Raw genomic sequence first — 230,686 nt, 5'->3', positions numbered from 1 at the left:
CGAGGTGCAGCACGCTGTGGCTGCCTCCAAGACCCTGGCTGAGCAGGGCGTCAAGGCCCGCGTCATCTCTGTGCCCTCGCTGGAGTGGTTCGAGGAGCAGGACGACGAGTACAAGGAAGCCGTTCTGCCCGCCTCCGTCAAGGCCCGCGTCTCCGTCGAGGCCGGACTGGCCACGCCCTGGTACAAGTACCTGGGCAGCTATGGCAAGCCCGTCTCCATCGAGCAGTTCGGCCTGCAGGGCAGCGGCGACGAGAACATGCGCGACCTGGGCATCACCGCCGATCATGTGGTCGAAGCAGCACAGGCCTCCCTGGAGGAAGTCCGTCGGGCCCGCTGAACCCGGCATCGTGATCAATCGGGGGCCGTCCGCGACGCCGGCCCCCTCCCCCGCAGGCACGCCCGAAACGCGGGTCTGCGGGAATACAGCAACAGACTTCCCGGTAGTGCATAGTGAATGTGATTCCATCGGGAACCCAAATAAGGAGTGACAAGATGGCAGAAAATGCAAACACCCAGCGCACCAGCGATTCAGGTGTCTCGATCTGGTTGGACGATCTGAGCCGCACCCGCATCGAGTCGGGCAATCTGCAGCAGCTGATCGCCGAGCGCAATGTGGTGGGCGTGACCACCAACCCCTCGATTTTCCAGAAGGCCCTGAGCCAGGTGGGTCCCTATGACGAACAGCTCAAGCAGCTGGGCCGCATCCCCGTCGAGGAGGCCGTCCGCGAGCTGACCACCACCGACGTGCGCAACGCCACCGACATCTTCCGCGAGGTCGCCGAGAAGACCGACTACGTGGATGGACGCGTCTCCATCGAGGTCGATCCTCGTCTGGCCCACAACACCGAAGAGACCGAGAAGCAGGCCGAAGAGCTTTGGAACAAGGTTGACCGTCCCAACGCCTTCATCAAGATTCCTGCCACCCTGGAGGGCCTGCCCGCCATCACCGCCACCCTGGCCAAGGGCATCTCGGTCAACGTGACCCTGATCTTCTCCCTGGAGCGCTACCAGCAGGTCATCGACGCCTTCATCGAGGGCATCGCCCAGGCCGACAAGAACGGCAAGGACCTGAAGCACATCGGTTCGGTCGCTTCCTTCTTCGTCTCCCGCGTGGACACTGCGGTTGACAAGCTGCTGGAGGCCAACGGCTCTGACGAGGCCAAGTCCCTGGAGGGCAAGGCCGCTGTGGCCAACGCCCGCCTGGCCTATGAGCTCTTCGAGAAGGCCTTCGACAAGGATCCTCGCTGGGCCGATCTGGAAGCCAAGGGCGCCAAGCGTCAGCGTCCGCTCTGGGCCTCCACCGGCACCAAGAACGCCGCCTACTCCGACTGCAAGTACGTGGACGAGCTGGTGGCCCCTGACGTGGTCAACACCATGCCTGAGAAGACCCTTGAGGCCCTGGCCGCTCACGGCAACGGCGCCCCCTCCATCGAGGGCACCTACGAGGAGAGCCACCAGATCATGCAGAAGCTGGCAGACCTGGGCATCAACATCAAGGACGTGACCGACAAGCTGGAGGCCGATGGCGTCGCCGCCTTCATCAACTCCTGGGATTCGGTCCTCTCCGACGTGCAGAAGGGCATCGACCGCGTCAACGGCTGAGCGCCTGACTGACAGTCGCTGACTGACAGTCACAGCTATTAAAAATTGTGCCCCGTCCGGTTCAAACCGGACGGGGCACAATTGATATCAGTTACTCGTTGGTATCAGTTACTCTGCCTTGGTCTCCTCGACCACATGCTGCAGAGTGGCAATCAGGGCGGGACTGTCGTTGGGCATGTTCAGCCTGGTCAGGGTGCCGCCGGCGGATTCGATGGCCTTGGCCAGCTCCTGATCGACGTCGTAGCAGATCTCCAGGTTGTCGGCAATGAAGCCGATGGAGGCGGAGACGATGGTCTTCATGCCGCTCTTGGTGATCAGATCCTTGGCCACGGTGACGAAATCAGGTCCGATCCAGGGCTCCTGGGTGCGGCCTGCCGACTGCCAGGCCAGCACGTACTGGTCCTCCTTGAGACCGGCGGCCTGAGCCACGGCATTGGATAGACCGATGACCTCATCCTTGTAGGGGTCCCCTCCCTGGATGATGCGCAGGGGCAGGGAGTGGGCGCTGAAAATCACCTTGGTATCCGGCCGGTCGGTCAGCTCCTTCTTGGCCACCAACTGATCGCTCCAGAAGTGGATCAGGTCCTGGTGGTTCCACCAGGACCTCACGGGCAGGTATTCCATGCCCGGATGGGCCTCGACGGCCTTGCGGGCACGGTTGTGGTAGTCCTCGCTCGAATAGGAGGAGTACTGCGGGGCCAGGGGCAGACCGATGACCCTGGTGATGCCGTCGGCGGCAATCTGGTCGACTGCGTCCTTGATGAAGGGAGTGATGTACTTGAGTCCTTCGTAGACCTTGTAGGCACCGGGGTGGGCCTTGTCCAGCGCAGCCTGGAGACCGTCGCGCTGGGCCGTGGTGATCCTGGCCAGGGGCGAAGGCAGACCGATGGCCTTGTAGCGGCCGACCAGCTGGTCCATGAGCGGCTTGGGCGGCTCCTGCCCATGGCGGATATTGGTGTAGTACCCCTTGATGTCGGACTCCTGGTAGGGGGTGCCGTAAGCCATGAGGAGGACTGCTGTAGGTTCAGTCATTAGCAACTTCTTTCTGTGAAAATGGAATGCAGTATGTCAGGCCGATATTGACCAGGGCGATGACGATGACCACCAGGAACATGTTCCTGTAGGAGGCCAGCCCGGCTTTTCCGCCCGCCTTGCCCAGTTCAATGGCCGAGGCGAAGAGCAGCGGGGCGATGGTGGTGCCGATCTTCTTGCAGGCCGACAGCCCGCCGATGGCCTGCATACGGTTCTCGGGCCCGGCCAGCCTTCCGGCGATGACCTGGAGCGGCGAGGACATCATGGAGCCCATGCCCACCCCCATCAGGAAGGACAGGACCATGAAGAGCTGCAGGTTGTGCAGGGTCAGGGTGATCACCAAGGCCATCAGGCCTATCAGCGATGAGGAGAAGACGAGCGTGGTCCGGTAGCCGAACTTGTCGACCAGGAGCCCGCCCAGCCAGGACCCGACCACAGAGCCGAGCCCGACCCCGACCATGACCATGCCGGCCGAGCGGACCGGAAGCCCGAAGACGGAGTGGACGTAGGTTGGAATGTAGACGAAGAGGGAGAAGAACATGCCTCCCAGGGTCCCCAGCAGCAGGGTGAGCCCATAGGAGGGCAGCTTGAGCAGGCGGATGGGCAGGAAGGGCATGGTCTCGCTTGAACCGCCAAGATTGCGCTCATGCACCAGGAAGACCGCGCCGGCCACCACGGTGACCAGGAGGCATCCGATGATCAGGCCCAGATAGGTCGTGCCGTACTGCAGGAAGGTGATCGCCACCATCAGCAGGGCCAGAGCGATGCTGAAGGAGCCCAGGCCCAGGTAGTCGGTCTTCCAGGCGCGGTCGGTCTTCGAGTCGCCCATCATGAACCAGGCCAGGATGAACAAAATGGCCAGGAAGGGCAGCATCATGAAGTAGTAGGCCCGCCATCCGTGGGTGATGCCCAGGAGCATGCCCGAAAGGACCGGGCTGACCATGGCGGAAAGGCCGGCGATGATGCCCACCGTGGAGACCTTCCTGCCCTGGTTGTTCCTGCGGGCGCGCTGCAGCAGAACGTTCATGGACAGGACCATGATGCCGCTGTCTCCCAGGGACTGGATGAACCGGCCCAGCAGCATGACCGCATAGTTGGGCGAGACCGCCGTCATCAGACATCCAAGGAACCAGAAGGCCAGCTCCCAGAGGAAGACCTTCCTGGTCCCGTGGGCGTCGGAGAGGTTGGAGGTGATGGGGGTGCCCACTACCAGGCCCAGGGTGTAGAGTCCGACCACCCAGGAGGAGCCCATGGTGGTCAGGCCGAAGGTCCGTGTGATGGACGGCAGCATGGTCGGCACCGCTCCCCCATCCAGCTGGGTGATGAAGACGATGACCATGAAGAACCATATGGGCGTGGAAAGGATCGATCTTCGCTCTCTTGTCGTCATGGTGTTACTGTCCCAACTGGTCCGTGAGCAGCCTGTCGATGCGCTCAGGATCGGTCCGGGTGCCTACCAGGAAGTAGGGGAATTCGCCGTAGATGGAGCTGGCTTCGATGTAGCGCATCTCGGTGACGATCTTCTTGAATTGGACAGGGTCGTCGGCGAAGAGCGTGACGCCCCACTCATAGTCGTCCAGGCCGATGGAGCCCGTCAGGATGATGGAGACCTTGCCGGCGTAGGAACGGCCGATCTTGCCATGGTCGTGCATGTAGGCCTTGCGCTGGTCGTAGGGCAGCGTGTACCAGTTGGCGCCGGGAACCCGGGTCTTCGACATGGGATAGAAGCAGATGTAGGGCTTGTCGGGCGTCTTGGGATGCAGACTGGCGTTGACGTAGGACCAGCCACGGTCCGTGGTCGGCTCGCCCGAGTAGAGGCCCACCTCGGTGACCGACACATAGGAGATGGTCGGCTCCAGATAATCGGCGATGCGCAGCTTCTCCAGGGAGGTCTCGACCTCCTGCAGCTGATCCAGGGTCTCCCTAAGAACCATCAGGCCCAGGTCGGCCTTCTGCCCGTTGACCTGGCACCAGTAGTGGCTACCCTTGCCCTGAGACTGGACCTCGTCCAGCTGTGCGGCCAGGGCCTTGAACCCATCCAGGCATTCCCGGCGCTCGTCCTGGGGCACTCGGCGCCACTTGGCCCAATCGATCTTCCAGAAGAGGTGGAGGCAGAACCAGCCCTCCAGGCTCGGTGCAGCTTGCTCAGCCATGAGCACATCCTTTCGCTCGCTTAGCTTGCACGACAACGTGTGATATGCCGCTAATTCGGCACACAGTTACTCACTCTATCCGTCAGCCGGCTGGATCGTTGGATTATCGGTGCATTGTGAATGACATATTGTGGTAATAGTCAAGGACTATGGACCTTGCACTAAAGTCGCCTAGATATGGAAAAACCCCGGTCGATGCCGGGGTCAGGTATTTCAGGTATTGTCTGCAGGGATCAGGCCAGCTTGTACTTGGAAATGAGATCCAAGGCGATGATGATGGCCACCCAGATCAGGGCCACGATAATGGTCAGCCGGTTCAGGTTCTTCTCGGCTGCGCCCGAGGTGCCCGCGTTGGAGCCGATTCCGCCGCCGAACATATCGGATAGGCCGCCGCCCTTGCCCTTGTGCAACAGAATCAGCATGGTCAGCAGTATGCTGGCGAGGATCACAACGACTTCGAGCACAATCTTGACAATGGTCACGGCACATACCTCCATGTAAGGAACTGGGAACAAGTATACAGACACCCAGGGAAAAACGCATCAGCCCTTGGCAGCCAGTCGCACGATTCGCGCGAACTCCTCCACATCCAGGGAGGCGCCGCCCACCAGAAAACCGTCCACGTCCGGCTGGGTGATCATCTGGGAGGCGTTCTTGGAGGTGACCGAGCCGCCGTAGAGGATGCGCACGGCCTGGCCGGCCGGTTCCCCGAACTTGCTTGAGATATGGTCGCGGATGGCCCTGGCGGCCTGCTGGGCGGTGTCCGGGGTGGCCACCATGCCCGTGCCGATGGCCCAGACCGGTTCGTAGGCCACGATCAGGTTTTCCATGTCCTCCTTGGCCAGATCGCGGGTGACGTCATTGACCTGGCCAACGGCGAAGTCCAGCTGGATGCCCTGGCGGCGCTCCTCGTAGCTCTCCCCCACGCAGAGGATGGGCTTCATGCCCGCAGCCAGGACGGCACGGACCTGGTCGACGATGTTGGCATCGTCCTCAGGATGGTACTTGCGCCGCTCGGAGTGGCCCACGATGACGTAGCTGCAGCCCAGCTGAGCCAGCATGTCCGCGGACACATCCCCGGTGAAGGCCCCCTGGGCGGTCACGGAGACGGCCTGGGCCCCATACTCGATGGGCAGGTTGTCGGCCTCCACCAGCACCTGGACGGAACGCAGGGCGGTGAAGGCGGGCATCAGAGCCACCTGGCAGCGCCTGCGGTCGAAGTGGGCGTCGCGCAGGAGCCAGGCCAGCTTCTGCACGAAATAGGTGGCTTCCAGGTGGTCGAAGTTCATCTTCCAATTGCCGGCCACCAAGGGAATGCGTGCCATACCAGACCTTTCCATCCTCGCAACAACAATGCCGGGCCGCCGGATGCGAAACCCGGTGACCCGGCATTGCCCGTCTGTCTGCCGATTTTACTCCAGCACCTTCAGGCCCGGAAGCTCCTTGCCCTCAAGGAACTCCAGGGAGGCGCCGCCGCCGGTGGAGATGTGCGAGAAGCCATCCTCGGGGAAGCCCAGGTTGCGCACGGCCGAGGCGGAGTCGCCGCCACCGACGATGGTGAAGGCTCCGGCCTTGGTGGCATCGACCAGGCCCTGGGCCACAGCCCGGGTGCCATCGGCGAATGCCGGGAACTCGAAGACGCCCATGGGGCCGTTCCAGACCACGGTCTTGGAGTCCACGATCTTGTCGTGGAAGAGCTTCTGGGAGTCGGGACCGATGTCCAGACCCATCTTGTCTGCGGGGATGCCGTCGGCAGGGACCACCTGATGGGGCGAATCCGCCTTGAACTCGTCAGCCGCCACGATGTCGGTGGGCAGAACCAGCTCCACGCCCTTCTCGCGGGCGGTGGCCATGTAGCCCTTGACGGTGTCTACCTGATCCTCCTCCAGCAGGGAGGAGCCGACCTCGTAGCCCTCGGCCTTGAGGAAGGTGAAGACCATGCCGCCGCCGATGACCAGGCGGTCGGCCTTGCTGAGCAGGTTCTCGATGACGCCCAGCTTGTCGGAGACCTTGGAGCCGCCCAGGACCACAGTGAAGGGCCGCTCGGGGTTCTCGGTCGCCTTGGACAGGGCTTTGACTTCCTTCTCGACCAGCAGGCCTGCGGCAGAGGGCAGGAACTTGGCCACGGAGTAGTTGGAGCCCTGGGCGCGGTGGACCACGCCGAAGCCGTCGGAGACGAAGACATCGCCCAGGTCGGCGATCTTGCGGGCGTAGGCGTCGCGCTCGGCCTCGTCCTTGCTGGTCTCCTCGGGGTTGTAGCGCACGTTCTGCAGCAGAACCACGTCGCCGTCGTTCATGGCGGCCACCTTGGCATGGGCATCGGGACCGTAGGTGTCCTCGGCCAGGGGGACCTGCACGCCCAGCAGCTCGCCCAGGCGGGCGGCCACGGGGGCCAGGCTCAGCTCGGGAACGACCTTGCCCTTGGGGCGACCCAGGTGGGCCATGAGGATGACCTTGGCGCCCTGGCCACGAAGCTGCTCGATGGTTGGCAAGGCGGCGCGGATGCGGCCGTCGTCCGTAATGGTGGTGCCGTCCAGCGGCACGTTGAAGTCCGCGCGGACGAGCACGCGCTTGCCCTTGAGATCACCGAGGCTCTTCAGTGTTTTCATGCGTATCCTTTCTGACTGCGGGTCCATGCGCCCGCTCCCCTGCCATGGTACTCAGGCAGACCGACCTGTGTGAGCTATCTCACTCTTGTGTGGCCTCTTCCTCGGCCCTCTTCTTTTCGACCTTGGTGGCCAGCTGCAGCAGACGGCGGATGCGTCCGGCGATGGCGTCCTTGGTGACCGGCGGGTCGGCCAGGCGGCCCAGCTCTTCCAGGGAGGCCTCACGGTGGTCCAGACGAAGCTGGCCGGCCGCACGTAGGTTCTCGGGGATGTCGTCGCCCAGAATCTGGAAGGCCTTGGTGACCTTGGCGCTGGCCTCGACGGCGGCCTTGGCGGAGCGGCGCATATTGGCATCGTCGAAGTTGGCCAGGCGGTTGGCCTTGCCGCGGGATTCACCGTCGCTGCGCTTGCCGGTCCATTCACGGGAGGACTTGGGGGCGCCCATCAGGTTGAGCATGCGTTCGATGACGTCCGGGTCGCGCAGGGTGACGCGCTCGGAGCTGCGCACCTGGCGGGCCTTGGCGTTGATGCCCAGACGGCGGGCGGCGCCCACCAGGGCCAGGGCAGCTTCGGATCCAGGGCAGACGATCTCCAGGTAGGAGGCCTTGCCCGGGTCGGACAGCTCGCCATGGGCCAGGAAGGCCCCTCGCCAGGCGGCCTTGACCTGGGCGATGTTGCCGGAGACGATGTCGGCGGGGAGACCGCGAACCGGATGCTTGCGACGGTCCAGCAGGCCGGTCTGCAGGGCCAGGGCGCCGCCCGCCCGCAGCACGCGGACCGAATAGCGGGTCAGGTTGCCGGTTGGGGCCTGCCGCTTGACCTGGATCAGATCGGAATCATGGCCGTAGACGTCCCTGATGGTGTTCTGCAACCACTGCGCTGCCGGCAGGGAGTCGAATTGCGCTTCCACCACGATGTGACGCTGAATGATGTGCAGTCCGCCGCCAAAGCGGATCATGGCCGCCGATTGTGCTTTCTTGGCAGAGGGGGGTTCGTTGTCAATCGCGGCCAGCTCGCTTTTGACATCATCAAGTAGGGCCAAGAGCCGTCCTCCTACGAAAAAATACTGAAAAATGAATACTGCTCGGCCGCGCGACACACCTGCCGCGCCGACCACCGGATTACTGTGATACCGAATATCTTGGACAAATTGCGCCTTTGGCTATCCGCGGGAACGGTGCGGCAGCTCGCGGGCCGAGACCGTCACCTCCATTCCCCGGGACCGCAGACGGGCGGCCAGAGCGTCCGCCATGGCCACCGAGCGGTGCTGTCCGCCAGTGCAGCCAAAGGCGATGGTCACATAGTGCTTGTCCTCGCGCGCATAGCCGCTGAGCGCGGTCAAGATGGCTGTGGTGTAGGCATCCAGGAACTCCTTGGCGCCCTTGCTGGCCATCACATAGTCGCGGACCGGGCCGTCATGGCCGTTCAGGTCCCGCAGCTCGGGGACCCAGTAGGGGTTGGGCAGGAAGCGCACGTCGGCCACGAAGTCGGCGTCGATGGGCAGGCCGTACTTGAATCCGAAGCTCATGATGTGCACGCCCACGGTGGTCGGGCCGGAGCCCAGGACCATTTCGTACAGGCGGGTGGAGAGCTGATGGATGCTCAGGTTGGAGGTGTCGATGACCATGTCGGCACGTTCCTTGAGCCCGCCCAGCAGGCGGCGCTCCTCATGGATGCCGTCGATCAGGCGGCCCGAGCCCTGCAGGGGGTGGGGACGGCGGACGGACTCGTAGCGCTTGACCAGCACCTGGTCGGAGGCATCCAGAAAAAGGATGCGACAGCGCACGCCCAGGTCGTCCAGGTGGCTGAGCACGGCCGACAGGTCGTCGAAGTAGGAGCGGGAACGGACGTCGATGACGGCAGCCAGGCGGTGCAGGGAGCTTCCGGCCGAGGTCATCATGTCGACCAGGGGCACCAGCAGGCGCGGGGGCATGTTGTCGACCACATACCAGCCCATGTCCTCCATGGAGTCGGCGGCGCGGGAGCGGCCTGCGCCGGACATGCCCGTGATCAGCAGTACCTCGAAGCCTGCGAAGGGCGGTTTTTCCGTCGTCATCCTCATGCCTCCCTCAAGGCTTGGTCCATAGCGGCCACCGGAACTGCGGCCAGGGGTCGGTCGGTCATCAGCGCCACCTGACGCACGGCTTGATAGAGCAGCATCCGTTCGCCGCTGATGGCCCGTGCGCCCGGCCGTCGGCAGAAGGCCCTCATGAGCGGGGTGGGCCGGGGGTCATAGGCCACATCCAGCAGGACCGGGCTCATGCGACCATGGCCGTCAGCCCTGTTGAGCAGATTGGCCAGGGGGTCGGCAGCACCCGAAGGCAGGGTGGAGACGACAATATCGGCCACGGTCAAGGCTTTTTCGGCTGCCTCTGCCTGGTCCATGGCGGTGACGGTTGGCTCAGGCAGGTCCAATCGGGAAGCGAGGTCCAGCATATGGTCGCAGTGCTTCGGATTGCGGGCCAGCAGATCCACACGCACGACCCCCAGCACCTTCAAGGCGCAGAAGGCGGACTCGGCGGTGTTCCCGTTGCCGATGACCAGGGCCTGCGCTCCCCTATACGGCTGGTCAGGAAGCCGGTCCTGCCGACCCTGACCTGCTGCCTTCAGCAGGGCGGCCAGATCGTCAGGGTCTTCGTCGGCCCGGCAGCGGTCGGCAGCCTCCAGCAGGGCAGCCACAATCCCCTCCACGTCGGTGTTGTACAGGGACAGCCCATTGGCGGGGCCGCCCTGCTCGAAGACTGCGGTGTTGGCTACGCCCAGGGTCCTGGACCAGCAGTCACGAAAATCGCCCAAGGGGCCGACTGCACTCTTCAAGGGCATGGTCAGGCTGAGACCGGACCAGGAGGGGTCAAGGCCATGGATAAAGTCCGCCAGGCCGTCGGTGTCCATGCGCACACGGTCGTAGCGCCAGCCGTCCAGGCCAAGCGCAGCATAGGCTGATCTATGCAAAAGTGGCGAAAGGGAATGGCTGATGGGGTCGCCCAGGACGGCACAACGACGATCAGGCCCATTCATATCTGCAATCACGCACCAATCACGATCAGGGCATGGCCTTCTGCCAGCCTTCTGAGCCATTTTATCGCTGGCTGTCCCCGGCCTGATCCTGGTCGCTGTGCAGGGCCTGGTAGATGGCCTCGGCCTTGGCCGAGCCGATGCCCTTGACGGCCTCCAGCTCCTCCTGGGAGGCCTGACGCATGCGCTTGACCGACCCAAAGTGATTGAGCAGCTTCTTCTGGTAGGCGGGGCCGATGCCCGGAATCTCGTCCAGGGCCGACCGGAGGGCACCCTTGCGCCGGGTCTGCCGGTGGTAGGTGATGGCGAACCGGTGGGACTCGTCGCGCACACGCTGCAGCAGGTACATGCCCTCGGACTGGCGCTTGAGGATGATGGGATAGTCGTCGTCAGGCACCCAGACCTCCTCCAGGCGCTTGGCCAGCCCGCACAGGGCCACATCGTCCACCCCGCAGTCGTGCAGGGCCCGGGCTGCGGCGGTCACCTGCGGCTTGCCGCCGTCGACCACGACCAGGTTGGGCTTGTAGGCGAAGTGGCGGGCGGCGGTGTTCTGTTGGACGATGGCCCCCTCCTCCTGCTCCACCAGCTCGGGTGCCTTGTCGTTGGCCTTGCGCTCGGCCTCCAGGCTGTCGCCGCTGTCACCCGCAATGTTGCCGTGGCGGAAGCGCCTGGTCAGGGTCTCGTAGATGGCGCTCATGTCGTCCACAGCGCCCTTGCCGTCCTCGCCGCGGATGGCGAACCGGCGGTATTCGGACTTCTTGGGGACCGCGTCCTCGAAGACCACCATGGAGGCCACCTGGAACTGGCCGCCCACGGTGTTGGAGATGTCGTAGCACTCGATGCGCAGCGGAGCTCGGTCCAGGCCCAGTGCCTTGGCCACGTCGTTCATGGCCTGGGTGCGGGTGCCTATGTCGCTCATGCGGCTGAGCTTGCTGCGCTGCAGGGCCTGGCGGGCGTTGGCGTTGGCCCGGTCCATCAGCGATTTCTTCTCACCCCGGCTGGCCACTCGGATGGTCACTGAGGACCCGCGCAGCCCCCGCAGCCACTCCTGCAGGTCGCCGGTCCGGTCGGGCTGGATGGGGACAATGACCTCGGGAGGCACCGGGGAGATGGGGGCCAGCAGGTCGGCGCGTCCGGTCTGATCCTGATGGCGATGCCGGCTCCTGGTGGCCTTGGCCCGCGCTTCGGCATCCAGGGCCGTGACCTTCTGGGTGGAACCCATGGCGTCCCTGTCCTGGCTGATGGAGACCTGGGTCTCGGAATCCCCAGGCAGCTTGTGCAGCTCGCTGTCGTTCTCATTCATCAGATCCGAGTAGACCTGCACCAAGAGGTCGCTGATCAGCTCGCTGTCGGAGACGTCCTCGACCCGCTCCACGCTCCAGTTGCGTTCGCCGCGGATGGCGCCCGAGCGCACGAAGAAGGCATGGACCGAGGCCTCCAGTTCGTCAGAGGCCACGCCGAAGACGTCCACATCCACGTTGGAGGCGAAGGCCACGGCATTCTGCTCGATGACCGTGTCCAGCATGGCGATCTGGTCGCGCAGGCGGGCGGCCTTCTCGAAGTCCAGATCCTTGCTGGCCTTCTGCATGCTCCTGGTCAGCCCGGCCCGGTAGCTCTTGCCCAGCCTGCCGGTGATGACCCCGGTCAGCTCAGTGCAGAGACGACGGTGGTCGCTGGCGCTGATCCGGCCAACACAGGGGGCCGAGCACTTGCCGATGGAGGCCAGCAGGCAGGGGCGGCCGCTGAGCTTGGCCTTGCGGAAGACGCCGGGGGTGCAGGTGCGCACCGGGTAGGTCTTGAGCAGGGCGTCCAGGGTGTGCTTCATGTCCCAGACCTTGGCGTAGGGGCCGAAGTAGCGGGTGTCGTGCCGCTTGCGCACGCGGGTCATCCATACCCGGGGAAACTCCTCCCCCACGGAGACGGCCAGGTAGGGGTAGGTCTTGTCGTCGCGCAGCTTGACGTTGAAGCGGGGGTCGAACTCCTTGATCCAGGTGTATTCCAGGGTCAGGGACTCCAGGTCGGTGCCCACCACGGTCCACTCCAGGCTCCGGGCCGTCAGCACCATGGTCTGGGTGCGCGGATGCAGGTTCTCCAGGGGCTGGAAGTAGTTGGTGAGACGGTTGCGCAGGTTCTTGGCCTTGCCCACGTAGATGACCCGGCCGTCGCCGTCCCGCCACTTGTAGACCCCCGGCTGGGCGGGGATGTCCGAAGTCTTAGGGCGGAAGAGGTCCCGGCTGTCTCCCAGCAGGGGAGCGCCGTTTTTGTTGACGCCGGTCGTAGCGCCGGTGGCGGACTCCTCCTCCAGGGCTTGGGCGGTGCGTCGCCATACCTGCGGCGTGTGACGCTCGAAGCAGCTGCGGGTCATGATCGTGTGGCCTTGGCTACCTTGGCGGGGTCGAGCATGGGCTTGAGGTACTTGCCGGTCCAGCTGTCCGGGTTGGCGGCCACCTGCTCCGGGGTGCCCTGGGCCACCACGGTGCCGCCGCCGTCGCCGCCCTCGGGACCCAGGTCGATGATCCAGTCGGCGGTCTTGATCACATCCAGGTTGTGCTCGATGACGATGACCGTGTTGCCCTTGTCGACCAGGCCATGCAGGACCTTGAGCAGCTTGCGCACGTCCTCGAAGTGCAGGCCCGTGGTGGGCTCGTCTAGGATGTAGACGGTCTTGCCGTCGGAACGCCGCTGCAGCTCGGTGGCCAGCTTGACCCGCTGGGATTCGCCTCCGGACAGGGTGGGCGCCGGCTGGCCCAGGCGGATGTAGCCCAGGCCCACGTCCACCAGGGTGTCCAGGTAGCGGGCGATGGAGGGGTAGGCCTTGAAGAAGCGGGCGGCCTCCTCGATGGGCATGTCCAGCACATCCGAGACGGTCTTGCCGTTGTAGGTGACCTCCAGGGTCTCCCTGTTGTAGCGCTTGCCATGGCAGGTCTCGCACTGCACGTAGACGTCAGGCAGGAAGTTCATCTCGATCTTGATGGTCCCGTCACCGTGGCAGGTCTCGCAGCGGCCGCCCTTGACGTTGAAGGAGAAACGACCCGGGCCGTAGCCGCGCACCTGGGCCTCGGGGGTCTTGGCGAAGAGCTGGCGGATCTTGTCCCAGACGCCGGTGTAGGTGGCCGGGTTGGAGCGCGGGGTGCGGCCGATGGGGTTCTGGTCCACGTGGATGACCTTGCGCACCTGGTCCACGCCCTCCACCCGGGTGTGCTTGCCGGGCACGATGCGGGCGTTGTTGAGCTGGTCGGCCAGGACCGGGTAGAGGATGGAGTTGACCAGGGTGGACTTGCCGGAGCCGGAGACGCCGGTGACCAGGGTCATGACCCCCAGCGGGAAGGAGACCTTGAGATTCTTCAGGTTGTTCTCGCGAGCCCCCACCACGGTCAGCTGACGGGTCTTGCTGGTCTTGCGGCGGCGCTTGGGCACCTCGATGGAACGGCGTCCGGCGATGTAGTCTGCAGTGATTGAACGCGAGGCCTTGACCAGGTCCTGCGAGCGCCCGGAGAAGATGACCTCCCCGCCATGCTCGCCGGCTCCCGGGCCGATGTCGACCAGCCAGTCGGCCTGGCGGATGGTGTCCTCGTCATGCTCGACCACGATCAGGGTGTTGCCCAGGTCGCGCAGCCGCTGCAGGGTCTTGATCAGCCGGTCGTTGTCCCGCTGGTGCAGGCCGATGGAGGGCTCGTCCAGCACGTACATGACGCCCACCAGGCCCGAGCCGATCTGGGTGGCCAGGCGGATGCGCTGGGCCTCGCCGCCGGAGAGGGTGGCCGCCGCCCGGGACAGGGTCAGGTAGTTCAGTCCCACGTCGTTGAGGAAGCGCAGGCGGGCGCGGATCTCCTTGAGGACCTCCCCGGCGATCTTGGCCTGCGCGCCTTCCATGTGCAGGCCTTCGATCCATTTCAGGCTGGAGGACACGGCCATGTCGCAGACCTGGGCGATGGACAGGCCGTCCACGGTCACGGCCAGCACCTCGGGCTTCAGGCGCTTGCCCTGGCAGACCTGGCAGGGCACCTCGCGCATGTAGGACTCGTAGTACTGCTTCATGGGCTGCGAGTCGGTCTCGTCGTGGCGGCGCATCAGGGTGCGGACCACGCCCTCGAACCCGGTGGTGTACTCGCGCAGGCGGCCCCAGCGGTTCCGGTAGGAGACGTCCACCTTGAAGTCGTGCCCGTACATGACGGCATGGCGGACGTCCTCCGGCAGATCCTTCCAGGGGGTCGAGGTGGAGAAGCCCATCTCCTTGGCCAGGCCGTCCAGCAGGTGGCCGTAGAAGCGCTGCTGGCTCTTGGTGCCGCTCCAGGGCTCCACGGCCCCGTCCTTGAGGCTCTTCTCCGGGTCGGGCACCACCAGCTCGGGGTCGATCTCCAGGTTGAATCCCAGGCCGGTGCAGGCTGGGCAGGCTCCGTAGGGGGCGTTGAAGGAGAAGGTCCTCGGCTCGATCTCGTCCAGCTCCAGCTCGTGGCCGTTGGGGCAGGACCGCTTCTCGGAGAAGGGCTGGCGGCGCTCGGGATCCTTGGCATCCAGATCCACGAAGTCGGCCACCACCGTGCCCTTGGCCAGCCTCAGTGCGGTCTCCACGGAGTCGGTCAGCCGCTGGCGCATGCTCTTGCGGATGACCAGCCGGTCCACGACCACCTCGATGGTGTGCTTCTTCTGCTTGGTCAGCTTGATGGAGTCGGACAGCTGGTGCATGTCCCCGTCGATGATGGCCCGGGAGTAGCCGTCGGAGCGCAGGAGCTCCAGTGTCTCCACGAACTCGCCCTTGCGGCCCTTGACGATGGGGGCCAGGAGCTGGAAACGGGTCCCCTCCGGCCTGGACATGAGGGTGTCGACGATCTGCTGCGGCGACTGGGCGCGCACCTCGGCCCCGCAGACCGGGCAGTGGGGAATGCCTGTCCTGGCGAAGAGCAGACGCAGGTAGTCGTAGACCTCGGTGATGGTGCCCACGGTGGAACGGGGGTTGCGATTGGTGGTCTTCTGATCGATGGAGACGGCAGGGCTCAGTCCCTCGATGAAGTCCACGTCGGGCTTGTCCATCTGGCCCAGGAACTGGCGGGCATAGGCGGAGAGGGACTCCACGTAACGGCGCTGACCCTCGGCGAAGAGGGTGTCGAAGGCCAGGGAGGACTTGCCGGAGCCCGACAGGCCGGTGAAGACCACCATCCGGTTGCGGGGTATGGACAGGTTGACGTTCTTGAGGTTGTGGGCCCGGGCGCCTTGGATGACGATCTTGCGGTCGTTGGGCACCATGGACAGGTCCGCCACCAGGGACCCCTTGGATTCGATCATGCGCGGGTTCTCGATGGCCGCGTCCACTGTCGACTTAGGCTTGTTCTGCTGCTTCACGTGCTTCCCATCCGCTTCCCTGAAGACCCATGGCCAAGGCTGAGGCCAAAGCCTGACCATACTATCGCCGGGGCCGAATAATTCGAACAGGTGTTCGATGACGGCTTAGATGGACGGGGCCGGCGTATCCAGGGGCGGACGGCCGCAGCCGTTGAGGAAGCAGTCGTGCTGGTGGTCGTTGATCACGCCGGCCGCCTGGAGGAAGGAATGGACGGTCACCGGCCCCAGAAAGCGCAGGCCCAGGTCGCGCATGTCCTTGCAGACGATGGCCGACAGGTGGTCGTAGCGCGGTATGGACGGATCGTCCGGGTAGTCGTGGTTGATGGTCTGGCCGCCGGTGAAGGACCAGCAGTAGCGGTCGAATGCCTCGCCGGGGAATTGGCTGGCGATCAGGGCGGCGTTGGCCACGGTGGCTTCGATCTTTCGGCGATTGCGGATGATGGCCGGGTCGTCCATGAGACGGTTGATGCGGTCGGCATCGAAGGCGGCGACTGCTTGAATATCGAAGTTGTCAAAATCCTTGAAGAGGGCCTGGCGGCGGTGCAGGACCAGCTGCCAGCTGAGACCGCACTGGAATATCTCCAGGGAGAGCATGGCGAAAAGCCTCTGGGAGCCGTGCAGGGGGCGGCCCCACTCATGGTCGTGGTAGCTGCGCATGAGCGGATCATCCACCTGAGCCCAGTCGCAGCGATATACAGGTTCGGCCATCTTTTGCACTCCCCTCTCCAGTTTTCGGCTTCAGGCTAGCACCGACGGGCGCCTGGACCGGGTGGTCAATACCACTGAGTCTGGCGGGTCGTTTTAGAGTTGAAGCAGAGGCCGGTCGTCCCATGCCCGGGGCCATCCCCATGGCGGCAGTACGGTTGCGGCCGGCAAGGAGAGGAAGCATGTGCCATGACTGACAAGGACAATCCGCGCAGACTCTGGACCGACGACGAGGACCCGGTCGAGAGGGCCAAGCGCACCTCCCCTGCCATGCAGGGCGGCCAATCATCCGCGAACTCGGCAAATGCACGTTCGGCATCTTCAAATTCGTCGACTTCGAATAGGTCAACGCCAGACTCGTCCAGCTCAGGTACATCGCCTTCTGGTGCTACAGCCAAGCAGTCTGGTGATTCGTCGAAGAAGGCGCCGGCTGGAAAAACCAGTGCCGCCGAGACCGCCAATGGAGGCGAGACCCGTTCTGATCGCAGCAGCAATGAAAATGAGGCAGAGAAGGAATCAAATCAAGCCAAGGAACCGGAACAACAGCAGGGTCAGCCTGAAAAGGAGCAGGAATCCTCCAAGGGGCGCGGCTGGAAGCTCTTCGAGGACATCCTGCTCTGGGTGGCCTGGGTGGCCATGGTGGGCTTCAACGGCTATGCGGAGGTCTACCACTTCAATGGCACGACCGTGGGCGGGCTGGCTCGCAAGGCCGACCTGTGGATCATGCCCGCCGGCTACGTCTTCGCCATCTGGGGGGTCATCTACATCGCCCTGGCCATCTGGCTCTTCCGCTTCTGCCTGGCCGGGCCAAGCCGCAAACGCCTGGGCTTCCTGCCCTTTACGCTGAGCGGGCTGCTCTTCGTGGCCACCTGCTGCCTGAACATCGCCTGGCTGGCCCTGTGGCACATGGAGCGCAACTTCTGGGCCCTGGTCATCATCCTCATTCTGACCGTGCTGGCCTGGATGCTCTACGCCCTGGTGCGCCGGGACGCCACCAAGGCCGGAACCCCCACCGCCGCCAAGGCCCTGGACTGGATTCCCCTGTCCATCTACGCCAGCTGGCTGAGCGTAGCCACCCTGGTCAACGCCGGATACATGGTGGTGGCCGGGCACAAGGTCGGCAGTGCCGTCCAAGGATTCGCCACCATCATCGTGGTCGGCGCGCTCCTGGCGGTCGCCTACCTGATGAACAGGCATGGCAAGGACTGGGTCTTCGGCCTGGTGGTCATCTGGGCCTGCCTGGGCATCGGCATCAGGATCTTCTCCTTCGCGGCCGCCATGGGCGTGCTGGTCATCGCCCTGACCGCCGTGGGCGCCTTCCTGGTCTACTTCCCCTGGGACAAGTTCAGGCTGGTCCGCCGCTGACCCATCCATGATCCATCCATTGCCCCGTCAGCCGAGACGCACTGGCGGGGCTTGCTTCTTGCTACCATGATTCCTTGCAAGTTTTGAATCCATAAGGAAAGCGGGGTCGGAGGCGGCATGGCTATTGAGGCGCAGGGACTTGAGATCCGGATAGGTGCCCGACTACTCCTGCAAGCCACCGACTTCCACGTGACCAAGGGCGACCGGATCGGCCTGGTGGGCCGCAACGGCGCCGGCAAGACAACGCTGACCCGGGTCATCACCGGCGACATGCTCCCCTCGGCCGGCAAGGTGCGGGTGACCGGACAGCTGGGGTACCTGCCCCAGTCCACCCATGCGGGCGACTCCGAGCAGAGCGCCCTGGACAGGGTCATGAGCGCCAGGGACATCGCATCCATCATCCAACGGATGCGCAAGGCCGAGACCGAGATGACCAGTCCCGACCCCAAGGTCATGGAAAAGGCCATGAAGCGTTACGACAAGGCCCAGCAGGACTTCGAGAACGCCGGCGGCTATGCGGCCCAATCGCAGGCCATCGTCATGGGCGAGAGCCTGGGGCTGAGCCAGGAGACCCTGCAGCAGGCACTGGGCACCCTCTCCGGCGGACAGCGCCGACGGGTCGAGCTGGCCAGGATCCTCTTCTCCGACGCCGACACTCTGATTCTGGACGAGCCCACCAACCATTTGGATGCCGACTCCATCGAGTGGCTCAAGGGCTACCTGCGCCGGTTCGAGGGCGGCTTCCTGATCATCTCCCACTCCACCGAGCTGCTGGACGAGACCGTCAACCGCATCTGGCACCTGGACGCCCAGCGTTCCTGCATCGACATGTACACCATGGGATGGAAGGCCTACCTGCGTCAGCGGGTGGTCGACGAGGAGCGCCGGCGCCGTGAACGCGAGGTGGCCGAGAAGAAGGCCGACCGCCTGATGCGGCAGGGCATCCGCCTGCACGCCAAGGCCACCAAGGCCGTGGCCGCCCAGAACATGATGCGCCGTGCCCAACGCCTGCTGGCCGACACCCAGGAGGCGGAAAAGGCCGAAAAGGTGGCCGACCTGCGCTTCCCGGATCCCGCCCCCTGCGGCCGCACGCCCATCATGGCCGAGGACCTGTCCAAGGCCTACGGCTCCAACATCGTTTTCGCCGGCATCAACCTGGCCATCGACAAGGGCTCCCGGGTGGTCATCCTGGGATACAACGGCGCAGGCAAGACCACCACCCTGCGGCTGCTGGCCGGCATCGAGCAGCCCGACACGGGCAAGGTGACCCTAGGGCATGGGGCCAAGATCGGCTACTTCGCCCAGGAGCACGACACCCTGGATAACGACGTCACCGTTTTGGAGAACCTGCAGCATGTGGCCCCTGACCTGGACAACACCCAGGCACGGACCATCCTGGGCTCCTTCCTCTTCTCTGGGGACGACGCCATGAAGCCCACCAAGGTGCTTTCGGGCGGCGAGAAGACCCGCCTGGCCCTGGCCACCCTGGTGACCAGCCGGGCCAACGTCCTGCTGCTGGACGAGCCCACCAACAATCTGGACCCTGCTTCACGGGACGAGATACTCAAGGCCATCGCCAAGTACGAGGGGGCCATCGTACTGGTCACCCACGACGAGGGGGCCGTCAAGGCGCTCAACCCCGAGCGGGTGCTGCTCATGCCCGACGGTGATGAGGACCTCTGGAGCGACGACTACCTGGATCTGGTGGCCGAAGAGTAGCCAGCCGCAATAGCGAGCGGGTCAGTCGTCCTCCCCCAGGACCTCCACGCCCTTGACCCCTGGGGTCTGACCGATGGATTCGACCAGCTCGGTCACGTCCCCTTTGCCCAGCAGGTTGACGGTGACATCGGCGCCCTTCCAAGCATTCCGGTGCAGCTCGTGGATGGTGAGCACCCGGGATTCGAAGCCCATGCGGGTGGCCAGCAGCAGGGATTCGCGCAGACAGCCGTGGCCGTCCTGATATACGATGCGCAGGACCGTGTTCTGACGGTTGCGCAGGAACCACTTGAGGATGGGCGCGATGACCAGGACGGCCAGAAAGTAGAAGATGACCGCCAGGATGGCGATGGCGAAGAGCTGGACCCCGCAGGCCATGCCCACGGCGGCGGCCACCCAGATGGCGCTGGCCGTCGTCAGGCCCTTGACCGAGTCGTGGTTGAAGAAGATGACTCCGGCGCCGATGAAGCCGATGCCCGAGGCCACGCCGGCCGCGATTCGCGAGGCATCCCAGGAGTAGTTGCCCACAGCGGCCTGGATGCCGTAGAGGGAGACCATGGTGAACAGGCAGCTGCCCAGGCCCACCAGAATGTGGGTGCGGATGCCAGCGTCGTGTTTGAGGAACTCGCGCTCGAAGCCGATCAGGCCACAGAGCACCACCGTCAGGACTACTGCCATAATCTGGCCCTGGTTCGGCATTACGAATCCCTGCATGTATTTCCCTTCCTGCCCTGGTAAATAGGCAGACCTTATAACGCTTGCAGGACAAGGCCATCGGATAGAGTGGAGCCAGCACGTGGCCGGCCGTGCCGCCGCACGTGGATCTTTTGAATGAGGGGTGTGATGCCATGAATCCGTCACCAGATGAACGCCGCGAAGCCCGCCGGACCCTGGCCACCAGCGCCTATACCGCTGACATGATCCGATCCTTGGAGCAGCCGTTTTTGGATGACGGGGTGCCCCTGATGCGCATAGCCGCCGGGTCCCTGGCCTCCGTGGCCGACGTCATGCTGACCCAGGCCGGGCTGGAGCCGGCAGGCGCCAGGGTCGTCCTGCTGGCAGGGGCCGGCAACAATGGCGGCGACGGGCTCTATGCCTCGGCCGATCTGGCCGGACACGGGGCCGACGTGACGGTGGTGGCTACCGGGCGCAGCCTGCATCAAGGTGGGCTGGATGCCCTGTTGCGGGCCGGCGGCGTGGTCACGGCCCTGGATCCCCAGGCGGCCATCCCCGGCTGCGAGGCACCGGCTGGACCGGACCAGGCGTCAGAGGAGCTGGACCAGGCCCTGGAGTTGTGCCGACAGGCGGATCTGATCATCGATGCCATGACGGGCATCGGCCTCAAGGGGGCGCTGCGCGGCATCCCCGCCGCTCTGGCCGCGGAACTGGGCATGGAGGGCGGCCTGCCCGACAGGCCAGCCTGGCACGACCCCGCCGGTCAAGACGGGCCCCTGGTGCTGGCCGTGGATACTCCCTCTGGCGTGGACATTGATGAAGGCACCCTGCCCGGGGCCTACATACCGGCGGATGTGACCGTGACCATGGGAGCCATGAAGCCCTGCCTGATGCTGCCTCCGGCCGCCTACGTCTGCGGAAGAGTCGTCCTAGTGGACTTCGGCTTCGACACCTCGGCCCTGGTCCCCAGCGTCTCCTGCATGAACGCCGAGGATTGCGCCGGACTTTTGCGCGCGCCCCGGGTGGATGACACCAAGTACACCAGAGGCGTGGTTGGGCTGGTCACCGGATCCGCGCTCTACCATGGCGCGGGGCTGCTCTCCAGCAGGGCGGCGGCCAGCGGCAACGTGGGCATGATCCGCTACTGCGGCCCCGAGCAGGTGGGCGATCTGATCCTGCAGGAGCTGCCAGAGACTGTCCTGGGCCGCGGAAGGGTCGAGTCCTGGGTGCTGGGTTCGGGTGTGCCCACCCGGCAGGCCCAGGAGGCCGCTGGACCTGAAGGCCAGGACGATCAGCGGGATCTGATTGCCGACATACTCAACCGACAGGCCGCGGACCTGGACGAGGACGAGGCAGCAGCTGACCCGCCGGTGGTCGCCGATGCCGGAGCTCTGGACCTGCTGCCGGATCGTCTGGGCCCGCGCACGGTGCTGACCCCGCACGCCGGCGAGATGGCCGCCCTGCTCAACTCGCATGGCGAGAACGTGGACGGCGACCAGGTCATGGCCGAACCCCTGCACTGGGCTGTCCGCGCCTGCCAGCTGACCGGGGCCACCATTCTGCTCAAGGGGGCCATCACCCTAGTTGTCGGCGAGGACGGCACCGACCGCCCCCGGGTCATGACCACCGGCTTCGGTCCGGCCTGGCTGTCCACAGCCGGCTCAGGGGACGTGCTCTCCGGCACCATCGGAGCGCTGCTGGCCCAGAACGCCGGACCGATCCAGGATGATGCCACCCTGATGGCGGATCTGACGGCAGCTGCGGCCTTCCTGCATGGACTGGCCGGTTCTTTGGCCAGCGGCGGCAGGCAGACCGGCTGGGAGCAGCCGCTGATCTTCGACCCCCGCAAGCCCCAGGATTTCGCCGATCTGGTAGCCCAGGACAGCCAGCGGGATGGTCACGGGACTGTTGCAGGACCCATGGGACAACCGATTCGCGCCGGGCAGGTGGCCGATGCCCTGCCCAGGGCCATAGGGCTGGTCATGTCAAGAGCCGAGGGAACTGCCGACCAGAACGACCAATCCGCCCAGGACGGGGACGATGCCTCTCAGTTCTTCGAGAACAGCTCGCTTTGGTTCTAAATACGTCATCAGCAAAGGAGTCTATTCGATGACCGCGCAGCTCATCGTCATGCGTCATGGGGAAAGCGTCTGGACTCAGAAGTCGGTCAACCGTTTCGCCGGTTGGGTGGACGTGCCCCTGACGGAACGCGGACTGGATCAGGCCCGCCATGCCGGACGGCTGCTCAAGGAGTCAGGCCTGCTGCCCGACCTGGTCTTCACCTCCCTGCTGACCCGCAGCATCGTCACCGCCAATACGGTGCTGGATCTGGTTGATCGGGCCTGGATTCCGGTGGAGCGCACCTGGAGGCTGAACGAGCGCCACTATGGCGCCTTCCAGGGGCAGACGCGACCGGCCATGCTGGAACGCTACGGCCAGCAGCAATTCGACATCTACCGGCGTTCCTACGATGTTCGGCCGCCGGCCATTGCAACCGATTCGCCATACTTTCAGGGACGGGATCCGCGCTATGCCCCGGCCATGCGCGACGGGCTGGACAGCCGGAATCCGGCCGAGATCCGTACCGAGTGCCTCAAGGACCTGCTGCTTCGCCTGCAACCTTATTGGCGCAGCCGGATAGCCCCGAACCTGGCCCAGGGCCGGACTGTGCTCGTCGTCACCCACGGGTCCGTGGTCCGCAGCCTGATCAAGGTCCTTGAAAAGGTTGACGACAAGGACATCAGATCCATCAACGTGCCCACTGGCGTGCCCATGGTCTACAGCTTCGTGAACGGCGAAGACGGCAACCCCCAGGTCCAGGGTCCGGGTCGCTATCTGGATCAGGAGGCCGCCGACCAGGGTATGGCTGAAACCGCGGCCCTGGGCCGATAGGGCCTTAGGTATAGATTGGCTTGTATGACACTGCTCCAACTGCGCTACATCGTCAAGATCGTCGAATGCGGCTCGATGAACGAGGCCTCGCACGAGCTCTACATCTCCCAGCCGGCACTGAGCTCATCGGTCAAGGAGCTGGAGAACGAGCTGGGCATCGAAATCTTCACCCGCCACTCCCAGGGGATCGCTCTGACCGTGGACGGGGCGGAATTCCTGACCTACGCCCGACAGATTCTGGACCAGACCGACCTGCTGGAGGCCCGCTATAAGCAGGTCAGGCCCCGCAAGCAGCTCTGCCGGGTCTCCACCCAGCACTACATGTTCGCAGTGGAAGCCTTCGTGGAAATGATCAACTCCATCGATTCCGACGAGTACGAATTCACCATACGGGAGACGCGCACCAGGGACATCATCGACCAGGTGGCCACCCTCCAGTCCGAAATCGGCATCATCTACGAGTCCGACTTCAACAAACGGGTGCTGTCCAAGATGCTCCGGGAGAAGCACCTGGACTTCCACCCCCTCTTCCGGGCGGATCTGCATGTCTTCATCGCCCGGACCAACCCCTTGGCTGAACGGGCCATGGTGACCATGAAGGACCTGGAGCCCTACCCCTTCCTGCAGTACGAGCAGGGCGAAGAGGGCTCCTTCTACTTCGCCGAGGAGGCGGTCTGGCCCGATTACTCCCCCAAGCAGATCACCGTGAGCGACCGGGCCACCATGCTCAACTTCATCGTCGGGCTCAACGCCTACACGGTCTGCACCGGCATCGACAACGAGGACCTGAACAACGAGAAGATCGTCAGCGTCCCCCTGGAGTCGGATGAATCCATGCTGGTGGGCTGGATCGTCAACAGCCGGACCAAGCTGTCACATGCGGCCGACCTCTACCTGGACAAGTTGCGCCAGGTGGTGTCCAGCCACGGATACTCGCTGATCGAACAGGAGTCGGGCGAGTAGCAGCAAAGCAGGCATCAGCCGATGCTCTGCAACAATGACTGCATTTTGCTGCCGGGTACCAGTTGTTGGTAACCGCTGTCCAAGTGGTCGCGGTTTACTCTATTTTCAGCGCTTTCCCTTGTGCTCCTATAGATGGCATCTTCCCCTGGTGGCCCACATCCTGCGATTTGAGTCCCAGGGCCTTGAGCAGGGCCCGGTCCAGATGCTCCAGTCCGCCCTGGCTCTTTGCCGCTGCAGTCAGATCCCAGACCTTGCCGTTGATCATGATGGTGGGGGTCGAGAACTCCCCCTTGGCATCCTTGGCATCCTTGCGGGTGATGGCGTAGGCGTTGACCTTGTCCACCCACGGCCTGTAGGTTCCCTGGGCGAAACGGTCTGCCAGAGACCTAGGGACCCCTACCCCCACGGCCTTGTCGGCCAGTCGAGCGTCAGAGACCGCCTGATAGGAGCTTTCATCGGGCTGGAAGTCGGATGCAAAGACGGCGGCAGCAAAGGCCGGCAGATGGTCCGGATCCTCCTGGGCCACCATGGCCAGGGCGTTGTCCACACGGCTGGAGTACTGATCGCTGGAGGCCGAATCCAAGAAGTTCAAAAAGTTGTAGGTGACGTTGATCTGACCAGCGCTGATCATGCGCTGCAGCTGGGGATCAATGATCCGGCCCACCTTGCCGCACCAGGGGCACATGGGGTCCATAAAGATCTCAAGGGTCGGTGCGTCGGCAACCTTCTTCTTGCTGCCGACACCCTTGGCTGAAACGGTCAGCCCTCCCTGGTCATCGGCCACCGAAGGCTTGACGGTGACCTCTTGCAGGGCCTTGTAGGCCTTGGCATCCCCGCTGGGACCATGGCTGACTTGCGCGGTCGACGCTCCTGACGAAGGCTTTTGGGTTGACTGGCTGCCTGCTGAATGATCAGCCCACAGCATGTATATGCCTGCCGCAAGCACCAGCACAAGAGCCACCGCCACCAGTATCAACGGAACCCTCCGCGAGCTCTGTGCAGGTGCACTTTCTTCAGGCTCGCTCACCTGAGGCTGGCCTGTCTCCGCCGGCTTCTCCTCAGTCGAAATTCGCCCGTCGGCAGGCTCCGCCGCATCCACCGCGTCGATCCCCGTCTGGTCCGGTTCCTCATGACCGTTCTGCTCCAGCGGTTTTGTCATGATCCATGGCCTTCCTTGCGATGATGATCCGTCGGCCTGCCCGCCGGACCTTTACCAATCTACACGAGGGTCGGCCGACAGCATGACCGTCCGAAGAATGTGCGCCGATATGAGCTGGTCACTTGCTCAGGCCCCATAGCGCTCCAAGTAGTCTCTGGCGGCATCGGCGGTGCTCTGATCCAGAATGGGCGACCCGTCCGGGCCCTTCATAGAGGCAGCCGCATCGAAGATCTGACGTACGTTGACGATGCTGATGACCGGGAAGTGGAATTCGTCCATGATGGATTCGACAGCCGAGCCCTGGCCCTGTCCAGTGCGCTCCATCCGGTCCACGGAGAGCACCAGGCCGACGATGGTCACCTTGGCCTGGGACATGATCTTGGGCACCACCTGGCGCACCGCGGTCCCGGCAGTCATGACGTCATCCACCAGCAGCACCCTCATGCCATCCCTGAGCTGGGTGCCGACCATGAGCCCTCCGTCGCCATGGTCCTTGACCTCCTTGCGGTCAAAGGTGTAGCCAACCGGCATGCCGTGCGCCCCGCTCAGGGCGATGGCGGTGGAGACGGCCAGGGGGATCCCCTTGTAGGCCGGACCGAATACCGTGTCGATGTCGGCGGGCAGGGTCCCCCGCTTTACCGCCTGCACGATGGTCCTGGCGTAGAACTCCCCCAGCAGGGCGATCAGCCGTCCGTCATTGAAGGCTCCTGCGTTGATGAAGTAGGGCGAGCGCCGCCCCGACTTCAGGGTGAAGTCACCGAACTTGAGGGCCCCGCTCTGGAGTAGGAAGCTGGTGAAACCCTCCTGGATGCGGCGGGTCTGCTCCTGGTCATCCCCGTCATGCTCGGCCGTGTGTTCTGCTGCGGATGCGCTCATCGCCAGCACTCCCCTTTCCTGAGCAAATCGGCCAGCTTGGGCCGCTCGTCCAACAGATCGTCCAGCTCCCGGGCCACCCTCATGGGCGCCACAGGATCCACCAGGGCCGCAGCCCCGACCTCCACGGCGTTGGCTCCGGCATAGAGGAATTCCAAGGCCGTTCGTCCCGAGTCGATGCCCCCGATGCCGATGATGGGAACCTCGGGCAGTGCCTGGCGCACCCGCCAGACGAAGGACAGGGCTATGGGCAGGATGCAGGGGCCGGAGACGCCGCCGGTGCCCTGGGCCAGGATGGGCCTGCCTGTGTTGATGTCGATGCGCATGCCCACCAGGGTGTTGATCAGGCTGAGGGCATCCGCTCCCCCATCGACGGCCGCCTTGGCCACTTCCACGATATCGGTGACGTTGGGGGTCAGCTTGACCACCATGGGCTTGTCGGTCAGACCCCGCAGCCTGGTGATCAGCCGGTTCAGGGCCTTGGCGTCGGTGCCTACGGACATTCCACCATGTGAGACGTTGGGGCAGGAGACGTTGATCTCCAGCATGTCAGCCGGGGAGTCGGCCAGCCGTTCCACGACTGTGGCATAGTCCTCGTCGCTGTGGCCGGCCACATTGGTGACCACGTTGGCTCCCAGGGCCTTGAGCCTGGGCAGTTCGTCCACCAGGTAATGGTCCACGCCCGGGTTCTGCAGGCCCACGGAGTTGACCATGCCGGCTGGGCTCTCGGCGGTCCTGGGCGTGGGGTTGCCTTCCCAGGGCACCGGCGAAACCCCCTTGGTGGAGATGGCGCCCATTTGGGAGACGTCGTAATAGCCCCCACAGGCATCCAGGTTGAAGGTGCCCGAGGCCGTGCCCACCGGGTTCTTCCAGGGCATGCCGGCCACAACCGTGCCATGCCGCCAGGTGTGCGGCTCCAGAGGGTCCATGATTGTCAGCCCGCTCATCGTGCCTCCTTCTTGGCCTCGCCTGCATCCCAGATCAGACGGTCGGCGGCAAAGACCGGGCCGTCCTTGCAGACCTTGAGCCTGCCGTCCACGGTGTCGACCACGCAGGCCACGCAGGTGCCATAGCCGCACCCCATCCGGGACTCCATGCAGCACTGGGCAGGCAGGCCGGTCTGGCGGGCCCAGGCGGCCACGGCCCGCATCATGGGCAGGGGTCCGCAGGTCAGGATGATGGTTCGCCCGGGATCGATGTCGCCGCGAACTCGGTCCAGAAGGGTGATGACATCCCCGGAGGCATTGTCGATGGACTCCAGCCGGTCGGTCAGCGAGCCCATGATGGCATCGGCGAACCGGTGGTCCCTATAGCCCAGCAGGGCTGTGGTGCGCACACCGGACCGGCCTTGCAGGCACTGGGCTGCTCGGATCAGCGGGGGGACGCCCAGACCGCCGCCCACCAGCAGATAGTCAGCAGGCTTCCCCAGATCGAAGCCATGGCCCAGGGGCCCCAGCAGGTCCACAGCCATGCCTGGCTGCAGACGGGAGAACTCATCGGTCCCCTGGCCCACCACGGCGAAGATGATCTCAATCTGCTCGCCCTCCAGGACGCGGCTGATGCCGAAAGGCCTGGGCATCATGGTCATGCGGTCGGCCGAGTAGAGGTTGATGAAGGCTCCAGCCGGGGCGTGGGCTGCCAGGTAGGGGTCGCGGATGGTCATCCGCCAGACCTGCCGGTCCAGAGGCTCCATGCCGGTGACCTGGGCGGTACGCCGTCCGGGCAGCCGACCTGCCTCTTGGGCCTGCTCCTCCACCTGGCTGGTGGATATGAAGAGGTTGGGTTTCATCGGGCCTCCTTGATCGCCTGATTGAGATCGTCCTTCATGGCCTGCGCGGCTTGGCGGGCGTCGCGGGTGACCATGCCCAGGGCCGCCTGGACGCTGAGCTGCGGACTGTAGTCCGGATCCTTCCGCCAGGCTGCGATGATCCCCCGGGAGGAATTGACCACAGCGCCGCCGCCGGACCGGTCGAACATGGGTGCCACGTCTGTCGCCGAACCGCCCTGGGCTCCGTAGCCGGGGACCAGGAAGAAGGTGTGGGGCATGGCCCGGCGCAGCAGAGCGCCGTCCTCGGGATGGGTGGCGCCGACCACGGCTCCAAGCCGGGAGTAGCCCGATTGGCCCATGGAGGGCTGCCCCCAGGATTCGACCAGGTCGCCCAGACGCTGATAGATGGTGCCGCCGCCTGAGTCCGCATCCAGGCCCAGCTCCTGGATCTGGCTGCCCGAGGGGTTGGAGGTGCGCACCAGGGCGAAGAGGTCGCCTTGGATGTGCTCGGCCGCTTGCAGGAAGGGTTCCACCCCGTCGGAGCCCAGGTAGACGTTGATGGTCAGGGCATCCTCGTACCAGGGGAACCTCCCGCCTGTTCGGGCCGACCCGTCCACTGCCTGCCCCGGGGCGAAGGGCAGGGGAAGCCCGTCCAGGTGGGCGGCGTAGGCCTCGGCTGTTGAGCCGATGTCCCCGCGTTTGACATCCCCGATGACGTAGAGACCACGGTCGGCTGCGGCCCGGCAGGTGCCGGTGTAGGCCCTGATGCCCCAGGGTCCCAGGGCCTCGTACATGGCGATCTGAGGTTTGACTGCAGGCACCAGGTCGGCCACGCCCTCCAGGATGGCCAGGTTGAAGCGCAGATAGGCCCGGGCCAGGTGGTCCGCCCAGACGGCCTGAGCCTGCTCGCCCTGGTTCTGCTGCGGGTCCTTGGGGTCCAGGCCCATCTGGTCCATGCTCCCGGCGGCGCGCTGCCTGGCCTGGTCGATCAACTGGCTGGGCAGCAGTTCCGGTCGCGGATCCAGGCCGACCACCGTCGGATTGTGCTTGTCCTGAATGAGCGCGGTCAGTCGGTCCATGCTCGGTTCCTTTCCCTGGTGATGACGCGGCTTGCAGGCAGGCGGGAGAAGACCAGGAGCCCCTCCTTGATGGTGGCCATGACCCGTCCGGCCAGTTCCGCGCCGGCGAAGGGGGTGTTCCTCGCCTTGGAGTGGAAGCGGCTGGGATCAACCTCCCACTTGGCCTCAGTGTCCAAGATGGCCAGGTCGGCAGGCGGCTGGCCGGCCTCGCTGCGCTGATCGACCTCCAGCTGAAGGTGACCAGTGTTGGCCTTGCGCGAGGGCAGGTCTTCGGGCAGGAGCCGCCGCATGCCCATGAGCTCGGCCGGGGCCAGGGACATGAGCTCTATCAGGCGGTCGTGGCCGATGAGTCCGCTTGTGACCAGAACCTGGTTGCAGACCGCGTAGGCAGTCTCCAGGCCGATGATGCCGTTGGGGGCATCCTTGAGCCCCAGCGCCTTCTCAGCGGCAGTGTGGGGGGCGTGGTCGGTGGCGATCATGTCCACAGTGCCGTCGGCCACGGCCTCCAGGGCCGCCTGTTGGTCGGCGCGGGAGCGCAGCGGGGGATTCATCTTGGCCATGCTGCCGCAACGCAGCAGATCCTCGTCGCAGAGAGCCAGATAGTGGGGCGCGGTCTCGCAGGTGACCGGCAGCCCACGGGCCTTGGCGCGGCGGACGGCCTCGAATCCTTCGGCAGTGCTGACATGCTGCAGATGCACCCTGGTGCCGGTGCGTTCCGCCAGGGCGATGTCGCGATTGATGATGGCGGTCTCGGTCGAGGCGGGAATCCCCTCCAGCCCCAGTTGGCGGCTGACGGCTCCGAGGTTGACCTGACCGTGCTCGTGGTGCTCACAGTGATCCAGGATGGGCAGGTCGAATTCCCGGGAGTTGGCGGCCACAGCCTCCAAGGTCTGATCGGTCACGGCCGAGCCGTCATCGCTGATGGCCACTACAGGGTGGGCCCATCCGTGGCCAGGCAGATGCTCCGACCAGTCATCTGGGTTTGAGGCCTGACGGCCTGCCCGGTCCATGGTGGCCGCCACGCACAGGGCGTAGTCCACCGGCAGGTGCAGCCCATGGTCCCGCTCATAGGATTCCAGATAGTCGATGACCGTGCGCCCGTCGGCCATCCGCGCTCGGCCGTCCATGGCAGGCTGGGTGTTGGGCATGAGCAGTATCAGCCCATAGCCTCCAGCCGCTGCGGCAGCGGTGCCGGTGACCATGTCCTCCTTGTCGGTCTGGCCAGGGTCACGCAGGTGGACGTGCGGGTCGACCAGGGCCGGAGCCAGCACCAGCCCCGAGGCGTCTATCTGATCCGCCCCTGCTGACATGGCACCGGTCTCGTCGATCAGCGCACTGTCGACGGCCTGGGGAAGCACCAGATCGACCGCCTTGCCGCTGCGCCAATCAGTCAACCCCAGCAGCCGCATGTCAGTCTTCAGCCTTCTCGTCGCAGTAGTCGCAGCGGTAGACCCCGGCAGCGTCCAGGTGGAAGCGCTGGTCCACGCCGGTCTCCACCGTGGTCACACAACGGGGATTGACGCAGGTGATGACGTTGACCAGATGGCTGGGGCGGTCAGGCTGATGCTTGCTGACGATCCTGCCCTGCCGGACCACGTCCACGGTGGCCTCGGGGGCGATGAATCCCAGGGCAGTCAGATCCAGATCCCCGGTCTGCTCGATCTTGATGATGTCCTTGGACCCGTACTTGCGGCTGTCCGTGTTCATGATCAGGGCCAGCCGGGTCTGCGACGGATCCACGCGCAGGTAGTGCAAGACCTTCAGGGCTGTGCCCGCACGAACGTGGTCGATAATGATGCCATCAACAATGCTGGTGACCTTCATGCGGCCACCTCCTTCTGCTTGCGGTAACCGGGCAGCTCGTCACCCAGCAGGGCGCTCTCCAGGGCCATTCTGACCAGCATGCCATTGCGGACCTGCTGGAAGTAGGCCGCACGCGGATCATCGTCCACCTCCACGGCGATTTCGTTGACCCTGGGCAGCGGGTGGAGGATGGCCATGTCGGGTCGCGCAGCCCGAAGCTTGTCGGCATTGAGAATGTAGGTGTCGCGCAGGCGCAGGTAGTCGTCCTCGTTGAAGAAGCGCTCCTGCTGGACACGGGTCATGTAGAGCACGTCCAGGTCGCCGATGACCCCGTTCAGGTCCCCGGTCTCCCGATAGGTGCAGTCGGCCGAGGAGCGGATTCTCTCCAGGACGTATTCGGGGGTACGCAGCTCGTCGGGGCTGATCAGGACGAAGTCCACGTGGCCCAGGCGGCAGAGGGTGGTGATCAGGGAGTGGACGGTGCGGCCGAAGGTCAGATCCCCGCACAGGCCGATGGTCAGGTGGTTCAGCCGACCCTTGCGGGCGCGGATGGTGGCCAGGTCGGTCAGAGTCTGGGTGGGGTGCATGTGCCCGCCGTCGCCGGCGTTGATGACCGGGACCGTGGCTGCCTGCGAGGCCACCAGGGCGGCACCCTCCTTGGGATGGCGGATGGCCACGATGTCGGCGTAGTTGGAGACTGTCTTCAGGGTGTCGCTGATGGACTCCCCCTTGGAGACGCTGGCCAGCTGGGCGCCGGCGAATCCGATGACCTGGCCGCCCAGACGGAGCATGGCCGTCTCGAAGCTGAGCCGGGTGCGGGTGCTAGGTTCGTAGAAGAGCGTGGCCAGGACCCGGCCGTCGCAGGTATGGGCCACCTGGCGGCGATGGGTGTCGATGTAGGCCGCCCGATCCAGCAGATCCAGGATCTGGGTCATGGGAATGTCGTCGAGGGTTACCACACTTCGCCCACGAAGGGGAACGGCGGCGGAAGAGGTGTTGGATGCGTGATCAACTTGTTGGGACAACGGCTCACCTTCCTCAAGGTGGCCACCTTATGTGACCTGAACAAGCATACGACCCCGGATGGACCCAGGGTCAGCCGCCGTAGAAGAGCCGTTCCATGACCTGCCTGCAGCGGCGCATGGCAGCCAGCAGCTCGTTGACGAAGTGCTGGCCCCGGTGGGCCGGGTAGCCCAGGCAGACCGCGATGCCTCCCAGCACCTGCCCGTCGTCAGGCAGGATGTCCGCCTGGGATACCCTTCCGGACCAGAGGAAGTTGGCGTTGCGGGCTGCCGTGCAGAGCACCCAGCTGCGGCGCAGGGCCTTGGCATCCTTGGCTTCTATGAGACCCGCCGCCTCCAAGGCATCCAGGGCTGTCAGCGTACCGGTGACCTGCAGCTCAGGCAGGTCGTGGGCGTGACGCAGCTGGAGGAGCTGCACCGTCCATTCCACGTCAGAAAGCCCTCCCCGGCCCAGCTTCAGGTGTCGGTCCCGGCGCACGCCGCGCGGCAGCCGCTCGGCCTCCATCCGCGCCTTGAGCCGGCGAATCTGCCCCAGCTCTTCCTCGTTGGGCGGCTGCTGAGGGTAGCGCAGCGGATCGGCTGTACCCTCCAGAAAGTCCTTGGCCAAGCCGGCGTCTCCAGCTGCGAATCTGGCCCGGATCAGGGCCTGATGCTCCCAGGTCTCCGACCATTCGCGGTAGTAGCGCTGGTAGGAGTCCAGGGAACGCACCAGAGGCCCCTGGCGTCCTTCGGGACGCAGGTCGAAATCCAGGTCGATGCCGGGCTCCAGACTGGCCCGTCCAGCCAGGACGGCCCGCAGGTCGGCGATTACCCCACGCGCGAATTCCGCCGCCTGGTCCTGGCCGGCGCCCGAGGCCGGACGGTAGATCAGCATGATGTCGGCATCCGAGTTGAAGTTGACCTCCCTGCCCCCGTAGCGACCCATGCCGATCACGGCCAGATCGGCTGGCGCGCCAGCCTGTTCCGAACGGTGGTCCACGGCCCAGTCCAGGGCGGCATTGATGGCCGCATCGTAGACATCGGACATGCCCGCCAGGCAGGCCTGCTGATCGTCCACCCCGCTCATCCAGCCCAGCCCGATCCGCTCGATCTCTTGGCGGCGCATGGCCCGCACTGCGGTGGCGAACTCCTCCAATGAGTCCGCATGGCGGGTCCGATAGGCTGCGGCGCGTTTGTCCAGGGTGGCTCGATCACGAGGGATCATATCCTGGTCATGGCCCAGCCAGGTCACTGACTGGACGGACCGGGCCAGGGCGCCTGAAAGATATCGGGAGTTGGACAGCACATGGCAGAGGCGGCGGGCGGCCGAGGTGGAGTCCCGCAGGAAGCCCAGGTAGGTGCTCTTGCCGCCGAAGTGCTCCTCCAGGGTTCGCCAGCCAAGAAGTCCCATGTCCGGATCCTGTCCCTCCCCCAGCCACTGGAGAACGGCGGGCATAAGAATACGGTTGATCCGCGCCGATCGGGTGACCCCTGTGGTCAGGGCCGTGACGTGGCGAATGGCTGCATCAGGGTCGGCAAAGCCGATGGAGGCGAACCTGGCGCGGGCCGCCTGGGGGCGCAGGCTGACCTCGTCCTCGTCCACCTGGGCGTTGATGGGCAGCATGGGACGGAAGTAGATGGCCTGGTGAAGGTTGCGGACTTCGATTCTGGTGGCCTGGTATTGGGCCAGCATCTGGTCGGCATGCATACCGAAGGCCCGGGCCAGCCGCCGCAGATCGCGGTTGCTCTCCAGCTCCTCCAGACTGGGCGGCCGCTGGCCGAGGGTGCCTGAACGGTTGATTTTCGGAAAGAGGTGGGTGCGCCGCAGCTGCCACATCTGCAGACGATGCTCCATGACCCGCTCGAACCGATAGTCATGATCCAGCTGGTCGCCATGCTTGGCAGAGATGTAGCCACCCTGGGCCAGTGCCTGCAGAGCATCCAGGGTCGCCGGGCAACGCAGATCGGGGTCGCTGGAGCCGTGAACCAGCTGGAGCATCTGGACGGTGAATTCCACGTCCCGCAGTCCCCCCTGACCCAGCTTGATTTCGCGCTCCTTGCGGTCCTCGGGTATCAGCCGTTCCACCCGCTGGCGCATCCGCTGGCAGTCGTAGACGAAGTTGGGACGCTGACAGGCACCCCAGACCAGGGGCTCAACCATGGCCGAATAGTCCTGTCCCAGGGCCTTGTCGCCAGCGACAGGACGGGCCTTGAGCAGGGCCTGGAATTCCCAGTTCTCAGCCCACTGGGCATAGTAGTCGGCGTAAGAGGCCAGACGGCGCACCAAGGGGCCGTCACGTCCCTCGGGCCGCAGGGCAGTATCGACCTTCCAAAGCGGCGGCTCGGTCGATCCGGGGATGACCGCCTGGCAGACCCGCTGCAGGAGGACGGCCATGGCAGTGCCCACGACGATGGGATCGGTCACGTGAGAACCCGCCCCCGATGCCGGCTCCACCAAGTACATGAGATCCACATCGGATACGTAGTTGAGTTCCTGGGCGCCCAGCTTGCCCATGCCAATGACGGACAGACGGCATGAATCGGCATTGGGAACCTGCCGGCAGGCAATGCTCAGAGCCCCTTGCAGCGCAGCGTCAGCCATGTCGGACAGGGCCCGGCTGATTGCCGGCTCCGGCTCCAGGGGATCCTCGGCTGCCAGGTCACGGGCCATGACGGCAGCCAGCTGCAGCCGGTATTCGGACCGCAGTGCATCGGCGTAGGCTGCCAGCGAGGGCACAGCGTCAGCATTGGCATCCACCCTGTCCAAGGCGTCCATGACCCGCTTCCGCCTGGTTTCCGCCGGGCAGTCAGCCAGGTGGTCGGGGTCGATGGCTGCCGCCTCTACCAGCTCCGGCCGCGAGCGCATCAGCCGACCCATGGCCTCCGAGGCCCCCAGCACCCGGATCAGCGACTGGGCGCCTTCTCGGTTTTCCTGCGGGGATCCGGCCAGAAAATCAGGCCGGACTACCTGCGGGTACTGCTCCAGGATTCGTATCAGCCCAGCAAGGGCTTCGTCCGGATCGCAGGCCTGGTCGAGGCTCTGGACCAGGGTTTGCTCCAGCTCCTGATCGTCAACCAGACGGGCAAGCCGATCCAGCCGGACCCGGGCCTTGTCCAGGTCGTGCAGCCCGAGGTGTATCAGGGTCGAAGTGGTCGGTTGCGCCGAATCTGCCATGAGTCATCCCCTGCCTTTCCTCGGGCCCGCAACGACACTGACATCCACGGGGCCGGTACAGGCATTATAGGGGGAACGGGTCGTCAGCCCTTGCGGCCCTCCCGGAAGGCGCAGACGGCGCAGTATACGGTGACGACGGCTAAGCACACGGAGAAGATCAGTGTGGGCCAGGTCAGCAGGCTGCCGTCCCGCACAGCCTCAGCCAGGGATTGGACCAGCCAGATGGCGCAGGCCGCAGCAGTCAGGCCATACATCCGAGAACGAGCCTTGCCGGTGATACGCACGATTGTGCTCCTTTGTACCGATGTTCCAAAGATGGTTGATCGGCATGAGGGACGGCAAGTGCCCGTCTCTCATACCGATAATTGGTTAGCTCTTGCGGCGCTTGGACATGACGTCGATAGCCACGGCCAGCAGGAGCACCAGCCCCTTGATGGTCTTGACGATGGCCGTGTCCACGCCCATGATGGACAGTCCCTGGTTGATCACACCCATGACGAAGGCTCCGACGACCGCCCCGGGAATGGTGCCGATGCCGCCGGTGACAGCCGTGCCGCCGATGAAGCAGGATGCGATGGCGTCCATTTCGAACTCCATACCAGCCTGGGCGGTGGCCGAGGCCAGTCGTGAAAGCATGCAGATGGCTGCCACAGCCGACAGGAAGCCCATGTGGACGAAGAGCGTGAAGTCCACCCGCTTGGCGTTGATGCCCGAGAGCACGGCAGCCTTGCGGTTGCCGCCCACTGCGTAGACATGCCGGCCGAAGACGGTCCTGGTGAGGATGAAGTTGTAGATCAGGACCAACACGGCCACGATGACCAGCATTATGGGCGTCCCGCCCTGGTTCTCATTGCCGGAGGAGGCCAGCAGGTAGGTCACGAAGAGGATGACGACTGCGGCCACGATGATCTTGCCGGTCATCAGGGCCTTGGGCTCGGGAACCAGACCTACAGCCAGGGTCTTGCGGCGGCGGGCAATCTGCGACCAGGCGTATGCCAGGATGCAGATCAGGCCCAGCACCACGGTCAGGCCGTCGAAGGGGCCCCACCATCCCAGGATGTTGGGCAGGTAGTCACGGGCGATCCCCCTGAACTGCGCGGAGGTAATGGGCACGGACTCGCCGACGATGACCGTGGCCAGACCACGGAAGATCAGCATGCCGGCCAGGGTGGTGATAAATCCTGGAATGCCGATGACGGCTACCCAGAAGCCCTGCCAGATGCCGATCAGCAGACCCACGATCAGGGAAAGGCCGATGGCCACGATCCAATTGACCCCCATATGTTCCATGAGGATGGCGCACACGCCTCCGATGAAGGCCACCAGCGATCCCACCGACAGATCAATGTGGGTGGCGATGATGACCATGACCATGCCGATGGCCAGGATGATCACGTAGGCGTTCTGCTGGATCAGCGAGACGAAGCTGTTGGGTTTGAGCAGCACCCCCTTGGTCAGTATTTCGAAGACGACCACGATGACCACCAGAGCGCCGACGATGCCATACTGCCGGGCGTTGCTGGCCAGGGAGGCCAGAATGCCAGGTCCTGCCTGTTCTTGTTCCACCGCCTGGGCGGTGCTCTTGTTGCTGTTGGGCGAGCTCATCTGGCTGCCACTCCCTTCTTTTCCTGGGTCATGCCCTTCATCAGATACTCCTGCGAGAAGTCCCGGCGCTCCACGTCGTTGGTGATGACCCCCTGGCTGACCGTATAAATCCGGTCACAGATGCCGATCAGCTCGGGCAATTCAGAGGAGATGACCACCACAGCCTTGCCCTGGTCGACCAGCCGGTCGATGATCTCGTAGATCTCGTATTTGGCTCCCACATCAATGCCTCGGGTGGGCTCGTCCAGGATGAGCACATCAGGATCCGAGATCACCCACTTGGCCAGCACGACCTTTTGCTGGTTGCCGCCGGAAAGGGTGGAGACGGGCACATCGATGTTGCTGCACTTGATGTTGAAGTCCTTGCGGTACTCCTCCACCCGTGCCCTCTCCAGGTTCTCGTTCATGACTCCATGACGGCTCATTTTCTTGAGCGAGGCCAAGGAGGCGTTTTCCCTGATGTTCTGCAGCAGGTTGAGTCCGAAGACCTTGCGGTCCTCAGTGGCGTAGGCCAGGCCCGAATCGATGGCCGACTGGACGTTCGGCAGCTCGACCTGACGGCCATGCATCTCGATCCTGCCGCTGATGTGGCTGCCATAGGACCGACCGAAGATGCTCATGGCCATCTCGGTGCGGCCCGCACCCATGAGTCCCGCCAGTCCGACGATCTCACCCTGGTGAACCACCAGATTGGCATGATCGACCACGGTGCGTGAGGGATCCTGCGGATGGTGGACGGTCCAATCGCTGACCTTGAGCACCTCCTTGCCGATGTGCGGCACGTGCTCGGGATAGAGGTTGGTCAGCTCGCGGCCGACCATCTTCTGGATGAGCAGATCCTGATCCAGCGGGTGGTCTTGGTCGATTCGCATACCGCCCACCGTGGAGCCATCCCGTAGAATGGTCACCCCATCCGCAATCTGCCCCACCTCGCCCAGCTTGTGGGTAATGAGGATGCTGGTCACTCCCTGCTGGTCACGCAGCTGTCTGACCAGATCCAGCAGATGATCGGAATCATCGTCGTTCAAGGCGGCTGTAGGTTCATCCAGAATCAGCAGCCTGACGTGCTTGGACAGCGCCTTGGCGATCTCCACCAGCTGCTGCTTGCCCACTCCAAGGTCCATGACCCTGGTGTCGGGTTTCTCGTCCAGCCCCACACGCTCCAACAGACGCGAGGCCTTGGCCCTGGTCGTGTCCCAGTCCATGACGCCATTGTGGGCCTGCTCATTGCCCAGGAAGATGTTCTCGGCGATGGACAGGAAAGGGCTCAGCGCCAGCTCCTGGTGGATGATGACGATGCCGTCGTCCTCCGAATCATTGATGGTCCGGTAGCGGCATGGCTTGCCGTCGAACAGGATTTCGCCGGTATAGCTGCCATGAGGGTAGACCCCGGACAGCACATTCATCAGGGTTGACTTGCCGGCCCCGTTTTCCCCGCAGATGGCATGGATTTCGCCCTTGCGCACATCCATGTCGACATTGGACAGGGCCTTGACCGGACCGAAGGTCTTGGTGATTCCCTGCATTCGCAACAAGATGTCCTCGTCGGACATGCTTTCACCTCCTGTGCGCCGACCGTCCCTCCCCTTGACCGGAAGCGGGACGGTCCGGCGCGACTGTGATGCCAACCTCACTTGGTCAGCTGATCGAATCGTGCCTGGGTCAGGTAGTTCGCCTTGACCAGATCGGTCAGGTTGTCCTTGGTGATGGCCTTGGGATCCAACAGCTTCGAGGGCACCTTGATGCTGTTGTTGTCAAAGGTGCCGTTGATGCCGGTAACCTTCTTGCCTTCGGCGATTTCGATGATCATGTCGTAGACGGCCTGGGCCAGCTTGTTGACGTCCTTGAAGACGGTCTGACCCTGCAGCCCCTTGGAGATGTTGGCCACGGAGATCTCCATGGCGTCCTGCCCGGTGATCTTGGGCCAGTTGTCGGTATTGGGCTGGATGTCGGGCCTCTTGGACTGGATGGCGTTGATGACTCCCTGGCTGATGCCGTCATAAGGGCTCAGCACAGCATCCAACCGCTCGCCATGGGCGTAGGTCGAATCAAGAATGGATTCCATGTCCTTCTGGGCCTGCTCGGTCTTCCAGGACTGGACGGAGATCTTCTGCCAGTCTGAAAGCTTGAAGTCCTTGGTCACACCGCCGCCATGCTGGGAGGGGCTGACCAGAACGCCCGACTTGAAGTAGGGCTGCAGCAGCTCCCAGGCGCCCTTGAAGAAGTACTTTGCGTTGTTGTCGTCGGGAGAACCGGTAAAGAGCTCAATATTGAATGGACCCTTGGCTCCGTTTTTGAGCCCCAGCTGGTCGATCAGCCAGTTGGCCTCCAGCACGCCGGTGCGCTCAAGCTGGAAGGTCGCATAGTAGTCAACGGCCTTGGTGTTCATGATCAGCCGGTCATAGGCGATGACCTTGGCCCCGGCATCCTTGGCCTTCTCGACAGCCGGCCCAACAGCGGTGCCGTCCTTGGAAGCCACCACCACGATCTTGGCGCCCTTGTTGACCATGTTCTCGATGTCGGCATTCTGCTGGGCGGGCTTGTCATCCGCGAAGGAGAGCACTACCTTGTAGCCTGCTTTCTCCAGTTTACTCTTGAGGTTGTTGCCGTCCTTGTTCCAACGTTCCTCGGACTTGGTGGGCATGGACACGCCGATGGTGGCGCCTTTGCCGATCGATCCTCCCTCCTGGGAGGAACTGGAGGCACGTGAACCTCCGCAAGCGCCCAGTCCGGTCAGCATGGCGACGCCGATGACCGCCGCCATGGCTCGTTGCATCATCTTCATGAAGACTCCTTCATCCTTGAATTCTCTGGCAGGCATCTCCGTCTGCCTGGGTCCCTTCATTGCAGGCCCAGTGGTCAGCATACCCAATTGCGTTAACTTTATCAACTCAACAAAGCTGATTATCTATTTATCTGTTTCGTACATGAATTTAATAATTTGTTCGAACTGTTGTCTTTCATCGGCGCAGGGGTGCACTGGGCGGGGGCAAGCCACGATCTTGGCTACACTGGAATCTATGGCACATCGATTGTTCGGTTCACAGTCCTCCCTGCGTGAGGCCAACCGTGCCCTCCTGCTGGATACGATCCGAAGATTCGGCGCCATGACCCAGATCGAATTGGCTGAAAATACTGGGCTCTCAACAGCCACTGTCTCCAACCTGGTACGCCTGATGGGCGAGCAAGGACTTCTGGAGACATCCTCCACCACCAGAAACGGCCGCCGCGCCACCCTGGTCATGCTGGCCCGCCGCAAGGGCCTCGGAGTCGGGCTCTACATCGGCCGTCACGAAATGCGGCTGGAAGTTGTCGACGCCAGCCATGCCATCCTGGCAGAGCATGATATGGCGCTGCCACGGCAGCACAAGCCTGACACAACACTGGAGCGGGCCATGATCCTGATCAAGGAGACGCTGACTTCCATCGGCGCCCAATCGGATGAGCTTGTCGGCCTGGGCCTGGCCATGGGGGCCCCAGTGGACTGCAGGACTCACCAGCTGGCCATTCCCGGCATCCTGCGAGGCTGGGACAAGGAGGATCTGATAGGCACCTTCCATGAGGCTTTCCAGGTGCCGGTCCAGGTGGACAACGATGCCAACTTCTCAGCCATGACCGAGCTGAGAATGGGCGCGGCAGTCGGCAGACGAAACTTCGTTTACATCCACGCCAATGACGGTGTGGGTGCGGGAATCGTCATCAACGGCGAGGTGTGGCGGGGCACCACCGGGCTGGCAGGCGAAATAGGCCATGTCCAGGTGGATCCCTTGGGCGACATCTGCATCTGCGGCAATCGCGGGTGCCTGAATACGGTGGTGGACGAGAGCCGTCTGGTCTCCTTGCTCAGCGTGACACACGGGAACATGACCCTGGAGGATCTGGTGGCCAATGCCGTCAAGGGGGATCCGGGCTGCAGACGGATTGTGGGCGACGCGGCCATCCGCATCGGCAATGTAGTAGCCGATCTGTGCAACGCCGTGGATCCCGAAGTGGTGGTCCTGGGAGGCATCCTGAGCACAACAGAAGATGTGTTTCTGGAACCCCTCCGGGAGACTCTTCAGCGCATGCTTTTCCCTGATGCCATGGTCCCCATGGAGGTGCTCCCTGCCCGCTATCCGATTACCGGATCGGCTCTGGGGGCGGCTATGATGGCTGTCGATAGCGTCAACGAACACATTGATGTGTCCAACAAATCCGCAGGTCGATCATCGTAGAGGAGGTGACCAGGATTGCATAAAACCGCTGTCTTGATGCAGATGGACGACCTCTGCATCAGGTTCGGGTTCGTTGAGGCCCTCAAACACATACACCTGGATATTCGCCAACACGAAGTGCTCGCCATCGTAGGTGACAACGGGGCAGGCAAGTCCACACTGGTCAGGATTCTGTCCGGCTTGATCCGACCCGACCAGGGTACCTTGCTCTGGAAGGGCCGACCGACCAGCATTCCCTCGATCAGAGTCGCCAATCAGTTGGGCATTGCAGCCGTTTTCCAGGGGCAGGACTTCTGCGACAACCTGGATGTCTCCTCCAACCTCTTCCTGGGCAAGGAATTGCGCGATCGTCACCATCGGCGTGACGACGAAGCCATGCGTCGGCGCACCCGTCAGGTCCTCCAGTCGCTGTCCTCCCCCATCCGCGTTGGACAACCCATGGCAACCCTTTCCCTGGGGCAAAAACAGACTGTATCGATCGCCAGGACCCTGCTGGACAATCCGGAGTTGATCCTGCTCGACGAGCCGACGGCCTCCTTATCGGTCATGCAGTCCGCAGAGGTGCTCAACTACATCAAGCGCATGCGTTCCGAGGGGCGCAGCATACTCATGGTCTGCCACGATCTGCCGGACGTTTTCGCGGTTTCCGACCGCATAGCAGTCATGCGCCAGGGACGACTGGTAGGAGTCCTTCCTACGGCCAAGACATCTTATGAGACTGTAATAGCCTTGATTTCGGGCATCGATCCCGAAGATGTCATACAGGACCAGCAGCAACTGGATGCCATGGCCAGAGCCAACGCTCGCGTCCACGCCCTGCGCGGCACCAGAAAGATCTTGCCCGAACAATCATGAATGAAGGAACCCTGGAATGCAGCTGACCGATACCCTCCTGACCATCGTCTGCGCCCTGATAGGGCTGGCGGTGGGACTGATCTACGGACTTCTGCCCAAGAAAAACGACCGACTGACTGATTCGCAGCAACGCTGGACACAGGTCCTGTCCCTGATCGGGGTCGGCCTGGTGGTGGTGCTCATTCTGCTGGGACGTGATCTGGCCTCCTGGGTAACCATCGGAGGGATGGTCCTTGGCCTATTGATTGGCATGATACCGCCCTTGAACAGAGCTGCGCTCAAGGTCTGGCCATGGCTGAGGCCCCGCACTGACAATCATGGCCGAAAGCGTCGCTGAAAGCTGGCAATCACGCTTTTGCCGTCATCGATGCGGGGCCTCCCCCGCTCCTATGCGATTATTTTTGGCTGCTGACCGGTTCCTCCTTGGCCCCAACCTGATGGAAGAGGTGACGGACGTTGTGCCAGATGCGCCTGGTGACGCCAGAGTGGTTCATGGAGTAAAGGTGGATGCCGTCCACCCCGTGGGCCACCAGGTCGGCGATCTGCTGTGAGGCGTAGATGATGCCCGCCTCGCGCAGGCTGGCCCGGTCGTCGCCCCAGCGCTCCAGGATGGACTCAACAGCCGCCGGGATCCGCGCCTTGCAGACCTCGCTCATGTGCCGTACCTGTCCCTCGTTGGTGATGGGCATGATGCCGGCCTCGATGGGCACTTGGATGCCGGCTGCCCGAGCCCGGTCCAGGAAGTCCAGAAAATCGGCGTTGTCGTAGAAAAGCTGCGAAACCAGATGATCCACGCCGGAATCCACCTTGATACGCAGATGCTCCATGTCCTCCTCGGGCGAGGCGGCCTCCGGGTGGGTCTCCGGATAACAGGCTCCGTATATCGACAGGTTGGGCCGACGGGAGCGGATGTAGGAGGCCAGGTCGCTGGCATGGTCGAAGACTCCGGCAGGCTCACGGCCCTCCACGCTGTCGCCGCGCAGGGCCAGCACCGCTGCCACCCCGGCGTCGTCGAACATGTCCAAGGCCTGGTCGATCACCTCGCGGTCCGCGTACTGGGCGGTCAAGTGCGCCACGGCAGGGATGCCGTACTCGGTATGGATGGTCTTGGCTATGCGGGCTGTGGCCGTGCGGTCCGAGCGCCGGCCGGTCCCGTAGGTCACCGAGATGAAGTCGGGCATCAGCCCTTCCAGCCCATCCAAAGTGTCATAGATGGTGCCCACCGGGGCATCACGCTTGGGGGGAAAGACCTCCAGGGAAAAGATAGGCTCATGCATGATCCGACTCCTGACTGGACGATAGTTCCGCACGCACCTGATGGGCGGCGGCCACCATGTGCTCCAGGCTGGGCCAGGTCTCCGTGTCGCCTCGGGTCTTCAATCCGCAGTCGGGGTTGATCCAAACCTTGGCCGCATCCAGCTTCTTCAGGATGGCGTGGATCCGGTCCACGATCTCCTCGGTGGAAGGGATGCGCGGCGAGTGGATGTCGTAGACTCCGGGGCCAGCCTCGGTCTCGAACTTGGCCTCCTGAATGGCATCCAGGACGGTCAGGTCGGAGCGGGAGGCTTCGAAGGAGATCACATCGGCGTCCATGGCATCAATGTCCTTGATGATGTCGTTGAACTCCGAGTAGCACATGTGGGTGTGAATTTGCGTCGTTGGTTTGACGCCGGAATGGACCAGCCGGAAGGCGGGAATGGCCCAGTCCAGGTATCGGCTGTGCCAGTCGGAGCGCCGCAGTGGCAGCTTCTCGCGCAGGGCGGCCTCGTCGATCTGGATGATGCGGATGCCCGCGGCCTCCAGGTCCAGGACCTCGTCACGGATGGCCAGAGCCAGCTGGCGGGTCTGCTGCTTGTGATCGATGTCCTCGCGGGGCCAGGACCAGTTGAGAATGGTCACCGGCCCGGTCAGCATCCCCTTGACCACATGGTTGGTGCGGGATTGCGCGTAGGAAGACCAGCGCACCGTGATGGGCCGGGCGCGGGAGATGTCCCCCCAGACGATGGGAGGCTTGACGCAGCGGGTGCCGTAGGACTGGACCCAGGCATTCCGAGTGAACAGGTAGCCCTTGAGGTTCTGGCCGAAGTACTCGACCATGTCGTTGCGCTCGAACTCGCCGTGGACCAGCACATCCAGGCCGATCTGCTCCTGGTGGTCGATGACCTGGTCGATCTTGCGGGCGATGAAGTCGTCGTAGTCCTCCTGGCTGATCTCCTTCTTGCGCAGGCGGGCCCGCTCGGCGCGGACCTCGGCGGTCTGGGGGAAGGAGCCGATGGTGGTGGTCGGCAGCAGGGGCAGACCCAGCTCCTGGGCCTGGATCCTCTGGCGTTCGGGCCGGGCCGGGGTACGCACAAAGTCCTCGTCCTTCAGGCCGGCCAGACGCTGCTGCACCTGCGGGTCGGGCTGGACGCGGCTGCCGTCGAAGAGCTTCTGGTTGTCGGCAAGGGCCTTGCTGGAGCGGCGCTGACCCTCGTCGGCATCGGCCAGCTGGGCCAGGTCGTGCAGCTCGCCCAGCTTTTCCAAGGCGAAGGCGAAGTGCGGCCGCACAGTGTCGGCATCCAGCCCGTCCTCGTCGGCCACGGTATAAGGCACGTGCAGGAGGGAACATGCGGTGGACACCACCACGTTCGGGGTCACCTGGTGCAGGGCATCCAGCAGGCCCAGGCTGACGGCATAGTCGTTGCGCCAGATGTTGCGGCCGTTGACCAGGCCGGCGAAGATGGTCGTTCCCTCCGGCACGCCATGCTCCTTGAGGGCAGCCAGATTCTCATCCCTGCCCTCGACCAGATCCAGGCCGATGCCGTCGAAGCCCAGGTCAACCAGCCGGTCGTAGCAGTCGCCAATATGGCCGAAGTAGGTGTTGAGCAGGATACGGACCTTGCCCTGGCCGCTCTGGCGGACCTTGAGAATGGGCCCATAGAGGGTCTCGAAGAGGTCCTGGTCGCCCGGTTCCTTGTCCAGGACCAGGTAGGGCTCGTCCAGCTGCACCCAGTCGGCGCCCAGGTCGACGAACCGCTCCAGGATGGTCGCATAGGCCTTGGCCAGGTCCTGGACCAGTGCCGGATCGGGATCCAGCAGCTCGCCCTGTGGACCGCGTGCCAGCTTGAGGAAGGTGTAGGGGCCGATCAGCACCGGCTTGGCAGCGATGCCCTGCTCGCGCGCCTCCTGGAACTCCTTGAAAGGCTTGTCGCCTTCCAGGGCGATTTTGGTGCCCTGGTCGATCTCGGGAACCAGGTAGTGGTAGTTGGTGGTGAACCACTTCTTCATAGGCAGAGCGGTCACGTCACCCTGCTCCCCCTGGTAGCCGCGGCCCATGGCGAAGAGGGTGTCCTCGGGGCCCAGGCCCAGCTTCCGATAGCGCTCGGGCACGACGCCCAGGAGGATGGAGGTATCCAGGACCTGGTCGTAATAGCTGAAATCGTTGACGGGGATCAGATCGACGCCGGCCTCCCGCTGAAGCTGCCAGTGCCTGGCCCGCAGATCGGCGGCCGTGCGCCGAACCTCGTCCAGATTCCGTTCGCCCTTCCAATAGCCCTCGATGGCCCTCTTGAGTTCGCGGTGCGCGCCGATGCGCGGGAATCCGGACACGGATGTAATCGCTGCCATGAAACCTCCCAGTTTCGTCCTGATGTCTTTGGTCAGCCTATCAGCGGCGGGGGGAGGCGGGTAATTGGTGCAAATAAGGTGTCGCCATAACCTGAATCGATAACGACAGGACGGCAAGCGGGGGACTGAAGCCCGTCAAGACTGCCTGCAGCGGTGGCCTTGAGCTTGTTCCGCCGGTCAGTCCTCCAGGTCCTGGGGGCCCAGAATGCCCAGCAAACGGGCCTGGTGGGTTCCCCAGTCAGTCAAGGGCCGCTCGGAGCCCAGCAGGACCATGGTGGCCGGCGGCAGTCCAAGATTGAGCAGGTCCAAGAGGTCGGGGTCGGAGTTGTCCTCGGCCAGCCACTGTGAGCAGATAGACATGGTGGGCTCATGACCCAGGATCAGGACCCGGCGGTCACGGTCCTCGGTCTGCGCCAGCTGGTCGAAGACCGCCTGCATGCCGGATTCATAGAGTGATTCTCGGTAGTCGACCCGGGGCCCGTCCCCCAGGGGCTTGAGCATGCCGTCCAGGGTCTGACGGGCCCGGGGCGCACCCGAGCAGATGATGCGGTCGGGCACCAGGCCCAAAGCGGCCAATCCACGGCCCATGATCCGGGCCTGCCGCTGGCCACGGTCGGTCAGCTGGCGGCTGCGATCGCCCTGTGACCCCTGGCGTTCGGTCTTGGCGTGACGCATGAGCATAAGGGTTCGGCTGCACCGCCGCAGATCCTCGGCCTTCAGACCTTTTCGCAAACCCATGCCATGCTTCCTTTCCCGAAGTTCCTGTCAGGCGTCTTCCCCATTATGGCAGAGCCAGGTGAAAGTGAGAGTCATGGGCGATCAGCCTTTTTGCTCCTTGCCGTCTTCCAGAGTGCGCACCTGATGATCCAGGTCACGCAGCACCTTGCGCAGCTTGCGATCAGAGACCCGGCGCAGCTCCAGATCCTCGAGGTCCTCAAGGTCTTCCTTTTCGCGCTCGCGGTTGGAGCCGCTGCTCTTGGCAAGCGGTCGGCCCTGATCGACGTCAGTCTGGTAGTCCTTGGTAGCCCGGACATGCTTGCGCAGAGCCTGCTGGCCGGGAGCCATGGCCCTGCTGGTCAAGAGGAAGCCGGTGTGCCCGATCATCTCATGCTCGGGTCGGACCGCCAGACCGTCGGCCTTCCAGGAGCGCTCCAGGCTCTCCATGATCTCGGGCTCGGTCCATCGGCCGTCGGCGCGCAGGGCCTCGGCCAGTCGGCTGAGCTGGGTGGTAGTGGTCACATAGGCGGTCAGCACGCCGCCGGGGGCCATGACCCGGTAGGCCTGCTCCAGACGGTTCCAGGGGTCCAGCATGTCCAGAACAATACGGTCGAATTCGTCCTCGGGCAGGTCGGCCGCAAGGGTGTCGAAGTCGCCGGTACGCAGGTCCCACTGGGCAGGGCGGTGCCCAAAGAATACGGTGGCGTTGCCCATGGCCACCCGGGCGAACTCCTCCCGCCGCTCAATGCTGGTGAGTTTGCCTTCCGTGCCGATGGCATCCAGCAATCCCAGACTCATGGCCCCTGAGCCGGCTCCCGACTCCAGGACCCTCATGCCCGGACGGATGTCGCCCAGAAGGATGACCCTGGCCACATCCTTGGGGTACATGATCTGGGCACCGCGCGGCATGGAGAGTATGTAGTCCTCTAGCCGGGGGCGCATGATGGTGAAGGCCCATCCTCCGATGCCTCGGGAAGACTTCCAGGGCTTGGCCCTGTCAGGCGCCTGTGTGTCGGTGTCGACATCCTGCTGGTGGCGCATCTGCCGCCACTTGTCAGCCGAGATGGTCACTACCACGGATCCCTCGGGCAGGCCAATCATGGCCTCGTGCGGCAGGAGCCCATGGTCGGTCTGGGTCAGGCCGCCAGGTTCCAGCATGACCGTCAGCCTGCGGCCACGCCGGTCGGTCAGCTGGACCCGCTCCCCTGCGCTCAGCGGTCCTCGCCTTAGGCTCATGCCTTCTCAGTCCTCCTCGCCCTTGGTGAACTGGGAGTTGTAGAGGGAGGCATAGGCGCCGCCGCGCTCCAGCAGCTGGTCGTGGGTGCCTTGCTCGACCACCGAGCCGTGGTTGACCACCAGGATCAGATCGGCGTCGCGGATGGTGGACAGCCTATGGGCGATGACGAAGGAGGTTCTGCCTTTGCGCAAGGTGTTCATGGCCTGCTGGACCAGCAGCTCGGTCCTGGTGTCCACCGAGGATGTGGCCTCGTCCAGGATCAGGATGTCGGGGTCGGACAGGAAGGCCCGGCAGATGGTCATCAGCTGGCGTTCGCCCTGGCTGAGCTCGCTGCTGTCCTCATTGAGGACGGTGTCGTAGCCCTGGGGCAGCTTGCGGATGAACTCGTCCACGTGGGTGGCCTTGGCGCCATCGATCATGGTCTGCTCGGGGATGGTCTGCCCCTCGTCCAGCCCGTAGAGCAGGTTGTCGCGGACGGTCCCGTCGAAGAGCCAGGTGTCCTGCAGGACCATGCCGAAGTGGCTGCGCAGGTCGTGACGGGTCACCCTGGAGGTGTCCACGCCGTCGATGGTGATGTGTCCGCCCTGGATCTCGTAGAAGCGCATGAGCAGGTTGACCAGGGTGGTCTTGCCCGCCCCGGTGGGTCCCACGATGGCGATGGTCTGCCCGGGCTTGGCCTCGATGGACAGGTCCTTGATCAGCGGCTCGGCCGGATCGTAAGAGAAGCGGACGTGGTCGAAGCGGACATGGCCCTCGACCTTGCCTCCGGTCTCCTGGCCCAGATGGTCGGGATGCTCGATGTCCGGCACCTCCTCGGCCTCGTCCAGGAAGTCGAAGACCCTGCGGCAGGAGGCGAGGGAGGATTGGAGCATGGTGCCCATGGAGGCCAGCTGCCCGATGGGCTGGGAGGCCTGACGGGTGTACTGGGTGAAGGCCTGCAGGCCGCCCAGGCTCATGCTGCCGTTGAGCACGTGCACGCCGCCGACGATGACCACGATCACGAAGCTGAAATTGCCGAAGAAGGTCGACATGGGCGTGACCAGAGCCGAGAAGAAGGAGGCCTTGAAGCTGGCCTGGTAGAGCTCCTGGTTGCGCTCCTCGAACTCCTCCTCCGCCTTGCGCTGGTGGCCGAAGGCCCGGACCACCATGTGGCCGGAGAACATCTCCTCCACATGGCTGTTGACCTGGCCGGTGCGGATCCACTGCCTGGTGAACTGGGGCTGGGTCTTCTTGAGGATGATGCCCGCGCACAGGGCCATGACCGGGATGATGATGAAGGCGATCAGGGTCAGCAGGGGCGAGATGGTCAGCATCATGATGAAGGCGCCGATGATGGAGAAGACCGAGAAGAGCAGCTCGCCCAGGATCTGCTGCAGGGTGCCCGAGATGTTGTCGATGTCGTTGGTGGTCCGGCTCATGACCTCGCCGCGCGGGGTCCGGTCGAAGTACTGCAGGGGCAGCCGGTCCAGCTTGTCCTCGATCTGCCTGCGCATGGTGTAGACCGCGTCTGAGACCAGCCGGGTCATCAGGAAGTTCTGCACCAGCCTGACCAGAATGGAGATCAGGTAGATGCCGATGACGAACATGAGGATGGTGCCGAAGCGGCCCCAGTCGATGCCTACGCCCACCTGGACGTTCATGGAGTCGATCATCCGGGCGAACTTGTCCTGGCCGCGGGACTGCAGGTAGGCGACCACAGCCTGCTTGGGGGTGCCGGGCTTGGCGCCCATCTTGACCAGCATGGACCCCAGCAGCCCCTCGAAGAGGACATTGGTGGCCTCGCCCATGACCTTGGGGCCGATGACGATCATGGCCACGGCGGTCATGCCGGCGAGGACCATGACGATGACCCTCCAGGGGCTGGCCAGCAGGTAATGGACCAGCCGGCCCACGGTGTGACGGCGGCCGCCCACGGCCTGTGAGCCTGTGTGTGCGCTCAAGTCCTTGGCCATCTACTCGGCCCTCCCCTCGTCAATGCTGAGCTCTTCCACGTCGGGACCCTGCCCGCCCTGGGATTGGACGATCTCCTGGTAGGTGGGGCAGTCCTCCATGAGCTCGTCGTGGGTGCCCCGGCCGACGATGCGGCCCCGGTCCAGGACCAGAATCTGGTCGGCCTGGCGGATGGATGCCGCCCTCTGGGCGACGACGATCTGGGTGGCCTGGCGGGTGACCGGCACCAGGGCCTCGTGCAGGGCGCGGTCGGTGGTCATGTCCAGGGCGGAGAAGGAGTCGTCGAAGGTGTAGATGCGGGGGTTGCGCAGGATGGCCCTGGCCATGCAGAGCCGCTGCTTCTGTCCACCGGAGAAGTTGGTGCCGCCTTCGGCCACGCGGGCATCCAGGCCCTCGGGAATCTCACGGACAAAGTCCTCGGCCTGAGCGATGCGCAGGGCCTGCCAGATGCGGTCGTCGTCAGCTTCGGGGTCCCCATAGTGCATGTTGTCGCGGATAGTGCCGGTGAAGAGGGTGGCCTTCTGCGGGACCGGCCCGAAAATCAGAGCCAACTGGTCGGGGTCGTACTCGCGCACGTCGTGGCCATCCACCAAGACCTGGCCGTCGGTGACGTCGAACATGCGGTTGGCCAGCCGGATAATGGTGGACTTGCCGGATCCCGTGGCTCCGATGATGGCCGTCGTGGTGCCCGGCCGGGCGGTGAATGAGATGTCCGAAAGAACCGGATCCTGGGCGCCCGGGTAGCTGAAGTCCACGTGTTTGAACTCCAGCAGGCCCTGGGGGTGCTCGTTGCGGTAGGGGCGTTCGGGAGCGGCGATCTCGCTGGTGGCCTCCAGGACCTCGTTGATCCTTCGGGCGGCCACAGCGGCCCTGGGCAGCATGACCGACATCATGGCGGCCATCATCAGACCCGACAGGATGATCATCAGGTACTGGATGAAGGCCTGCAGGGCGCCGATCTGCATGGCTCCGGAGTCGATGCGGCGGCCGCCGAACCACATGATGGCCACATTGGACATGTTTAGCAGGAACCACATGAGCGGCACCATCATGCTCATCAGCCGGCCGGTGGAGATCAGGACGCCGTAGACGTCGCGGTTGGCCTTGTCGAAGCGGGCGGCCTCGGTCTTCTCGCGGACGAAGGCGCGTATGACCCGCACGCCGGAGATCTGCTCGCGGACCAGGCGGTTGACGGAGTCCAGCATGTTCTGCAGGCGGGTGAACAGGGGTCCCATCCTGCCCATGAGCACCAGGGCCACCAGAAGGATCAAGGGGACGATGACCGCCAGGGACCAGGTCAGGGGGCCGTCCTGGCGCAGGGCCAGAATCAGTCCGCCGATCAGCATGACCGGGGCCTGCAGGATGATCATCAGGGTCTGCATGGTGGTCATCTGCATCTGCTGGACGTCATTGGTGGTGCGGGTGATCAGGGAACCTGCCGAGAAGCGCTCGATCTCGTTGAGGCTGAAGCCCTCCACCGAGGCGAACAGGTCCCTGCGCAGCTCGTAGCCCATCCTCATGGCCAGCCGGGTGGCGCAGTAGACGGCGACCACGTTGGCTACGATCTGGATGGCGGTGATGCCCATCATCTGCCAGCCGATCCTGTAGATGGCATCCTGGTCGCCTACGGCCACACCCTTGTCGATGATGTCCGCCTGCAGGTTGGGCAGGTAGAGGTTCAAGGCCGTCTGCGCCACCTGAAAGAGCACCAGAACGGCCACCTGAAGCCAGTAAGGCCGCAGGTAGCGAGTCCATATCTTGATCACGTCAACATCCTTCACGCATACAAGTCCGCCGCGATCTCCGGGCAGACAAACCACCACAGTCTATACCCGTGCCCTGGTGAACGAATCGCTATTCCTTGAGCTGATACGGGCGTGTCAGAACGTGTCGGCAGGCAGTGGCGTTCAGACGGCGAAGGCGCCCCAGCGTCCGTCGCGGTGGACCACGGTCAGATCCAGACCGAAGAGTTCGCTCAGGCGCGGACCGGTCAGTCCACCCTCCAAGGGTCCCTGATAGACGATGGTGCCCGGATCCGGGTCGCCGGTGTCTGCAGTGTCGGCAGGACGCCGACCCATCATGGCTATCCGATCGAAGCCCAAAGGGATCTCCTCAAGCCGGTGGGTGACCAGGATGACCGTACGGTCCTTGTCTTCACGGCCGATGCCGCTCAAGGCCCTGAGCACCAGCTCCCGGCCGCCCAGGTCCAGCCCGGTGGTCGGCTCGTCCAGGATGAGCAAATCGGGATCGGCCATCAGCGCCCGGCAAATCAGCACCCGGCCACGCTCCCCCTCGGAGAGCCGGTACATGCGCTTGCCCTTAAGGTAGGCGATGCCGAACCGATCCATCAGGGCCAGGGTGGCCTCTTCCTGTTCGGGCGTAAAGGTCTCCCTCCAGCGGCCGGTGGTATCGCTGAAGGCTGTCAGCACCACGTCGTAGGGATCCTCCTGGGGGCTGATGGTCTTGGCCAGGCCGGCCGAGGCCAGACCAATCCGATGCCGGTAGGAGAAGACGTTCACCTTGCCCAGCCGGTTGCCCAGGATCTCCACGCTGCCGGTGCTGGGGAAGCCTCGGGTGCTCATCATGGCCACCAGAGTGGATTTGCCCACCCCGTTGGGTCCGAAGAGGACCCACTTCTGCCCACGGCCCACCTCAAGGTTGACATCGTTCAGTATGACCCGGCCCTGACGGCGGAATCCCACGTGCTGCATGAGCACGGCCTGCTGTTCTGCCACGCTTTCGGTCATGGTCACAGGGCCGTTCCGTAGGAGTCCAGGCGTGGATTGTCCCGGTTGCCGCCGACCAGGAAAAGCCCCAGCACGCCCAGGCAGAAGACCGCCGCGATGGCGATGGTGGCCCAGATGGGAACGTGGGGCAGCCACATGCAGACCAGGAAGGCCAGGCCGGAACAAATGATCAGGGCCCAGACCAGAATCCGCAGCCATTGGCGCACGCCGCTAGGAGCCCTGAGCAGACGGGGGTTGCGGTCGTTGGGATCGACGGAGTCCTTCTGCACCAGGTCATCGGTGTGCCCGGTGGGCTTCCATTCGGCGCTCTGGCCTGCCTCCAGCCGACGGGAGCGCTCCTGCAAGGCCCGTTCGTCCATCACTCCGGCCCTGCCCTTGGCCGCCATCCTCCGGTCGTCGCTGCCGCCACGGCGGCTCCGCTTGGCCTGCGCCCTACGTTCAGCGCGGTTGGTCATATCCCACTGCCTCCATCCCTTCGATCGGCACCATACTTTTTCATATTAGCGTGGGCGCTGGTCGCCCGCAGGCAGGGCCATGGCGCGCTCATCGGCCCGGATGGGAGCAGGCAGTTCGGTGGCGCCGGTCAGATACCGGTCCACGGCCGCTGCGCAGGAACGGCCCTCGGCCAGGGCCCAGACCACCAGGGACTGGCCACGTCCGGCATCGCCGCAGACGAAGATGCCGTCACGTTCGGTGGCATAGTCGGCATCCCGGGCCACGTTCCCGCGTCCGTCCAGCCCTAGGCCGGTCTGTCCGGTCAGAGTGGCCGTCTCGGGATGGGCAAAGCCAATGCTGATCAGCACCAGGTCGGCAGGCAGGATCCGCTCGGTGTCGGGATGGGGGATGATTCGGTCCTGATCGTCACGGCTGACATCCACCACGCGAACGCCGCGCACCCTGCCATCATGGTCTTGGTCGAAGCCGGTGGGGGCGCTGGTCTGGTCCAGGTTGACCCGGTCATCGGAATCGTCGCCCAGATACTCCAGGCTGTCCACCGCATACTCATAATGGCCGCCCTCCTCCATGGAGGAGGTGGGATTGTAGAGCCGGGCGTAAGTGGGCCAGGGCCGATTATCGGGCCTTGAGGAGGGCTCCCGGGAACGGATCTGCAGGACGGTGACCGACTTGGCGCCCTCTCGCAGGGCCGTGCCCAGGCAGTCCGACCCGGTGTCGCCGCCGCCGATGATGATGACGTCCTTGCCGGCGGCATCGATGTTGTTGATGGGCTCGCGGCCCATGAGTTTGCGGGTGGGGTCGGGCAGGAAGTCCATGGCGTAGTGGATGCCCTTCAGCTCCCTGCCGGGAAGGTCCACCCGCCGGGGATCGGTGGAACCGATGGCCACCACCAGGGCGTCATAGCGGGCCCGCAGCTGGTCCCAGCCTAGGTCCCGGCCCACCTCGACGCCGGTGCGGAATCGGGTCCCCTCGGCCTCCATCTGCTCCAGCCGGCGGTCCAGCAGGGATTTCTCCAGCTTGAAGGCTGGGATGCCGTAGCGCAGGAGTCCGCCAATGGCATCGGCGCGCTCATAGACCACCACCGTGTGCCCGGCCCGGGTCAGCTGCTGGGCGCAGGCCAGCCCTGCAGGACCCGACCCGACCACGGCCACGGTCATGTCAGTCAGCCGCTGGGGCGGCCTGGGCTTGACCAGGCCCAGGGACCAGGCCTGGTCGATGATGGTCTGCTCGTCCAGCTTGATGGTGGTGGCCGGCTGGTGGATGGAGAGCACGCAGGAGGACTCGCAGGGAGCCGGGCAGATCCGTCCGGTGAACTCCGGGAAGTTGTTGGTCAGGCTCAGCCGTTCGTAAGCCTCCTCCCAACGGCCCCGTGACAGCAGGTCGTTGAACTCGGGGATCAGGTTGCCCAGGGGGCAGCCGGTCATGCAGAAGGGGGTGCCGCAGTCCATGCAGCGCGCGGCCTGCTCGGCGGTCCAGGGCCCGGGGCCAGTGGACTGATGCACGTCGCGCCAGTCCTTCAGGCGTTCAGCGACCGGGCGCTCGGCCAGCTCGTGCCGGGTGCGTACCTTGAGGAATCCCTTGGGGTCGACCATATCAGTGCGCTCCTTCCATGACCTGGGCGTAGGTGGCGTCCCAGACGCCGGGCTCGTTGAAGTCCACCTGCTCGCGTTCGGCCTCTTCCATGGCCTTCTTCATGGCCAGATAACGACGGGGAACCAGATGGGTGAACCGGGCCAGCGCGCTCGGCCAGTCCTCCAGCAGCCCGGCCGCAGCCTTTGAGCCGGTCAGCCGGACATGCTCCGCTATCAGTTCCTTGAGCATGGCCGCCTGGCCCTGGTCGGGCTCCAAGGCCAGCAGGGAGCCGTCATTCCAGGCTTGCGGATTGAGCCGGGAGGTGTCCATGTCCAGCAGGTAGGCATCCCCTCCCGAGAAGCCAGCGCCGAAGTTGCGTCCTGTGGGGCCCAGAACCACCACCAGGCCGCCGGTCATGTACTCGCAGCCGTGGTCGCCCAGGCCCTCGACCACGAAACGGCCGCCCCCGTTGCGTACGGCGAAGCGCTCCCCGGCCCGGCCGGCCACGAACATGTCGCCCGAGGTGGCGCCGAATCCGGCTACGTTGCCGCAGATGACGGTCTGGTGCGGATCGAACCTGACGCCTTGGGCAGACTGAAGGATCAGACGGCCGCCGGACAGGCCCTTGCCTGCATAGTCGTTGGCCTCGCCGATCACCCGGATGGTCTCGCCCCTGGGAATGAAGGCGCCCAGGGATTGACCGGCAGAACCGGTCAGCGTGATGTCCACGGTGTTCGTTGGCAGGCCGGCGGCGCCGTATTGGCGGGTGATCCTGTAGCCCAGCATGGTGCCCACGCTGCGATTGACATTGCGTACGGTTGTCTTGATGGCCACCGGCCGACCCTCGTCCAAGGCATCGACGGCCTGGTTGATCAGATCCACATCCAGGGACTTGTCCAGTTCGTGGTCCTGGGCCTGCGTGTGGTGCAGCACTGTGCCCGGGGTGGGCCCCGGCTTGCGCAGGATGGCATCCAGGTCGATCCCCTGGCTCTTCCAGGTGCGCACGGAGGGGTCCCGGCGCAGGCACTCCACGTGGCCGACTGCCTCCTCCAGGCTGGCGAATCCCAGGGAGGCCAGAATCTCCCGCACCTGACGGGCCATGAACATGAAGAAGTTGACCAAGTCCTCGGGCCGACCGGTGAAGCGCGCGCGCAGCTCCGGATCCTGGGTGGCTATGCCCTGGGGGCAGGTGTTCTTGTGACAGGCCCGCATCATGACGCAGCCCTCCACCTGCAGCGCCGTTGTGGCGAAGCCGAACTCCTCGGCCCCCAGCAGGGCGGCTACGACCACGTCGCGGCCGGTCTTGAGCTCCCCGTCGCACTGGACCACGATCCGCGAGCGCAGGTCGTTCATGACCAGGGTCTGCTGGGTCTCGGCCAGGCCCAGCTCCCAGGGGGTGCCCGCGTGCTTGATGGCGTTGAGCGGGGCCGCTCCCGTGCCGCCGTCCTGGCCCGAGATGAGGACCACATCGGCATGACACTTGGCCACGCCCGCGGCCACGGTTCCCACCCCGTGCTCGGAGACCAGCTTGACGTGGATGCGGGCTTGGGGGTTGGCCATCTTCAGGTCGTGGATCAGCTGTTTCAGGTCCTCGATGGAGTAGATATCGTGGTGGGGCGGAGGCGAGATGAGCTCGACCCCGGGTGTGGAGCGTCTGACCTGGGCGATCCATGGCGGGACCTTGGCGCCGGGAAGGTGACCGCCCTCCCCCGGCTTGGCTCCCTGGGCCAGCTTGATCTGCAGGTCCGTGGCCGAGACCAGGTAGTCGCTGGTCACCCCGAACCGTGCCGAGGCCACCTGCTTGATGCGGCTGGTCCTGGCAGGGTCTGCAATCCGGTCCGGGGACTCGCCGCCCTCGCCCGAGTTGGACCGGGCTCCCAGCCGATTCATGGCCAGGGCCATGGTCTCATGGGCCTCCTGGGAAATGGACCCGTAGCTCATGGCGCCGGTGGAGAAGCGGGTGACGATGGACTCGGCGGGCTCCACCTGGTCCAGGGGTATGGGTGCCCTGTCGGAGTGCAGCTCCATGAGGCCGCGCAGGGTCATGCCCTGCTTGGCCGCCGCGTTCACATGGTCGGTGTAGGCCCGGAACAGCCCGTAGTCCCCTCGCTTGGTGGACTGCTGGAGCAGGAAGATGGACTCAGGATCGTTCAGGTGGTCCTCGCCGGTGCGCCGCCAGTGGTAGTTGCCGCCGGTCTCCAGGTCATGCCCGGATCCGGCGGTCCACTCAATGGGGTAGGCCACCCGATGGCGCTGGGCCACCTCGGCGGCGATCTCATCAAGCCCTATGCCGCCCACCAGGGAGGTGGTGCCGGTGAACCAGCGGTCGATGACCTCCTGGCTCAGCCCGACGGCCTCGAAGAGCTGGGAGCCCCGGTAGGACATGATGGTGCTCACGCCCATCTTGCTCATGATTTTCAGGACCCCGGTACTCAGGGCCCGGACCAGGTTGGCGGAAGCCTTTTTGGCGTCCACATGCAGGTCGCCGCTGTTGGCCAGGTTCTCCACCGACTCCAGAGCCAGGTAGGGGTTGACGCAAGCGGCGCCGTAGGCGATCAGCAGGGCCACATGGTGGACCTCGCGCACGTCGCCGGCTTCCACTGCCAGGGAGACCTGGGTACGGGTGTGCCGACGGAGCAGGTGGTGCTGGACGGCCCCGGTCAGCAGCAGGGAGGGTATGGGCCCCCAGATGTGGTTGGAATCCCGGTCAGAGAGGACAAGGACATTGCAGCCCTCCTCGATGGCCCGATCCACCTCCCCTTCAATGGCCTCCAGACGTTCCTCAAGAGCCTTGCCACCGCCGGCCACCTGGTAGAGACCGCGAATCAGACGGGGGCGGAAACGGCCTTCCAGGACCGGCGCCCGGTCCAGGCGCTTGATCTGCGCCATCTGGACGGAGTCCACCACAGGCAGATCGATGTGGATCTTCCAAGCGTGCTCGGGGGTGTCCTCCAGAAGGTTGGGCTCAGGCCCAATGGCCGAGGCGATGCTGGTCACCAGTTCCTCGCGCTCCCAGTCCAGGGGCGGATTGGTGACCTGGGCGAACTTCTGGGTGAAGTAGTCGAAGAGCATACGGGACCGGCGTGAGAGCACGGCAATGGGCGCGTCATTGCCCATGGACCCGATGGGCTCGCCGCCGGTTTCAGCCATGGGCCCCAGCAGCATGGTCAGGTCCTCCCGGGTGTAGCCGAAGGCCTGCTGCCGGCGGTGGACCGAGATGCGCGAATAATTGACATGTTCGCGCTCGGGCAGGTCGTCCAAGCGGACAGTGCGTTCGGAAACCCACTTCCTGTAGGGGTGCAGACCGGCCAGCTGGCGCTTGATCTCGCGGTCGGGCACGATCCGGCCCTCTTTGGTGTCGGCCAGGAACATGCGTCCAGGCTCCAGCCTGCCCTTGGCGACGATGGACTCCTGGGGCGTATCCTCCAGGACGCCCGCCTCCGAGGCCAGAACCAGGTGGCCGTCCTCGGTCAGCTGCCAGCGGCCCGGGCGCAGGCCATTGCGATCCAGCTGGGCACCCACCAGGGTTCCGTCGGTGAAGACGATGGCCGCCGGGCCGTCCCAAGGCTCGATCAGGGCGTCGTTGTACTGGTAGAAGGCCCTCAGGTCCGGATCCATGCCCGGATCCTGCTGCCAGGCCGGAGGCATCATCATGGAGACGGCGTGGGGCAGGGACCGCCCGGCCAGGTGGAGCAGCTCCAGGGTCTCGTCAAAGGTGCCCGAGTCCGAGGCTCCAGGGGTGTTGACCGGCAGCAGCGGGGCCATGTCCCCCAACAGCTCCGAGCTCAGCTTTCCCTCGCGGGCCGACATCCAATTGCGGTTGCCCTGGATGGTGTTGATCTCCCCGTTATGGGCGATCATCCGGAAGGGCTGGGCCAGGGGCCAGGAGGGGAAGGTGTTGGTGGAGAAGCGGGAGTGGACGATGGCCAGGCGCGCCTTCATGGCCGGATCGCTCAGGTCGGGGAAGAAGCCCTGCAGCTGCTTGGTGGTCAGCATGCCCTTGTAGGTGACGGTCCTGCAGGACAGGGAGGCGAAGTAGACGCCCAGCTCGTGCTCGGCCCGCTTGCGGACCCGGTAGCCCAGCCGCTCCAGGTCCAGTCCTCCGCGGCTATCCGGCCCGGCGTCGCACATGATGGGCATAAGGAATCTGGGCATGGAGGCCAGAGCCTGCAGACCCAGTCCGTCAGGATCGGTGGGCACCGCCCGCCAGGCCAGGACGCGCAGCCCCTCCTGGCCCGCAATCGAGGCGATGGCCTCCTCCTGACTGGCAGCCTGAGCCGGATCCCTGTCCAGGAAGGCCATGCCCGCCAGATAGTGGCCGGCTTCAGGCAGATCCCGGTAGACCCGGGTGCGCATGAACTCGTCAGGCATGGAGAGCATGATGCCGGCGCCATCGCCGGTGTTGGGCTCGGCACCCACGGCCCCTCGGTGGTCCAGGTTGACCAGGACGCGGATGCCCTGCTCGACGATCAGTCTTTCATCCCGTCGGTTCATGGTGGCCACCATGCCGAAACCGCAGGCATCGTGTTCCGTATCAGGGTCATAGAGCCCTTGCGGGCCGTGAACGTGCAGATCGAGAGGGGCCGTGAATGACACCGCAATCACCTCATTCGTGGACGCGGGCGGGGCCGGCATGCTCCACCCTTGAAGAGCCTGGTCATTGGTGAATCAACAGAATAATGCATCCACAGGTGACATCCGTGTAACGTTCCGCGGTGTCTAACGAATTCCTACCGCCTCCAGGACCTGATCGATGACCAGATCGTTGAGCAGGCGGCCCCGGCGGGTCACCTGGATTCTGTCACTCACGGGCAGCAGGAGCCCCTGATCGACCAGATCCTCGAGGATCTTCGGATCGGCCGGACGACCCGCCTGCCTGGTCAGCCGGTCCAGCCCCAGGCCTTCCGGCAGGCGCAGGGCCAGCATGACCGTCTCCTCCAGGTCCTGCCTGAAGCCCAGAAGCTCCGCATCCTGCCAGGGCACATGTCCGGCATCCATGGCGGCGGCCCAGTCCCTGGGGTGGGCGATGTCCCAGGAGCGAATGGCCCTGGCTCGCCGCTCCCCCAGGCCAGGCTCCGGCGAAAGCCACCAGTGCGCCCCGGAATCGGCCTCCTGCGCTGCCGCTGTTCCTGTGGCCCTGAACCCAGGCGAGACGGTGGACATGGGCTCCTGTTCCCGGGCCTCTTCTGCCGGTGCCATGCCTGTGTCCTGGCCTTCCAGAGCACGATAGTGGGAGTGGGCGCCTGGCCCGATGCCGGCCCAGTCCACGTTGTGCCAGTAGCCCAGGTTGTGGCGGCTCTCCTGGCCGGGTCGGGCCCAGTTGGAGATCTCGTACCAGTAGAGGCCTGCCTGGGAAAGCATGTCGTCGGCCATCTCGTACTTGGCCGCTTCGTCATCGTCGTCAGGGGCGGGCAGCTGGCCCCGGCGCACGGCTCGGCCCATCTTGGTGGTGGGTTCCAGGGTCAGGGCGTAGGCAGAGACATGGTCCACGCCCAGGTCCAGAGCCGCCTGCAGGCTGGTCCGCCAATCCTCAAGCCGCTCCCCCGGCGTTCCGTAGATCAGGTCCACACTGGCCCTGAGCCCCAAGTCCTTGGCGGCGGCCACATCTGTGGTCACATTGGCCGGGGTATGGGTGCGGTCCAGGGTGGCCAGGACGCTGGGCACCGCTGACTGCATGCCGAAGGACACCCGGTTGATGCCGCCCTTGAGCAGCTGCTCCAGGTAGGCCCGATCCACGGTGTCGGGGTTGGCCTCGGTGGTGACCTCGGCCCCAGGGGACAGCCCCCAAAGGTCGGCCACGGCCTCGACCATGCGCACCAGATCCTGGGCAGGCAGAATAGTGGGCGTGCCTCCGCCGAAGAAGATGGTGGACACGGGCGGCTCTATCAGACCTCGGGAGGTCTGCCAGTCGCGGACCATGCGCATCTCCTGGATGGCCAGGTCGGCGTAGTGCTCCCGGCTGGCGCCCCCGCCCAGGTCCCGGGCCGTGTAGGTGTTGAAGTCGCAGTAGCCGCAGCGGCGCATGCAGAAGGGCACATGGATGTAGACCTGGTAGGATCCCACCCGTTCAGCCCTCCTTCTTGGCGGCGGCCCGGATCTTGTCCTTGGTGTCCCGATCCTGGGCCTGGCCGGTGCTCAGGGCTGCGATGAAGGCTTCCTGGGGCACCTCGACATGTCCCAGCATCTTCATGCGCTTCTTGCCGGCCTTCTGCTTCTCCAGCAGCTTGCGCTTGCGGGTGATGTCTCCCCCGTAGCACTTGGCCAGCACGTCCTTGCGCAGGGCGCTGATGGTTTCCCGGGCGATGATCCGCGACCCTATGGCGGCCTGGATGGGGATCTCGAACTGCTGGCGCGGGATCAGCTTGCGCAGCTTCTTGGTCATCATCACCCCGTAGGCGTAGGCCTTGTCCTTGTGGACGATGGCTGAGAAGGCGTCGATCTTCTCCCCCTGGATGAGGATGTCCACCTTGACCAGGTCGGCGGACTGGGTGCCGTCGGGCTGGTAGTCCAGGCTGGCGTAGCCCTTGGTCCGGCTCTTCAGCTGGTCGAAGAAGTCGAAGACGATCTCAGCCAGGGGCATCCGGTAGTGCATTTCGACGCGCTCGGGGCTCAGATACTCCATGGTCCCCATCTGCCCGCGGTGGTCCTGGCAGAGCTCCATGACCGGTCCGATGAACTCCTTGGGTGTGATGATGTCGGCGCTGACCACCGGCTCCAGAATCTGACGAACCTTGCCATCGGGGAACTCGCTGGGGTTGGTCACCGTGTGCTCGCTGCCGTCCTCCATGGTCACCTGGTAGGTGACGTTGGGAGCCGTGGCGATCAGGTCCATGCCGAACTCCCTGCTCAGGCGCTCGGTGACGATCTCCATGTGCAGCAGCCCCAGGAAGCCGCAGCGGAAGCCGAAGCCCAGGGCCACCGAGGTCTCCGGCTCATAGACAAGGGCGGCATCGTTGAGCTTGAGCTTGTCCAGGGCGTCGCGCAGTTCGGGGAACTGGGCGTTGTCGATGGGGAAAAGCCCGGAATAGACCATGGGCTGAGGGTCCTGATAGCCGGGCAGAGGCTCCTTGGCCGGGTTGGCCTCGGTGGTGACCGTGTCGCCCACCTTGGACTGGCTGACGTCCTTGACGCCGGTGATCACATAGCCGACTTCCCCGGCACCCAGGGCCTTGGTGGGGGTCATGTCCGGGCTGATCACCCCCAGCTCGATGGGGTCGTGCACGGTCGCCCGGCCCATCATGCGGATTTTCTGCCGCGCCTTGAGCTCGCCGTCCACCATCCGGATATAGGTGACGATCCCCCGGTAGGAGTCATAGACCGAGTCGAAGATCAGCGCCCGGGCCGGAGCCTTGGGATCCCCTTTGGGGGCCGGCACCTGGTCCACGATCCGATCCACCAGCTCACGAATCCCCTGGCCGGTCTTGCCTGACACCCGGAGCACCTCATCCGTGGAGCAGCCGATCAGGTTGGCGATCTCCTCGGCGTGCTTGTCCGGCTCGGCCGAGGGCAGGTCGATCTTGTTGAGGACGGGGATGATGGTCAGGTCATCCTCCAGGGCCATATAGAGATTGGAGAGGGTCTGCGCCTCGATGCCCTGGGTGGCGTCCACCAGCAGAACCGCGCCCTCGCAGGCCTCCAGGGCCCGGGACACCTCGTAAGTGAAGTCCACATGGCCCGGGGTGTCGATCATGCCCAGGGTGTATTCGACGCCGTCCTTGACCCAGGGCAGGCGAACGGCCTGGGACTTGATGGTGATGCCGCGCTCCTGCTCGATGTCCATCCTGTCCAGGAACCGGTCATGCATCTCGCGCTTGGGCACGATCCCGCTCAGCTGCAGGATCCGGTCGGCCACCGTGGATTTGCCGTGATCGATGTGGGCGATGATGCAGAAGTTGCGGATCAGCGATTGGTCGGTGAATCCTGGTTGGTTCTTGGCTTCCTGCACCGGTCTGCTCTCCTCACGTACGTCTGGTCTAACGATTCTAGACGATGCCCTGGGCCGAAGCGCCCGCCTCTGGCGGATTCTTCTCCCGGTCGGGTGCTACTATGGTGGGTTGTCTGTACAGATACATTCATCGTTTGGAGCAACATTGGCAAACATCAAGTCGCAGAAGAAGCGGGTCATCACCAACGAAAAGGCGCACCTGCGCAACAAGGAGGTCAAGAGCGCAATCAAGACCTCAGTGCGTTCCGTGCGCAAGGCCGTGGATGCCGGTGACAAGGAGGCCGCTCAGGCTGCCTTCCAGGTGGCCGCCCGCCGTCTGGACAAGGCCGCCGGCAAGGGTGTGATTCACCGCAACCAGGCCGCCAACCGCAAGTCCGGTCTGGCCAACGCCGTCAACGCCCTCTGAACCGGGTGCCCAGAAGGGCCGGTGATCCAAGCGCTTGGATCACCGGCCCTTCTTCGTATCCGGTTTCCGGTCGGTATCCTCGTCGGTGTGCTTGATGGTGACACTGATGTTCGACCGGCCACGCATCAGATGACGGATGGCCCTGGCCAGCTGGGCATCGTTGAGCGGCAGCCGGGCCGAGCGCCGGTCCACCGCCCCAGGCACCAGAATGTTGAATTTCACCGAGATGATGCGCAGGACGACCACCAGGGCCACGATGGCCAGGTCCAGGGCCATGTCGACCCGGGCCGGATAGAGCCCATGCTGCTGGGCGCGCGTGGAGGCCAGGGTCAGCATGCAGCCGATCAGGGAGGGCAATGCATACCAATGCTGGTCCTGGATGACCGCAGGCACCTGGTTGAGGAGGATATCTCGCAGCAGGCCGCCAACCAGGGCCGTGGCCATGCCCATGAAGATGGCCGTCATGCCGCCGGTTCCGCACATCAGAGCCTTGGCGGTCCCGTTGACGGCGAAGGATCCCAGCGCCATGGCATCGGTGACCAACATGGACCAGGTCATCCTGCTGATTTCAGGATGGGCGACAGCCACCACCAGGCCGGATGCCAGGGTGACGATGACCGAGCCCTTGTCGGTGATGCCGCTGGGCGGCACCTGACCCAGAAGAACGTCTCGGACCACCCCGCCTCCCAGGGCACTGATCCAGGAGACCAGCAGAATGGCGATGATGTCGTAGCCCTTGCGCACGGCAGCCAGGCCACCCGAAAGCCCGCAGCTGAATATGCCCAGGTACTCGATGACCATGAAGATCAGGTTCCCCTCCAAGGCCGTCTTCATCCCGCGCTGCTCCTCCCGGAATCGTCCCGCACTCAAGTCTGTCTATAGATTAGCCAAGCACAGAGCTGAACAGGCCGGTGATGTGCGCAAGGCCACAAATATGAAGGAAGGCGACCCAAGGCGAAACGTCGCCCTGAAGTCGCCTTCCATTCAAGACCTGTCAGGCAGGAATGGGATCAGCGCTCAGCAGACCTTCCACATCCAGTCGTGCGGATCCTCGATCTCGCCCAGCTGGATGCCCAGGAGCTCGTTGCGCAGGTCCATGGTGACCTTGCCTGAGCCACCGTCGGCCACCTGGACGTCGAAGTTCTCGGACTTGAAGCGCCCGATCGGGGTGATGATGGCAGCGGTCCCGCAGGCGAACACCTCGGTGACCTCGCCGGAGCGGATGTCGTCCAGCAGGGTATCCAGGCGGATCATGGTCTCCACCACGTCACGACCGTGGTCCTGGGCCAAGGCGATCAGGGAGTTGCGGGTGACGCCGGGAAGAATGGTTCCGGTCAGGCTGGGGGTCTCCAGGTGGCCGTCCTTGTGGACGGTGAACATGTTCATGCCGCCCAGCTCCTCCAGGTAGGTCTTGGTGGCCGCGTCGACGAAACAGACCTGCTCGCAGCCATGCTCGGCGCCGCGGTTCTCACCCAGCAGGGAGGCCGCATAGTTGCCGCCGCACTTGGCGAAGCCGGTGCCGCCGGGGCCGGTGCGGAACCACTTGTCCTCCACCCAGATGCTGACCGGCTTGACCCCGCCGGCGAAATAGGGTCCCGAGGGCGAGGCGATGACGCAATAGTCCACCGCATGCGGAGCGCGCACGCCCAGGAAGGGCTCGGAAGCGAACATGTAGGGGCGCATATAGAGCGTGTACTCACGCCGCCTGGGCACCCAGGCCGCGTCACGGCGGACCAGGGCCGCGACCGATCCCAGGAAGTCATTGGGCTCAAGCGGGGGCAGGGCCAGACGCTTGGCCGAATTGTAGAAGCGCTGGGCGTTGGCATCGGGCCGGAAGAGCCAGATGGAGCCGTCGTCGTGGTAGTAGGCCTTGAGTCCCTCAAAGGCCTCCTGGGCATAGTGGAGCACCGAGGCCCCCGGATCCAGACTGAGCGGTCCGTAGGCCTCAACCCTGCGATCCTTCCAGCCGTCGTCCGAAGTCCAACCCATGTGGGTCATATTGTCTGAGAAGAGCTGGCCGAAGGCGGGCTTGTCAATCAGTCGGGCACGCTCCTCGTCAGAGGCGGGATGATCGTTGGGAATGACCTTGAAAGCGTCCGCCAACTCATTGAGTGCCTTCGGGTCGTGATGTGATTGCTCTGCCATTGTCTACCACTTCTTCTTGCTACTGTATTTGGTTGCTCGGGTGCGATGCTTATGGCGATGCCCGGTACCCGAACTATCGCATAGGCACACCTTGACCTGTTCAAGACATTTCGCATAGTGACCGTCATACGCAAAAAGGCCACAGGATCCTGATGACCCCATGGCCTTGCACAACGAACCTCTAAGCTCACTCGCTCTGGGCGTCGGCCTCCGGAGCGGCTTCCGCATCGGCCTGTTCGGTCTCCTCGGTGGGGGTCTCCAGGCTCTCCTCCTTGGGGATCTCGACGGAGACGATGGATTCCTCCATATCGTCGATGATCAGCTCGGAGCCCTCGGGCAGCTTAACATCCTTGGCCAGGATCCTGTCGCCCTCGGACAGGCCCTCCACACTGATGTCGATGCGCTCGGGCAGGTTGGACACGTCGGCCCGGACCTGCAGGTTCTGGGTGTCGATCAGGGCCACGGCGGCGCCCTTGGTCTCGCCGCTGACGAAGACGGGCACCTCCACGGTGACCTTCTCGCCTGCGCGGACCTCATAGAAGTCGATGTGCTCCACCTGGCGCTTGACCGGGTTGCGCTGCACGTCCTTGACCACGGCCGTCTTGGTCTGCCCGCCGAAGCTGATGGAGAAGAGGGCGTTGGCGCGGCGCAGGGCCAGAGTGGTCTCGCGCATGGGCAGCTTGATGTAGTCGGGCTGGGCGCCGCCGGCGTAGATGGTGGCGGGAATCTGCTGGGCCACGCGCATGCGGCGTGCCGCCCCCTTGCCGAATTGGTCGCGGACTTCGCCCTCGAGCTTAATGGTGTTAGCCATGTTGGCTTCCTTCCTTGTCTAGTTCCTCAAGACCGACCTGGGCCGGTCCTGGCGCATCGCCGCGTCGGATTCCGGACCGCCCATAAGGAAAGGCCGCCGATGATCCAGCCGAGTCGATAACGGAGGCCATGAAGCCTCCCTCGCCAAAGCAACGTGCCTACTTTAGCACCGGGCCCTCCCTTCTCCAAGTAGGCGGCTATTCTGGACATATCCCGCGATTATTGAAGGAGACAACGTGTCGTTACTAGCATCGGTCAAATCTTTTGTGGCACACCAGGTGGGTCATGGGGAGGGACCGACTGGCGAACAGGCCGCGGATCCGTCAGGTGCCGCCCAGGAAGCCCTCGCCCTGCCCAATACGCATTTCTGGTCAGCTGACTACGCCACCACCACGCGCATGGATCCGGCCTCGGGGCTGCTCTCGGCCACCACCGCCGGCATGGGACCGGTGCCTGACGACATGACCGTCTATGACATCTACGCTGATCGGGCCCGCCGTACCCCCGACCATCCGGTCCTGCACTTCGTTGAAAACGGCAGCTGGACCTACCGGACCGGCCGAGAGATCCTGCACGACATCAGGACCACCGCCAAGGGCTTCATGCACTACGGGCTGAAGAAGGGCGATGCCGTGGCCTTCATGTGCAGGACCAGCTATGAGTGGGACATCGTGGATGCCGCGGTCCTGTCCATCGGCGGGATCATCGCCACCATCTACGACACCGATTCGGCCGAACAGATCCGATTCATCGTCAACAACTCCGACGCCAGGCTGCTGGTGGTGCAGACCACCGAGATGCGCGCCAAGGCCGAGGGGGCCGACAAGGAGTGCCCCACCCTGGAGCGGATCGCCTGCCTGGAGTCCGGGGCCCTGCAGGAGCTGCAGGCCTACGGGGAGTCGGTCAGCGACGCCGAACTCGACGAGCGGATCAACTCCATCCGCAAGACCGACCTCTGCTCCATCGTCTACACCTCCGGTTCCACAGCGGCGCCCAAGGGCGTGGAGATGACCCATGAGCATTACTGCCAGCTGGCCAGGAACCTGAACGCCTTCATCCCCAATCTGACCCATGACCCGGATGGATCCATCCTGCTCTTCCTGCCCCAGGCCCACACCTTCGCCCGGGCCATCAGCTACGGGGTCGTCTACGGGACCATGCAGGTGTACATCTCCTCCGGGCTGGCCACCCTGCTGTCCGACCTGCAGGAGTCCAAGCCCACGGTCATCATCGGCGTGCCCAGGGTTTTCGAGAAGGTCTACAACGCCGCATCCCAGAAGGCCGGGCATGGCATCAAGGGCAGGATCTTCAACGGGGCGGCCCGGGCGGCACGAACCTACATGGAGGACATCTCCCGCAAGGGCTGGCCGACCAAGCGCAGCGCCCTGCGGCGAGCCATCTATGACCCGCTGGTCTACGCTTCCCTGCGCCAGGTCCTGGGCGGACGGGCCAAGTGGATCGTCTCCGGAGGCGCTCCCCTGGATCCTGAACTGTTGGGGTTCTTCCGTGGCGCCAATGTTCCGGTCTATGAGGGCTACGGCCTGACCGAGACCACCGCACCCTGCGCCTTCAACCCCCTGGGCACCCCCTACCACCGGGGCTCAGTGGGCATCCCCTTCCCGGGATTCACCATCCGCATCGCCTCAGACGGCGAGGTGCAGATCAAGGGCGTCTGCGTATTCCACCGCTACCACAAGAATGAGGAGGCCACTCGTGCATCCTTCACCGAGGACGGCTGGTACGCCACAGGCGACCTGGGCCGGCTCTCCCGCGACGGGTTCCTCTTCCTGACCGGGCGAAAGAAGGATCTGATCATCACAGCTGGCGGCAAGAACGTCTCCCCCGGGCCCATCGAGGAGGTCATCGAGCGCTCCGAGATCGTCTCCCAGGCCCTGGTTCTGGGCGACAAGCGTCCCTTCATCTCGGCCCTGGTCACCCTGAACGAGTCCGCCCTGCGGCCCTGGCTGGCATCCAAGGGACTGGATCGCAACATGTCCCTGCAGGAGGCGGCCCAGAACGCCGTGGTCCGGGCAGAGGTCCAGGAGTATGTGGACCGGGCCAACGAAGGCGTCTCCCGGGCCGAGTCAGTGCGCAAGTTCATCATCCTGCCCGAGGAGTTCACCCAGGACAACGGGCTGATGACGCCATCCATGAAGGTGATCCGGCCCAAGGTCATCGAGCGCTACGCCGACCTTCTGAACACCCGGATGTACACAGCCAAGCGCACCCCGGCACCCCGCCGCTGAGTGGGATCAGAACCCCAGGCGCTCCAGCTGCTTGGGGTCGGTCTGCCAGTTGCGGGCCACCTTGACATGCAGATCCAACCGGACCTTGCGACCCATGGTCCGGTTGACGGCGGTGCGCAGCTTCTTTTTCACCCGGACCAGGTGCTCGGCCCCCCGTCCAATGACGATGGGCTTCTGGGAGTCGCGCTCTACATAAATCCCTATGTGGATGGTGTCGCGCCCGCCCTGAGGATCCGGATCGATGGACTCCACGCGGACGGCCAGGGAGTGGGGCAACTCGTCGTTGAGCTCCTCCAGGTAGGCTCCGCGGACCAGTTCGGCGATCATGTCTTCGGGCCGTTCCTCGGTCAGCTGGTCGTCAGGGTAGAGCTGAGGGCCCTCGGGCATGGCATCCATCAACACCTGGGCCACCTCGTCCACGTTGTCAGCCTCCAAAGCACTGACCGGAACGATCTGGGAGAAGTCGGCGAAGGCGCCAATCTCCAGAAGCTTGTCCACCAGCTGACCCTTGTCCAATTGGTCGATCTTGGTCACTACGGCAATCAGGGGCTTTCGCCAGGTCCATTGGCCATCCTTGTCCTTGTGGGCGAAATCGGAGCGCAACCGGCTGAGAATACGGCGATCGCCGGGGCCTATGGCCTGGTCTGCTGGCAGCAAAAATGCTATGGCATCCACATCCGACAGGGAGGCTTCCACGACGTCGTTGAGCCGCTGGCCCAGCAGGGTGCGCGGACGGTGGATGCCCGGTGTATCCACCAGGACCACCTGGGCCTCGGGACGGGTCATGATCCCCCGGATAGCCTTGCGGGTGGTCTCCGGCCGGGAGGAGGCGATGGCGATGGGCCTGCCCACCAGGGCGTTCATCAGGGTGGACTTGCCCACATTGGGCCGGCCCACTACGGCCACGAACCCCGATCGGTGGACCGGTGCCTTGGTATCGCTGTATTCTTCCTTGGTCATGCATGCTCCTGACTGTCCTGCTCGGGTTGATCCCCGTCGGTCTGTTCGTCTTCCAGCTCCGCACCGTCCTCCAAGGCGATGCTGGATCCGTTGGCCGGCTCGACCACGATGGTCGCGATCTTCTTGCGGCGGCCGACTGCTTCGCCAGCGGTCAATCTGATGCCCCGGGTCACCGCCGATGAGCCTGAGACCGGCACGGAGCCCAGCAGCTTGGTCAGCAGGCCATAGACCGTGTCCACGTCGTCCTCGTCGATGGTGATCTCGTAGAGCTCCTCCAGGTCAGCAATGGGCGTGCGGACCGGCAGCTGCCAGGTGTGCGGGCCGATCTGCTTGGGCTCGTCGTGCTGGACCCGGTCGTGCTCGTCCTCCAGCTCGCCCACGATCTGCTCGATGGCATCCTCTATGGTGACCAGACCGGCGATGCCCCCGTACTCGTCCACGACCACGGCCAGGTGGTGGCGGGAGCGCTGCATGTAGTGGAAGAGGTCGTCCACCGGCTTGGATTCAGGTACCAGAACCGGCCGGCGAATGATGGAAACGACTGATCTGTCGCCCTTGCGGTTGAAGGCCAGGGCGCGGACCACGTCCTTCAGATAGACGATGCCGACCAGGTCATCCACATCGTCGCCAATGGCGGGAATGCGTGAGAATCCCGACCGGGAGAAGAGCTTCAGGGCCGAATCCAGACTGGCATCCTTGGAGATGCAGATCATGTCGGTGCGAGGGACCATGATCTCGCGGGTCAGCGTGGTCGACAGAGTCAGCACGTTTTTCAGCATCTCGGAGATCTCCGGGTCAAAGGCACCGGCCTCAACCAGCTGGTCCACCATGGCACGACCCTGCTCGATCTGGATCTTCTCCAGCTCCTCGTCGTCGGAAAGGTCACCGCGATGGTTTTTGCGGGCGCTGGCCTGGGCCTGCCGCCGGCGCTTGAAAGGCGTCAAGAGAACGGCCAACCCGACCAGACGAACGTGCTTGAGCAATGCTTCCATGGGCTGGCGGGAGCGGCCATGAGGACCCAGGGTGACGGAGACGGCGGCCACCAGGATGGCCATGACCACACCGCACAGCAGTTGCTCCCAGAGGGGCAGGCCGCCAAGAGCAGCCATGCAGGCCACCAGGACGCCGACCAGGATGTCGCAGATGATGCGGACGTAGGCACAGGCGCTGCCTGTCACCTGCCGCTGGGAGATCAGACTCTGGGCCCGATGAATGCGATCGATCCGCTTCATCCTGGAGAACTGGCTGAGCTCCTGGTCGGTCTGCAGGCCCAGGATCAGATTGTTGAGACTGGATCGGGTCACCCGGTTGAGCGCCCCCTGGGCCTCGGCCAGCGCCAGGGAGAGCACGACCAAGGCAATGGCGACCAGGATCATGACCACCAAGAGGGCAATGGTCCGCTCACTCATGGGATCTGCCTCTCCGGTGGGCATCACGGCCGTACCGTTCATAGATCTCCAGAGCGTTGGTGGCCCCGGCCGGCAGCCCGGCATCTGCAATGGGCCCCTGTCGCAGGGCCAGGAAGGTCAGCAGCAGCTGGCGCTGCAGACCGAACATCTGCTCCTCCTGCTGCCTGCTGGTGTGGTCGTAACCCAGCAGATGCAGGGTGCCGTGAATGGCCAGCAGCAGCATCTCCTCCATGGTGGAATGGCCGGCAGCCAGAGCCTGCTGTGCCGCCACCCAGGGGCAGATGACAATGTCGCCCAGGATGCCCTCCTGCCGATGGTTCTCGTCCCCGGGGCGCAGCTCGTCCATAGGGAAGCTCATGACATCGGTTGGCCCGGCCAGGTTCATCCAGCGCTCGTGCAGCACCGCCATGGGCTCGGGATCGTTGAAGATGATGGTCATGTCGGACTGGGTGCTCACCCGCATCTGATCCAGCACCCATACCCCCAGGTCGGAGAAGGTCTTGGCGTCGATCATCCACTGGGTCTCGTTGGTCACTTCTACGCTCATGCCTGCTCCCGTCCCCGGCTGCGGGCTTGATCGGCGCGGTCGTAGGCGCGGACAATCTGCCCGACCAGCTGATTGCGCACCACATCGGCCGCCTGCAGGTGTACGAAGGCAATATCGTCGATGCCGTGCAGCACCTGTTCGATGGTGGCCAGACCGGACGCAGGCCCGCCCAGATCCACCTGGGTGACGTCGCCGGTGATGACCATCTTGGTGTTGAAGCCCAGGCGGGTCAGGAACATCTTCATCTGCCTGCGAGTGGTGTTCTGCGCCTCATCCAGGATGACGAAGGCATCGTTCAGAGTGCGCCCGCGCATGTAGGCCAGCGGAGCAACCTCAATGGTTTCGTCGGCGAGAAGACGGTGGAGCCGCGAGGTGCCCAGCATATCGGCCAGGGCATCGTAGAGGGGCCGCAAATAGGGGTCGACCTTCTCATTGAGGGTGCCGGGAAGGAAGCCCAGGCTCTCCCCCGCCTCCACGGCAGGCCTGGTCAGAATGATGCGCCCGATACGCCCGGCCCGGAATTCCTGAACCGCCTTGGCCACCGCCAGATAGGTCTTGCCGGTGCCTGCCGGACCGATGCCGAAGGTGATGGTATGCGTTTCAATGGCGGCCACATAGGCGGACTGGCCAGCGGTCTTGGGCCTGATGGGACCCTTGGAGGCCTGGGTCAAGGGGCGGCGACGAACTGCAGCAGGGGCTGCCTGACTCGATAGGTTGATGCCGTCCAGGGCGTTGACCCCCTCTGACTCTGCAATAGCTGTCTCCTGATAATCGCGGTCTGCAGGGATTCGATCCGCCGTTTTACGGCCTCTTGCCTGATGGTCTGCCGAGTTGGCAGCGACGGGCTCCATTGGATGGGAGTAATCGGATGCGTCGGCGGTCCCCAAGCGTCGGTGGTCCAGTATTCGCCCCACCTGATCGGCATCCACAGGGACCTGATCTGCGGTCTGCATGAGTTCGGACAGCAGGTCACGGATCTGGGCCGCCTGAACGTCGCCCTGCCGATCCTGGGCCCTCAGCATGATCCGGTTGCCCCGAACCAGGATGGACACTGCCGGGAAGGCGCGCCCGATCCTGTCGATGACTGCATCCTCCGGCCCCAGCACCTGAACCGGGTCGATCCCCTCCGGAATCTCCAGGGTTCGCGTAGTTACCGCCACGGATTCCCTTCCTGCACGACGACGATGGTGAACACGGGCCTCACTCAGGCAACACCTGTCCGGTCAGAACGTGTGCGTGGACATGGAAGACCGATTGGCCGGCATCCTCCCCCGTGTTGAAGATCAGTCGGTAGGCTCCATGGAAGTCCTGGTCGGCGATCTGCTGCGCCACCTGGACAATGTGGGCCAGGGTGTCAGGGTCAGCCTTGGCCAATTCGGCCACCGACGCGTAGTGGCGGCGCGGGACGATCAGGACATGGACGGCGGCCTTGGGGTTGGCATCCTTGAAAGCGTAGACGGTCTCATCCTCATAGACCTTTTCGCTGGGGACCTCCCCTGCCACGATTCTGCAGAAAATGCAGTCCTCCTGTCGATCGCCATCGCTCATGACCACTCCTTACTGTTTGCCGACATTGCTGTTCTTGGTATTTTCGCTGTTTTCCATTTTATGGTCGAGGTTGTATATTGCGCGGGACTTCATGCGCTGGGCTCAGGGGCTTCTGACTGCCAGCGGCCCAGCATGTCCGCCAGCAGGGTCAGGGCTACAGGTCCGGCCAGGGAAGCCCGGAGGATGTTGCCGCCCAGCCGGACCGGCAGAGCGCCCTGCCTCATCATGGCCTGAATCTCCTGATCGGCAATCCCGCCCTCGGGACCCACAACCACGGTTACGGACGAACCGGCCGGCAGCTTGTCTAAGCGTTTGCGGACCGCATCCCATCCGAGGTCGGCATCCTGGTGCAGTACCAGGACCAGACTTCCCTGATCGGTCGCCTTCCGGCACCAGGAGGCCAGGCCACGGCTGTCCACCTTATTGAGCAGTCGAGGACGGTAGGCCCTCCGGCTCTGCTCAGTGGCCGCGTCCAAGGCGGACTGCCAGTGCCGGTCGTTGCGGCCCGGCCGCCATTTGGCTATGGACCGATCAGCCTGCCAGGGCATGACCTGATCCACCCCGATCTGGGTGGCCATGTCGATGGCCTGCTCGTCCCTGCCGCCCTTGGCCAGGGCCTGGACCAGAATCAGTTCCTGCTCGGGAGGTGCCTGCCGCCCTACTGCGGTGACCTCCACCAGGCCGGTCGAAGCATCCCTGACCAGAGCGCTGATATGCAGTCCATCTCCGTCGGAAAGATCCAGTTGGTCCCCGTTCTTTAGCCTCATAGAGCCCAGGGCATGGCGACAGATGCGCTCGGGCAGGGTCAGGCGCCAGCCGGTATGGAGCTCATCGCTGGCCAGTGGGGAATCATCGTGGTCGGGATCCAGCAGGAAGAGGGGTGCAGTCATGGTGTTAGGCTACAGCCCGCCGCCGAAAAGCACTCCCCGTAACGACACGCTCCCCCAAATCGCCCAGTGCGCAATATCGTCTGAGATGCTATGATTGTCTCCGTTGCGATTACGCACCTGTCCGGGTGGCGGAATGGTAGACGCGCTAGCTTGAGGTGCTAGTGCCTATATATATACAGGCGTACGGGTTCAACTCCCGTTCCGGACACTCGATTCCTTCTCAACGGGGACTACAGGGATCTCCATCCTGCTCACATATTCATCGAAGTCATTGGATTCGTATTCGCCGATCAGACAGAACTCCAGAGGATCTCCATCCACGCGGTAACCCATGGCCTTCAGATCTTCGAGCATCTTGGCATGGATTTGTCTGCACCGGGCGAAACTGCCCACAAAGGTGCAAGAGGCATAGGTGCCAGCTGGAAGATCATAGTCACCGCGGAACCCTGGATCGGGACAGTAGAGCAGGATGGCCTTGGGCTGGAACCAGCCCTTAAGCGGATGCGAGGCATCCACCTGATAGCAGGTCAGCGTATTGAGAATCTGCAGCGCCTCATGGTGCAATGCCGTGTAGTGGGCGAATGCAAGGGGGATCCGGTCATAGCCGATCATGTGGTCCGCCACTAGAGCGCAGTGACGCAGGGGACGGTGGACGATGACGGTCCGTGCCGGGGATATGGAGGTCATGGCCTGCGCATACTTCTGCAGGCTGCTCAACAGTCCCCGCTTGATGGAAGCCAAATATCGCATCTGGCTGTCCACATGTTCCACTTCCTCGTCAATTAAGGACAGGGTGGCGTCGAATGTACGATTCTCCAGGTAATGACCGATGCGGTCCAGGCTGAAATCCAGCTTCCGAAGGGCCTGGATGACGTTGAGACGAGCGAAATCCTCCGGCCCATAGAGTCGATAACCGTTGACCGGATTGCGCCGGGGCACCACCAGCCCGATCCGCTCATAGTAATACAGGGTCTCAGTGGTGATGTCATACAAGCGCGCCGTCTGACGGATGGTGTAGCCCTCCTCCGCCAGGCTTGCTGTTTCGTCATCCTTGACTTCCATAAGTACCTCCTACAAGGGTCTGGTCCTACCCTAAGGTTTTGCGTGCCCCTCTCACCTGGACCTTTTATGGACGTAATCCATCATATCAGCCTGGAAACCTTGCTCTGCAAGGGTTCTGACCGCTGCCTACATCTTCAGATTCAAACTTCCGCGATGACCGTTCCCTCGATTTGACTCTCGTCTCACACCAGGCCATAGGGTGAAATTCATCCAGGGTCGACGGGGACACAACCGCCGACCGGGCACTACCTCGCGGAAAGGATAATCATGCCAACCGTCACTACAGAATTTGGCACCTACCACGGCATCACCACTCCACAGGGGACCGTTGCCTACCTCGGCATCCCCTACGCCAAGCCTCCCGTCGGCGCACGACGCTGGAAGGCCCCGGAACATCTGGATCGTGAGCACCGGGACTACGACTGCACCCACTTCGGCGACTCCGCCCTGCAGAAGTACGACCCGGTCATGTATGCCTCTCGCCGTCAGCAGAGCGAAAACTGCCTGAGCCTGAATGTCTGGGTTGGTCATGAGGGCGCCCAAAAGCTGCCCGTCATGGTTTTCATCCACGGCGGCGCGTACGTGGAGGGCGGTTCGTCCGACCCCATGTATGACGGAAGCAACTTCACCAAGCGCAACGATGTTGTCTATGTCACCATCAACTACCGGGTCAACCTCTTCGGATACATGAACCTGGCGGGGCTGCCCGGAGGCGACGAATACCGGCAGTCAGGCTATCTAGGGCTCATGGACCAGGTGGCTGCCCTGCAGTGGGTCCAGGAGAACATCGCTGCCTTCGGCGGAGATCCTGACCGGGTCACCCTCTTTGGCGAATCCTGCGGTTCGGGCTCCACCATGCTGCTGACCGTCGCACCAGCCGCCAAGGGACTCTTCCAAAGGGCCATTGGCGAATCCGGCCCCATCCAGCTCTACAACACCCCGGAATCCACGGCTCCCTATGCCCAAGAATTCATGGAGATGATGGGCTGCAAGACTGCCCAGGAGCTGGCGGCCCTGCCCGTCGGCGACATCATGATGAAGTTCACCGGAGATTTCTTCGCCAAGCACATCCATGAGATCTCGTTGATCTTCGCTCCCACCACCGACGGCGACTACCTTCCGGCCAAGCCTCTCCAGGCATTCAAGGACGGTGCCGCCAAGGACGTGGAGATCATGCTGGGCTGCAACGCCGACGAGTTCGCTTACTGGAAGCTCTACTTCAAGGACTTCGCCAACGAAATGCCCGACTTCTGGCACCACCAGGCCATTTTCCACTTTGACGGCAAGCTGGACTCCGAGCGCTACGAGAAGCTTTGGGAGCAGGCTCACCCCGGAGAAGACCCCGCCGAGCGCTATCTGGAGTACACCAACCAGATCGGCTTCAGGGTTGGCACCAACCTCATGTGCGAGTACCAGTCCAGGTACAACACCGTCTACCAGTATTTGTTCACCTACGCCTCCAAGATCCCCGGCATGGGCTCCTGCCATGCCATTGAGCTGCCCTTCGTGCTGCATAACACCCAGCGGCCTGACCTGCCCGAGACCTTGACCGGCGAGGTGCCGCCCATGCACCTGTCTGATGAGATGAACGACGCCTGGTGCTCCTTCGCAACCACCGGCCGTCCTGTCAGCGGCGCCGGGGATGCCTGGGAGTCCTACAGCGTCGACCATCCAGACACCATGGTCATCGACGAGAACGGCTGGAACCTGCGCCGCGACGTCAACAAGGAGAACATCGACCTGCTTCGGCCGGCATTCGAGGAGTGCCTGCTGGACGGAGACCGTCACTAGGCCGCCTGTTCCACGTAAATCGTGGAGGGAGAGAACATGAATACTCGAAAATCATCCAATTACCGCTGGGTCATCGCGGCCGTGGTCTGCCTGATCGGCATTCTGTCCAACTACATGCAGTACCAGATATCCGCCCTTGCGGTCTACCTGATGCCCATGCTGCACATCGACCAGGCCGGATTCTCGACCCTGCTGCTCATGCCCATGCTGACCGCAGTATTCCTCAGCATCCCCATGGGCACCATCGGTGACCGTGTCGGCCCCAAGAAGGTAGTGCTGACCGGTCTGGCCATCGCCGTGGTCGGCGCCTACATCAGGACCTTCGGCCTCAACTTCCCCTTGCAGATGCTCTCGATGTTCCTGTTGGGGGCTGGCATCGCTGCCCTGAACGCCAACCTGGTCAAGATCTTCAGCGTCTGGTTCGGCGATCAGACGCAGATCGCCATGGGATTCTTCTACGGCTCGGCCGGCATCGGGGTCATCCTGGCCCAGATGGTTGCTCCCCGGTTCTCGGTGCGCACCTCCTATCTGAGCGCAGCCATCATCCTGACCGTGGCAAGCCTGCTTTGGGTCTTCCTGATTCGTGACGCACCTGAAGGAGTGCAGCTGCCACCAGCCACCGATTCTCCGCTCAAGTACTTTAACGTTGCAGCGAGGAGCCGCAATGTCTGGCTGATCGCCCTCTGCTACGGCTGCTCCATGGCCGCGTCCACCGCCTTCGCTGGATTCATTCCCCAGACGCTGATCAACAACAACGGCTTCAACAAGACCTCAGCCGGTCTGGTTGCCTCAGCAGCGGCCCTGGGATCCATCGCAGGATCCATCATCGGACCCATGATCAGCTCACGTCTGGGCAAGTGGAAGGGCTACCTCTTCGCCACCATTCTGGTGGGTACTGCACTCATGGTCTACTTCTGGGCAGTGGTGCTGATGCTGAAGAAGGCCCCCGTCGTGGGTCTGCTATGCTGCATCATGTTTGTTTCGGGCGCCTTCGGTGCCATCAACGGCCCCATCGTCCAGGCTATGCCCTTCGCCCTGCCTGAGATTCGCGGCAAGTATGCCGGAAGCGCCGGCGGTCTGGTCAGCACTGTTGGCCTTCTCTGCGCCTTCCTGCTGCCCATCATCATCTCCTCGGTCAGCAAGGGCAACTACGTGCTCAACCTGGGACTGGAAAGCATGATCTTCCTGCTCTCCGATGTCTTCGTTCTGCTTCTGCCCGAGCTCGGCCCTCAAGGCGAAATCGCCAAGCGCATCGCCGCCGCTGACCGTCAGGCTGCAGAAGAGAAGAAGTGATAGCTCAGCAGAGTTGAAACTCCAACTGCCTGAGGCGGCACGACCGGTTGTTTTCGGTTGCGCCGCCTATGCTGTTCTCAGGATCAGAAAAAAGGAGCGGCAGACGTGCTCAAGGTGAGAATCGACTCCATCGACGATGACAGAATCGAGGCCTACACCAGGCTGACCGAGCCGCAGCTGCGCAATCGTCTGGAGCCCGCCAAGGGCTTGTTCATCGCCGAGTCCCCCAAGGTCATCGCCCGCGCCCTGGATGCCGGGGTTGAGCCCATCTCCTTCCTGGTGGAAGAGCCCTGGCTAGAGGGGATGCGCTCCATGTTCGACCAGGTGGACGCAGCCTTCGGACCCAACGTTCCCGTCTACGTAGCCAGCCCCGCACAGCTGAAAACCATCACCGGCTACCGGCTGCATCGGGGCGCGCTGGCCGCCATGAGACGCTGGCCCCTGCCAACCGTGGAGCAGATCTGCCGCTCGGCAAAGCGGGTGGCCGTCATGGAAAACATTGTAGACCACACCAACATCGGCGCCCTGATGCGTTCGGCGGCAGCCCTCCAGGTGGATGCCGTCCTGGTCACCCCATCCTGCTCCGACCCTCTTTATCGCAGGGCCGCACGGGTCTCCATGGGCACGGTCTTTCAGGTCCCTTGGACAAGAATAGGCGGCGACGACGTCCACACCTGGCCCGACCAGGGCATGAAACAGCTGCATGATCTGGGCTTCACTACGGCGGCCATGGCCCTGAACCGGAATGCCATCAGCCTGGATGAGCTGACAAAGCGTCTAGAACCCGGGCCCGACCAGATCGATCGTCTGGCCCTGATATTCGGTACCGAAGGCGACGGGCTGAGCCACAGGACCATCGCCCATGCGGATTTGACCGTGCGCATCCCCATGAGCCACGACGTGGACAGTCTGAATGTAGCTGCCTCAAGCGCCGTGGCCTTCTACGCAACCAGACCCGAACACGCTAGCTGATCTTAGCCAGCTGACTGAGTCAGCCAACCGACTGAGCCCTCTGCTGCGTAGCAAATCCCTGCCGCCCCGAGTCTTTTCACTGCCTGGTTCAATGCCGGGTGAACCTGACGCAATCAGCTCTGCTGGGAGACAGCCTGCGAATCCTCATGAATGTAGTCGTCGGGGTCAATGGTCCCCCGCCAGCGGCCGATGGCCTTGAGACCGTGGTACATGACCAGCGTTGCCACCGAGCCGATGGCGATGCCGTTGAAGCTGACCCCGGCCACAGCGAAGGTGAAGTCCGCGATGCCCACGATCATGACGACGGCGCCCACGGTCATGTTGACGGACTTGCCGAAGTCCACCTTGTTCTCCACCCAGATGCGGATGCCCAGCATGCCGATCATGCCGTAGAGCATGGTGGTGACCCCGCCCAGAACGCCGGTGGGGATGGTGTTGATGATGGCCCCGAACTTGGGGCAAAGGGAGAGCAGGAAGGCGAAGATGCCGGCGCACCAGTAGGCGGCCGTGGAGTAGACCTTGGTGGCGGCCATGACGCCGATGTTCTCTGCGTAGGTGGTGGTACCCGAGCCTCCGCCCAGTCCGGCCAGCGTAGTGCCCAGGCCGTCGGCCATCAGGGCGGTGCCGATCTGGTCGTCATAATCGCGGCCAGTCATCAGGGCTACAGACTTGACGTGACCGATGTTCTCGGCCACCAGGACCAGCACCACAGGGATGAACATGGCCAGGACAGACGGGTCGGCCTGAGGGGTGTGGAAGTGTGGCAGACCGAACCAGGCGGCCTTTTCCACAGCTGCAAAGTCGACCTGGCCTTGGGTGACCGCAAAGATGTAGCCGACGATAACGCCCAAAAGGATGTTGAGTCGGCCAATCAGACCCTTGAAAAGCACGGCTATCAGCATGACGGCCACCAGGGTGACCAGGGCGGTCAGCGGGGCCGACTTGAAGTTCTTCCAGGCTGAGGGCGCCAGGTTAAAGCCGATGATGGCCACGATGGCGCCGTTGACCACCGGGGGCATGATCAGATCAATCCATCGCGAACCGGCGAAGTGGACGATCAGGCCGATCAGGAAGAGCAGGGCGCCGGTGACCATGATCCCGAAGGAGGCCACAGCCAGACCCTTGTGGGCAGTGGTCACTGCCAGGACCGGGGCGATGAAGCCGAAGGAGCTGCCCAGGTAGGAGGGCAGACGGTTGCGGTTGATCAGCAGGAAGAGGGCCGTGGACATGGCCGTGAAGAAGAGGGTGGTAGAGGGGTCGAATCCGGTCAGAATGGGAACCAGGAAGGTGGAGCCGAACATAGCGATAACGTGCTGGGCGCCGATGCCAGCCGTGCGTGGCCATGTGAGTCGCTCATCGGGTTCCACAACCTCGCCCGGAGCCAATGTTTTCCCGTCGCCGTGCAGTTTCCAGCCCATGGACAATGCCATTTCACTGTGCTTTCTCTCGTGCGCCGTGCCGGTCACGGCGGACCGGAATCATCAGTATATTCGCACGGGAGGACCCGAAATGGCCTAGAGGACGGAATGCCTCACTGATAGGTAGGCATGTTCTCGAAGTTGAAGCCGATGGCGGCCAGCTGCTCACGACCCTCAGGGGTGATCATGTCCAGGGTCCAACGCGGCGACCAGGTCCAGTCGATGCGGAACTCCTCGACCAGGCCCGCCAGGACGCTGGCGCACTGATCCTCGATCAGGTCAGTCAGCGGGCAGGCCGGCGTGGTCAGGGTCATGGTGATGATGGCCCGTCCCAGTTCGTCGATTTCTATGCCATAGACCAGCCCCAGGTCGACCACATCGATGCCCAGCTCGGGATCGATGACCTGGTGCAGGGCCTCCCTGACATCCTCTGCAGTGGCTCGGCCGATGTCGTCGACAGCCTTGAGAGGGATGGCCTCTTCAGCGGCGGCCTCAGCATCGGCGGCATTCTGGTCCGCTGCTTTCTCGCTATTGGCGGCCGACGCACTGGCCGGGGTTTGGGCACTCGAGCCTTGGTCCGCTGACGGGCCTTCAGGGGAGCCTTCAGAGTTAGCTGAGTTGGCACGCTGATCGTCAGACTTGGCCGAATCGGACTTCTTGTCCGCCTGACCGTCGACCTGCCGCATGGAACCGCCCTCGGCCGACTTCAGCACCGTTTCCGCGCCCAGGGGATTGCTGGCCAGGGCCTGTGCCGTGCCTGGATCGCTGATGGCCCTGCCCACCGAGGCCAGGATGGAGTCCTGGGGTTCGGGCACCAGATTCGTATTGCAGCTCATGCCTGCTCCTCCTTCTCAACGTTGTCGCTCTCCCGCCCAGCTGACAGGGCCTGGGCCACCGAGGCCTTCATACCCTCCCAGCCCAGCAGGGCGCACTTGATGCGCATGGGATACTTGGACACGCCCTGGAAGACCATGGCATCGCCAAGGGCGTCCTGCGCCTGCTCGTCCTCGATTCCAGCGCCACGCGATTCCATAAGCTTGCGGAAGTCTGCAGCCAGGTCCATGGCATGGTCAACGGTCTGCCCCTGGACCAGATCCACCATGATGGACAGGCTGGCCTGGCTGATGGAACAGCCTGAACCCTGCCAGACGATCCGCTGGATGAGGTCGGGACCTCCCTGCTCGCCAGGCGCCACTTCCACATGGATGGTGGCCTGATCCCCGCAGGTGGGATTGAACTGGTGGGACTCGGCAGCCAGGCAGGCCTCGTGCTCCACCCTGATGGTCACGCCGTCGCCATCAGGGTCTTCTCCCCCATCAGCCTGATCCCCTACTCGCCCGTGAGGATCCCGGGCTGCGTCCAGGATCACCTCCTGGTACATCTGCTCCAGTTCTTCGTCATCCATCCCGAAATCCGCCATGTCCTCAAACCTACCAGTATGTCTTTGCCAAATCCGTCTATGCGCTGCCGGTGAAGACCCTCAGACCACCCGGAAGAACTTGCGGACCCCGGCGACGGCATCCAGCAGGGCATCCGTGTCGGCCACGGTATTGTACACGCCAGTCGAGGCCCGGTTGGAGGCCATCAGGCCGAAGTGCCGATGAACCGGCTGGGCGCAGTGGTGGCCTACGCGGATGGCAATGCCGCGCGAATCCACATACTGGCCCACGTCATGGGGGTGGACCCCCTGCACATCGAAGGCGATTGTGCCGATCCGGTTCTCTGGAGTGGTCGGCCCGAGGATGCGTACCCCGTCCAGCTTCCCCAGCCTCAACAGACCGGCAGTGATGGCCTGCTCATGTTTGGCTACGTTCTCCATACCCAGATCCATCAGCCAATCAGCAGCTGCGCCAGCACCTATCATCTGGGCCACCGGCTGGGTGCCGGCCTCGAACCGGGCCGGAGGATCCATGTAGCTGGCTGGACGGTCCAGATAGGCCAGCTCCACCATGGATCCGCCGAATGATGCCGGAGGCAGGGCTTCCAGCAACTCACGGCGGCCATAGAGGAAGCCCACCCCGGTGGGGCCATACATCTTGTGAGCACTCCAGGCAGCGAAGTCCACATCCATGGCATGCAGGTCCACAGGCAGGTGAGGCACCGATTGGCAAACGTCCAGCACCACCAAGGCACCCACCTGGTGGGCACGACGGACGATGGGCTTGATGTCAGTGATGGCGCCGGTCACATTGCTGACGTGGGTGACGGCGACCACCTTGGTCCGCTCGGTGATGACCTGGTCGGCTGTATCGGCCAGAACACGGCCATCCGGGGCCAGATCGAAATACTTGAGGACGGCTCCGGTCCGGTAGCAGAGCTCCTGGAAGGGCAGGAGGACCGAGTGGTGCTCGGCCTTGCTGACCACGATCTCATCCCCCGGCTTCAGGGCGAATCGACGTGCCGCCTTGCCTCCACGACCCAGGCTGGCGTTGCCGAAAGCGGTGGCCAACAGGTTCAGAGCAGCCGTGGCCCCGGCGGTGACGACGATCTCCTCGCCGCCTTCCTGGCCCTCTGCACCGACCAGGGCGGCCACGCGTGAGCGAGCGTGTTCAAAGGCCACAGTGCTGCGAGCGGCCAATTCGTGGGCGCCCCGGTGTACCCCGGCGTTGTCCTTCAGGTAGAAGTCCCGAACGGCATCGATGACCGCCAGGGGCTTCTGGGCAGTGGCAGCCGAATCCAGATAGACCAGGGGGTGGCCATGCACCTGCTGGTCCAGAATCGGAAACTGCTGCCGAATGCTGTCATCAATGACCATTGCGGACCTCTTCTCTTATCCTCAGGCCAGGGCTGATTCCGAGTCGGCGCCCTCGGGCAGGTACTGGTCGTACCCGGTCTCCTCCAGGGTGTCGGCCAGCTCGGGGCCGCCGGTCTTCACAAAGCGGCCGTCGGCGAAGACATGGACGATGTCGGGCTTGATGTACTTGAGGATTCTGGTGTAGTGGGTGACCATGAGCACGCCCATGCCGGTGTTCTCCTTGGCCCTGTTGACCCCCTCGGAGACGATGCGCAGGGCGTCCACGTCCAGCCCGGAGTCGGTTTCGTCCAGGACGGCGAACTTGGGCTTGAGCAGCTCCAACTGCAGAACCTCGGCCCGCTTCTTCTCGCCGCCCGAGAAGCCCTCGTTGACGGAGCGCCGGGCGAACTTGGGATCCATGCGCAGCCGCTTCATGGCATCATTCAGGTCCTTGGTCCACTGGCGGATGGCCGGGGCCTTGCCGTCGACTTCGGTCTTGGCCGTACGCAGGAAGTTGGTCATGGACACGCCCGGCACCTCGACCGGGTACTGCATGGCCAGGAAGAGCCCGGCCTTGGCCCGCTCGTCCGGGGTCATCTTGAGCAGATCCTTCCCATCCAGCAGGGCCTGGCCGGAATCCACCTCATACTTGGGATGGCCGGCCAATGTGTAGGCCAGGGTGGACTTGCCCGACCCGTTGGGCCCCATGATGGCGTGGGTCTCCCCAGAGCGGACGGTCAGCGTGGCCCCCTTGAGGATCTGCTTGCGACCCTCCTTGGTCTCCACTGAGACGTGCAGATCCTTGATTTCCAATGTGGACATGTCAGTTCTCCTCCAAAACGTGCTGCATCTCTTGATCCTCGCCGGCCGCCAGCCTGCGGTCGATGACCCCCATCAGGTGCCCGGAGACGCTGGGGACGTCGATCTCCTCCACCAGTTCGCCGAAGAAGCCTCGAACCACCAGCTTGCGGGCCTCCTGCTCGGGGATGCCGCGGGACTGGAGGTAGAAGAGTTCCTCGTCGTCGAAGCGTCCGACCGAACTGGCGTGGCCCGCCCCGATGATGTCGCCGTTCTCAATCTCCAGGTTAGGCTCGGAATCGGCGATGGCCCCGGGGGTGAGCACCAGGTTCCGGTTGAGCTCGTAGGAGTCGGTTCCTGGCGCGGTGGGCTGAATGAGCGCGTTGCCCACCCAGGTGGTGTGCGCGCCGATGCCGTCCAGGGCCCCCTTGTAGACCACACGGGACTTGCAGTTGGGATGGTTGTGCACCACCATGGTCCGGTGTTCCATGTGCTGGCCGGGATCGACGAAGTAGATGCCTAGCATGTTCAGGTCGCCCTGCTCGCCACCGAAGTCCTGGTCCATGCGCAGCCGTACGACATCGCCGCCAAGGCTGACCACCGAGTGGCGCAGGGAGGCCTCGGCTCCCAGGTGGATGCGGTGGTTGCCTATGTGCTTGCTGCCCTTGTCCCACTCCTGAATGAAGGTGGTCGACATCTGCGAATTGTCACCGATGTCGATTTCAACCCCCTCGGCCAGACGTGCCTGCCCCTGGTGCTCGACCACCAGATCGGCCTTGGTGCCCGCTTCGGCCTTGATGACCAGGTGGAAGGCATCCAGTTCGGGGCCGCCGCCGTTGACACGGACCAGCACAGGCTGATCCAGGGTGCCCTTGAGGTTCACCACCGTCGCCTGCTTGCCGCTGGCCCACTCCACAGCGGCCGCTCGGTCGCTGGGCTTGAGGACGGTGCCGCAGGGGGCCTGATCCATGGGAACCTGGCTGAAGCTGACCTGATCTGCAGGCGGTTCAGACCCGTCGATCATGGTGACTGAGACCTTGGTCAGGCCGCTGGGCTGGAAGACGGTGAAGAACTCCTCCATCCGGTCGATGGGGGTGAACCGCCAGTCATCCTGCTTGCGGGTGGGCATGGGGAAGTCGTCAGGGTTGAAGGAGCGGGGCTCCTTGTCGGCGCTGGACGGCATGGTGGCCGGGAAAGCATAGGGATCCTTGGGATCCGCATGCGGAATGGTTATTTCGCTGTTTTGTGACATCAGCCTACCGAACCCTCCATCTGCAATTCGACCAAGCGGTTGAGCTCCAACGCGTACTCCATGGGCAGCTGCCGGGAGATGGGCTCCACGAACCCGCGCACGATCATGCCCATGGCCTCCTTCTCCTCCAGGCCACGGCTCATCAGGTAGAAGAGCTGGTCCTCGGAAACCTTGGAGACGGTGGCCTCGTGGGCCATGGAGACGTCGTCCTCGCGGACGTCCACGTGCGGGTAGGTGTCCGAGCGTGAGTAGTCGTCCACCAGCAGGGCGTCGCAGACCACCGAGGAGGAGGACTTCTCGGCCCCCTTGATGATCTTGACCAGGCCCCGGTACGCGGCCCTTCCCCCGTTGCGGGAGATGGACTTGGAGACGATGGTGGAGGAGGTGTGGGGTGCCAGGTGGATCATCTTGGCGCCCGTGTCCTGGTACTGGCCCTTGCCGGCAAAGCCCAGGGAGAGGGTCTCGGCCTTGGCATAGGGCTCAGCCAGGATGCAGGCCGGGTACTTCATGGTGGCCTTGGACCCGATGTTGCCGTCCACCCACTCCATGGTGCCGCCCTCGCGCACGTAGGCGCGCTGGGTGACCAGGTTGTAGACGTTGTTGGACCAGTTCTGGACCGTGGTGTAGCGCACGCGGGCGTGAGGTTCGACCACAATCTCCACGTTGGCCGCATGCAGGGAGTCGGTGGAGTAGATGGGGGCCGTGCAGCCCTCCACGTAATGGACGTAGGAGCCCTCGTCGGCGATGATCAGCGTGCGCTCGAACTGGCCCATGTTGGGCGTGTTGATGCGGAAGTAGGCCTGCAGGGGGATGTCCACATGGACCCCCTTGGGCACGTACACGAAGGAGCCGCCCGACCAGGCCGCCGTGTTCAGGGCGGCGAACTTGTTGTCGTCCGGGGGAATGACCGTGGCGAAGTACTTGCGGAAGAGGTCCGGGTACTCCTTGAGGGCCGTGTCCGTATCCAGGAAGATGACCCCCTGTTTGCGCAGATCGTCACGGATGGAGTTGTAGATGACCTCGGACTCGTACTGGGCGGCCACGCCGGAGACCAGCCGCTTCTTCTCAGCCTCGGGGATGCCCAGCCGGTCATAGGTGGTGCGGATGTCGTCGGGCAGGTCCTTCCAGTCCTTGGCCTGCTCCTTCAAAGGCTTGACATAGTACTTGAAGTCGTCGGCATCGAACCCGCTCAAATCCACGCCCCACTTGGGCATGGGCTTCTCCATGAAGGCCCGATAGCCCTTGAGACGCATCTGCAGCATCCAGTCAGGCTCGCCCTTGTCGGCCGAGATGGCCCGGACCACGTCCTCGTCGATGCCCTTGTGGGCGTTGCGCCCGGCATCGTCGGAGTCGTGCCAGCCATAGGTATAGTCGCCGAACTCGGAGATGATCTGGTCGTCTTGTTTGATTTTCTCTTCATTGACGCGGGAGCGGTCGGCCACGTACTGGCTCATTTCCACATCCCGCGATGTGTCTGTCCGCTGCGAGGTGCTGTCCACGAGCTGAGACCTCCTAACACACGCACGGCCGCCATATGCGGCCGCTCACACCATTACAGAATAACCAGGACAGTAGTAAACCGCCAGACCTGGGCTTACGCTCTCTAAGGAATCCAGCCGACCCTCTTGACAAAGCCGTCGATACGGACGATCGCCCGCTTCCCTGCGAGAGGGAGACGAGCGATCATACCGAAAATGTTCGAAAAGGAATCGACCTCAGGCGGCCTCCTGGCCTCCGTGCTCCAGGCTGGCCTTGACCAGGCCGGCGAAGAGGGGGTGCGGCTTGGTGGGCCGGGACTTGAACTCCGGGTGGGCCTGGGTGCCCACATAGAAGGGGTGCTGGTCCTGGGAGAGCTCCACGAACTCGGTCAGCTGCCCGTCCGGGCTGGTGCCCGAGATGTGCAGGCCGGCCTTGTCCAGCCGCTCCTTGTAGGCCACGTTGACCTCGTAGCGGTGGCGGTGGCGCTCAGAGATCTCGGTGGAGCCGTAGAGCCGGGCCACCAGGGAATCGGGCTTGAGCACCGCCGGGTAGGCGCCCAGCCGCATGGTGTGGCCCATGTCGCCGTGGCCGGCCACGATGGCCTTCTGCTCCTCCATGGTGGCGATGACCGGGTTCTCGCAGTCAGGCTCGAACTCCGAGGAGTTGGCGTCCTCCAGCCCCAGGACGTGGCGGGCGAACTCGATGACCATGGACTGCAGGCCCAGGCAGAGGCCCAGGGCAGGCAGGCCGGTCTCACGGGCATAGCGCAGGGCGCCGATCTTGCCCTCGATGCCGCGGATGCCGAAGCCTCCGGGGACCACAATGCCGTCCACGCCCTCCAGGGCCTTGCGGGCGCCATCCATGGTCTCGCAGGTGTCGGCCGCCACCAGCTTGACCTGGACCTGGGACCGGTTGGCGAAACCGCCGGCCTTCAGCGCCTCGATGACCGACAGGTAGGCGTCGGGCAGGTCGATGTACTTGCCCACGATGGCGATGGCCACCTTGGTGCGGGGGTTGTGGACGCGGTCCAGCAGGTCCTCCCACTCGTTCCAATCGACATCGTGGAAGGGCAGCCCCAGCTTGCGCACCACGTAGGTATCCAGACCCTCCTTGTAGAGGATCTTGGGCACGTCGTAGATGCTGGGCGCGTCCACGCAGTTGACCACGCCCTCGGCATCCACGTCGCACATCAGGGAGATCTTGTCCTTGATGGCCTGGTTGAGCGGCCGGTCCGAGCGCAGCACCAGGGCGTCAGGGGCGATGCCCAGCTGGCGCAGGGCCATGACCGAGTGCTGGGTGGGCTTGGTCTTGAGCTCGTGGGCGGCGGCCACATAGGGCACCAGGGAGACATGGACGAACATGCAGTTGTCCGGGCCGATGTCCCGACGCACCTCGCGGGCGGCCTCCATGAAGGGCTGGGACTCGATGTCCCCTACAGTCCCGCCGATCTCGGTGATGATCACGTCCACGTCGTCGCTTGCCTGGGCCCGCATGCGGCTCTTGATCTCGTTGGTCACGTGGGGAATGACCTGGACGCACTGGCCCAGGTACTCCCCCGCCCGTTCCTTGCGCAGCACGGACTGGTAGATCTGGCCGGTGGTCACGTTGGCCTTCTGGGAGAGGAAGACGTCGGTGAAGCGCTCATAGTGGCCGATGTCCAAGTCGGTTTCGGCCCCATCCTCGGTCACGTAGACCTCGCCGTGTTGGAAGGGGTTCATGGTCCCCGGATCGACGTTGATGTAGGGATCCAGCTTCTGTTGAAGAACGCGGATTCCGCGGCTTCTCAGCAGTCGGCCCAGAGATGATGCGGTCAGCCCCTTGCCCAGTGAAGAGACCACGCCGCCGGTGACGAAAATGTGTTTGGTGATATGCCCTTGCGAATTTCCATGTTCTCTGACCATGGAACTTCAGCCTATCAGGCAGGAGCGACCAGAAACCGGCCAACACTCGAGGAGGAGGGAGGGATTCAGGGACGGCTCGGATGCAGGTGGTCGGCCAGGTAGCGGCCGGTCACTGAATCCGGGTTACGGGCCACTGATTCAGGGTCGCCCTGGGCCACGATGCTCCCGCCACGGTCGCCGCCGCCCGGGCCCATATCGACCACATGGTCGGCATTGGCGATCATGTCCAGATCGTGCTCGATGAAGACCACGGTGGCCCCCTTGCTGACCAGGCGCTCCAGCACGCCGATCAGGACGCGCACATCCAAGGGATGCAGGCCGGTGGTGGGTTCGTCCAGGACGAACATGGAGCCATTCTGCCTGCGGCCCAACTCGTTGGAGAGCTTCAGCCGCTGGGCCTCCCCGCCGGACAGGGAGGGGGTGTCCTCCCCCAGGGTCAGGTAGTCCAGGCCCAGGTCCTTCAAGGTCTGCAAGCCTCGGCGGATGGCCGTGTACTCGCGGCCCTGTGCGAAGACCTCCAGAGCCCGGCCCACCTCCATGGCCAGCAGATCAGGCAGGCTCAGCGGCTCCGGGTGTGCCGGCGTCGACAGGCGGTAGTGCTCGGCCTCCGGACGGTACCGACGACCCTGGCAGCTGGGGCAGGTGATGGGGATGTCGGGCAGGAACTGCACGTCCAGGCTGATCTGCCCGGTGCCGTCACACTGGGGACAGCGCAGGGATCCGGTGTTGTAGGAGAATGCCGAGAGGCCCAGCTTGTCCTTTTTCGCCTGGTCAATGGCCGCGAAGAGACGGCGCAGCCGGTCCATGAGCCCCGAGTAGGTGGCCACTGTGGAGCGCACGTTGATGCCTATGGGCGAGGAGTCCACCAAGCGGACCCTGTCGATGCCCGCAGGGTCCAGACTGTGTACATGCTTGGGCATGGGGTCGCCCTGGATGCGGGCCTGCAGGGCCGGGACCAGAGACTCCAGGATCATGGTGGTCTTGCCGGAGCCGGATACACCGGTCACTGCCGTCATGCATCCACGCGGAATGGCCAGGTCCAGAGGATGGACCGTGTGAATGGGTCCTGACTGCATGCGGATCCAGTCACGCTCTGCAGGCATGGGATGCCGATCCCGAACCAAAACGGGCTCGCTGCCATCCAAAAAACCAGCGATGCGCGAGTCCTGATCAGCGGCGATTCGCTCAGGAGCTCCCTGGGCCAGGATCCTGCCGCCGCGCACCCCTGCTCCGGGACCCATTTCGATCAGATAGTCGGCTGATTGCAACACCTTGACGTCATGGTCGACGAAAACCACCGAATTGCCGTCGGCCAGCAGGTCGCGCATGACCCCTATCAGCCCCTCCAGGTTGGCAGGATGCAGACCGGTCGAGGGCTCGTCCAGCACATAGAGCACACCGGTGGTCTCATTGCGGACAGCCCTGGCCAACTGGGCCCGCTGCCGCTCCCCGGTAGACAGCGAGGCGCTGGAGCGGTCCAGGGTCAGGTAGCTCAGGCCCAGCTGGATCAACCGCCTGCCCATCTCATCCAATGTCTTGCAGAGGGCCGAGGCCATGGGCCGCATGGGCTCAGGCAGCGTGGGCGGCAGCTGCCGACCCCAGTCCAGCACCCGATCCAGGGGCCAGGAGGTGACCTCGGCCAGATTGTCCCCGTTGATCTCGGGCAGACGCGCCCGTTGGTTGAGTCGGGTGCCCTGGCAGTCCGGGCAGGTCCGTTCGGTCAGGAACTTGGCCACCTTGGCCAGGCGCTTGTCGTCGTTGGCCCTCTTGAGCTCCTCGGTCACGGTCAGCCGTGCGTTGCGGAAGGTGAAGTCCAGCTCGTGGACACCCTTGATTGACGTAATGGTGATGTGCTTCTTCTCGGCCGGCCCCTCGAAGACGATCTTCCGCTCCCAATCGGTCAGATCCCGCCAGGGCACGTCGGTGCGGACTCCGAACTCGCGCACAATGTCGGGCTGGACGTTGAAGCCGAAGGTCCGCCAGGGCACCACGGCCCCCTGGTCGATGGTCAGGCTGTCGTCGGGGACCAGGGTGGCATCGTCCACCTCGCGCACGGTCCCGATCCCCTGGCAGGTAGGGCAGGCTCCCAAGGAATTGAAGGCTAGTTCCTCGGCGCTGGGAGGCTCCACCTTAGCGCCGCAGATCGGGCAGGTTATGGGCATCTCGGCTGCGACAGCCAGGGTGGGCTCCTGGCGATGGCCATTGGGGCAGACATGGCTGGCCAGCCGGGAGAACATCAGCCTGAGCACGTTGAGCAGTTCCGTGGCGGTGCCGAAGGTGGAGCGCATGCCGCCCACGCCCGGCCGTTGACGCAGGGCCAGGGCGGGGGGCAGGAAACGCACCGATTCCACCTGGGGACGCTGGGCCTGGGTCATCCGCCTCCTGGTGTAGGTGGACAGGGATTCCAGGTAGCGGCGGGAGCCTTCGGCATAGAGAACCCCCAGAGCCAGGGAGGACTTGCCGGAGCCCGAGACCCCGGCGATGCCTACCAGGTGATGCAAGGGGATGTCGACATCCAGGTTGTGCAGATTGTGGACCCGGGCGCCGCGGACAAGGATGGCCTTGGGCGGTGCGGAGAGTTTCTTGCTGGTCTCCCCGCTGTCGCTCATGCGTTCTCCAGCAGGTGGGCCACAGCTTCCAGGGCCAGCCGGTAGCCGTAGAAGCCCATGCCGGTAATGGTGCCGGTGGCCACCGGCGAGATGACGCTGCTTCGACGGAAGGCCTCCCGGGATGAGGGATTGGAAATATGGACCTCCATCAGCGGCAGCCCTGCCTGGGTGACCTGGACGGCGGCATCGGCAAGCCCATAGCTGTAGTGGGTGAAGGCTGCCGGGTTGAGCACCACCGCGCTGCCCTGGTCCACGGCCTGATGCATCCAGCGGATGACCTGGCCCTCGTCGTCCGATTGCAGGACCTGAACATCCAGGCCCAGCTGCTGACCCCAGTCTTCGCAGTCACGGGTCAGCGTCGCCAGATCCTGACGACCGTAGACATCAGGGTCGCGCACACCCAGCCGACCCAGGTTGGGTCCGTTGACCACCAGAACCGTCTGCCTGCCCTTGTCGGCATCCGCCATCTGTCATTCCTCCTTGCGTATGGCCTGGAAGGCCTCCTTGAGCGCCGAGACCGGCGGGTCGTCCAGGTGGGTGGGTTTGCCCAAACCATCAAGAATGATAAACCGCAATTTGTTGCCACGGGCCTTTTTATCCCGATGCATGAGGGCCAGCACCTGGTCGAAGTCGCCCCCGTTCCACCAGGTCCTCAGACCCAGGGAGGACAGCAGCTTCCTGTGGTAATCGACCGCTTCCTGATCCAAGTGGCCGGTGATCCTGGCCAGCTCGGCTGCAAAGACCATGCCCACGGACACGGCCTGACCATGCCGCCAGGTGAAGTGTTCGATCTTCTCGATGGCGTGGCCCAGGGTGTGCCCATAGTTGAGGAACTCCCGCAAGCCGGACTCCTTGAGGTCCACTGAGACGTGCCGGGCCTTGACCTCGACGGTACGTTCGATCAGATCCTGGACCACCGTGCCCAGCCACTGGTCGGACTCCTGACCGTCGAAGGCACGCAGGGATTCGGCCCGCTCCTCCAGCTCACGCAGGATGCCGCCGTCCATGATGAAGCCGGACTTGGCCACCTCGCCCAGCCCCTCTACAAAGATGTCATTGGGCAGGGTCCGCAGGGTCCGCAGATCAGCCAGGACGCCGACAGGGGTATAGAAGCTGCCGACCAGATTCTTGCCCTGCTCCAGGTTGATGCCGGTTTTGCCGCCGGTGGAGGCATCGACCATAGCCAGCAGGGAGGTGGGGCAGTTCACATAGCGGATGCCCCGCATCCAGGTGGCGGCGATGAACCCAGCCTGGTCTGTGGCGGCTCCCCCGCCCAGTCCCACCACCGCGTCAGAACGGGTGAAGCCCTCGGTGGCCAGACGCTCCCAGATGCCCTGGCTGACCTGGATGGTCTTGCCGGCCTCTGCGTCGGGAATGGTAAGATCCACCACCTGATACCCGGCCTGGCGAAGCAGGGCCCGGGCATGGTCGGAATGACGCTGAACCGGCTGGGTGTGGATCAGGGCCACACGCATAGTCTGGTCGCCAAGCAGCTCATGCAGCCGCCCGGTTACGCCTGCACCGATCCTCACATCGTAGGGGTCGGGACCGCTGACGTGGACCACCCGCTCAGTCAAGGCATCCGCCAGCCGTCTGGCCAGGGCTCGAGGGGTGGTGTTCCTGGATTTAAGGGTGATGGTAGCCAGCTCCTGGTAGACGCTGCGACGCTCACGGTAGAGAGCCATCCAGCGCTCCGATGCGCCGCCGCGGAGTAAGGGACGATGATCCGACCGAGCTGCTCGGCTGACCCCCTCCTCGGGGTCTACCTGCAGGTAGACCACAGCGCCGCCTGCCCGCCGATAGTCCTGCAAGGCCTGGAAGACCTCGGTGCTCATGGGTGCGCCTCCACCCAGGGACAGGATGCCACCGGGAAAGTCCTTCAAGAGGTCCAGGACCACCCTGGTCTCCATACCGCGGAAGGCCTGCTCACCCTGAGTGTCGAAGATCTCGCTGACCGATTGGCCTGCTTCCTCCTCGATGCACTGGTCCGTATCCCGGAAGGGCGTCTTGATCAGGGCGGCCGTCTCCCTGCCCAGACGGGTCTTGCCCGCACCGGGCATGCCAATGACGACAGCCTTGGGCATGCTGCTGCTTTCAATCATGCAAGTCCGCCCCTCACCGCAGATGCTCGGGCCAGGACTGGAGGTAGGCCTGGGCGTTGCGCCGAACCTCGTCGAGCGAGTCGCCGCCGAACTTCTCCAAGGCGAACCGTGCCAGGGTCAGGTTCATCATGGCTTCGCCGATCACTGCGGCGGCGGGCACGGCGGTCACGTCGGAACGTTGATGGATAGCCTGGGCAGGCTGGCCGGTGGCCACATCCACCGTGCGCAGGGCCCGAGGCACCGAAGAGATGGGCTTCATCGCGGCCCTGACCCTGATGGGCTGGCCGTTGGAGGTGCCGCCCTCCAGGCCTCCAGCGTGGTTGCTGAGCCTGCGGATGGTGCCGTCAGGACCGGGCTCCATTTCGTCATGGGCCTGTGATCCGGGGCGGTCAGCCTCGCTGAAGCCATCGCCGATCTCCACGCCCTTGATGGCCTGAATGCCCATGAAGGCGCTGGCCAGGGCAGCATCCAGACGGCGATCATCCTCCACATAGGTGCCCAGGCCTGCCGGCACACCATAGGCAATGACCTCGAAGACCCCTCCAGCGGTGTCGCCGTCCTTCTTGATCTGGTCGATCCTGGCCATCATCCGCTTCTCAGCGTCCTTGTCCAGGGTCCTGACCGGCGAGGCATCCAGGGCGGGTCCGTCCTCAGGACCGGGCGTAGCCTCATGCCCCTCCAGGCCGACCCCGGCTATGGAGATGACATGGGAGACGGTCCGTATGCCCAGGGCCTGCTGCAGGAAGTCAGCAGCCACCGATCCCAGGGCCACCCTGGAGGCGGTCTCCCTGGCCGAGGAACGCTCAAGGACCGGGCGCGCATCCGTGAACCCGTACTTGCGCATGCCGGTCAGATCGGCGTGGCCGGGCCTGGGTCTGGTCAGCGGGGCGTTGCGGCCGGTCGCCGGAGGCTCCTGGTCGGCAGGCAGCTCGTCCACGCTCATGATCCGCTCCCACTTGGGCCACTCCGTGTTGCCGATTTCGATGGCCACCGGTGAACCGAGCGTCCGTCCATGCCTGACCCCGGTCAGCAGCCGAACCTTGTCCTGCTCAAAGCCCATCCTGGCCCCACGGCCATAGCCCAGCCGACGACGGGCCAGGGCTGATTCGATGTCCTTGGTGGACACGGCGACCCCGGCGGGCAGACCTTCCATCATGGCCACCAGGGCCTCTCCGTGGGATTCCCCTGCCGTCTGCCAGCGCAACATATTCAAGCTCCTCGTTCGTTCCTCGTTTGCCAGGTTAGGGCTACGTATGATTATCTTAGAAGATGGTCTACCTCATCCCAGCGCCGGGACTGCTGACCGCCCTCCTCCTGGCCCTGATCGACATCCGCACCCGGCGAGTCCCACGTCTTCTCGTGCTCGTGGGACTGGTGCTGCAGACGGTGACCCTGCTGGTCTTTTCACTGTTCCAGGCTCAGCCGATGCTGCTGGTGCAGTGCCTGCTGCTGACGCTGGCCTCTGCTGGACTTCAGCTCCTGCTGGCCCTGATCCGGCCCGGCGCCCTGGGACTGGGCGACGTGACGGCCACTGGTCTGGTGGCCCTGAGCCTGTCAGTTCTGGGATGGGCGACGATCCTGGTCTGGTGGGCGATGATGGGGCTGCTGGGGCTGATTGCCTTGGCCCTGGCCTGGTTGGCTCGTCGCCGCGGACCGGTCAGAACGCACAATCCCCTCTCGCTGGCCTACGTCCCAGTCATCCTTGCTGCGGCAGTAGTGGCCCTGATCATTGACACCGTCTAGGCAATTGCAATCCAAGCGCAAGGCGCTAGTCGTTCTGCTCGTTGTGCCGAGATTCCCAGGCCTTGTATTCCTTCACGTCGCGGTTGAACTGATCCTGGTTGTCGCTGAACCTGGTTTCTCCCGTGTCCAAGTTGACAGTCACGAAATAGAGCCAGTTGCCCGACTCCGGGTGCATGGCCGCCTGGATGGCCTCGTCTCCCGGGCTGCCGATGGGGCCTGGAGGCAGACCCTGGTGGACCCTGGTGTTGTAGGGGTCGCTGGCGTTCTGCAGCATGGCGTCGGTCAGCTTCAAGGCCGAGACATTGTTGGAGTAGGCCACAGTGCTGTCCATGCCCAAGGGCATCCCCTTGGCCAAGCGGTTGTCGATGACCCTTGCCACCTTGCCGTAGTATTCCGATTTGTTGACCTCGGCTTCGGTAATGGAGGCGGTATTCAGGATGGTCTGCCGGTCCTGACCGCCGGGTACGCCCAGCTGGTCGAGATGCTCAATGCGCTTGGAGACCAGGTTGGACAGGATGGCCTTGGCCGACCCGGCCTTGCGCACATCGTACTCCCCGGGCTGCAGCCAGCCCTCGAAGTCTCCCTGGGCCTCCGGGGGCAGAATCCCCTCACCCTTGGCTTGAACCAAAGCATCGAATTCGCCCTGCGGAACCCCAGAAAGCTGAGCGGCCCTGGCAATCACATCACGCACCCGCTCGCCGGCCCGCACCTGCAGGAAGCCTCCGGCCTTGTTCCGGTCGGTCAGAATGGCCACGACATCGGAGGCCTTCATCCGCAGACGCAGATCGAAGGTGCCCGGCACCAGCCTGGACTCGGATTGGGCGCTGGTGATGGCGTGCAAAAAGGCCTCAGTGGACTTGACCACTCCAGCCTTGACCAGGTGAGCACCGACCTGATCAGCCCCCTGTCCGCTCTCGATCGTGAACTCCACCGGCGCTCCGCCAGGGCCGGGATAATCCGGAGCGACCTCCTTGGTGGCTACGATCCTAGGAGCTCCGTGGCGCAGCCCGCCCACCAGAATCACCACGCAGGAGGCAGCAACCACCACGGCCAAAGCGATGAGGAGAACCATAATCCGCTGACGGCGCTTGCGGCGCTCACGCCGACGACGCATCTCACGACGCGAACGGGGAGGACGCGGCGGCAAAGCGGAGACCGGGGCTTGCCCATCGGCCACCCACTGGACCTTATCCTGGAAGAATTCCTGCATGTCGTCGGCCAATTACCACTCCTTGTCGGCACGTTGGTTGTCCAGGGCCGACTGCAGCAGCACAACAGCGGACTGCTGATCGACCACAGGACGATGTCTTCGCCCGTCCACGCGGGCATCGTATAGCTGACGATGGGCGCTGACGGTCGTCAGTCGTTCGTCTCGCAATACTACACTTGGCAGTTGCTCAGGGGCAACGCCAGAATCTTGTGCAGCCTCCTGCAGACGTCCAGCCAGGGCACGCACCCAACGGGCCGCCTTTTTGGCGCTGCGACCAGCCTGGCCGCTCAGCAGCAGGGGGTATCCGACTACGACCTTGGACACACGTTTATCCATGATCAGGTCTTCCACCTGGTCCAGGGCTTGGAAGTAGTCGCCCTGAACCCTGATGTTGCCAGCGGGAAAGGCCAGGGTCAGCTCCGGGTCCGACAGGGCCAGACCCACCCTGGCTTCCCCAAGATCCACCCCCAGCCATACGGCTGTATGTGATCGCACGGGAAGCTCAGCCCTCTCGGACCTGATCACTCAGGGCCTTCAAGGCCCGATCTATGGCCGAGGCATCCTGACCGCCGCCCTGGGCGAAGTCAGGCTTGCCTCCACCGCCGCCTCCCAGGACCTTGGAGGCTGTCCTGACCAGGTCGCCTGCCCTGAGGCCGCGATCACGGGCCGCCTGGTTGGTGGCTACGAAGATGACCGGCTTGTCATCCTCGCTGACACCGGCCAGGGCGACCACAACCGGGTACTCCTCGCCCATGCGGGCCCGCAGGTCGGTCACCGTCTTGCGCAGGGCATCCACAGAACCGAAACGGCCCATATTCCGGGATGCGATCTTGACATCTTCCGGGGCATGCAGGGCCTGGTTGGCCAGTTCGGGCACAGCCTGGGCCATCTGCTGCTCATAGGTGGCCGCCAGTCGGCGGTCAGACTCCTTGAGCTTGGCCAGCAGGGCCGAGATTCTGGATTCCAGCTCATCGGGGCGGGCGTTGAGCTTGTCTGAGAGCTGTGAGACCAAGGCGTGCTCGCGGGCGTTGTACTCGTAAGCCCCCTGGCCCACTACAGCATCAACGCGACGAACGCCGGTGCCCACCGAGGCCTCGGACATGATGGAGACCGCGCCGATCTTGCCCACGTGATCCACATGGGTTCCCCCGCAGAGCTCCCGGCTCCAGCCGTCCTCGCCTATGGAGACCACACGGACCACATCACCGTACTTCTCCCCGAACAGGTGCATGGCACCCAGGGCGATAGCGTCGTCGTACTTCATCTCCTGAGCGGTCACAGCCAGGTTGTCACGCAGGCGATCGTTGACACGGGATTCCACCGCATCCATGGCCTGGCGGCTGGGGGCCTGCGACCACTGGAAGTCAAAACGCAGCCTATTGGGCGCATCCTCGGAGCCACGCTGCGTGGCCTGGGGGCCCAGCTCCTCGCGCAGGGCCTTGTGGACCATGTGCGTAGCGGTGTGCGAACGCGCAATGGCCCCACGCCGGTTCCGGTCAATGGTGGCCGTAACCTTGGCCTGCAGGGTCAACGTGCCCTCGGTCAGCCGGCAGCGGTGGACGGTCAGCCCCTTGACGGGATTCTGCACATCGTCCACCTCCAGGACGGCCCCGTCGTCGGTCAGGATCTCACCCTGGTCGGCCAGCTGGCCACCGGCCTCGGCGTAGAAGGGCGAGCGGTCCAAAATCACCTCAACCTGAGCAGGTGCCTTGACGGCCGGAACCGCGCCCTTGCCCTCCTGAATGATGCCCAGGACGGTCGAGCGGCTGGAAAAGTCGGTGTAGCCCAGGAAGACCTGAGGCTCGTCCAGTGTCTTGCGCATATCGTCGTAGACGCTCAGATCCACGTTGTGCCGCTTCTTCATGGCATCGGCGCGGGCCCTGGACTTCTGCTCGTTCATGAGCTTTCGGAATTCGTCCTGATCCACCTTGACGCCCTGCTCGGCAGCCATCTCCAGGGTCAGCTCGATGGGGAACCCATACGTGTCATGCAGGGTAAAGGCATCCTTGCCTGAGACTTCGGGATCACCCTTGTCTTTCTTGGCTTTGTTGACGGCTGTGTCCAGGATGGTGGTTCCCTTGTCCAAAGTCCGGCGGAAGGCCAGCTCCTCGCCGTAGGCTGATTCGGCCACCTCGGAGAAGGTGTCGTTGAGCTCTGGGTAGCTGGGGGCCATGGCGTCCTTGGAGACCGGGAAGAGCTGGGGCAGAACCTCCTGGTCCACGCCCAGCATTTTCATGGAGCGGATGGTCCGGCGCAGCAGACGGCGCAGCACATAGCCACGGCCGACGTTGCTGGGGCGGACCCCGTCGCTCATGATCATCAGGGCCGAGCGCACGTGGTCCGCCACCACACGGAAGCGCACGTCATCCTGGGCATTGTCGCCGTAGTGCCGACCAGACAGGCCCTCGGCAGCCTGGATGACGGGGTAGACCTCGTCAGTCTCGTAGATGTTCTGCTTGCCTTGAAGCAGGTAGGCCAGGCGCTCCAGGCCGGCGCCGGTGTCGATGTTCTTGTGCTCCAGCTCCCCCACGATGTGCAGGTCGGTCTTGGAGCGGACATTGTCCACCTCGTAGTTTTCGAAGACCAGATCCCAAATCTCGATGTATCGGTTCTCGTCTGCCGAGGGGCCGCCCTCCTTGCCATAGGCAGGGCCGCGGTCCACGTAAATTTCGGAGCATGGGCCGCCGGGGCCGGGACCGCCGGTGGTCCAGAAGTTGTCCTCCATGCCCAGGATCTCCATGTGCTCGGGGTCGAAGCCCTCGTTCTTCCACAGGGAGCGGGCCTCCTCATCGTCGGTGTAGGTGGTCACCCAGATCGTTTCGGGATCGAAGCCGTAGCCGCCCTGGTCCTGGGGCTTGGTCAGCAGGTCCCAGGCGTAGTGGATGGCCTCCTCCTTGAAGTAGTCCCCGAAGGAGAAGTTGCCCAGCATCTGGAAGAAGGTGCCGTGACGGGTGGTCTTGCCAACCTCGTCGATGTCCAGGGTGCGCACGCACTTCTGGTTGCTGGCCATCCGGCTCTTGGGCGGGGTCTGCTCCCCCAGCAGATAGGGGATGAAGGGGACCATGCCGGCGATGGTGAAGAGCGTGGTGGGATTGGGCGAGATCAGGGAGGCGGAGGGAACCACCAGATGATCCTTGTCCTGGAAATAATCGAGGAAACGCTTGGCGATTTCCGATGTGCGCATGCTGCTTCTGCTCCTTCAGACCCGATGAACGCCGAGGGGATAACGGGTCGTCCAAATGACTCGGTTGTCCGGGGTGCGAACAGGTCGCCCGCACTCCGGACTCTTAGCTGAATATGGTGATTTTACACCGGCCAGGCGCATCTGTCCTGGCCTGTCCGCCCCAGGCTCAGCCCTGGAAACGCTCCAGATAGCGGCGGTCCAGCTCGTCCTGCCGCTGGTGCATGGTCTGGGTGAACTGGCGCACCAGGCCGGACAGGGTCCGTGAGGCCACCTGGTCCTGGTCCTCGCCCAGCACGAATTCCCTCGCACGCTTGGGGGTATTGGCCCTCACATAGGCCTCGGCCTTGGTCACCAGGACCACGCCTGCCGTGACACCCAGGCCCATCCAGAAGATCCGTTTGAACATCAGCGGGTCCTCCCCTCGTTCCCTTGGCCGTCATTGGCCTTTTGTGCGGTGGTATTTGGTGCGGTGGAGGGCTTGGATTCGGCGCTGTTGCGGCCACCAGAAAGGAATGACGAGATCGTCTTGCGCAGGGCATAGAGGAAGGCTGCCACTTTGATGACCGGCTTGCCCAGCATGGATCCGTACAGGTCGGTCAGGGCGCCGACGTTGCCTGCCGTGGTCGAGGCCGCTGCGGAGATGCGATTGACGTCGGTCAGGGTCTGGTTGAGCTGGGTGACCGTGCTGGTGGACTCATCCAGGGTGGGCACGACATGGTCGCCCGCCTGCTTGATGGTCTGCGCCAGCTGGTCGAAGAGCTTCCCCAGACGAATCAGGGGATAGATCAGAAACCCCGCCAGGATAGCGAAGGCAATGGCCGCTATCAGGCCGGCAATCTGTCCTACGTCCATCTGCTACCTCTCTTCCATAGGTACGATACTGGGGACAAGGCTAGCACGCGCCATCTATCAGCCCAAGGCCATGACCGGCCGGTTGAAGCCGATTCAGCGGTTGAAGGACTGAACCTGCAGGGCGCGCTCAAAGGGGGCCTCCGTATCGAAGTCGAATATGGTGACGCTGCCGTTGCTCGGGCGGCTGCTGGTGTCATAACGCCCGCCGCCGAATCGGTTGACCAGACTGAGCAGGGTGTTGCCGTGCGAGATCAGCAGGACACGGTCGCCATCTTTTAGATGCGGGTCGGCGGCAATCAGTGCGAATCCGCCGGCAATGCGCGTCCAGTACTCGCTGTCGGACTCCGCATCACCGAAGGGATCGGCCTCCTTGAGGAAATCCCTGGTAGCCGCAAGGCCGAACTGATCCACAATCTGCTGGTAGGTGCCCGCCCCATAAGGCGCGCCTGCAGCCCACCAGGCCATGGCCATGTCCTGCCCCTCGAAGTAGCCGTAGAACTGCTCGCGGAAGTGGCTGTCGCTGACCGGCTCAGGCTTCTTCTCCGACTGGTTCTGGTCCAAGATCCTGCGGACTGTCTCCTGGGCGCGGGTGGTGTCCGAGCAGTAGGCGGCCGCGAAGTCCACCTTGCTCAATTTGTGGCCCGCACGATCGGCGTCCCTCAGCCCCGATGCAGTCAGCGGCGAGTTGGACCAGCCTTGAAGACGGTTGTAGCGGTTGAAATAGGTCTGCCCATGGCGGACAGCATACAGATGGAGCAACATGCCCCCATTATCCCACCCTTACACCAGCAGATGCGGCAGATCCTGACATGCAAAGGGCCCCGGACGAACCGGGGCCCCAAAGTTCCTCGTGGTCAGCGAGCGTAGAACTCGACCACGTACTGGATGTTGATCTGAACCGGGATCTCCTCCGGCTCGGGCTTGCGGACCAGGCTGGCCTTCAGGGAGGCCAGGTCCACATCCAGGTAGCCGGGAACCGCGGGCAGCACGTCCCGGTGGACGCCTTCGGCGGCGATCTGGAAGGGCACCATGGTCTGGCTCTTGGGCTTGACCTGGATGGTCTGGCCGGGCTTGACCCTGTAGGAGGGGCGGTCCACGATGTTGCCGTCGACCAGGATGTGGCGGTGGACCACGTACTGACGGGCCTGGGCGGTGGTGCGGGCGATGCCGGCGCGCAGGACCAGGTTGTCCAGGCGGCACTCCAGCTCGCGAAGCATGGCGGCACCGGTCTGGCCGGACTCGTGGGTGCCCCGCTCATAGGCGGCGCGCAGCTGCTTCTCGGAAACGCCGTACTGGGCGCGCAGCCTCTGCTTCTCACGCAGACGGACGGCGTAGTCGGACTCGGTGCGACGGCGGCTGCGGCCGTGTTCGCCGGGGCCATAGGGGCGCTTCTCGAACAGGCGCTGGGCCTTGGGAGTCAGGGCGATGCCCAGAGCGCGGGACAGGCGGACCTGGCGACGCGCACGCTGAATGTTAGTCATTGATGCAATCCTTACTTGCTTCTGTCGTTATCTGAACGAAGACGGCCGGAACCGTCGAGTCAGGCCTCTCCAATGCTTCACCGTGCCAAGCACGAACGACCTTGCGGCCGCCGACCCATTGATGGGCTGAGACTCCAGATAAGTCCGCGCACAAATACGCAAACCAAGTGTTTATTAAACCACATGAGCACGACCTGGGAGCACATGTATGTTATGGTATATTCATACCAACGGTCGGTATGATATTGATCCAAGGCATGCAAACTCCCCCCAACCGATCAACAACGACCCATCTCAGCGATCTGAAAGGAAGACAACCATGGCCCGCAACGCACATCCAGAGCTGACACAGGAGAGAATCGTCGAAGCCGCCACCGAACTCTTCACCAGCCAGGGCTACGACAAAACCAGCATGCAGGACATTATCAATGCAACCGGCGGCTTGAGCAAGGGGGCCGTCTACCACCATTTCCGATCCAAGGAAGACCTCTTCGACGCTGTGGCCGACAGGTTGATGAACACCATGAGCGAGGAGACCAGCAAGACCAATGCCGGGTCGAAGCAAGGCACGGCTTTGGAGCAGCTGCAGTCGCTCTTCTCCCCTGAGCGAGCGCGAAAGAGACTGAAGGCCGCGGATCTGATGTTCCGCAAATTCAATCCAAAAGCCAATCCCAAGATGATCGGCATGGAATTCACCGCCTTGGTGGACGAGCGGGACGACTTTGTCGACCTGATCACACAGGGCAATCAGGACGGATCAATGCATGTGAACCAGGTCGAACAAGCCGCGGAGATCCTCCGCCTGCTGGCCAACATGTGGCTGCTGCCCTTCTTTCGCCAAGGCACGCAAGCTGAGCTGCGCACCAGAGCCGCCTGTTTCTTCACGATTATGCAAAGCTTGGGTATCCCCCTGCAAGACCGGGGATTCTCCGACCTGCTGGCATCCTTCGGTACCGACACCAAAGGCAACAACAAGGGAAAGACTGAAAGCGAAGGCGGTATATGAACCCGCCCGCTAGCGACCAAACCTCAAACATGGGCCACTCCAAGGGTAAGGGTCTGCTGACACCACCATTCATTGCTCTTCTGACGACTGAGATTCTCTCCAATCTAGGGCAGACATGCTTGGTCTTCGCCCTTCCGCTTCATTTGCTGAACATTTCAGGATCAGCATCCCTCTATGGCATGGCCTCCGCTATGGCCGTCCTTCCATCCATACTCCTGACGCCTCTGGGCGGAGCTCTGGCCGACCGGCTGCACAAGCAGTCCACCATGGCAGTGCTGGACATTCTGTCAGCGTTGACTGCCTTCTTATATATCCTGATCAGTCACAAGATCGACCCGGTTTTTTTGACTGTGACCTGCATGATGCTGGTGAATGCCTACAGGGCCTGTTACAGCCCAACGGTGCAAGCAGCCCTTCACTGCCTGGTAGACAGCAAAGACCTGACCCGCGCATCAGCCCTGGTTTCCCAGGCAATCTCCCTGGTAGGAATGATCGGACCAGTAGTGGCCGGCATGGTCATGGGCTTCTTCGGAATCATGCAAGTGGTCGGGGTTGCCGCTTTGGTCTGTCTTCTTTCTGCCGTCTGGATCAGAATCGCCGTCAGGATTCCCGAACCGGCACAGGGTCCCTCCCAAGGCCCAGGAGCACTGGTGAGCCATCTGGCTGCGGACACCAAAGCGGCTGCACAGTTTCTGGTCAGGCACAGCAACCTCAAAGTGGTCATAGGACTCAGCCTGGCGGCCAACCTGATCTTTGCCTCGTACATCAACGTGGCCCTGCCATATATGATCACTCGGACACTGGGTCTGAGCAATGCCATGCAGGGGCTGGCCGAAGGGATACTGGCCTGCGGGAGCCTGCTTGGAGCCATCTTGGTGTCCATCCGCCCTAGCTGGTTCTATCTGCAACGGATACCCTTGCTGCTCTCGGGCAGCGCCCTGGTCCTCCTGCCCATTGCCGCAGGGCTGCTTCTGCATTTGCCTGCTCATGTCCTCTTCACCCTGGTAACCGGGTGCATGGCTCTGGCTGCGGGAATGGTGCAGACGGTCAACATCACTTCCATGTCCTATGAGCAGATTCATACCCCTGCAATGCTGATAGGCAAAGTAATAGGGCTGACCAACAGTCTATGCATGTGCGCGATTCCGCTGGGGCAGGCCGCCTTCGGCCCGCTGATCGACCACTGCCCCATGACCTTGATCATCACTGGTGTTGTCATGGTGACACTGCTGACATGTCTGATTGCCAGACTGGCCATGAAACCGGACGAATAATCAGCAAAGCGAAGGCCTTTTGAATGCTGCGCCGGCTCTTTTCGTCATTGACGACCTAGCAACCATCGCTTAACGACATAGACAGAAAAGTGTCTCAATAAGGCTGACAGGCCTTACTTTGCTAAGGGCACTTTATTGCAAATCTTCTGAGTAAAGGCTTTGCGGCGTTCAAGTGTATCAACCTTCGAGTCGATGCGGCCCAGAATGCTGGCCCCTGTGAATTTGATACCGCAGAATTTTAAGATGGAGTACTTCCATCGGGTCACGGTGGAGCCATACATCTTGGAGACGAAGGCCGGCCCATGGCTGCTGCTGATAATTTGCGCGGTCTTGCCTTTGAGCAGCCCCTCCGATTTAAGGCTGCTCTCATATCGGTAGGCAAATTGGGGCGTGAGTACCCTATCCAGCCAGCCCTTGAGGATGGCTGGTTCGCCCGCCCACCAAATGGGGAAGACGAAGACCAGATGATCGGCTCGGGCAACCATGTTTTGATAACGCTTAGGCGCTGATTCGTCCTCCATGTGCTTGGCATAGCCGTAGCGAAGCACTGGGTCAAAGTCTTCCTGGCTGAGGTCGATCATTTCGACCGTGTGGCCCTTACGCCGGGCAGCTTGTGCATAAGCCTGGGCGTTGGTATGGCTAAAACTACCTCCATAGGGTGATCCTTGAATAACGAGTATGTTCATATCATTTACTTCTTCAGTTGTGCTGCATTTGGTTTGGCTCTATTATCCAAAATTATTTTATATTCGATAGATTACCTTAAGCAAAACCGTTGACAGAAAGATGATATGAATGCGGAAAAACTACCCGATCATACTGGGGTCTGAGCTGACAGGAGCGACCAGGGTGGCCCGAGTGCGTGTCAGGCGTGAGACCATAAGACCTACACAGGCATAAGCCAGCGCGAACAAGGCAACCACGGTCAGCGGAGGACCCCAGGAGGACAGACCTGCTGCGCTGGAATCCATGATTGATTGGACTGCAGTGTTGTACCACCAGCCCGGCGTCAGTTTGCCGATCGTCTGCATGACCGGAGGCAGGGGGCCGCCGGAACTTGACCCGGAGGTGAACATAACCACCAGGCCGAAGGTGACCCCGACGGAGTTTATGAGCGAAGAAGAAGGATTGAACTGAGCAAGCATGAATCCAAAGGATGCCGCCGATACAGCGAATACCAGCATGACGAAAAAGCTCAGCAGCACCCTCCCCCAGCCAAGGGAAGCCAAGGACACCCCCGATGCCGCCATGCTGAAGGCAACGAGTGCCACGTAATATGCCCATGAGACACCTGCCACAATGAGGGCTGCCGTGAGCTCCTGTCCATTCAGGCTGCTTGACCGCTCTGGAGAGGCAAGCAGGCGTCGATGTCGGTCGGGAGAACTGAAGGCTCCGAAGAGCGTGGCGACGCAGACCGTCAGCGCTGTCATCAAGGGAAAAGCGGCCAGGCCGACTGTCGTAGCGAAGCCTTTCAACAAAGCTCCATGGTTATCAGTCTTGGGGCTGGCATGGATGCCCATATGTGGCTGGTTGCCGGCATAGTGTGCCACTGCATAGGCAGCCGCATCCTTGACCGCCGCAGATGAATGCAGCTCCATCGAACCTTTTTGGCCTAGACCCGTAAGCAAGGCAGTACGAAGAGCATCAAAATAACTGTCCACCTGCAATTGTGCCAGACTGCCGCGGCTGGAATTATAGGAGGCAGCCGTTTCAACTTTAGGAAAACTCGGTGTCTTACCGCCGCTGTGAGCTTGGGCGGCAGTGTCGTCAAGCGCATCAAGGAACCGGTTGCCATATCCGGCTGGGATGATAACGGTTAAATCGCTTTTACCGGATACATTGGCGTCCTGCAGGGCTTGAGGCTCATCTTTGACTGTCACCAATTGGGCCGACTTGCCCAGATACTGCTCCAGACCCTGGCCCATCGCGCAACCAGCCTGGTTACCGCAGTCCCGGTTGATGACGACTATTTTCGCCTGCGCAGGTTCGAAGCGACCAACCGAGCTTGAGGTATTGGCACGTACCGCGGCCTGCATGTTCGTGGAACCGATGACAATCATGATCAGGCTCATGCCCACTAGATACAGGAGGAGGTAGAACTTATGCGCCCAGATGACGCGCAGCGCTGTTTTACAAGTATTCATACCGTTGTTTCCTTAGGAGCAGACCACAGATGGCCAGGAAGATGGCAGCCATAGTGATCAGAATGCCGCAGGTGCGGGCGAAGGGTGCCAGGCTGTCGTAGTAGACGATGTCGTAGAAGAGGTTGGAGACCTGCTTGACTGGGTTGATCAGGTGAAGGATCGGAGCATGCTCCTGGATGGCATTGTTCAGGTCCATGGCCAGGCTGCCGTAGAGACCGATAAAGGCACTCAGGGTGCAGTCGATGCCTATGACCAGGCCAACCTTCGTCTCGGTGGGGAGTTTGGGAATCGCGCCCATCATAGAACCAAAAGCGGTAGCCATAAAGGTGCCCACAGCGATGGCTATGAGGGCTATCGGGTCACGACCACCGGTTTGCACTCCACAGACTGTGCGGACGAAGATGTAGGCGACCAGGAGGCTGACTGCGGAGAAGAGCCAGGAGGCCAGGAAGGCGCCCGCTGCCTGCCGCCACTTGGGGCTGGGAGAACTGGCTCGTCGGGCTCCCAAGGCTGAAAGATTGGGCTGAGTCTTGGCTATCATCTCGGCAGCGGTGCTGGCACCGATAAGGCAGGCCATAGCCAGCACAGCGAAGAAGTAGGGCGCGGTCATAGAAGGGTGGATGTGCGTCAGACGGATTTGCTTGGTGTAGGTCGGTCCGCCGGATTGCAACAGAATTTGATTGCTTGGTGAGGCAATGGCTGCCCTTGCGGAGTTGGCTTGGTTGAAACTGCCCAGCGAGGCGGACAGAATGGAGACCGCTATGCCTTCTGAGGCGGTTGCATCGGATTGGATGCTGGCGGCTTCGCGGTCGGACAGGACCATGTTGACCAGTCCGTCAGAGCCCGCGTACAGGTAACCAATATCCTTCCGGCTATCCAGACGCGTGTTCGCTTCCTCCCTGGAAGCCACTGTCGTCGGGATAAGCAGCTGAGTGTCGTCAGACCCAGCCTTGGGCTTCTTCGATAGCGATGAGACCAGTTCGTCAGCACCTGGGCTGGCTTTCCAGTTGGCGTCCGAAACTATGGCGAAATGCTGTGCCTCGGCAGTGTAACCGTCTTGCAGGTTGCTCATGATGCCCAGCATCAGAGCGGCCAGAATGACCGGGAAGGCCAGAACCCAGAAGAGGGAGGAGGTGCTGCGTATCGAGGTCTTGACGTTGATCAGAAATGAGTTCCACATGGATAGGTGCTCCTTACGGCAATTGAGCCTACGAACCGCGCTCAGTCGCGCAGTTCCTTGCCGGTCAGTTCAAGGAACACATCGTTCAGGGATGGCGGACGGCTGGTCAGGTGGCCGTAGCTGGTCTGGGTGGATTCCAAGACCGTCAGCACATCCTGCAGGTTGTGCTCGCCCTGCCGGCAGTGGATGACCAGCTCCTTGCCGTCATAGTCGACGGACTGGGCCAGGGGCAGGGCGCGGATCTTGGCCAGTGTGGACTCCTGCAGGTCCAGGGTCTCGACGGTGACCTGCTCGCCGGCCTGGACCATGCCCTTGAGTTCCTCGGCTGTGCCCAGGGCGATCTGACGGCCGTGGTCCATGATCATGATCCGTGTACAGATTTGTTCGACCTCCTCCATGTAATGGCTGGTGTACACCACGGTGGCCCCCTGGGCGTTCAGCCGTTCGATGCCCTCCAGTATGGCGTTGCGGCTCTGGGGGTCCACGGCGACGGTGGGCTCGTCGAAGAAGATGAGGTCGGGCTGATGGGCGATGCCGCAGGCGATGTTGAGCCTGCGCAGCAGACCGCCAGACAGTTTGCCGGGTCGGAACTTGCGGAATTCGCCCAGCCCCACGAAGTCGATGGCCTGCTCGACCAGATTCTTGCGGTCGGCCTTCCTGGGCACATAGAGGGAGCAGAAATAGTCGATGTTCTCCTGCACGCTCAGTTCGTTGAAGACGGCCACATTCTGTGGAACCACGCCGATATGACTTTTGAGGTCGTAGGAGGTCGGGGTCATCTCCTGCCCGAATATGCGAACCGTTCCCGACTCAAAGCTGAGCAGGGCCAGGATGCAGTTGATGGCGGTTGACTTGCCTGAACCATTGGGGCCAAGCAGTCCGAATACTTCACCTCGGCTGACTTCCATATCGAAGTGGTCCAAGGCCACCATGTCACCGTAGCGCTTCACCAATGCGCTGACCTGCAAGGCCGGCTCTTGCTCACGTGAACTGTTCATAACTCCATCATCCCAGCCAGGGCTGGCCCGACACCATGACAGCCGTCACCAAAGTTGTGGATGCTCAAATCAGACCTATGACATTTGTCATGGGTGGTCCTGCATGCGCCTAGGCGCAGGAACGGGTAGCCCGAGAATTACTATTTGAGGCAATAGGCAACAGGGCAAGGAGACATTCATGGGCAGGATAGCTGGCTGGCTGGTCCTGCTTGGTCTGGGGACCTTATGCGGATCATGGTATGGTTCAGGGGTTTCAGGAACCCTGATCGCCGGCCTCCTGGCCTCGGTAGCCGCAGGAGCCCTGTGTGAATGGCTGCTGCCATCGCCAGGTTCCATCTGGGGCGGTGCTCTGGTGTCGCTTTTGGCAACGTTCATTCCAGACTGGATTTTCTTCTTGCCGGCCCTGGCCTTCGAAGCGGGGGTCGGACTCGGAAGCATCGTCCCGGCTACCGGATCAGCCGGCATGAACGACTCCCAGGCCAAGACCGCTGGGCTGGCCCGGCCCAGGTTGATCCTGGCCTTGCTGACGGCTTTCTTTTGGCTAATACCGGCCATGGCCGACCTCATACTGTTCACAGGCCTCACCCAGCGCTATGCCCTACTGGCTTTGTTGACATCAGCACTGGCACAAGCCGGCGGACTGGCATGTGCGCACTTGGCCGTGGCTAAGGGGCGTGTCTGGCAGATTGAGGACACCGAACGCTACCGGATTCGCCAACTGCACGGCCGCATCAACGACCTGGACGAGGAGCGGGCCCAGGCGACCCGAATGGCGCACTTATCCGAGCGGACCCGGATCGCCCGAGATATTCATGACAATGTGGGCCACCTGCTCACCCGAGCCATCATGCAAGTCCAGGCTGGCCGGGTGGTTGCGCAGAGCAAGGGCGATCAGAGTACCGAGCGGATACTGGATGATGTCGGCAAGACCCTGAATGAGGCCATGACCACAATTCGTCGTTCGGTGCATGACTTGGAGGATGAGGGCACCGACTTCGCATCCCAGATGGAGGATGCCAGCTCCGAGGCTTCTATGGGGCGGCTGAAGGTCGATCTGAACAACGGCATCGAGACGGCTCCCGCGCCAGTGAGCCGCTGCCTGGCCACCATCGTCCGCGAGGCCCTTACCAATACGGTCCGCCATTCTTCGGCGAGTTCAGCGCAAGTCATTCTGCGCGACCTTCCAGCCTTCTGGCAAATGGTGGTGCAGGACGACGGCGGCATTCAGCAATCACAGCCAGACAGCCGCGGCATGGGGCTGGCCGATATGGAAGCCAGGGCCAGAGCCTTGGGCGGCACGGCCAACAGCGGTCCCAACCGACAAGGATGGAAGGTTTTCGTATCCTTGCCCAAGGAACCCTGGTCCGACCGCAGCACAGCTGAGCATGGAGAAGATAAGAAGGTCATGGCATGAAAGTCGCTATCGCTGATGACGATCCGATCGTCTGCTCATCCCTGTCAACGATTCTGACGGCAACCGGCACCGCAGATGTGCTCTGGACCGCCAATGACGGTCAATCAGCCCTCGAGAGTTTTCAGGCCGCTGGTCGCAGGCCTGACATACTGCTGCTCGATGTGCAGATGCCTGGCATGGACGGCCTGGAGGCGGCGGAGCGCATCCTCGCCATGGATTCGACTGCCCGGGTGCTCTTTCTGACCACCTTTGCAGACAAGGAGTATATTTCCCGCGCACTGGCCTTGGGTGCCAAGGGTTATGTGATCAAGCAGGACGTGGCCTCAGTGGTGCCGGCCCTCCAAGCCGTCATGGCCGGTCAGACGGTTCTTGGAGCTGAAGCTGTTGCCAACCTGTCGCTTGGCGAACAGGATGAGCAAGCGCGAAAGGATACAAAGGATGCAGCTGAGCCTGTTCCCCGGCGCTTCCAAACCCTGACTGACCGCGAACGTGAAATCGTCGCTCTGGTGGCCGACGGCCTCGATAACCAGGCCATCGCCAGGCGTCTCTATCTCAGCGAGGGCACCGTCCGCAATCACATCTCAGCCATTCTGGCCAAGACCAACCTGGCCAACCGCACCCAACTCGCCGTGGAATGGCTGTCTGCACAAGAGTCGTGAGCATACAGTTTTTGGAGTCTCGATCCTTTAGAGCTTTTCGATCGGCGCCAAGCGCAGCATCAGCCTCTTGGTCCCTTCGGAACCGAAGTCTACGGTCAGGACCGAGTTATGCCCCTTGTCCTGAATATCGACTACCTTGCCCAGGCCATACTGGTCATGGGCCACCCTGTCCCCCAGGGAGAAGTCCTGAATGGACAGTCCGTTCGACTTGGGCTGGGCTGAGGCCCTGCCAGCGTGTGGGGTTGACGACGAGCTTGTCGTGCTCCGCCGGGTCGTGACCCTTCCATTTCTGGAGGAGCTACGAGAGCCATATCCTGATGATCCGAACGAGCGCTGTGAGGAGGTCCGCGAGCGCCCGTATCCATTGCGTGCCGAACCAAAGCCGGAGCCGAACCCGCCGAATGAACGATGACCGAATGCGCGACCATCGCTCTCATCCTCGAAGCCGCCGAATTCGTCCTCATCATCACCCAGGTCCCAGCCCGCGCGCATCCGCTCGTTGCCGGCCTGTCGACGCTTCCAGTCGATCAGATCGTCAGGAATGTCATCCAAGAACTGGCTGGGCAGCATCTCGTTGACCTGCCCCCACTGGGAGCGGACGGCCGCCCGGGTCAGGTAGAGACGCCTCTTGGCACGGGTCACGCCCACATAGGCCAGTCGACGCTCCTCCTGCATCTCATCGGTATCCTCAAGGCAGCGAGAGTGCGGGAAAGTTCCCTGCTCCATGCCGGTCAGGAAGACCACCGGATACTCCAGGCCCTTGGCCGTGTGCAGGGTCATCAGCGTCACCTTGCCCGAGTCGTCGCCCAGGCCCGGCAGCTGGTCCGAGTCGGCCACCAGTGCCGTGGTCTCCAGGAAGCCCGCCAGCGTCGCGTCAGGAGTCTTCTGCTCGAACTCGGCGGCCACTGACTGCAGCTGGCCAAGGTTCTCCAGCCGGGAGGCATCCTGCGGGTCGACCGACTTGCGCAGCTCGTCCAGCATGCCGGATTCCTCCAGAACCTTCTCAACAATCTGGGATGGTTTGGTATCGTGCTCTGCGGCAAAGCCGGTCAGGGAGGTGATCAGATCCCTGAAGGCCTTCATCCGCTTGACCATCAGCGTGGAGGCACCGGGCACCTCCTCGATATGCTGCACCCCCTCCCAGAAGGAGACCTGATGCAGATCCGCATAGGAGGTCGCCGCCGCCTCGGCACGTGCGGCCAGACCCCGCTTGGGCACGTTGAGTATCCGCCGCATGTTCACATCGTCCTGGGGATTGGCGATGGCGTGCAGGTAGGCCAAGGCGTCCTTGATCTCCTTGCGCTCATAGAAACGGGTCCCACCCACCAGCTGATAGGGCAGGCCAGCGTTGATGAGCCCCTCCTCCAAGGCGCGGGATTGGGCATTGGCCCGGTACATGATGGCCATGTCGGAGTATGGAATGCCCTCCTCGCTGCGCAACCGGGCAATCTCGGTGGCGATCCAGGCAGCCTCCTGCTGGGCGTTGTCGGCGGCATAGCCCACGATGGGCTCCCCCTTGCCCAGGGCGGTCCAGAGCTTCTTGGGCTTGCGGCCCTCGTTCTTGACGATGATGGCGTTGGCTGCATCCAGAATGGTCTGGGTGGAACGGTAGTTCTGCTCCAGAAGGATGGTCCGGGCTCCGGGGAAGTCCTTCTCGAAGTCCCTGATGTTGCTGATGTCAGCCCCTCGGAAGGCATAGATGGACTGGTCCGAATCGCCCACCACGGTGATCCAGGCCTGATCCTGCTCGCCAGCATCGGCACCGGCCAGCTCACGCATGAGCACGTACTGGGCATGGTTGGTGTCCTGGTACTCGTCCACCAGCACGTAACGGAAACGATGGTGGTAATACTGGGCCACCATCGGGGACTGCTGGAGCAGCTGAACCGTGCGCACGATCAGGTCGTCGAAGTCGACCGCATTGGCCTGAGCCAGCCGGTGCTCGTACTCGGCGTAGATCACGGAGTAGAGCTCTTCCTCGTTACCGAAGCGGGCGGTGATCTGCTGGCCACGCTGCCCGGGCCGGTAGTCGGGGGCGTACTCCTGCAGCTGTGTGCGCCAATCCTGCAGGTTGTTCTTGTAGTCGGAGATGTGGCTCAAAATGTTTCTGGGAGTGTAGCGCTTCAGATCGATGTTGAGATCCTTGCCGATCAGCTTGATCAGACGCTCGGAATCGGCTGTGTCATAGATGGTGAAGCCCGATCGCAGGCCGATCTCCTTGCCGTCCCGCCTCAGAATGCGCACACAAGCCGAGTGGAAGGTGGACACCCACATGCGGTCGGCCACGGGCCCAATCAACCGGCGCAGACGTTCGCGCATCTCGGATGCCGCCTTGTTGGTGAAGGTGATGGCCAGGATCTGGCTGGGCCAGGCGCCGAACTGGCTGAGGATCCAGGCAATCCTGCGGGTCAGCACCCTGGTCTTGCCCGAGCCTGCGCCTGCACCGATCAGCAGGGCCGGCCCCTGGTATTGCACTGCCTCGGCCTGTCGATCGTTGAGCCCCTTGAGCAGCTCCTTGGCGCTGCGCTGGATCAAGTCCGGTTCCTCGTTCACAAGCCACCTCTTGCCATCTGGTCTCGGTCACCGTCTCAGGCCGGATGGCGCACACCCGGCAAACAACTATTTCTACCACAAAGCGGTGTCATCGATCTTGGCTCATGGGTTAGCCAGCAGACGTACCAGCAGACATAAAAGACCCCGTCCGCCTTGAGAATAGGGAAAGCGAACGGGGTTTCGTCGGGGAAGTCGAGATGACCCAGTCAGTTGCGCACTTGGTCCTTGGCGTTGTTGACAGCCTCGGTGGCGCCCTGCTCAGCCTTGGCCTTGCCGACCTTGGCATCGGCCTTGGCCTGGTCCATCTTGTCGGAGGCGGCGTCCTTGGCGTCGCCCATCTTGTCCTGGGCAGCGTCCTTGGCGTCGCCCATCTTATCGGCAACGGCGTCCTTGGCATCGGATGCCTTGTCCATAACCGTGTCCTTTACATCGCCAGCGACATCGGAAATCTTCTCGCCGGCAGACTTCATGGCATCCTTTGCATCATCCAGAATCCCCATATGGTCCTCCTTAGGTCCTTGAACGCACCGCAACGATGCGTGACCATTGTGGTCAATTTTCACTGTAATAGTCAGGACCTTGAATCCGCGCATTGACGGGCTGACACGCCAGGAAGACACTCCAATCCGCTGGAGGTGAAACCTGGCGGACCAGGGCAGCCGGGCCACAGTCCCAGAACCGGGTTATCTTGGTGTCTATCCGTCGGGACCATAGGGGCCCCGCATTCATGACGACAAGGACGATGACATGCAGGAACTTGAGGAGCGAATCCGCCGCCAGGGCACGGTCAAGCCTGGCAATGTACTCAAGGTGGACGCCTTCCTCAACCATCAGTGCGACGTGCGGCTCTTCGACCACATGGGCGCTGAATGGGCCCGCCTGTTCGCCGGTCACCGGATCGACAAGATTCTGACCATCGAGGCATCCGGCATCGGCATCGCCTGCCTGGCTGCCCGCCACTTCGGGGACGTGCCGGTGGTCTTCGCCAAGAAGACCCAGTCCATCAACCTTGACGGCGATCAGTACACGGCCCGCATCTACTCCTTCACCAAGCAGCGGGAGTACCCCGTCATCGTGGCCAAGCGCTTCCTCAAGGAGGGCGAGCATGTGCTGATCCTTGACGACTTCCTGGCCAAGGGCAACGCCCTGCACGGTCTGATCGACATCTGCCACGACGCCAAGGTCGTCATCGAGGGCATCGGCATCGCCGTGGAGAAGGGCTTCCAGGAGGGCGGCCGCACCCTGCGTAAAGAGGGCTACAACCTCAAGTCCCTGGCCATTGTGGAAAGCATGGACCCGGACCAGGGCACCATCACCTTTGCTTCCAATGAGGATTGAAACGCTTCTTCAGCTAGAACCGATCAAAAGCAACCACAGCGTCGGATGAATTAGTCCACCAGACGTTTTAACACTTTTCCAGTTAGTTCACGTGCTACACGATGACATTCCAATGTAATAGCTCACATCAATTTGGCAGATGTACCCCCTTCTGCCAAAAAAATCGAAGAATTGTCTAACTCCATATGTAGAACAAATAGAGTGCTTGGCCAGACTCAGGAGTCCGTTCAAATATTTGGATAATAGTTTTTTGGCTCTGACCCTCTCGGAAATGCTATCTAGACCTTTAATAATGTAAACACCAAGTGAATCTCGAGTCATAAATAGAGAAATCAAATATCTCTAGCATAAAGAGATCTCAACAACTATATCCGTACTCAGCTCAAATAAAAGAAGACATACCCGCTGCTCCTTTTATATAAGTCAGCTAACGCACTGCACAACTAACGCACTGCACAACCATTCAAATAGAGTTACATCACTTCAGAGATATAGCTAAATTTAACCCTTAAACCACTCAGTATCGAAGCTGATTCGTATCTATTGTGCGTTCCCGAGCAGGCCAAGCCAATCAGATCACAATCAATGTCCATCCTTAATATGCTGGTAACTCAATATATAACTGTCTAACCCTGCTTCCTGTTGTCTGCAAACTGTTGAAGTCCCCACTTAGCAGCTGCTCTTTCCCGGAGACTCGAGACGAATGAAGCGTTTTTCGCAGTTTGAGCATTCCCACCGTTTTCCAAATAAACTGATTTCGCCAAATTGACGACTTCTTCAAAATCCTTCGCTTCAGGCTGATGCAAGTTTACAAGGTCATCCGAATCTAAATCCAAAGAACCTGCATCCTTAGCACAATAAAGATATATCGTATGAAATAGTAGGTCGTTTTGTTCCCCTCGAGTCAACCCACAACCTTTAATTAGCTGCTTTATGTCAGCGCTTGTCCGCGCTAACCTATAATACGCCTCCAATGGCATTCGCTCATTGAAAATCTTCGCGTATTTCCTCTCATCGCCGAGTATTTGCGCTGGCCTGGCACGAGCATAATCAGGCTGTCCAAGAAGCGTTGAAATAAGACATTGCCCCAAAAACGAAATAGAGATAATGTCCTTTGCAGGCAAGCCGCTGTTTTTGCCGGTGCTCTTCCGGCGATCATAGTGAAGACCTCGGCTACTGAAATATCGTTCTATTTGTAAGTGTATCGTCTCAAGTGAATGGAGGAATGCAGGGGGAATAGATGTTTGGTTATTCGTTGCCTGTATTATTTTTGCCCTAGTCTCATGGTCACTGGTAGCAATGCACTTAATAAGAACAGTCCTGTTATCAGCGAGGCTCTTTTGCGATTTACAGTACTGAGCAATCTCATTGGACGTCTGAAGCCCATTTACAATTCTGGGATTAGTCAAAGAAATTGAGTTCCCCATATCACGCGCCACTTTATCAGCGACAATCGTGATTCCGTTGTTAAGCCACCAGAAGTCAATATCAGACTTATTTTCGAGTGTTTCATGAATTGCTTTGTTGACATGTACTTTTCCTTGATAATCACGAATATTCGCTTCAAAAAGAGACTTCTTAAGATTATGGTCTTCGTCTGTTATAAACGAAAAATAATCTTCAAGTAGGACAGTCAATATCGCACTTGACTCATCAGGACATAGAGGCTCTTTTGTAGCTTTTAAACTCACCGTTTCATCTGGAGCTTCCTCAATAAACTCAAACAAGTATTTGGCTGGTACAAAATCCACATGAACAGATGTGTTCTTAGAAGGGATGATGGATTCTACGCACTTCTTTAGTTCTTCTGCCTGCTTCAAGAGATTTGGGTGAACTTCCAAAGCTAAAGAAACCGCCCAAAAATTAATTGAAACCTGAAGTCGCTTTTTGATAGTCTGCTCTAAAATAAATCTTATAAGTTTAAATAGATCAATTACCGCCTCGTTGTACCTGTCTTTATCTGGCTCGTCTGTCTCTACAAGATTCGGAAAAGAAACTTTCCAGTTTTGAACAATGGATTCCGAAAAACGAGTTTGATTTTTGGATTGTATAAGATGAATATCGATTCGACTTTTGCTATCAATTGTAATAGATCTAGGATCTTCGCCGTTCACAAGATCATCATTAACGAATATAAATATTCCGTCGTAACCGCCATCGCCCCAACCATCGGTCATACCTCTTGTTACTTCGTCATCATCAAGAAGATACTGAGTCAAAACTTGCTGAGCAACGACACGTTCAAATGCTTCATCAGCGCCCATGTTCTCATCAATCCGAGAACGTTCACTTTCAACGAAGTTACGAATCGTAGCCTGCGTCATATTTAGTTTTCTGGACATTTCCCTTACTTCCATGTATGTAGTCACAAACATTTAATCATGATTAATTATACAAATCCAAGAATCTATCAACAAGTGGCCATCCGTACTGCGTGAACGGATGCTGCTAATACAAAAGCGCTAAGCACCACTATCAAAGTCAAACTTGAAGACAGCACATATAAACAATCGTTCATTGCTGAACCACAGTTACAGAATTCCGCCCAGAAAAGGATACCAATCGTCACGACACTTGCAATGATTTGGCTTGCACACCTAAAGCAAGATGAGCCTTGCAAAAACTACGGGGGGGGGGGGGATGCTCGCTTATATCTGTATGGGAATCCACCGTTACTTCGAAATCTAAGGCCTGTTTTCTTCACAAACGTTCACTTCTACAAATGGATATGTAAAACAGTGTTGCGCCAGCACTTTGTATTTAACTTTACAGAGAATAAGTGAACATTAACAGTGAGTGTTCTAGCGCTCAAAGTTAGTTTCAGCGCTAAATCAGCGGATACTACTCAAAAGACCCAGCATCGCAACAATACGAGAAATAGGTAAAGGTAGTGCTTGGTTATAATCAAGCTGTTTACTTCCCCATAATTCGATAAGCGTATCCCGATAAGCATGCTCCTAAATTACGGCAGACTAACAAATATCGGATTTATGTCTGCAGCAAAAACGTAAATTAACGATCACCATGACTACAAAACACTGTACAAAAGCTTCCGCAGACTCGACGATGGCAACTTTGCTGTAAAACAGTGCAATATCATCTTTAGCTACTTAAAACTGCAAAATACTGCTATGGTTTCCCTCTCTCCCGCACCCAAGTGCCCTCATACCTCATTCTTGATTCTTCGAAGTTTGTCGGATGAATATAAGAGCTGTACGACCGTACAACAACGACTTCGTAGGCAACCGGCTGAGAATCATGAGAACGTCATTACCATAGTTAATAGTATTTAATTGACTTATAAGCATAATAAAGTTGACATCAGCCGAGAAACTGCTCTTCGCCGCTACACATACTTTATCGTTTAAAACAGGAATTACAGAGAACCCTTAAAATCTGATAAGAACGAGTTTCTTCCACTGCTCGATAGAAAAGTAATCCTATAACCGAAAACTCTAGTGCCTACTGTCAACCGCATAAGAACATGTGAGAATCTGATACTATATGACGTAAAAAAGTTGAAGTATACGTTAGAGCGATACCGCACCATTCCTGCTCAATGGTTCTCGTTGGCATGTAGGCGGCATCCAAAACCACACGGTTGCTACCAAGGCTGAGAGTTCCTTCCAGCTGGAGGTGGCGGATAGAAAACGCATCGGCAGGGAAGCCTGAACCAATCAGTTGTCGTCGCATCCTCTGAATTAAGGCACAGAACGATAGTTGAACCCTTGGCGCGCGTTCATCACCCTGAACACCTACGGAGTGGGCATCGGACAGAAGGGACCACCTGGTACTGCTAGATGTCCTTGTCCAGACTGGCCTTGGTCATTTTCTCAAGAACGATGAAATCCACTTCTCTCAGAAGATACAATTGCTCCACAGTAATGTTGCCTATGAAGCGAATGCCAAAGCCAAGACAGGGAAAGGATGACACCAGAAAATCTTGTCAGGCAGACCCAGCTCGATGCTGATGGCCTGTACATGATCATCCATGATGCCAAGGTCGTCATCGAGGGCATCGGCATCGCCGTGCAGAAGGGGTTCCAGGAGGGCGGCCGTACTCTGCGCAAAGAGGGCTACAACCTCAAGTCCCTGGCCATCGTGGAAAGCATGGACCCGGACCAGGGCACCATCACCTTTGCTCAGAATACCGACTGAGCAGGTCGGCGCCCGGTCCGGGTCGCGGAAATAATAGGGTCAGTCCACCTGATGCTCGCTAGTGCCGCCCTCCAGAATGGTCTTCACGTCGTTCAGGGAGATGTTGACCATGGCGGTCACGGCGGCATCGGTGTAGAAGCCGATGTGGGGCGAGACCTCCACATTGGGCATGGCCTTGAGGGTCTCCAGGGCCTGGTTGTCGACCTTGGTCCCGCTCAGGTCCTTTTCGAAGATGCCGGCCTCCCCTTCGATGGTGTCGATGGCGGCACCGGCGATGGACTTGGTCTGCAGGGCCTTGATCAGGGCCGGGGTGTCCACAATGGGGCCGCGGGCCGCGTTGATCAGGAAGGCCGAGGGCTTCATGGCATCCAGGGCCTGTGCGTTGATCAGATGGTGGGTGGTCTCGTCCAGCGGCGTATGAACGGTGACAATGTCGGCCCGCTTCAAAAGCGTGGGCAGATCGACGTAATCCAGGGTGTCTGCCAGCTCGGGGCGGTGAACCGGATCGTTGGCGATGACGGTGGAGCCCAGGGCCCGGAAGATCCTGGCCACGGCCGATCCGATCTTGCCGGCTCCGATGATCCCCACGGTCAGGTTGTGGATCTCATGGGCCTGAAGCCCATCCCAGGTATAGTCGTCCTTGGCCTCGCGAGCGCTGGCCTCCCCCAGATGCCGGACCAGACGCATGACCTGGGCCAGGACCAGTTCGGAGACCGACCGGGGCGAGTAGGCAGGCACGTTGGTCACGACCAGCCCGTTCTCCCGAGCGGCCTGCAGGTTGACGATGTCATACCCGGTGATTCGCAGGGTCAGCTGCTTGAGGCCGTAGTCCTTGAGCCGCTGGTAGAGCTCCGGCTCGGGCAGGGCCGCGTGCTGCTGGATGACGATGCCGTCGTAACCCTTGATCATGTCCACGGTCTTCATCCCCAGATCGTGGTCAGTGGTGTCCACCTGAATGTCATTGGCTTGAGCCCAGGCCTGAATGGCCTCCTGCTCGTCAGGGCGTACTGAATACATGAGAATGCTAGTCATTTTCTAGTCCTTGGTAACTGTCTTCGTTGATGGTTGTAATTTGAATCGTCAGAGATATCAGCTGCGATTTTCACGCATGTAGTCGCCAATCCGCTCCACGGCGGTATGCAGATCCTCCATGGAGGCCGCGTAGGAGATGCGGACGTAGCCCTCGCCCCCTGGCCCGAAGCTTGCTCCGGGAATTACCGCCACCTTGGCCTTTCGAGCCAGGTCGTAGACGAAGCTCCAGCTGTCGCGCATGCCCTCGGGCAGCCGGGCGAAGATATAGAAGGCACCCTTGGGATCGATCACATCCAGACCGACCTCGGGCAGGGCCTTGACCAGATAGTCCCGCCGCTTGCGGTAGGCCTCGCGCATCGGATCCGTGTCGTTCATGCCCTTGGTCAACGCCTCCTGGGCTGCATACTGGGCGTTGGTGGTTACCGAAGTGATGGTGAACTCGTTGACCTTGCTGATCTGGTCAATGACGTCGGCGGGGCCAGCGGCGATGCCGACCCGCCATCCAGTCATGGCATGGGATTTCGAGACCCCGCCAAGCACGACTGTCTGCTCGGGCAGGATGGTGCCCATGGACACATGGGTACCCTGGTAGGTCAACTCGGCGTAGATCTCATCGCTGAGCACAAAGAAGCCGTGCTTGCGCGCCACCTGGGCCAGAGCCTCCAGATCCTCTCGGGCATAGGTTACCCCGGTGGGATTGGTCGGATAGTTGAGCACCAGGGCCTTGACCGGACCATCACTGTTTTCGATGGCGGCCTCCAGCTTGTCCGGCTTAAGAATGAAGCCGTCATCAGAGGTGTCGACAAAGACGGTCCTGGCACCGCTCAGCTGGGCAATGGGGATGTAGAGCGGAAAGATGGGCGTAGGTAGGATGACCGTGTCCCCCGGGTTGATCATGGCGGTCAGGCCCGAGAAGATGCCCCCGGTGGCTCCGGCTGTAATTACTATTTGCGTGTCAGGGTCGTAGTCCAGCCCGTACTTGGCCTGAAGATAGTCGGCCGCCGCCTTGCGAAGGCTGGGCATACCGCGACTCTCAGTGTAATGACTGCGGTTGTCCTGGATGGCCTGAATGCCCGCCTGCTTGACGTGCTCAGGAGTAAAGAAGTCCGGCTCCCCCAGGGTCAACTTCACGATGCCGTCTATTCCGGCAATCTCCTTGTTGAACTCAAGAATGTCGCTCGGCGCCAGAGCTTTGACCCTGGCATTCATATGATCCGCCAATGTCATTGGCTTGTCCTTTCCCATGCGGTTACTACAACCATTGTCGCTGGTGCTGCCCTACCGACTATGCGGTGACGATGCACGGGAAATGCTGTCGACGACTGCAGGGCCGGTGGGTTCCGATCCATGCAACCGTTCCTACAAGGCACGCGGCGTCACAGATCGAATCCGTGCCACCAATAGGTAAATCGTCTGCCCTGCATGCTGAAACCTCCTGCGGAATCTACAATCAGCATTAGCAATTAGCGTACAGCGAAGTTTCAGCAATCCAAAAAGGCGACCATTATTTGACCAAGCCATTGCGTGATTATGGACGCGATAGGCATCTGAAGAGCCACACCAGACGGCGTAATCCCCTTAATTGCAGAGACCCGCTCATTCCTCAAGCAGACGCATGGCAGCCTGCGAATCCGTAATCAGCACGTTGGCATAGCCGCCCAGAAGTGCCGCCCGCATGGATGCTATCTTGGAAGGCCCTCCCGCCACCAGTATTGAGCATGGCTTCTTGCGCAACCGATCAAGCTGTATCCCCACCGTTCTTGCGTCAATGCCGTCATCCGCGATGGAGCCGTCAGCAGCGATGAATCGTGAAAGCACATCGCCGACAGCCTTGTGCTGCAGCATGGTGATCTCTCTGCGGGAGAGGTATCCCAGTTTGAAAAGCATGGCATCGTCACGAACGGTTCCGCAGGTGAACACGGCGATATCGGTCCGTTCCCCCTGACGAACAATCTCGTCTATGAAACGATCCTTGAGCACAATGTCCCGAGTCAAGGCATTGTCGAAAATGACCGGCAAGGGCAGCACAGTAGTGGTGGTGCCGAAGGCCATGCCGAATTTCAGGGCGATATCCGCGGCATAGTTGTTGAAATCGGACGCGGAGACACTCCCCTTCAGCTGCACCACCGATACATCCTTGTGCTCATTGGGCCGCAGGTGATCGGCTACAGCCTTGAGGGTTCTCCCCCAACTGATGCCCAGCCGGTCGTGATCGCCGACGATCTCAGCCAGGTAATCTGCTGTAACAGCACCCAGTTTGTCCCTGATGGCATCTTCATCACCGGTCGAGTCATAGGCCAGCCTGACCTCGCGCAGGCCGAAGGCCACCTTGAGCCTTCTTGCCAGGGACTCCAAATCAGCCTGAGGATCAGTTATGAGCACGCGGACCAGCCCCTGCTGCCTGGCGAATGCCAGAAGACGCGAAACCGTGGGACGGGAAACGTTCAGTCTGCGGGCGATGGCGCTCTGGCCTAAGCCCTCCTCGTAATACCAATGGCAGACTGTGACAGCTTGATTCCTGTGCTGTTCATCGTCGATCATGAACCCTTCCCTTCTTACAGTCGTGTGGAACCAGCATGCAAAAGAGCTTCACGGCCTGCCGGCGATTGAGCATCCTTTTTTGAACATATGTTCATCTCAGCATTTTACTTCCGTGCATTCACTGTTACAGTGAGGCCCACAAGGAGGTAACAACCATGCAGATCAACCGCCTCATCGATCACACACTGCTCAAGCCGGACGCAACGCTGGCGCAGATCGACCAGGTCATCGACGAAGCTTTGGACAACCATTTCTATTCGGTCATGGTCAATCCCTACTGGGTTGCCCACGTCCATGAGCAGGTCAAGGGGTCGGATGTCCTGACTGCCTGCGTCATCGGCTTCCCCTTGGGCGCCAACACCACGGCCAGCAAGGTCGCCGAAAGCCGGGAAGCCATCGAGAACGGAGCCGATGAGCTGGATATGGTGATCAACATCGGCGAAATGGCAGGTGGCCGGGAAGACGTGGTCGCCGAGGACATTCGTGCGGTCGTCGAAACCGTCCACCAGGCAGGAAAAGTAGTCAAGGTCATCATCGAGACTGCCCTGCTCAGCGATGAGCAGATCGCGCGGGCCAGCACGCTGGTGGCCGACGCAGGCGCCGACTTCGTCAAAACATCCACCGGATTCGCCAGCCGTGGCGCCAGTGTGCACGACATCGAAATCATTAAAGAAGCAGTCAAGGGAAGAATCCACATCAAGGCCGCCGGCGGCATTCACACCCGGCAGGAGGCCGAGGCTCTGATCAAGGCAGGCGCCGAAAGATTGGGCACCAGCTCCAGCATGGCCATCATCGGCAAGGCCTGACTTCGGCATCCGGGGGCCAGCCCCCGGGCCGACTCTTATATTTTCGGCGGACACAACGCAGCGGCCGCCGAATGCAAACCCAAGGAGGGGTTCATGCAATCGCCAACCTTTCATCTGTTCAAACTGCACGCACAGGAATTGAATGATGGATACCTGGACAGGACGCCCATGCTCCAGTACATCCTGCTCTCCTGTCTATTCCCCCTTTGGGGAGCAGCCGCCAGCCTCAATGACATACTCATAACACAGTTCAAAACCATCTTCACGCTGTCCAATGTTGCCAGCGCCTTTGTGCAGACGGCCTTCTATCTTGGCTACTTTCTGATTGCCATACCGGCTTCGCTCATCATCAAGAAAACCTCATACAAGGTCGCCATCATGATCGGCCTTTCGTTGTACACCATCGGATGCTCGATCTTCTTCCCCGCCTCGCGCATGGCCACCTACGGATTCTTCCTGATCGCCCTGTTCGCCTTGGCCTGCGGATTGAGCTTCCTGGAGACCTCGGCCAACACCTACAGCTCACTAATGGGCCCGAAGAAGTTTTCCACCCTGCGGCTGAACATCTCTGAAACTTTTTACCCGTTGGGTGCCATAGCCGGCATACTGCTGGGTAAATATCTGATCTTCGGTGCCGGCCAAAGCCTGGAAAGGCAGATGAAGGGACTTCACGGACAGGCCCGCATCGCCTTCGGCGAGCGCGCCCTTCAGCATACGCTGCTGCCTTACAAATACATCATCTTCGTCCTCTTGGTCGCCCTGGTGCTTTTCGCACTGACGCAATTCCCCTCAGGCAAGCCCAAGGTGGATCCAACCAAACAGCAGCCTCAGGCGCGCATCGGTGAGACACTGATTTATCTCGCGCATAATCGCCGCTTCCTTTGGGGCATTTTCACCGAGTTCATGTATGTGGGCATGCAGACGGCCGTGTGGTCCTTCACCATCAGGTTGGCCATGGAGCTCAATTCCTCGATCAACGAGCGCTCGGCATCGACCTTCATGGTCTACAGCTATGCGGCCTTCTTCATAGGCAAGGTGATCGCCAACTTCATGATGAAGTCCATGCACCCCTCCCGGGTCCTGCAGTGGTTCTCGGCATTCGGATTGGCTGCCCTGGTCTACATCCTCCTGGTGCGCAACATGAGCGCCGTCTATGCGGCCATCATCGTCTCGGGCCTGTTCGGACCCTGCTGGGCCACCATCTACTCCCAGACTTTGGATACGGTGACCGACAAACGCCACACGGAAACAGCGGGAGCCATCATCGTCATGTCCATCGTGGGCGGGGCCTTCATCCCCGTAGCGCAGGGATTCGTCGCGGACATTTCGAACATGTCCCTGTCCTTCCTCGTCGATGTGGTTTGCTTCGCGGTCGTCTGCGTCTATTCCACAGCAAAGATGCGCGCTTTCAAGGCTGAAGGCGCTGAGAAAAACCAATGAAAGGAAAACCAATCATGCAACAACTTCACCTCAATCATGACATGTTCGGCCCGGCCGAATTCACCCTCTATCAGGACAATGATTTCAAAGCCGTCACCTTCACCTACCCGTCAGGAGTTGAAGCGGTCCGCATGGAGAACTCGCGCGGCCAGCTCACCGTCCTGCCTTACATGGGCCTGATCATCTGGGATGCGGTCTTCGACTCGATCAGCATGAAGATGAAGGACATGTTCTCGCAACCCCTGCCCGGCACCGCCATAGCTGATACCTACGGTTGCTTCCAGTTCACGTCAGGGCTCCTCGGCGGCGGAACACCGGCCCCGGAAGACGACTACCAACTCCACGGCGAGGCCCCGACCAGCCGCATGGACAGTGCCTGGCTGGAATTCGGAGATGGGACCATGTCAATACATGGGCAATTTGAATATGTCAAAGGGTTCGGCGACCACTACCTGAGCCGGCCAGCCGTAACCCTGCACGCTGATTCCGGACTCTTCGATATCGGCCTGGAGGTCACCAACCTCTCCAACTACCAGACCATGCCTCTGCAGTACATGTGCCATATGAACTATGCTTACGTGCATGATGGGCATATGGAGCAGAACGTGCCTGACGAGGCTTTCCGTCTGCGCCAGACCGTTCCCGCCCACGTCCATCCCACCCCGCAATGGCTGGCCTACAACGAAGAGCTCAAGGCCAGCGGTGATCTGATCAACGACCTGAACGACGAGAGCCACTACGATCCTGAGATCGTCTTCTTCTCCCAGAACCTGACCAAGTTTACGGATGTGGCCGAGTTCCGGCTCCATCTGAATGCCGAACACAACTTCCTGACACGGTTCAGCACGGAGCAATTCCCCATCGTCACCCGCTGGATCCTGTACAACGCCGATCAACAGGTGGCGGCCTTCGCTTTGCCCGGCACCAGCACGCCCGAGGGCCGCGCCGCCGCTGAGAAGGCAGGGACCCTGATCCACCTGAAGCCCCAGGAAACACGCTCATTCCTGGTAACCACCGGCCTGGAAAGGTAAAGAACATTATGGCTGACATCACCGTCATCGGCTCCAATATGTATGAGCTGACCACCTTTGTCGATCGCATGCCGGTGGAAGGAGAGACCGTCGAAGCTCCTGAATTCGAGATGGGATTCGGCGGCAAGGGGGCCAACCAGGCCATCGCCGCCGCCCGTCTGGGTTCACAGGTCAACTTCATCACCATGGTCGGCAGGGACGAATTCGGCAGACAGCAGCTGGAGAACTACCGCAGCAACGGCATCAGCTCTGATGGAATCGGCATCGCCGATGGAAGCAGCGGCGTGGCGCCGATCTTTGTGGACACCAGCGGCGACAATCGGATCCTGATCGTCAAAGGCGCCAACAAACAGCTCACACCTGCCGCCTTGGACGATAAAAAAGACCTGATCGAGGGGTCGAAACTGGTCGTTCTCCAACAGGAGATCGCCTTGGAGACCAACTATCATGCCATCGAACTGGCAGAGGAGTACGGCGTGCCTGTCCTGCTGAATCCTGCGCCAGCCAATGATGATCTGAACATCGACTACGTTTCCAGGGTGGCCTTCTTCGCGCCGAATGAGACCGAGCTGGCCACGCTCACCGGAATGCCCACAGGGACATTGGACGAGATCAAGGCCGCAGCACGGAACTTGGTAAGGCGCGGAGTAGGCAACCTGATTGTCACCATGGGCGGCAAGGGCGCCCTATGGGTCAGCGCCGACCAGGAGCTGCTGGTGCCTGCAGTCACGGTTGAAGCCGTGGATACCACTGGCGCCGGAGATGCTTTCATCGGCTCGTTCGCCCACTACTACACGCAGGGCGAGGATGTGCCAACCGCTCTGGGGCACGCCAACAGATACGCTGCAATCAGCGTCACGCGCCGTGGCACCCAGAAGGCTTATCCAACAGCTGCCGAGCTGAACGACCTCCTGCTGGAAAGGGTGCAGGCATAAGGTATTCGCTATGGTCGCATTGCCAGGCGTGGACGGGTAGACCGCCCTCGTCTGGCTTTTTTATGTCCTTGCAACGAAATGCTGTCATATACTGTGCCTCAAAGACAGGCAAGAGACAGGATTCCTGTAAGTGTTGGTCAAAAGGGGTGAGAAAATGACCAATCGAGTGGCGCTGGTCACTGGAGCCACCAGCGGCATAGGGTATGAAACCGCTCGAATGCTCGCCGATCATGGATACAAGGTATATGCTGCAGGACGACGAGTCGAACGATTGAAGCCACTGGCCGACAAGGGGGTGACGGCCGTGCAGATGGACCTGACCGATTCCGCCTCCATCGAGAAGGCCGTCGCACGAATTCTGCAGAAGGAGAAGCGGGTCGACCTGCTGGTCAACAACGCCGGCTACGGCTCCTATGGCCCGGTCGAGCAGGTCTCCATTGACGAGGTCCGTCGACAATTCGAGGTCAACCTCTTCGGCCTCGCCCGATTGACCCAGCTGGTGCTGCCCGCCATGCGCCGAGCCGGACGCGGCCGGATCGTCAACACCTCATCCATGGCTGGCCGGATGGTCACCTATATGGGTGCCTGGTACCATGCCACCAAGTACGCCCTAGAGGCCTTCAGCGACGCTTTACGCATGGAAGCCCGCCCCTTCGGCATCGACGTGGTCCTGATCGAGCCCGGAGCCGTCGCCACCAACTGGGGCGCAATCGCCGCCGACCATCTTCAGAAGGTCACCCGCAAGAGTGCCTATCGAAAGTCAGGGTTCCAAGCTGCTGCTGGATTGCGCAAGCTTTACTCCAGCAGGCATTTGACCCGACCATCAACCATTGCCAAGGCCATCGTCCGTGCTTCGACTGTACGCCATCCCCGTCCACGCTACCTTCTGGGCTTTGGAGCCAAACCTCTGGTCGCCCTTCATGCCCTGCTCCCCACCCGTGCCTGGGACTACCTGATGGTCCATGCCAAGAACCTGTAAACGCTAAAACTACGCACCAGAGCAGTGTCTTCATTGAAACCAGATACGTGCATGAAGCTTAAGCTCCCCGAAGTCAAATACTGTCCCAGCTATTGTGAAATACCAACAGTCTCATATACCTCGATTTCCTTGCCAAGGCTGGTATTGACCAGGAGAGCCATGTGATCGACGCTGGGCTGGGGCATTGCAAGTACCTTGCCCCGCCTATTCATTGATATTTGGTTGAGTTTCTGACTACCCACGAACAAAGCAATTGCTGTAAGCGCCTTTGAGTATCGGACAGTTATAATCTAATTAATTATCGTCATGTATTAGCGTGCAGCCAGCATGTCCTTCGATAGGGGGTTTCATTGAAGCCTGAAGAATCTGAGCTCAACGCCGATCCGGACTCGCCTTTGGCATTTTTCCTGAACGGAATAAGGAATGGCGTCAATAAAAGCAATGCCGCCATTAAAGACATAGTTCATGCACTGGAACGCGAATCCTCCGGATTCGCCTTGGCATATAAGGCCAGGAATAGTGATTTTCGCCTGGTGGTAGATGCTCCAAAAAATACGCTCGACGCCATCGCTAATGGTGACATCAAGCTGACTGCCGATAGAACAGGCAATACCTTTGCCCAACTTTTGGATCCTAACGGGCGATATGGAAGGAAACTGCCCATCAAGCGCGAGGATTTCAGCGGGGGAATTGATCCCGTTCAAGCGGCGAACGCCATACAACTCAGGGCAATCCAAGGTCAGCTTGAAGACATCGCCCATCAGATTGCAGTCATAGATGTGCGCGTGCAGGAAGTCCTCGAGGGGCAGCAGAGCGATAGGCTCGGCCTCCTGCAGAGCGGCATGCGCCTTTATCTGCAGGCCCGTGAAGTTGATGACGACTCTCTGAGAAAGCTCCTTGTGTCTCAGTCCTTACGCGCTCTATCGGACGCAGAGGCCCAGCTCGAGCTGAAGATGGAGTCTGACGTGAAATATCTCGCTAATGGCGACTATGAGCATGAAAAAGGCAAACGCACAAAACTCATCGATGAAAGAATGGACAGCATCAACAGTTGCTTTCCTGCCATACACCAGGCGTCGATTGCCAAAGCAGCCATTTTTTGCGAGCAAGGAGAGCCCAAGGCCATGGCGAAATCCCTGGAAACATATTCACACTTCATAAAGACGACTGTGGGAGACAATGCGGGCCTTCTAGCGGAATGCGATCGCTCTGATACAGGAACAGAACAGGGAATTTGGCGATCTCGAGCCGCACTTCAACTTGATGTTTCCAATCTAAGCGAGGCCCTAGCATTACCTGAGAAGCACCTGTACCTTAAGGTATCTGATGAAAAGGATGAGAGCCATGAAGAGCGTTAGAGGCTGCACCAACCAGGAATGCGACTCTTACAAAAAGAACGACAAATATAAAAAAGACTATGATTACTGCCCAAAGTGCGGCTCAAAACTGATGGCCGTATGCAGATCCCGTGGATGCCACACTTTCATCGATAACCCGGATGGCATTTACTGCGCTCGCTGTTTAGCAAAAAGGAAAGACAGCGCAGATCATGCGAAGAAAAACATAAGCACCATCGGCGGAGGCTTGTTGGCAGCAGGTGGTCTCGTCGCAAAAAACGGTAGGACAATCACCTCTGTTGTAGCGAAAGCAATTAAATTCCTTCCAAAATAAAGGTTCGCGCAAACACGGTATTCATCAAACATCAGCTTTCACAGTTGTCAAAGTACCGCTATACGTATGATTGAACTTATAGGCTCCATAGACCCCCAAACACAGAAGTCCGATTGTGTGAAGTCGCCAGACTGTGAAGCTCAACAAGCAGCCAGCAAAGAGCCTTGTCGGATTGGAATGGCATCCTTCCGACAAGACCCTCTGGCTGATTCACAGAATTCAGTTTTCTTTAGGCCTCCAGAGCTCGCGCTCCCAGGAGTGCCTGCTCGGCCGCCATAGGGACGCGTCCCAATCCATCCAGACCGACATTGAGCAGGTAGTTGATGCCGTACTTGTTCAGATGGGCCTTGTAGTCGTGAATGGTCTGCGGGCTCTTCCAATTTTGGTCATGGTAGGAGAATCCCCAGGAATCGTTGATGGTCCCGGCGGTCTCGTAGAGGCCAAGCTTTGAGGGCTTGAACCCTTCGATCGAGTTGTAGTCAACATTGCCGTCCGAGGCGGCCTTGTCGCTGGCGTCCGAATCTTCGGGAATCTCGTTGTCCCCTAGAGAGACGTAGTCGTAGCGGCCGTTGCCCAGCCTGGAATTGATCAGGCAGTCAGGCTGCAGGCGCTTGACCGTATCGTAAATGGTCTGGCTCTGCTCGTCGCTGAGGGTCATGGGAACATCAAACCAGGCAACCGATATCTCCCCATAGTTGCTCATGATCTCTTCGATCTGCGGCATGATCTTGTGCTCGAATGCCCGGTCGTAGTTCTTCTCCCCTGTGAAGTCCCAGCTGTTGTCCCAGGTGGTGCCCGCCGTCTCGATATCGTTCGAGAGGTATCCGCCGCCATCCGGTTCATGCCAGTCCAGATCCTGCGAATAGTAGAGACCAAATCGCAGACCAGCCTTGCGGCAGGCCAGGGACAGCTCGCCGATCACATCCCTATGGAACGGCGTCGCGTCATAGACGTTGTAGGGATCCACCAGCGACCGGTACATGGCGAAGCCGTCATGATGCTTTGTAGTGACGACCAGGTACTGCATGCCGCAGCGCTTGGCCAGGTCGACTATGGCATCAGCGTCAAAATAAATCGGGTTGAAGGCCTGGGTCAGGCGTTCGTACTCCTTGTTGGGGATCTGGAGCTTGGATTGGATCCATTCCGCATAGTTGCTCGACGACTTCCCCTGGTACTCTCCTCCCAGGAGTGAATAGAGACCCCAGTGGATCATCATGCCGTACTTGGCCTGCTTGAACCATTCCACGGTATCGCTCATTATTTACCTCTGTTTCTGTTGATTGACACGAATCGCAATGACCGGCCTCAGATGGTCAGCTTGTCCTTCTTGACGACGAAGGCATCGTAAAGGGCCAGAATCACGTAGCAGATGCCTGCACACATGATCATGAAACCTGGGTCTTTATTGCCAATCACCCCGCCCAGGGCCTGGAAGAAGTAGGGAGCCACCAGGGAGCCGACGTTGATGCCGATAAGGATGATCGAAGTGGTCAGGTTCATGGAGCCCTTGGGCGAATAGGCCACCATGCGGGCTGTCAGAGCCGGATTGATGATGCCATTGCAGAACCCTGCCACCAGGACCAGAACCAGCAAGATCGGAATGGAGTTGGTGAAGGGCATGGCGATCATGACCACTGCCGTCAAAACCTCGAAGATGAAGACGGTGTATCGTCCGCACCACTTGGCGAGCTGTTCGAAAGCGATGCCGGAGATGATCGAGCAGAGTACCAGGAAGCCGAAGATCCTGGTGGCATCAGCTGCAGAGCCTATGTGTGAATCGACCATATGGCTGGCCAGCTTCAGGGAGATGGCCGAATAGAAAAGGCAGACGAAGAGGAAGAGAATGGCCAGCTGGATAACGCCGCCGTTGGTGGACGGCTTGATGGAGGTGTCCTCCTCAACCTCCTTGCCATCCTCCACGATGACTCGGTCAAGCCGCTTGGGGACGAAAAGGGAGACGAGGACAATTGGCACGATCAGGAAGAGGAATACCAGATAGGTGGCATGCCAGGAGATGTTGATCAGGAACCCTGCAATGAAGAGCATGATCGAATCGCCGATGGCTCCGACGGAGTTCCTCCAACCCAGAAGCCTGTTCCTGATTTTCTCAGGGAAGACATCGGTGATGTAGGAGACGCTCAGCGGGGTGAAGATACCCATGCCCACGCCGAACATGGCTCGCGACAGGAATATGGCCGGATAATTGTAGAAGAATGCTGGAATGACGCCAAAGACCAAGGAGACTATCAACCCCAGAAGGACCGTGTACTTCTTGCCCAGCTTATTGGATATGAGGCCGCTGACCAAGGTCCCCAGCAGGACGCCACCTGTGGGGATGACGACCAGCAGCTCGACGTTGGCCTCCGAGATGTTGGAAAAGTACTGCTTCATCAACGGGATAGTCCCTGAGACGGCATTGGAAACCGACATCAGGAACGATATGGACAAGATGCCCAGCATCAAAATCGGTGAACTGGTGTTCACCTGTTGCTCTTTCGACTCCATGAAAGTCCCTTCCTCGGAACTGTCATCGCATGCCCTTCGCGATGGCGAGCGATTGATTCACTCATGTACTGCAAACAACTCAATTCCATGGACCATCTTGGTCCCAAACTATTTCAAGAGATAATAGTTTGTTAATAGTATATATCAAATTGGAAACTGTACATGCCGAAGGTGTTGCGTCACGCCGAATCAACCGGATCTGTCATCCAGCGATCACCAAACAAATTGTTGGATCTCGGCCTTTTGAATCAGCCTTAAGGCATGTACCAAAAGCTGATGCTGATAAAGCAATAGGAGCGCTGGCAAGACATTCCGAAACAAAAGTATCTTTATTAATTATCATTGACGGAAGAGATAAGGCAGAGGACATCGTTGCTGTCTGCATGCGGGCGAGGTAAGCCCGCTACTGACGGCTGTCCCCTCAGGAGCGTGGTCCATCAGCTCGATCATTCATCGACCGGCTGAGGTTTCGCCTGCTCTTCTGCTTAAAAACAGTTTCTGTGATCCACCCAAGAGCAGTCAACGACCGCACCGATAGAAAGAACCAAGGAAATGAGTGATTCATCCTCACAGATAGTCAGCCACGATCAGTCCACCTGGGCCTCTATTGCTACATGGCGGATGGCCTATGAAGGGATGGTCAAGTCAAATTCCGGTCTTGAAGAGGATGGCCATGCGGGCGATGCTGTCGAGACACTGATCCGAGAGGTTGAGGCCAACCCCGATTACACCTCCGTCGGTTATGGTGCTTTGCCCAACCGGGAAGGTGAGATGGAGATGGACGCCGCCTTCATGGACGGGAACAGCATGGCAATGGGCGCTGTGGCCGGCATCCAGCATGTACTCCATCCCATATCTGTGGCCAGGCAGCTGAGTCGACGCCATACCAGCAGCTTTCTGGTCGGGCAGGGGGCGACTCGTTACGCCCAGGTCAGCGGGTTTGAAATGTGCAATATGCTGACGGACAGGGCCAGAAAGCGTTGGGAGCTGGCAGCCGCCAAGACCACAACACCGGAGTCTGCCGGCCCCTATCGAGGGCACGACACAGTCGGGACCATCTCCTTGGATGCGCACGGTTCGATGGCTGCCGGCACATCAACATCGGGGCTCTTCATGAAGGAACCTGGCAGAGTAGGCGATTCTCCCCTACCCGGCTCGGGCTTTTATGTGGACAGCACCATCGGAGGGGCGGCCGCCACCGGGCTGGGAGAAGACATCATGAAAGGATGCCTCTCCTACCGGATCGTCGCCCTGATGGGAAGCGGCTTGAGCCCGCAGGAAGCCTGTGATTCCGCAGTCTACAGATTTGACGATCTCCTGAGGAACCGCTACGGCAAGGTAGGCGAGATCTCCATGATCGCTCTCAACAAGAGAGGTGAATGGGGGGTCGCCACCAACGTGGAATTCACCTTCTGTACAGCCAGAAAGGGCGAGCCGATACGCATACTCATGGCCAATCCGGATGGCAAAGGCGGAACACGAATCGAACCAGTGACTAAGGAATGGCTGCAGGAATACGAACGCTCATTGAAGGCGCCAATCAAATGACCCAATTATCAATGTGTAATAACAGGCTGTGTGTTATGAGTTGGTGGACATTGGTTGTGCTGCAGTGATGGTCAGGTTTGCACCGAGTTCTCGTATAGCACTAAGCACAGTACGGAAAGAGGGGTTGATATCAGCCTGCAGGGAACGGTAAACACCTTCTACTCACACTGGCTCTGCGCGCGAGGCGCTCATCTGATATATTCTTCGGCATCGGCAAAGATGGCGTCGGTGACACTGCCGCCTTCCAGATACGCCGAATGCAGACCGTCTTCGATGGCTGATCGCCTGCGAACTTTTTCTTGTTGGTTTATCATTCGGTTTCGTCTTCCTTGAAGTTCCCGGGCAGGATGGCGCATGCCTGCTCGATGGTGTCGGCACCGGTCATCTCCATCAACTCTTTAGGGCGTGTGCTCGCGCTGCGGCACCGGTGAGTGTTACGGCCTCCCGTGCATTCCACAGAAACTGTTCCTCGACGGGGCCGAGCACCCGTTCACTGAGCCGACGCAACTCCCGCTGCCCTTGGCCATGTCGCGTTCATAGCTACTCTCATTCGCTGGTTGTTTCGCCTCTTTCTGATGAAGCCACCACCGCCAGAACGGTTCACGCCTGGAGGACTGTTCACGAAGCGCCACAACCTTCTCCCGTTCGGAGAGCAACCGTTTGAGTCCGTCGTTCTCTGCTCTCAGGGTGGCGTTATCGATGCGCAATCGAGTGATTTCCTGACTGGTTTCTGACCGGTCATGATTCCGCACTACATCCACTAAAACATCCCATGCTCATGGTGTGAGTGTAACCAAGCAAACTGGTCTTGTATGTGTTGTTCGAACTCCGGCAAGGGTATTGTTCCAGGAGTAGCCAGCGTCATCGTACCGGTTCGGATTCCACATCGGTATCACTGGCATAAGAACGGTCTCTATATGTGAGAGGCCAGAATGAATCAGCTGTATTTATGGGATAGGATAGCTCGTGATGGAAGGTTTTTCGCCATCATATTTGCCTTCAAAGGAGAAGACGATGAGGAAGTTTTGGTGAGGTATTTGCGAATTCACTGGATTGAACGGTTGACGATTTGGGCTTCCTTGATTCTCACCATAGTGGTGACATTCGAGATGCTTATCACTATCGACCAGGAGCTTCCAGCTGGTACTGGTACCTCTTTCACCGTCGAGAGGGTCGATACCGCGACGAAGGCGGATGCCGTGCGTGCAATTGCTCAAGCTTCAAAAACTTTGGGGATTAATGTCTTCAAGATCCAGCCTTCATTTCGTGACTCAATGAATTCTCGTGTTCTCGTGGCCTTTGTGGGTGATCAAAAGTCTTTTCAACGAAATGGAGGGTACGATTATCCTTCCTTTTCAACACGTGACCAGTCAACGAAAGTAGTTTCTTTTGAGGAGATTACCACCCAGGACTTGCGCGGAAGCTATGCGACCAATGCGGATAGGTCGCATATGCGACAGCTCGCCAAGGCTTTGTCACGTTCCCGGATAGTGGTTGACGAACCACAAAGCCTCTGGTCACGAGGCTTCTGGATAGCTGCGATGATATACGCGTTAGGGAGGGGTGGCCTTTGGGCGGGAGTCGTTATCATCGCCATCACATTGGTGGTTTCCACCGCGTATTCCCTGTCCAGGAACAGGAAGATACACGCGATCAAGGCGATGCACGGTTATACCAGTGGAAAGATACTCGTCGGCGAGCTGGTGTCACTGCTCGCCACACTCGCCGTGGGATTGGTGACAATTACCTTAGTGGGATTACCTTTCCTCTGGTTTATCAATAACTTCCACCAGATTTGGCGACTCCTTCGAGCGCTGTTTATCGCCGTGGCTGTATTGACAGCATATCTTGTCTTCCTAGCGTTGGCTTTAGGTGGTGCCAGTACATTCCGCGATCGAATACCCGCCGTTCTCAACGGAGAGGGTAACGAACTCCGTGATGGCATCATCGCGGGTTTTGCCCAGTTCATGGTGGTGGCTGTTCTCTTTGGCACCATCAGCGGGTCCCTGAATAGAATCAGCGCGGTACAGAGCACCAGCCGGTCCCTGGCACAGTGGTCTCGCATCTCGGATCAATATGTCCTCAGGTTGTCAGTCAACACCAACACCCCACACGAGGATAATCTCCGGACAGCGCCTCCCCTGATGAAAGTGATCGAGGATCTTGACGGCAAGGGGAAGGCGATGCTGGTCGGGTATAAAGGTGACTCCGTTTTTTCCGCTGATGGCAACGATGATCCTTACGAACCGGATGGATCCGATTCGATGATAGTGAGCCCGAACTATCTCGACAAGCAACCCATTGCCGGGCTTGATGGGAAACCGGTCAGGGTGGTTGGAAACGATGTCGGGGCTTTCACACTCCTGGTGCCTTCATCATATAAAGGGGACCCCGGGGCCTTGTTGAAGGAATACGCCGAATATTTCAAGAGAATGTGCCAAGGGGATGTCACCCGGAAACAGAAATCATATTCCTGCAACCCTCACGGCGTCCTGGTCCGTACACGCTCGGGCCAGGACATATCCCTCTTCTCGGGAACGCAGTTCATGCCTGCGGAAGATCAGCAGAGGCTGTCTTTGAAGGATCCGGTGGTAGCCGTCACATCCCCATCGTCAGGGTTAATCAGCCCCATGGAATACCTGTCATACACATCAAGCGATAGTGTATTGTTCTCCGATCCGGAACTCCTGCAAAGCGAGCTGGACCATTATGGAATCTCCGGATACTTCCAGGGTATTGACAACTCCAAAGACTCGGTATCGTATACATTGTCATTATCCCGCAACGAGCAACGTGGGGACATCATAGCCATATCGTTCGGTCTGGCCGCTGCCATGATGGCCATCCTTGTGTGCTCGGCCGCGTATTGCGCAAGACGACGCAGACTCTCCTTCGTCCAATACATCCATGGATACGGGTTTTTCAGAAGACATGGAGGCTTCCTTATCATGCAGAACACCGGGGTGCTGCTGACCCTCATGGCAGTCGGCATTATCGGCTCGATGAACAAGGTTGCGGATCTGGTGGCTGGAACATTGCTCTTCGCCGGATCCAGCCTCATCATGGCCATTACCGTATCGGCATACGAATCAAGGTTCCGTGCCGACGACATCAAACGCCCGTGAATCCGCGGTGCGGAGGGAGATGCATATGACAGACGCAGGCATGCAGCCGACATTGAAAGTCGAAGGACTTACCAAGAGATTTGCAGAACACACGTTATGGTCGAGACTGTCTTTCGACGCTGGACCTGGTTCCATAATCGCAGTGAGCGGGCCGTCCGGCGCAGGCAAGACGACCCTGCTCAACTGCGTCGGCTTGTTGGAGGACTTCGATGAAGGATCGGTCACTTACAGCGAAGGGACATTCCGTTCCGGTTATTTACATAAGAGCCGGAAGGGGCAGCGAGTGTGTCTTCGCGACAACATAGGATTTCTATTCCAGAACTATGGTCTTGTCGAACAGTGGAATGTATCGCGTAACCTGCAGATTCCCCTCAAAATGAAGAAGCGCGAGCATCGCAAGGAACGGGATGAACGAATCGACAGAGTACTTGACATCGTCGGAATGAATGGCTCACAGAAGAAAAAGATTTACACCCTATCGGGCGGGGAACAGCAGAGAATCGCCCTCGCGAGGCTCCTGCTCAAACAGCCGAGTGTCATTCTTGCAGACGAGCCGACCTCTGCGCTGGATCAAGACAACGCTAAGGTCGTAATACGTATACTGTGCGAACTTGCCCAACAAGGTGCTGCCGTCATCATCTCAACACACAATGATGAAATAAAGAAAATCTGCTCGTCGATTATCGGAATAGGCTGATATACCACCGTTAAAAAACATGCCAGTTGAACTACACCAAAATAGTTGCCAGAATACAGAACGTCTTCAATCAAGGCAGTCTGTCCTCTTTAAAAATCCCCGTAGCTATACTCTTACTTAACTGGGTGCTTACTGCCGGGCGCTTGCCCTAGGCAAGGGCCCGGCAAACAATTCAGAGGGGTAATCATGTTTATCAATGGGGACATTACCAATCAACCAATTAGCGAAGTAATTTCCTATACGTTAATCCATCTACCTCAGATTGCGAGGTGAGTAAGGGAGGAAATCAAAAAGGGGGTTAGTTGGGTACCAGCGCACATTAAATACTGAAAATTTTGGGTTTAAATTTATGTGGATCGAAATTTCCTATATTTTCTCTTTTAGGGAAAGGCGAAGAGGCCACATCACAGAGAACGTGTGCTGTACGCCGGCATACCCTCCGTCCGCGTCGCTCCGACGAACATGGATTCGCCTTTGATGCAATCGGCCAGCCCGTTTATACTCGCATACGGAAATTAGAGGTCTGTTGAGAAAGCATGCTGTTGTTACATAATTGTTATGAAATTAAGTCGCTGGTAACGCTGTTGGACAGCTGCGTTTGAATTTGCTTTTTTAATCTGATAATTCTCTCCGCTTTATTGCAGATAGTAATGGGCCGCCTCGTTTGCGTATCCATAAATGTAAAACTTTGCTACGACCTAATCTCCAGGAAGATTGACTTACATGCAGATGACTACGAAATCACTCATCTCCGGGTACCAGACGTATGCTACCCATCTAACCTTGCAGCAGTTTCTGAAATGAATGCTCCAGGATCCACGCCAGCTACGTCAGCGATTCTGTCTCTTATCGGGAAGCCCTCGGTAGCTTCTGGCGTAGCTGTGTCAAATATCACGGGATTCATTGTTTCTAACATCACCCACGATTGCTGGCCCATTAAATCAATATGAGTCAACAAATAAGCAAAACAGGAACGTTGGCATTAATCGGAAGGAACCGAAGATGTCAACCACTACATTGAACGTTGAGAGTCTTACTTCTGGTTACGAGACCTATGTCTCCACCGCAGAACTCACGCTTAGGGATTTTGATACCGCTCCGGCGCTCTCGCCGACTCCGTCAATTGTCTCCTTCTTTATCGCCTCTTCAGTTGAGTGGGTTCAGTTCTGCATTGCGGTTTCAATGCCTCCTGTGACGACGACCCTCGCGGCTGTAGGCTAGAAGTGGTCAGCACTTCAGCGGCCAGAAAATGAGCACCAGGAACTTTGAAGGGAAAAGCCATGAGCTTGACGAATGACAACAATCCGAGGGTTGAAGTCACAATGATATTTGCGGACAGCGAAGACCCGATGGCTGCGGCAGTGGAATGGGCTCAAAGTATCGCCGCTTCCGGGAAAATAGATCCTAGCAAGGATCAAGTCGTGTTTATCCGTGAACTCAGGCGCGCGGAGCCGAGTCTAAGTCTGAAATCAGCCGTGTACCTTGCCCAAGTGACAGCGAGAGCTTCCCGAATCGAACGCGGCACAAATGGAACAGACATCAAGAGTCTGCTGGATACCGATCTCAATATTCCGTGAATCCCACCAGTCCCATTCAAGCGAACCGGCATATGGGTATGCCTCGAAGTCATCTAATTGACTACATATTAGGACCAAAGTGATTGGGAACGTTTTGTTTAGCTATGCCTTCTCCCTCAATAAGAGAATGCTTCTCGCTTTCCTTCGCTGCTGTGTGGCAATGAGCCGAATGTTACCTGACCGGGCATAATACCAGTGTGGCCATAATCTGTCTTGATGATGCTGATGATGCTTCCAAGAACACCTGTGCGGATTGCTGAAGATTTCGGTCTGACTTAGCTTGGACCGTTTCGCTAACCTTGCCCATCGCATTAATCAGAGCCGATGAAGCGCTTTCAATTGCGCTATAGAAGACTTCGAGTCATCGCACGTTTTCCTGCAGTATTTATCTCACCAGCAATTATGTTGACTTTTTCTACGGCTAATAAATGGCTAATCCGTTTGGCACACATGTCAGCCAAAGGAGCTGGTATGCGGTCAAAGAATACACAAGCTACTAACCCTAGTGGCCGCGAGTGTGTCAGCGATGCTGATGTTGGTGTTACTGGAACAGCCGGCGCCTCTGAACTCACCACAACTTTACAGATGCCAATCATTGAACAGGTTCCAGCCAAAGAAGATAATTCATCGCTCAGCACTGCAGAACTTGATCAACCGGCCGATCGTCTGGATCAGCTTACAGCAGAGATTAAAAATGCTGACCCCCAGGATCATTCTGCATTTCGCTGAAAACTGGATAACTTCTTAGCTGGCGGAACATTCTCTTATAACTGATCTTCAAATTACCAGATCCAACCAAGGTTTAATTTGTGAGGGTTCATTTTCCAAATAGGAATGGTCGTTGTCCAATACGGCGTCCCGGTCTCTAAAATCGTCAGTGGAATCAGTAGACTCCGCAAAGTCCAGAACGGAATTTCCGGTATCAAATGGGCACTCCGATCCAGTCATTCTGCAGCTCTGATTGGAAGAAATGTCGCCAGAGTGCTGCTGGGATTAATGGGATTTGACGGCGCAATACGGGAGTACAGCAGCTGATTTATGCTCTGAGTATTTGCAATTCTGGCAACCACTGAAACCACAAATGTTGGCGGTCGCCAACTTTACTTGTAATTAAAGGAGTGCCGAATGAATCCGAGAAGAGACGCGGAACGAATTCGACCTTAGTCCATAGATATCTGGATTGGCAATATCATCGTTAGCGGCGTTGATGGCGTGATATTTACACTGATCTTTCTCGTTGTAACCATTTTTTGGAAAACTACGCATACACGTTCAACAATTCTCATGGATACCCAGCTGATAATCGCATTCCTTATCGGTTACCTACGTGCCCTGAATATATTCCTTCAATCAAAAAACAGAACACAGACAGTCCCAGAGGGTCTGTATTGTCGGCGGCAAACGTAGTTATTACACCGGTTATCACTCCTCCTATCGCAATCTTTATGCTCGGATGGGCTTCATGCGCGGACAGGGATCATCTTCATGGCTCTTAATTCTCATGTTCATTACTGGCAGCTTGACCAACGAATTACTATTCCCAGCACCGACAGCCTCCAAAAGAAGTAATGACAAGTATGGGCAAAAAGATCGTCTGTTATTCTTGACCATTTAGTCAATTAATGCTATCTTGGCGAACATGGGCCGCAAGAGAAGCTTCGATGATGATGAGGTACTTGCTCGTGCCCGCGAGGTTTTCCTGGAGCATGGCTATGAGGGCACTTCGATTGATGCTCTCGTCAAGGCCACGGGTCTGCTCCGGGGCAGTCTCTACGGCGCCTTCGGCAGCAAGCGTGGCATGTTCGTGGCTGCTCTTCGTGATGCAACGGATTCGAAGTCGCGCGATTCAGAAGTGCTCAATCTGGTATTGGTAGCACTCATGGAGCTGTCAGATCATGATCTAGAGGTTCGGAGGCTGGTCAGTGATTACCTTGTAAAGCTGTCCAGTTCGGGATCTGACGACACCAATGTTGTGGTTGTTGATGTAGCCAAGCTCCTTGGCGAGACGCTGCTGCAGCGTGCGAATATTCGGTTGCAGTCTGATGATGAAAGAAGCAAGTCATGAACAACAAGGTGGCAATTGTCGGGCGGACGCTGGAGATTGAACCGCAGGGCCTGGATAAAATGTGGTCATTCAAGGGGAAAATGGTGGTGCCGCTGGAGCATGTTCTGGGTGCGAGCGAGGATCCGGGCATTCTTGATGATACCAAAGGGCTGCGTGCGCCCGGCCTTCATGTTCCCGGTAAATGGGCCGGCACATACATTGAGCATGGGGAAAAGACATTCTGGAATGTCACCAGACCGGAAATTCCCATTGTCATCCAACTCAAGGACGAGCACTATGACCGGCTGGTGCTCGGGGTGGAGCAACCCCGCGAGCTGGTCAATAGGATCAATGCGGCCATTCCTAAGCAATAAACAATGAACTGAATGAATTGCAGGACCTGAGCTCCTTTATCGACTATCGACATTTAAGAACCCAAGAACTAAATAACTGGGCCGACAAGTCGTATGCGACAATACCGTCTTCGACGTATCGCCGTATGGCTTGTCGGCCCAAATACTCACTCCCATTCGATGGTTGCCGGAGGCTTGGAGGTGCAGTCCAGAACCACGCGGTTGATGCCCGGGCACTCGTTGGTAATGCGCGTGGAGATGGTGGCCAGCACGTCGTAGGGCAGACGCGTCCAGTCAGCGGTCATGGCATCTTCAGAGGAGACCGGACGCAGCACGATCGGCGAGCCATAGGTGCGCTCGTCGCCCTGCACACCTACTGAATGCACATTGGCCAGCAACACCACCGGGCACTGCCAGATCTGCCGATCCAGCCCGGCCTTGGACAGCTCCTCGCGGGCGATGGCGTCGGCCTCGCGCAGGGTCTCCAAGCGTTCACGGGTGATCTCGCCGATGATGCGGATGCCCAGACCGGGGCCCGGGAAGGGCTGACGCCAGACGATCTGGTCAGGCAGGCCCAGTTCGGTGCCGATGGCCCGGACCTCGTCCTTGAAGAGGGTGCGCAAGGGCTCGATCAGCTTGAACTTGACGTCCTTGGGCAGACCACCCACGTTGTGGTGGGACTTGATATTGGCCGCTCCGTCTCCGCCGCCCGACTCGACCACGTCAGGGTAGAGCGTGCCCTGCACCAGGAACTTGACTTCCTTGCCGGTCTTGCCGGCCTCCTCAATCACCTGCCGCTGGGCCTTTTCAAAGGTGCGGATGAACTTCTCCCCGATGATCTTGCGCTTGCGCTCAGGCTCGGAAACGCCCCTGAGGGCGGTCAGGAAGTCCTGCGAGGCATCCACGGCGATCAGCTTGATGCCCGTAGCGGCCACAAAATCATGCTTGACCTGTTCGGCCTCCCCCTTACGCAGCAGGCCATGATCCACGAAGACGCAGGTCAGCTGGTCGCCGACGGCCCTGTGGACCAGAGCGGCCGCCACGGCTGAATCGACGCCGCCCGACAGCCCGCAGATGACCTGGTCGTCACCCACCGTGCGACGGATCTTCTCCACCTGCTGCTCGATGATGCCTGAGGCGTTCCAATCCGACGGCAGTCCGGCGCACTGGTGCAGGAAGCGGTCGATCAGGTCCTGCCCCAGAGGGGTGTTGGTCACCTCGGGATGCCACTGGACCCCGTACAGCCCCCGGGATGTATCCTGCATGGCCGCCACCGGGGCACCCTCGGTATGCGCCAGAACCTCAAAGCCATCAGGCACTCGATTGACGGCGACGCCATGGCTCATCCATACATCTTGCTGCGCGGGCGAATCCTGCAGTATTCCCTTGGCGCTGTCGATGAAGGCCTCGGTCTTGCCGTACTCCCCCAGGGCCGCCTTGTCCACCTCGCCACCCAGCTCATGGGCCATGACCTGGAAGCCGTAGCAGATGCCCAGCACAGGCACCCCCGCCTCGAAAATCCTCTTGTCGATGGTCGGCGCCCCGTCCACGTAGACGGAGGCCGGTCCGCCGGAGAGGATGACCGCCTTGGGATCCTTGGCCAGCATCTGGTCCAGGCTCATCGAATGAGGGACCAGCTCAGAGTAGACCCCCGCCTCCCTGACTCGACGAGCGATCAGCTGGGCGTACTGCGCACCGAAATCGACCACCAGGACGGGACCCTGTGCCATAAGACTCCTTATATATACGTATGCTGTGTCTGCCATGGATGCCCGAGAGCGACGATTCAACGCTCGCGAACAAGTCCAGTATGGTTGCAGTTTTCGACAATGCTACCGTTCTTGAACCCTCACCGGCACCCCCGGCGAAAATTCCTGTCTGCAAGCAGACAATTCCCTCGCATTTTCTCACAAGAGCGAACACACACTGCAAGAAAACGTTCAGAAAAGTCTGCTCGTTCACGTACCATGTAGGCATTGGGTACGGACCCGACAGATGCCTGAAATGACACTGCGCAAGCCCGTAACCGAGGTAAATAAACAATCGCACTATAGTGCAGGAGTACACATGACGAATCCTGTTATCGGCACCCCTTGGGCGAAGCTGGAGACCCCAATCGCCGAGGAGACCCTCGAGGCCGTCGACAAGTATTGGCGGGCGGCCAACTATCTTTCCATCGGACAGATTTATCTTCGCAGCAACCCCCTGATGAAGGAGCCCTTCACTCGGGAGGATGTCAAGCACCGTCTGGTCGGTCACTGGGGCACCACCCCCGGCCTGAACTTCCTGCTGGGCCATATCAACCGTCTGATCGCCGACCATCAGCAGAACACCGTGATCATCATGGGCCCCGGCCACGGCGGCCCCGCCGGCACCTCGCAGTCCTACCTGGATGGCACCTACAGCGAGTACTACCCCAAGATCACCAACGATGAGGCTGGCCTGCAGAAGTTCTTCCGCCAGTTCTCCTACCCGGGCGGCATCCCCTCCCACTTCGCGCCTGAGACCCCCGGGTCCATCCACGAGGGCGGCGAGCTGGGCTATGCCCTCTCCCACGCCTACGGCGCCATCATGAACAACCCCAGCCTCTTCGTGCCCTGCATCGTGGGCGACGGCGAGGCCGAGACCGGCCCTCTGGCCACCGGCTGGCAGTCCAACAAGCTGGTCAACCCGCGCACCGACGGCATCGTCCTGCCCATCCTGCACCTGAACGGCTACAAGATCGCCAACCCGACCATCCTCTCGCGCATCTCCGACGAGGAGCTGCATGAGTACTTCCATGGCATGGGTTATGAGCCCTTCGAGTTCGTTGCAGGGTTCGACGACGAAGACCATCTGTCCATCCACCGTCGCTTCGCCGACATGCTGGAGACCGTCTTCGACAAGATCTGCGACATCAAGGCCCGGGCCGAAACCGACGACATGACCCGTCCCTTCTACCCCATGATCATCTTCCGCACCCCCAAGGGCTGGACCTGCCCCAAGTTCATCGACGGCAAGAAGACCGAGGGATCCTGGCGTGCCCACCAGGTGCCGCTGACCTCCGCCCGCGACACCGAGGCCCACTTCCAGGTCCTCAAGAACTGGCTGGCCTCCTACAAGCCCCAGGAGCTGTTCGACGAGAAGGGTGCCCTGCGTCCCGAGGTCACCAGCTTCATGCCCAAGGGCGACCTGCGTATTGGCGAGAACCCCAACGCCAATGGCGGCCGGCTGCTCAAGCCGCTGGAGCTGCCCGACATCCACGACTACGAGATCGACATCAAGAAGCACGGCCACGGCTGGGGCGCCACCGAGGCCACCCGCGTCCTGGGCTACTACACACGCGACGTGCTGGCCAAGAACCCCACCGACTTCCGTATCTTCGGGCCCGACGAGACGGCTTCCAACCGTCTGGCCGCTGCCTACGAAGTGACCAACAAGCAGTGGGATGCCGACTACCTGTCGGAGCTGACCGATGAGCACATGGCCCACACCGGCCAGGTCATCGAGCAGCTCTCCGAGCACCAGATGGAAGGCTTCCTGGAGGGCTACCTGCTGACCGGACGCCACGGCATCTGGAGCTCCTACGAGTCCTTCGTGCATGTCATCGACTCCATGATCAACCAGCACGCCAAGTGGCTGGAGGCCACCGTCCGCGAGATCCCGTGGCGCAAGCCCATCGCCGGCCTGAACCTCCTGGTCACCTCGCACGTCTGGCGTCAGGATCACAACGGGTTCTCCCACCAGGATCCCGGCTTCGTCGACATCCTGCTGAACAAGAACTTCAACAACGATCACGTGGTCAACATCTACTTCCCCGCCGACGCCAACATGCTGCTGAACGTGGGCGAGCGTTGCTACAAGTCGACCAACTGCATCAACGCCATCTTCGCCGGCAAGCAGCCCGCCGCCACCTACCAGAGCGTGGACGAGGCCGCCGCCGAGCTGGAGAAGGGGGCCGCCCGCTGGGATTGGGCCTCCAACGCCAAGGATGCCGAGGATGCTGATGTCGTCATCGCCACCGCGGGCGACATCCCCACCCAGGAGGCCCTGGCCGCCGACGACATGCTGCAGAAGCTGGGCCTCAAGGTCCAGTTCGTCAACGTGGTCGACCTGCTGAAGATCCAGGACACCGAGGAGAACGATCAGGCCCTGTCCGACGAGGAGTTCACCGAGCTCTTCAGCAAGGACAAGCCGGTCCTGTTCGCCTTCCACGCCTACCCCGGCTCCATCTACCGCCTGATCCACGGACGTCCCAACCACGACAACTTCTCCGTGCACGGCTACGAGGAGCAGGGCTCCACCACCACGCCGTTCGACATGGTGCGCGTCAACAACATGGACCGTTGGTGCCTGGCCGCCTCCGCCCTGAAGCTGGTGGACGCCGGCAAGTACGCCGACCAGATCGACAAGTGGACCAAGTTCCGCGACGAGGCCTTCCAGTTCGCCGTGGACAAGGGCTACGACCACCCCGATTACACCGATTGGGTCTGGCCCGATGCCAACCGCGCCGGCCAGGAGACCATCTCCGCCACCGCCGCGACCGCCGGAGACAACGAGTGATACGCTGATCCGACCCTGGAACCGCCCGTCATGCGCAGCCCGCATGGCGGGCGGTTTCTGTATACTGGACAAGGTTGTGAACAAAGCAGTCATCAAGGCAACCACGTCCGGACAGGAGAAGACACAGTGAGTCTTGCAAGCATCACCATCATCAGCCCAGAAGCCGCCAACGGCCGCAATGTCGTGGCCTACGGCCTGACCAAGGCCCTGAGCGCCAAAGCCAAAACGGCCGTATTCAGGCCAATCGCCTGCAGGAAGCACCCGTTGACCCCGGAACTGGTTGCAGCCAGCTCTTTCCCCGATACAGATCCGGAGATCTGCCGTGGCAAGTGCCCTGGGCACGCCACTGAGGACCCTATGCAGACCCGGGCCGATGTCCTCAACGCCTATGACGGGCTGGTGGAAGCCACCCATCCCGAGCGTGTCCTGATCGTGGGCAGCGATGCCTCGAAACTCTTCGACCCCGGCCTGTTTGCTCTCAATGCACAAATCGCTGCCGACCTGAGGTCTCCGGTCATGCTGGCCGTCTGCACCATCGGCAGGGAACCCGGCCAGGTCATGAAGACCGTGGCCGCCTGCCGCAGGACCATCGAGGCCCAAGGAGCCGTGCTTGCCGGAGTCTTCATCACCGGATGCCAGCCAGAGCAGAAGGCGCCTCTTACCCAGGCCTTCCAGGAGTACGACCTGCCGACCTGGACCGTCTCCAAGATGGACTTCGACACGGATCCGTCCGCCGATCAGGCCCGCCAGGCCACCAGCCAGACATTCCAGCAGGAGGTGGATGTCGACCAGGTGGTGAAGGCCGCCGACGCCGCCAGCCCCAAGGCCACCACGCCTGTAGCCTTCCAGAACGATCTGCTGGCCAAGGCCAAGGCCCGCAAGAAGACCATTGTCCTGCCCGAAGGTGGCGAGGACCGCATCATCAAGGCGGCCGACTACCTGCTGGCCCGCAACATTGTCGACCTGATCATCGTGGGCGACAAGGATTCCATTCTGGCGCGCGGCAAGGAGCTTGGCCTCAACAACCTGGACAAGGCCTCCTTCCAGCCCATGGACGACGAGCTGGTGCTGGCCCCCATGGTCGATCGCCTCTGCCAGCTGCGGGCCAAGAAGGGCATGACCCCGGAGCAGGCGCGCAAGCAACTGGCGGATCCCTCCTACTTCGGCACCATGCTGGTAGTGCTGGGCAAGGCCGACGGCCTGGTGTCCGGCTCCATCAACTCCACAGCCAATACGGTCCGCCCAGCCCTGCAGGTAATCAAGACCAAGCCGGGCGCATCTCTGGTATCCGGAGCCTTCCTCATGTGCTTCCCCGACCATGTGGCGGTCTTCGCCGACTGCGCCATCAATCTCAACCCATCGTCCGAGCAGCTGGCCGACATCGCCATCCAGTCGGCCCAAACCGCTCGCTCCTTCGGCGTGGACCCGCGCGTGGGCATGCTCTCGTACTCCACCCTGGGATCAGGCAAGGGCCCGGATGTGGACCTGGTGGAAGAGGCCACCCGCCTGGCCAAGGAGAAGGCGCCGGACCTGCCCATCGTGGGCCCCATCCAGTTCGACGCAGCTTGGTCCCCCACTGTTGCGGCCACCAAGGCCAAGGGTGATCCGGTCGCCGGGAAAGTCAATGTCTTCGTCTTCCCCAGCCTGAGCGCCGGCAACATCGGCTACAAGGCCGTACAGCGCACCTCGGGCGCACTGGCCATCGGACCGGTCCTGCAAGGCCTCAACAAGCCCGTCAACGACCTCTCCCGCGGTGCCTTGGTTGCTGACATCATCAACACCGTGGCCCTGACTGCCGTCGAGGCCCAGGACTGATCGCCGTCCCTTTAAGGTCTATATGAACCTCTGGGGCTGCTGCTGGATCCTATCTCCAAGAAGGTTCCGGTAGCAGCCCCAAAACCATGTCGGCCTGGCTATATACCGCGGCTTGTAAGGGCCGACGAGTAATCTTGAAGACTGATTGAGGAGCGCAGGCTCTATACAAGCACATCAGGAGGATGCCCCAATGGCGAAAACCGTCCTAGTCATCAATTCGGGTTCAAGCTCGATCAAATACCAGCTGGTCGATCTGGAGACCAGCCAGAGCCTGGCCTCGGGTCTGGTCGAGAAGATCGGCGAGCCCACCGACGGCCACTACAAGCACGAGGTCAACGGCGAGAAGCATGAGCTTGAAGAACCCATCCACGACCATGAGACCGGACTCAAGCGCGTCCTGGGCTTCTTCAAGGAGTATGGCCCTGATCTGGACAAGGCCGGCATCATCGCTGTTGGCCACCGCGTCGTCCAGGGTGGAGCCATCTTCCCCAAGCCTGCCCTCCTGACGCAGAAGACTCTGAGCCAGGTCAAGGATCTGGCCGTGCTGGCCCCCCTGCACAACGGGCCCGAGGCTGAAGGCGCCGAGGTCATGAGCCGGCTAATGCCGCAGACCCCGCAGGTCTTCGTCTTCGACTCCTCCTTCTTCTTCGAACTGCCCAAGAAGGCCTCCACCTACGCCCTCAACAAGGACATCGCCAAGCAGTACCACATTCGTCGCTACGGCGCCCACGGCACCAGCCACCAGTACGTTGGCCAGCTGGTTCCCGACCTCTTGGGCAAGCCTGCAGAGGGCCTGCGGCAGATCGTCCTGCACATCGGCAACGGGGCTTCCGCTTCGGCGCAGGTCTCCGGGCATCCCGTCGAGACTTCCATGGGCCTGACCCCCCTGGAGGGTCTGGTCATGGGCGGCCGCACCGGCGATATCGACCCTGCCGTTGTCTTCCACCTGATCCGCAACGCCCACATGAGCGTGGATGAGCTGGACACCCTCTTCAACAAGCGCTCCGGCATGACTGGGCTGACCGGCCATGGCGACATGCGCGAGGTCCACAAGCTGATCGCCGAAGGCGACGAGGATGCCAAGCTGGCCCTGGACATCTACGTCCACCGCATTGTCGGCTACATCGGCAACTACACGGCCCAGATGGGCGGCCTGGACGCCATCACCTTTACGGCTGGCGTGGGCGAAAACGATGAGATCGTGCGTCGCCGGGTCATCGAACAGCTGGAGCCCTTCGGCGTGAAGCTGGACCAGGAGAAGAACGACCAGCGGTCCAAGGAGGCTCGGATCATCTCCACCCCCGACAGCACGGTCGCCGTCTGCGTCATCCCCACCAACGAGGAGCTCTCCATCGCCCGCCAGGCCGAGGTCGTCGCCAGCCAGGGCGACGCCTATGGCAACAAGTTCCAAGCCTGACCGTTAACCGGACCTGTCCCCTCAATCTGATTGATGATTGAATGAGGGATGATTGAGTTCAAGGTTTGGTTCTAGGAACCTGGTCCTAAGAGCAGAAAGAGGCCGGTGACCACAGCAATGCATGTGGTCACCGGCCTTCTCGTATAGGTCAGTCGCCCAGAGCGTGCAGGGCTTCCTTGTGCAGAAGACCGTTGCTGGCAAGGCCATTGCCACCCCAAGGACCCGGATTGCCGGCCAGATCCGTAAAGCTGCCCCCGGCTTCGGTCACGATGGGGACCAGCGCGCCCATGTCATAGAGGTCCAGTTCCGGCTCGGCCGCCAGGTCGATGGCACCCTGGGCCAGGAGCATGTACTGCCAAAAGTCGCCGAATCCACGCAGACGCCAGATTCGATCGGTCAGGTCGAGAAGTCGCTCCCGGCGCCCTATAGCCTTCCAGCCGGTCAGCGATGACAGGGACATGGAGGCGTCCTCCATCCGGTCCACTCTTGATACGTGGATGGCCTTGGGGGCTTCGCCCTGGCGAGCCATGTAGGCTCCCTGACCCCGCGCGGCATACCAGCGGGTGCCCAGCATGGGGGCGGAGACCACACCGACCACCATCTGATGGTCTGCCTCCAAGCTGATCAGGGTCGCCCAGACGGGGACTCCGCGCACATAGTTCTTGGTCCCGTCAATCGGATCAATGATCCACCGTCTGCCGTTGGACTCCTGCTTTCCCAGCTCCTCGGCGTAAATGGTGTCATTTGGCCTTGCTTGGGCCAGCACGCGACGAATCACCGCCTCCGCCTCTTTGTCAGCCTGGGTGACCGGGGTATTGTCCGACTTGCGTTCCACGTGAAGATCCGGCGACTTGAAGTAGCCCATGGTGACCTGATCCGCCTGGTCAACCATGGCGATGGCCAGGTCCAGATCCTCCTGCCAGTTCTGCCCTTCAGCCTCGATGCTCATAACACGGCTCCTTTCGCTCGATTCGCCGCGGCTCAGCCTTGGTCCTCGCCTGCCAGCATCCGCTTCCACATCCCCGGGAAGTCGGGCATGGTCTTGGCCGTGGTGCCGATGTTGCGTACTCGGATGCCAGGTATCCTGAGTCCAATCATGGCAGCAAAAGTGGCCATGCGATGGTCGGCATAAGTCTCCATGACGGCCCCGTGCATACGCTGGACAGGCACGGGCTCGATGGCCAGGCCATCATCCAGTTCGCGGGCCTGACCGCCTATTCTGGTGATTTCGGTGGCCAATGCCTTCAGCCGATTGGTCTCATGACCGCGCAGGTGGCCGATGCCGTGCAGGCGGCTGGGCCCGTCGGCAAAGACCAGGATGGCCGCAATCGAAGGCACGATCTCCCCCGCCGGAGAAAGGTCGAAGTCGCCGAGTCCATGAATGGCTCCCCCGCCGGTCACCCTGCAGGTGGGACTGCCCTGCCCGTCGGGAACCATGTCTACCTGCGCACCCATGGTCTCCAGATACCCGGGCAGCAAGCCGCCTGGCTGGGTGGTATGGTCTGGCCAGTTGGGCACGCTGACCTGCCCGCCTCCGATCAGGGCCGCTCCCAGGAAAGGGGCCGCATTCGACAGGTCGGGCTCCACCTGGACCTGATCAGGCAGCCGTGTCCCTGCAGTCCCTCGGCCTTCAACGCTCCACCTGCAGCGGTCGGGATTGGCCTGGACCCGGACTCCAGCCTGACGCAGGTCCTCAACGGTCATCGCGATATGCGGAAGACTAGGCAGATGCTGACCAGAGTGGACGATGGTCATAGTGCCCTCAGCCCTGGCCGCCAGCAGCAGGAGGCCGGAAATGAACTGCGAGGAAGCCGAGGAGTCTATGGTCACCTCCCTGCCCACCAGGCGATCCGGCGGTGTGAGCACAAAGGGCAGGAAGCCCTCCTGGCCCAGGTACTCGATCCTGGCTCCCAGCTGGGTCAGCCCCTCCAGCAGAGGTCTCATGGGACGGCGATAGGCCTGCTCGTCTCCGTCGAATCGTGTGGGACCATCAGCCAGCATGGCCAGGCCCGGCACAAAGCGCATGACGGTTCCGGCCAGTCCGCAGTCCACACGAGCGCCACCGCGGAAGCGCCCGCCTGCCGGCGGAATGACGGTCACATTCGTAGCCTTGTTCGGGTCAACCCGACAGTCCACGCCAAGGGCCTCCAGGGCCCCAATCATCAGGTCCGTATCACGCGACCTGAGCAGACCAGTCAGCCTGACGGGGCGGCTTCCCAAGGCTGCGAGAATCAGATACCTGTTCGAGAGGGACTTGCTCCCCGGTATGGTCACCGTTGCATCCAAGGGGCCATCAGCCTGCGGCGCCGCCCATGTCTCTTCCACTGTCATGGTCACCATGGTAACCGCAGGCGCAGAGCTGTTCCCGCTCCCTGCTCACCCCTAGAAGTCCAGTGGGGACCCGACCCTGTGCTATATTGATACACTGTGCCCATACGGTGATACTGATGGGCGCCGGGCTATAGCGCAGCTTGGTAGCGCGCCTGCTTTGGGTGCAGGATGTCGCCGGTTCAAATCCGGCTAGCCCGACTGCTAAACCTTACTTCCACCTGGATCGTAAGGTTTCTTTTCACTCTGTGATTTCAGTTGAGGCCAACAAATACCATGGTTCACAGATCGACCTAACCCGTTAACATTCTTTGTCGTAGCACTATTCGGCACATTTCCTATCAATATCACTCGTGCGATCAAGGTAAGCCTTCATCAGAACAAAAGTCGGCGAGTATAGTGATACCTATTCCAAGGGCGCAGGGAACAGATCAAGGAGCCAATATGGAGGACGGACCACTATTTCGGTTGAGTATGCCCGAAGGCATGGAAGCTATGCATTTGGCCAGTCCTCATGATAATCCGAGTCAGTATCTGGGAGCCATCTTCGATGAAGACAACCATTTGCGAGGACAGGCGCGTTGGGAGCCTGTTTCCGATGATACTGGAAACAACGATGAGGACAAGAGTTCGCCAGCAACCGCGATTGCTGCTGCAGCAATCGCGGTTGCCCTAGTAGCAGGAACCGCAGTCTACTTGGCAAATAATGAAAAGTTCAAAGGATGGTGGGACAAGACCATTGTCCACTGGTGGCGGGACTCTGTCATACCCACTGCAGATAAAGTGTGGAGCAAGATAAATCATCAGAAGGAGAACAACTCCGAAAATCCCCAGCCGATAGCGTTGATAACCGCGAATCCACAGAAAATAGAAACATTCTCCGAAGAAGTAGATGCAGCAATCGAAGAATGCCAATCGAACATGGACAGCGAGGAAGCCCAGAATCGTCTTCTCATCATCATGTACAAGGCAATGGACCTCGCCAGAGATATTCGTGAACTTTCTGCGGCCAACATTCAAGATTCTCCCTTTGACGAGAAGCGGAAAATGGAGCTACGTCAAACCATGGAGAAATTGACGACACAGAACGTGACGAACCTCATCAACACAACCTTGGAGCGTAATATCACGCTGCTTGAGAAACAAGAAGGCTTTGATGCTTGGGCTGCAATGCTGGGAAACGTATCAAAGGATGGCGACTTTGTGCATCTGAGCAGCGATGCGCTACGAATGGCGCTGAGTTTGGAGCCTTTCAAAGCCGAGCTGGAGTCTTCGTCTCATAAAGATAAAGATGAAGAATAGCGATGAGCTGTCCCAGCTTTACCAAGCTAGGAGTGCCATGCGTGAACATTCATACTGGATTGTTGATGTCTGCTCAGGATAGATAGTTAAATCCCCCTATTCCCACTCATGTGGGTTATTGACCAATTTGCCAGTCAGTAATCGAACGCATATTGGTTTTGTTACGTAGGATCAGGAGCACCGTGGTCAACAGGCTCATAAAAGCGATCAATGATGGATTCTAGGCTGCGATCGCAGCCGTTCAGAGTAAGCCAACAGCCGCATATCTATGGTTTGCAGACAAGCGCAGCACACTTCTTGGCATCACTAATGGTTTGTCACTAGACAAATTCAGCAGCAAATATTCGTCTTCACCAATACGCTTGTCAGCACTGACAATGTAGTACTTACCTTCTCACACCTACCCGATTTCATCATCTCTCAAGGGTCGAGTTTTCTTCTTGTCATGAGACAATCTGCTTCAATGCTCGACAGTCCGATGCAACCGTCAGCGTAAACTTGAACCAAATAAAAGCAAGAAGGTGGGCAGAATAGTGGAACAGGGATCACTTTCGTCCGATGTTCTCCAACAGGGGTCGACCCTTTCCGGTGTGATACCAAATCAGTTGGTTAAAGTCGTCGCCACTGAGCCGATCGGCGATGCCGTCAATCTTTACTACGAGACTGCAGATGGTAAGGTAAGCCAGGAAATAATCGACGATGCTGCTTTCAAAGAACTTCGCATAGTTCAGCAAGGACAGAAACCAAAACTGGATGCTGACCCTGAAGAATTTCGATTGGCAGCAGAAGCTCTACGTATCAGCTGTGCCGCTCTGTATGATCCGATGTCTGCCGTTTATTCTTCAAGTATCGACCCGCTGCCTCACCAGATCCGTGCCGTGTACGAGGACATGCTGCCGAAGGTGCCCTTGCGGTTTCTGTTGGCTGATGATCCAGGTGCCGGCAAAACTATCATGGCCGGCCTGTACATCAAGGAGATGCTACTGCGCTCTGCCGCTGTGCGAATTATCATTGTCTGCCCTGGTGGGTTAGCAGACCAATGGCGGGATGAGCTTGCGGAGAAGTTCAACCTTCATTTCGATGTGTTCCAACCGTTCATGCAAGATCAGGCCCCTTCGGGTAATCCGTTTCGTGATCAGAACCGACTAATCGTGCGTATGGATCAGGTGGCCCGTAACGATGACTTCCAGCGTATGCTTAGCGAGGTGAAATGGGACATCGCCATCGTGGACGAAGCCCATCGCATGAGCGCACACTATAAGAACAACTACGGTGACATCAACCTGACCAAACGCTTCAAGCTCGGCGAAACGCTAGCATCTACATCAGAAAACTTATTGTTAATGACGGCAACACCACATTCAGGCAAAGAAGAGGACTTCCAACTATTCATGTCCCTGCTCGACAAGGACAGGTTCGCCGGCCAATGGTCCAAGAAAAAGCGGTACATTACCGACACCAAAGGCCTTATGCGTCGGATGGTTAAAGAAGAACTGCTCACCTTCGAAGGAAAGCCGTTGTTTCCTGAACGCAAGGCTGAGACAATTGAATACGCGCTGTCAGAAGGCGAGAGCCAGCTGTACAAGGCCGTGACAGACTACGTGCGGGGAGGTATGAATGCGGCACAACGTATTCGGCAGGTCGACGGACGGCGCGGCAGCAGCATCGGCTTTGCATTGACGATCCTTCAACGCCGTTTAGCATCCAGTCCCGAGGCAATCTACCAGTCGTTGAAACGACGTCGCGATCGCTTAAATGACCTGCTGCAGCGCGTCGAGAAGAATCCATACAATATAGAGAATATTCTTCAGCCTGCTGCTGATGCTCCTGATGATTCGGATGAGTACGACGACATGTGGGAGGAAACTGGAGAGGATGGTCAGGGACAGCTCGAACTTACACTCGACGAGGTCATGGATTCAGCAACCGCAGCCCAGACAGTGGAAGAGCTAGGCTCCGAAATCAGCCAGCTTGATAACCTCGTTGCGCAAGCTCGCCAGGTCAGGCATTCGGGTACGGATACTAAATGGACTCAGCTGAGCGACATCCTAAACAACAACGTGCTCAACGCCGGCACATCCGAACAGCCGCATAAGCTCATCGTGTTCACCGAGCACAGGGACACTCTTAACTACCTGAGCAGTCAGATCAGGACACTGCTGGGCAAACCCGAGTCAGTAGTAACAATCCATGGCGACATGAATCATGACGAACGCAAGGCTGTGCAGGAAAGGTTCATGAACGATCCCAGCGTGCGTATCCTCGTGGCCACCGATGCTGCCGGCGAGGGCTTAAACCTTCAAAGAGCTGATTTAATGGTCAATTACGATCTGCCTTGGAACCCAAACCGTATAGAGCAGCGGTTTGGTCGTATTCACCGCATCGGCCAGAAAAGGTCCTGCTCCCTATGGAACCTCGTGGCAAAGAATACGCGCGAGGGCGAGGTGTACGGCAAATTATTAGAGAAGATTCAGACAATCGGTAAGGCCTATGATGGTCGTTTGTTCAACGTGCTTGGCGACGGCAAGGCTTTCGATGGCAAGTCGTTGAAGGATCTTATGCTTGATGCCATCAAACATGGTGACAACCCCAAGGTACAAGCAAGATTGAACGAGGTTATCGATAGCAGCGTTAACAAAGGACTTAACGATCTAATCAAGGAACGCTCCGCGCATCCGGATAGGTATTCTACTGTGAACGTCGAGGAAGTGCGCCGTCTTATGGAGAAAACCCGCGAACGAAAGCTCCAACCAGGCTACATTTCAGCGTTCTTCGTCCCCGCGTTTAGGAAACTTGGCGGCACCATACATTTACGTGAGACGAACCGTTGGGAGATTACACATGTGCCGCAAGACGTGCGCCATATGGCCGAAACTATTAACCGGCACCAGACGATAGCCAACGCATATGAACGCATCACCTTCGATCCATCACTCACGCATATAGACGACGGACCGGATGCGGTACTTGTGGCACCGGGCACACCACTGCTGGATGCCGTAAACCAGTTGATCATCAAACGCTACGGTGCCGCATTGGAGCATGGCACCGTATTCGTGGACCGCACAGACAGTCAACCTGATGAACCTGTACTGATGGTTGCCGCCGAGCAGACGATTACAAATCCCAAGGACAAGGTCGTCTCACAGCATTTCGACTACCTGCAGTTGCCTAAGCAGGGCGAGGTTCGGTTCTCGCCGGCACCACCTTATCTAGACTACGACAGGCCGAATATCGGTGAGAAGGCCGAGATCGCCAAGCTGATGAACGAGGATTGGCTGGAACGTGATTACACTGATCACATGCGCCAGTATGTATACACAAACGGTACCAAGCCACGGATGGAGGAGTTACAGGCCCGTCAGGACGCAGAGAATAAGCATCTGCTTGTTCAGGTACACAACCGATTACGTTCGGAGAGCGAGTTCTGGTGGAAGCTGTACAATGATCTCTCCGAAAAAGAACGCAATGGTGAGAAGCGGGGGAAAAACATGAACTCCGATATCGCCCGCAAGCGTGCTGAGGAATACGATCAACGTCGCAAAAAACGCGAACACGAGCTCACTGGCGACATACGCCTACGTGCCAAGCCAGCGACCATGCGTGGCATTTCATTGGTCGTGCCCGAACGACTAGTCGCACCAATTGATAAGGTCAAGGCTTCCAGACTGTTTGCCAAGAACACCGAGGAAGTGGATCGCAGAGCTATTACTTTGACGATGAATGCTGAGCGTAAGCTCGGCCGCATTCCTGAAGAGATGCCTCACAACAACAAAGGCTTCGACATCAAATCCACCGACAGTCAGGGTTATACGTACTTTATTGAGGTCAAAGGCCGCGTAGACCTGCCAGAGGCTGACACATTCACTGTAACCGCCAACGAAGTCGCCTTTGCTCAATCACAAGGAGATCGACATCGATTGGCTTTAGTTAAGGTCAGCCCACAGGGATCGGAGCATGACAAGCTGCGCTATGTGGAGCATGCATTCGATTTGATAACGCCAGCTGACACTACCAGATCGTTCAATGAAAGTTTAGAATCTTATTGGGGACGAGGCTTAATGCCATTTTGAATCAATTACTACAAATAGACAGACATAACACACAGTTGCATGAAGATAGAGGATGCAACAAGGAGCACGAACTATGGCAAACACAGAGCGTAGGAAGAAACTCATCGAAACGGGTATCCCCCTAAAAAAGATCAATGGGGAGTCCTCCCGCGAAAAGTCTTTACGGCATGGATTGCCTTCGACCCTGCATCTATACTGGGCTCGTCGTCCATTGGCCACCACACGTTCTATCCTGTTTGCCCAACTGGTTGACGACCCGTCAGCTCATGTGGACCGTTTCCCCACCGAAGAAGCCCAAGACAGGGAGCGCGAGCGTCTCAATTGCCTGATGAAGAGACTGGCGCATTGGGAAAACATCCACGACAAAGACCTTTATGCTGAGGCACGCGAAGCAATTCTTGACTCCAACAATGGCGTTATGCCGGTTGTGCTTGATCCCTTTGCTGGCGGCGGCGCAATTCCGTTGGAGGCGCAGCGACTGGGCGCGGAAGCACATGCTTCTGACTTGAACCCTTTGGCAGTTATAATCAATAAGGCGTTAATTGAGTTCCCATCGCGCTTCTGCAACAAGCCAGCAGTGCACCCCACTACTGTGATCGCTAGGGACAAAACAGGTGGCTTAGCCGATGATATTCGTTACTACGGACAGCTCCTGCGTGACATGTCCTTTGAGAAGGTCGGTCACCTGTACCCGAAGATCAAAGATAAGTATGGCGAAGACCATACCGTCATCGCGTTGATCTGGGCACGCACCGTAATTAATCCCAACCCGGCTAACCCTGTGCGGGTGCCATTGGTGCGATCTTGGTGGCTATCAAAAAAGAAAGGCAAGGAAGCTTGGATCAAGCCCATAGTCCAAATGGATGGTTCTATACGCTATGAGGTGCAACACAATGCTTATGGGCCTAAAGGTGAAGATGAAGGAACAGTGAGCCGCAAAGGTGCCATCTCGATTGTCGATAGGACACCGATTGACCTGACGTATATTCGCCAGGAAGGAAAAGCCGGACGTATAGGTGCCAGCTTGATGGCGATTGTCGGAGACAGTAATGATGGCCGCATATACTATTCTCCGACTAGCAGCCAAATTGAGGCTGCAGCTGTTGATGAGCCTGCTGATAAACCGCTGGATCTGTTACCAGAACATGCACTTGGATTCCGCGTTCAAGCATATGGTTTTAAAACATGGTCGGATTTATTTACAAATCGTCAGTTGATAGTTTTAACAAACTTAGCGGACTCGATAAGCGAAATTCATGAACGAGTGTTTACCGATGCCTTGGCATCCGGCATGCCTGAAGGTGAGCCATTGGATAAAGGTGGCGATGGGGCAAAAGCCTATGCCGATGCGTTGTCGGTGTACCTAGCACTTGCGGTCAGCCGTCAAACAGACTATAGCTCCAGCATGTGCACTTGGCACAATACTGGGGAAAAGATGAGGAATGTATTCACTCGTCAGGCTATTTCTATGACATGGGACTTTGCTGAGGTGAATCCTTTCTCATCAAAGTCCGGTAATTTCCTGGGACAAATCAACTGGGTTGCTGGGGCTGTCGAAGATGTTCCAGCTATGCCCTTATGCGAGGCACATCAGGCGGATGCAGCTGCATGCGACTATAACAACGTTGTAGTGTCCACGGATCCGCCATATTATGACAATATTGGCTATGCTGACTTATCCGACTATTTCTATATATGGTTAAGACGTATGCTCAAAAGTATCTTGCCATCTGCCTGCACCACCTTGCTCACACCTAAAGCGCAGGAACTTGTTGCTGATCCGAACCGTCATGGTGGTAAGGAAGGTGCTGCTAAATTCTTTGTGGAAGGGTTCAACCATGTGTTTGAACACATTCGAGAGACTGCGCGCACCGACATCCCCATGACCGTTTACTACGCTTACAAGCAAAAAGACAATAAGACCGGCACCTCTAATGGTTGGCACGCCCTACTCGATGGATTAATCCACGGGGGATGGGAGATCACAGCCACATGGCCCGTACGCAGCGAGCTATCTAACAGGATGCGCGGAAACAGTTCCAATGCACTAGCATCCTCCATAGTTCTAGCTTGCCGTCCTCGTCCTAAGGATGCGCCTTCAATTCCAATGCGCGTGTTTAACAGCATACTGCGCAGAGAACTCACCAAGGAACTAAAAACCCTAATGACTTCAGGCATCGATCCAGTGGACTTGGACCAGGCTGCCATCGGTCCTGGCATCAGCGTTTACTCCAGGTATTCACGTATCCGCGAAGCGGATGGCGCTGATATGCCTATTGAAAAAGCACTGGAAGTCATCAATCATGTTATTGATGAAGTTATGGGCGACGCTGACTCAGACTATGATCCCGAGACACGCTTCGCCGTGAAGTGGTACCAATCCTACGGTTGGAATCTGGAAAGCTCCGGAATGGCTGATCAGTTGTCGCGATCCTGCGGCACCACGCCCGATGCCCTGGTGCGAAGCGGCATATTTGAAGCCGCCGGCGGCAAGGCCCGTCTGTTCCAACCCAAGGAAATGACAGGCGAATGGAACCCCATTAAGAACGACCACATCAGTCTTTGGGATGTCATGGTACGCATGACCGGTATCCTTGACTCCAAGGGTGTGGACATCGTAGCCCCGATCATGACGCAAGTGGGTGATCGCATATCCCTGGATGATGTTAGGGCTTTGGGATTCCGCATGTTCCACGAGGCAGAGAAACGCAAGGATACCGAGGGCGCGATCAAATTCAACAGCTTGGTATCCATGTGGGATAATTTGTCGGCAAAGACCAAGAAAGAAGTAACGAACCTGCAGGAAAACGTCCAAGGCGAATTGGACGTGTACTAAAACGTTAGGCAGCCTGTTAGGAAAAGGAGCCTGCAATGGCAATGAACAACAGGGACAGGGTTGGTAAAGCATTCGAATACTTGTCAGAGGGACTGGTCGACCCAGTTAACGATGTTATGACAAAGGTGTTCCATACTAAGGATTGGCCTAATGCGTGGTCGCATTATGACCAGCAGAATCGTGGCGGCAACTTGTATGAGATGTCAAAGGAGGACGTTCAAGTCCAGTTGCGTGCGATCACCGAGTACGGGCGCGATTTCAATGGCACGCTTTCCCGTCCTCAGCAGGCATACGCCTCAGAGCTACGTGATACACGCAACCGTTGGGCACATATGCAGGCGTTCAGTTCAGATGACACAATCCGAGCGTTGAGTACCATCGAATACCTGCTCAATGCAGTTAATGCTCCAGATTCGGCTACCGACGTACGCAAACTGCGCGATGATTTACAGCGTACCGTGTATGAAGATCACACAAGGAAGGCCAGCCAGCGCAAGATTTTATCTATTGATCCTACATATGGCATGAAGCCATGGCGCTTTGTTATCAAACCGCACCCGGACGTAGCATCCGGCAGATTCACAGCATCCGAGTTCGCGGCAGACCTGTGGCAGGTCGCAGTAGACAAATCCGTATGCGAACCAGGCAACGCCTATGGTGATCCGGTTGAGTTCTTCAACCGCACCTATTTGACCGAAGGCCTACGCGACTTGCTCACCCGCGCCATACGCCGCCTGACCGGAGACAACTCCGGCTCCCCTGTAGTGAATCTACAGACCAATTTCGGTGGTGGCAAGACCCACTCCCTGCTCGCCTTATACCACCTGTTCGGCGACAAGCCCGTGACTGAGCTGTCATCCGACGTGCAAAATCTCGTAGCAGGATTGGGTGTGAATGCCTGGAAACCAGGTCGTGTGCGACGTGTAGCTTTGGTTGGCACCAGGCTTAACGTCGCCCAGCCCGACGTAAAGGCTGATGGCACTAAAGTGCACACCATTTGGGGTGAACTTGCTTGGCAGCTCGGCGGACGCGATGCCTACGATATGATTGCCGAAAACGACAAGCTGGGCAAGAACCCAGGCAACGGCATCGACAGACTACTCAAAAAATACTCGCCATGTCTGATACTCATAGATGAGTGGGTGGCCTACGCCAAGCAGCTCGTTGGCCATGACAACCTCCCAGCTGGCACATTCGATGATCAGTTCGTGTTCGCCCAGACACTGACTGAAGCAGTAGCGTCTACGCCCAATTGTATGCTTGTAGTCTCTATCCCCGCGTCCGATACCGGAGACAGTGCAAATGATATTGAAATCGGCGGGGAAAACGGCCAACAGGCACTACACCGGTTGCAGAACATCGTGCGCCGCAAGGCCGACCAGTGGCGGCCATCAACTCGTGACGAATCCTTCGAAATCGTCCGTAAGCGTCTCTTCGAGGCACCTACCGCCATCGCACAAGAACAGATCGCACTGACCGCACGTCGGTTCGTTGAAATGTACCGTCAGGGAGTGAAATACTATCCCTCCGGCGTGGACTCCAACGACTATGAGAAACGCATCCGAGCATCCTATCCGTTACACCCTGAGCTGCTGGATCGCCTGTACGAGGATTGGTCCGGTTTGGAGAACTTCCAACGCACGCGAGGAGTACTGACCCTAGTGTCGAGCATCATCCACGAACTGTGGGCATCGAACGACTCCAGTCCGCTGATTCTGCCAGGCAACGTACCCTTGGAATCTGAGTCCGTAAATTCGAATCTAACCCAGTACCTGCGCGACCCGTGGAAGCCGATCATCGATGCCGACGTGTCTGGGCCAGATTCCACTGCCGCATACATCGACAATGACAGGCCCGCGCTTGGACAACGTCATCTGACACAGCGGATCGCACGCACGGTATTTATGGGTTCTGTGCCTCGCAATGGCGCACAGAACCCCGGTATCAGCGAACAGTATGTACGGCTGGGAACAGCCATCCCAGGCGATCAGCAGGGCAACTTTGGCACAGCATTGAACATGCTGGAACAGCGGTCCACATACTTCTTCAACGAGGAATCCCACTACCGATATAGTCTGCAGCCTTCTATTGGCAAAACTGCTCGTGACTTCGCAGAACGTTTGCGCGAAGATCCAGAGACCGTGTACAACGAGATTGTCGAGCGCATACAGCCAGAAGGCCGTAAGGCCATGCGTGGCAAGTTCCGCCGCGTGTGCGTGACACCCGCATCTCATGACGGTATTCCTGACGTTGACGAGGCCACCCTTGTCATCACACACCCACGTTGGAGCACCAGCAAAGGGGAAGGAGAAGGCTCCGACTCCATGCATTGGATTCGAGATGCCATCGAACGACGCGGCACCGCACAGAGAACAAACAGGAACATGCTCGTGTTCCTCGCCGCTGACAAGAACGGTATTGAACTGGCGCAGGATGCTGCCCGCTCATACCTTGGCTGGAAGCATGTGTCCGACAACGAGGTTCAGCTAAACCTGACCCACCAGCAGTTACAACAGGCCCAGACCGACATGGCGCACTTCAGCAAAACTCTGGATGAGCGTATCCGAGCTGCTTACAACTGGGCCATCTACCCTGAGCAATTTGACCCGAAGGCCGCATACCGTCTGGCGATCAAAAAGATATCCGATACCGGCGGCGACAGCATGGCGCAGCGTACCGGTGATCAGATGGCTGCCGATGATCTGCTTATAGATGTTTACGACCCATCCGGCCTTGGTTACGAGATATTGAAGAATATCAAGTCCGCGTTCAAGGACGGCGTGCTAGATGTCAAGACTGTATGGAGTTATATCACACGGTTCCCATACATGCCCAGGCTCGTTAACCGCGACGTGCTTGATCAAGCCATTGAATGTTCTCTGAACAGGCCAGCTCTTCCGGATGAACGATTCGCACTGGCATCAGGACGTGACAAGATAAGCGGCAGGTTCCACAACCTGATTATTCCTGGCGTCACTGAGAATGATAGAGCGCTACAGATCACCGACTCCACGCTATTTGTCGAGTGGGACACAGCCATTGCCGCGCATCAGCAGTATGAGCATGAAATTGAAGAAAGCCGCAGAAAGTCTCTGGTGGATGACGAAACGCGGAATCTGATTGGCAATCCGAGAGGTGAAGATAATCTGGAGTCGCAGTCCGTAAACGGTGACTCCACTGCCGACGATTTCAGCTCTGGTTCCAATGAAATTGATGGGCAGCCTGTTGATACACATGCTGTGCCCGTCCCAGTGTCGATGAAGCGCTACTACAGCAATGTCGAGTTGGACCCTGATTTTATGAACAGAGACCTCGCTCGAATCAATGAGAAGATAATCGATCAGCTACGCATGAGTCATGCCAAGATCAAGCTCAGTCTCGAAATCAGCGCAGAAAACGACGATGGCTTCGACAAGAATATTGTAGAAGTCATCAACTCCAACGCAGCGTCACTTAAACTAGATGTGTCCAACTTCGAGGAGGAATGACTACTGGTACATGCTGCGCATTCTCATAAATAAGCAATAATCGCTATAACAAATCAATTATACCTTGTCTAACTGAACGGTATTGGAAGTCAAAAACGGCTGACTTCCAATGCCGTTTAGTATAGGGAATCAGATTGATTCCATGCAAAAAGCTCCGTACTACTAAAATGTCGCCGGTTCAAATCCGGCTAGCCCGACTTCTGCTTTCGCCCCATTTCGGTAGTCGGGTCCTTGGCGTTCATACCCAGCAATCCTGCAAAGAAAATGGCCAGAGCCAGCAGGCCTGTCAGGCTCGCATAGACAGACATGGTGATGGCTATGCCGACCAGATTTCCCAGTGTTAGAAAAATCATCTGCCCCAGAGGCGCCCCTATCATCATGACAGTCTGTACCACTCCCATAGTTGCAGCCAGGTGGTCCTCGCCCACTGTACTGATGAGCATGGTCATGAACCGAGGGTTGATCTTGCCCAAAAGATAGTTCATGACCAGGAGCGGGAGGAACAGCAGGACAGGAATGTGCAGCCAGACCAGGTTGACCCCCACCATGGCGGCTGCGACCATGACTCCGGTCAGTAGGTGTGCCATGGGCAGCCGCCGGAGCGGATCTGTGGCGAGAAGTGCACCGAGGATGAGTCCCAGGGAAGAGATGCCGTTGACGGCGGCTATGGTCGTGCCATAGCTTCCCCACCAGACCTCAGGCATGGAGATAAGCCCCAGATTGAGCAGGGGCTGCAGAGCTGTCCCCAGAAGGTTGACCATGCATCCGAAACCCACCATCAGAACCAGAAAGGCGGAGTGGCGGAACTCCCCCAAGATCACATGAAGGCTGGATGCTAGTCCCACATGCTTGCCCACAGGTGAGCCATTGCCTGTGACCTCCGCCCTGGCGAATGCCTTATAGCCAATGGCCACCAAAATTCCCGCCAGCAGAAAGGTGGCAGCATTGATCAGCGCAAATACAGCGAATCTGTTGCCCAGGAGGGTAATCAACACTGCGCCTCCGCCTGCACTGATGACAGCCGCGACGCTGGAGGTAACAGAGGTGATTGAAGTCGCCTGGTGAAGCTGGCTAGGCAGGACCAGATGTTTAAGTACCGGCATCCATAGACTGCCTGCATACCCCTCGAGCATGGAAGACGCCATGTCCATGGCTACCAGCAGCACAAAGACGGGCAGGCTCTTGGACCTGCCGATCATTATGGCAATAACCAGATAAATACACACTTGAATCAGCTTGATCACCACTTGCATCCGCGTCTTGTGCACGGTCCTGTCGGCCAGGTATCCGGTCAGAATGGCCGTCAGGGCTGGAGCTACCCAGGCCATTGAGGCTATGGAGACGGCCAGTCCGGCAAAGGGCATGGTCTGGGCATAGACGATGAAGACGATGTTGAAGAGCTCGCCTCCGACCGTATTCAACAGACTGGCCAGAACCATGGTCACAAAAGGCTTGTTCTTCAGAAGCTCCTGCATGGTCAGCCGTCGATCAGGGCAGTTCGATCTTCATGAGGGTCCGATGAAGCAGCCACCAGGCCGGCAGAGAGGCCAGAAAGATGATCAGAAGCAGCAGAGCAGACAGTAGCGGGGAGAGGGAGAGCAAGTTACCCACTACAGCGTCCAGCAGGAGCAGGACCGCGAACATGATGGGCAGCGAACGCTTCCAGAAGCCTATAGAGATGGCGATGCCAACCAACCCCACCAGTCCGGCAAGGCTGGTAACCAGCATGAGGAGAACCTGTTCAAGCAGACTGCCTGGCGAGCCCGTTCCAAGCGAACCCACAAGACGGTCGATCAGTAGCATGACGGTCAGGGTGATGGCCGTCCCGGCCAAGTAGGAGAGCGCAGTGAAGAGGCCGACGAAGATCAACTTGGCCAGCAGGATTCGGCTTCGCGATATGGGGAATGAGAGGGTGAGCGCCAGGTTCCTCCCCGTATAGGGCTCAATGAAGACCAGGTTGCAGAGGGCAGCAGCCACCAGGGAGAAGCCCACCAGAAGGATGACCATGGCCATCTGCAGCACGAAGGCCAGGCTTGACAACCGAGGATCTGACCGTCCGCTAGTGTGGCCAATGGCCAGGAACATGCCTCCGATGGCCAAGGCTGCGGCCACTACTGCCAGCCCTCCGAAGATGCAGGGCCATAGCCTGGTCTTTTTCAGTTCTAATTTCAGCAGCGTCTTCATATCAGCCCTCCATGGCCTTGACCAGGGTTCGCTCGGCGACCTCCTGGCCCTGATTGAGGAGCTCCGGCACGCTGGCCCGCAGGCTGACTCTGCCGTCCGCCACGACCATCACGTGGTCGGCCGTGCGCAACACTTCGGAGAGAATGTGGCTGGAAAAGAGGATTGCACTCCCCTGGGCTGCCAGGCTTCGCAGGCTGTCTCGCAGCTGTCCGATGGCCACAGGGTCCAGTCCGTTGAGCGGCTCGTCCAGTAGGTAAAGGTCAGGATGATGGCCCATGCACCTGGCCAGGGCCAGCCTCTGCCTCATGCCCATGGAATACCTGCCGACAGGCGTGGCTGAATCGGTGGCCAAACCGACCTTGTTCAAAAGTTGACTAATCCCGGTAGGCTCGGCATCCCTATGCTCCCGGTCTGCCAATGCCAGGTAGGTCAGGTCAATCTCAAGATTCTCCCTAGCGCTGAGGGACTCATAAAAGACCGGCTCGTTGATGGACACTCCCATCCTGGCCAGATTGCCCGGGTAGTCTTCGCTCAGAGGCCTCCCCAGAAAACAGACTCTGCCGCCGACAGGCCTCTGCATTCCGGTCAGGATCTTCAACAGCGTGGACTTGCCAGCCCCGTTGGCACCTAGCAAGCCCAGAATCTCGCCCTGCCCCAGGGTCAAATCCAGTCCGGACAGCACCTCCCTGCCTTCAAACACTTGGACAATTCCGTCCGCCTTCAGCACCTGCATAAAACTCCTTTCAAAAATACCGATGGTATGTTTGGTGGAAACAAAAACCATTACTCGTTAAGTGCCCGAATCTTGCTAGTAGACAGAACCCTCTTGGCTTTAAGATATCTATCGGCTCTAAGAGACCCCTTGATCCTGATTCTTGTCAGATTCCTCTTGCGTGGACTCCCCACTGGTGGCAGTCAAAGGATTGCTCTTCAGATGTGCGTGCAAATGCACGGCCGCACGAGTAACCCGATCATCGACGACAGGCGCCCCTATTCCCTTGAGCATATCCGCCAACAGGGAGAACTTGGAGACCACCTGGTCCCGGGTCATGGTCGAGAATCGAATCCCTATCCACATGTTGAGCAGGATGTAGAGCACCTGGGCCAGATCCTCAGGATTGCAGGGAGCGATGGAGCCGTCTTCCACACCTTCACGGACATAAGGAGTGATCACATCCACAATCCTGTCCATGGATTTCAAGTACATCTGGCCTACCATGCGGGGGCTCTTCAGCAGGGTTCTGGCGGAAAAGGTGACATCGAGACGCGAGTATGCCGACAGGGAGGCGATAAGCTCATTGCGCAGCTTCTCCAACCCGGTCTTGCCAGGCCAGTCCCCCAGCCAGTCCCCCTGGGAGGAGGACGAGGCCATACGCTCGGTAACCGCGTGGAAAATAGCCGTCTTGGAGGGGAAATGGTAGTAGACCGCTCCCTTGGTCATGCCGCCCAGGCCGTCGACGATGTCCTGGATGCTGGTTCCGTCGTAGCCCTTTTCCAGGAAGAGCCGCTGGGCTACATCGAGGATCTGATTGCGATGTCCTTCGGGATCCTTCGGCGTGCCCATGCAGTGCTCCTCTTCCTGTCAGCGCAACAATGCCTGATCATTCTGACCTGACCATCTTTTCTGACAAGAACCTATCATACCACCGGTATGTTCTACTCGCCCAATCACAGGCGTTGATGCCTGGGACCTTAATCCTTCTGCAGGCGACGGATGGCCTCATGCTGAATGGCCACCACCGCCTTGGCATCGGCGACTCCCGCTGCACAAAGCTCCTGCCAGGAGACCCAGGCCGACTGGATATGCTCGCCCGGGTCGAAGTCGGTGGATCCTTGATGCCAGCGACGCAGATGCATGACCACGATGTGGCCGAGCTCGTCGCTCATCCCCAGAGAGGAGTAGACATCGGGAGCAGCATCGATCCAACCGTCCTCCGGATCCAGGTGGCTTTCTGAGCCCGGCACACCCTCAGGCCCGGGCACCAGACCGGTCTCCTCACGCAGCTCGCGCAGGACGGCCTTGACGGGGCTCTCCCCTGGATCGATGAAGCCGGCCGGCAGGCCGAAGACATAGGCCTGGGCACCCACCCGGTACTCGCGGGTCAGCAGATAGGCATCGGCAGCGCAGTCGTGCACCAGCATGACCACGCAGGGGTCGTGACGGATGAGCTGCCGATCGATGGTTTCCTTGGAACCGTCACGCCGGAACATGGCCACCTGTTGCTGGTCGATAACGAATATCGGGCCGCGAAAGACTTCCCTGTCATCCAACAGCTCGGGAGCGCGGGTCATATCGATACCCTTGGGTCCCTGACCATCGCGGCCATCCAGTCTGGCGGCCAATCGTGCCTGCAGATCCTGCCCTTCATCGCTCATGAAATCACTCCTCCTCAACCATCAATCCTCAGCCGTCAACGCACCACCATGGTCCAGGGATCGGTGACGATGGACGAAACCTCCACCTGCGGGCGAACACCGGTAGCCGTCTCCAGGGCCCTGGCAATGTCTCCCTTGGCGTAGCGGAACCAGAGACTTTCGATGGCGGAATGCGGGGTGTTGATCAGCATGGGTTTGGGCTGATTGGGCCGACCGGCCATCCTGGCCTCATAGAGGGCCTGTTGGTAGGCGTCCGTGGCAGGGTGATGGCGCAAATCGCTGGTGATGTAGACATCGGCCCCCGTGGATCGAACCAGGTCGAACTCGGAGTCCCCCGATCCGGGCAGCAGGGCGACCGTGGAGACCATGGCCTCGGACGGACCGACCGCCTGAACACCCAGAGCCGTCTTGGGCAGGAGGCCCGCCACGGTCTGGACCAGATCCTCAAATGGCATGGGCGTGGGAAGCCGGCCCCAACGACCCAGGCCTACCTGAATTCCCTGTTCGGCGTGCAGGTCACGGTTTGAGAGCGGCTGAGGGGCCAGCGGTCGTGCATCCTGCAGGTCCAGGGCATCGGCAGCCGCCTGGGCCACGCCACGGTAGGCGGCATCAGCGTTGGTATGCCCCACCCAGAGCCCGCAACGGCCCTCGATCAGCCTGGTTGTCATATTCCCGCGGAAGTCCTGGCCGGAAACCTGGTGGACCGACCTGAAGAAGAGCGGATGGTGGGTGATCAGCAGGTCGGCCTGGTGGTCCAGAGCTTCCTGAACCACATCGGGCCGAGGGTCCACAGCGCACCAGATCCGCCTGACTGGCCAGGATGGATCTCCCGCCACCAAACCCGGATGGTCCCAGTCCTCCGCGTAGTCCAGAGGGTAGAGCCCCTCCAACAGATCCACCACCTGGCCCAGGGGCACCGAAGGCCTCTGAACCTCATCTTGCCCATCAGGCATGACGATCCCTCCTCGGATCCTGCTGGGCCCAGGCCACCACACGGCAGGTCAGTGAGCAGCCAGCTCCCAGTCCTGGCCGATGCCGGTGGACACGTCCAGGGGCACGGCCAATTCAACGGCATGTTCCATGGAATCCTTGACCAGTTTGGTGGCCTTGTCGGTCTCGCCGGGAGCGATCTCCACCACCAATTCATCGTGGATCTGCAGGGAGATGCGGCTCTTCAGCCCCTGATCGGACAAGGCACGGCTAGCCTTGATCATGGCGATCTTCATAATGTCGGCAGCCGACCCCTGGATGGGTGCGTTGAGGGCGGCCCTCTCGGCGGCCTCGCGGGTGGGACGGCGCTTGGATCGCAGCCCAGGGAAGTAGCGCCGCCGCCCGAACATGGTCTCGGTGTAGCCCTTCTCCCGGGCGTCGGCCACCAGGGACTCCAGGTACTCATGGACCTTGCCGAAGGTGGCGAAGTACTTGGCGCGCAGCACGTCGGCCGCAGCCGGGCTGATCTTGAGCTGCTGGGCCAGGCCGTAGGTGCTCAGTCCATAGGCCAGGCCGTAGCTCATGGCCTTCACATGGGAGCGCTGATCCCCGGTGACCTCCTCCATGGGAATGTCGTAGACCAGGCTGGCCACGTACCGGTGGAAGTCGGCACCTGACTTGAAAGCATCGATCAGGGCCTGATCCCCGGAAAGATGGGCCATGATCCGCAGCTCCACCTGAGAGTAGTCCGAAGAGAGCAGTGCCTCGTACCCGCTGCCAGGCACGAAGGCCGAACGGATCTCGCGGCCCCGGGCATCCCGGTTGGGGATGTTCTGCAGGTTGGGGTCGACCGAGCTCAGCCGGCCAGTAGCGGCCACGGTCTGCTCGTAGGTGGTGTGCAGCCGCCCATCCCGGGGGTTGACAGCCTCACGCAGGGTCTGGACGATCTGCTTGAGCTTGTTGGTCTCCCTGTGCTTGAGCAGGGCGCCCAGAAAGTCGTTGGCCCGCTCGTTGTTGACCGACTTGATGTACAGGTCCTGCAAGACCGAGACATTGGTCGAGTAGGAACCGGTCTTGGTCCTGTGGGTGGGCACCAGGCCCATATCGTCGAAAAGCACCTTGCTCAGCTGCTTGGGGCTCTGCAGGTTGACACGGCTGCCGGCCCTGTCCCAGGCGATTTCCTGAGCCTGGCGGGCTTCAGCGGCGAACCGGTCGTGCATCTCCTTCAGGCGGGCATCGTCCACCTTGGCGCCTTCGGTCTCCATCTGCGCCAGGACTGCCGAGGTGGGCAGCTCTATGGTGCGCAGCAGGCCGTACTGGTGACGCTCGTCCATCAGCTCCTGCAGCCGCTCGGAGACCATCATGACGTACTGCGCCTGGCGCAGAATCCGGGTCCCCCGCCTACGTTCGTCCTCTTCCTCTCGCCCGTCCAGGGCCAAGGCCCCCTGGGTAGCCTCGGGCTCCTCCTCTACGGGGATGGCCAGGAAATGGGCGACGGCCTGCTCCAGGTTGTCGGCATGAAAATCAGGCTCAGCCAGATAGCCTGCCAGCTTGGTGTCGAACAAGGGCAGGGGCATGTGCAACCCCTGGCTCTCCAGGAGGTGCAGGTGCTCCTTGTAGCCATGAACCACGCAGGTGCCAATCCGCTGGTCGATCAGCTCCTGGATGGCCCCACGCATGTCTTGGTCAATATCTTCTGCCATGAGGACCAGACCATGGCCGTCCATGGAGAGAATGGCCAGCTCCTCCAGGCCATAGTCGCCGTGCTTGGCCCAGCCGATGGCGTGGAGAACCCAGTGCTCCTTCATGGCCTCGCTGCAGCACATGGCATGCTGGTCGGAGTCGCCGATGTCCTTGATTTTGTCCAGGGAATCGGCCATGGCCTTGACATGGTCCGCCGAACGCTGGCAAAGGGCCTTGTCCGGCAGGTGCTTCTCGCACCAATCCCGCAGCTGGTCGCCGGACTCCGCCTTATCACGCTCGGGCTGGACGAACTCCTCCTGGTTGTTGCTGACATCAACCAGGGCGGATGCCGGCGAATAGTCGTAATCGGCTACCGTGTTGAATCCGCGCAGGATCTTCTTGCGGGTCTGCGGGCCGAACTGCAACTGCTCGAAGATGGGCAGCACCTGATCCGTGTGGATGGTGCCGAAATGCAGATCCTCCACCTTCACGCCCAGGTCCAGATCCCGCACCAAGGCGTTGACCTTCCTGTTAAGCCGCACCTGGTCGGCGTTCTCAGCCAGGGCCTGACCCTTCTTGCCGCCGATCTCGTCGGCATGCTCCAGGATGGAATCCAGCGATCCGTACTTGTTGATCCATTTGGCGGCATAGCCGTCGCCCACGCCCGGTACGCCGGGAATGTTGTCGGCCCCCTCGCCGCGCATGGCGGCCAGATCGGGATACTGCTCCGGGGTCACCTTGTAACGATCCATGATGGCCTGGGGGGTCATGTGCTTGAGGTTCTTGAAGTGGTGGCCGGGGTAGAGGACGGTGATGTCGTTGTCCACCAGCTGGAAGGCATCCCTGTCGCCCGACAGAACCAGGGTTTTGAACCCGGCCTGCTCTCCCATGGTGGCCAGTGTGCCGATGATGTCGTCGCCTTCGTAGCCAGGCTTTTCGATATAGGTGATGCCCAGGCCCTTGAGCAGGTCCTGGATCAGAGGCAGCTGGCTGAGCAGTTCCTTGGGGGCGGCCTCACGGGTGCCCTTGTACTGGGGCAGCATGGCATTGCGGAAGGTGCCGCCCTTGACATCAAAGGCCACGCCCATATGGGTGGGCTTCTCCTTGGCCATGACATCCGCCAACATGGTGGCAAATCCCCACACCGCGTTGGTGGGCTGCCCGGTCGAGGTGGTGAAACTCTCGACCGGAAGGGCATAGAAGGCCCGGAAGGCCAGCGAATGTCCATCGACGACCAGCAGGGTGCGGCCGTCCTTGTCCTGCTTCTTCGTCTGGTCTTCCATGGGAGGGCTAACGGTCGTTCTGGTTGGCCACGTTGTTGATGACCACGTCGGCCACCTCCTGCATGGTCAGCCTGCGGTCCATGGAGGTCTTCTGGATCCAGCGGAAGGCCTCGGACTCGGTCATGCCCATGCTCTCCATGAGCAGACCCTTGGCCCGGTCCACCCGCTTGCGGGCCTCAAAGCGGGCCTTCATGTCGGTGACCTCGTCCTTCAGGGCGTTGATCTGGTCAAAGCGTGAGATAGCCACCTCAAGGGCCGGCAGCAGCTTTTCCGGGGCGAAAGGCTTGACCACGTAGGCCATGGCTCCAGCATCAGCAGCCTTCTCGACCAGGCTCTGCTGAGAGAACGCCGTCAGCATAACCACCGGGGCCAGGTTTTCCTTGCCGATCTCAGTGGCGGCGGTAATGCCGTCAGTGCCGGGCATCTTCACGTCCATAACGACGACATCGGGCCTCAGCTCGCGGGTCAGATCAATGGCCTCTTGGCCGCTGGCCGCCTGACCGACCACGTCATAGCCGGCATCCTCGAGAGCTTCGACGGTATCGAGCCTGATCAAAGCCTCGTCCTCCGCCACAACCACGGTCCGCCCTTCGGGGGAATCGCTGCGGTTCTTACTCTCTGAAGCCACTTTCAACCTCATTTCCTGAAAGTCCATCCGAGCTTCAGCGGAAACCGATGAGAGACGGATGGGGTTCGCTTTATCGTGCCCCCGGTGAGACTCGAACTCACACTGCACGGATTTTGAGGCCGTTTCCTCTACCAATTGGGATACGGGGGCTTTTCGTCACCACAGAGAATCTACCATACTTTGGCGACGACGCAAGGTTATCCGTGTTGATTCTGCCTTAGAATGAAGACAGGTATGTATACAGGCACATCAGCAGTCGAAGGAGAGCATGATGACCACTCAGATCTATCGACGGTTCGATCCTTGGCGCACCTCCCCCGTCCAGGAGAAGGCCCGCAAGCAGATTATGGACAGCCACTACTTCAGCGTCGACAGGGTCACCTTTGAATCCAGCGACAATCAGACCTTCGATCGCAGCATCGTCAGCGAAAAGCATGGAGACACCATCGCCGTCCTGGCCATCACCGACGACGGGAGGATACCGCTGGTCGAGCAGTACCGTCTGCCCACCCACCGCTGGACCCTTGAGCTGCCGGCCGGGCATCCGCTCAACGACAAGGAAGCCCCCATCGATGTGGCCACCAGGCGGTTGCGCGAGGAGGCCGGATACAAGGCTGCCTCCTTTAACCAGTTCGCGAGGTTCATCAACACTCCCAGCTTCTCCACCCAGCACACCACGCTCTTCTATGCCGAGGGCCTGACCCCGGTCCAGCCGGCCAGCCTGGCACCAGAGACCCCCCACCAGAATGTGCGGCTCTTCACCTTGGATGAGGCCTATGACATGGTGATTGCAGGAACCATACTGGACGCCAAAACCACCATCGCCATCCTGCGGGCCAAAATCGGACTGTCTGACCTGCACTGACACAGACACCCTCACACAAAGAACCGGTGGCCTCTCCCCTGCATTGATAATGGGGAAAAGACCACCGGTTCACTGCTTCATCAGCATCTTAGGAATCTGAGGATCCACCTGACTGACTTAATCGACAGTCAGGTGGCAAATCAGGGAATCACTCGTTGGAGCCCACGGTGTGGACGTAGATGCAGTCGGTGTTGCCCGGCTCATGCTCGCCCTGGGCGCAGCTGAGCACCACCAGGCAGTCGCCGTCGGAGACCTTGCCATGCTTCTTCAAGGTGGAGTCCACGAAGTTCATCAGGTCTGCGCGAGTGAAGTCGTGGTAGTCCTGCCCGCAGAGGAACGCCTCGGTGCCCCAGCTCAAGGCCAGCCAATGATAGGTGTGCTCATTGGTGGTCAGTGCATAGATGGGGGCAGCCGGACGCTCGCGAGAGATCCGATGTACGGTGTTGCCCGTCTGGGTGAAGGCCACGATGGCCTTGGCGTTGATCTTGTCGGCCAGATCCACGGCAGCGGAAGAGACGGCGCCCGAGTTGGACATGTCCAAGTTGTGCATGGCCGGGATGCGGTCGAAGCCGTGGGTGGTGGCGTAGTCGGAGATCCGGGCCATGGTGGAGACCGTGGTGTCAGGGTATTCGCCCACGGCGGTCTCATTGGAGGTCATGGTGGCATCGGCGCCGTCAAGAACGGCGTTGGCGCAGTCGGAGGCCTCGGCGCGGCTGGGGATGGGCGAATGGACCATGGAGCCCAGGACCTCGGTAGCGACGATGACCGGCTTGGCGTACTGACGGGCCAGCTCGATGCAGCGCTTGGTCACCAGGGGGACCTGCTCGAAGGGCATCTCCACAGCCATATCGCCGCGGGCCACCATAATGCCGTCAAAGGCCTTGACGATCTCCTCCAGGTTCTCAACAGCCTGGGGCTTCTCGATCTTGGCCACGATGGGGATGCGGCGACCCTCCTCGTCCATGATCTCGTGGGCGCGGTCGATGTCGGTGGCAAAGCGGACGAAGGACATGGCGATGATGTCGGCACCGGTGCGGATGCCCCAGCGCAGGTCCTCCTCGTCCTTGGGAGTCAACGCCGGCAGACTCACAGCCACGCCAGGCAGGTTGATGCCCTTATGGGAGGAGACTGGACCGGCCACGACCACCTTGGTGTAGACCTGGTTGCCCTCGACCTTGGTGACCTCCAGGCGGACCTTGCCGTCGTCGATCAGGATGGGATCGCCGGGGTGGCAGTCCCCGGGCAGACCCTTGAAGGTGGTGGAGGTCATGTGCTCGTCACCCTCGACATCATCGGTGGTGATGATGAACTCCTGACCCTCCTTGAGATTGACCTTGTCTTCGCCCTGCTCATTCTTCTTGAACCAGCCACAGCGAATCTTGGGACCTTGCAGATCGACCAGGGCCGCCACGTTTCGTCCAGTCTCCTTGCTGGCCTGACGGACGTTGTTGTAAACCTTGAGGTGATCTTCAGGGGTGCCGTGTGACCGGTTGAGCCTGGCCACATCCATGCCAGCATTGACCAGCTTGGTAATGTTCTCCAGCGACTCCGAAGCCGGCCCGATGGTGTCGACGATCTTGGCTTTGCGCATATGCTACCTGCCTGTTCTTTTTCCTGTTTACCGTTCTATTGTACAGACTCGGCCTGATGGAAACCACTATTTCCCGTTAGCGCTAACAACCCTTGTGATTCAAAGGATTGTTTATTGGTTTTTCCCCTGCGAGGCTGTTGCAAGGGACTGGCGACGGCTCTTGAGCACTGAAGCCAAAGCCGCGATGCCTACGGCCAGGACGATGACCAGCAGGGATGCCCAGGTCGGAATCTCGGGCACGGCCGTCAGGGGCTGTCCGCCGTTGATGAAAGGCAAGGTGTTGCCATGCAGAGCCTCCAGGATCAGCTTGACACCGATGAAGGCCAGGACCACAGCCAGCCCCAGGGGCAGATACTCCAGCTTGTCCAGCAGGGATCCCAGCAGGAAGTAGAGCTGCTGAAGGCCCAGCAGGGCGAAGACATTGGAGATGAAGACGATGAAGGGATCCTTGGTCAGTCCGAAGATGGCCGGAATGGAGTCAAAGGCGAACATGACATCGGTGGTGCCGATGGCCAGGAAGACCACCAGCATGGGCGTGAAGTAGCGCTTGCCCTCGAAGGTGGTCCGCAGACGCTCACCGTCGTAATGACTGGTGATGGGGATGACCCGGCGCAGGGCCCTGATCAGCCCGTTCTCGTGGTACTCCTCCTGCTTGCCCCGGCTGGAGACCATGTTCCAGGCGGTATAGAGCAGGAAGAAGCCGAAGATGAAGAAGACCCAGGTGAAACGGGTGATCAGCGCCGTCCCGGCCAGGATGAAGACGCCGCGCAGCAGCAGGGCGATGGTGATGCCGACGCTGAGCACATAGCGCTGAAGCTGCAGGGGCACGGCGAAATTGCTCATGATGATGACGAAGACGAAGAGGTTGTCGATGCTGAGCGAGTACTCGGTCAGCCAGCCTGAGTAGAACTCGATGGCCGGCTTGGATCCGGCCACCTTCCAGATCAAGGCTCCAAAAATCAGGGCCATGACCACGAAGAAGCCGATGTGCCTGACGCATTCGCCAGTCGAAGGCACGTGCGGCCTACGCCCGATCACCAGAAGATCAACCACGAAGAAGACGGCCAGCACAACCAGGCTCACAACCATGAACGGCAGAGGTGTCTCGGACATACCACCTGACTTTAGCGGCAAGATATGACGTGCTCGTCTCCCCCGTCTGCCTGTAGAACATCCTCACAGGCAGCGGTCTGCAGGTCGGGCCTGAGATGCTCTTGCCTCCACATCACAGGCCCGACTTACGTATTGGGCTGCTTACTTTTTGGCCTCGGTCATCTGACGCAGCTCCTTCTTCAGATCCTTGATTTCGTCGCGCAGACGGGCTGCAAGCTCGAACTGCAACTGTTGCGCAGCCGTGTGCATCTGGTCGCTCAGCTGACGGATCAGGTCGGCAAGGTCCTGCGCCGGCAGACCGGCCTGGAGGATCTCCTGATGCCGCTTGTCAGCCTCGTCCTTGTCGTAGAGGGGCACGCCCAGGTGGGAGTTGCCGGCCTTGTTGGCGTTGCGGTAGCCGCCCGCCAGCAGGGTCTGGGTGTCCACATCCTCCTTGGCCAGCATGTCGTTGACGTCGCTGATTTTCTTGATCAACGGCTTGGGGTCCACGCCGTGCTCCTTGTTGTAGGCGATCTGCTTGGCCCGGCGACGGTTGGTCTCGCTGATGGCCTTGTCCATGGAGTCGGTGACCTCGTCCGCGTACATGATGACCTTGCCGGACACGTTCCTGGCCGCACGACCGATGGTCTGGATCAGGGAGCGGTAGGAGCGCAGGAAGCCCTCCTTGTCCGCATCCAGAATGGCCACCAGGGAGACCTCGGGCAGGTCCAGCCCCTCGCGCAGGAGGTTGATGCCCACAATGACGTCGATCTTCCCCTCGCGCAGCTCCCGCAGGAGCTCCACCCGCCGCAGGGTGTCCACATCCGAGTGCAGGTACTCCACCTTGATGTCGCGCTCCAGCAGGTAGTCGGTCAGATCCTCGGCCATCTTCTTGGTCAGCGTGGTCACCAGAACACGCTCGTGACGATCCACCCGGGCCTTGATCTCGTCCAGGAGGTCGTCCACCTGGCCCTTGACCGGCCTGACCTCCACCTCGGGATCCAACAGACCGGTGGGGCGGATGACCTGCTCCACCACCCCGTCGGACAGGCCCATCTCATAGTCGCCCGGCGTTGCCGACAGGTAGACGGTCTGGCCCACCTTGTCCAGAAACTCGGGCCACTTCAGCGGACGGTTGTCCATGGCCGAAGGCAGACGGAAGCCATGCTCCACCAGGGTCCGCTTGCGGCTGGCATCCCCCTCGTACATGGCTCCGATCTGGGGAACGGTCACGTGGGATTCGTCGATGACCAGCAGGAAGTCGTCGGGGAAGAAATCCAGCAGGGTGTGGGGCGGGGAACCGGGTTCGCGCCCGTCGAAGTGGCGGGAATAGTTCTCCACTCCGGAGCAGGTGCCGATCTGGGTGAGCATCTCCAGGTCGTAGGTGGTGCGCATGGTCAGCCTCTGGGCCTCCAGCTCCTTGCCCTGCTTGCGCAGCTGGCCCACACGCCAGTCCAGCTCCTCCTTGATGGTCTTCAGGGCGCGCTCCATCCGCTCGGGACCGGCCACATAGTGGGAGGCCGGGAAGATGTGCACGGAGGTCTCATGGGCGATCTCGTCCCCGGTCAGCGGGTGCAGGGTGGAGATGCGGTCGATCTCGTCGCCGAAGAATTCGATGCGGACGGCCAGCTCCTCATAGACGGGGATGATCTCGACCGTGTCGCCGCGCACGCGGAAGGTGCCTCGGGTGAAGGCGATGTCGTTGCGCTTGTACTGCATGTCCACGAACTTGCGCAGCAGGTCGTCCCGGTTGATCCGGTCCCCCTCGTGCAGGAAGAGCATGCGCCCGGCGTACTCCTCGGGCGTGCCCAAGCCGTAGATGCAGGAGACGGTGGCCACCACCACGCAGTCACGCCTGGTCAGCAGGTTGGCCGTGGCAGCATGCCGGAGCCGCTCCACGTCGTCGTTGATGTTCGAGTCCTTCTCGATATAAGTATCCGTCTGGGGGATGTAGGCCTCAGGCTGGTAGTAGTCGTAGTAGGAGACGAAGTAGGAGACCGCGTTGTCGGGCATGAGCTCGCGGAACTCGGCGCAGAGCTGGGCGGCCAGGGTCTTGTTGGGTTCCAGGATCAGGGTGGGCCGCTGCAGGCGCTCGATCAGCCAGGCCGTGGTCGCGGTCTTGCCGGTGCCGGTGGCGCCCATGAGCACCACGTCGTTCTCGCCGTTCTCGATCCGCGTGGCCAGTTCCTCGATGGCCTCTGGCTGGTCGCCGGAGGGCTTATAGGGAGACTTGACCACGAAGGGCTTGTCGGTCCGCTCAATGTTGAACCCCATGAAACTCCCTTCCAGGATGCGTCATTCGCCCAAGGCCCCTCAGTCGCTGTGCGAGGACCCCCGGGCCAAGGATTTCAGCTCTTCATATATTCTATCAACAGACTCGAACATTTGTTCGATAGGCTGGGATCCGTCCACCAACAGATCGGCCTGAGCGCGTCGCGAACTGCTGCTGGTCTGGGAACCGATGCGCTCAACAGCCTGGCTTGGCGTCATATGCCGCTGATTCACCATACGCGCAATCCTCACCTGGCTTGGGGCCTCCACCAGCAGAACCCTGTCGAAGCGAAAAGGAATGGATGATCCCACCTCGGTCAGCAGGGGCACCTCATGGACCACCACCCCGGAACCCTCCAGCCAGGGCTGTTCGGCTTTGGCGGCCAGATCGTAGACCAGCGGATGGATGATGTCGTCCAGGTCCTCGCGATCCCGGTCGGCCGTCGGCCCGCCGAAGACCCGTGCCGCCAGGGCTGACCTGTCCACGCCCCCCTGGCCGTCCCCACAGTCTGTGCCAAACCGCTCCAGGACCGGCCCTACGCCGGATCCGCCCGGGGCAATGACCTCATGGGAGAGCCGGTCGTAGTCGATGACCTTGGCTCCGTCCTGAGCCAGCCGAGCCGCCACCGTGCTCTTGCCAGCCGCTATCCCGCCAGTCAACCCCACACGTATCATCCCGACCTCCCGCTTATCCCTTACGACAGCAGATACAAATGGAGGGGCCCGACCGAGGCCGGACCCCTCCATTCACCGCTAAATGCTCACTTCTTTTCCTTGAGCAGCTGCTCGCGCAGGGCGGCCAGCTGGTCGTCGGAGGCCAAGGTGCCCTCGGAGCTGGACTCCGAGCTGTAGTTGGTGGTCTCCTCGGAACTCTGACGGCGGGAGCGCGAACCGGAGGCGGGCGCCTGGGAGGACCGGCTGTCCTCGGCGGCCGAAGCCTCGGCGTTCTCCAGCTCCTTGGCCACGAAGGCCTTGTGCTGCTCCCAGAGGTCGTGGGCGGCCGCATACTGGGACTCCCACTCCTCCCGCTGCTTCTCGTAGCCGGCGATCCACTCGTTGCTCTCGGGGTCGAAGCCCTCGGGGTACTTGTAGTTGCCCTCCTCGTCGTACTCGGCAGGCATGCCGTAGATGGCCGGATCGAAGTCCTCGGAGGTCGGGTCGACGGAGTCGTCGGCCTGCTTGAGGGACAGGGAGATGCGGCGGCGATCCAGGTCGACGTCGATGACCTTGACAAAGATCTCCTCGCCCTGCTTGACCACGGTCTCGGGGTTCTCCACGTGACGGTTGGCCAGCTCGGAGATGTGGACCAGGCCCTCGATGCCGTCCTCGACGGAGACGAAGACGCCGAACTGCACGATCTTGGTGACCTTGCCCTTGACGATCTGTCCGGGCACGTGGGTCCTGGCGAAGCGCTGCCAAGGATCTTCCTGGGTGGCCTTGAGGGACAGCGAGATGCGCTCGCGGTCCATATCGACATCCAGCACCTCGACGGTGACCTTGTCGCCCACCTTGACGACCTCGCTGGGGTGATCGATGTGCTTCCAGGAGAGCTCGGAGACGTGGATCAGGCCGTCCACACCGCCCAGGTCGACGAAGGCGCCGAAGTTGACGATGGAGCTGACCGTGCCCTCGCGGATCTGGCCCTTCTTGAGCTGGGCCATGAAGGTCTCGCGCACCTCGGACTGGGTCTCCTCCAGGTACTGGCGGCGGGAGAGGACCACGTTGTTGCGGTTCTTGTCCAGCTCCAGGATCTTGGCCTTGATCTTCTGCCCGATGTAGGGAGACAGGTCGCGCACGCGGCGCATCTCGACCAGGGATGCGGGCAGGAAGCCGCGCAGGCCGATGTCGACGATGAGCCCGCCCTTGACGGCCTCGATGACGGTGCCCTCAACGACGCCGTCAGCCTCCTTGATCTTCTCGATGTCGCCCCAGGCGCGCTCGTACTGGGCACGCTTCTTGGACAGGATCAGGCGGCCTTCCTTGTCCTCCTTGGTGACGACCAAGGCCTCGATGGTGTCACCGACCTGGACCACATCGTCGGGATCGACATCCTTCTTGATGGAAAGCTCGCGGGAGGGAATCACGCCCTCGGTCTTGTAGCCGATGTCCAGCAGAACCTCGTCATGGTCGATCTTAACGACCGTCCCCTCGACCAGATCCCCATCGTCGAAGTTCTTGATGGTGGAATCGACTGCCTTGATGAAGTCTTCCTCGGACCCGATGTCATTGACCGCGACCTGGGGGACTTCCTTCTTGTTCTCTGCCATTAATTAAATTGTTTCTTGTATAGTTGGTGGATATTTTTTCCGTATTGAGTTATGCGTTCCCGCCGGCAGGCGCGAACATTCTCCATGATAGGAGACACTGCGGTCATTGTCGCCGGGAGACCTCGGGCGTGTCGCAGACAGGGATTCCGGCGGCTCGCTCAGCCGATTCGACCACATTGACCAGGAGCATGGCCCGGGTCATGGGCCCCACCCCGCCGGGATTGGGCGTATAAGCGGCTGCAGACAGCCTGGCGGCCGGATCGATGTCGCCCTTGATCCGCCAGCGCCCCTCCTGCTGGTCCCATATCCGGGAGACGCCTACATCCACCAGGACGGCACCCTGGCGAACCTGGTCCGGACCAACCAGCCCGGCTCGGCCCACGGCCGCGATGATCACGTCAGCCCTGCGCAGATGGGCGTCAATGTCCTTGGTGCGGGTATGGCAGAGGGTCACGGTGGCATCCACCCCGCGGTTGGTCAGGAGCAGACCGATGGTGCGGCCCACGGTCAATCCTCGGCCCAGCACGCAGACCTCCTTGCCGGCCAGGTCAATCCCGTAATGGTCCAGCAGGTGTAGGATCCCCCGCGGGGTGCAGGGCAGGGGGGTCCGCACCTGGCCATCGGTATGCAGGACCAGCTGGCCCAGGCTGTAAGGATGCATGCCGTCGGCGTCCTTGGCCGGATCGATGCGATCGATGATCTCCGTGGGATCCACGCTCTCGGGCAGGGGCAGCTGGACGATGTAGCCGGTGCAGTCAGGATCCTGGTTGAGCTGATCCACTGCAGCAAGAATCCGCTCCTCGCCGGCATCGGCGGGCAGATCAACCCTGATCGACCGGATGCCCACCTGGCTGCAGTCCCGATGCTTGCCCTCTACATATTTGACTGAACCGGGGTCATCCCCCACCAGGATGGTCCCCAGCCCAGGAGTGCGTCCCATGGCCGTCAGCCTCGCCACGCGAGCGCGCAGGTCCTCCTTGAGTTCCGCAGCCGCCGCCTTGCCGTCCAGTTTCACTGCAGTCAATACATCTCCATCATTCAAGCGGGCGCAAACCCTTGTCGAAATCGTCTGGGCCAGCCTAGCGCAGATTCCACCCCGACCGGAAGCTCCGTCCAAGGGCCGGTACAGGAGGACTCGACTGCTGAAGTTGCGCGCTGTCCCCTCCCCAACAATAATGAGAATCATGCTCAATAAGAGCAGGTTCACCTTGTGAGCCCTTGCAGGAAAGGAAGCCATGGATACGGACACGGACAGCACATCCACGCAGGCCTGCATCGTCTTCGACCATGCCGCCATCCGCCGATCCGGGCGGCTGATCTGGTCTGAAGGAACCTTCGCCATCCCCTCGGGAACCGTGACCGCCATCGTGGGCACCAACGGCACGGGCAAGACCAGCATGATGCAGGCCGAATTGGGTCTGCTCCCCCTGGACGCCGGCAGTCTGCAGGTCCTGGGGAAAGCGGCCGGCCAGGCCAACGACCGCATCGGCTACGTACCCCAGAGCTACACCTCGGATATCGACTCCAACCTGACCGCCGAGCAATCCGTCCTGCTGGGACTGACCGGCACCCGGTTCGGCATTCACCCCGTCACCCGGCAGGACCGCGAGCGCGCCAGAGAGGCCATGCGCTTCGTCGGCGTGGAGGACAGGGCCCACCTGCGCCTGTCCCAGCTCTCCGGCGGTCTGCGACAGCGGGTGGCCATCGCCCAGGCCCTGGTCTGCGATCCTGATCTGCTCATGCTGGACGAGCCCCTGGCCAATCTGGACCTGGCCGGGCAGCGCGCCACCGTCCACCTGCTAGCCCAGCTCAACAGCCGTCTGGGCATGTCCATCCAGGTGGTGGCCCACGACCTGAACATGCTGCTGCCTGTGCTGACCGGGGCGGTCTACCTGCTGGACGGGCATCCCCACTACGCCCGCATGGACGACGTGCTGGACTCGGACCTGCTCACCCACCTCTACGGCACCAAGGTGGAGGTGGTCACCACTCCCCAGGGGGACATGTTCGTGGCCCCCGACACGGACGAGCCGATCGGACCCGTCCACAATCGCTACCAACCCAGCCAGGTGGCCCGCCTGCACGGGACGGACCGGGAAAGGACCTCATGACCACACCAGTCTTCGACCCCCATTGGACGGAGATCCTCGCCGCCCCCTTCATGCGCAACGCCATGGTGGCCGGCTTGTGCATTGCCGTGGCCGCCGGAGCCATGGGCTATTTCACCATTGCCAGACACTCCACCTTCGCCGCCCACGCCCTGGCCCACATCGGTCTGCCCGGGGCCACAGGGGCCGTCCTGCTGGGGCTGCCGGTCTCTGCCGGCATGGGCCTGTTCGCCCTGGGCGGGGCGCTGGTCATCGGAGCCCTGGGCAAGCGGGCCTCCCAGCGGGAGATCGCCACGGGCACGGTCCTGGCCTTCGCCACCGGCCTGGGGCTCTTCTTCGCCAGGATGTCCAGCTCGGCCTCCCAGCAGATGCAGGCCATCCTCTTCGGGTCCATCCTGACCATCACCCGAGGGCAGGTCGTCGGCTTCATCATCTTCGATGCAATCCTGCTGATCCTGCTGGCCCTGATCTACCGGCCCCTGCTCTTCAGCTCCCTGGATGAGCAGGTGGCCCAGGCCCGTGGCGTGCCCATCGGGCTGATGAACCTGACCTTCATGGCCATCATGGCCGGCGTCATCACCATCGCCGTGCCGGCAGTGGGGACCCTGCTCATCTTCGCCCTGGTCGTCACCCCGGCGGCCACGGCCAACATCCTGGTGGCCTCTCCCCTGCGGGCCATGCTCCTGTCGGGACTGATCTGCCTGGCTTCCATCTGGGGAGGCCTGGTGATCTCAGCCATGGTTCCCGCTCCTCCAAGCTTCGTCATCGTGACCCTGTCCACCCTCTTCTGGGCTCTGGCCAAGGGGTGGGCGGCCCTGCGCGCCTGATGCCGGTCAGTCCACCAGGGCGGTGGCCATGACGGCGATGCCCTCGTCGTGACCGGTGAAACCCATGCCATCGGTAGTGGTAGCGGTCAACCGAACCGGTGCACCAACAGCCTGGCTCATGGCCTGCTGGGCCAGGTGACGACGGGAGGAAATTCTGGGACGCTGTCCGACGATGACCAGGGAGGCGTTGAGCAGCCTGCGACCGTGCTCATGCAGACAGTCCATGGTCTTCTCCAGCATGGCCGACCCATGCATGCCCGCTCCAGGGGCCTGCGCTCCCAAGCCGAACAGGGTGCCGATATCACCCAGATCGGCGGCTGACAGGATGGCATCGATCAGGGCATGGGCGGCTGCATCGCCGTCAGAATCGCCCAGCAGGCCAGGGGTTCCATCATTCCAGGACAGACAGGCCAGCCAGAGGGGACGCTCACCGGTTGGATCAAAGCGATGGGCGTCAAAGCCCAGTCCAATGCTTGGATGGCCCATGACCGGATCCGGTCTCAGCGCTTGGCCTTGGTCTTGCCCTTGCCCTTGGTCTTGGCGGCCTCCTGGGCCACCCGCGCCAGGGTCTTGGAAGCCGGCTCCTTGGGGGACTTGGTATGGTGCTTGTCGTCGCCGGGCATGGGCTCCGCATAGCCCAGGTTGACGTCCAGCAGACGCTGGGCCTCGTCCTCGTCCAGCTTCTCGGACAGGGCGATCTCGGAGGTCAGGATCTTGCGGGCCTTGATCAGCATCCGCTTCTCGCCCGCCGAAAGTCCATGCTCGTCCACGTCGCGCTGGGAGAGGTCGCGCACCACCTCGGCGATCTTGTTGACCTCGCCGGTGGCGATCTTCTCCACGTTCAGCTTGTAGCGGCGGGACCAGTTCATCTCCTTCTCCTCCACCACCGGGGTGCGCAGGATCTCGAAGACCTTGGCCACCGCCTTGGCGTCGACGATGTCCCTGACGCCCACCTTGGCCGCGTTCTCGACGGGGACGTTGATGATCAGCCCGTCCGAGGAGAGCACGGACAGCTGCAGGTACTTGCGGGTGACGCCCTTGACGGTCCGTTCGGTGATGGCGTCCACCCTGGCGGCCCCATGACGCGGATAGACGACCATGTCACCGACCTTGTAACCCATATGCCCTCCAGAACGAGTCGAGAAAATACCATATAATAATGCCATTGCGCATGGACTTGCTGACGGGCGCCTTGGGACGACGCGATTCTCCGCGAGCACACTTCCCCTGGAGGCTCTGAAGACTATTCTGGAAGAAACGACGGTGGTGGAACGAATGCCGACAAGGCTCCACCCCGCATGACGAGCATCGTTTTGCGGATCAGTGATCGAAGACAGAGGTAGGCATGATCAGAAACACAAGCCGCTACACTACACCCAGCACCATCCTGGTGGTTGAGGACGAACCCACCCTGGCCACTGCCATAGCCCAGCGCATCACCGCCGAGGGGTGGACGGCCCGGGTTGCATCGGACGGTGCCAGCGCCGTGCAGGCCGCCTCCCAGATCAAGCCCGACCTGGTCATCATGGACATCATGCTGCCCGTCATGGACGGGCTGGAGGCCACCAAGCGGATCGTGGCCGAGCGGCCGGTGCCGGTGCTGATTCTGACCGCCCGGGACGACGAGGCCGACAAGGTGACCGGTCTGGGCGCCGGAGCCGACGACTACATGACCAAGCCCTTCTCCATGCGCGAGCTGATCGCCCGCTGCAAGGCCCTCCTGCGCCGGGTGGAGCGGGCCAAGGTCATCGCCAAGAACTCCGAGAACGAGAAGGTGCTGGACTTCGGATCCCTGGTCATCGACCCGGCCCAGCGCATCGTGACCCTGCGCGGGGAGCAGATCCACCTGACCCCCACCGAATTCGACCTGCTGGCCACGCTGGCCCGCCGGCCCAAGTCCGTGCTCACCCGCGAAAAGCTGCTGGAGGAGGTCTGGGACTGGGTGGATGCCTCGGGCACCAGGACGGTGGACTCCCACGTCAAGGCCCTGCGCCACAAGCTGGGTTCGCAGATGATCCGCACCGTGCATGGCGTGGGCTACGCCTTCGAGCCGCCCGAGGATCAGGATCAGGACCAGCGGTAGCAGCCGCGGATGCACGCCATGAGCAAGGACGGCAAAAGCCGGCGCAAGGGGCCCAGTCTGAGTGCGCGGGTGGACCGCGAACGGCCCATTGGATCCTTCGCCTCATTGAAGGTGGAGCTGAGTGTCCTGATCATCATCTCCACAGCCATCGCCTTCGTCATGGCCTGGTTCCTGCTGAAGATGGGCTGGAGCGGCTGGATCGCCATGCCGCTGACCCTGGTGGTGGCCCTGGGGATCACCTACTTCTTCTCCCGAGGGCTCACCGCTCCCCTGCGGCAGATGCGGGATGCGGCGGAGGCCATGGCCGACGGTGACTATACGGTCCGGGTCCACGCCACCACGACCAGCCACGACGAGGTCGGGCTCCTGGCCCAGTCCTTCAACGAGATGGCCGAGGAGCTCCAGCACGCCGACCAGATGCGCCGGGACATGGTGGCCAATGTCAGCCACGAGCTGCGCACCCCCGTCTCGGCCCTGCAGGCCATGGTGGAGAACATGGCGGACGGGGTGACCGAGCCCACGCCAGCCAACCTGGAGGGGATCCTGGAGCAGACCCACCGCCTGTCCGACCTGATCGCCTTCCTGCTGGACCTGTCGAGGATGGAGGCCGGGGCCGCCAGCCTGCAGATCGAGGACTTCGACTTCGGCGACTTCATCGACGAGACCCTCCAGCCCCTGGCCATAGCCGACGCCGGGCACGCCCACGACATCCAGGTGGACCTGGAGAAGGGCCTGAGAATGGAGGGCGACCAGGACCGGCTGCGTCAGCTTTTCACCAACGTCATCAGCAACGCCCTGAAGCACTCGGCCGACGGCACCACGGTGCTGATCCAGGCCCACGAGGACCGGCAGCAGGAGACCATAGTCACCAACGTGGTCAACTTCGGCTCGCAGATACCCCCCGAGGCCCGCACCGACATATTCCGGCGCTTCGTCAAGGGCAAGGCCGGCCCGGGCACGGAGTCAGGCGGCACCGGGCTGGGGCTGTCCATCGCCCGCTGGGCGGCCCAGCTGCATGGAGGCCAGGTGCAGGTGGTGGACGATCCGCGCGGAGCGGACTTCGAGATCACCCTGCCCAGATATCACCGTGACCCCGACGAGGATGAGGGGGACGGTGACCACGCTGACGGGTCCGACGCGCCGCATTGACGGGGAGGCGCACTTCGGCTCATAATGAAATCGAACATTTGTTCGAATGCCATCGAGTTCGAGGTGTGCCATGGTCGCTACCATCCATGGGTCGCCGGAGGCGGCCCCTGCTTCCCTGCCGGAGTGCCGGGTCGATGCCCTGAGTCCCTTCCGAGGGCACCCCAGCCCTGTCCCCCAGGCCCTGGAGGCCGTCCACGCCGGCTTCCCCTCAGTGGCCCAGGACTACTTCAGCGGCGACTTCAGCTTCGACCAGAACGTCATCATCCACCCCGATGCCACCTTCATCATCCATGTGGCCGGCGATTCCATGACCGGAGCCGGCATCTTCGACGGGGATCTGTTGGTGGTCGACCGGTCCCTGGAGCCACGCGAGGGGGACATCGTCATCGCCATCCTGGACGACGAGCTGCTGGTCAAGCGACTGGCCAGGCGCAAGGGACGGACCATGCTGCGGGCCGAGAACCCCGCCTACCCCGACTTCATGCCCCAGGAGGGCGAGGAACTGGTCATCTGGGGGGTGGTCATCGGCAACTACCACTGGCAGCGGGTGGACACCAAGGGCGAACTTCGGAGCGGCTCTCCCCTGCCCCAGGTCACCTATCCCGGACATACCCCGCACGGACGCAGGCGCACGGGAAGCCAGGGCCGGAAACCCGCCTATCCTTCCACGGGCTGGGGGTCGGCATGAGCGCGCAGAGACCGGCCCAGCCGGCACCCGGGACCGCTCTGACAGGCCGGGTGGTCCTGGCTGATGCCAACTCTTTCTTTGCCTCATGTGAGGCCGTCTTCGACCCCTCCCTGGCTGATCGCCCAGTGGTTGTGCTGTCCAACAACGACGGCTGCGTGGTGGCCCGCAACCGCCCGGCCAAGGCCCTGGGCATCACCAACGGCACACCCTGGTTCACCATTCGCGACCGGGCCCTGCAGGACGGGGTGGTGGCCCGCAGCTCCAACTATGAGCTCTATGCCAGCCTCTCAAGGCGCATGATGGCCATCATGGCCCATTTCCTGCCCAACCAGGAGATCTACTCCATCGACGAGTGCTTCATGGACAGCATCTGGAACGACAAGCGCACCGTCGAGATCTGCCGGGAGCTGCGCGCCGCGGTCCTGCGGTGCACCGGCATCCCCGTCAGCGTGGGTGTGGCGCCTACCAAGACCCTGGCCAAGGTGGCCAACCACTGGGCCAAGGACCATCCCTCGACCGAGGGGATCACCCTCTGGAGCCAGGTGGAGTCCCAGTATGGCGACCAGGCTCTGGCATCAGTGCCCATCGACCAGGTCTGGGGAGTGGGCCGACGGCTGACCGGCAGGCTCATGGGCATGGGCATCACCACCGCCCTGGATCTGCGCGATGCCGATCCCTCCCTGATCCGGCATCGGTTCTCCGTCATGCTGCAGCGCACCGTCCTGGAGTTGAGGGGGCGACCCTGCATCGAGCCCGAGGCGGATGCCGCCAGGGGCGTGCGCACCGATCAGATTCTGTGCTCGCGCATGTTCTCCCACCCCATAGAGGGCTACGCCACCCTGGCCCAGGCGCTGAGCATCTACGCCCAGAAGGCCTGCCGCCGCCTGCGCCGACAGCACGGCCTGTGTGGCAGGGTGCGGGTCTTCTGCTCCACCAGCCCCTACGCGCCCCAGCAGTTCTGCTCAGCTGGCCGGACCGTCGTCCTGGAGGATCCCAGCGACGACCCGCTGGTCATCGCCGGCGCAGCCAGCCGGGCGCTCAAGGGCCGAGTGGATCCCCACGCCCGCTGGATCCGGGCCGGGGTGGTTCTGCTGGACCTGACCGATGCCGACCACTTCCACACCTTGGAAGGACTGGATGCAGCCCGGGACACCCATGGTCTGGGGGACGTCCTGGAGGACGCCACCCGTCGTTTCGGCCCCTTCCGCGTGGGCGTAGGCTACGGAGGCATCCGCGGCCAGGGCCGGGGCGACGAGGATACGGGGGCCGACTGGGCCATGAACCGGGGCATGCTCTCCCCCAGGGCCACCACCCGCTGGGACGAAATGGCCGTAGCACAGGCCCGTTAGAGGTCCTCATGGCCTGGAGGAACAGCCGCCAGAGCCAGGGCAGCCAGAGGCAGGGCACCCGCAGTCTCCAGGGCACGGGCGCACTGACGGATGGTGGATCCCGTGGTGATGATGTCGTCCACCACCAAGACAGGATGACCGGCCAGCCGTGAGGGATCCGCAACCGCGATCCGGCCTGCCAGCCGACGCGAACGGTTCCGACGGCCGCCCGCCTGGACAGACTTGGTCCTGACGGAGTTCATGATCAGAGCCGATTCCACCTGGGCAGCCAGACCCTGCCGCTGCAGGGCCTGGACCAGAGACAGGAGGATCGGCTGCAGATGAACCCTCCCCCGCCTTCGCAGGGATGAGGACGAGGAGGGGGCAGGAACCACCAGAATGGCCCCGGCAGGCTTGGGCCGGAGCAGAGGATCGATCAGCCTGGACAGGGCCGGAGCCAGATCGGCCATGACCTGGCCCAGCGGTCTGTCCAAGGGCCGGTTGTCATGATCCTTCCAGGACAGAATGACCCGTCTGACAGGTCCTCGATAGGGCGCGCAGGCCAGGGCCAGACCTGTAGCATAGGCGGGCGCGGGCATCGACAGGGGCCGGAAGAGCAGGGATCTGCAACTGGGGCAGAGCAGAAGGTCAGGGCGGTCACAGCCGGCGCAGGCTCGAGGAGCCAGCAGGTCCAGGGCCGAGCCCGCCACGGCCGAGGCGACAGCACAAGCGGCCTGTCGGAGTCGATCAAATGCCAATGAAGGGTTGCGCATACCGCCCAGCCAACCCCAATACGCAGAGGATAGGCAAGCAGATCAGGACCATGTGCATGAACATGCTGTCTGTTCACAGAATTGTCTGTGGACAGGTTCAGACCAGATCAGCCTCCATGGCCTGAATCAGGTCCAGGGCATCAGCAGGATTGTGCACCCGCAGAGCCATGGCCCCGGCCAGGGCCGCCGGATAGTCGTTGCCGTCAGGATCCATCCGGTCGCCCACGAAGGCGATATCGCCGACATCCACACCCAGTATCCTGGCCAGGGAGGTCACGGCGTAGGCCTTGTCAATGCCCTTGGCCGAGATGTCCACGCTGGTGGAGCCGCCGGAGCGCACCTGCAGGTTGGGCAGATCAGCGGCCACGGCCCGGGCCAGGGCGTCCTTGCGGCTGTTGTCCGGATCCCAGGCCTCCTTGGCTTCTACGGGGGCCTGCTGACCCAGGGCGGAGAAGGTTATCTGGCTGCCACGATCCTCGATGCGCGGCCCCCAGACCTGCTCCTCCCAGTCGCCCAGCTGCTTGGCCCTGCGCTCCAGGCTGGCCTCGGCGGCCTGCCGGTCCTGGGCGCTCAGGTCGTGTGCGTAGACGCAATCCCAGCTTCCATCCTGCCAGCGGTAGTAGCGGGTGCCGCTGGTGGGCATCAGATGCAGTTGGTCGAAACGGGTATCGTCAGGCAGGGCATCCAGCACCTGGTCGCGGAACTGGCTGAACCGCCCGCCAGAGACGATGGCTACGGGCCGAAGCCGGGTCAGGGCGGCGAAATGGACGGCCATGGTCTGATCCATGCGGGTCTTGGACAGCGCCAGGGTATTGTCCAGATCGAAGGCCAGCACCCGTGCCCGTGCGCAGATGGACCCTATGTCTTGGCTGCCCCACCAGGCCACGTTCACCGCACCGTCCTCCGCCATGATTGCTCCCATCCGCTTGTCGATCATCGCTCCATGCTACAAGACACCCTGAATCGAAACTGTCACTGAGCTGAGGGGCTATGGTGAGTGTCATGATCAACGATCAGCCGCCTTGGTCCCGCAGCGTCTACCGGGACAGTCATGGCCGCGGGATTCGTCGTCCCACCTTCGGCACCCGCCTGCCCCGCTATCGCACCAGGTGCGGGATCTTCGACGATCTGACCGCGGCCCAGATCCGGCGGCTGGGCGCCGGCTGGCCCCAACTGGTCAAGCCTGTTCAATTCGCGGTCGAGGACGTGCCGCCCTCCGACCCCACCCCTTGGGAGGACAGGGCTGACCTCTTCTCACGCAGTTTCCCGGCAGGTCGCGGCATCCCCGCCAGAATCGTCCTCTACCGGCTGCCCATCCAGAGCAAGACCCGAGACCGCACCGAGCTGGAGCTGATGATCCGCGACGAACTGGTCCTGCAACTGGCAGACCTTTACGGGCGCGACCCCGAGGAAATCGACCCCATGTGGGGACGCTGACAGCGGACGTTCAGGGCAGGGCAGTGAAGTCGGGGCCGGAGCGGATCAGCGTGGTGGCAGGCATGAGCCCGTCAGGAGCCATAACCGCCAGACCGGCCAGACCAGCCTGGTTGACCGCGTCCACGCTCAGGCGAGCATTCCAGATCAGTCGGGAGGAACCATGCCCGGAATCCTCGTTCAGCCGCACAGCGGCCACCTGGTCGCCCAGATCGCGGGCTGAAAGCTCATGGGCCCGACCCGGCTCAACGGTCAGCGAGCGCTCATCCAATTTCTTGCCCTTCTCGTCGAATCCAACCAGTTCGGCCTTGATCGGATCCGTCGATGGGTTGACCAGGGTCAGTGCAGCCTGGGCAGGCTGGGATATGGTCAAGGCCGAGGAGGCGGCAGCAGCACCCGCAGGAATCAGGGCCAGGTCGGACTGCGACTGGTCCTGGCTGCCCTGGCCGGTCACCTGCAGGACCGCACGGACAGGCTGGTCGGCATGTACCTGCAGAGCCAGCTTGCCGTCAGGCACGCCGCCCAAGTCCACCGCAGTGGCCCTGGAACCCTGCAAATCCACCCGCCGCAAGGATTCCCGACCATCTTCATCCATCCAGGACAACTCCGCCGCAGTGGCCTTGGAACCCTGCAGAAGCAGGGTAGTCTGGTCTGCCCCGCGCAGGCCGGGAATAACCAGATCATGGCCGGGTGCCGGCAGGGCTGTGACCTGATCTGACCCGCGTGGATCGAGTCCGGCCATGACATTGACCGAGACCGACATGGCCACTGGCGCCTGGGAGCTGCGAGCCCGGACATAGATGGCCTGCTGTCCGGGAGCCGCCGCAGACAGGTCGTATGAGGCATAGCCTCCAGGGGCCACAGTCATGGTGTTCCCGGTCTCCAAGGACAGGTTGCCGGAGGAATGCGAACCCTGGATCTCAAGACTGATCACCGTAGCCTTGGATGACGGGTTGTAGGCCACCAGCCGCTGTGTGGACCCTCGGCCGGTGGCGGGCAACAGGAAGTCAGCATCCATGACGGCCCGGGGGCAGGCCGAGGCCTGAATCCCTCGCAGATCGCCCTTGGTGGCCCAGGAGACCATACCGACAGCCGCCCCCGTGCCCGGCTGGGACTTGAGCATCCGGGAATCGAAGGCCGTGGCCGAGGCGCCTGGATCGAGCGATGCAGCCATGGTCTTCTGCCCGTCCAAGAGATCGGGATCAGTCATCACGGTGCGTCGCCCGCCGCCAAGCGGGGTCAGGCTGGCACTGCCGATGGATCCGAAGGCAGCGGCTGTGACACGGGCGCTCAGATCGCCCTCCGAGGCTTTGAACTGGTCATCGCCGACCTTATCCTCATCTGCTACCGTCATGCGAGCCGGGCAGTAGGCCGCTACCTCACGCTGACTGACCCGGCTGGCAACGAATGCCGAGCCCTGGGCCCCATCAGCCAGGGAGGCCGGAGGCGTCCATACCACCAGAACGGCGATCAAAGCCGCCACCAGAGGCGCCGTGACCAGGGCAGCCACCAGGGATCCCTTGCTTCGTGCACTCATAGTTGTTCCCCTCCAAAGTAGCCCGGACGCGGCAGAGCCACCAGGCAGTATCCCAGCAGGACCAGGCCCAGGGTCCAGAGCCAGACCCTCCTCCAGGTGCTGGCCGCCGCTTGACGGGCCCCGGCCATGTTGACGCCCACATCCCTGCCGGACTGCGAGCTCAAACGGAAATAGGTCCCCTGGGCATTGGTCGCCACCTGCTGGGCGCCATCGCTGGCGGTGATGTTGGATACCAGGTCATCGTTGGGCGTGGATCCCATGCCGGCCGCCCCGGAACGGTCGGCGGGCACATAGATGCCCCCGAAGCCCATGCCGGATACAGCCGCTACAGCCTTGGAGTCGGCATTGGCCATCAGCGCCGCCGCTGAACGCGAGAGGACATCCTGACCGGCCATCTGCCCGCCATTCACCATCTGGGCACGCAGGGCAGGAGAGGCATCGATCAGCTCGCCTCGTGAGGTGTGCAGACCCGTGTAGGCCACACGGCCATGTGAGGGCGAGGTCAGCACCAGCACCCGATGGGACGGATCCTTGTTCAGATAGTCCACCGCCACTGCCGGAAGCTGCCGGTCATCAGCGGACAGGGGTCCTCCGACTGGCGCCGCCAGACCAGCCGCCGCCACGCCTGCCGTGACCAGGGTCAGGACCAGGCCCAGCAAGAGCCTGACAATCCGTCCCCCGCCATCAGCCGCAGCTGCAGAGGTTGAAGAGGACTGCGCAGGAGGCAGGGGCGGACGATCACCATCGCCGTCTGGATCCTGATCGTGCCCAGGAGTAAGAGGCGAGAAGGGACGGACGGCCCTGCCAGCCAGGAGGCCCAGACAAGCCAGCAGCCCCATGAGCGCAAGGATCACGCCGGGCAGGGCCGAACCGGCCACTGGGCCGGTCTCGTCCAAGCCGGTGCAGACCGCCTGGGAGATCAGCGCCAGAATCAGGCCCAGCAGAACGGTGATCCAAAGAATCCTGGCAGTCTTGAGCGCCCGAGGCACAGCCAAGGCGATAAAGGCCAGCAGGGCCACCACCAACAGAGCGCAGGCCAGCGTGGTCGGACGCCAGAGCTCAGGTCGCCACCTGAGGGGCCATTGGGCCGAAACGTCCAGACCCAGCAGGCGGGCCAACAGTTGCCCCAGGCTCCCGGCTCTGGGCTGACCGGTCAAGCCCGTCGAAGGGACCATCAGATCTGCGAACAGCTGTCTCCACAGCCCCTGATTGGCATGGTGCAAGGAATTGACCAGGGTGGGCGCCAGGGCCAGCGCCGAGGGCAGGGGCATCAGCAGCAGCATGACCCGATGGGCGGGCACCAGGCAGATCGCCATAATGAAGAGCGGAATCATGGCCAGCATGAGCTGAGGTTCGGCAGCCAGGACCGGCAGAAAGCAGATAGAGGCCAGAGCCGCCTGCTGCACCGAAGCCTTGGGGTGCACGGGAGCCTCGGTCTGATACAGCCCCACAGCCTTGAAAACAAAGGCGAAGGCGGCAGGCATGAAGGCCATGACCGTCAGCATGGGCAGCTGCAGGCCATCCACTATGCCCAAGGCGAATGTCAGACAAGCCCAGAGCAACCCCAGCAGGACGCGGATGGGATTGGACCTGGTGACCACGCCGGCCAGAGCCCAGAAAGACAGAGCGGCCAGCCCCGTCTCCGCCAGGAGCATCAGGGCCATGGCTTGGGCTACATGACCGCCGGTCAGCAGTGCGAAGGGCAGGAGCACCAGGAGGAAGGGGGCAGGAACAGCGGGCTGTCCCACGCCTCCGGCCATGGACCAGGAGGTGGTGGCCGCCGTCAGCAGCCGGGACCAATCGGCTCCTGAGGAGGGCAGGGAGGGCGCGTGGATGGCCCCTCCCGAGAAGACGGCGCGGCAGAGGGGCCAATGGGTGACCACCAAGGCCGCCAGAACCGCGAGGGTCATCCCTGAAGCCCAGGCCAGGCGACGCAGAAACTGCTGACGCAGATGAGCCAGGGCCAGGTGGCTGAGCATGGGATGCTCCCGCTGATCATGAAAGGCCTGCCTGCGCTGCCGCCACTGCCGGATCTGCTGGCTGTTGGCCTGAAGAATGTCCAACCGGCGGGGGCTGCCATGGCAGGCGGAGGTCAGACGGCGGCGCATGGTCAGCAGCGCTGCGGGCCGAGCCAGGATCCGCCAGGGCGCGCACAGACGGCAGAGGGCCCTGTAGGGCCGCTTGCCCATAAGATCAACCGCCATGAACCACACTGCCGCCAGAACTCGCCAGAGCCAGACCAGCAGCCACCAGGGCAGGGCAAAATCGGTCAGCAGGTAGCGTTCCCGAGCCAGTATGGGCCCCATGGAGGCATCCAAAGGGTGGTCGGGCTGCACCGCCCGCCCATTTCGATCACGCAACCCGCTCATACGGGCGCTGGCATGGGCCATCCGGGCGCTGGGCACGATTACCACCCGTCCCCCCGACAGGCAGATACGGCGGCAGAGATCGTCGGCCTGGCCGAAAGTGCCAGCCCAGGCGCCTGGTCCGCCCAAGTCCTTCATGGTCTGCATGGGCACCAGGGCGCCGGCCAGGCTCACCGCGAAGACATCCTGGCGCGCGTCATACTGCTGCTGGTCGGGTTCGCTGTCCACCACCAGGCTCACCGTTCGGTGATGGTAGGCATACCGACCCACGTCACGCAGCCCCTCGCCCTGCCAGTCATACTGCTTGGCGCCCAGCAGGGAGGCAGTGGGATTGCTGTGCCAGGTGTCCACCAGCTCGTCCAGGCAGTGAGTATCCAGAGGACGGCAGTCGTCGTGCAGAAGCCAAAGAGCGCGGATCCGACCAGGCAGACGGGCATAGCCAAGCGCCTTGTCCAAGGCATCACCGAAGGAGGAGGCACCTCGCGCGCGAACCACCTGCACTTCCACCCGCGCAAGCCCATCCACCGGAAACTGCGCATAGAGAGGTTCTGCAGTAGACCCCGAACAGTCCGCGATGACCAGGACCCGCGGCAAGAGGCTCTGCCGCAAGAGAGCACGCAGGGTGTCCTGCAGGTAGGTCAGATCATGCTCGACCGTGATCACCGCCGCCACGGCATCCTCCACATGAGGACTGGCGGCGGGCGAACATTCGTTCATGACTGCAGAGAGGACCTGCCGGACATCCTGGGCTTGAGGCGCGACGAAACTCATGCGTTCCAGTCTACGCAAACCAGGTCACCGAATGCCTCGCTCGGGCATCTGCGGCGATTCAGACTTGACGCTGCGCGCGCATCCTCTTCTTGTAACGGCGGCGCTCCCGTTCACTCATGCCACCCCAGATGCCGAAGCGCTCGTCGTGCTCGACGGCCCAGTCCAGGCACTGCTTGCGGACGGTGCAGTCGGCGCAGACCCTCTTGGCCTCCTGGGTGGAGCCCCCCTTGCCCGGGAAGAATGCTTCCGGGTCGGTCTGCGCGCAGAGCGCCTCGCTTCGCCAGGATGGTCCGACGTTGACTTCGAACCACTGCATCAGCGGCGTCAGCCTGTTTTTAGTTGTACTGCTATACCGAGTGTCAACAAATCCACTCATAGCGACCCCCCAGTCCCTAGTGTGTTTACACACTTTTATTACAGCTGCTGCAGGGGTCTTCTGTCAACCCCTAAATATCTGCGAGCGCAACTGAGCAACACATGGAGGGAGCCGTATCGCCCGAAGAGGAGCTGCGGATGGGGGTCAGACTATACTATGACTGGTTCAAGCACGCTTCACCGCCATCCCGGTTCTTCCCGCCGGAATGAGCCCTACAGCGACAGCCGATGAGGAAGGCATACCATTGACGTCCCCAACCAGAAAGATGGGTCTGCCCAACATCAAGGCGGGCAGGAACGGCAAGCCCCAGCACAGTGATGGGTTTCGCAGCAGCCACCGTCTGCGCACGGGCATCTGCCTGGCCCTTACCTTCGTTCTCTGCTTCGTGGCCTCGACGGTGGCGGCCTTCTGGACCGATATCAACGGGCACATGCACGTGCTCGAGCCCGTCAGCCTGACTCAAGCCCACAAGGCCCCGGAGGACATCTACAAGGGCAAAACCCTGAACGTCCTGGTGCTGGGCCAGGACACCCGGGACGGCGAGGGCAATGCCGAGGTGGGCGGCAGCGGCGACGGCCTGGAAGAGAACCACCAGTCGGACACGGCCATGGTGGTCCAGATCGCCGCCGACCGCTCCTATGTGAATGTGGTCTCCATCCCCAGGGACTCCATCGTGAACGCCCCGGCCTGCACCACCAGCAAGGGGGAGACCATCCCGGCCCGCCGCCAGGTCATGTTCAACTCCATCTTCGCCGAGGGCTACAGCCAGGGCGGCGATGCGAATTCGGCCGCCAGCTGCTCCATGACGGCGGTCCGCTCCCTGACCGGCCTGGACATTCAGCAGTTTGTGGTGGCAGACTTCAACGGCCTCAAGTCCATCATCGACGCCCTGGGCGGGGTCGACGTGTGCATCCCCAAGGACACCTGGGACGGCTACACCGGCATCAACCTGAAGCGCGGCCTGCAGCATCTGGACGGAACCCAGGCCACCGAGTACGCTCGCATGCGCCACGGAACAGGCGCCGACGGGTCGGATATCATGCGCACGACCCGCCAGCAGTACCTGATCAAGAGCCTGGTCAACGAGGCCAAGACCGTCAACATCTATTCCGATCTGCCCAAGGCCTATCGTCTGGCCACCACCTCCATGTCCACCCTGCAGCTGAGCGAGGGGCTGGGCAGCTTCCAGACCCTGCTGGGCCTGGGCAATTCGCTCAAGCACATAGACACCACACATATCTACGCCCGAACCATACCGGTCGAAGAATGGTCCCAGGACAGCAACCGGGTGGTGTGGACGGACGAGGCCGAAACCATCTGGCATCTGCTGCGAGAGGGCAAACCCTTGACCCAGGCCAATGAGGAAGCAGAATCAGCTTCCTCATCAGGCAACCAGGCCGGCAATGGTCAGGATGCCCAGAACGCCCAAAACTCACAGAGTGCCACTCAGACGCCTGGCAACGGCTCTGACACAGGGGACGGCACCCAATCCCCATCTGCATCCGCCGCCGCTGCTCCCAAGCCCGATCCCCGTACCGGACTGATCACCATGCCCGACAAGACCCTGGTCGATCCGAACACGGGCGGAACCGTCGATCCGGACGACGGAACCATCAAGGACGCGAATACCGGACAGTACATCGGCATGGCGGATCGCTACCTGTTTGCTACGGTCTGTGCGGTTCCGGCGCAGAGATAGCCGATTAAGCCCCTCTGGGTCGTTCAGGCATGCTATTGCTTACCTAGTCGGCCATAGCTACGGAGGTTAAGGGTATGCGGACTGGATCAGACCAAGGCGGACAAGGGCAGGAGCCTCCTAGCTTCATGCCTTCCGGGCATCACCGTCCCTCGGCCGACCCCCAAACCCCGGGTACCGGGGCTAGACACAGCCGCAGCCAGACGCCTCCCAGCTTCTCCCCCTCCTCCGGGGCCGGACATCAGAAAGCCAGACGCACCAGCGGCTCCTCGAAAACCACACCCAGACCAGCGGCTGCAGCTGCACCTGTTGAATACCACCGGAACAAGGGCCATAACCGCGACATGCGAAACGGCACGGCCCTCGTCCGCAGACATCCCTTGCGCAGGTTCGTGGCCATCCTGTTGCTGGTCCTGCTGCTGGCACTGGCTGTACTGGCAGGTGGGGGATGGTTCTGGATCAATGGCAAGCTCACCCGCGACAGAATGCTGACCGATGCCCCTGGCTCAGAAGCCACCACCTGGCTCCTGCTGGGATCGGACCAGCGCGACGGATCGCCGGGGGCAGGACAGGACACCAGCATCACCGGCTTCCGCACCGACACCATCCTGGTGCTGACCAAGCCCCGGCACGGGGCCGCCTCCTTGATTTCAGTCCCCCGGGATTCCCTGGTCAAGCAGGATGGGGAGTACATGAAGATCAACGCCGTGGCCTACACATCGGGCTACCGGGCCCTGACCGGCCAGATCGAGGACATCACCGGTCATAAGGTCGATCATGTGGCCCTGATCCGTTTCGGAGGCCTCAGCAAGGTGGTCGACGCCCTGGGCGGCGTCAGGCTTTGCTATGACGCAGACGTCAACGACCCCAACTCAGGCATGGTCTGGTCTCGCGGCTGCCATCAGGCTGACGGCGGCATGGCCCTGGCCTTCACCCGCATGCGCTACTCGGATCCCAAGGGAGACTTTGGACGTGCCGAACGCCAACGTCAGGCCATCTCGGCCATCAGCGCCAAGGCCCTGCAGCCCTCCGTCATGCTCAACCCGTCGAGGGCCGGCAAGGTCCTTTCGTCAGGTCTGGATGCCCTGGTGGTGGATGAGCGGGCCAACCCCATAGACCTTATGCACATGGTCCTGGCCTTCCGCAGCGCCAGCAGCAGCAATGGGGTCACCGGAAGCGTCTACTGGACAGATCCCGACTACTACCCGGGCGGGGGCATCGGTTCCACCGTCCTGCTGGATCAAGCCCGCAACACCGACCTGTTCAACCAACTGGCCCAGGGCAGTCATGCCGCTGGAACGGTCGGCGGCATGTAGCGCCCGCTTTGCGCCCATCGCCAATCCCTTCCACATTTAACCACATGGCAGGTTCGCTCTAGCGCTCCTGCGTCGGGCGGCTCATGCTGAAGGCATGATCAAGGCCAATTCATCAGCAACCGTATTCCCCCTGTCCGCAGCCGGGCCGACAGTCCCGAGCGAGGCTGCTGGCGGCAATCGGCACGCCGCCGGCACCAAAGAGGGGAAGGCCAAAAGGGGAAGCGCCCAGGTCATCTTGACCCTGGTTGCGCAGACGGCTCCAGCCCTGGCCCAGGCGGGCATGATCTGGTACGTGGTCGGCCAGGGCCGCTGGATGCTCCTCCTCCTGCTGCTGCCCAGCTTGACAGGCACCCTGGCCATGGTGCTTCTGAGCCTGCTGCGAATGCATCGCCGGCCATCGTCCGCTCCGTCGGCAGGCACCCCATTGGCAAACGGCACGGTATCGGATCGGGCATCCCTGTCGACGACTACGGAGAACAGGATCTTGCAGGATCTGGCTGGACTGGCCTCTCACCCCGGCCCTCAGCTCGAGTCCCGGCTCTTGGGATCAGGGCGTTCGGGATCACAAGGTCCGCCCTGGCAGGGCATCGTCCACGCATGGCTTGCCGCATCAGGAACGTCGGCACCGGCAGTCATCGGCATCCGGCCTGATCTTGGTCCGCTGGTCATCGATCTGCCCCGCGACGGACCCCACGCCTTGGTGGCAGGCACCACCGGTTCGGGCAAGTCGGTCTTCCTGCAGACCTGGTGTCTGGCCCTGGCCGCCAGCCAGCCGCCAGACCGGCTCAATCTGGTCCTGCTGGACTTCAAGGGTGGCGCCGGCTTCGGCCTCTTGGCCCGACTGCCGCACACCGTGGGCTGCGTGACTAATTTGGACCTGGAACGGGCCGTACGTGCGCTGAACGGCCTTCAGCGGGAGTTGGAGCGCCGCCAGCGCCTGGTCGCCAGAGCGGGGGTTGAAGACACTGCACGTATGGCCGATCCACCAGCGCGCCTGGTGGTGGTGATTGACGAGTTCCAGGCCCTGCGCCAGCTCCTGCCTGACTACCTGGACAGGCTGACCTCGCTAGCCTCTCAGGGCAGATCCCTGGGCATGAACCTGGTGGCCTGCACTCAGCAGACCATGGGGCAGGTCAGCGCCCAGATGCGTGCCAACATGAACCTGGGCATCTGTCTACGAGTGCGGGACCCCCTGCAGTCCAGGGAGCTGCTGGGCTCCTCCTGTGCTACGGCGATCGACCCTGCCTGTCCTGGACTGGGCTTCCTGGAGCAGGGCCGGGGCCTGCAAGCCTTCCGCACCTGCCCAGCAGCTGACCCGCAGGCCCTGGTGGGCCAGATCATCAAGGCCAGTCGCTTTTGCTGCAGCCGACCGCCGGCACCGCTCTTCTCCCCTCCCCTGCCAGAGCATGATCCGGCCTGCGGACAGGTCCTCTGGCAGTCGGGACAGCCCCAGGTACCTCTGGGACATGTGGATGACGGGGTTCTGCTCCATCTCTATCGCCTGCCGCTCAAGGGTCATACGGCCCTGATCGGACCTCGAGGACGGGGCAAGAGCACCCTGCTGGCCCTGCTGGCTCGTTCCCTGCTCACCCTGATGAAGCCCGGAGCCCGACCAGAGCCCGGCTTCGACCTGCGCATCACGCGTCGAACAGGCCATGGCTACAGCAGCCGGGACTTTCCCGCCACGGTGCCGCCACCGCCTCATGGCCGCCAGGATGGCAGCCGTGCATTGGTCTGGATTCTTGACGACGCCCAGGATCTGCTGGATCCGCTTTGTCAGGATCCTCTGGCCCCTCTTCTGCAGGAGGCTCTGGGACAGGAGGCCACCACGGTGATCCTGGCTGTGGATACGGCCAGCGCCCTGCGCCGACCAGAGCGTTTCAGCCGCCGTCTGGTGTTCCCCTGCGGCGAGCGGGGGGCCGATCTGGCTGCTGGCATCCCCGCCGATCAGCTGGCCACCCTCCCCACCCGGGCCAGTGCCATTCCCGGACGGTGTCTGGTCCTGGAGGCGGGTCTCGCCATTCCGCTACAGGTGTTCTCTTTAGCCGTAAAACAAACGAACCCTTGAAAAAAGTCACCCATCGTGCTTATCTTGCATAGGGTAGTGATAAAGTATCGATAAAAACTTCTTGGAGGCTTAGGTAGATGAGTAATGCGTTTGATTGGCGCGCTAAGGCTGCTTGCCGTGACAAGGACCCTGAGCTGTTCTTCCCCGTCGGCAACACAGGTGCAGCCTATCAGCAGATCGAGGAGGCCAAGGCCGTGTGCCGGACCTGCAAGGTCATTGACGCCTGTCTGAAGTGCGCGCTGGACACCAACCAGGATTACGGCGTCTGGGGCGGACTGAGCGAGGACGAACGCAGGGCTCTCAAGCGCAGGGCCATGCGTGCGCGCAGGTCCCAGGCCATGCAGATGCAGTCCTGACACCTTCCCGATGGCGCAAAACAGCAAGGGGCGACGGCTTGATGCCGTCGCCCCTTGCTTTGCCTAAAAGGAGCCGGGCCTCACACGTCCTGGGCCACGCGCAGCTTGATGTTGATGACCACCCGGGTGCCGCCATCCCGGCGGGGCTCCCACTTGACCGTGCCGCCGAAGTCGTTGGTGACGAAGGTGTTGATGATCTGCGTGCCCAGCCCGGACCCGGTGGAACGGGCCTGGCCCTGATCCGACTCCGTGCTGTAGCCGTTGCCGTCATCCTCGACCACCACATTGAGGTTGTTGCCGCCCCGGCCCACCGATATGGTGATATGCCCTTCGTCACGGCCCTCAAAGCCGTGCTCGACCGCGTTGTTGACCAGTTCGGTCAGCACCAGCGACAGGGGTGTGGCATCCTGGGCGGGCATCATCCCGAACTTGCCCACGTAGGAGATGGTGATGTGCTGGTCGCTGGTGGTGGCCAGATCCACGCTCATCTTGAGCAGGTTGGCGATCACCTTGTCGAAGTCCACAATCTCATCGGCGGTCTGGCTGAGGCCTTCATGAACCACAGCGATAGTCTGGACGCGTCGCTGGGCCTCTTCCAGCTCCTTGCGGACCTCGTCGGACTTGGTGCGCCTGGCCTGCAGCCGCAGCAGAGCCGACACGGCCTGGAGGTTGTTCTTGACACGGTGGTGGATCTCGGAGATGGTGGCATCCTTGGTCTGCAGCTCCTTCTCCCGGCGGCGCAGCTCGGTCACATCCCGGCAGAGCACGATGGCGCCAATCCTGCCCTGCTTGCCATACAGGGGCAGGGAGCGCATGGAGACGGCAGACCCGTTGGCGTCCAGCTCAGAGTCCACGGCTGCCTTGCCCGTCAGGACCAGTGGCAGGGAATCGGGCACGGGATCGTTCTCCTTGAGCAGGGAGGTGCCGATCTCGCTCAAATACTGGCCGATCATGGTCTCCACTGAGCCCAGCCTGCGGAAACAGCTGATGGCGTTGGGCGAGGCGTACCGCACCACGCCGCTTGACGTCAGCACAAAGAAACCGTCGGCCACCCTGGCGTTGTGCCGTTGGTTGAGCACTGAATCCGCATAGGGAAACTCGCCGCGGGTGATCATCTCAAAGAGCTCCTTGCCCGCGTTGATGCTCTCGCTCTCGTAGCGGCCGTTGGACTCGCGGGTGGCCATGTTGGTCTCGCGGACCACCAGACCCAGGGTTCTGCCCTGGTGCCTGATAGGAGCATAGACATCGCAGACCGTGGCGCGGCCTATGGTGCGCAGCTTGTTGGACCGCAGCACCCCCTTGGACTGCATGGCCGCTTCCAGTTCCCCGCGCTGATCCGCCGGGAAGTGCTCCCCCACCACGTCTTCGGTGCGCAGGGACATGACCGTGGAGGGACGGCACTGCTCGGCCACGGTGAACTCCCCCTCGCCGGTGCGCAGGAGGAGCAGCAGGTCCGCAAAGCTCAGATCGGCGATGACCTGCCAGTCGGCCACCAGGTGGTGAAGCCACTCGCGGTCCTCCTCATTGCAGTCGTCGCAGGATGCCAGAATCTCGGAAAAATCAGCCATGCCCTCCATCATACAAAGGGCCCTCGGAAGCAGACAGGCGGGTCATGCCAAGGGCGATGATGGCATGCGCGTCCCATGCACAGGTCTAGGGTAGGGTGGTTCACGGATGTTTCGCCCCGGCAACCGAACCCGACAGGTCCGGACCAGTCAAGGGGCCAAGGGAGGGCCATGGCAACCAGGACCAGCGAGGACGGCAGACCGTCCGAGGATCAGGAGGTCGATCCCGATCTCGAACGCCGCCGCCAGCAGCGCCGCCAGGAGCTGACCTACCTGCGCCGGGATGCGGAGGTGGCCCACGAGGCCCATCTGCAGGCCAGGGCCGACGCGGTGCGTGCCAAGGCCAAGGCCAAGGCTGCGCGGATCATGGCCAAGGCTGAGATCAAGGCCTCGCGGATCGAGGGCATCCCCGACATGGAGATCGAGCGCAAGGTCCGTCTGGATGTCCACGGCCGCCCCAAGCCCATGCTGCGCGGCTGGATCCACGCCGTGGCCGCCCCCCTGGCCCTGGCCGCCGGCATCGTGCTGATCTGCCTGGCCCACGGCACTGGGCTCAAGCTGGCCTGCGCGGTCTTCATGGTCGCCTCGCTGGCCCTCTTCGGCAACTCCGCCCTCTATCATCTGGGCGACTGGACCCCGGGGACCACGGACGTGCTGCGCCGTCTGGATCACGTCAACATCTTCCTGCTCATCGCGGGCACCTACACGCCGATCTCCTTCGCCCTGGATCCCTTCTGGCGGCGGATCATCATCCTGGGCATGTGGGGGGCCAGCCTGGTGGCCATGATCGTCCACGTCTTCTGGATCGAGGCTCCCCGCTGGCTCTACACCCTGGTCTATGTGGTCTTCGGAGTCTCGGGCGTGGGCTTCCTGAAGCTCTTCTGGGACTCCCCCATGGCCGGCCCACCGGTAGTGTGGCTGATCGTGGCCGGCGGGCTGGCCTACATCCTCGGGGCGATTGTCTACGGCCTGCGACGGCCGGACCCCTGGCCACGCGTCTTCGGCTTCCATGAGATCTTCCACTGCGGGACGGTCATCGGCTACGCCTGCCACATCGTGGCCATCTACCTGGTGGTCTGCAACCTGCGCTGAACACATCACCAACCTGGCGGTCTGTTCATCACACACCATCCGACAAGAACCATAGAAGAAGCCGCTCTCCGTCGACTATGGCGGGAAGCGGCTTCATTCAGGCCGGGCCGGGACGGTGAGGGGTCGTCCCGCTACTTGAGGGGTTGGGCATCCTTGACGGTGACCGAGATGTCCTTGCCATTGGGTGCCTTGTAGGTCACGGTCTGGCCCTTCTTGGCGCCCATCAGGGCCGCACCGATGGGCGACTCGGGGCTGATGACGTCGTAGTCGGTGGCCACGGTCAGATCCCTGGAGCCCAGCACATAGACCATTTCATTGCCGGCCATGGTCAGGGTCACCAGGGAGCCGTTGCCTACCGTGCCCGCCTTGGGGGCCTTGAGAATCTTGGCGTTGCGCAGCTTGACGATCAGCTCGTTGATCCGCCCCTCGTTCTTGCCTTGCTCCTCACGGGCAGCCTGATAGCCGCCGTTCTCGCTCAGATCACCCTCGGCCCGAGCCGCCGCGATGCGTTCGGTGATCTCGTCGCGGTACTCGCCCTGACGGTGGTCAAGCTCCTCCTTCAGCTTGTCGTAAGCGGCCTGTGTCAGCAGAATCGTCTTTTCCTCAGCCATGTGATTCCTCCTTGTTTGATGCACTTGTCTCGTGGCCCGACCTGAACTGCAAGGTCAAGGGTATGAAAAAGGCGCCGGCCCTCACCGGCGCCTGGAGACCCTTGCCTACCGTGTCGAGATGATGTCGATCACGAAAACCAGGGTATCGTCGCCGCCGATGCCCGCCTGGGGCATCCCCTGACGACCATAGCCATACTCCGGCGGAATGGAGACCACCAACCTGGACCCCACGTTGTGGCCAGGCACCGTCTGGTCCCAGCCGCGAATGACCTGCCCCACGCCGATGCCGAAGCTGGCCGGCTGATGACGCTGGAAGCTGGAGTCGAAGACCTGATCCGAACCCCAGACGACACCGTGATAGTTGACGGTGACGGTATCGCCCTTGCGGACGACAGGCCCGTCCCCCTCGACCAGCTCCACGGCGCGCAGCCCGCTGGGCGCCGGACCATGGAAGGTGATGGTCGGCGTGGCGCCGAATTCGGCGTTCACCTCGGGCATGGATTGGTCACTCATGACAACTCCTTTGGTTTTCTTGCGTACCAGAGTATCGGTTCGTCGGCCGGGTGACAAGTCGCGACACTGCCGTCCAAGCCGATGAGGCCTTGGTGCCCCGGGTGGGAATCGAACCCACAAGCCGGTGAAGGCGGCGGATTTTAAGTCCGATGCGTATACCATTTCGCCACCGGGGCCGTAACCCATAACGCCTTAGTATATCATTCGCGCAGGAGGGTCCTGCCGTAGTCCAAGACCAGGCCATCCAGGAGGCCGTGCTCGCTGGCCACATAGGTTCCCGAAGCCAGCGCACTCGGGCTGGCCTGGCCCAGTCGCTCCAGCAGACGGCTCCAGATCAGAGCGCCGCCGCCGATCACATCCACACGTCCGGGATGGATGGCCTTGAGCTCCCGACGCCCCTGCCGACTCATGGTCAGCACCCGGTCGTCAACCCTGCGGGCCGCATCGACGGAAATGGACTGACCATCGACGGCATGGCGATCGTAGACCTCGCATCCCAGGGCCAGGGCGCTCATGGTGGTGACCGTGCCGGAGACCCCGATCAGGCTGCCTACCCCGGCTACGGGAACCTGTTCGAAGGCCCGGTCAATCCAGCCGTCAACATCCTCAAGGGCCTGGTCAATCTCTTCCTGGGTGGGCGGATCATCCAGCAGATGGCGCTCGGTCATCCGCACAGAGCCGATGTTCATGGAGTAGGAGGCCCTGACCTGGTCCACAGGCAGATCGCTCCCGTCCCCGCCCAGGACCAGCTCGGTGGAGCCGCCACCCAGGTCGACCACCAGGTAGGGTGCAGGAGGCATGTCGGCGCTGCCCCGCTGCTCAAGCACGCTGACCGCGCCCAGAAAACTCAGCGAGGCCTCCTGGGAACCGCTGATGACCTCGGGCGTGACCCCCAGGATGGAGCGCACCCCCTCCTCAAAGCTTTCGCGGTTGTCGGCATCCCTGGTGGCCGAGGTGGCCACAAAGCGCAGGCCATCCACCGGGTGTTCCTGCAGCTGCCGGGCAAAGAGCCGACAGGCCTCAAAGGCGCGCTCCAGAGCTTGGTCGGAGAAGCGGTGGTTGCGGTCCACGCCCTCCCCCAGCCGGATGACCCGCATCAGCCTGGGAGCCACCGGATGGAGCCCCTGTCGGTCCACCTGGGCTATCAGCAGACGTATGGAGTTGGTGCCGCAGTCCACGCCCGCCACCGTAACCTGATCCATGGAAGCCCCCTTCATTGGTTTTCCTGCTGGCTCGCTTGCCCGGATGCCTCAGTCCAAGGCTGCGCGCACCGGCAGACCTGCGGGTCGAATACCCGACGCACCAGACTCAGAACCCGGTCGCCCAGGGGATTGACCCCAGGCCCCATAACCAGGGACTGGGCGGTCAGAGCGTGCAGACACTTGACCCTCTTGGGCATGCCACCGGCCGAGATTCCGGCGATGTGCCCCTCGTCGTCGCCCAACCGCTGGGCCAGGGCGGAACGGAAGGCCAGATAGAGCTCGTGGGCCCTGCTGTAGGCGCTGGCCAGGTCCGGATCCGAACCAAGCTCGGCATTCCAGTCGGCCATAACGCCGTCGGCCTCCAGCCGGGAGACGGCCTTGACGGCCTCGGGGCTGGTCAGATAGCAGGTGGTCGGAAAGGGTGTGCCGTCTTCCAGCTGGGGCCGGGTGACCACAGCCAGCGGATTGCCGCAGACGCAGCGGGCGCCCACGGCCACCATGCCGCGCGGATAGCGGCCCAGCTGCCGGTTCACGACGGCTACCTGATCCGGTGTCGCCGGAGTTGCCAGAAGCTCCTGGATTCGATCTCTTATCGCCGCCCGGTCCCGGTCAGTAACCAGGCTGGAGACTGTAGACTCGACCCGGGTCTTGTCTGCGGCTTGAGATTCCACTGCTGCCTGGGGACTTCCCTGGGCCTTGATCACGCTGTCCTCATCTTTCCTGATTGTTCCCTGCTGCTAAGTTCATTGACCGTTGACGCATTAACCGTTGACGCAACGAAATCCGAGCCTTCGGGGTTCATTGCGCTCCCCCGCTCTCGGATGGAGAGGAGTCGTCAGAGCCGCCCGGACTGCTTGAACCCGACGGACCAGCAGAGCCGGTCGGACTGGATTCCCCCTTGCTCCCATTGGCAGTAGGCTCCTGGTCGGCCTTGGCGAAGGAGTAGGCCATCTCCTGATACCAGGGCAGGGAGTTCTTCCTGGGGGCCCGGACCCCCTTGCTGCCGGCCTGGTCCTTGTCCTTGCTGCCCGTGACCGCCTCCGGATGCAGGACCCGGATGGCCTCCTCATCGGGGAAGACGAATCCTAACCGATCCCTGGCCTGGGCGGTCACATAGGCCTTGTCGTCCCAGCGCCGGATCTGGTTCTCCAGGTCACGCTTGTGCTCGATAAGCTGGGCCTGCTGGTTGCGCAGACCGTTGAGCTCCGAAAGATTGATGGCGTAGGCGTGAAAGGTGGAGACCAGCTGGATCAATCCCAGGGCCACGATGATGACCGCCACAAAGAAGGTGATGGGTCCCGACGACCGCCTGCTTGTCCGCCGGTCGGCGCCGTCACGTTTGTTCTTGGCCATACCCATAAAAATACCCGCGGCAGCCGACGCGGACCGCCACGGGTGAAAGATTCACCGTCGGGTCAAAACCTGCAGGGGCTAGGACCCGACTGGCAAGACCTTACTTGGTGTACTTCTTGCAGGCCTTGAAGGCGCTGTAGCCGGCGTACTCGGCGGTGGAGCCCAGCTCCTCCTCGATCTCCAGCAGTCGGTTGTACTTGGCGATGCGCTCGCCACGGGCCGGGGCGCCGGTCTTGATCTGGCGGGTGTTCTTGGCCACGGCCAGGTCGGCGATGGTGGTGTCGGAGGTCTCACCGGAACGGTGGGAAACCATGGAGGTGAACCCGTTGGCGGTGGCCAGCTCGATGGCGTCCAGGGTCTCGGTCACGGTGCCGATCTGGTTGAGCTTGACCAGCAGGGAGTTGGCGGCCTTCAGGTCGATGCCCTTCTGCAGCCTCTTGGGGTTGGTCACCAGCAGGTCGTCGCCCACGAACTGCAGGCGGTCGCCCATGGCGGCGGTGATCTTCTGCCAGGCGCCCCAGTCCTCCTCGGCGAAGGGATCCTCGATGGAGACCAGCGGGTAGCGCTCGACCAGGCCCTGGTAGTAGTCCAGCATGTAGTCGGCGTCGCGGTCCTCGCCGTCGAAGTGGTACTTGTCGGTGTCCTTGTTGTAGAACTCCGAGGAGGCCACGTCCAGGCAGAGGCCGATCTGCTTGCCGGGCTCGTAGCCGGCAGCTTCAATGGCGTCGACGATGTACTTCAGGGAGTCCTCGTTGGACTTCATCTTGGGGGCAAAGCCGCCCTCGTCGCCCAGGCCGGTCTCGTGGCCGTCCTTCTTCAGGATGCCCTTGAGGGTGTGGTAGACCTCGACGCCGGCGCGCAGGGCCTCCCGGTATGAGTCGAAGCCGTAGGGGGAGATCATGTACTCCTGGATGTCGGTGGCGAAGTCAGCGTGGGCGCCGCCGTTCATGATGTTCATGTTGGGCACAGGCAGGATGTGGCCGTTGGTGCCGCCCAGGTAACGGTAGAGAGGCAGCTCGGCGGACTCGGCAGCCGCATAGAGCGCAGCCAGGGAGACACCCAGAATGGCGTTGGCGCCCAGCTTGCCCTTGTTGGGGGTGCCGTCCAGATCAATCATGGTCTCGTCCAGGGCGCGCTGATCGGTGGCGTCCATGCCGATGACGTTGGGAGCGATGGTCTCATTGACCGCCTTGACGGCGTCCAGCACACCCTTGCCCTGATAGCGCTTCTTGTCGCCATCCCTACGTTCCCAGGCCTCGGCCTCGCCGGTGGAAGCACCGGAGGGAACCAGACCACGCCCCTCGGCGCCGTCCTCGGTCTGCAGAACGACCTCGACGGTCGGGTTGCCACGGGAATCAAGAATTTCGCGCGCGAACACGCTTTCAATTGCTGCCACAACTGCTCCTTCAATAAGTTGTTGTGATGTCTCTTACAGGATACTAGTTTTGTTGGACGGGCGCGGGACCCGTTGGCGTGCCATCGTCCGAGGACTTGGGCAGCCCCCAGGCCAGGTCGTCCAGCAGGGTGTCCACCCAGGCGGTCATGGCCGCCGAATCCATGGGTCCCGAACCCAGGGAGCCCGCGAAGGGGGCCGGGATCAGCAGGGTCTGCGTCACCGGGCGGTACTGGCTGCCCTTGTAGATGCGTGCGATCCTGGCCTGCAGGGAGTCGGGCATGGTCACAGGCCTGATCCGCACCCGGGAGCCCTGGGAGGCGATCTCCGCAATGCCCAGGGAGCGAGCCTTGGCCCGCAGCCTGGCCACCGCGAAGAGGGTGTCGAACTGGGCGGGCGGACGTCCGTATCGGTCGGTCAGCTCCTCGTGCAGGTCGCGCAGATCCTGCTCGTCGCGGGCCGAGGCCAGCTTGCGGTAGGCCTCCAGACGCAGCTTGTCCGAGTCGATGTAGTCCACCGGAATGGAGGCCTCCAGGGGCAGGTCGATGCTGACGGTGACCGGCTCGGTCCGCCCGGGCTCCTTGTACTCTTCCACCGCCTCGGAAACCATGCGCACGTAAAGGTCGAAGCCGACCCCCTCGATGTGGCCGGACTGCTCGTCGCCCAGCAGGTTGCCGGTGCCGCGCAGCTCCAGGTCCTTCATGGCCACGTCGTAGCCGGACCCCAGGGCCGTGTTCTGGGCGATGGTGGCCAGCCGGTCGTGGGCGGTCTGGGTCATGGGCTTGCTGGGGTCGTAGAGGAAGTAGGCGTAGGCGCGCTCCCGGCCTCGCCCCACCCGACCGCGCAGCTGGTGGAGCTGGGAGAGCCCGAAGCGGTCGGCCCGGTCCACGATCAGCGTGTTGGCGTTGGGGATATCAAGGCCGGTCTCGACGATGGTGGTGCAGACCAGCACATCGATGTCCCGGTGCCAGAAGTCGCGAATGACCCCGTCCAGCTGTTTCTCCCCCATCTTGCCGTGGGCCACGCCCACCTTGGCCTCGGGGACCAGGGTCTGCACCTTGGCTGAGATCTTGCCGATGTCCTCCACCCGGTTGTGAATGTAGAAGATCTGCCCCCCGCGCAGAAGCTCGCGGCGAATGGCCGCAGTCACCTGGGCGTCCTCGTAGGCGCCCACATAGGTCAGCACCGGCAGACGGTCCTCGGGGGGCGTGGCCAGGGTGGACATCTCCCGGATGCCGGTCACGGCCATCTCCAGGGTGCGCGGAATGGGCGTGGCCGACAGGGACAGGACGTCCACGTTGGTCCGCATGGCCTTGAGGGTCTCCTTGGCCTCCACGCCGAAGCGCTGCTCCTCGTCCACGATCATCAGGCCCAGATCCTTGAAGCGGATGCGGGGGTTGAGCAGCTTGTGGGTGCCGATGACCACGTCCACGGCCCCGCTGGCCAGGCCCTCCATGGTGGCCTGGTTCTCCTTGGCGGTCTGGAAACGGCTCATGGCGGCCACGTCCACCGGGAAGCCCTCGAAGCGCTCGGTGAAGGTCTGGTAGTGCTGCTGGACCAGCAGGGTCGTGGGCACCAGAACCACCACCTGCTTGCCGTCCTGAACGGCCTTGAAGGCAGCGCGGATGGCTATTTCGGTCTTGCCGAAGCCCACATCCCCGCAGATCAGGCGGTCCATGGGCACCGGCTTCTCCATGTCGGCCTTGACCTCGTCGATGGCGGTCAGCTGGTCGGGGGTCTCCTGGTAGGGGAAGGCATCCTCCAGCTCCTTCTGCCAGGGGGTGTCGGGGCTGAAGGCGAAGCCCTTGGTGCGCTGCCGGGCCGAATAGAGCTTGACCAGGCCCTGGGCGATCTTGTGGACATGCTTGCGGGCCTTGGCCTTGGTGGCCGACCAGTCGGATCCGCCCAGCTTGTTGAGCCTGGGGATCTCGGCGCCGATGTAACGGCTGACCTGGTCCAGCTGGTCGGCCGGCACGAAGAGCTTGTCTGGCGGGGCGTTGCGTTTGGAGGGTGCGTACTCCAGGACCAGGTACTCCCGGCTGCCCTTGCTGGGGCCCACGCCCACGCTGCGCTGGCGCATGCCCAGGAAGCGGCCGATGCCGTGCTGGTCGTGGACCACGTAGTCGCCGGGTTTGAGTTCGTCCAGGTCGATGGCCTTGCGCCGGCGGTTGGAGGTCTTGCTGCCTGCGGCCACGCTGGTGCGCCCGGTCAGGTCCCGCTCGGTCAGCAGAGCCAGGTGGGCGGACTGGTCTACGAAGCCGTCCACGGCCAGGGAGCGGTGATACTCCACCCCGACAACACCGGTGGTCTGCACGGCCCGACGCAGACGGCTCAGGGTTCCCTGGGCCGGAGCGGTCACCACAACCCGGTCGCCGCGCTCCAGCAGGGAGGCGATGCCCGAGGCGGCCCGATCCTCGTCGCCTCGGTACTGGTCCGGCGCCAGGGCATCCAGACGCTCGGCTCCCTGGCGGTCCGGGTCCACCGACAGGTCGGTCAGCTTCCAGACCTCCCCCTTGCGGTACTCCTGGGATGAGATGACCTCGTCGTAGTCCAGGAAGCTGGCCCTGTCGAAGCTGATGGGCGCGCCCGAGCCCTGCCCGGAGGCGGCCACATGCCAGCTGGCGGCCAGGAACTCGTTGGCGGTCTTGACCAGGTCCTGGGCGGAGCGGGCCAGCAGCTGCGGCTCCGACAGCAGAATCAGAGCGCCCTCGGGCAGCATGGACCCTACCGGCACCAGGTCGTCGACCAGGGCAGGCAGGAGGGACTCCATGCCCTCCACCGGAATGGCCTGGGCGATGGACTCCAGCATATCGTCGGCGTTGGGGATGCTCCCGATCAGGGAGCGGGCGCGGGCGCGGACCTGGTCGGTCAGCTGCAGCTCGCGGCAGGGCGGCGCCCAGATCCGGTCCAGGTCAGGGCCGTAGGTGCGCTGGTCGGAGGCGTGGAAGCTGCGGATGGTGTCCACCTCGTCGCCGAAGAACTCGATGCGCACCGGGTGGGCCATGGTAGGGACGAAGACATCCAGGATGCCGCCTCGAACGGCGAACTGGCCGCGCTCCATGACCAGATCCACCCGGGTGTAAGCGTTGCGGACCAGCGCTTCGACCGCCTGGTCCAGAGGCAGGTCCTGGCCGCGCAGGAAGACCAGGGGCTCCACATCCTGCAGACCCTTGACCACCGGCTGCAGCAGGGAGCGCACGGGCATGACCAGGATGCGGATGGGTCCGAAGTCAGGGTCGTCCTGGACCGGATGGGCCAGCCGCCTGAAGACGGCCATCCTGGAGGCCACGGTGTCTGCCCGGGGAGAGAGCCGCTCGTGAGGCAGGGTCTCCCAGGAGCGCAGCAGGGCCACGTCGCCAGGGTCACCCTCGTACCAGGAGCGGACGGAGCCGGCCATCTCCTGGGCGTCCCGTTCGGAGGGGACCACCAGAACGACCGGGGCACGTCCAGCAGCTGCGGCGGCCAGGGCGGGCCTGATGCCCTGGGGAGCCTGCACCATGAGGGAGGTGTCGGTATCGGCCGCAGGCTGGGAATCTCCTTGGACCAATCTGGTGAAGGCAGCATCCGCCTTCAGGTCGTCCAGGAGCGGACGCAGGGACCCGTTCAGCGATTCCTGGGGCTCGGCCTTCTGGGTATGCTCATCGACCATTGAACTGCTCCTGAGCCTGGCTTAGGCCCTTGATGATCACGGTTTCTGCCGCATCCGCCCCGTCGGCCAGGAACTCGGGCAGACGCTTGCGCTGGTCGCCGGCAAAGGTGCCCAGAACCCAGTCCACAGTGCGCCGATGGGCGTCAGGACCTCCTCGGGCATGCCCCACGCCCATGCGGACCCGGGCGTAGGCATTGCTGCCCAGGGAGCGGTCGATGGAGCGGATGCCGTTGTGCCCGCCCGAGGACCCGCCGGCCTTGACCTTGATCCGGCCGAACTCCAGGTCCATGTCGTCATGGATGACCACGACCCGGCCAACCGGTATGTGGTAGTAGGAGCAGATGGAGGCCAGGGCATCGCCGGAGTCGTTCATGAAGGTCAGCGGCTTGGCCAGGAAGAAGGGTATGCGGCGCCCGCCAAGATCCAGGGTGCCACGGCCCAGCTGGGCCAGACCCTTGTGGTCGCGCAGGTTGACCGACCAGCGTTCGGCCAGCAGATCGGCGCACATGAAGCCCATGTTGTGCCTGGTGCCCTTATATTCGTCACCCGGGTTGCCCAGTCCGGCTATCAGCCAGAAATCGGATGCCATGTAGGTGATACCTCCTGCTCTCAAACGGGACGGTGAGATTCTACACAGGCTCCCCGACCCCGTTTCGCTCAAGGGACAGGCTCCAGTAGGAGACGTCATGCAGGGCGAACCGGTCCCAGGCGGCCTGGGGCAGAAGGCCGAAGCGGCTGAACCCGAACCGGTGCAGCAGGGCCTTGGAGGCCGAGTTGTCATCGAAGATGATGGCCACGGCCAGACGCATGCCCACCTGCTGGGCGCGCTCCAGCAGGGAATGGACCATCAGGGCGCCCAGGCCCCGTCCACGGCTGCCGCGATCCACGTAGTAGCTCAGCTCGCAGGTCTCCTGGTAGCCGGACCGGTCGTAGTAGGCCGACAGGGAGCCGAAGGCCATCACCCGGCCCTCCTGCTCCAGGACCATGACCGGATGGCCCTGGTCCGGATCGTGCTCCAGCCACCATTGCAGACGCTGGTCCAGGCTGACCGGGGCTGTATCCGCCGTGGAACCGCCGTCCATGACCGCCTGGTTGTAGATGGCGGTGACCGCCTCCAGGTCCCCGCGACGGCAGAGCCGGATGCGCGGGGTGGCGCTCACTTGTTGCCGCCCTCCTGGTCGGAGGCCTCTTTGAGGGCTTCGCGCAGACGGTTCTGCGCCTCGCCGTAGGCGCTGAAGTCGCCCTTCTTCAGGGCGGCATCGCCGTCGCTCATGGCCTGGTTGGCCTTGTCCAGGGCCTGTTTCAGGGCCTGCCCCCCTGTGGCCGATGCCTCGCCAGACCCGGTGGTCTTATCCGGGGCCTTACCGGATTGCTTGCTCTGGTCAGCCTCGGCATTGGTGCGTCCGGTGTTGTCGGCATCGCCGGCCGATGCGCCCGAGTTGCCCTGGAAGGTCTTGTCAAGAGCCGCATCCAGGGTGGCCGAGGAAGACACCTTGTCCCCGAAGGCCACCAAAACCCGCTTGAGCAGGGGGAAGCTGGTGGCGCCGCTGGACTGGACGTAGACCGGCTGGATGTAGATCAGCCCGCCGCCTATGGGCAGGGTCAGCAGGTTGCCGCGTTTGACCTTGGTGGACCCGGACTGGAGCAGGTTGAGCTCGGTGGAGACCGCAGCATCCGAGTTGAAGTTGTTCTGCGCCTGCCCAGGGCCGGGCACATTGGAATTCTTGGGCAGCTCCATCAGCCGGATGGTCCCGTAGTCGGGGCCTATCACCCCCTTGGTCGACCCGGCGTCGGAATCCACAGACAGGAACCCGGTCAGGATCTCCCTGGTGGAGGTGCCGGCGGGGATGAAGGTGGAGGTCAGCGAGAAGGCGGGCTTGTCGGTCCCCGGGGTCTGCAGGGTCAGATAGTAGGGAGGCTGCTTGACCCCGGCCTTCTGCTCCTTGCTGGTCCCGGTCGGATCCACGGGGGTCTGCCAGAAGTCCTCGCCGGAGAAGAACTGGCTGGCCGAGTTGACGTGGTACTGGGACAGGAGCTGGCGCTGCACCTTGAACAGGCTCTCCGGGTAGCGCATATGGCTCATCAGGTCGCCCGAGATGGACGAGAGCGGCTTGAACTGGCCGGGGAAGACCTTCTGCCAGGCTTTGAGCACCGGATCCTTGGCATCCCAGGCATACAGATCCACCGATCCGTCGTAGGCATCGACCGTAGCCTTGACGGAATTGCGGATGTAGTTGGCCTTCTGGGAGCCCAGGCCCTTGACGGCCTCCGAGCTCAGGGTCGTCGTGTCCTGGGTGATGGGCCCCAGATCCACCTTCTGGGAGTAAGGGTAGGCGTCGGAGGTGGTGTAGCCGTCGACGATCCACTTGACCCGTCCATCCACCACAGCCGGGTAGACGCGACCGTCCAGGGTCAGATAGGGGGCGATCTGGGCCACGCGCTCCTTGGGCGAGCGGTTGTAGAGGATCTGCGAGTCGGGGGTGACGCGGTCCGAGAAGAGGATCTGGTCGGATCCAAAACGGATGGCGTAGAGGACCCGGGCCAGGAAGTTGCCCACCGAGGGGCCGCCGTTGCCCTTGAAGGTGTTGGTGGCTCCCTTGGAGCCGGTGGGATAGTCGAATTCCCAGCCCGAGGAGCCCTGGGGCGCGCCGACAATGGAGTACTCGGGCGCGTTGGGCGAGAAGTAGATTCGCGGCTCGTAGTGCTGGCTGTCGGTCAGTTTGCCCTTCGTGGGGATGTCCTGCTCGAAGAACTCGGGCTGCCCGTCCGGGGTGACCTTGTTGCCGTAGGCGGCCACGATCCCGTAGCCGTGGGTGAAGACCGTGTGGTCGTTGACCCAGTTGCGGTTATCATTGCCCTCCAGGTCCAGCTCACGGGCGCCGATGACTGTGTCCTGGCTGACTCCGTCAATGTCATACTTGTCGACGGCCAGGGTGTCCTCAAAGGTGTAGTACTGCTTGGACTGCTGCAGCTGACGGAAGGTTGGCGAAACCACCTGGGGATCCAGCAAACGGATCTGTGCCGTGGTCTCGGCATCACGGGAGAGGGCGCCCGACTGGACCTCGGTGGTGGCGTCATAGGCCTCAGTCTTCAGCCTGTCCAGCCCATAGGCCTGGGCGGTGGCGGTGATGTTGCGCTGGATGTAGGCGGACTCCATCTCCTGGGCATTGGGGTTGACCCGGAAGCGCTGGACCAGCGCCGGCCAGAAAACGGTCAGCAGCAGGGACAGCACAACGGTGACGGCTACAGCAAGGACGGGAACCCGCCACTGCTTGACGGCCGACCCCAGCGATCCTGCATGGACACGGCCCGGTTCCAGGGTGGGCGATCTCAGAATCCAGACAGCCAGGATGATGCCTAGCAAAGCCATGACCACAGCCATGATCAGGGTGACGGGAATGGCCGCCTTGACTGAAGTGTAGGAGGCGCCGGTGATCCGATCGCCCTCCTCGGTCAGCCTGCCGAAGACGCCCAGGGCCGTGTCGCCGGCCCAAACCAACATGAACAGGACCAGCCAGACGGCTACCTGTCTGCGGGCGGCACGGGTCATCTCCAGAATGCCGCGGCCCTGCACGGGCATGGTCAAGCGAATACCGCCCATGAGGAAGTTGGTGACCAGGCTGAAGACCGTGGCCGCCAGCAGCATCATCAGCAGGGAGGAGACCAGCAGCCGCAGGCCGGGCAGGATGAAGACGTAGAAGCCGTTGTCCAGGCCAAACTGGGGATCGCGCACCCCGAAGGACTGGGCGTTGAAGAGCAGGAGCACCTGCTTCCAGTCAGCGTTGAACTGGAAACCGAAGAACACACCGACGACCAGGGAAACCACCGCGGCCACCTTGAGCGCCTTGCGTGAAGAGACCCCCTTGCCGACCTCGATCAGATCGCCCCTGACCCTGATGGTGGACCCGTCGGGCGAATCGGGACGGCTGCGGATGGCCAGGAAGGCCGAGAACAGGGTCACCGCAGCCAGCAGCAGGGCGTAGGCCAGCCACAAGCCCACCTTGATGCCCAGCTGGGTCCAGACAATCCGTGCCGCCCCCAGCTGGGAGAACCACATGACATCGGTGATGAAACGGCTGAGCCCGAACAGGAGTAGGAGGACGACCAGGACGACGGCCACGACCACGGCCAGAATCCGCATGCCCCGGGAAGGTCCGTTACTGTCCTTCTTGCGGGAGGTCAGCCGGGGGTCACCTGGTCCGGCGAAGCGGAAACGGGGCGTGCTGCCGCCCCCTTGGTCGGGACCCTCCCCATCGGTCTGCACATGCAGGATGACCGGGTCGTCGTCATTGCGACGCCGGCCTGGTCCGCCTGGACCGCCCTCAGGGTCGAACATGGAACCGAAGAAATCAAAGAATGACATGTACCTACCCTACATGAGACGGCGGTCTTGAATGGCTTGCCGGTATACCTCCTCCACCTGATCAGCCACGGTGGTCACGTCGTAGCGATCCAAGAGCGCCAGCTGGTCATGGCGCACGTTCCGCCTCCAGGAGGGGTCCCCCAAGGCCTGGGTGATTCGCCGGGCCAGCAGTCCGGGGGTGTTGGGCGAGTCGACGGGCACCAGAGCCCGCTCGTCGCCCATCAGGGTGGACCGGTAGCCGGGATTGTCCCCGGCCAGGACCGGAGCCGTGCCCGAGGCGATGGCCTCCAGCAGGACGATGCCAAAGGACTCGCCCCCGGTGGAGGGGAAGACGGTCAGGTCGGAGGAGGCCAGCAGGGCGGGCTTGTCCTTCTCGTCCACAAAGCCGGGGAAGGCCACCGGCGTGCGCAGGGCGGCGGCCTTCCGACGGCAGTCCTCCAGCAGCGGGCCCTTGCCGGCCATGGTCACATGCAGGCCCTCGGGAAGGACGCCGGCCCGCTCCCCCGCCTGGAGGGCTGACAGCAGGATCCCCGCCCCCTTGCGGGCCACAAACCGCCCCAGGAAGACCAGATGCGGCCCCTGGCCGTGCAGACGTGCCACCTCCTGGTCACCAGCGGCCTGACGGGCCCGGCGCAGAGCAGCCACATCCACGGGGTTGGCCACCACCCTGCTGGGCACGCCGGCAGTCTGCCAGGCATAGCTGGCCGCCACAGGCGAGACCGCGATGACCCTGTCGATGCGCCTGTGGGTCCTGCGGTTGATCTTCCCCAGCAGCCGTCCGCCCAGCAGCTGCAGGTTTCCCGTGGGGGCGATGTGGTAGGTGGCCACCAGGGCCGTTGAAGGGTTCGCGGCGCGGATGACCCGGCCTGCCAAAAAGGGGCTGTAGGGGGCCTGAACGTGCAGCAGGTCGAAGTGCCCGGCCTCCAGGACCCGGCGGATGGGCGCCTTGGGCGCTGGCAGCGGTATGCGCATCCTGTTGCCGTTGAAGGAGACCATGACATTGCGGGACAGCGAGTGGACCCCGTCAACCGGCGGATGGGCGGTCTGGCCTACCAGGTACTGGACCCTGTGGCCCCGCCTGCCCAGCTCCCGTCCCAGGGTCAGCATGTGCTGCTGGACCCCGTCAAACACATCCAGGGTGTCATCGAAGACGAACCCGATGCTGAGTGTCACTGGGCGTCCTGGCCTGCTCCGGGCTCGGTCCCTGCGGCCAGCTGACGACCCTTGAGGGCCAGGGCCACCAGGTGCCGGTCGGCGGCCTCACGCGCCTGCTGCTCGTCGTTGCCCGAGTCCAGGTTGTCCACATAGATGGTCTCCACCTGCGCGGCCTGGCAGTACTTGAGGAAGGTCTGCCTGCGCAGCTGGTTGTCCAGGGCCTCGCTGATGCCGCTGGACTGGTACCATTCCTTGTCGCCGCCGGTCAGCATGACCAGCTCCACGCGACGTCCGGCCAAGGCACCTGGAGTTCCGTCAGCGTGGTAAGCGAAGCCCCGGCAGATGACCCGGTCGATGAAGCCCTTCATGATGGCCGGCATGCTGTACCAGTAGACCGGGAAGACCAGGGCTAGCACGTCCGCATCCTTGATCCGCTCCTGCATGGCCTGGACATCCTCGGGCATGGGTCCCTGGCCCAGGTAATGGGTCCTGTCCTCCATGCCGAAGACGGGATTGAACCCCTCGGCGCAAAGGTCGATCAACTCGGTGCGAGCCCCGCCCTCGGCCGCCCCGTCCAGCAGGGCGTTGCCCGCCGCATCGGTCAGACTCTTGGGTTCGGGGTTGGCCGTGACTGCCACGATCTTCATAGGGATTCGCTCCTTACATTCATTTCGCGCCTGCACCGACTGCGCGCAGACCCTTGTCATTGTCAGTCCTGGCAAGGACGGCAACACCGGTTTGGCAAATGCTTGACACGGCTCCTGGGCCCATCTATGTTATTGGGTGGTCGGTAGGTGAAGCTACCGCATGGACAAGGCATGCTGCCGCAAAGTGGTGGAGACACCCCGCGCAGGTCAACAGTCCCCGTCGGATCAAGGCAGGGACTAATGCAGGGCCAAATACCATGCGAAGCCGAAGCTTGAACGATGACAATGGTCGGCTCATGGCCGATCGCCACGCCGTCTTCGAGGCTGCCGACAGGGATGTTCCGCACCTTGGAGGGAGGCCATCGTGAATACTGTCGCACTGCCAGGAATGCTCCGTTCGCCACTGAACGACGACCGCAGCCAGGCATCGCGCTCCACCCGCATATGGACGGGTCTGGCCGTAGCCATAGGCGCTCTGGTCCTGCTGGGGGCCCTGGCCTATCTGCTGCCCGCCCTGGGCGCGCCCATCGGCCCCGCAGGCGTACCCTCGCACGTCTCCACCGACCCGGCCAACCTGCCCTACTACGCGCTGCGCTCCCTCTTCCGCATGTTCACGGCCCTGATCATCTCCCTGGTCTTCGCCTTCCTCTACGGACTGGCCGCCGCGCGCTCCCGTCGCCTGGGCGCCGTGCTCATCCCCCTGCTGGACATCCTGCAGTCGGTGCCCGTCCTGGGCTTCCTGTCGGCCACCATCTCCATCTGGCTAGTCCTCTTCCCCGGGTCCATCATGGGCGTGGAGGCGGCCTCCATCTTCGCCATCTTCACCAGCCAGGCCTGGAACATGGCCTTCTCCTTCTATAACTCCCTGACCAGCGAGCCCGCCGACCTGGACGAGGCGGTGAGGCTGATGCGCCTGACCCGCTGGCAGCGCTTCTGGAAGCTGGACGTGCCCAACTCCATGATCCCCCTGCTCTGGAACTGCATGATGAGCATGGGCGGGGGCTGGTTCTTCCTGACCGCCTCCGAGATGATCTCGGTCAACAACAAAACCCTGGCCCTGCCCGGCATCGGTTCCTTCGTGGAGGAGGCCACCGCCGAGCAGGACCTGGGCAAGGTGGGCCTGGCCATCCTGACCATGATCGTGGTGGTCCTGTTGATTGACTTCCTGCTCTGGAAGCCGCTGACCGCCTGGGCCGAGAAGTTCCGCTACACCAGCAGCCAGTCCACCGAGCCCCGGCGCAGCCTGGTGCTGACGATCATCCGCCTGTCCGGGGTCAAGGACCTCTTGGGCCTGGTGGGCCATCCCCTGGCCGACCTGCTGGACCGGATCACCCGCCCCCTGGGCCGCACCGGGGCGCGCTGGAGCCGTGGCGGCGGACGCAGACGGGCAAGCGACCTGGTCTGGTGGGCCTGCCTGGCCCTGATCGGCCTGTGGGGTCTCTGGCAGCTGGACCGCCTGGTCATCCGCCCGCTGGGCCTGGGCGAGGTCGGCCACGTCTTCCAGCTGGGCCTGCTGACCTTCCTGCGAGTGCTGATCCTGATGGTGGTCTGCACCATCGTCTGGGTGCCCATCGGTGCCCTGATCGGCATGAATCCGCGCATCTCCCGCTACCTGCAGCCCCTGGTGCAGATCCTGGCTTCCTTCCCGGCCAACTTCATCTTCCCCTTCGTCACCATGGTCTTCATCATCTGGCGGATCGACATCAACTGGGGCAGCATCCTGCTCATGGCCCTGGGCACCCAGTGGTACATCCTCTTCAACGTCATCGCCGGGGCCTCGGCCATCCCCGACGACCTGCTGGAGATGTCGCGCAGCCTGGGCCAGAACCGCTGGCAGCGATGGAAGACCCTGATCCTGCCGGCCCTGTTCGGCTCCTGGTGCACCGGCGGCATCACCGCGGCGGGCGGGGCCTGGAACGCCTCCATCGTCTCCGAGGTGGTCTCCTACGGCAAGACCGAGCTGACGGCCAAGGGCCTGGGTGCCTACATCGCCCAGGTGACCGCCACCGGCGACACCCCCCGCATCATCCTGGGGGTGGCCGTCATGAGCATCTTCGTGGTCCTGGCCGACCGGTTCTTCTGGTCTCCCCTGCAATCACTGGCACAACGGCGCTATTCCCTGACATGAGAAGTCTGAGAGGTTCGACAATGACCAAGATCAATTCCAACGGGATCATCACGGCCGAGCACGTGACCAAGACCTACCAGTCCGACAAGGGCGCGGAGCTGACCGTCCTGGACAGCATCGACTTCACCCTGCACGAGGGCGAGGTGGTGGCCATCCTGGGCCGCTCAGGCGCCGGCAAGTCCACCCTGCTGCGCATCCTGGCCGGCCTGGTCCCGGCCAGCAAGGGCAGCGTCGAATACCGGGGCAAGCAGCTGGACGGGCCCAACCCCGGCGTGGCTCTGGTCTTCCAGAGCTTCGCCCTGATGCCCTGGCTGACCGTCAAGGACAACGTCGAGCTGGGTCTGCAGGCCCGGGGCGTGCCCAAAAAGGAGCGGGAGAAACTCTCCCTGGCCGCCATCGACGCCATCGGTCTGGACGGCTTCGAGAGCGCCTACCCCAAGGAGCTCTCCGGCGGCATGCGCCAGCGCGTGGGCATCGCCCGTGCCCTGGTCCTCAAGCCGGACGCCCTCTTCATGGACGAGCCCTTCTCGGCCCTGGACGTGCTGACTGCCGAGAATCTCCGCCAGGAGGTCCTCAAGGTCTGGTCCGAGGAGGCAGGCAGCGTCAAGTCGGTTTTGATTGTCACCCACAACATCGAAGAGGCCGTGGAGATGGCCGACCGGGTCCTGGTCCTGGACTCGCATCCCGGCCGGGTCATCGCCAACGTGCCCATCAACCTGGACAGGCCTCGTGACAAACAGTCCGACCTCTTCCAGTCCTGCGTGGACTACCTCTACTCCATCCTGACCGGCCAGCGCGACAGCGAGGACATCCGCCGCCGTCTGCAGACCAAGGTGCGCAACCGTCAGGCCGTGCGGGACTCGGTGCGGGACGAGGACACTGCCGAGCGCAACCTGCCCGATGCCACCCCCGGCGGCCTGGCCGGTCTGGCCGATGTCATGGTCAACCAGCCCAACGGCATGGACCTGGCCGACCTGGCCGCCAAGCTCTCCTTCGAGGTGGACGACCTCTTCCCCTTGATCGATGCCGGGCTCATGCTGGGCATCTTCCAGGCGGACAACGGGCATGTCAGGCTGACCGACCAGGGCCGGGCCTGGCACGACGCGGACATCCTGGAGAGCAAGGAAATGTTCTCACGCATGCTGATGGATCATGTTCCGCTGATCCGCATCATCGACCGGGCCTTGAAGAACAGCGACGACAAGAGCCTGCACGGCTCCCTGATCCTGGACCTGCTGCGGGCCCACCACTCGGACAAGGAGGCCGTCCAGCAGTTCGATACCGCCATCACCTGGGGCCGCTATGGCGAGCTCTTCGACTACGATGCCGACGACGACCGGCTGACCCTGGACCCAGAGAACCACACCGAGTGAACATCTGGGGCAGTCGCGGTCCCCTTCCGCTCATAGAATGAGCCCTGGGCGATGGAACCCGCCCGGGGCTTGGACCCCGAACCGCACACTGCTGATAGTTCCTGCACAATGATTCGACGACCCCGTCTGCGGGCCGGGTGCAGGCGCATGTCTTTCAGCCCGACCCTGCGGACGCTGATCCGTCGGGAACCGAGGCCTCCAATGACCAAACCCCCTACCGGACCTGACATGGCCACAGCCCTGGTGGTGATGCTGGGCGGAACCCTGGGCACAGGCTGCCGGTACGCCCTGAGCCTGCTGCCGGGCCAGACCGGACCCTTGCATCCGGGAACCCTCTTGGCCAACCTGATCGCCTGCGCAGGCTACGCCCTGCTGACCGCCTTCCTGACCGGGCTGCCCAAAATCAGGCATGCACGCCGAAGACAGCTGACCGACAAGGGCCTGGGCATGGGCCTGTGCGGAGGGCTATCGACCATGTCCACCCTCTCGCTGGAACTGGTCCAAGGCCTGTCGGGCGGTCAAGTCCAGGCAACCCTTGCCTACCTGCTGATCTCCTTTGCCGGAGGCCTGCTGGTCTCCTGGGCCATGGCCGCGCTGGGAGCGCGTTTGGCCGCACACATCCAGGCGGGTGCGCGATGACCCTTACATTTACCTTGCTGATTTGCCTGTGCGGCGGCCTGGGGGCCGGACTGCGCTACCTACTGGACACCTTGGTCAAGGCCCGCTGGCAGGTGGACCTGCCCCTGTCGACCATGATCATCAACCTGTTGGCCGGATTGGCTGCAGGACTGGTGGCCGCCCTGGCCGCCTTCCACGGACTGCCTAACTGGGGACGGCTGCTGCTGGCCACAGGACTGCTGGGCGGCTTCTCTACTTTCTCGACAGCGGTCAACGAGGTGCTGGCCCTGGCCCGGCAGAGACGGCAGCTGGCGGCTCTGGGCTATCTGGGTGCATCAATTCTTCTGCCGCCCATGCTGACGGCCCTGGGCTTCCTGCTGGCCGGACCGGGCATATAGCAGGTCCAGCCAGCAATCAAGGCGTTCCAGAATCAGGCGCGAACCGGTTCCGGACGACCCTGGGCGGAGTCAGCGTCAATCCCCAGACGGTCGTCATGCCGACGCCACCAGGCGGACAGTACCGATCCGGAGATGTTGTGCCAGACGCTGAAGAAGGTTGAGGGGATGGCCACGATCGGGTCGGCGGCGAAAGCCTGCAGGGCCAGGGTCGCGCCCAGTCCGGAATCCTGCATGCCCACCTCGAAGGTGATGGCCTTCTGCTGGGCGTAGCGGAACCCCTTGGGGTAGAGGCGGTACATGAGCCGGCTGAAGAGGAAGCCCAGCCCGTACCCGCACAGGTTGTGGAGCATGACCACCGGCAGGACCAGGGCCGTGGCGGCGGTGAAGAGCTTGGCATGGTTGACCGAGACGACCACGCCGATGATGATCAGGATGGCGATCTGCGAGACCGCTGGCAGGGCCACGGTCACCTTCTGCACCTTCTCCTTGAAGAAGGCGTGGACGGCCAGGCCCAGGGCGATGGGAATCAGCACCACCTCAAGGGCGGTCAGGAAGAGCTGCTTGGTGGGGATGGCCACATACTGGCTGGCCAGCAGGTTCATCAGCATGGGGATCATGAAGGGCGCGCACAGGGTGGAGAGCAGGCCTATGGACACGTCCAGGGCCACGTCGCCGCGCGACAGGTAGGACATGACGTTGGAGGATGTACCCGAGGGGCAGCAGCCCACCAGGATGACTCCCACGGCGATCATGCCGTCCAGGCGGAAGATGCGGCAGAGCAGCACGGCCAGCAGGGGCATAATCAGGTAATGGGCTATGGTGCCGACGATGACCATGAGCGGCATCTTGAGGATTCGCTTGAAATCGTCCAGGCTCAGGGTCAGTCCCATGCCGAAGAGAATAATGCTCAGGAAGTAGTTGGTGTAGCTACGGGCCCAAATGCTAATCTGCGGGACAAAGAAGTTGATGGCGGCCCACGCTAGGACCACCAGGATGAACCACTTAGTCAACCAGTCACTGAACCGCTGCACCTTTTGCATGATTCCTGACCACTTCCTCTCGATAGTTCTCTCTGTGGTAGGGGCAAAGATAGGAAACCCAAGGCGGGCACGCAGGTGAATGGCCACATTTTGGACGCGGCTATCCCGGTTTACGAGAGGAATTCACTTGACCAGGACGGGCGTGCCGGTGGGCACGGACTGCATGATCCACCGAGCATCGGGCACCGTCAGCCGGATGCAGCCGTGGGAGCCAGGGCGGACGCCCAGCATATCGGCCTCCTCCTTGATGTAGCTGCCCTTGGAATCTGTGGGGACCGAGTGGAAGAGGAAGACCCCGTGGTTCAGAAAGCTGGTGTAGTAGCGGGCGCCCATCCCCTCGCTGGGGTTGTAGAAGTGGTCGCCGCGCTCAGACTGGATGCGGAAGCTGCCCCTGGGCGTGGAATCATCCATGCCCGTCGAGGCATACATGGTGTAGAGCAGTTGAGACCCGTCGCGCACATAGACCCGCTGATCCTGAAGACTGACCTCCAGGGAGAGGCCGGGGTGGGCCGCAGGATCCGGGTAACCGACCTGCTGAGAAGGCTTGAGCCAATCGACAGGCTGGGCGGAAGTGGCAGCAGAGTCTGGCTTCTGCTGCGTTGTCTGATTCTTTGTGGCCGATGAGGAGGAGGCGGATTTACGGGGTTGATGCACCTTGGGGAATTGTCTGACCGAAACGGTGGACGTGCTAGAAGCACCCGCAGCTGTGGTTCGTTCCGCATGAGCAGCATCCACCGGCTGGATCAGGTTGACGATCAGGACTGTCAGCAGCAGCGTCAGCAGGGCGCTTGTCACTACCACAGGCGTGCGGCGGACAGGGTCCAGCAGCCAACGGAGCATGGCAAGCGCACGCCGCTTAAGGCGTTCGCTATCCAATCCCCAGACAGCCATGTCCTTCCCCTTCGTCGCCATTGAACGAACCTGTATGCACAGTTCATTGTAGTGACAGACGAAAGCGGGAGAGACTCAGCCTTTCAGCACCTGCCTGGCCCAGTCCTCCAGCAGGTCGCAGACCAGAGCGGTCTGTTCGATCTGCACATTGTGGCCGGCCCGGTCCAACACCGAGTAGGAAGCCCGGGGGAAGCGGCAGGCCAGATCGAACTGGTCCAGGTAGCCCACACGGTCGTCCTGGCGGCCGCAGACGAAGAGCACAGGGGCTATGAACCCGGACCAGACCTGGTCGAAGTCCAGATCCAGCCGGTAATGCCCCTCCATTCGAGCCACCGTGTCGGCATCGGCCGAACGAACACCGGGCATGATGGTGCGCTGGTAGGCCTCAAGATGCTTCCGGGACTCCACCACGGCCATCTGCCGGTAGGCATGCCTGGTGAACTCGTCCACATCGGCCAGGCCCTGGTCGTCCCGGACCAGCACCTGACGCGGGGGCAGGCGCCTGTGGGCGGTCACCGGGTCGACCACCGAGGAGAGCAGAGCCATCCCCCGGCAGCGGTCCAGTCGACCGGCAGCGGCATGGCGGCTGAGCAGCCCGCCCAGGGAGTTGCCCACCAGGGCGAAGGGGCCGCCGCCGCTGAAAATGTCCACCTGGTCATCCAGCCACCGGGCTAGGCCGTCCAGATCGAGGATGGACGGGTCGGGCGGCGTGCGGCCGAAGCCGGGCTGATCCAGATAGATCCGCTCGAATCCGCCCACCCGCTCGAAGACGGGGTCCAGTTCATCGAAGATGTGGTGGTCCACGCCGGACCCATGCACGAAAATCAGCGGCAGCCCATGACCCCGGCGAATGGCGAACCCAGGCTTGGCGCTCACTTCTTGGAGCCGGAGGGGATGCCGGTCTTGAACTCCACGATGTCGCCGTCCTGCATGACGTAGTCCTTGCCCTCAAGGCGCATCTTGCCCTCCTCGCGCACCTTGGCGTAGGACCCGTCGGCGGCCACGAAGTCGTCGTAGGAGACCACCTCGGCCTTGATGAAGCCCTTCTCGAAGTCGGTGTGGATGACCCCGGCGGCCTGGGGGGCGGTCCAGCCCTTGTGGATCTGCCAGGCGCGCACCTCCTTGACCCCGGCGGTCAGGAAGGTCTGCAGGCCGAGGATGTCAAAGCCCACCCGGGCCAGCTGGTCCAGGCCGGACTCCTTGAGCCCGGCGTCGGTCAGCATCTCACGGGCATCGGCCTCATCCAGCTCGGTCAGCTCGGACTCGAACTGGGCGTTGAGGAAGATGGCGGGCGCCGGAGCCACGGAGTCGGCCAGCTGCTTCTTCATGTCCCCGTTCTGCAGCTCGTCGTCGTCCACGTTGAAGACGTAGATGAAGGGCTTGGCCGTCATCAGATGCAGGTCGTAGAGCTCATCCTTGTCGATGTCCCCGGCCTGGGCCGCCTGGTCGATGGTCCGGCCCTGGCCCAGAATCTCCTTGGCCTTGCGGACGGTGTCCAGGTAGGCGGGCTTGATCTTGCCGCCGCGCTGGTCCTTCTCCAGCTTGGGCAGGGCCTTGTCGATGGTCTGCATGTCGGCCAGGATCAGCTCGGTGTTGATGGTGTCGATGTCGTCGGCCGGATCCACCTTGCCGTTGACGTGGACGATGTCGTCGTCATTGAAGGCACGGACCACCTCGCAGATGGCGTCGGCCTCGCGGATGTTGGCCAGGAACTGGTTGCCCAGCCCCTCCCCCTCCGAGGCCCCCTTGACGATGCCGGCGATGTCCACGAAGGTGACCGTGGCGGGCACGATCTTGTCCGTGTGGACCAGCTTGGCCAGGACGGGCAGCCGGTCGTCGGGCAGGGGCACGATGCCGGTGTTGGGCTCGATGGTGGCGAAGGGGTAGTTCTCCGCCAGAACGTTGTTGCGGGTGAGGGCGTTGAAGAGTGTGGACTTGCCAACGTTGGGCAGCCCGACGATTCCTATGGTTAACGACATATGCACCAGTCTATTGCCCGGACTGCCCCGGCGTGGCTCCCCCTAGTCTCCGCGCTCCACCGCATCGATGGCCTCGATGACCGCTCCACGGAAGCCGTGCTTCTCCAGGGAGGCGACCCCCTTGATGGTGGTTCCGCCCGGCGAGCAGACCGCGTCCTTCATGGCCCCGGGGTTGGTGCCGGTGGCCAGGTAGAGGGCTCCAGTCCCCTGAACCATGCGCGCCGCCAGCCGGTAGGCCGCCTGCCTGGGCAGCCCATGCTCCACCCCGGCGTCGGCCAGGGCCTCCATGTACATGGCCGTGTAGGCGGGCGCGCATCCGGCGATGGTCGTGCCCACCGAGACCAGCTCCCGGGGCAGCCGCTCGATCATGGCCACCGGGTCGAAGACCTGGGTGAAGAGCTCCCGCTGCTGGTCGGTCAGGGTATCGTCCTCCTGGGTGACCAGAACCCCCTGCCCTACGGAAATGGGGGTGTTGGGGATGGCGCAGATCAGGTGGGTGCCCTCCTCCAGGATGTCGGCATAGTCCTCAAGGGTCATGCCGCCCACCACCGAGAGGACCATGCGGTCCGGGTCAGCCAGCTCGTGGCGGATGGGCTCGCAGACCTGGGCCACCTGCCCAGGCTTGACGGCCAGAATCACCAGGTCGGCGGCCGCAGCCACCTCGGTGCCGGAGTGCATGGGCCGCACCCCCAGCTGGGCCGTCCGCTCCACCAGGCGATCGTAGTGGGCTGCGCAGGCCACAATCCTGCCGCCGGGCAGCACGCCTGCGTCGACCAGCCCCTGGGCCATGGCCTGGGCCATGTTGCCGTATCCGATGAATCCGAGAGTCAATGAGTCCGTGTTCATGCCCTCAAGTCTAGCCGCGCGCCGGGAAGAGCCCCTCCAGATCGCCGCGCTCCAAGGCCAGCCGGTAGAGGTGGGCGAAGACCCTATCCCCGTGCAGGCCGTCGTGCTCGAACTCGTTGGTCACCCAGGCATGGGCGTGACCCACACGCGAGAGGGTGTCCAGCTGGAGCTCGGAGGGCACGTAGAGGTCGTCGGCATAGACCGCGGCCTGCAGGGGAACCTGATTGTCGGCCAGACGCTCGGGATCGTACAGGTGGCCCCAGGAGCCCTCCTCCATGAGCAGGCTGACCGCTTGGCCGAAGGGGCGCAGGGCCGACTCCTGCTCGAACATCCAGGGGAAGATCGCCTCCCCGGTGAACATGAGCGGGCGGGCAGCAGTGTCGAATTCAGGACGGGCATCGCGCACCCGCTGCGCAGCCCAGCGCAGGGGTTCGCAGTCCCCATCGGCGTAGATGAACTCCTGCAGGGGCCAGTAGAGCGGCGTAACCGCAGTGGCCGCCCGCACCCCCTCCAGGAAGGCCTGCGAGAGGATGGCCCGGGAGCTGCTGGCGCCGGAAGCGGGCAGGCTGCCGTCGCCGTCCAGGAAGGCCGTGTCCAGCAGCCAGTGGAGACGCTCGAACCCGCCGCTCTTGCCAAGGTCGGCGCCCAGGGTCTGCAGCCGCTCCACGCTCAGGGGGTCGCCGCCGGGCAGAACCACATCGCCCTGGGCCAGCCGGTCGGCAATGGCCGCCACACGGTCTCGGTCCCCTGGATAGCGCTGATAGAAGATCTGGGACCGCTGGGCCATCTTGGTGAAGGTATGGGAGTAGAGCTCATAGGCATCAGCGGGGATGTGGGGCACGCCCCCGGTGGTAAAAGCCGCAGCCAGCCCCTGGGGGTAGTTCGACAGGTAGGCCATGGTCAGGAAGCCGCCGAAACTCTGCCCAAGGGTCACCCAGGGACGGCCGGCGAAAACCGTGCGACGCAGGTGCTCGAAGTCCCGAATGATGGAGTCCGCCAGAAAATGCTTCAGATAATCTGCCTGGGCCCGGGGCTCGCCCAGGGAGGCCATGGTGGAGCCGTCGATGGCGCTGGACCGGCCCGTACCCCGCTGGTCGGGCAGGACAATGCGGAAGTGGCGCAGGGCCTCGGCCATCCACCCGTCGGCAGTGGCGTTCAACGGCCGTGGGGCGCCCGAGCCGGGGCCGCCCTGCAGGTAGACCAGCAGCGGCAGGTCGTCGTGGATGTGCTCGGGGGCGCAGACCACGCGGTAGAAGCAGCGGATGACCGCCTGGTCCGAATGATCTTCGGCTCGCCAGACGCCAGGTTCACTGCCCGCCCAGTCCAAGGGAACGGGGATGGACCCCTCCCGAACGTAGAGTCCCGGCAGATAGTATCCCTGGTTGGTCATACACTGGCTCCTTTCTTTGAGATCAGTCGGGTTCATTGTCTCCGGGCGGTTGGACCTCGATCGTGTGTTGTCTGTGGGCTGGGTGGTAGGGTGAAAAGCGGGGGACGTCGAGAAGACGGCTGGTTTGCGCCATTAGCTCCTGCGATGTGATGCAGGGTTGGCGTTGGCAGGCAGAACTTTGATAGGCAAGCGGAATTGATTCCGTTTGGTGTTTGATGAAGGGGTTTTGGTTTCATGCATCTGGTTTCCCGTCTGCGTCGCATCATGGCGATGACGACCGTCCTGCTAGGAATGCTGGCAGGCCTGGGCGTCGCATCCGCCCAGGCGGACGCTCCCATCCTCACCGGGGGGGGGGGGTCGTCAGACCCCTCGCGTAGCTGAGCAAACCCCCGGCATTTCCCCCAGCAGCACACCAGACGCCGCACTGCCCTCGCCATCACCAATACAAACCTTCACGCCATTAAGCCCAGCAACACCAAACCCAGACACCCCATCATCGACGATAGACAATCCAGAATCCGCTCCGGCTAAATCAGCCGATAAGACGCATGGTCAAGCCGCGCATGTAGTGCGTTTCGACCCGGCCGAAGGGAGCAAGCCGACTCAGTCAACCGTGAAAACCGGTACCCTTGTCACTCCCCCGCTGCACAATCCTCAGCGTCCCGGCTTCCAGTTCGACGGATGGACCCATGACGGCCAGCCTTTCGACTTCCAGACCCCTATCCTCCAGGACACGACCCTGAAAGCCAAGTGGACACAAATAACAGATTGGACGCTAAGCCCGGATCATGGGCCCGCTTCCGGCGCCCTCCTGACCATCAGCCCGCCCAGTCCGCAGGAACCCTACTACACCAGCGTCCAAGCCAAAGGTGAGCAGATCCTTGGCCTGACCGGCGACGGCCGCATCTACACCTGGACCCAAGACAGCACACCCGTGCAGGTTCCTTTCCCCGCCCAGGCTCCTGCCGGGTTCCGCTACCTGCAAGTTGCAACCGGCAACCGTTGGCACGCAGCTTTGGGATCCGACCAGCACATCTACACCTGGGCCAGCGGACAGCACGAACCCGCGACTCTCGACACCAACCAGAATGCCAGGTTCACCAGCATCAGCCTGAACGATTACCTTTTGCTGGCAGTGGACCGACAAGGACAGGTCCACACCTTCCAGGCCAGCGATGCCGACAGCCAGAATCAGAATCCGAAACTCATGCAGCAGGCCGCAACCAGCCTGCCCGGGCAGGCGGCCGTCAGCGCCGTCGCCTCCACCAGCCGGATTCTCATCGTCGACGCGGACGGACAGGCCTGGACCCAGGAAACGAGCAGTACCAAGAAAGCCGAACCCGAACACATCAAGCAAAACCCCAAGATCCGCATCATCCAAGCCCAAGTCCTCAGCAAAGGGTTCCTGCTCCTGGAAGCGGATGGGCAGGCCTGGTACCTGGACAACAATGCAACCAACTCTGCAGTCGTCAGATTGCCGGAAGGCATGAAGACCGGAAGGATCGCCTGCAACGGCAGCCAGGCCGTCATCACCGACACGGACGGTCATAACTGGGCCTGGAAGCCCGGAGAAACCCCTATGCGGGCAGACAATAGGAACCAGCAATATACACTGGCCGTCAGCATCAACGGTAGAGTCACCGCTGTTGACCGGCAGGGCGATATATTCTCCTGGGAGTGGGTCGAGCAAGACCAACCCGGCAAGCCAGCCAGACTCGACACCACTACAGCGCCCACCCTGGAATCAGCCAGCATGGGCGGCCAGCCGCTCAAACTCTACAAGACCGACGGCGCTTGGCGAGCGGACATACTCGCCCGCCAGCCCGGACAAGCAACCATTCTCATCGCCGGCAGTCAGGATGGCCAACCTTTCACCAGAAGCCTCAACTACACGGTCGACCAGCCGCTGACCAGAGACGACCAACAAGGACCCATCTATGAAGTCGACTTCGACATAAACGGAGGAAGCTCGAAGCCAGACCCGCAGTCGGTGACTTACCCGTTGGGAAGGGTGCAGCGGCCCTCACCTAACCCTACGCGTGAAGGCTACCAGTTCGACGGATGGTTCATCGGGGAAGTCGCCTACAACTTCAGCAGGCCCGTGACAGACAACCTCACCCTCACCGCCCGCTGGACACCCAACACGCAGAACAACCAGTGGAGCATCAGCCCCGACAAGGGCAGCCAGCTTGGCAACGCAACGACCACCATCACCCCGCCTGCCAGTCGAAGCGGCATCAAATTCAGCCAGGTTAGTGGGTCAATAGACTCACCGAGTGATAGTGGCTCTGGTTTTTCCTTGGCGGTGGGCAGCGACGGAAACGCCTACGCCTGGGGATTAAACAATTATGGCCAGCTCGGCGACGGCACGACCACCAGCCGGGCCACGCCGATCAGGGTCAAGAAGCCTGCAGGCATGCCTGCGAATTTCACTTACATGCAGGTCAGTGTCGGAATGCGGCATTCGCTGGCCGTGGGTAGCGACGGATACGTATACGCCTGGGGAAACAACCAGTATGGCCAGCTCGGCAACAACAGCAGCGGCTCTTCGTATGTTCCTGTGCGTGTACGCGACCCCGCCAACCCCACAGACACGAGCAAAGGGCTGAAAGCCGTACAGATCAGCGCCGGAAGTTGGTATTCATTGGCCGTGGGCAGCGACGGATACGTATACGCCTGGGGAAACAACCAGTATGGCCAGCTCGGCAACAACAGCAGCGGCAACTATGCGAAGTCCTCTGTTCCTGTGCGTGTACGCGACCCCGCCAACCCCACAGACACGAGCAAAGGGCTGAAAGCCGTACAGATCAGCGCCGGAAGTTGGCATTCATTGGCCGTCGATGAAAACGAGAATACCTGGTCATGGGGATACAACGCCGCTGGCCAGCTCGGCAACAACACCGCAACGAACTCCTCTGTTCCTGTGCGCGTGCGCGACCCCGCCAACCCCACAGACA

The 230,686-nt window shown here is 61.7% G+C and carries 183 protein-coding genes, 4 tRNA genes, 2 pseudogenes and 2 riboswitches (1 of these 191 cut by a window edge); of the genes and pseudogenes, 64 read left to right on the top strand and 125 right to left on the bottom strand.

Annotated elements, in window-relative coordinates; genetic code table 11:
* Nucleotides 1-337, top strand: the final stretch of a protein-coding gene (gene tkt / locus AC0AII_RS04155) for a transketolase (protein ID WP_198200551.1). 1,766 nt of this gene lie to the left of the window's left edge; only the last 337 of its 2,103 coding nucleotides appear in the window; its start codon lies beyond the left edge, outside the window; its stop codon occupies nucleotides 335-337.
* A gap of 155 nt (nucleotides 338-492) precedes the next feature.
* Complete coding sequence (gene tal / locus AC0AII_RS04150) at nucleotides 493-1,602, top strand: transaldolase (protein ID WP_024628055.1); 1,110 nt, start codon at nucleotides 493-495, stop codon at nucleotides 1,600-1,602.
* Nucleotides 1,603-1,710: 108 nt separating this feature from the next.
* Here tal and hemH read toward each other — a convergent pair whose 3' ends face one another.
* From hemH to AC0AII_RS04090, 12 genes are all read right to left on the bottom strand, one after another.
* Entirely contained in the window at nucleotides 1,711-2,634 is a 924-nt protein-coding gene (gene hemH / locus AC0AII_RS04145) for a ferrochelatase (protein WP_490446234.1), read from the bottom strand.
* Nucleotides 2,627-4,024 carry an MFS transporter gene (locus AC0AII_RS04140; RefSeq protein ID WP_490446233.1) on the bottom strand — a complete coding sequence of 466 codons (1,398 nt, stop codon included), beginning with the start codon at nucleotides 4,022-4,024 and terminating at the stop codon, nucleotides 2,627-2,629. Before AC0AII_RS04140 ends, hemH begins: the two co-directional genes overlap by 8 nt.
* A gap of 4 nt (nucleotides 4,025-4,028) precedes the next feature.
* Nucleotides 4,029-4,787: a hydrogen peroxide-dependent heme synthase gene (gene hemQ / locus AC0AII_RS04135; RefSeq protein ID WP_490446232.1), complete on the bottom strand. Its 759-nt coding sequence runs from the start codon at nucleotides 4,785-4,787 to the stop codon at nucleotides 4,029-4,031.
* 233 nt (nucleotides 4,788-5,020) lie between these two features.
* Nucleotides 5,021-5,269, bottom strand: a complete 249-nt coding sequence (gene secG, locus AC0AII_RS04130) for a preprotein translocase subunit SecG (RefSeq protein ID WP_045924434.1) — start codon at nucleotides 5,267-5,269, stop codon at nucleotides 5,021-5,023.
* 60 nt (nucleotides 5,270-5,329) lie between these two features.
* Nucleotides 5,330-6,112, bottom strand: coding sequence for a triose-phosphate isomerase (gene tpiA, locus AC0AII_RS04125; protein WP_490446231.1), 783 nt, complete (start codon nucleotides 6,110-6,112; stop codon nucleotides 5,330-5,332).
* Nucleotides 6,113-6,199: 87 nt separating this feature from the next.
* Nucleotides 6,200-7,396 carry a phosphoglycerate kinase gene (locus AC0AII_RS04120; RefSeq protein ID WP_313841966.1) on the bottom strand — a complete coding sequence of 399 codons (1,197 nt, stop codon included), beginning with the start codon at nucleotides 7,394-7,396 and terminating at the stop codon, nucleotides 6,200-6,202.
* A 79-nt stretch (nucleotides 7,397-7,475) separates the two neighbouring features.
* A complete protein-coding gene (gene whiA, locus AC0AII_RS04115; RefSeq protein ID WP_144085587.1) occupies nucleotides 7,476-8,435 on the bottom strand; it encodes a DNA-binding protein WhiA in 960 nt (319 codons plus the stop codon).
* A 120-nt stretch (nucleotides 8,436-8,555) separates the two neighbouring features.
* A complete protein-coding gene (rapZ, locus tag AC0AII_RS04110) occupies nucleotides 8,556-9,449 on the bottom strand; it encodes an RNase adapter RapZ (RefSeq protein WP_101432393.1) in 894 nt (297 codons plus the stop codon).
* Nucleotides 9,450-9,451: 2 nt separating this feature from the next.
* A complete protein-coding gene (locus AC0AII_RS04105) occupies nucleotides 9,452-10,411 on the bottom strand; it encodes a shikimate dehydrogenase family protein (RefSeq protein WP_490446230.1) in 960 nt (319 codons plus the stop codon).
* Nucleotides 10,412-10,472: 61 nt separating this feature from the next.
* Nucleotides 10,473-12,773: an excinuclease ABC subunit UvrC gene (uvrC, locus tag AC0AII_RS04100; RefSeq protein ID WP_490446229.1), complete on the bottom strand. Its 2,301-nt coding sequence runs from the start codon at nucleotides 12,771-12,773 to the stop codon at nucleotides 10,473-10,475.
* Entirely contained in the window at nucleotides 12,770-15,691 is a 2,922-nt protein-coding gene (gene uvrA / locus AC0AII_RS04095; RefSeq protein WP_490446302.1) for an excinuclease ABC subunit UvrA, read from the bottom strand. Before uvrA ends, uvrC begins: the two co-directional genes overlap by 4 nt.
* Nucleotides 15,692-15,853: 162 nt before the next feature.
* Nucleotides 15,854-16,456 carry a DNA-3-methyladenine glycosylase I gene (locus AC0AII_RS04090; protein WP_490446228.1) on the bottom strand — a complete coding sequence of 201 codons (603 nt, stop codon included), beginning with the start codon at nucleotides 16,454-16,456 and terminating at the stop codon, nucleotides 15,854-15,856.
* 186 nt (nucleotides 16,457-16,642) lie between these two features.
* Between AC0AII_RS04090 and AC0AII_RS04085 the strand changes: the two genes are divergently transcribed.
* Both AC0AII_RS04085 and AC0AII_RS04080 read left to right on the top strand, forming a co-directional pair.
* The gene (locus AC0AII_RS04085; protein WP_490446227.1) at nucleotides 16,643-17,818 is read left to right on the top strand and encodes a TspO/MBR family protein; all 1,176 of its coding nucleotides are present in this window, start codon (nucleotides 16,643-16,645) and stop codon (nucleotides 17,816-17,818) included.
* 117 nt (nucleotides 17,819-17,935) lie between these two features.
* Nucleotides 17,936-19,537 carry an ABC-F family ATP-binding cassette domain-containing protein gene (locus AC0AII_RS04080; protein WP_489886911.1) on the top strand — a complete coding sequence of 534 codons (1,602 nt, stop codon included), beginning with the start codon at nucleotides 17,936-17,938 and terminating at the stop codon, nucleotides 19,535-19,537.
* Between the two features lie 21 nt (nucleotides 19,538-19,558).
* Here AC0AII_RS04080 and AC0AII_RS04075 read toward each other — a convergent pair whose 3' ends face one another.
* Nucleotides 19,559-20,248, bottom strand: coding sequence for an MgtC/SapB family protein (locus AC0AII_RS04075; RefSeq protein WP_144085593.1), 690 nt, complete (start codon nucleotides 20,246-20,248; stop codon nucleotides 19,559-19,561).
* A gap of 134 nt (nucleotides 20,249-20,382) precedes the next feature.
* On the opposite strand from AC0AII_RS04075, the gene AC0AII_RS04070 reads away from it, so the two are divergent.
* From AC0AII_RS04070 to AC0AII_RS04060, 3 genes are read left to right on the top strand one after another with little or no spacing between them, the layout of a single operon-like run.
* Nucleotides 20,383-22,290, top strand: a complete 1,908-nt coding sequence (locus AC0AII_RS04070; protein WP_490446226.1) for a bifunctional ADP-dependent NAD(P)H-hydrate dehydratase/NAD(P)H-hydrate epimerase — start codon at nucleotides 20,383-20,385, stop codon at nucleotides 22,288-22,290.
* Between the two features lie 28 nt (nucleotides 22,291-22,318).
* On the top strand, nucleotides 22,319-23,101 hold the full coding sequence (locus AC0AII_RS04065; RefSeq protein ID WP_490446225.1) for a 2,3-bisphosphoglycerate-dependent phosphoglycerate mutase: 783 nt from the start codon (nucleotides 22,319-22,321) through the stop codon (nucleotides 23,099-23,101).
* 24 nt (nucleotides 23,102-23,125) lie between these two features.
* Nucleotides 23,126-24,064, top strand: coding sequence for a LysR family transcriptional regulator (locus AC0AII_RS04060; protein ID WP_490446224.1), 939 nt, complete (start codon nucleotides 23,126-23,128; stop codon nucleotides 24,062-24,064).
* A 94-nt stretch (nucleotides 24,065-24,158) separates the two neighbouring features.
* Here the strand turns inward: AC0AII_RS04060 and AC0AII_RS04055 are convergent, their stop codons facing one another.
* From AC0AII_RS04055 to AC0AII_RS03995, 13 genes are all read right to left on the bottom strand, one after another.
* The gene (locus AC0AII_RS04055) at nucleotides 24,159-25,223 is read right to left on the bottom strand and encodes a DsbA family protein (protein ID WP_490446223.1); all 1,065 of its coding nucleotides are present in this window, start codon (nucleotides 25,221-25,223) and stop codon (nucleotides 24,159-24,161) included.
* A gap of 126 nt (nucleotides 25,224-25,349) precedes the next feature.
* Nucleotides 25,350-26,099: an orotate phosphoribosyltransferase gene (pyrE, locus tag AC0AII_RS04050; RefSeq protein ID WP_490446222.1), complete on the bottom strand. Its 750-nt coding sequence runs from the start codon at nucleotides 26,097-26,099 to the stop codon at nucleotides 25,350-25,352.
* Nucleotides 26,096-27,043 carry a dihydroorotate dehydrogenase gene (locus AC0AII_RS04045; protein ID WP_490446221.1) on the bottom strand — a complete coding sequence of 316 codons (948 nt, stop codon included), beginning with the start codon at nucleotides 27,041-27,043 and terminating at the stop codon, nucleotides 26,096-26,098. Before AC0AII_RS04045 ends, pyrE begins: the two co-directional genes overlap by 4 nt.
* Complete coding sequence (locus AC0AII_RS04040; protein WP_490446220.1) at nucleotides 27,040-27,885, bottom strand: dihydroorotate dehydrogenase electron transfer subunit; 846 nt, start codon at nucleotides 27,883-27,885, stop codon at nucleotides 27,040-27,042. The genes AC0AII_RS04045 and AC0AII_RS04040 overlap by 4 nt, the downstream gene beginning before the upstream one ends.
* Nucleotides 27,882-28,943: an orotidine-5'-phosphate decarboxylase gene (gene pyrF / locus AC0AII_RS04035; RefSeq protein WP_490446219.1), complete on the bottom strand. Its 1,062-nt coding sequence runs from the start codon at nucleotides 28,941-28,943 to the stop codon at nucleotides 27,882-27,884. The genes AC0AII_RS04040 and pyrF overlap by 4 nt, the downstream gene beginning before the upstream one ends.
* On the bottom strand, nucleotides 28,931-30,352 hold the full coding sequence (locus AC0AII_RS04030; protein WP_490446218.1) for a dihydroorotase: 1,422 nt from the start codon (nucleotides 30,350-30,352) through the stop codon (nucleotides 28,931-28,933). Before AC0AII_RS04030 ends, pyrF begins: the two co-directional genes overlap by 13 nt.
* A 1-nt stretch (nucleotide 30,353) precedes the next feature.
* Complete coding sequence (locus AC0AII_RS04025) at nucleotides 30,354-30,767, bottom strand: aspartate carbamoyltransferase regulatory subunit (protein WP_024627991.1); 414 nt, start codon at nucleotides 30,765-30,767, stop codon at nucleotides 30,354-30,356.
* Nucleotides 30,764-31,771, bottom strand: coding sequence for an aspartate carbamoyltransferase (gene pyrB, locus AC0AII_RS04020; protein WP_490446217.1), 1,008 nt, complete (start codon nucleotides 31,769-31,771; stop codon nucleotides 30,764-30,766). Before pyrB ends, AC0AII_RS04025 begins: the two co-directional genes overlap by 4 nt.
* A 70-nt stretch (nucleotides 31,772-31,841) precedes the next feature.
* Entirely contained in the window at nucleotides 31,842-34,922 is a 3,081-nt protein-coding gene (locus tag AC0AII_RS04015) for a bifunctional [glutamine synthetase] adenylyltransferase/[glutamine synthetase]-adenylyl-L-tyrosine phosphorylase (RefSeq protein WP_490446216.1), read from the bottom strand.
* A gap of 83 nt (nucleotides 34,923-35,005) precedes the next feature.
* Complete coding sequence (locus AC0AII_RS04010) at nucleotides 35,006-35,206, bottom strand: hypothetical protein (RefSeq protein WP_024627988.1); 201 nt, start codon at nucleotides 35,204-35,206, stop codon at nucleotides 35,006-35,008.
* Between the two features lie 85 nt (nucleotides 35,207-35,291).
* Nucleotides 35,292-36,527, bottom strand: a complete 1,236-nt coding sequence (gene mmsB / locus AC0AII_RS04005; RefSeq protein ID WP_024627987.1) for a multiple monosaccharide ABC transporter permease — start codon at nucleotides 36,525-36,527, stop codon at nucleotides 35,292-35,294.
* A complete protein-coding gene (locus AC0AII_RS04000) occupies nucleotides 36,524-38,080 on the bottom strand; it encodes a sugar ABC transporter ATP-binding protein (RefSeq protein ID WP_024627986.1) in 1,557 nt (518 codons plus the stop codon). The genes mmsB and AC0AII_RS04000 overlap by 4 nt, the downstream gene beginning before the upstream one ends.
* 77 nt (nucleotides 38,081-38,157) lie before the next feature.
* A complete protein-coding gene (locus AC0AII_RS03995; protein WP_045924497.1) occupies nucleotides 38,158-39,312 on the bottom strand; it encodes a substrate-binding domain-containing protein in 1,155 nt (384 codons plus the stop codon).
* 235 nt (nucleotides 39,313-39,547) lie between these two features.
* Between AC0AII_RS03995 and AC0AII_RS03990 the strand changes: the two genes are divergently transcribed.
* Genes AC0AII_RS03990 through AC0AII_RS03980 form a run of 3 tightly spaced genes read left to right on the top strand, consistent with a single transcriptional unit; the run spans nucleotide 39,548 to nucleotide 41,933 of the window.
* Entirely contained in the window at nucleotides 39,548-40,741 is a 1,194-nt protein-coding gene (locus tag AC0AII_RS03990) for an ROK family transcriptional regulator (RefSeq protein WP_490446215.1), read from the top strand.
* A 15-nt stretch (nucleotides 40,742-40,756) separates the two neighbouring features.
* Nucleotides 40,757-41,596, top strand: a complete 840-nt coding sequence (locus AC0AII_RS03985) for an ATP-binding cassette domain-containing protein (protein ID WP_490446214.1) — start codon at nucleotides 40,757-40,759, stop codon at nucleotides 41,594-41,596.
* Between the two features lie 16 nt (nucleotides 41,597-41,612).
* A complete protein-coding gene (locus AC0AII_RS03980) occupies nucleotides 41,613-41,933 on the top strand; it encodes a hypothetical protein (protein ID WP_490446213.1) in 321 nt (106 codons plus the stop codon).
* A gap of 58 nt (nucleotides 41,934-41,991) precedes the next feature.
* Here the strand turns inward: AC0AII_RS03980 and metF are convergent, their stop codons facing one another.
* The 12 genes from metF to lepA all read right to left on the bottom strand — a co-directional run bounded on the left by metF (nucleotide 41,992) and on the right by lepA (nucleotide 61,826).
* The gene (metF, locus tag AC0AII_RS03975) at nucleotides 41,992-42,873 is read right to left on the bottom strand and encodes a methylenetetrahydrofolate reductase [NAD(P)H] (RefSeq protein ID WP_101432409.1); all 882 of its coding nucleotides are present in this window, start codon (nucleotides 42,871-42,873) and stop codon (nucleotides 41,992-41,994) included.
* Nucleotides 42,866-45,202 (bottom strand): 5-methyltetrahydropteroyltriglutamate--homocysteine S-methyltransferase, encoded by a 2,337-nt coding sequence (gene metE / locus AC0AII_RS03970; RefSeq protein ID WP_490446212.1) that lies wholly within the window; start codon nucleotides 45,200-45,202, stop codon nucleotides 42,866-42,868. Before metE ends, metF begins: the two co-directional genes overlap by 8 nt.
* A gap of 177 nt (nucleotides 45,203-45,379) precedes the next feature.
* Nucleotides 45,380-45,940 (bottom strand): SixA phosphatase family protein, encoded by a 561-nt coding sequence (locus AC0AII_RS03965; protein ID WP_144085607.1) that lies wholly within the window; start codon nucleotides 45,938-45,940, stop codon nucleotides 45,380-45,382.
* An 81-nt stretch (nucleotides 45,941-46,021) separates the two neighbouring features.
* Nucleotides 46,022-47,155, bottom strand: a complete 1,134-nt coding sequence (locus tag AC0AII_RS03960) for a tRNA (adenine-N1)-methyltransferase (RefSeq protein WP_490446211.1) — start codon at nucleotides 47,153-47,155, stop codon at nucleotides 46,022-46,024.
* Between the two features lie 6 nt (nucleotides 47,156-47,161).
* Nucleotides 47,162-49,108, bottom strand: coding sequence for an ABC transporter ATP-binding protein (locus tag AC0AII_RS03955; protein ID WP_490446210.1), 1,947 nt, complete (start codon nucleotides 49,106-49,108; stop codon nucleotides 47,162-47,164).
* A complete protein-coding gene (locus AC0AII_RS03950) occupies nucleotides 49,109-50,872 on the bottom strand; it encodes an ABC transporter ATP-binding protein (RefSeq protein ID WP_490446209.1) in 1,764 nt (587 codons plus the stop codon).
* A gap of 141 nt (nucleotides 50,873-51,013) precedes the next feature.
* Nucleotides 51,014-51,853 (bottom strand): ABC transporter ATP-binding protein, encoded by an 840-nt coding sequence (locus tag AC0AII_RS03945; RefSeq protein WP_490446208.1) that lies wholly within the window; start codon nucleotides 51,851-51,853, stop codon nucleotides 51,014-51,016.
* A 2-nt stretch (nucleotides 51,854-51,855) separates the two neighbouring features.
* Nucleotides 51,856-52,308 (bottom strand): tripartite tricarboxylate transporter TctB family protein, encoded by a 453-nt coding sequence (locus tag AC0AII_RS03940; protein WP_490446207.1) that lies wholly within the window; start codon nucleotides 52,306-52,308, stop codon nucleotides 51,856-51,858.
* Nucleotides 52,309-52,353: 45 nt separating this feature from the next.
* Complete coding sequence (locus AC0AII_RS03935; RefSeq protein ID WP_490446206.1) at nucleotides 52,354-53,901, bottom strand: glutamate synthase subunit beta; 1,548 nt, start codon at nucleotides 53,899-53,901, stop codon at nucleotides 52,354-52,356.
* A 1-nt stretch (nucleotide 53,902) separates the two neighbouring features.
* Nucleotides 53,903-58,477: a glutamate synthase large subunit gene (gene gltB, locus AC0AII_RS03930; protein WP_490446205.1), complete on the bottom strand. Its 4,575-nt coding sequence runs from the start codon at nucleotides 58,475-58,477 to the stop codon at nucleotides 53,903-53,905.
* A 123-nt stretch (nucleotides 58,478-58,600) separates the two neighbouring features.
* Complete coding sequence (hemW, locus tag AC0AII_RS03925; RefSeq protein ID WP_490446204.1) at nucleotides 58,601-59,944, bottom strand: radical SAM family heme chaperone HemW; 1,344 nt, start codon at nucleotides 59,942-59,944, stop codon at nucleotides 58,601-58,603.
* Nucleotides 59,945-59,948: 4 nt separating this feature from the next.
* Nucleotides 59,949-61,826: a translation elongation factor 4 gene (lepA, locus tag AC0AII_RS03920; protein ID WP_490446203.1), complete on the bottom strand. Its 1,878-nt coding sequence runs from the start codon at nucleotides 61,824-61,826 to the stop codon at nucleotides 59,949-59,951.
* Between the two features lie 145 nt (nucleotides 61,827-61,971).
* On the opposite strand from lepA, the gene rpsT reads away from it, so the two are divergent.
* Nucleotides 61,972-62,232 (top strand): 30S ribosomal protein S20, encoded by a 261-nt coding sequence (gene rpsT / locus AC0AII_RS03915; protein ID WP_024627969.1) that lies wholly within the window; start codon nucleotides 61,972-61,974, stop codon nucleotides 62,230-62,232.
* 39 nt (nucleotides 62,233-62,271) lie between these two features.
* Here rpsT and AC0AII_RS03910 read toward each other — a convergent pair whose 3' ends face one another.
* The 3 genes from AC0AII_RS03910 to AC0AII_RS03900 all read right to left on the bottom strand — a co-directional run bounded on the left by AC0AII_RS03910 (nucleotide 62,272) and on the right by AC0AII_RS03900 (nucleotide 65,188).
* Nucleotides 62,272-63,066 (bottom strand): trimeric intracellular cation channel family protein, encoded by a 795-nt coding sequence (locus tag AC0AII_RS03910; protein WP_490446202.1) that lies wholly within the window; start codon nucleotides 63,064-63,066, stop codon nucleotides 62,272-62,274.
* A 183-nt stretch (nucleotides 63,067-63,249) separates the two neighbouring features.
* On the bottom strand, nucleotides 63,250-64,377 hold the full coding sequence (locus tag AC0AII_RS03905; protein WP_463428187.1) for a branched-chain amino acid aminotransferase: 1,128 nt from the start codon (nucleotides 64,375-64,377) through the stop codon (nucleotides 63,250-63,252).
* A gap of 187 nt (nucleotides 64,378-64,564) precedes the next feature.
* Nucleotides 64,565-65,188, bottom strand: a complete 624-nt coding sequence (locus AC0AII_RS03900; protein ID WP_045924467.1) for a 50S ribosomal protein L25/general stress protein Ctc — start codon at nucleotides 65,186-65,188, stop codon at nucleotides 64,565-64,567.
* 235 nt (nucleotides 65,189-65,423) lie between these two features.
* On the opposite strand from AC0AII_RS03900, the gene AC0AII_RS03895 reads away from it, so the two are divergent.
* Nucleotides 65,424-67,433 (top strand): AMP-dependent synthetase/ligase, encoded by a 2,010-nt coding sequence (locus tag AC0AII_RS03895; RefSeq protein ID WP_490446201.1) that lies wholly within the window; start codon nucleotides 65,424-65,426, stop codon nucleotides 67,431-67,433.
* Between the two features lie 6 nt (nucleotides 67,434-67,439).
* On the opposite strand, the gene era is transcribed toward AC0AII_RS03895, so the two are convergent.
* The 6 genes from era to AC0AII_RS03865 form a co-directional block, all read right to left on the bottom strand.
* A complete protein-coding gene (era, locus tag AC0AII_RS03890; RefSeq protein WP_490446200.1) occupies nucleotides 67,440-68,393 on the bottom strand; it encodes a GTPase Era in 954 nt (317 codons plus the stop codon).
* Nucleotides 68,390-69,802, bottom strand: coding sequence for a hemolysin family protein (locus AC0AII_RS03885; RefSeq protein WP_490446199.1), 1,413 nt, complete (start codon nucleotides 69,800-69,802; stop codon nucleotides 68,390-68,392). Before AC0AII_RS03885 ends, era begins: the two co-directional genes overlap by 4 nt.
* Nucleotides 69,795-70,349 (bottom strand): rRNA maturation RNase YbeY, encoded by a 555-nt coding sequence (ybeY, locus tag AC0AII_RS03880; protein ID WP_463318398.1) that lies wholly within the window; start codon nucleotides 70,347-70,349, stop codon nucleotides 69,795-69,797. Before ybeY ends, AC0AII_RS03885 begins: the two co-directional genes overlap by 8 nt.
* Nucleotides 70,346-71,509, bottom strand: a complete 1,164-nt coding sequence (locus AC0AII_RS03875; protein ID WP_490446198.1) for a PhoH family protein — start codon at nucleotides 71,507-71,509, stop codon at nucleotides 70,346-70,348. The genes ybeY and AC0AII_RS03875 overlap by 4 nt, the downstream gene beginning before the upstream one ends.
* Before the next feature lie 40 nt (nucleotides 71,510-71,549).
* Nucleotides 71,550-71,897, bottom strand: a complete 348-nt coding sequence (locus tag AC0AII_RS03870; RefSeq protein ID WP_463318396.1) for a histidine triad nucleotide-binding protein — start codon at nucleotides 71,895-71,897, stop codon at nucleotides 71,550-71,552.
* Nucleotides 71,898-71,986: 89 nt separating this feature from the next.
* Nucleotides 71,987-72,787 carry a 16S rRNA (uracil(1498)-N(3))-methyltransferase gene (locus AC0AII_RS03865; RefSeq protein ID WP_490446197.1) on the bottom strand — a complete coding sequence of 267 codons (801 nt, stop codon included), beginning with the start codon at nucleotides 72,785-72,787 and terminating at the stop codon, nucleotides 71,987-71,989.
* 119 nt (nucleotides 72,788-72,906) lie between these two features.
* Here AC0AII_RS03865 and AC0AII_RS03860 point away from each other — a divergent pair.
* Nucleotides 72,907-72,995, top strand: a tRNA-Leu gene (locus AC0AII_RS03860).
* Here AC0AII_RS03860 and AC0AII_RS03855 read toward each other — a convergent pair.
* Nucleotides 72,977-73,849, bottom strand: coding sequence for a MerR family transcriptional regulator (locus AC0AII_RS03855; protein WP_490446196.1), 873 nt, complete (start codon nucleotides 73,847-73,849; stop codon nucleotides 72,977-72,979). The genes AC0AII_RS03860 and AC0AII_RS03855 overlap by 19 nt on opposite strands.
* Before the next feature lie 267 nt (nucleotides 73,850-74,116).
* On the opposite strand from AC0AII_RS03855, the gene AC0AII_RS03850 reads away from it, so the two are divergent.
* From AC0AII_RS03850 to AC0AII_RS03840, 3 genes are all read left to right on the top strand, one after another.
* A complete protein-coding gene (locus tag AC0AII_RS03850) occupies nucleotides 74,117-75,640 on the top strand; it encodes a carboxylesterase/lipase family protein (protein ID WP_490446195.1) in 1,524 nt (507 codons plus the stop codon).
* A 36-nt stretch (nucleotides 75,641-75,676) separates the two neighbouring features.
* The gene (locus tag AC0AII_RS03845; RefSeq protein ID WP_313839699.1) at nucleotides 75,677-76,933 is read left to right on the top strand and encodes an MFS transporter; all 1,257 of its coding nucleotides are present in this window, start codon (nucleotides 75,677-75,679) and stop codon (nucleotides 76,931-76,933) included.
* Between the two features lie 105 nt (nucleotides 76,934-77,038).
* Nucleotides 77,039-77,905, top strand: a complete 867-nt coding sequence (locus tag AC0AII_RS03840; protein WP_490446194.1) for a TrmH family RNA methyltransferase — start codon at nucleotides 77,039-77,041, stop codon at nucleotides 77,903-77,905.
* A 113-nt stretch (nucleotides 77,906-78,018) separates the two neighbouring features.
* On the opposite strand, the gene AC0AII_RS03835 is transcribed toward AC0AII_RS03840, so the two are convergent.
* From AC0AII_RS03835 to aroC, 12 genes are all read right to left on the bottom strand, one after another.
* Nucleotides 78,019-79,335 (bottom strand): uracil-xanthine permease family protein, encoded by a 1,317-nt coding sequence (locus tag AC0AII_RS03835; protein ID WP_490446193.1) that lies wholly within the window; start codon nucleotides 79,333-79,335, stop codon nucleotides 78,019-78,021.
* A gap of 101 nt (nucleotides 79,336-79,436) precedes the next feature.
* Nucleotides 79,437-80,159 carry a metal-sulfur cluster assembly factor gene (locus AC0AII_RS03830; RefSeq protein WP_490446192.1) on the bottom strand — a complete coding sequence of 241 codons (723 nt, stop codon included), beginning with the start codon at nucleotides 80,157-80,159 and terminating at the stop codon, nucleotides 79,437-79,439.
* Nucleotides 80,156-80,743, bottom strand: a complete 588-nt coding sequence (gene sufU / locus AC0AII_RS03825) for a Fe-S cluster assembly sulfur transfer protein SufU (RefSeq protein ID WP_490446191.1) — start codon at nucleotides 80,741-80,743, stop codon at nucleotides 80,156-80,158. Before sufU ends, AC0AII_RS03830 begins: the two co-directional genes overlap by 4 nt.
* A gap of 60 nt (nucleotides 80,744-80,803) precedes the next feature.
* Nucleotides 80,804-82,078 (bottom strand): SufS family cysteine desulfurase, encoded by a 1,275-nt coding sequence (locus AC0AII_RS03820; protein WP_490446190.1) that lies wholly within the window; start codon nucleotides 82,076-82,078, stop codon nucleotides 80,804-80,806.
* Nucleotides 82,079-82,099: 21 nt separating this feature from the next.
* The gene (sufC, locus tag AC0AII_RS03815; protein WP_490446189.1) at nucleotides 82,100-82,879 is read right to left on the bottom strand and encodes a Fe-S cluster assembly ATPase SufC; all 780 of its coding nucleotides are present in this window, start codon (nucleotides 82,877-82,879) and stop codon (nucleotides 82,100-82,102) included.
* A 1-nt stretch (nucleotide 82,880) separates the two neighbouring features.
* Entirely contained in the window at nucleotides 82,881-84,107 is a 1,227-nt protein-coding gene (gene sufD, locus AC0AII_RS03810; protein ID WP_144085634.1) for a Fe-S cluster assembly protein SufD, read from the bottom strand.
* A complete protein-coding gene (sufB, locus tag AC0AII_RS03805; protein WP_180335444.1) occupies nucleotides 84,107-85,561 on the bottom strand; it encodes a Fe-S cluster assembly protein SufB in 1,455 nt (484 codons plus the stop codon). The genes sufD and sufB overlap by 1 nt, the downstream gene beginning before the upstream one ends.
* 261 nt (nucleotides 85,562-85,822) lie before the next feature.
* Nucleotides 85,823-87,487 (bottom strand): CTP synthase, encoded by a 1,665-nt coding sequence (gene pyrG, locus AC0AII_RS03800; RefSeq protein ID WP_490446188.1) that lies wholly within the window; start codon nucleotides 87,485-87,487, stop codon nucleotides 85,823-85,825.
* Between the two features lie 65 nt (nucleotides 87,488-87,552).
* On the bottom strand, nucleotides 87,553-90,096 hold the full coding sequence (locus AC0AII_RS03795) for an excinuclease ABC subunit UvrA (RefSeq protein WP_490446187.1): 2,544 nt from the start codon (nucleotides 90,094-90,096) through the stop codon (nucleotides 87,553-87,555).
* Nucleotides 90,093-90,563, bottom strand: coding sequence for a type II 3-dehydroquinate dehydratase (aroQ, locus tag AC0AII_RS03790; RefSeq protein ID WP_490446186.1), 471 nt, complete (start codon nucleotides 90,561-90,563; stop codon nucleotides 90,093-90,095). Before aroQ ends, AC0AII_RS03795 begins: the two co-directional genes overlap by 4 nt.
* Nucleotides 90,564-90,566: 3 nt before the next feature.
* Nucleotides 90,567-92,198 carry a bifunctional shikimate kinase/3-dehydroquinate synthase gene (locus AC0AII_RS03785; protein WP_490446185.1) on the bottom strand — a complete coding sequence of 544 codons (1,632 nt, stop codon included), beginning with the start codon at nucleotides 92,196-92,198 and terminating at the stop codon, nucleotides 90,567-90,569.
* A gap of 13 nt (nucleotides 92,199-92,211) precedes the next feature.
* On the bottom strand, nucleotides 92,212-93,405 hold the full coding sequence (aroC, locus tag AC0AII_RS03780; protein ID WP_490446184.1) for a chorismate synthase: 1,194 nt from the start codon (nucleotides 93,403-93,405) through the stop codon (nucleotides 92,212-92,214).
* Between the two features lie 62 nt (nucleotides 93,406-93,467).
* Here aroC and AC0AII_RS03775 point away from each other — a divergent pair, with 62 nt between their 5' ends.
* Nucleotides 93,468-93,941: a hypothetical protein gene (locus AC0AII_RS03775; RefSeq protein ID WP_490446183.1), complete on the top strand. Its 474-nt coding sequence runs from the start codon at nucleotides 93,468-93,470 to the stop codon at nucleotides 93,939-93,941.
* A gap of 25 nt (nucleotides 93,942-93,966) precedes the next feature.
* Here the strand turns inward: AC0AII_RS03775 and mltG are convergent, their stop codons facing one another.
* From mltG to rpsD, 7 genes are all read right to left on the bottom strand, one after another.
* Nucleotides 93,967-95,163 carry an endolytic transglycosylase MltG gene (gene mltG, locus AC0AII_RS03770; protein ID WP_490446182.1) on the bottom strand — a complete coding sequence of 399 codons (1,197 nt, stop codon included), beginning with the start codon at nucleotides 95,161-95,163 and terminating at the stop codon, nucleotides 93,967-93,969.
* A complete protein-coding gene (gene ruvX, locus AC0AII_RS03765) occupies nucleotides 95,164-95,646 on the bottom strand; it encodes a Holliday junction resolvase RuvX (protein WP_490446181.1) in 483 nt (160 codons plus the stop codon). It lies immediately after the preceding gene.
* Between the two features lie 7 nt (nucleotides 95,647-95,653).
* Nucleotides 95,654-98,335 (bottom strand): alanine--tRNA ligase, encoded by a 2,682-nt coding sequence (gene alaS / locus AC0AII_RS03760; RefSeq protein WP_490446180.1) that lies wholly within the window; start codon nucleotides 98,333-98,335, stop codon nucleotides 95,654-95,656.
* Nucleotides 98,336-98,501: 166 nt separating this feature from the next.
* Complete coding sequence (locus AC0AII_RS03755) at nucleotides 98,502-98,741, bottom strand: hypothetical protein (RefSeq protein WP_490446179.1); 240 nt, start codon at nucleotides 98,739-98,741, stop codon at nucleotides 98,502-98,504.
* A complete protein-coding gene (locus AC0AII_RS03750) occupies nucleotides 98,741-99,187 on the bottom strand; it encodes a DUF948 domain-containing protein (protein ID WP_144085644.1) in 447 nt (148 codons plus the stop codon). The genes AC0AII_RS03755 and AC0AII_RS03750 overlap by 1 nt, the downstream gene beginning before the upstream one ends.
* 93 nt (nucleotides 99,188-99,280) lie before the next feature.
* Nucleotides 99,281-99,949 (bottom strand): histidine phosphatase family protein, encoded by a 669-nt coding sequence (locus AC0AII_RS03745; RefSeq protein ID WP_490446178.1) that lies wholly within the window; start codon nucleotides 99,947-99,949, stop codon nucleotides 99,281-99,283.
* A 92-nt stretch (nucleotides 99,950-100,041) separates the two neighbouring features.
* Nucleotides 100,042-100,668 carry a 30S ribosomal protein S4 gene (rpsD, locus tag AC0AII_RS03740; RefSeq protein WP_015021916.1) on the bottom strand — a complete coding sequence of 209 codons (627 nt, stop codon included), beginning with the start codon at nucleotides 100,666-100,668 and terminating at the stop codon, nucleotides 100,042-100,044.
* 319 nt (nucleotides 100,669-100,987) lie between these two features.
* Between rpsD and AC0AII_RS03735 the strand changes: the two genes are divergently transcribed.
* Both AC0AII_RS03735 and AC0AII_RS03730 read left to right on the top strand, forming a co-directional pair.
* Nucleotides 100,988-101,674, top strand: a complete 687-nt coding sequence (locus AC0AII_RS03735; protein ID WP_490446177.1) for a TetR/AcrR family transcriptional regulator — start codon at nucleotides 100,988-100,990, stop codon at nucleotides 101,672-101,674.
* Entirely contained in the window at nucleotides 101,671-102,948 is a 1,278-nt protein-coding gene (locus AC0AII_RS03730) for an MFS transporter (RefSeq protein ID WP_490446176.1), read from the top strand. The genes AC0AII_RS03735 and AC0AII_RS03730 overlap by 4 nt, the downstream gene beginning before the upstream one ends.
* A 113-nt stretch (nucleotides 102,949-103,061) precedes the next feature.
* Here AC0AII_RS03730 and AC0AII_RS03725 read toward each other — a convergent pair whose 3' ends face one another.
* The 4 genes from AC0AII_RS03725 to AC0AII_RS03710 all read right to left on the bottom strand — a co-directional run bounded on the left by AC0AII_RS03725 (nucleotide 103,062) and on the right by AC0AII_RS03710 (nucleotide 107,270).
* Nucleotides 103,062-103,634 (bottom strand): NAD(P)H-dependent oxidoreductase, encoded by a 573-nt coding sequence (locus tag AC0AII_RS03725; protein ID WP_490446175.1) that lies wholly within the window; start codon nucleotides 103,632-103,634, stop codon nucleotides 103,062-103,064.
* Between the two features lie 120 nt (nucleotides 103,635-103,754).
* Nucleotides 103,755-105,092 (bottom strand): ABC transporter permease, encoded by a 1,338-nt coding sequence (locus AC0AII_RS03720; RefSeq protein WP_490446174.1) that lies wholly within the window; start codon nucleotides 105,090-105,092, stop codon nucleotides 103,755-103,757.
* Nucleotides 105,079-106,272 carry an ABC transporter permease gene (locus tag AC0AII_RS03715; RefSeq protein ID WP_490446173.1) on the bottom strand — a complete coding sequence of 398 codons (1,194 nt, stop codon included), beginning with the start codon at nucleotides 106,270-106,272 and terminating at the stop codon, nucleotides 105,079-105,081. Before AC0AII_RS03715 ends, AC0AII_RS03720 begins: the two co-directional genes overlap by 14 nt.
* Nucleotides 106,273-106,313: 41 nt before the next feature.
* Nucleotides 106,314-107,270, bottom strand: a complete 957-nt coding sequence (locus AC0AII_RS03710) for an ABC transporter ATP-binding protein (RefSeq protein WP_490446172.1) — start codon at nucleotides 107,268-107,270, stop codon at nucleotides 106,314-106,316.
* Between the two features lie 178 nt (nucleotides 107,271-107,448).
* On the opposite strand from AC0AII_RS03710, the gene AC0AII_RS03705 reads away from it, so the two are divergent.
* Nucleotides 107,449-108,684 (top strand): sensor histidine kinase, encoded by a 1,236-nt coding sequence (locus AC0AII_RS03705; RefSeq protein ID WP_490446171.1) that lies wholly within the window; start codon nucleotides 107,449-107,451, stop codon nucleotides 108,682-108,684.
* Nucleotides 108,681-109,343, top strand: coding sequence for a response regulator (locus tag AC0AII_RS03700; RefSeq protein ID WP_490446170.1), 663 nt, complete (start codon nucleotides 108,681-108,683; stop codon nucleotides 109,341-109,343). The genes AC0AII_RS03705 and AC0AII_RS03700 overlap by 4 nt, the downstream gene beginning before the upstream one ends.
* Before the next feature lie 27 nt (nucleotides 109,344-109,370).
* On the opposite strand, the gene AC0AII_RS03695 is transcribed toward AC0AII_RS03700, so the two are convergent.
* Both AC0AII_RS03695 and AC0AII_RS03690 read right to left on the bottom strand, forming a co-directional pair.
* On the bottom strand, nucleotides 109,371-111,896 hold the full coding sequence (locus AC0AII_RS03695) for a UvrD-helicase domain-containing protein (protein ID WP_490446169.1): 2,526 nt from the start codon (nucleotides 111,894-111,896) through the stop codon (nucleotides 109,371-109,373).
* Between the two features lie 206 nt (nucleotides 111,897-112,102).
* Entirely contained in the window at nucleotides 112,103-112,396 is a 294-nt protein-coding gene (locus AC0AII_RS03690) for a hypothetical protein (RefSeq protein WP_045924523.1), read from the bottom strand.
* A 247-nt stretch (nucleotides 112,397-112,643) separates the two neighbouring features.
* Here AC0AII_RS03690 and AC0AII_RS03685 point away from each other — a divergent pair, with 247 nt between their 5' ends.
* Complete coding sequence (locus AC0AII_RS03685) at nucleotides 112,644-113,234, top strand: xanthine phosphoribosyltransferase (RefSeq protein ID WP_490446168.1); 591 nt, start codon at nucleotides 112,644-112,646, stop codon at nucleotides 113,232-113,234.
* A 626-nt stretch (nucleotides 113,235-113,860) separates the two neighbouring features.
* Here AC0AII_RS03685 and AC0AII_RS03680 read toward each other — a convergent pair.
* Nucleotides 113,861-115,591, bottom strand: a complete 1,731-nt coding sequence (locus tag AC0AII_RS03680) for an AIPR family protein (RefSeq protein WP_490446167.1) — start codon at nucleotides 115,589-115,591, stop codon at nucleotides 113,861-113,863.
* Nucleotides 115,592-117,206: 1,615 nt separating this feature from the next.
* Here AC0AII_RS03680 and AC0AII_RS03675 point away from each other — a divergent pair.
* A pseudogene (locus tag AC0AII_RS03675) lies at nucleotides 117,207-117,392 on the top strand (xanthine phosphoribosyltransferase); the annotation flags it as partial.
* Between the two features lie 39 nt (nucleotides 117,393-117,431).
* On the opposite strand, the gene AC0AII_RS03670 reads toward AC0AII_RS03675, so the two are convergent.
* From AC0AII_RS03670 to AC0AII_RS03660, 3 genes are all read right to left on the bottom strand, one after another.
* Nucleotides 117,432-118,424: a D-2-hydroxyacid dehydrogenase gene (locus AC0AII_RS03670; RefSeq protein ID WP_490446166.1), complete on the bottom strand. Its 993-nt coding sequence runs from the start codon at nucleotides 118,422-118,424 to the stop codon at nucleotides 117,432-117,434.
* 57 nt (nucleotides 118,425-118,481) lie between these two features.
* Nucleotides 118,482-119,651, bottom strand: a complete 1,170-nt coding sequence (locus tag AC0AII_RS03665; RefSeq protein ID WP_490446165.1) for an aminotransferase class I/II-fold pyridoxal phosphate-dependent enzyme — start codon at nucleotides 119,649-119,651, stop codon at nucleotides 118,482-118,484.
* Nucleotides 119,652-120,020: 369 nt separating this feature from the next.
* Complete coding sequence (locus AC0AII_RS03660) at nucleotides 120,021-120,965, bottom strand: sugar-binding transcriptional regulator (protein WP_490446164.1); 945 nt, start codon at nucleotides 120,963-120,965, stop codon at nucleotides 120,021-120,023.
* A 155-nt stretch (nucleotides 120,966-121,120) separates the two neighbouring features.
* Between AC0AII_RS03660 and deoC the strand changes: the two genes are divergently transcribed.
* The 7 genes from deoC (at nucleotide 121,121) to AC0AII_RS03625 (ending at nucleotide 127,827) form a co-directional block, all read left to right on the top strand.
* The gene (gene deoC, locus AC0AII_RS03655; protein WP_490446163.1) at nucleotides 121,121-121,771 is read left to right on the top strand and encodes a deoxyribose-phosphate aldolase; all 651 of its coding nucleotides are present in this window, start codon (nucleotides 121,121-121,123) and stop codon (nucleotides 121,769-121,771) included.
* A gap of 93 nt (nucleotides 121,772-121,864) precedes the next feature.
* The gene (fucP, locus tag AC0AII_RS03650; RefSeq protein WP_490446162.1) at nucleotides 121,865-123,211 is read left to right on the top strand and encodes an L-fucose:H+ symporter permease; all 1,347 of its coding nucleotides are present in this window, start codon (nucleotides 121,865-121,867) and stop codon (nucleotides 123,209-123,211) included.
* A gap of 14 nt (nucleotides 123,212-123,225) precedes the next feature.
* Nucleotides 123,226-124,242 carry an aldose 1-epimerase family protein gene (locus tag AC0AII_RS03645; protein WP_490446161.1) on the top strand — a complete coding sequence of 339 codons (1,017 nt, stop codon included), beginning with the start codon at nucleotides 123,226-123,228 and terminating at the stop codon, nucleotides 124,240-124,242.
* Between the two features lie 8 nt (nucleotides 124,243-124,250).
* Entirely contained in the window at nucleotides 124,251-125,177 is a 927-nt protein-coding gene (gene rbsK / locus AC0AII_RS03640; protein ID WP_490446160.1) for a ribokinase, read from the top strand.
* A 154-nt stretch (nucleotides 125,178-125,331) separates the two neighbouring features.
* Nucleotides 125,332-126,156 carry an oxidoreductase gene (locus tag AC0AII_RS03635; protein WP_490446159.1) on the top strand — a complete coding sequence of 275 codons (825 nt, stop codon included), beginning with the start codon at nucleotides 125,332-125,334 and terminating at the stop codon, nucleotides 126,154-126,156.
* A gap of 350 nt (nucleotides 126,157-126,506) precedes the next feature.
* Nucleotides 126,507-127,514: a hypothetical protein gene (locus AC0AII_RS03630; protein WP_490446158.1), complete on the top strand. Its 1,008-nt coding sequence runs from the start codon at nucleotides 126,507-126,509 to the stop codon at nucleotides 127,512-127,514.
* Nucleotides 127,501-127,827, top strand: a complete 327-nt coding sequence (locus tag AC0AII_RS03625; RefSeq protein WP_463428142.1) for a hypothetical protein — start codon at nucleotides 127,501-127,503, stop codon at nucleotides 127,825-127,827. The genes AC0AII_RS03630 and AC0AII_RS03625 overlap by 14 nt, the downstream gene beginning before the upstream one ends.
* 229 nt (nucleotides 127,828-128,056) lie before the next feature.
* Here AC0AII_RS03625 and AC0AII_RS03620 read toward each other — a convergent pair whose 3' ends face one another.
* Both AC0AII_RS03620 and AC0AII_RS03615 read right to left on the bottom strand, forming a co-directional pair.
* Nucleotides 128,057-129,085, bottom strand: a complete 1,029-nt coding sequence (locus tag AC0AII_RS03620; protein WP_024627374.1) for an alpha-L-fucosidase — start codon at nucleotides 129,083-129,085, stop codon at nucleotides 128,057-128,059.
* Between the two features lie 47 nt (nucleotides 129,086-129,132).
* Entirely contained in the window at nucleotides 129,133-130,332 is a 1,200-nt protein-coding gene (locus tag AC0AII_RS03615) for an MFS transporter (RefSeq protein ID WP_490446157.1), read from the bottom strand.
* A gap of 552 nt (nucleotides 130,333-130,884) precedes the next feature.
* Between AC0AII_RS03615 and AC0AII_RS03610 the strand changes: the two genes are divergently transcribed.
* Nucleotides 130,885-131,880, top strand: a complete 996-nt coding sequence (locus AC0AII_RS03610) for a glycosylasparaginase (RefSeq protein WP_490446156.1) — start codon at nucleotides 130,885-130,887, stop codon at nucleotides 131,878-131,880.
* A gap of 188 nt (nucleotides 131,881-132,068) precedes the next feature.
* On the opposite strand, the gene AC0AII_RS03605 is transcribed toward AC0AII_RS03610, so the two are convergent.
* The gene (locus AC0AII_RS03605; protein ID WP_490446155.1) at nucleotides 132,069-132,194 is read right to left on the bottom strand and encodes an antitoxin VbhA family protein; all 126 of its coding nucleotides are present in this window, start codon (nucleotides 132,192-132,194) and stop codon (nucleotides 132,069-132,071) included.
* 618 nt (nucleotides 132,195-132,812) lie between these two features.
* On the opposite strand from AC0AII_RS03605, the gene AC0AII_RS03600 reads away from it, so the two are divergent.
* From AC0AII_RS03600 to AC0AII_RS03570, 7 genes are all read left to right on the top strand, one after another.
* On the top strand, nucleotides 132,813-135,005 hold the full coding sequence (locus AC0AII_RS03600; RefSeq protein ID WP_490446154.1) for a bacteriocin-associated integral membrane family protein: 2,193 nt from the start codon (nucleotides 132,813-132,815) through the stop codon (nucleotides 135,003-135,005).
* A gap of 25 nt (nucleotides 135,006-135,030) precedes the next feature.
* A complete protein-coding gene (locus AC0AII_RS03595) occupies nucleotides 135,031-135,702 on the top strand; it encodes an ATP-binding cassette domain-containing protein (RefSeq protein ID WP_490446153.1) in 672 nt (223 codons plus the stop codon).
* Between the two features lie 1,002 nt (nucleotides 135,703-136,704).
* Complete coding sequence (locus tag AC0AII_RS03590) at nucleotides 136,705-136,923, top strand: hypothetical protein (RefSeq protein WP_490446152.1); 219 nt, start codon at nucleotides 136,705-136,707, stop codon at nucleotides 136,921-136,923.
* A 59-nt stretch (nucleotides 136,924-136,982) separates the two neighbouring features.
* A complete protein-coding gene (locus AC0AII_RS03585; protein ID WP_490446151.1) occupies nucleotides 136,983-137,279 on the top strand; it encodes a hypothetical protein in 297 nt (98 codons plus the stop codon).
* 471 nt (nucleotides 137,280-137,750) lie between these two features.
* The gene (locus AC0AII_RS03580) at nucleotides 137,751-138,008 is read left to right on the top strand and encodes a hypothetical protein (RefSeq protein WP_490446150.1); all 258 of its coding nucleotides are present in this window, start codon (nucleotides 137,751-137,753) and stop codon (nucleotides 138,006-138,008) included.
* Between the two features lie 910 nt (nucleotides 138,009-138,918).
* Entirely contained in the window at nucleotides 138,919-139,344 is a 426-nt protein-coding gene (locus tag AC0AII_RS03575) for a helix-turn-helix domain-containing protein (RefSeq protein WP_490446149.1), read from the top strand.
* Complete coding sequence (locus AC0AII_RS03570) at nucleotides 139,341-139,697, top strand: PH domain-containing protein (protein WP_490446148.1); 357 nt, start codon at nucleotides 139,341-139,343, stop codon at nucleotides 139,695-139,697. Before AC0AII_RS03575 ends, AC0AII_RS03570 begins: the two co-directional genes overlap by 4 nt.
* 146 nt (nucleotides 139,698-139,843) lie before the next feature.
* Here AC0AII_RS03570 and guaA read toward each other — a convergent pair whose 3' ends face one another.
* Nucleotides 139,844-141,406: a glutamine-hydrolyzing GMP synthase gene (gene guaA, locus AC0AII_RS03565; RefSeq protein ID WP_490446147.1), complete on the bottom strand. Its 1,563-nt coding sequence runs from the start codon at nucleotides 141,404-141,406 to the stop codon at nucleotides 139,844-139,846.
* A gap of 337 nt (nucleotides 141,407-141,743) precedes the next feature.
* On the opposite strand from guaA, the gene AC0AII_RS03560 reads away from it, so the two are divergent.
* The 3 genes from AC0AII_RS03560 (at nucleotide 141,744) to AC0AII_RS03550 (ending at nucleotide 147,450) form a co-directional block, all read left to right on the top strand.
* The gene (locus AC0AII_RS03560; protein ID WP_490446146.1) at nucleotides 141,744-144,218 is read left to right on the top strand and encodes a phosphoketolase; all 2,475 of its coding nucleotides are present in this window, start codon (nucleotides 141,744-141,746) and stop codon (nucleotides 144,216-144,218) included.
* Nucleotides 144,219-144,344: 126 nt separating this feature from the next.
* Nucleotides 144,345-146,033 (top strand): phosphate acetyltransferase, encoded by a 1,689-nt coding sequence (gene pta / locus AC0AII_RS03555; RefSeq protein WP_490446145.1) that lies wholly within the window; start codon nucleotides 144,345-144,347, stop codon nucleotides 146,031-146,033.
* Between the two features lie 190 nt (nucleotides 146,034-146,223).
* Entirely contained in the window at nucleotides 146,224-147,450 is a 1,227-nt protein-coding gene (locus AC0AII_RS03550) for an acetate/propionate family kinase (RefSeq protein ID WP_490446144.1), read from the top strand.
* A 148-nt stretch (nucleotides 147,451-147,598) separates the two neighbouring features.
* Here AC0AII_RS03550 and hisN read toward each other — a convergent pair whose 3' ends face one another.
* Nucleotides 147,599-148,399 carry a histidinol-phosphatase gene (gene hisN / locus AC0AII_RS03545; RefSeq protein WP_490446143.1) on the bottom strand — a complete coding sequence of 267 codons (801 nt, stop codon included), beginning with the start codon at nucleotides 148,397-148,399 and terminating at the stop codon, nucleotides 147,599-147,601.
* A 32-nt stretch (nucleotides 148,400-148,431) separates the two neighbouring features.
* Nucleotides 148,432-149,787 (bottom strand): 3-phosphoshikimate 1-carboxyvinyltransferase, encoded by a 1,356-nt coding sequence (gene aroA, locus AC0AII_RS03540; protein ID WP_490446301.1) that lies wholly within the window; start codon nucleotides 149,785-149,787, stop codon nucleotides 148,432-148,434.
* A gap of 118 nt (nucleotides 149,788-149,905) precedes the next feature.
* On the opposite strand from aroA, the gene AC0AII_RS03535 reads away from it, so the two are divergent.
* The 5 genes from AC0AII_RS03535 (at nucleotide 149,906) to AC0AII_RS03515 (ending at nucleotide 161,477) form a co-directional block, all read left to right on the top strand.
* Nucleotides 149,906-149,979, top strand: a tRNA-Pro gene (locus AC0AII_RS03535).
* A 243-nt stretch (nucleotides 149,980-150,222) separates the two neighbouring features.
* Nucleotides 150,223-151,080, top strand: coding sequence for a hypothetical protein (locus tag AC0AII_RS03530; protein ID WP_490446142.1), 858 nt, complete (start codon nucleotides 150,223-150,225; stop codon nucleotides 151,078-151,080).
* A 533-nt stretch (nucleotides 151,081-151,613) separates the two neighbouring features.
* Nucleotides 151,614-155,153: a helicase-related protein gene (locus AC0AII_RS03525; protein WP_490446141.1), complete on the top strand. Its 3,540-nt coding sequence runs from the start codon at nucleotides 151,614-151,616 to the stop codon at nucleotides 155,151-155,153.
* A gap of 73 nt (nucleotides 155,154-155,226) precedes the next feature.
* A complete protein-coding gene (locus tag AC0AII_RS03520; RefSeq protein ID WP_490446140.1) occupies nucleotides 155,227-157,989 on the top strand; it encodes a DUF1156 domain-containing protein in 2,763 nt (920 codons plus the stop codon).
* Between the two features lie 35 nt (nucleotides 157,990-158,024).
* Entirely contained in the window at nucleotides 158,025-161,477 is a 3,453-nt protein-coding gene (locus AC0AII_RS03515) for a DUF499 family protein (protein ID WP_490446139.1), read from the top strand.
* 188 nt (nucleotides 161,478-161,665) lie between these two features.
* Here AC0AII_RS03515 and AC0AII_RS03510 read toward each other — a convergent pair whose 3' ends face one another.
* From AC0AII_RS03510 to AC0AII_RS03470, 9 genes are all read right to left on the bottom strand, one after another.
* A complete protein-coding gene (locus AC0AII_RS03510) occupies nucleotides 161,666-162,952 on the bottom strand; it encodes an MFS transporter (RefSeq protein ID WP_490446138.1) in 1,287 nt (428 codons plus the stop codon).
* 13 nt (nucleotides 162,953-162,965) lie between these two features.
* Nucleotides 162,966-163,661, bottom strand: a complete 696-nt coding sequence (locus AC0AII_RS03505) for an ABC transporter permease (RefSeq protein WP_490446137.1) — start codon at nucleotides 163,659-163,661, stop codon at nucleotides 162,966-162,968.
* Nucleotide 163,662: 1 nt separating this feature from the next.
* Complete coding sequence (locus tag AC0AII_RS03500) at nucleotides 163,663-164,394, bottom strand: ABC transporter ATP-binding protein (RefSeq protein WP_490446136.1); 732 nt, start codon at nucleotides 164,392-164,394, stop codon at nucleotides 163,663-163,665.
* A 117-nt stretch (nucleotides 164,395-164,511) separates the two neighbouring features.
* Nucleotides 164,512-165,225, bottom strand: coding sequence for a TetR/AcrR family transcriptional regulator (locus AC0AII_RS03495; protein WP_490446135.1), 714 nt, complete (start codon nucleotides 165,223-165,225; stop codon nucleotides 164,512-164,514).
* A 128-nt stretch (nucleotides 165,226-165,353) separates the two neighbouring features.
* Nucleotides 165,354-166,037 carry an NUDIX hydrolase gene (locus tag AC0AII_RS03490; RefSeq protein WP_490446134.1) on the bottom strand — a complete coding sequence of 228 codons (684 nt, stop codon included), beginning with the start codon at nucleotides 166,035-166,037 and terminating at the stop codon, nucleotides 165,354-165,356.
* A 35-nt stretch (nucleotides 166,038-166,072) separates the two neighbouring features.
* Nucleotides 166,073-166,990 carry a Nif3-like dinuclear metal center hexameric protein gene (locus tag AC0AII_RS03485; RefSeq protein WP_490446133.1) on the bottom strand — a complete coding sequence of 306 codons (918 nt, stop codon included), beginning with the start codon at nucleotides 166,988-166,990 and terminating at the stop codon, nucleotides 166,073-166,075.
* 48 nt (nucleotides 166,991-167,038) lie between these two features.
* Nucleotides 167,039-169,933, bottom strand: coding sequence for a DNA polymerase I (polA, locus tag AC0AII_RS03480; RefSeq protein ID WP_490446132.1), 2,895 nt, complete (start codon nucleotides 169,931-169,933; stop codon nucleotides 167,039-167,041).
* Between the two features lie 7 nt (nucleotides 169,934-169,940).
* The gene (locus AC0AII_RS03475; RefSeq protein ID WP_197071164.1) at nucleotides 169,941-170,573 is read right to left on the bottom strand and encodes an ANTAR domain-containing response regulator; all 633 of its coding nucleotides are present in this window, start codon (nucleotides 170,571-170,573) and stop codon (nucleotides 169,941-169,943) included.
* Between the two features lie 64 nt (nucleotides 170,574-170,637).
* Nucleotides 170,638-170,711 (bottom strand) — tRNA-Leu (locus AC0AII_RS03470).
* Between the two features lie 121 nt (nucleotides 170,712-170,832).
* Between AC0AII_RS03470 and AC0AII_RS03465 the strand changes: the two genes are divergently transcribed.
* Nucleotides 170,833-171,426 carry an NUDIX domain-containing protein gene (locus AC0AII_RS03465; protein ID WP_490446131.1) on the top strand — a complete coding sequence of 198 codons (594 nt, stop codon included), beginning with the start codon at nucleotides 170,833-170,835 and terminating at the stop codon, nucleotides 171,424-171,426.
* Nucleotides 171,427-171,574: 148 nt separating this feature from the next.
* Here the strand turns inward: AC0AII_RS03465 and pyk are convergent, their stop codons facing one another.
* The 6 genes from pyk to AC0AII_RS03435 form a co-directional block, all read right to left on the bottom strand.
* Complete coding sequence (pyk, locus tag AC0AII_RS03460) at nucleotides 171,575-173,017, bottom strand: pyruvate kinase (protein ID WP_490446130.1); 1,443 nt, start codon at nucleotides 173,015-173,017, stop codon at nucleotides 171,575-171,577.
* Between the two features lie 111 nt (nucleotides 173,018-173,128).
* Complete coding sequence (locus AC0AII_RS03455) at nucleotides 173,129-174,130, bottom strand: TerC family protein (RefSeq protein ID WP_490446129.1); 1,002 nt, start codon at nucleotides 174,128-174,130, stop codon at nucleotides 173,129-173,131.
* A gap of 141 nt (nucleotides 174,131-174,271) precedes the next feature.
* A complete protein-coding gene (uvrB, locus tag AC0AII_RS03450; protein WP_101432488.1) occupies nucleotides 174,272-176,383 on the bottom strand; it encodes an excinuclease ABC subunit UvrB in 2,112 nt (703 codons plus the stop codon).
* 39 nt (nucleotides 176,384-176,422) lie between these two features.
* Nucleotides 176,423-177,055, bottom strand: coding sequence for a dephospho-CoA kinase (coaE, locus tag AC0AII_RS03445; RefSeq protein ID WP_490446128.1), 633 nt, complete (start codon nucleotides 177,053-177,055; stop codon nucleotides 176,423-176,425).
* A gap of 86 nt (nucleotides 177,056-177,141) precedes the next feature.
* Complete coding sequence (gene rpsA / locus AC0AII_RS03440) at nucleotides 177,142-178,647, bottom strand: 30S ribosomal protein S1 (protein WP_198177695.1); 1,506 nt, start codon at nucleotides 178,645-178,647, stop codon at nucleotides 177,142-177,144.
* A gap of 103 nt (nucleotides 178,648-178,750) precedes the next feature.
* Nucleotides 178,751-179,671, bottom strand: a complete 921-nt coding sequence (locus tag AC0AII_RS03435) for a bifunctional methylenetetrahydrofolate dehydrogenase/methenyltetrahydrofolate cyclohydrolase (protein ID WP_490446127.1) — start codon at nucleotides 179,669-179,671, stop codon at nucleotides 178,751-178,753.
* Between the two features lie 211 nt (nucleotides 179,672-179,882).
* Here AC0AII_RS03435 and AC0AII_RS03430 point away from each other — a divergent pair, with 211 nt between their 5' ends.
* A complete protein-coding gene (locus AC0AII_RS03430) occupies nucleotides 179,883-180,758 on the top strand; it encodes an ABC transporter ATP-binding protein (RefSeq protein ID WP_490446126.1) in 876 nt (291 codons plus the stop codon).
* Nucleotides 180,755-181,582: a metal ABC transporter permease gene (locus AC0AII_RS03425; RefSeq protein WP_045924561.1), complete on the top strand. Its 828-nt coding sequence runs from the start codon at nucleotides 180,755-180,757 to the stop codon at nucleotides 181,580-181,582. Before AC0AII_RS03430 ends, AC0AII_RS03425 begins: the two co-directional genes overlap by 4 nt.
* Nucleotides 181,583-181,588: 6 nt before the next feature.
* On the opposite strand, the gene AC0AII_RS03420 is transcribed toward AC0AII_RS03425, so the two are convergent.
* Together AC0AII_RS03420 and AC0AII_RS03415 are read right to left on the bottom strand one after the other, a co-directional pair.
* On the bottom strand, nucleotides 181,589-182,068 hold the full coding sequence (locus AC0AII_RS03420) for a 2-C-methyl-D-erythritol 2,4-cyclodiphosphate synthase (protein WP_490446125.1): 480 nt from the start codon (nucleotides 182,066-182,068) through the stop codon (nucleotides 181,589-181,591).
* A 14-nt stretch (nucleotides 182,069-182,082) separates the two neighbouring features.
* Entirely contained in the window at nucleotides 182,083-182,703 is a 621-nt protein-coding gene (locus tag AC0AII_RS03415; protein WP_490446124.1) for a CarD family transcriptional regulator, read from the bottom strand.
* A gap of 224 nt (nucleotides 182,704-182,927) precedes the next feature.
* Between AC0AII_RS03415 and AC0AII_RS03410 the strand changes: the two genes are divergently transcribed.
* The 4 genes from AC0AII_RS03410 to AC0AII_RS03395 all read left to right on the top strand — a co-directional run bounded on the left by AC0AII_RS03410 (nucleotide 182,928) and on the right by AC0AII_RS03395 (nucleotide 186,851).
* Entirely contained in the window at nucleotides 182,928-183,665 is a 738-nt protein-coding gene (locus AC0AII_RS03410; protein WP_101432493.1) for a response regulator transcription factor, read from the top strand.
* A gap of 18 nt (nucleotides 183,666-183,683) precedes the next feature.
* Nucleotides 183,684-184,814, top strand: coding sequence for a sensor histidine kinase (locus AC0AII_RS03405; protein ID WP_490446300.1), 1,131 nt, complete (start codon nucleotides 183,684-183,686; stop codon nucleotides 184,812-184,814).
* Nucleotides 184,815-184,884: 70 nt separating this feature from the next.
* Nucleotides 184,885-185,502, top strand: coding sequence for a LexA family protein (locus AC0AII_RS03400; protein ID WP_490446123.1), 618 nt, complete (start codon nucleotides 184,885-184,887; stop codon nucleotides 185,500-185,502).
* Nucleotides 185,499-186,851 carry a Y-family DNA polymerase gene (locus AC0AII_RS03395; RefSeq protein ID WP_306220964.1) on the top strand — a complete coding sequence of 451 codons (1,353 nt, stop codon included), beginning with the start codon at nucleotides 185,499-185,501 and terminating at the stop codon, nucleotides 186,849-186,851. The genes AC0AII_RS03400 and AC0AII_RS03395 overlap by 4 nt, the downstream gene beginning before the upstream one ends.
* Here the strand turns inward: AC0AII_RS03395 and AC0AII_RS03390 are convergent.
* Nucleotides 186,848-187,603, bottom strand: a complete 756-nt coding sequence (locus AC0AII_RS03390; RefSeq protein WP_490446122.1) for a ComF family protein — start codon at nucleotides 187,601-187,603, stop codon at nucleotides 186,848-186,850. The two genes, AC0AII_RS03395 and AC0AII_RS03390, sit on opposite strands and share 4 nt — an antisense overlap.
* 97 nt (nucleotides 187,604-187,700) lie before the next feature.
* Nucleotides 187,701-188,540 carry an HAD-IIB family hydrolase gene (locus tag AC0AII_RS03385; protein WP_490446121.1) on the bottom strand — a complete coding sequence of 280 codons (840 nt, stop codon included), beginning with the start codon at nucleotides 188,538-188,540 and terminating at the stop codon, nucleotides 187,701-187,703.
* Nucleotides 188,541-188,605: 65 nt separating this feature from the next.
* Between AC0AII_RS03385 and AC0AII_RS03380 the strand changes: the two genes are divergently transcribed.
* Nucleotides 188,606-189,040, top strand: coding sequence for a metallopeptidase family protein (locus AC0AII_RS03380; RefSeq protein WP_144085692.1), 435 nt, complete (start codon nucleotides 188,606-188,608; stop codon nucleotides 189,038-189,040).
* Between the two features lie 10 nt (nucleotides 189,041-189,050).
* On the opposite strand, the gene AC0AII_RS03375 is transcribed toward AC0AII_RS03380, so the two are convergent.
* The 3 genes from AC0AII_RS03375 to AC0AII_RS03365 are packed head-to-tail and all read right to left on the bottom strand — an operon-like array spanning nucleotide 189,051 to nucleotide 194,027.
* Nucleotides 189,051-190,574 (bottom strand): DUF5719 family protein, encoded by a 1,524-nt coding sequence (locus AC0AII_RS03375; protein ID WP_490446120.1) that lies wholly within the window; start codon nucleotides 190,572-190,574, stop codon nucleotides 189,051-189,053.
* On the bottom strand, nucleotides 190,571-193,711 hold the full coding sequence (locus tag AC0AII_RS03370; protein ID WP_490446119.1) for a glycosyltransferase: 3,141 nt from the start codon (nucleotides 193,709-193,711) through the stop codon (nucleotides 190,571-190,573). Before AC0AII_RS03370 ends, AC0AII_RS03375 begins: the two co-directional genes overlap by 4 nt.
* A gap of 58 nt (nucleotides 193,712-193,769) precedes the next feature.
* A complete protein-coding gene (locus tag AC0AII_RS03365; protein ID WP_029676165.1) occupies nucleotides 193,770-194,027 on the bottom strand; it encodes a WhiB family transcriptional regulator in 258 nt (85 codons plus the stop codon).
* Between the two features lie 304 nt (nucleotides 194,028-194,331).
* Between AC0AII_RS03365 and AC0AII_RS03360 the strand changes: the two genes are divergently transcribed.
* The 4 genes from AC0AII_RS03360 to AC0AII_RS03345 all read left to right on the top strand — a co-directional run bounded on the left by AC0AII_RS03360 (nucleotide 194,332) and on the right by AC0AII_RS03345 (nucleotide 199,523).
* On the top strand, nucleotides 194,332-195,786 hold the full coding sequence (locus AC0AII_RS03360; RefSeq protein WP_198200406.1) for an LCP family glycopolymer transferase: 1,455 nt from the start codon (nucleotides 194,332-194,334) through the stop codon (nucleotides 195,784-195,786).
* A gap of 74 nt (nucleotides 195,787-195,860) precedes the next feature.
* Nucleotides 195,861-197,099: an LCP family protein gene (locus AC0AII_RS03355; RefSeq protein WP_490446118.1), complete on the top strand. Its 1,239-nt coding sequence runs from the start codon at nucleotides 195,861-195,863 to the stop codon at nucleotides 197,097-197,099.
* Between the two features lie 94 nt (nucleotides 197,100-197,193).
* Nucleotides 197,194-199,167, top strand: a complete 1,974-nt coding sequence (locus AC0AII_RS03350; protein ID WP_490446117.1) for an FtsK/SpoIIIE domain-containing protein — start codon at nucleotides 197,194-197,196, stop codon at nucleotides 199,165-199,167.
* Nucleotides 199,168-199,244: 77 nt separating this feature from the next.
* Nucleotides 199,245-199,523 (top strand): WhiB family transcriptional regulator, encoded by a 279-nt coding sequence (locus AC0AII_RS03345; protein WP_015021978.1) that lies wholly within the window; start codon nucleotides 199,245-199,247, stop codon nucleotides 199,521-199,523.
* 80 nt (nucleotides 199,524-199,603) lie between these two features.
* Here the strand turns inward: AC0AII_RS03345 and AC0AII_RS03340 are convergent, their stop codons facing one another.
* Complete coding sequence (locus AC0AII_RS03340) at nucleotides 199,604-201,091, bottom strand: sensor histidine kinase (RefSeq protein ID WP_490446116.1); 1,488 nt, start codon at nucleotides 201,089-201,091, stop codon at nucleotides 199,604-199,606.
* Nucleotides 201,092-201,259: 168 nt separating this feature from the next.
* Here AC0AII_RS03340 and trhA point away from each other — a divergent pair, with 168 nt between their 5' ends.
* Nucleotides 201,260-202,180, top strand: coding sequence for a PAQR family membrane homeostasis protein TrhA (gene trhA, locus AC0AII_RS03335; RefSeq protein WP_144085700.1), 921 nt, complete (start codon nucleotides 201,260-201,262; stop codon nucleotides 202,178-202,180).
* Between the two features lie 131 nt (nucleotides 202,181-202,311).
* Here the strand turns inward: trhA and AC0AII_RS03330 are convergent, their stop codons facing one another.
* The 13 genes from AC0AII_RS03330 to AC0AII_RS03270 form a co-directional block, all read right to left on the bottom strand.
* Complete coding sequence (locus tag AC0AII_RS03330; protein WP_024627331.1) at nucleotides 202,312-202,791, bottom strand: GreA/GreB family elongation factor; 480 nt, start codon at nucleotides 202,789-202,791, stop codon at nucleotides 202,312-202,314.
* A gap of 105 nt (nucleotides 202,792-202,896) precedes the next feature.
* Nucleotides 202,897-203,304 carry an FKBP-type peptidyl-prolyl cis-trans isomerase gene (locus tag AC0AII_RS03325; RefSeq protein WP_024627330.1) on the bottom strand — a complete coding sequence of 136 codons (408 nt, stop codon included), beginning with the start codon at nucleotides 203,302-203,304 and terminating at the stop codon, nucleotides 202,897-202,899.
* Between the two features lie 90 nt (nucleotides 203,305-203,394).
* Nucleotides 203,395-203,480, bottom strand: a tRNA-Leu gene (locus AC0AII_RS03320).
* Between the two features lie 24 nt (nucleotides 203,481-203,504).
* A complete protein-coding gene (locus tag AC0AII_RS03315) occupies nucleotides 203,505-204,506 on the bottom strand; it encodes a Ppx/GppA phosphatase family protein (RefSeq protein WP_490446115.1) in 1,002 nt (333 codons plus the stop codon).
* Nucleotides 204,507-204,517: 11 nt separating this feature from the next.
* Nucleotides 204,518-205,210 (bottom strand): DUF501 domain-containing protein, encoded by a 693-nt coding sequence (locus AC0AII_RS03310; RefSeq protein WP_490446114.1) that lies wholly within the window; start codon nucleotides 205,208-205,210, stop codon nucleotides 204,518-204,520.
* Between the two features lie 94 nt (nucleotides 205,211-205,304).
* Nucleotides 205,305-205,859 (bottom strand): FtsB family cell division protein, encoded by a 555-nt coding sequence (locus AC0AII_RS03305; protein WP_490446113.1) that lies wholly within the window; start codon nucleotides 205,857-205,859, stop codon nucleotides 205,305-205,307.
* 100 nt (nucleotides 205,860-205,959) lie between these two features.
* The gene (eno, locus tag AC0AII_RS03300) at nucleotides 205,960-207,255 is read right to left on the bottom strand and encodes a phosphopyruvate hydratase (RefSeq protein WP_024627326.1); all 1,296 of its coding nucleotides are present in this window, start codon (nucleotides 207,253-207,255) and stop codon (nucleotides 205,960-205,962) included.
* Nucleotides 207,256-207,298: 43 nt separating this feature from the next.
* Nucleotides 207,299-210,901: a transcription-repair coupling factor gene (gene mfd, locus AC0AII_RS03295; protein WP_490446112.1), complete on the bottom strand. Its 3,603-nt coding sequence runs from the start codon at nucleotides 210,899-210,901 to the stop codon at nucleotides 207,299-207,301.
* A complete protein-coding gene (pth, locus tag AC0AII_RS03290; protein WP_490446111.1) occupies nucleotides 210,891-211,490 on the bottom strand; it encodes an aminoacyl-tRNA hydrolase in 600 nt (199 codons plus the stop codon). The genes mfd and pth overlap by 11 nt, the downstream gene beginning before the upstream one ends.
* Nucleotides 211,491-211,530: 40 nt before the next feature.
* Nucleotides 211,531-212,061 (bottom strand): GNAT family N-acetyltransferase, encoded by a 531-nt coding sequence (locus tag AC0AII_RS03285; RefSeq protein WP_490446110.1) that lies wholly within the window; start codon nucleotides 212,059-212,061, stop codon nucleotides 211,531-211,533.
* Entirely contained in the window at nucleotides 212,058-215,264 is a 3,207-nt protein-coding gene (locus AC0AII_RS03280) for a UPF0182 family membrane protein (RefSeq protein ID WP_490446109.1), read from the bottom strand. Before AC0AII_RS03280 ends, AC0AII_RS03285 begins: the two co-directional genes overlap by 4 nt.
* A 9-nt stretch (nucleotides 215,265-215,273) precedes the next feature.
* Nucleotides 215,274-216,437 carry a glycosyltransferase family 4 protein gene (locus AC0AII_RS03275; RefSeq protein WP_490446108.1) on the bottom strand — a complete coding sequence of 388 codons (1,164 nt, stop codon included), beginning with the start codon at nucleotides 216,435-216,437 and terminating at the stop codon, nucleotides 215,274-215,276.
* Entirely contained in the window at nucleotides 216,434-217,066 is a 633-nt protein-coding gene (locus AC0AII_RS03270; protein WP_463318323.1) for an NAD(P)H-dependent oxidoreductase, read from the bottom strand. The genes AC0AII_RS03275 and AC0AII_RS03270 overlap by 4 nt, the downstream gene beginning before the upstream one ends.
* 132 nt (nucleotides 217,067-217,198) lie before the next feature.
* Nucleotides 217,199-217,357, top strand: a riboswitch (M-box (ykoK) riboswitch).
* Between the two features lie 97 nt (nucleotides 217,358-217,454).
* Between AC0AII_RS03270 and AC0AII_RS03265 the strand changes: the two genes are divergently transcribed.
* From AC0AII_RS03265 to AC0AII_RS03250, 4 genes are all read left to right on the top strand, one after another.
* Nucleotides 217,455-219,194 carry an ABC transporter permease gene (locus AC0AII_RS03265; RefSeq protein ID WP_490446299.1) on the top strand — a complete coding sequence of 580 codons (1,740 nt, stop codon included), beginning with the start codon at nucleotides 217,455-217,457 and terminating at the stop codon, nucleotides 219,192-219,194.
* Nucleotides 219,195-219,214: 20 nt separating this feature from the next.
* The gene (locus AC0AII_RS03260) at nucleotides 219,215-220,567 is read left to right on the top strand and encodes an ABC transporter ATP-binding protein (protein WP_390132468.1); all 1,353 of its coding nucleotides are present in this window, start codon (nucleotides 219,215-219,217) and stop codon (nucleotides 220,565-220,567) included.
* A gap of 38 nt (nucleotides 220,568-220,605) precedes the next feature.
* Nucleotides 220,606-220,678: riboswitch (Fluoride riboswitch) on the top strand.
* 90 nt (nucleotides 220,679-220,768) lie between these two features.
* Complete coding sequence (locus AC0AII_RS03255) at nucleotides 220,769-221,206, top strand: fluoride efflux transporter FluC (protein WP_490446107.1); 438 nt, start codon at nucleotides 220,769-220,771, stop codon at nucleotides 221,204-221,206.
* The gene (locus AC0AII_RS03250) at nucleotides 221,203-221,583 is read left to right on the top strand and encodes a fluoride efflux transporter FluC (RefSeq protein WP_490446106.1); all 381 of its coding nucleotides are present in this window, start codon (nucleotides 221,203-221,205) and stop codon (nucleotides 221,581-221,583) included. The genes AC0AII_RS03255 and AC0AII_RS03250 overlap by 4 nt, the downstream gene beginning before the upstream one ends.
* A gap of 32 nt (nucleotides 221,584-221,615) precedes the next feature.
* Here the strand turns inward: AC0AII_RS03250 and AC0AII_RS03245 are convergent, their stop codons facing one another.
* The 6 genes from AC0AII_RS03245 to AC0AII_RS03220 form a co-directional block, all read right to left on the bottom strand.
* Nucleotides 221,616-222,623, bottom strand: coding sequence for a bile acid:sodium symporter family protein (locus tag AC0AII_RS03245; RefSeq protein WP_490446105.1), 1,008 nt, complete (start codon nucleotides 222,621-222,623; stop codon nucleotides 221,616-221,618).
* Between the two features lie 123 nt (nucleotides 222,624-222,746).
* Nucleotides 222,747-223,535, bottom strand: coding sequence for a L,D-transpeptidase (locus AC0AII_RS03240; RefSeq protein ID WP_490446104.1), 789 nt, complete (start codon nucleotides 223,533-223,535; stop codon nucleotides 222,747-222,749).
* A gap of 54 nt (nucleotides 223,536-223,589) precedes the next feature.
* Nucleotides 223,590-224,390, bottom strand: coding sequence for an alpha/beta fold hydrolase (locus tag AC0AII_RS03235; protein WP_490446103.1), 801 nt, complete (start codon nucleotides 224,388-224,390; stop codon nucleotides 223,590-223,592).
* Nucleotides 224,387-225,493, bottom strand: coding sequence for a redox-regulated ATPase YchF (ychF, locus tag AC0AII_RS03230; RefSeq protein ID WP_490446102.1), 1,107 nt, complete (start codon nucleotides 225,491-225,493; stop codon nucleotides 224,387-224,389). Before ychF ends, AC0AII_RS03235 begins: the two co-directional genes overlap by 4 nt.
* Before the next feature lie 42 nt (nucleotides 225,494-225,535).
* A complete protein-coding gene (proC, locus tag AC0AII_RS03225; protein WP_490446101.1) occupies nucleotides 225,536-226,339 on the bottom strand; it encodes a pyrroline-5-carboxylate reductase in 804 nt (267 codons plus the stop codon).
* Between the two features lie 10 nt (nucleotides 226,340-226,349).
* On the bottom strand, nucleotides 226,350-227,729 hold the full coding sequence (locus AC0AII_RS03220) for an alpha/beta fold hydrolase (protein WP_490446100.1): 1,380 nt from the start codon (nucleotides 227,727-227,729) through the stop codon (nucleotides 226,350-226,352).
* Between the two features lie 234 nt (nucleotides 227,730-227,963).
* Between AC0AII_RS03220 and AC0AII_RS03215 the strand changes: the two are divergent.
* A pseudogene (locus AC0AII_RS03215) lies at nucleotides 227,964-230,686 on the top strand (RCC1 domain-containing protein); the annotation flags it as partial.

It is taken from the genome of Bifidobacterium sp. VU/mBH4 (B4), assembly GCF_058199535.1.
Note: the sequence above shows the minus strand (reverse complement) of the source record. Positions and strands in the feature narration are given on the sequence as shown.

Excerpts from the sequence above, each read along its gene's own strand:
- AC0AII_RS03645 (WP_490446161.1), top strand. The coding sequence starts at position 123,226 with ATGCAACAACTTCACCTCAATCATGACATGTTCGGCCCGGCCGAATTC.
- AC0AII_RS03710 (WP_490446172.1), bottom strand. The coding sequence starts at position 107,270 with ATGAACAGTTCACGTGAGCAAGAGCCGGCCTTGCAGGTCAGCGCATTG.
- AC0AII_RS04070 (WP_490446226.1), top strand. The coding sequence starts at position 20,383 with ATGAATCCGTCACCAGATGAACGCCGCGAAGCCCGCCGGACCCTGGCC.
- AC0AII_RS03845 (WP_313839699.1), top strand. The coding sequence starts at position 75,677 with ATGAATACTCGAAAATCATCCAATTACCGCTGGGTCATCGCGGCCGTG.
- AC0AII_RS03350 (WP_490446117.1), top strand. The coding sequence starts at position 197,194 with ATGATCAAGGCCAATTCATCAGCAACCGTATTCCCCCTGTCCGCAGCC.
- AC0AII_RS04055 (WP_490446223.1), bottom strand. The coding sequence starts at position 25,223 with ATGACAAAACCGCTGGAGCAGAACGGTCATGAGGAACCGGACCAGACG.
- rbsK (WP_490446160.1), top strand. The coding sequence starts at position 124,251 with ATGGCTGACATCACCGTCATCGGCTCCAATATGTATGAGCTGACCACC.
- AC0AII_RS03585 (WP_490446151.1), top strand. The coding sequence starts at position 136,983 with ATGAGCTTGACGAATGACAACAATCCGAGGGTTGAAGTCACAATGATA.
- AC0AII_RS04075 (WP_144085593.1), bottom strand. The coding sequence starts at position 20,248 with ATGCAGGGATTCGTAATGCCGAACCAGGGCCAGATTATGGCAGTAGTC.
- AC0AII_RS03270 (WP_463318323.1), bottom strand. The coding sequence starts at position 217,066 with ATGAAGATCGTGGCAGTCACGGCCAACCCCGAACCCAAGAGTCTGACC.
- hisN (WP_490446143.1), bottom strand. The coding sequence starts at position 148,399 with ATGAGCATCGAGGCTGAAGGGCAGAACTGGCAGGAGGATCTGGACCTG.
- AC0AII_RS03605 (WP_490446155.1), bottom strand. The coding sequence starts at position 132,194 with ATGATAAACCAACAAGAAAAAGTTCGCAGGCGATCAGCCATCGAAGAC.
- AC0AII_RS04080 (WP_489886911.1), top strand. The coding sequence starts at position 17,936 with ATGGCTATTGAGGCGCAGGGACTTGAGATCCGGATAGGTGCCCGACTA.
- coaE (WP_490446128.1), bottom strand. The coding sequence starts at position 177,055 with ATGATACGTGTGGGGTTGACTGGCGGGATAGCGGCTGGCAAGAGCACG.
- AC0AII_RS03490 (WP_490446134.1), bottom strand. The coding sequence starts at position 166,037 with ATGAGCGATGAAGGGCAGGATCTGCAGGCACGATTGGCCGCCAGACTG.
- AC0AII_RS03620 (WP_024627374.1), bottom strand. The coding sequence starts at position 129,085 with ATGAGCGATACCGTGGAATGGTTCAAGCAGGCCAAGTACGGCATGATG.
- rpsD (WP_015021916.1), bottom strand. The coding sequence starts at position 100,668 with ATGACTAACATTCAGCGTGCGCGTCGCCAGGTCCGCCTGTCCCGCGCT.
- tal (WP_024628055.1), top strand. The coding sequence starts at position 493 with ATGGCAGAAAATGCAAACACCCAGCGCACCAGCGATTCAGGTGTCTCG.
- AC0AII_RS03325 (WP_024627330.1), bottom strand. The coding sequence starts at position 203,304 with ATGAGTGACCAATCCATGCCCGAGGTGAACGCCGAATTCGGCGCCACG.
- uvrC (WP_490446229.1), bottom strand. The coding sequence starts at position 12,773 with ATGACCCGCAGCTGCTTCGAGCGTCACACGCCGCAGGTATGGCGACGC.
- AC0AII_RS03835 (WP_490446193.1), bottom strand. The coding sequence starts at position 79,335 with ATGGCATTGTCCATGGGCTGGAAACTGCACGGCGACGGGAAAACATTG.
- pyrG (WP_490446188.1), bottom strand. The coding sequence starts at position 87,487 with ATGGTCAGAGAACATGGAAATTCGCAAGGGCATATCACCAAACACATT.
- AC0AII_RS03775 (WP_490446183.1), top strand. The coding sequence starts at position 93,468 with ATGGTCTACCTCATCCCAGCGCCGGGACTGCTGACCGCCCTCCTCCTG.
- AC0AII_RS03400 (WP_490446123.1), top strand. The coding sequence starts at position 184,885 with ATGGTCGCTACCATCCATGGGTCGCCGGAGGCGGCCCCTGCTTCCCTG.
- AC0AII_RS03980 (WP_490446213.1), top strand. The coding sequence starts at position 41,613 with ATGCAGCTGACCGATACCCTCCTGACCATCGTCTGCGCCCTGATAGGG.
- AC0AII_RS03355 (WP_490446118.1), top strand. The coding sequence starts at position 195,861 with ATGCGGACTGGATCAGACCAAGGCGGACAAGGGCAGGAGCCTCCTAGC.
- pth (WP_490446111.1), bottom strand. The coding sequence starts at position 211,490 with ATGGCATCCGATTTCTGGCTGATAGCCGGACTGGGCAACCCGGGTGAC.
- AC0AII_RS03500 (WP_490446136.1), bottom strand. The coding sequence starts at position 164,394 with ATGCAGGTGCTGAAGGCGGACGGAATTGTCCAAGTGTTTGAAGGCAGG.
- AC0AII_RS03570 (WP_490446148.1), top strand. The coding sequence starts at position 139,341 with ATGAACAACAAGGTGGCAATTGTCGGGCGGACGCTGGAGATTGAACCG.
- AC0AII_RS03405 (WP_490446300.1), top strand. The coding sequence starts at position 183,684 with ATGAGCAAGGACGGCAAAAGCCGGCGCAAGGGGCCCAGTCTGAGTGCG.
- AC0AII_RS03685 (WP_490446168.1), top strand. The coding sequence starts at position 112,644 with ATGCAGGAACTTGAGGAGCGAATCCGCCGCCAGGGCACGGTCAAGCCT.
- proC (WP_490446101.1), bottom strand. The coding sequence starts at position 226,339 with ATGAACACGGACTCATTGACTCTCGGATTCATCGGATACGGCAACATG.
- AC0AII_RS03700 (WP_490446170.1), top strand. The coding sequence starts at position 108,681 with ATGAAAGTCGCTATCGCTGATGACGATCCGATCGTCTGCTCATCCCTG.
- sufD (WP_144085634.1), bottom strand. The coding sequence starts at position 84,107 with ATGTCACAAAACAGCGAAATAACCATTCCGCATGCGGATCCCAAGGAT.
- AC0AII_RS03265 (WP_490446299.1), top strand. The coding sequence starts at position 217,455 with ATGCTCCGTTCGCCACTGAACGACGACCGCAGCCAGGCATCGCGCTCC.
- aroQ (WP_490446186.1), bottom strand. The coding sequence starts at position 90,563 with ATGGCGGATGCCGACAAGGGCAGGCAGACGGTTCTGGTGGTCAACGGA.
- AC0AII_RS03495 (WP_490446135.1), bottom strand. The coding sequence starts at position 165,225 with ATGGGCACGCCGAAGGATCCCGAAGGACATCGCAATCAGATCCTCGAT.
- AC0AII_RS03515 (WP_490446139.1), top strand. The coding sequence starts at position 158,025 with ATGGCAATGAACAACAGGGACAGGGTTGGTAAAGCATTCGAATACTTG.
- AC0AII_RS03610 (WP_490446156.1), top strand. The coding sequence starts at position 130,885 with ATGAGTGATTCATCCTCACAGATAGTCAGCCACGATCAGTCCACCTGG.
- AC0AII_RS03600 (WP_490446154.1), top strand. The coding sequence starts at position 132,813 with ATGAATCAGCTGTATTTATGGGATAGGATAGCTCGTGATGGAAGGTTT.
- AC0AII_RS03865 (WP_490446197.1), bottom strand. The coding sequence starts at position 72,787 with ATGACTGCACCCCTCTTCCTGCTGGATCCCGACCACGATGATTCCCCA.
- AC0AII_RS03560 (WP_490446146.1), top strand. The coding sequence starts at position 141,744 with ATGACGAATCCTGTTATCGGCACCCCTTGGGCGAAGCTGGAGACCCCA.
- AC0AII_RS03910 (WP_490446202.1), bottom strand. The coding sequence starts at position 63,066 with ATGAAGACGGCCTTGGAGGGGAACCTGATCTTCATGGTCATCGAGTAC.
- AC0AII_RS04060 (WP_490446224.1), top strand. The coding sequence starts at position 23,126 with ATGACACTGCTCCAACTGCGCTACATCGTCAAGATCGTCGAATGCGGC.
- AC0AII_RS03510 (WP_490446138.1), bottom strand. The coding sequence starts at position 162,952 with ATGCAGGAGCTTCTGAAGAACAAGCCTTTTGTGACCATGGTTCTGGCC.
- AC0AII_RS04065 (WP_490446225.1), top strand. The coding sequence starts at position 22,319 with ATGACCGCGCAGCTCATCGTCATGCGTCATGGGGAAAGCGTCTGGACT.
- AC0AII_RS03390 (WP_490446122.1), bottom strand. The coding sequence starts at position 187,603 with ATGCGCAACCCTTCATTGGCATTTGATCGACTCCGACAGGCCGCTTGT.
- AC0AII_RS03785 (WP_490446185.1), bottom strand. The coding sequence starts at position 92,198 with ATGATTGAAAGCAGCAGCATGCCCAAGGCTGTCGTCATTGGCATGCCC.
- deoC (WP_490446163.1), top strand. The coding sequence starts at position 121,121 with ATGCAGATCAACCGCCTCATCGATCACACACTGCTCAAGCCGGACGCA.
- AC0AII_RS03635 (WP_490446159.1), top strand. The coding sequence starts at position 125,332 with ATGACCAATCGAGTGGCGCTGGTCACTGGAGCCACCAGCGGCATAGGG.
- AC0AII_RS03305 (WP_490446113.1), bottom strand. The coding sequence starts at position 205,859 with ATGGCCAAGAACAAACGTGACGGCGCCGACCGGCGGACAAGCAGGCGG.
- AC0AII_RS03870 (WP_463318396.1), bottom strand. The coding sequence starts at position 71,897 with ATGAGCGATGGCGATCGACAGGAGGACTGCATTTTCTGCAGAATCGTG.
- AC0AII_RS03380 (WP_144085692.1), top strand. The coding sequence starts at position 188,606 with ATGATCAACGATCAGCCGCCTTGGTCCCGCAGCGTCTACCGGGACAGT.
- AC0AII_RS03670 (WP_490446166.1), bottom strand. The coding sequence starts at position 118,424 with ATGACTAGCATTCTCATGTATTCAGTACGCCCTGACGAGCAGGAGGCC.
- AC0AII_RS03385 (WP_490446121.1), bottom strand. The coding sequence starts at position 188,540 with ATGATCGACAAGCGGATGGGAGCAATCATGGCGGAGGACGGTGCGGTG.
- era (WP_490446200.1), bottom strand. The coding sequence starts at position 68,393 with ATGACCAAGGAAGAATACAGCGATACCAAGGCACCGGTCCACCGATCG.
- pyk (WP_490446130.1), bottom strand. The coding sequence starts at position 173,017 with ATGCGCAAAGCCAAGATCGTCGACACCATCGGGCCGGCTTCGGAGTCG.
- AC0AII_RS03795 (WP_490446187.1), bottom strand. The coding sequence starts at position 90,096 with ATGAGCGACAGCGGGGAGACCAGCAAGAAACTCTCCGCACCGCCCAAG.
- AC0AII_RS04045 (WP_490446221.1), bottom strand. The coding sequence starts at position 27,043 with ATGAGCGGGCTGACAATCATGGACCCTCTGGAGCCGCACACCTGGCGG.
- AC0AII_RS03240 (WP_490446104.1), bottom strand. The coding sequence starts at position 223,535 with ATGGCGACGAAGGGGAAGGACATGGCTGTCTGGGGATTGGATAGCGAA.
- AC0AII_RS03365 (WP_029676165.1), bottom strand. The coding sequence starts at position 194,027 with ATGCAGTGGTTCGAAGTCAACGTCGGACCATCCTGGCGAAGCGAGGCG.
- AC0AII_RS03900 (WP_045924467.1), bottom strand. The coding sequence starts at position 65,188 with ATGGCTAACACCATTAAGCTCGAGGGCGAAGTCCGCGACCAATTCGGC.
- mfd (WP_490446112.1), bottom strand. The coding sequence starts at position 210,901 with ATGGTCGATGAGCATACCCAGAAGGCCGAGCCCCAGGAATCGCTGAAC.
- AC0AII_RS03990 (WP_490446215.1), top strand. The coding sequence starts at position 39,548 with ATGGCACATCGATTGTTCGGTTCACAGTCCTCCCTGCGTGAGGCCAAC.
- AC0AII_RS03420 (WP_490446125.1), bottom strand. The coding sequence starts at position 182,068 with ATGGGCCATCCAAGCATTGGACTGGGCTTTGACGCCCATCGCTTTGAT.
- AC0AII_RS03935 (WP_490446206.1), bottom strand. The coding sequence starts at position 53,901 with ATGGTCGACCCCAAGGGATTCCTCAAGGTACGCACCCGGCACGAGCTG.
- AC0AII_RS04090 (WP_490446228.1), bottom strand. The coding sequence starts at position 16,456 with ATGGCCGAACCTGTATATCGCTGCGACTGGGCTCAGGTGGATGATCCG.
- ybeY (WP_463318398.1), bottom strand. The coding sequence starts at position 70,349 with ATGAGCGTAGAAGTGACCAACGAGACCCAGTGGATGATCGACGCCAAG.
- AC0AII_RS03615 (WP_490446157.1), bottom strand. The coding sequence starts at position 130,332 with ATGGAGTCGAAAGAGCAACAGGTGAACACCAGTTCACCGATTTTGATG.
- AC0AII_RS03330 (WP_024627331.1), bottom strand. The coding sequence starts at position 202,791 with ATGGCTGAGGAAAAGACGATTCTGCTGACACAGGCCGCTTACGACAAG.
- AC0AII_RS03340 (WP_490446116.1), bottom strand. The coding sequence starts at position 201,091 with ATGGCTGATTTTTCCGAGATTCTGGCATCCTGCGACGACTGCAATGAG.
- AC0AII_RS03945 (WP_490446208.1), bottom strand. The coding sequence starts at position 51,853 with ATGACCGAAAGCGTGGCAGAACAGCAGGCCGTGCTCATGCAGCACGTG.
- AC0AII_RS03730 (WP_490446176.1), top strand. The coding sequence starts at position 101,671 with ATGAACCCGCCCGCTAGCGACCAAACCTCAAACATGGGCCACTCCAAG.
- AC0AII_RS03625 (WP_463428142.1), top strand. The coding sequence starts at position 127,501 with ATGAAGAGCGTTAGAGGCTGCACCAACCAGGAATGCGACTCTTACAAA.
- AC0AII_RS03680 (WP_490446167.1), bottom strand. The coding sequence starts at position 115,591 with ATGGAAGTAAGGGAAATGTCCAGAAAACTAAATATGACGCAGGCTACG.
- AC0AII_RS03720 (WP_490446174.1), bottom strand. The coding sequence starts at position 105,092 with ATGAATACTTGTAAAACAGCGCTGCGCGTCATCTGGGCGCATAAGTTC.
- AC0AII_RS03425 (WP_045924561.1), top strand. The coding sequence starts at position 180,755 with ATGACCACACCAGTCTTCGACCCCCATTGGACGGAGATCCTCGCCGCC.
- AC0AII_RS04000 (WP_024627986.1), bottom strand. The coding sequence starts at position 38,080 with ATGTCCGACGAGGACATCTTGTTGCGAATGCAGGGAATCACCAAGACC.
- AC0AII_RS04030 (WP_490446218.1), bottom strand. The coding sequence starts at position 30,352 with ATGCGGCTGCTGGGGTTGACTGATTGGCGCAGCGGCAAGGCGGTCGAT.
- AC0AII_RS03665 (WP_490446165.1), bottom strand. The coding sequence starts at position 119,651 with ATGACATTGGCGGATCATATGAATGCCAGGGTCAAAGCTCTGGCGCCG.
- AC0AII_RS03715 (WP_490446173.1), bottom strand. The coding sequence starts at position 106,272 with ATGTGGAACTCATTTCTGATCAACGTCAAGACCTCGATACGCAGCACC.
- AC0AII_RS03475 (WP_197071164.1), bottom strand. The coding sequence starts at position 170,573 with ATGAGGTTGAAAGTGGCTTCAGAGAGTAAGAACCGCAGCGATTCCCCC.
- AC0AII_RS03575 (WP_490446149.1), top strand. The coding sequence starts at position 138,919 with ATGGGCCGCAAGAGAAGCTTCGATGATGATGAGGTACTTGCTCGTGCC.
- AC0AII_RS03965 (WP_144085607.1), bottom strand. The coding sequence starts at position 45,940 with ATGGGTTTGCGAAAAGGTCTGAAGGCCGAGGATCTGCGGCGGTGCAGC.
- AC0AII_RS03745 (WP_490446178.1), bottom strand. The coding sequence starts at position 99,949 with ATGTTGCTCCATCTGTATGCTGTCCGCCATGGGCAGACCTATTTCAAC.
- AC0AII_RS03220 (WP_490446100.1), bottom strand. The coding sequence starts at position 227,729 with ATGACCAACCAGGGATACTATCTGCCGGGACTCTACGTTCGGGAGGGG.
- AC0AII_RS03415 (WP_490446124.1), bottom strand. The coding sequence starts at position 182,703 with ATGGGTTACAAGGTCGGTGACATGGTCGTCTATCCGCGTCATGGGGCC.
- alaS (WP_490446180.1), bottom strand. The coding sequence starts at position 98,335 with ATGCGCACATCGGAAATCGCCAAGCGTTTCCTCGATTATTTCCAGGAC.
- AC0AII_RS03725 (WP_490446175.1), bottom strand. The coding sequence starts at position 103,634 with ATGAACATACTCGTTATTCAAGGATCACCCTATGGAGGTAGTTTTAGC.
- AC0AII_RS03410 (WP_101432493.1), top strand. The coding sequence starts at position 182,928 with ATGATCAGAAACACAAGCCGCTACACTACACCCAGCACCATCCTGGTG.
- AC0AII_RS03245 (WP_490446105.1), bottom strand. The coding sequence starts at position 222,623 with ATGCAAAAGGTGCAGCGGTTCAGTGACTGGTTGACTAAGTGGTTCATC.
- AC0AII_RS03855 (WP_490446196.1), bottom strand. The coding sequence starts at position 73,849 with ATGGAAGTCAAGGATGACGAAACAGCAAGCCTGGCGGAGGAGGGCTAC.
- AC0AII_RS03660 (WP_490446164.1), bottom strand. The coding sequence starts at position 120,965 with ATGATCGACGATGAACAGCACAGGAATCAAGCTGTCACAGTCTGCCAT.
- pyrF (WP_490446219.1), bottom strand. The coding sequence starts at position 28,943 with ATGGACCGACTGACCGCGCTCATTCAGGACAAGCACAATCCGACGGTG.
- AC0AII_RS03735 (WP_490446177.1), top strand. The coding sequence starts at position 100,988 with ATGGCCCGCAACGCACATCCAGAGCTGACACAGGAGAGAATCGTCGAA.
- AC0AII_RS04015 (WP_490446216.1), bottom strand. The coding sequence starts at position 34,922 with ATGGCAGATTCGGCGCAACCGACCACTTCGACCCTGATACACCTCGGG.
- AC0AII_RS03960 (WP_490446211.1), bottom strand. The coding sequence starts at position 47,155 with ATGAGCCTAAGGCGAGGACCGCTGAGCGCAGGGGAGCGGGTCCAGCTG.
- AC0AII_RS03280 (WP_490446109.1), bottom strand. The coding sequence starts at position 215,264 with ATGTCATTCTTTGATTTCTTCGGTTCCATGTTCGACCCTGAGGGCGGT.
- AC0AII_RS03905 (WP_463428187.1), bottom strand. The coding sequence starts at position 64,377 with ATGGCAGAGCAATCACATCACGACCCGAAGGCACTCAATGAGTTGGCG.
- AC0AII_RS04120 (WP_313841966.1), bottom strand. The coding sequence starts at position 7,396 with ATGAAAACACTGAAGAGCCTCGGTGATCTCAAGGGCAAGCGCGTGCTC.
- sufC (WP_490446189.1), bottom strand. The coding sequence starts at position 82,879 with ATGTCCACATTGGAAATCAAGGATCTGCACGTCTCAGTGGAGACCAAG.
- AC0AII_RS03345 (WP_015021978.1), top strand. The coding sequence starts at position 199,245 with ATGAGTAATGCGTTTGATTGGCGCGCTAAGGCTGCTTGCCGTGACAAG.
- AC0AII_RS04140 (WP_490446233.1), bottom strand. The coding sequence starts at position 4,024 with ATGACGACAAGAGAGCGAAGATCGATCCTTTCCACGCCCATATGGTTC.
- metE (WP_490446212.1), bottom strand. The coding sequence starts at position 45,202 with ATGGCAGCGATTACATCCGTGTCCGGATTCCCGCGCATCGGCGCGCAC.
- AC0AII_RS03885 (WP_490446199.1), bottom strand. The coding sequence starts at position 69,802 with ATGAGTGAGCGGACCATTGCCCTCTTGGTGGTCATGATCCTGGTCGCC.
- AC0AII_RS03520 (WP_490446140.1), top strand. The coding sequence starts at position 155,227 with ATGGCAAACACAGAGCGTAGGAAGAAACTCATCGAAACGGGTATCCCC.
- AC0AII_RS03705 (WP_490446171.1), top strand. The coding sequence starts at position 107,449 with ATGGGCAGGATAGCTGGCTGGCTGGTCCTGCTTGGTCTGGGGACCTTA.
- AC0AII_RS03595 (WP_490446153.1), top strand. The coding sequence starts at position 135,031 with ATGACAGACGCAGGCATGCAGCCGACATTGAAAGTCGAAGGACTTACC.
- AC0AII_RS04025 (WP_024627991.1), bottom strand. The coding sequence starts at position 30,767 with ATGAAGGTCACCAGCATTGTTGATGGCATCATTATCGACCACGTTCGT.
- AC0AII_RS03955 (WP_490446210.1), bottom strand. The coding sequence starts at position 49,108 with ATGGCCAAGGACTTGAGCGCACACACAGGCTCACAGGCCGTGGGCGGC.
- AC0AII_RS03850 (WP_490446195.1), top strand. The coding sequence starts at position 74,117 with ATGCCAACCGTCACTACAGAATTTGGCACCTACCACGGCATCACCACT.
- AC0AII_RS04105 (WP_490446230.1), bottom strand. The coding sequence starts at position 10,411 with ATGAATGGGCCTGATCGTCGTTGTGCCGTCCTGGGCGACCCCATCAGC.
- mmsB (WP_024627987.1), bottom strand. The coding sequence starts at position 36,527 with ATGAGCTCGCCCAACAGCAACAAGAGCACCGCCCAGGCGGTGGAACAA.
- AC0AII_RS03505 (WP_490446137.1), bottom strand. The coding sequence starts at position 163,661 with ATGAAGACGCTGCTGAAATTAGAACTGAAAAAGACCAGGCTATGGCCC.
- uvrA (WP_490446302.1), bottom strand. The coding sequence starts at position 15,691 with ATGATCGAATCCAAGGGGTCCCTGGTGGCGGACCTGTCCATGGTGCCC.
- tpiA (WP_490446231.1), bottom strand. The coding sequence starts at position 6,112 with ATGGCACGCATTCCCTTGGTGGCCGGCAATTGGAAGATGAACTTCGAC.
- polA (WP_490446132.1), bottom strand. The coding sequence starts at position 169,933 with ATGGAAGACCAGACGAAGAAGCAGGACAAGGACGGCCGCACCCTGCTG.
- AC0AII_RS03315 (WP_490446115.1), bottom strand. The coding sequence starts at position 204,506 with ATGGATCAGGTTACGGTGGCGGGCGTGGACTGCGGCACCAACTCCATA.
- pyrE (WP_490446222.1), bottom strand. The coding sequence starts at position 26,099 with ATGAGCGCATCCGCAGCAGAACACACGGCCGAGCATGACGGGGATGAC.
- rpsA (WP_198177695.1), bottom strand. The coding sequence starts at position 178,647 with ATGGCAGAGAACAAGAAGGAAGTCCCCCAGGTCGCGGTCAATGACATC.
- AC0AII_RS04040 (WP_490446220.1), bottom strand. The coding sequence starts at position 27,885 with ATGAAACCCAACCTCTTCATATCCACCAGCCAGGTGGAGGAGCAGGCC.
- AC0AII_RS03370 (WP_490446119.1), bottom strand. The coding sequence starts at position 193,711 with ATGAGTTTCGTCGCGCCTCAAGCCCAGGATGTCCGGCAGGTCCTCTCT.
- AC0AII_RS03255 (WP_490446107.1), top strand. The coding sequence starts at position 220,769 with ATGACCAAACCCCCTACCGGACCTGACATGGCCACAGCCCTGGTGGTG.
- guaA (WP_490446147.1), bottom strand. The coding sequence starts at position 141,406 with ATGGCACAGGGTCCCGTCCTGGTGGTCGATTTCGGTGCGCAGTACGCC.
- AC0AII_RS03590 (WP_490446152.1), top strand. The coding sequence starts at position 136,705 with ATGTCAACCACTACATTGAACGTTGAGAGTCTTACTTCTGGTTACGAG.
- AC0AII_RS04085 (WP_490446227.1), top strand. The coding sequence starts at position 16,643 with ATGACTGACAAGGACAATCCGCGCAGACTCTGGACCGACGACGAGGAC.
- AC0AII_RS03940 (WP_490446207.1), bottom strand. The coding sequence starts at position 52,308 with ATGACCAACCGCGCTGAACGTAGGGCGCAGGCCAAGCGGAGCCGCCGT.
- AC0AII_RS03530 (WP_490446142.1), top strand. The coding sequence starts at position 150,223 with ATGGAGGACGGACCACTATTTCGGTTGAGTATGCCCGAAGGCATGGAA.
- AC0AII_RS03455 (WP_490446129.1), bottom strand. The coding sequence starts at position 174,130 with ATGTCCGAGACACCTCTGCCGTTCATGGTTGTGAGCCTGGTTGTGCTG.
- AC0AII_RS03690 (WP_045924523.1), bottom strand. The coding sequence starts at position 112,396 with ATGGGGATTCTGGATGATGCAAAGGATGCCATGAAGTCTGCCGGCGAG.
- metF (WP_101432409.1), bottom strand. The coding sequence starts at position 42,873 with ATGCATGAGCCTATCTTTTCCCTGGAGGTCTTTCCCCCCAAGCGTGAT.
- AC0AII_RS03550 (WP_490446144.1), top strand. The coding sequence starts at position 146,224 with ATGGCGAAAACCGTCCTAGTCATCAATTCGGGTTCAAGCTCGATCAAA.
- AC0AII_RS03750 (WP_144085644.1), bottom strand. The coding sequence starts at position 99,187 with ATGGACGTAGGACAGATTGCCGGCCTGATAGCGGCCATTGCCTTCGCT.
- AC0AII_RS03995 (WP_045924497.1), bottom strand. The coding sequence starts at position 39,312 with ATGAAGATGATGCAACGAGCCATGGCGGCGGTCATCGGCGTCGCCATG.
- AC0AII_RS03375 (WP_490446120.1), bottom strand. The coding sequence starts at position 190,574 with ATGAGTGCACGAAGCAAGGGATCCCTGGTGGCTGCCCTGGTCACGGCG.
- ychF (WP_490446102.1), bottom strand. The coding sequence starts at position 225,493 with ATGTCGTTAACCATAGGAATCGTCGGGCTGCCCAACGTTGGCAAGTCC.
- AC0AII_RS03260 (WP_390132468.1), top strand. The coding sequence starts at position 219,215 with ATGACCAAGATCAATTCCAACGGGATCATCACGGCCGAGCACGTGACC.
- hemH (WP_490446234.1), bottom strand. The coding sequence starts at position 2,634 with ATGACTGAACCTACAGCAGTCCTCCTCATGGCTTACGGCACCCCCTAC.
- rapZ (WP_101432393.1), bottom strand. The coding sequence starts at position 9,449 with ATGACGACGGAAAAACCGCCCTTCGCAGGCTTCGAGGTACTGCTGATC.
- AC0AII_RS03485 (WP_490446133.1), bottom strand. The coding sequence starts at position 166,990 with ATGCCTGATGGGCAAGATGAGGTTCAGAGGCCTTCGGTGCCCCTGGGC.
- AC0AII_RS03820 (WP_490446190.1), bottom strand. The coding sequence starts at position 82,078 with ATGGTCATTGATGACAGCATTCGGCAGCAGTTTCCGATTCTGGACCAG.
- uvrB (WP_101432488.1), bottom strand. The coding sequence starts at position 176,383 with ATGGGGTTCAACATTGAGCGGACCGACAAGCCCTTCGTGGTCAAGTCT.
- AC0AII_RS03830 (WP_490446192.1), bottom strand. The coding sequence starts at position 80,159 with ATGAGCTGCAATACGAATCTGGTGCCCGAACCCCAGGACTCCATCCTG.
- sufU (WP_490446191.1), bottom strand. The coding sequence starts at position 80,743 with ATGGCGGATTTCGGGATGGATGACGAAGAACTGGAGCAGATGTACCAG.
- AC0AII_RS03395 (WP_306220964.1), top strand. The coding sequence starts at position 185,499 with ATGAGCGCGCAGAGACCGGCCCAGCCGGCACCCGGGACCGCTCTGACA.
- fucP (WP_490446162.1), top strand. The coding sequence starts at position 121,865 with ATGCAATCGCCAACCTTTCATCTGTTCAAACTGCACGCACAGGAATTG.
- AC0AII_RS03755 (WP_490446179.1), bottom strand. The coding sequence starts at position 98,741 with ATGTTCAAACGGATCTTCTGGATGGGCCTGGGTGTCACGGCAGGCGTG.
- AC0AII_RS03250 (WP_490446106.1), top strand. The coding sequence starts at position 221,203 with ATGACCCTTACATTTACCTTGCTGATTTGCCTGTGCGGCGGCCTGGGG.
- AC0AII_RS03430 (WP_490446126.1), top strand. The coding sequence starts at position 179,883 with ATGGATACGGACACGGACAGCACATCCACGCAGGCCTGCATCGTCTTC.
- sufB (WP_180335444.1), bottom strand. The coding sequence starts at position 85,561 with ATGAGCCAGTACGTGGCCGACCGCTCCCGCGTCAATGAAGAGAAAATC.
- hemQ (WP_490446232.1), bottom strand. The coding sequence starts at position 4,787 with ATGGCTGAGCAAGCTGCACCGAGCCTGGAGGGCTGGTTCTGCCTCCAC.
- trhA (WP_144085700.1), top strand. The coding sequence starts at position 201,260 with ATGGCAACCAGGACCAGCGAGGACGGCAGACCGTCCGAGGATCAGGAG.
- aroC (WP_490446184.1), bottom strand. The coding sequence starts at position 93,405 with ATGTTGCGCTGGCAGACGGCAGGGGAATCCCACGGAGAGGCCCTGGTG.
- AC0AII_RS03580 (WP_490446150.1), top strand. The coding sequence starts at position 137,751 with ATGCGGTCAAAGAATACACAAGCTACTAACCCTAGTGGCCGCGAGTGT.
- AC0AII_RS03465 (WP_490446131.1), top strand. The coding sequence starts at position 170,833 with ATGACCACTCAGATCTATCGACGGTTCGATCCTTGGCGCACCTCCCCC.